Origin of the sequence: Nocardia sp. NPDC004860, from assembly GCF_040609015.1 — a bacterium.
Lineage (GTDB): Bacteria > Actinomycetota > Actinomycetes > Mycobacteriales > Mycobacteriaceae > Nocardia.
Map to the genome: position 1 here is coordinate 57,672 of NZ_JBEXJI010000013.1, position 167,204 is coordinate 224,875.

At 68.6% G+C, this 167,204-nt stretch carries 148 protein-coding genes and 1 pseudogene (1 of these 149 only partly in view); 89 read left to right on the forward strand and 60 right to left on the reverse strand.

Annotated features, from left to right (window positions below; genetic code table 11):
* The 34 genes from ABZV44_RS23400 to ABZV44_RS23565 all read left to right on the forward strand — a co-directional run.
* Positions 1 to 461: the 3' portion of a DHA2 family efflux MFS transporter permease subunit gene (locus ABZV44_RS23400; RefSeq protein ID WP_354839895.1), read on the forward strand. Its footprint begins 982 nt before the window's first position; only the last 461 of its 1,443 coding nucleotides appear in the window; its start codon lies beyond the left edge, outside the window; the stop codon is at positions 459 to 461.
* On the forward strand, positions 462 to 1,289 hold the full coding sequence (locus ABZV44_RS23405) for an SDR family NAD(P)-dependent oxidoreductase (protein ID WP_354839898.1): 828 nt from the start codon (positions 462 to 464) through the stop codon (positions 1,287 to 1,289). It abuts the gene before it with no gap.
* 515 nt (positions 1,290 to 1,804) lie between these two features.
* Positions 1,805 to 2,887, forward strand: coding sequence for a LuxR C-terminal-related transcriptional regulator (locus ABZV44_RS23410; RefSeq protein ID WP_354839901.1), 1,083 nt, complete (start codon positions 1,805 to 1,807; stop codon positions 2,885 to 2,887).
* Positions 2,878 to 4,128, forward strand: a complete 1,251-nt coding sequence (locus tag ABZV44_RS23415) for an MFS transporter (protein WP_354839903.1) — start codon at positions 2,878 to 2,880, stop codon at positions 4,126 to 4,128. The genes ABZV44_RS23410 and ABZV44_RS23415 overlap by 10 nt, the downstream gene beginning before the upstream one ends.
* A 195-nt stretch (positions 4,129 to 4,323) precedes the next feature.
* Positions 4,324 to 5,502, forward strand: coding sequence for an acyl-CoA dehydrogenase family protein (locus tag ABZV44_RS23420; RefSeq protein WP_354839906.1), 1,179 nt, complete (start codon positions 4,324 to 4,326; stop codon positions 5,500 to 5,502).
* Between the two features lie 29 nt (positions 5,503 to 5,531).
* A complete protein-coding gene (locus tag ABZV44_RS23425) occupies positions 5,532 to 7,286 on the forward strand; it encodes a biotin carboxylase N-terminal domain-containing protein (protein ID WP_354839909.1) in 1,755 nt (584 codons plus the stop codon).
* Positions 7,283 to 8,767, forward strand: coding sequence for an FAD-dependent monooxygenase (locus tag ABZV44_RS23430; RefSeq protein WP_354839911.1), 1,485 nt, complete (start codon positions 7,283 to 7,285; stop codon positions 8,765 to 8,767). The genes ABZV44_RS23425 and ABZV44_RS23430 overlap by 4 nt, the downstream gene beginning before the upstream one ends.
* A gap of 19 nt (positions 8,768 to 8,786) precedes the next feature.
* A complete protein-coding gene (locus tag ABZV44_RS23435; RefSeq protein ID WP_354839914.1) occupies positions 8,787 to 9,113 on the forward strand; it encodes a TcmI family type II polyketide cyclase in 327 nt (108 codons plus the stop codon).
* Positions 9,110 to 10,384 carry a beta-ketoacyl-[acyl-carrier-protein] synthase family protein gene (locus ABZV44_RS23440; RefSeq protein WP_354839917.1) on the forward strand — a complete coding sequence of 425 codons (1,275 nt, stop codon included), beginning with the start codon at positions 9,110 to 9,112 and terminating at the stop codon, positions 10,382 to 10,384. Before ABZV44_RS23435 ends, ABZV44_RS23440 begins: the two co-directional genes overlap by 4 nt.
* A complete protein-coding gene (locus ABZV44_RS23445) occupies positions 10,381 to 11,607 on the forward strand; it encodes a ketosynthase chain-length factor (protein ID WP_354839919.1) in 1,227 nt (408 codons plus the stop codon). The genes ABZV44_RS23440 and ABZV44_RS23445 overlap by 4 nt, the downstream gene beginning before the upstream one ends.
* Before the next feature lie 24 nt (positions 11,608 to 11,631).
* Complete coding sequence (locus ABZV44_RS23450; RefSeq protein WP_354839922.1) at positions 11,632 to 11,883, forward strand: acyl carrier protein; 252 nt, start codon at positions 11,632 to 11,634, stop codon at positions 11,881 to 11,883.
* Between the two features lie 20 nt (positions 11,884 to 11,903).
* A complete protein-coding gene (gene fabG / locus ABZV44_RS23455) occupies positions 11,904 to 12,686 on the forward strand; it encodes a 3-oxoacyl-ACP reductase FabG (protein WP_354839925.1) in 783 nt (260 codons plus the stop codon).
* A gap of 24 nt (positions 12,687 to 12,710) precedes the next feature.
* On the forward strand, positions 12,711 to 13,655 hold the full coding sequence (locus tag ABZV44_RS23460; RefSeq protein ID WP_354839927.1) for an aromatase/cyclase: 945 nt from the start codon (positions 12,711 to 12,713) through the stop codon (positions 13,653 to 13,655).
* 3 nt (positions 13,656 to 13,658) lie between these two features.
* Positions 13,659 to 15,623 carry an SDR family oxidoreductase gene (locus tag ABZV44_RS23465; RefSeq protein ID WP_354839930.1) on the forward strand — a complete coding sequence of 655 codons (1,965 nt, stop codon included), beginning with the start codon at positions 13,659 to 13,661 and terminating at the stop codon, positions 15,621 to 15,623.
* A gap of 32 nt (positions 15,624 to 15,655) precedes the next feature.
* Positions 15,656 to 17,227, forward strand: coding sequence for an acyl-CoA carboxylase subunit beta (locus ABZV44_RS23470; RefSeq protein ID WP_354839933.1), 1,572 nt, complete (start codon positions 15,656 to 15,658; stop codon positions 17,225 to 17,227).
* The gene (locus ABZV44_RS23475; RefSeq protein ID WP_354839936.1) at positions 17,224 to 17,430 is read left to right on the forward strand and encodes an acyl-CoA carboxylase subunit epsilon; all 207 of its coding nucleotides are present in this window, start codon (positions 17,224 to 17,226) and stop codon (positions 17,428 to 17,430) included. Before ABZV44_RS23470 ends, ABZV44_RS23475 begins: the two co-directional genes overlap by 4 nt.
* A 31-nt stretch (positions 17,431 to 17,461) precedes the next feature.
* On the forward strand, positions 17,462 to 18,469 hold the full coding sequence (locus tag ABZV44_RS23480) for an LLM class flavin-dependent oxidoreductase (RefSeq protein ID WP_354839939.1): 1,008 nt from the start codon (positions 17,462 to 17,464) through the stop codon (positions 18,467 to 18,469).
* A complete protein-coding gene (locus ABZV44_RS23485) occupies positions 18,462 to 19,655 on the forward strand; it encodes an MFS transporter (RefSeq protein ID WP_354839942.1) in 1,194 nt (397 codons plus the stop codon). The genes ABZV44_RS23480 and ABZV44_RS23485 overlap by 8 nt, the downstream gene beginning before the upstream one ends.
* Positions 19,652 to 20,236, forward strand: coding sequence for an NAD(P)H-dependent oxidoreductase (locus ABZV44_RS23490; RefSeq protein WP_354839945.1), 585 nt, complete (start codon positions 19,652 to 19,654; stop codon positions 20,234 to 20,236). The genes ABZV44_RS23485 and ABZV44_RS23490 overlap by 4 nt, the downstream gene beginning before the upstream one ends.
* Positions 20,237 to 20,285: 49 nt before the next feature.
* Complete coding sequence (locus tag ABZV44_RS23495; RefSeq protein WP_354839948.1) at positions 20,286 to 20,897, forward strand: hypothetical protein; 612 nt, start codon at positions 20,286 to 20,288, stop codon at positions 20,895 to 20,897.
* Positions 20,898 to 20,925: 28 nt separating this feature from the next.
* Positions 20,926 to 21,612: a hypothetical protein gene (locus ABZV44_RS23500; RefSeq protein WP_354839951.1), complete on the forward strand. Its 687-nt coding sequence runs from the start codon at positions 20,926 to 20,928 to the stop codon at positions 21,610 to 21,612.
* Between the two features lie 13 nt (positions 21,613 to 21,625).
* Complete coding sequence (gene fabD, locus ABZV44_RS23505; RefSeq protein WP_354839954.1) at positions 21,626 to 22,525, forward strand: ACP S-malonyltransferase; 900 nt, start codon at positions 21,626 to 21,628, stop codon at positions 22,523 to 22,525.
* A gap of 25 nt (positions 22,526 to 22,550) precedes the next feature.
* Complete coding sequence (locus ABZV44_RS23510) at positions 22,551 to 23,390, forward strand: NAD(P)H-binding protein (protein ID WP_354839957.1); 840 nt, start codon at positions 22,551 to 22,553, stop codon at positions 23,388 to 23,390.
* A 401-nt stretch (positions 23,391 to 23,791) separates the two neighbouring features.
* Positions 23,792 to 24,070 carry an acyl carrier protein gene (locus tag ABZV44_RS23515; RefSeq protein WP_354839960.1) on the forward strand — a complete coding sequence of 93 codons (279 nt, stop codon included), beginning with the start codon at positions 23,792 to 23,794 and terminating at the stop codon, positions 24,068 to 24,070.
* A complete protein-coding gene (locus ABZV44_RS23520; protein ID WP_354839963.1) occupies positions 24,067 to 25,164 on the forward strand; it encodes an acyl-CoA dehydrogenase family protein in 1,098 nt (365 codons plus the stop codon). The genes ABZV44_RS23515 and ABZV44_RS23520 overlap by 4 nt, the downstream gene beginning before the upstream one ends.
* Positions 25,161 to 26,141, forward strand: coding sequence for a 3-oxoacyl-ACP synthase (locus ABZV44_RS23525; protein WP_354839965.1), 981 nt, complete (start codon positions 25,161 to 25,163; stop codon positions 26,139 to 26,141). The genes ABZV44_RS23520 and ABZV44_RS23525 overlap by 4 nt, the downstream gene beginning before the upstream one ends.
* Entirely contained in the window at positions 26,141 to 27,166 is a 1,026-nt protein-coding gene (locus ABZV44_RS23530) for an HAD-IIIC family phosphatase (RefSeq protein WP_354839968.1), read from the forward strand. The genes ABZV44_RS23525 and ABZV44_RS23530 overlap by 1 nt, the downstream gene beginning before the upstream one ends.
* Positions 27,163 to 28,995: an amino acid adenylation domain-containing protein gene (locus ABZV44_RS23535; RefSeq protein ID WP_354839971.1), complete on the forward strand. Its 1,833-nt coding sequence runs from the start codon at positions 27,163 to 27,165 to the stop codon at positions 28,993 to 28,995. Before ABZV44_RS23530 ends, ABZV44_RS23535 begins: the two co-directional genes overlap by 4 nt.
* On the forward strand, positions 28,992 to 33,413 hold the full coding sequence (locus tag ABZV44_RS23540) for a condensation domain-containing protein (RefSeq protein WP_354839974.1): 4,422 nt from the start codon (positions 28,992 to 28,994) through the stop codon (positions 33,411 to 33,413). The genes ABZV44_RS23535 and ABZV44_RS23540 overlap by 4 nt, the downstream gene beginning before the upstream one ends.
* Positions 33,410 to 34,255 (forward strand): 3-hydroxyacyl-CoA dehydrogenase family protein, encoded by an 846-nt coding sequence (locus ABZV44_RS23545; protein ID WP_354839977.1) that lies wholly within the window; start codon positions 33,410 to 33,412, stop codon positions 34,253 to 34,255. Before ABZV44_RS23540 ends, ABZV44_RS23545 begins: the two co-directional genes overlap by 4 nt.
* On the forward strand, positions 34,242 to 44,666 hold the full coding sequence (locus tag ABZV44_RS23550; protein WP_354839979.1) for an amino acid adenylation domain-containing protein: 10,425 nt from the start codon (positions 34,242 to 34,244) through the stop codon (positions 44,664 to 44,666). Before ABZV44_RS23545 ends, ABZV44_RS23550 begins: the two co-directional genes overlap by 14 nt.
* A complete protein-coding gene (locus ABZV44_RS23555; RefSeq protein ID WP_354839982.1) occupies positions 44,663 to 52,171 on the forward strand; it encodes an amino acid adenylation domain-containing protein in 7,509 nt (2,502 codons plus the stop codon). Before ABZV44_RS23550 ends, ABZV44_RS23555 begins: the two co-directional genes overlap by 4 nt.
* A 596-nt stretch (positions 52,172 to 52,767) precedes the next feature.
* On the forward strand, positions 52,768 to 54,021 hold the full coding sequence (locus ABZV44_RS23560) for a saccharopine dehydrogenase NADP-binding domain-containing protein (RefSeq protein ID WP_354839984.1): 1,254 nt from the start codon (positions 52,768 to 52,770) through the stop codon (positions 54,019 to 54,021).
* 50 nt (positions 54,022 to 54,071) lie between these two features.
* On the forward strand, positions 54,072 to 54,782 hold the full coding sequence (locus tag ABZV44_RS23565) for a transporter (protein ID WP_354839987.1): 711 nt from the start codon (positions 54,072 to 54,074) through the stop codon (positions 54,780 to 54,782).
* A gap of 188 nt (positions 54,783 to 54,970) precedes the next feature.
* Here the strand turns inward: ABZV44_RS23565 and ABZV44_RS23570 are convergent, their stop codons facing one another.
* The 4 genes from ABZV44_RS23570 to ABZV44_RS23585 form a co-directional block, all read right to left on the reverse strand.
* Positions 54,971 to 55,564 carry a TetR/AcrR family transcriptional regulator gene (locus ABZV44_RS23570; RefSeq protein ID WP_354839990.1) on the reverse strand — a complete coding sequence of 198 codons (594 nt, stop codon included), beginning with the start codon at positions 55,562 to 55,564 and terminating at the stop codon, positions 54,971 to 54,973.
* On the reverse strand, positions 55,561 to 56,541 hold the full coding sequence (locus tag ABZV44_RS23575) for an NADP-dependent oxidoreductase (protein ID WP_354839993.1): 981 nt from the start codon (positions 56,539 to 56,541) through the stop codon (positions 55,561 to 55,563). Before ABZV44_RS23575 ends, ABZV44_RS23570 begins: the two co-directional genes overlap by 4 nt.
* Entirely contained in the window at positions 56,538 to 56,984 is a 447-nt protein-coding gene (locus ABZV44_RS23580) for a nuclear transport factor 2 family protein (protein WP_354839996.1), read from the reverse strand. Before ABZV44_RS23580 ends, ABZV44_RS23575 begins: the two co-directional genes overlap by 4 nt.
* A 228-nt stretch (positions 56,985 to 57,212) precedes the next feature.
* Positions 57,213 to 58,721 carry a carboxylesterase family protein gene (locus ABZV44_RS23585; RefSeq protein WP_354839999.1) on the reverse strand — a complete coding sequence of 503 codons (1,509 nt, stop codon included), beginning with the start codon at positions 58,719 to 58,721 and terminating at the stop codon, positions 57,213 to 57,215.
* Between the two features lie 569 nt (positions 58,722 to 59,290).
* Between ABZV44_RS23585 and ABZV44_RS23590 the strand changes: the two genes are divergently transcribed.
* Positions 59,291 to 62,731: a protein kinase gene (locus tag ABZV44_RS23590; protein ID WP_354840002.1), complete on the forward strand. Its 3,441-nt coding sequence runs from the start codon at positions 59,291 to 59,293 to the stop codon at positions 62,729 to 62,731.
* Positions 62,732 to 62,948: 217 nt separating this feature from the next.
* Here ABZV44_RS23590 and ABZV44_RS23595 read toward each other — a convergent pair whose 3' ends face one another.
* Positions 62,949 to 63,731 carry an SDR family oxidoreductase gene (locus ABZV44_RS23595; protein ID WP_354840005.1) on the reverse strand — a complete coding sequence of 261 codons (783 nt, stop codon included), beginning with the start codon at positions 63,729 to 63,731 and terminating at the stop codon, positions 62,949 to 62,951.
* A gap of 97 nt (positions 63,732 to 63,828) precedes the next feature.
* Here ABZV44_RS23595 and ABZV44_RS23600 point away from each other — a divergent pair, with 97 nt between their 5' ends.
* On the forward strand, positions 63,829 to 64,452 hold the full coding sequence (locus ABZV44_RS23600; RefSeq protein ID WP_354840008.1) for a TetR family transcriptional regulator: 624 nt from the start codon (positions 63,829 to 63,831) through the stop codon (positions 64,450 to 64,452).
* Between the two features lie 210 nt (positions 64,453 to 64,662).
* Here ABZV44_RS23600 and ABZV44_RS23605 read toward each other — a convergent pair whose 3' ends face one another.
* Entirely contained in the window at positions 64,663 to 65,250 is a 588-nt protein-coding gene (locus tag ABZV44_RS23605; RefSeq protein WP_354840010.1) for a helix-turn-helix domain-containing protein, read from the reverse strand.
* A 203-nt stretch (positions 65,251 to 65,453) separates the two neighbouring features.
* On the opposite strand from ABZV44_RS23605, the gene ABZV44_RS23610 reads away from it, so the two are divergent.
* A complete protein-coding gene (locus ABZV44_RS23610) occupies positions 65,454 to 66,830 on the forward strand; it encodes an MFS transporter (RefSeq protein ID WP_354840012.1) in 1,377 nt (458 codons plus the stop codon).
* Between the two features lie 99 nt (positions 66,831 to 66,929).
* Here ABZV44_RS23610 and ABZV44_RS23615 read toward each other — a convergent pair whose 3' ends face one another.
* Positions 66,930 to 67,574, reverse strand: a complete 645-nt coding sequence (locus ABZV44_RS23615) for a TetR/AcrR family transcriptional regulator (protein WP_354840015.1) — start codon at positions 67,572 to 67,574, stop codon at positions 66,930 to 66,932.
* A gap of 237 nt (positions 67,575 to 67,811) precedes the next feature.
* Between ABZV44_RS23615 and ABZV44_RS23620 the strand changes: the two genes are divergently transcribed.
* Genes ABZV44_RS23620 through ABZV44_RS23630 form a run of 3 tightly spaced genes read left to right on the forward strand, consistent with a single transcriptional unit; the run spans position 67,812 to position 71,079 of the window.
* Positions 67,812 to 69,731: a hypothetical protein gene (locus tag ABZV44_RS23620; protein ID WP_354840018.1), complete on the forward strand. Its 1,920-nt coding sequence runs from the start codon at positions 67,812 to 67,814 to the stop codon at positions 69,729 to 69,731.
* Complete coding sequence (locus tag ABZV44_RS23625) at positions 69,706 to 70,617, forward strand: DUF2236 domain-containing protein (protein WP_354840021.1); 912 nt, start codon at positions 69,706 to 69,708, stop codon at positions 70,615 to 70,617. The genes ABZV44_RS23620 and ABZV44_RS23625 overlap by 26 nt, the downstream gene beginning before the upstream one ends.
* Positions 70,618 to 70,674: 57 nt before the next feature.
* A complete protein-coding gene (locus ABZV44_RS23630; RefSeq protein WP_354840024.1) occupies positions 70,675 to 71,079 on the forward strand; it encodes a DUF1707 domain-containing protein in 405 nt (134 codons plus the stop codon).
* Positions 71,080 to 71,114: 35 nt separating this feature from the next.
* Here the strand turns inward: ABZV44_RS23630 and ABZV44_RS23635 are convergent, their stop codons facing one another.
* Positions 71,115 to 71,567, reverse strand: coding sequence for a nuclear transport factor 2 family protein (locus tag ABZV44_RS23635; protein WP_354840027.1), 453 nt, complete (start codon positions 71,565 to 71,567; stop codon positions 71,115 to 71,117).
* A gap of 230 nt (positions 71,568 to 71,797) precedes the next feature.
* Between ABZV44_RS23635 and ABZV44_RS23640 the strand changes: the two genes are divergently transcribed.
* Entirely contained in the window at positions 71,798 to 72,571 is a 774-nt protein-coding gene (locus ABZV44_RS23640; protein ID WP_354840030.1) for a DUF72 domain-containing protein, read from the forward strand.
* 342 nt (positions 72,572 to 72,913) lie between these two features.
* Positions 72,914 to 74,032 carry an AraC family transcriptional regulator ligand-binding domain-containing protein gene (locus tag ABZV44_RS23645; RefSeq protein WP_354840033.1) on the forward strand — a complete coding sequence of 373 codons (1,119 nt, stop codon included), beginning with the start codon at positions 72,914 to 72,916 and terminating at the stop codon, positions 74,030 to 74,032.
* A 39-nt stretch (positions 74,033 to 74,071) separates the two neighbouring features.
* Here the strand turns inward: ABZV44_RS23645 and ABZV44_RS23650 are convergent, their stop codons facing one another.
* The gene (locus ABZV44_RS23650; protein WP_354840036.1) at positions 74,072 to 75,334 is read right to left on the reverse strand and encodes a helix-turn-helix domain-containing protein; all 1,263 of its coding nucleotides are present in this window, start codon (positions 75,332 to 75,334) and stop codon (positions 74,072 to 74,074) included.
* Positions 75,335 to 75,511: 177 nt separating this feature from the next.
* Between ABZV44_RS23650 and ABZV44_RS23655 the strand changes: the two genes are divergently transcribed.
* The 3 genes from ABZV44_RS23655 to ABZV44_RS23665 all read left to right on the forward strand — a co-directional run bounded on the left by ABZV44_RS23655 (position 75,512) and on the right by ABZV44_RS23665 (position 80,538).
* On the forward strand, positions 75,512 to 77,089 hold the full coding sequence (locus tag ABZV44_RS23655) for a GMC family oxidoreductase N-terminal domain-containing protein (protein WP_354840039.1): 1,578 nt from the start codon (positions 75,512 to 75,514) through the stop codon (positions 77,087 to 77,089).
* Entirely contained in the window at positions 77,086 to 78,783 is a 1,698-nt protein-coding gene (locus ABZV44_RS23660; protein WP_354840042.1) for an aldehyde dehydrogenase family protein, read from the forward strand. Before ABZV44_RS23655 ends, ABZV44_RS23660 begins: the two co-directional genes overlap by 4 nt.
* Positions 78,784 to 78,900: 117 nt before the next feature.
* A complete protein-coding gene (locus ABZV44_RS23665; RefSeq protein ID WP_354840304.1) occupies positions 78,901 to 80,538 on the forward strand; it encodes a long-chain fatty acid--CoA ligase in 1,638 nt (545 codons plus the stop codon).
* Positions 80,539 to 80,592: 54 nt separating this feature from the next.
* Here the strand turns inward: ABZV44_RS23665 and ABZV44_RS23670 are convergent, their stop codons facing one another.
* Both ABZV44_RS23670 and ABZV44_RS23675 read right to left on the reverse strand, forming a co-directional pair.
* Positions 80,593 to 81,552: a phosphotriesterase-related protein gene (locus ABZV44_RS23670; RefSeq protein WP_354840045.1), complete on the reverse strand. Its 960-nt coding sequence runs from the start codon at positions 81,550 to 81,552 to the stop codon at positions 80,593 to 80,595.
* Positions 81,549 to 83,051: a long-chain fatty acid--CoA ligase gene (locus tag ABZV44_RS23675; protein WP_354840048.1), complete on the reverse strand. Its 1,503-nt coding sequence runs from the start codon at positions 83,049 to 83,051 to the stop codon at positions 81,549 to 81,551. Before ABZV44_RS23675 ends, ABZV44_RS23670 begins: the two co-directional genes overlap by 4 nt.
* Positions 83,052 to 83,281: 230 nt before the next feature.
* On the opposite strand from ABZV44_RS23675, the gene ABZV44_RS23680 reads away from it, so the two are divergent.
* The 12 genes from ABZV44_RS23680 to ABZV44_RS23735 all read left to right on the forward strand — a co-directional run bounded on the left by ABZV44_RS23680 (position 83,282) and on the right by ABZV44_RS23735 (position 93,938).
* Positions 83,282 to 83,923, forward strand: a complete 642-nt coding sequence (locus ABZV44_RS23680; RefSeq protein ID WP_354840051.1) for a TetR/AcrR family transcriptional regulator — start codon at positions 83,282 to 83,284, stop codon at positions 83,921 to 83,923.
* A gap of 321 nt (positions 83,924 to 84,244) precedes the next feature.
* The gene (locus ABZV44_RS23685; RefSeq protein WP_354840053.1) at positions 84,245 to 84,997 is read left to right on the forward strand and encodes an SDR family oxidoreductase; all 753 of its coding nucleotides are present in this window, start codon (positions 84,245 to 84,247) and stop codon (positions 84,995 to 84,997) included.
* Positions 84,998 to 85,007: 10 nt separating this feature from the next.
* Entirely contained in the window at positions 85,008 to 85,997 is a 990-nt protein-coding gene (locus ABZV44_RS23690; protein ID WP_354840056.1) for an NADPH:quinone oxidoreductase family protein, read from the forward strand.
* Between the two features lie 37 nt (positions 85,998 to 86,034).
* Positions 86,035 to 86,796: a 3-oxoacyl-ACP reductase FabG gene (fabG, locus tag ABZV44_RS23695; protein WP_354840059.1), complete on the forward strand. Its 762-nt coding sequence runs from the start codon at positions 86,035 to 86,037 to the stop codon at positions 86,794 to 86,796.
* A 34-nt stretch (positions 86,797 to 86,830) separates the two neighbouring features.
* On the forward strand, positions 86,831 to 87,283 hold the full coding sequence (locus tag ABZV44_RS23700) for a MaoC family dehydratase (RefSeq protein WP_354840062.1): 453 nt from the start codon (positions 86,831 to 86,833) through the stop codon (positions 87,281 to 87,283).
* Between the two features lie 18 nt (positions 87,284 to 87,301).
* The gene (locus ABZV44_RS23705) at positions 87,302 to 88,489 is read left to right on the forward strand and encodes an acyl-CoA dehydrogenase family protein (RefSeq protein ID WP_354840065.1); all 1,188 of its coding nucleotides are present in this window, start codon (positions 87,302 to 87,304) and stop codon (positions 88,487 to 88,489) included.
* On the forward strand, positions 88,486 to 89,604 hold the full coding sequence (locus ABZV44_RS23710; RefSeq protein ID WP_354840068.1) for an acyl-CoA dehydrogenase family protein: 1,119 nt from the start codon (positions 88,486 to 88,488) through the stop codon (positions 89,602 to 89,604). The genes ABZV44_RS23705 and ABZV44_RS23710 overlap by 4 nt, the downstream gene beginning before the upstream one ends.
* Before the next feature lie 50 nt (positions 89,605 to 89,654).
* Positions 89,655 to 90,884 carry an acyl-CoA dehydrogenase family protein gene (locus tag ABZV44_RS23715; protein ID WP_354840070.1) on the forward strand — a complete coding sequence of 410 codons (1,230 nt, stop codon included), beginning with the start codon at positions 89,655 to 89,657 and terminating at the stop codon, positions 90,882 to 90,884.
* A gap of 43 nt (positions 90,885 to 90,927) precedes the next feature.
* Complete coding sequence (locus tag ABZV44_RS23720; protein ID WP_354840073.1) at positions 90,928 to 91,251, forward strand: putative quinol monooxygenase; 324 nt, start codon at positions 90,928 to 90,930, stop codon at positions 91,249 to 91,251.
* Between the two features lie 10 nt (positions 91,252 to 91,261).
* Positions 91,262 to 92,263, forward strand: coding sequence for an NADP-dependent oxidoreductase (locus tag ABZV44_RS23725; protein ID WP_354840076.1), 1,002 nt, complete (start codon positions 91,262 to 91,264; stop codon positions 92,261 to 92,263).
* 15 nt (positions 92,264 to 92,278) lie between these two features.
* Complete coding sequence (locus ABZV44_RS23730; protein ID WP_354840079.1) at positions 92,279 to 92,878, forward strand: TetR/AcrR family transcriptional regulator; 600 nt, start codon at positions 92,279 to 92,281, stop codon at positions 92,876 to 92,878.
* A 175-nt stretch (positions 92,879 to 93,053) separates the two neighbouring features.
* Positions 93,054 to 93,938 carry a hypothetical protein gene (locus ABZV44_RS23735; RefSeq protein WP_354840082.1) on the forward strand — a complete coding sequence of 295 codons (885 nt, stop codon included), beginning with the start codon at positions 93,054 to 93,056 and terminating at the stop codon, positions 93,936 to 93,938.
* A 29-nt stretch (positions 93,939 to 93,967) separates the two neighbouring features.
* Here ABZV44_RS23735 and ABZV44_RS23740 read toward each other — a convergent pair whose 3' ends face one another.
* Together ABZV44_RS23740 and ABZV44_RS23745 are read right to left on the reverse strand one after the other, a co-directional pair.
* Complete coding sequence (locus ABZV44_RS23740; protein ID WP_354840084.1) at positions 93,968 to 94,177, reverse strand: hypothetical protein; 210 nt, start codon at positions 94,175 to 94,177, stop codon at positions 93,968 to 93,970.
* Positions 94,178 to 94,228: 51 nt separating this feature from the next.
* Positions 94,229 to 94,714, reverse strand: coding sequence for a PaaI family thioesterase (locus ABZV44_RS23745; protein ID WP_354840086.1), 486 nt, complete (start codon positions 94,712 to 94,714; stop codon positions 94,229 to 94,231).
* 63 nt (positions 94,715 to 94,777) lie between these two features.
* Between ABZV44_RS23745 and ABZV44_RS23750 the strand changes: the two genes are divergently transcribed.
* The gene (locus tag ABZV44_RS23750) at positions 94,778 to 96,106 is read left to right on the forward strand and encodes a PLP-dependent aminotransferase family protein (RefSeq protein WP_354840088.1); all 1,329 of its coding nucleotides are present in this window, start codon (positions 94,778 to 94,780) and stop codon (positions 96,104 to 96,106) included.
* Positions 96,107 to 96,140: 34 nt separating this feature from the next.
* Here ABZV44_RS23750 and ABZV44_RS23755 read toward each other — a convergent pair whose 3' ends face one another.
* Entirely contained in the window at positions 96,141 to 97,016 is an 876-nt protein-coding gene (locus ABZV44_RS23755; protein WP_354840091.1) for an SAM-dependent methyltransferase, read from the reverse strand.
* 375 nt (positions 97,017 to 97,391) lie between these two features.
* Between ABZV44_RS23755 and ABZV44_RS23760 the strand changes: the two genes are divergently transcribed.
* The 4 genes from ABZV44_RS23760 (at position 97,392) to ABZV44_RS23775 (ending at position 100,822) form a co-directional block, all read left to right on the forward strand.
* Positions 97,392 to 98,045, forward strand: coding sequence for a nicotinamide mononucleotide transporter family protein (locus ABZV44_RS23760; protein ID WP_354840094.1), 654 nt, complete (start codon positions 97,392 to 97,394; stop codon positions 98,043 to 98,045).
* Positions 98,046 to 98,185: 140 nt separating this feature from the next.
* Entirely contained in the window at positions 98,186 to 98,998 is an 813-nt protein-coding gene (locus ABZV44_RS23765) for a helix-turn-helix transcriptional regulator (RefSeq protein WP_354840097.1), read from the forward strand.
* Between the two features lie 46 nt (positions 98,999 to 99,044).
* Positions 99,045 to 99,908 carry a universal stress protein gene (locus ABZV44_RS23770; RefSeq protein ID WP_354840100.1) on the forward strand — a complete coding sequence of 288 codons (864 nt, stop codon included), beginning with the start codon at positions 99,045 to 99,047 and terminating at the stop codon, positions 99,906 to 99,908.
* 299 nt (positions 99,909 to 100,207) lie between these two features.
* Positions 100,208 to 100,822: a cutinase family protein gene (locus ABZV44_RS23775; RefSeq protein WP_354840103.1), complete on the forward strand. Its 615-nt coding sequence runs from the start codon at positions 100,208 to 100,210 to the stop codon at positions 100,820 to 100,822.
* A 19-nt stretch (positions 100,823 to 100,841) separates the two neighbouring features.
* Here the strand turns inward: ABZV44_RS23775 and ABZV44_RS23780 are convergent, their stop codons facing one another.
* The 3 genes from ABZV44_RS23780 to ABZV44_RS23790 all read right to left on the reverse strand — a co-directional run bounded on the left by ABZV44_RS23780 (position 100,842) and on the right by ABZV44_RS23790 (position 102,806).
* Positions 100,842 to 101,342, reverse strand: coding sequence for a hypothetical protein (locus ABZV44_RS23780; RefSeq protein WP_354840106.1), 501 nt, complete (start codon positions 101,340 to 101,342; stop codon positions 100,842 to 100,844).
* A gap of 163 nt (positions 101,343 to 101,505) precedes the next feature.
* A complete protein-coding gene (locus ABZV44_RS23785) occupies positions 101,506 to 102,171 on the reverse strand; it encodes a VC0807 family protein (RefSeq protein ID WP_354840109.1) in 666 nt (221 codons plus the stop codon).
* A gap of 2 nt (positions 102,172 to 102,173) precedes the next feature.
* Positions 102,174 to 102,806, reverse strand: a complete 633-nt coding sequence (locus tag ABZV44_RS23790) for a TetR/AcrR family transcriptional regulator (protein WP_354840112.1) — start codon at positions 102,804 to 102,806, stop codon at positions 102,174 to 102,176.
* A 194-nt stretch (positions 102,807 to 103,000) separates the two neighbouring features.
* Here ABZV44_RS23790 and ABZV44_RS23795 point away from each other — a divergent pair, with 194 nt between their 5' ends.
* Genes ABZV44_RS23795 through ABZV44_RS23810 form a run of 4 tightly spaced genes read left to right on the forward strand, consistent with a single transcriptional unit; the run spans position 103,001 to position 106,455 of the window.
* A complete protein-coding gene (locus ABZV44_RS23795; RefSeq protein ID WP_354840115.1) occupies positions 103,001 to 103,909 on the forward strand; it encodes an ATP-binding cassette domain-containing protein in 909 nt (302 codons plus the stop codon).
* Positions 103,910 to 103,930: 21 nt separating this feature from the next.
* On the forward strand, positions 103,931 to 104,632 hold the full coding sequence (locus ABZV44_RS23800; RefSeq protein ID WP_354840118.1) for an ABC transporter permease: 702 nt from the start codon (positions 103,931 to 103,933) through the stop codon (positions 104,630 to 104,632).
* 29 nt (positions 104,633 to 104,661) lie between these two features.
* Positions 104,662 to 105,786, forward strand: coding sequence for a histidine kinase (locus ABZV44_RS23805; protein WP_354840121.1), 1,125 nt, complete (start codon positions 104,662 to 104,664; stop codon positions 105,784 to 105,786).
* A 21-nt stretch (positions 105,787 to 105,807) separates the two neighbouring features.
* Positions 105,808 to 106,455, forward strand: coding sequence for a response regulator transcription factor (locus ABZV44_RS23810; RefSeq protein WP_354840124.1), 648 nt, complete (start codon positions 105,808 to 105,810; stop codon positions 106,453 to 106,455).
* A gap of 7 nt (positions 106,456 to 106,462) precedes the next feature.
* Here the strand turns inward: ABZV44_RS23810 and ABZV44_RS23815 are convergent, their stop codons facing one another.
* Together ABZV44_RS23815 and ABZV44_RS23820 are read right to left on the reverse strand one after the other, a co-directional pair.
* Positions 106,463 to 106,810 carry a DUF2218 domain-containing protein gene (locus ABZV44_RS23815; RefSeq protein ID WP_354840127.1) on the reverse strand — a complete coding sequence of 116 codons (348 nt, stop codon included), beginning with the start codon at positions 106,808 to 106,810 and terminating at the stop codon, positions 106,463 to 106,465.
* 5 nt (positions 106,811 to 106,815) lie between these two features.
* Entirely contained in the window at positions 106,816 to 107,436 is a 621-nt protein-coding gene (locus tag ABZV44_RS23820) for a class I SAM-dependent methyltransferase (RefSeq protein WP_354840130.1), read from the reverse strand.
* 114 nt (positions 107,437 to 107,550) lie between these two features.
* Between ABZV44_RS23820 and ABZV44_RS23825 the strand changes: the two genes are divergently transcribed.
* Positions 107,551 to 108,123, forward strand: coding sequence for a TetR/AcrR family transcriptional regulator (locus ABZV44_RS23825; RefSeq protein WP_354840133.1), 573 nt, complete (start codon positions 107,551 to 107,553; stop codon positions 108,121 to 108,123).
* A gap of 57 nt (positions 108,124 to 108,180) precedes the next feature.
* Here the strand turns inward: ABZV44_RS23825 and ABZV44_RS23830 are convergent, their stop codons facing one another.
* Positions 108,181 to 108,810 carry a helix-turn-helix domain-containing protein gene (locus tag ABZV44_RS23830; protein WP_354840136.1) on the reverse strand — a complete coding sequence of 210 codons (630 nt, stop codon included), beginning with the start codon at positions 108,808 to 108,810 and terminating at the stop codon, positions 108,181 to 108,183.
* A gap of 65 nt (positions 108,811 to 108,875) precedes the next feature.
* On the opposite strand from ABZV44_RS23830, the gene ABZV44_RS23835 reads away from it, so the two are divergent.
* Positions 108,876 to 109,310, forward strand: coding sequence for a tautomerase family protein (locus tag ABZV44_RS23835; RefSeq protein WP_354840139.1), 435 nt, complete (start codon positions 108,876 to 108,878; stop codon positions 109,308 to 109,310).
* A 94-nt stretch (positions 109,311 to 109,404) separates the two neighbouring features.
* Entirely contained in the window at positions 109,405 to 110,958 is a 1,554-nt protein-coding gene (locus ABZV44_RS23840; RefSeq protein ID WP_354840142.1) for an amino acid permease, read from the forward strand.
* A gap of 25 nt (positions 110,959 to 110,983) precedes the next feature.
* Here ABZV44_RS23840 and ABZV44_RS23845 read toward each other — a convergent pair whose 3' ends face one another.
* The 5 genes from ABZV44_RS23845 to ABZV44_RS23865 form a co-directional block, all read right to left on the reverse strand.
* Positions 110,984 to 111,748 (reverse strand): 3-oxoacyl-ACP reductase, encoded by a 765-nt coding sequence (locus ABZV44_RS23845; RefSeq protein WP_354840144.1) that lies wholly within the window; start codon positions 111,746 to 111,748, stop codon positions 110,984 to 110,986.
* Positions 111,749 to 111,773: 25 nt separating this feature from the next.
* Entirely contained in the window at positions 111,774 to 113,135 is a 1,362-nt protein-coding gene (locus ABZV44_RS23850; protein WP_354840147.1) for an aldehyde dehydrogenase family protein, read from the reverse strand.
* Entirely contained in the window at positions 113,132 to 113,875 is a 744-nt protein-coding gene (locus ABZV44_RS23855; protein ID WP_354840149.1) for a gamma-glutamyl-gamma-aminobutyrate hydrolase family protein, read from the reverse strand. Before ABZV44_RS23855 ends, ABZV44_RS23850 begins: the two co-directional genes overlap by 4 nt.
* Positions 113,856 to 115,223 carry a glutamine synthetase family protein gene (locus ABZV44_RS23860; protein ID WP_354840152.1) on the reverse strand — a complete coding sequence of 456 codons (1,368 nt, stop codon included), beginning with the start codon at positions 115,221 to 115,223 and terminating at the stop codon, positions 113,856 to 113,858. The genes ABZV44_RS23855 and ABZV44_RS23860 overlap by 20 nt, the downstream gene beginning before the upstream one ends.
* 163 nt (positions 115,224 to 115,386) lie before the next feature.
* Entirely contained in the window at positions 115,387 to 115,596 is a 210-nt protein-coding gene (locus ABZV44_RS23865) for a hypothetical protein (RefSeq protein ID WP_354840155.1), read from the reverse strand.
* Between the two features lie 174 nt (positions 115,597 to 115,770).
* Here ABZV44_RS23865 and ABZV44_RS23870 point away from each other — a divergent pair, with 174 nt between their 5' ends.
* The gene (locus tag ABZV44_RS23870) at positions 115,771 to 116,313 is read left to right on the forward strand and encodes an AAA family ATPase (RefSeq protein WP_354840157.1); all 543 of its coding nucleotides are present in this window, start codon (positions 115,771 to 115,773) and stop codon (positions 116,311 to 116,313) included.
* A 78-nt stretch (positions 116,314 to 116,391) separates the two neighbouring features.
* On the opposite strand, the gene ABZV44_RS23875 is transcribed toward ABZV44_RS23870, so the two are convergent.
* From ABZV44_RS23875 to ABZV44_RS23890, 4 genes are all read right to left on the reverse strand, one after another.
* Positions 116,392 to 117,174 (reverse strand): methyltransferase domain-containing protein, encoded by a 783-nt coding sequence (locus ABZV44_RS23875; protein WP_354840160.1) that lies wholly within the window; start codon positions 117,172 to 117,174, stop codon positions 116,392 to 116,394.
* A gap of 193 nt (positions 117,175 to 117,367) precedes the next feature.
* Positions 117,368 to 118,192 carry a helix-turn-helix transcriptional regulator gene (locus ABZV44_RS23880; RefSeq protein ID WP_354840163.1) on the reverse strand — a complete coding sequence of 275 codons (825 nt, stop codon included), beginning with the start codon at positions 118,190 to 118,192 and terminating at the stop codon, positions 117,368 to 117,370.
* Positions 118,189 to 118,713 carry a DUF6879 family protein gene (locus ABZV44_RS23885; RefSeq protein ID WP_354840166.1) on the reverse strand — a complete coding sequence of 175 codons (525 nt, stop codon included), beginning with the start codon at positions 118,711 to 118,713 and terminating at the stop codon, positions 118,189 to 118,191. The genes ABZV44_RS23880 and ABZV44_RS23885 overlap by 4 nt, the downstream gene beginning before the upstream one ends.
* Positions 118,694 to 119,029, reverse strand: coding sequence for a hypothetical protein (locus ABZV44_RS23890; RefSeq protein WP_354840168.1), 336 nt, complete (start codon positions 119,027 to 119,029; stop codon positions 118,694 to 118,696). Before ABZV44_RS23890 ends, ABZV44_RS23885 begins: the two co-directional genes overlap by 20 nt.
* A 417-nt stretch (positions 119,030 to 119,446) precedes the next feature.
* Between ABZV44_RS23890 and ABZV44_RS23895 the strand changes: the two genes are divergently transcribed.
* Positions 119,447 to 119,755, forward strand: a complete 309-nt coding sequence (locus ABZV44_RS23895; RefSeq protein WP_354840171.1) for a hypothetical protein — start codon at positions 119,447 to 119,449, stop codon at positions 119,753 to 119,755.
* A gap of 310 nt (positions 119,756 to 120,065) precedes the next feature.
* Here ABZV44_RS23895 and ABZV44_RS23900 read toward each other — a convergent pair whose 3' ends face one another.
* Positions 120,066 to 121,466: an FAD-dependent oxidoreductase gene (locus ABZV44_RS23900; protein WP_354840174.1), complete on the reverse strand. Its 1,401-nt coding sequence runs from the start codon at positions 121,464 to 121,466 to the stop codon at positions 120,066 to 120,068.
* A 16-nt stretch (positions 121,467 to 121,482) separates the two neighbouring features.
* Complete coding sequence (locus tag ABZV44_RS23905) at positions 121,483 to 122,370, reverse strand: diiron oxygenase (protein ID WP_354840177.1); 888 nt, start codon at positions 122,368 to 122,370, stop codon at positions 121,483 to 121,485.
* A gap of 515 nt (positions 122,371 to 122,885) precedes the next feature.
* On the opposite strand from ABZV44_RS23905, the gene ABZV44_RS23910 reads away from it, so the two are divergent.
* The gene (locus ABZV44_RS23910) at positions 122,886 to 123,596 is read left to right on the forward strand and encodes a carbon-nitrogen hydrolase family protein (protein WP_354840180.1); all 711 of its coding nucleotides are present in this window, start codon (positions 122,886 to 122,888) and stop codon (positions 123,594 to 123,596) included.
* A 264-nt stretch (positions 123,597 to 123,860) separates the two neighbouring features.
* Here ABZV44_RS23910 and ABZV44_RS23915 read toward each other — a convergent pair whose 3' ends face one another.
* Complete coding sequence (locus tag ABZV44_RS23915) at positions 123,861 to 124,820, reverse strand: MerR family transcriptional regulator (RefSeq protein ID WP_354840182.1); 960 nt, start codon at positions 124,818 to 124,820, stop codon at positions 123,861 to 123,863.
* Between the two features lie 137 nt (positions 124,821 to 124,957).
* On the opposite strand from ABZV44_RS23915, the gene acpM reads away from it, so the two are divergent.
* Together acpM and ABZV44_RS23925 are read left to right on the forward strand one after the other, a co-directional pair.
* Positions 124,958 to 125,263, forward strand: a complete 306-nt coding sequence (gene acpM / locus ABZV44_RS23920) for a meromycolate extension acyl carrier protein AcpM (protein ID WP_354840185.1) — start codon at positions 124,958 to 124,960, stop codon at positions 125,261 to 125,263.
* A 43-nt stretch (positions 125,264 to 125,306) separates the two neighbouring features.
* Positions 125,307 to 125,750: an SRPBCC domain-containing protein gene (locus tag ABZV44_RS23925; RefSeq protein WP_354840187.1), complete on the forward strand. Its 444-nt coding sequence runs from the start codon at positions 125,307 to 125,309 to the stop codon at positions 125,748 to 125,750.
* A gap of 591 nt (positions 125,751 to 126,341) precedes the next feature.
* On the opposite strand, the gene ABZV44_RS23930 is transcribed toward ABZV44_RS23925, so the two are convergent.
* The 4 genes from ABZV44_RS23930 to ABZV44_RS23945 all read right to left on the reverse strand — a co-directional run bounded on the left by ABZV44_RS23930 (position 126,342) and on the right by ABZV44_RS23945 (position 129,837).
* Positions 126,342 to 126,794: a VOC family protein gene (locus ABZV44_RS23930; protein WP_354840190.1), complete on the reverse strand. Its 453-nt coding sequence runs from the start codon at positions 126,792 to 126,794 to the stop codon at positions 126,342 to 126,344.
* Between the two features lie 13 nt (positions 126,795 to 126,807).
* Positions 126,808 to 128,310: a UbiD family decarboxylase gene (locus ABZV44_RS23935; protein ID WP_354840193.1), complete on the reverse strand. Its 1,503-nt coding sequence runs from the start codon at positions 128,308 to 128,310 to the stop codon at positions 126,808 to 126,810.
* 8 nt (positions 128,311 to 128,318) lie between these two features.
* Entirely contained in the window at positions 128,319 to 128,894 is a 576-nt protein-coding gene (locus ABZV44_RS23940; RefSeq protein ID WP_354840196.1) for a UbiX family flavin prenyltransferase, read from the reverse strand.
* Positions 128,895 to 129,057: 163 nt separating this feature from the next.
* A complete protein-coding gene (locus tag ABZV44_RS23945; protein ID WP_354840199.1) occupies positions 129,058 to 129,837 on the reverse strand; it encodes a phosphotransferase in 780 nt (259 codons plus the stop codon).
* A 226-nt stretch (positions 129,838 to 130,063) separates the two neighbouring features.
* On the opposite strand from ABZV44_RS23945, the gene ABZV44_RS23950 reads away from it, so the two are divergent.
* Positions 130,064 to 130,549: a carboxymuconolactone decarboxylase family protein gene (locus ABZV44_RS23950; RefSeq protein WP_354840201.1), complete on the forward strand. Its 486-nt coding sequence runs from the start codon at positions 130,064 to 130,066 to the stop codon at positions 130,547 to 130,549.
* 3 nt (positions 130,550 to 130,552) lie between these two features.
* Here the strand turns inward: ABZV44_RS23950 and ABZV44_RS23955 are convergent, their stop codons facing one another.
* The 7 genes from ABZV44_RS23955 to ABZV44_RS23985 all read right to left on the reverse strand — a co-directional run bounded on the left by ABZV44_RS23955 (position 130,553) and on the right by ABZV44_RS23985 (position 137,457).
* A complete protein-coding gene (locus tag ABZV44_RS23955; RefSeq protein WP_354840204.1) occupies positions 130,553 to 131,101 on the reverse strand; it encodes a hypothetical protein in 549 nt (182 codons plus the stop codon).
* Positions 131,098 to 132,219, reverse strand: coding sequence for a hypothetical protein (locus ABZV44_RS23960; protein WP_354840207.1), 1,122 nt, complete (start codon positions 132,217 to 132,219; stop codon positions 131,098 to 131,100). The genes ABZV44_RS23955 and ABZV44_RS23960 overlap by 4 nt, the downstream gene beginning before the upstream one ends.
* A gap of 29 nt (positions 132,220 to 132,248) precedes the next feature.
* A complete protein-coding gene (locus ABZV44_RS23965) occupies positions 132,249 to 132,656 on the reverse strand; it encodes a FixH family protein (RefSeq protein ID WP_354840209.1) in 408 nt (135 codons plus the stop codon).
* Positions 132,653 to 134,089 carry a hypothetical protein gene (locus ABZV44_RS23970; protein ID WP_354840212.1) on the reverse strand — a complete coding sequence of 479 codons (1,437 nt, stop codon included), beginning with the start codon at positions 134,087 to 134,089 and terminating at the stop codon, positions 132,653 to 132,655. The genes ABZV44_RS23965 and ABZV44_RS23970 overlap by 4 nt, the downstream gene beginning before the upstream one ends.
* A 131-nt stretch (positions 134,090 to 134,220) precedes the next feature.
* Positions 134,221 to 134,619: a hypothetical protein gene (locus ABZV44_RS23975; RefSeq protein ID WP_354840214.1), complete on the reverse strand. Its 399-nt coding sequence runs from the start codon at positions 134,617 to 134,619 to the stop codon at positions 134,221 to 134,223.
* 201 nt (positions 134,620 to 134,820) lie between these two features.
* A complete protein-coding gene (locus ABZV44_RS23980) occupies positions 134,821 to 135,957 on the reverse strand; it encodes a 2Fe-2S iron-sulfur cluster-binding protein (RefSeq protein WP_354840217.1) in 1,137 nt (378 codons plus the stop codon).
* Between the two features lie 12 nt (positions 135,958 to 135,969).
* On the reverse strand, positions 135,970 to 137,457 hold the full coding sequence (locus ABZV44_RS23985) for an NAD(P)/FAD-dependent oxidoreductase (RefSeq protein ID WP_354840220.1): 1,488 nt from the start codon (positions 137,455 to 137,457) through the stop codon (positions 135,970 to 135,972).
* A gap of 121 nt (positions 137,458 to 137,578) precedes the next feature.
* Here ABZV44_RS23985 and ABZV44_RS23990 point away from each other — a divergent pair, with 121 nt between their 5' ends.
* Both ABZV44_RS23990 and ABZV44_RS23995 read left to right on the forward strand, forming a co-directional pair.
* Entirely contained in the window at positions 137,579 to 138,145 is a 567-nt protein-coding gene (locus ABZV44_RS23990) for a PadR family transcriptional regulator (protein ID WP_354840223.1), read from the forward strand.
* A gap of 99 nt (positions 138,146 to 138,244) precedes the next feature.
* Entirely contained in the window at positions 138,245 to 138,871 is a 627-nt protein-coding gene (locus tag ABZV44_RS23995; protein ID WP_354840226.1) for a TetR/AcrR family transcriptional regulator, read from the forward strand.
* Positions 138,872 to 138,874: 3 nt separating this feature from the next.
* Here ABZV44_RS23995 and ABZV44_RS24000 read toward each other — a convergent pair whose 3' ends face one another.
* On the reverse strand, positions 138,875 to 139,807 hold the full coding sequence (locus tag ABZV44_RS24000; RefSeq protein WP_354840229.1) for an alpha/beta hydrolase: 933 nt from the start codon (positions 139,805 to 139,807) through the stop codon (positions 138,875 to 138,877).
* Positions 139,808 to 139,946: 139 nt separating this feature from the next.
* On the opposite strand from ABZV44_RS24000, the gene ABZV44_RS24005 reads away from it, so the two are divergent.
* Together ABZV44_RS24005 and ABZV44_RS24010 are read left to right on the forward strand one after the other, a co-directional pair.
* Positions 139,947 to 140,771, forward strand: coding sequence for an SDR family oxidoreductase (locus ABZV44_RS24005; RefSeq protein WP_354840232.1), 825 nt, complete (start codon positions 139,947 to 139,949; stop codon positions 140,769 to 140,771).
* 15 nt (positions 140,772 to 140,786) lie between these two features.
* Positions 140,787 to 141,821, forward strand: a complete 1,035-nt coding sequence (locus ABZV44_RS24010; protein WP_354840235.1) for a phosphotransferase family protein — start codon at positions 140,787 to 140,789, stop codon at positions 141,819 to 141,821.
* 31 nt (positions 141,822 to 141,852) lie between these two features.
* On the opposite strand, the gene ABZV44_RS24015 is transcribed toward ABZV44_RS24010, so the two are convergent.
* Positions 141,853 to 143,517: a bifunctional 3'-5' exonuclease/DNA polymerase gene (locus ABZV44_RS24015; RefSeq protein WP_354840238.1), complete on the reverse strand. Its 1,665-nt coding sequence runs from the start codon at positions 143,515 to 143,517 to the stop codon at positions 141,853 to 141,855.
* Positions 143,518 to 143,632: 115 nt separating this feature from the next.
* On the opposite strand from ABZV44_RS24015, the gene ABZV44_RS24020 reads away from it, so the two are divergent.
* Positions 143,633 to 144,610 (forward strand): ADP-ribosylglycohydrolase family protein, encoded by a 978-nt coding sequence (locus ABZV44_RS24020; RefSeq protein ID WP_354840241.1) that lies wholly within the window; start codon positions 143,633 to 143,635, stop codon positions 144,608 to 144,610.
* A gap of 280 nt (positions 144,611 to 144,890) precedes the next feature.
* A complete protein-coding gene (locus ABZV44_RS24025; RefSeq protein ID WP_354840243.1) occupies positions 144,891 to 145,910 on the forward strand; it encodes a glycoside hydrolase family 6 protein in 1,020 nt (339 codons plus the stop codon).
* Positions 145,911 to 145,915: 5 nt separating this feature from the next.
* On the opposite strand, the gene ABZV44_RS24030 is transcribed toward ABZV44_RS24025, so the two are convergent.
* Positions 145,916 to 147,874: a galactose oxidase-like domain-containing protein gene (locus tag ABZV44_RS24030; protein ID WP_354840246.1), complete on the reverse strand. Its 1,959-nt coding sequence runs from the start codon at positions 147,872 to 147,874 to the stop codon at positions 145,916 to 145,918.
* On the reverse strand, positions 147,868 to 149,649 hold the full coding sequence (locus tag ABZV44_RS24035) for a glycosyltransferase family 2 protein (protein ID WP_354840249.1): 1,782 nt from the start codon (positions 149,647 to 149,649) through the stop codon (positions 147,868 to 147,870). Before ABZV44_RS24035 ends, ABZV44_RS24030 begins: the two co-directional genes overlap by 7 nt.
* Positions 149,650 to 150,380: 731 nt before the next feature.
* Here ABZV44_RS24035 and ABZV44_RS24040 point away from each other — a divergent pair.
* Positions 150,381 to 151,178: an SDR family oxidoreductase gene (locus ABZV44_RS24040; protein WP_354840307.1), complete on the forward strand. Its 798-nt coding sequence runs from the start codon at positions 150,381 to 150,383 to the stop codon at positions 151,176 to 151,178.
* 26 nt (positions 151,179 to 151,204) lie between these two features.
* Positions 151,205 to 151,684 (forward strand): DUF5946 family protein, encoded by a 480-nt coding sequence (locus ABZV44_RS24045; protein ID WP_354840252.1) that lies wholly within the window; start codon positions 151,205 to 151,207, stop codon positions 151,682 to 151,684.
* Between the two features lie 6 nt (positions 151,685 to 151,690).
* Here ABZV44_RS24045 and ABZV44_RS24050 read toward each other — a convergent pair whose 3' ends face one another.
* The 3 genes from ABZV44_RS24050 to ABZV44_RS24060 form a co-directional block, all read right to left on the reverse strand.
* Positions 151,691 to 152,578 (reverse strand): RNA polymerase sigma-70 factor, encoded by an 888-nt coding sequence (locus ABZV44_RS24050; RefSeq protein ID WP_354840254.1) that lies wholly within the window; start codon positions 152,576 to 152,578, stop codon positions 151,691 to 151,693.
* Positions 152,579 to 152,697: 119 nt separating this feature from the next.
* A complete protein-coding gene (locus tag ABZV44_RS24055) occupies positions 152,698 to 153,111 on the reverse strand; it encodes an SRPBCC family protein (protein WP_354840257.1) in 414 nt (137 codons plus the stop codon).
* 21 nt (positions 153,112 to 153,132) lie between these two features.
* Complete coding sequence (locus tag ABZV44_RS24060) at positions 153,133 to 153,996, reverse strand: LysR family transcriptional regulator (protein ID WP_354840260.1); 864 nt, start codon at positions 153,994 to 153,996, stop codon at positions 153,133 to 153,135.
* A gap of 101 nt (positions 153,997 to 154,097) precedes the next feature.
* Between ABZV44_RS24060 and ABZV44_RS24065 the strand changes: the two genes are divergently transcribed.
* Entirely contained in the window at positions 154,098 to 154,604 is a 507-nt protein-coding gene (locus tag ABZV44_RS24065) for a nuclear transport factor 2 family protein (RefSeq protein WP_354840263.1), read from the forward strand.
* A gap of 81 nt (positions 154,605 to 154,685) precedes the next feature.
* Positions 154,686 to 154,862: a DUF6374 family protein gene (locus ABZV44_RS24070; protein ID WP_354840266.1), complete on the forward strand. Its 177-nt coding sequence runs from the start codon at positions 154,686 to 154,688 to the stop codon at positions 154,860 to 154,862.
* 75 nt (positions 154,863 to 154,937) lie between these two features.
* Here ABZV44_RS24070 and ABZV44_RS24075 read toward each other — a convergent pair whose 3' ends face one another.
* The 9 genes from ABZV44_RS24075 to ABZV44_RS24115 form a co-directional block, all read right to left on the reverse strand.
* Entirely contained in the window at positions 154,938 to 156,524 is a 1,587-nt protein-coding gene (locus ABZV44_RS24075) for a regulator (RefSeq protein ID WP_354840269.1), read from the reverse strand.
* 12 nt (positions 156,525 to 156,536) lie between these two features.
* Positions 156,537 to 157,235 (reverse strand): cysteine hydrolase, encoded by a 699-nt coding sequence (locus tag ABZV44_RS24080; RefSeq protein ID WP_354840271.1) that lies wholly within the window; start codon positions 157,233 to 157,235, stop codon positions 156,537 to 156,539.
* Complete coding sequence (locus ABZV44_RS24085) at positions 157,232 to 158,620, reverse strand: allophanate hydrolase (RefSeq protein ID WP_354840274.1); 1,389 nt, start codon at positions 158,618 to 158,620, stop codon at positions 157,232 to 157,234. Before ABZV44_RS24085 ends, ABZV44_RS24080 begins: the two co-directional genes overlap by 4 nt.
* 56 nt (positions 158,621 to 158,676) lie before the next feature.
* Positions 158,677 to 159,345 (reverse strand): GntR family transcriptional regulator, encoded by a 669-nt coding sequence (locus ABZV44_RS24090; RefSeq protein ID WP_354840277.1) that lies wholly within the window; start codon positions 159,343 to 159,345, stop codon positions 158,677 to 158,679.
* Positions 159,346 to 159,440: 95 nt separating this feature from the next.
* Positions 159,441 to 160,511 (reverse strand): LLM class flavin-dependent oxidoreductase, encoded by a 1,071-nt coding sequence (locus tag ABZV44_RS24095; protein WP_354840280.1) that lies wholly within the window; start codon positions 160,509 to 160,511, stop codon positions 159,441 to 159,443.
* Entirely contained in the window at positions 160,511 to 161,026 is a 516-nt protein-coding gene (locus tag ABZV44_RS24100) for an SRPBCC family protein (RefSeq protein ID WP_354840283.1), read from the reverse strand. Before ABZV44_RS24100 ends, ABZV44_RS24095 begins: the two co-directional genes overlap by 1 nt.
* 100 nt (positions 161,027 to 161,126) lie before the next feature.
* On the reverse strand, positions 161,127 to 161,636 hold the full coding sequence (locus ABZV44_RS24105) for a helix-turn-helix domain-containing protein (RefSeq protein WP_354840285.1): 510 nt from the start codon (positions 161,634 to 161,636) through the stop codon (positions 161,127 to 161,129).
* A gap of 60 nt (positions 161,637 to 161,696) precedes the next feature.
* Entirely contained in the window at positions 161,697 to 162,428 is a 732-nt protein-coding gene (locus ABZV44_RS24110) for a hypothetical protein (protein ID WP_354840288.1), read from the reverse strand.
* Between the two features lie 61 nt (positions 162,429 to 162,489).
* Positions 162,490 to 163,224 carry a maleylpyruvate isomerase family mycothiol-dependent enzyme gene (locus tag ABZV44_RS24115; protein WP_354840290.1) on the reverse strand — a complete coding sequence of 245 codons (735 nt, stop codon included), beginning with the start codon at positions 163,222 to 163,224 and terminating at the stop codon, positions 162,490 to 162,492.
* A 314-nt stretch (positions 163,225 to 163,538) separates the two neighbouring features.
* On the opposite strand from ABZV44_RS24115, the gene ABZV44_RS24120 reads away from it, so the two are divergent.
* Together ABZV44_RS24120 and ABZV44_RS24125 are read left to right on the forward strand one after the other, a co-directional pair.
* On the forward strand, positions 163,539 to 164,669 hold the full coding sequence (locus ABZV44_RS24120) for an agmatine deiminase family protein (protein WP_354840292.1): 1,131 nt from the start codon (positions 163,539 to 163,541) through the stop codon (positions 164,667 to 164,669).
* Between the two features lie 104 nt (positions 164,670 to 164,773).
* A complete protein-coding gene (locus ABZV44_RS24125; protein WP_354840295.1) occupies positions 164,774 to 165,349 on the forward strand; it encodes a TetR family transcriptional regulator C-terminal domain-containing protein in 576 nt (191 codons plus the stop codon).
* 48 nt (positions 165,350 to 165,397) lie between these two features.
* On the opposite strand, the gene ABZV44_RS24130 is transcribed toward ABZV44_RS24125, so the two are convergent.
* Positions 165,398 to 166,213: an alpha/beta hydrolase gene (locus ABZV44_RS24130; protein WP_354840298.1), complete on the reverse strand. Its 816-nt coding sequence runs from the start codon at positions 166,211 to 166,213 to the stop codon at positions 165,398 to 165,400.
* A gap of 232 nt (positions 166,214 to 166,445) precedes the next feature.
* Between ABZV44_RS24130 and ABZV44_RS24135 the strand changes: the two genes are divergently transcribed.
* Complete coding sequence (locus tag ABZV44_RS24135) at positions 166,446 to 166,766, forward strand: metalloregulator ArsR/SmtB family transcription factor (protein ID WP_354840301.1); 321 nt, start codon at positions 166,446 to 166,448, stop codon at positions 166,764 to 166,766.
* A 97-nt stretch (positions 166,767 to 166,863) separates the two neighbouring features.
* Positions 166,864 to 167,204 (forward strand): annotated as a pseudogene (locus ABZV44_RS24140) (phosphoenolpyruvate carboxykinase); the annotation flags it as partial.

The window sequence follows — 167,204 nt, forward strand, 5'->3', positions numbered from 1 at the left end:
TCGCCGGCCGCTTCTCGGACCGATTGGGTTCGCGGGAACTGGCTTTCGCGGGCAGCGTGGTGACCTTGCTCAGCGCGGTGGGCTTCAGCCTGCTGGGCAGCCACACCCATGAGGTGTGGGTGGTGGTGGCGGGGTTCTTCATCGGCGTCGGAATGGGCGCGACCGGTGCGCCCATCCAGGGTGCGCTGTACCGGACCCTGCCGCCCGAGCAGGTTCCGCAGGGCAGCTCGGTGCTGTACATGCTCAACCAGCTCGGCGGCTCCGCCGGAATCGCGGTGGTGGCCTTGCTGATTCAGACGGCGGCGACGCCGCTGGCGGGCTTCCATCACGCCTACTACTGGATCTCCGGCTTCCTGGCGATCGGCACCCTGGCCACCCTGTTCCTACCCGGCAAGCCCGCCGCCGCACCGTCGATGGACGCGTCGGCCGCGCAGCCGACCGCCGTCCCGCAGGAGGCGTGAATGAAGACCATCGTGATCACCGGCGGCACCGACGGCATCGGCCGGTACCTCGCCGGCGTCTATGCCGGGCGCGGCGACCGAGTCGTCGTGATCGGCCGGCATCCGGAGAAGGGCGAGAGGTTCGCCGCGGCGGCGGGATCGAACGTGAGGTTCCTGCGCGCGGATCTGGATCTGCTGTCGGACAATCGGGCGCTGATCGAGGAGTTGCGGAACTCGTATCCGGTCCTCGACGCGCTGGTGCTGTGCGCGCGGTTCTATCGGTCCGCGCGCTACGAGACGCCCGAGGGCATCGAATCCACCTTCGCGCACTTCTACCTGAGCCGTTACCTGTTCGGTCACGAGCTGCGGGAGGCGTTGGAGCGCAGCGGCAATCCGGTCATCATGAACGTGGCCGGACCCGGAGCGGATCTGTCGGCCGTGCAGTGGAACGACATCCAGTTCGAGCGGTACTACAGCGGCGGCGCAGCCCTGGGGCAGGGCGGCAAGCTCAACGACCTGCTCGGTGTCTCGTTCGCTGCGCAGTACCCGGGTGGCAAGACTCGCTATGTGCTGGTGCACCCCGGCGTCACCGCGACTGGTCAGACCGGGGAGTACGACCCGGCGACGGCGCTGATGGTGGAGAACATGCGCCGGTTCGGCAAACCGATTCCGGCCGCGGCGAAGCCGATCGTGGACCTGATCGACGCCCCGCCCGCGGAGCCCTTGAGCGCGTTCGTCGAAGGCCGGCGGATCCCGATTCGTGGTCGCGGGTTCGACTCGAATGCCGCCGCCCGCTTGAACGAACTGACCAGCAAATTCTTGGCGTCGCACCGAGAGTCGGCCCGATAAAATACACCGCCGCCGGAGATCGAGCAAGAATATGGATCTGAGAAATGCATATTTAACTTTTCTCCAGGCCGAATTGTGGTTCACGTCACGCCGGGCCGAGTCGCAATTCATGGAGGTTCGGGTCAAACTGGAGGGAGATTGTCAACGGCGCGGCAGAGCGGCCGCATTCTATGATTCATCAACTTTGAATCGAATTTAGCATTTGATTTGAGAAGAACACCACGGGGTGGATTGTGGTCGATCAACAGCGCAACGGCAGGGCGCTACGTTTGTTGCGCCCGGAGCGAAGTGTCCGGGACGATGAGGGCCGAACACGCTGCGGTACCGATGCCGTTTGGTGTGAGCGACGTGATTCCAGACTACCCACTACCGTCCGCTACGTATCCGGAATGGATGCACGCGAGGTGCGACACCGTATCAGTGATGCCGATACGGTGTGCGGCGGATTGCAGGCGGTGTTATTCGCGTATTGCGGCGTGGATCGGCCGCTGGTAATTCAACAGGCCGAGCGGGTTTTGAACTCCGACATTCACGACCCGGCCGGCGACGGTATCTGGCTGGCATTGTCGGCCCTGATCCACGCCGACCGGCTCGTCGATGTCGCGGTCTACTGCGAGCAGATTCTGCGCCGCCCCGGTCGCGAGCTGCCCCGGGGCGTATTCGAGGCGGTGATCCTGGGCCGGGCCAGGGTGGACATCCTGACCGGACGGGCCTGCGCGGCCGTCGAGGAACTCACTTCGCTACTGGCGGAAGGGGTTTCGGTGCACCGTCGCGGTCTCGCGATGGCCTGGCTGCTGGAGGCGCTGGCCCAGCTCGGCGAGACCGGGCATGCCCATCAGCTGCTGCTGGGCGGGCGGCTCGGGTCGGTGGAGGAGTTGCCCGACGTGGGGCATCTGGCCGCGGCGCGCGGTGCGCTGCACTGGGCGGAGGGTGACATGGAGCGCTGCGTCGAGGCGTACCTCGAGTGCGGGCGGATCCTCACCTCGCTCAATGTGGTCAATCCCGCTGTCGTGCCGTGGCGTTCGCGCGCCTCGCTGGCCGCCTCCGTCATCGGGCGCTCCGATCTGGCGCTGGCCCTGGCCGAGGACGAACTCGCCGCGGCGCGGCAATGGGGTGCGCCGGGCACGGTGGGTGCGGCGCTGCACGCCCTCGGCATGGCCCGCCGCGACAGCCGGTCGATCACCGTGCTGGAGCGATCGATCGAACTACTGGAATTGGCGAATACCCGCTACGAACTGATCCCGGCGCTGTGCGATCTCGGCGTGCTCTACGCCGAACGCGACGACCTGAGCCGCTCTCGGGACGTCTTGCGGACCGTCTCGGATATCGCCGTCGGTGCGAAGAACAAAGCCTGGTTGAATCGGGTCGAATCGGTATTGCCGACCATCGACGGCAAGCAGGATACGGCCCGTCTGACGAAACAGGAACGCAAGGTCGCGCAGCTGGCATTGGAAGGCCACAGCAACAAGGCCATCGCCGAGACGATGTTTCTCACCGTGCGAACGGTCGAATTCCATCTGTCCAATGTCTACCGGAAACTGGATATCACCGGTCGGCGTGAGCTGCGCGGCAGGCTGAATCCCAGGGAATGTGCGTAATCTCCGTCAGACGTCTCATCCGGCGGCCGGGCGCTAGATTCGCTGTTCTGACCAACCGCAATTTCCGCCTGTTCGTCGCCGGCCAGATCGCGTCGGTGACCGGCACCTGGATGATGGTTGCCGCGCAGGATTGGCTCGTGCTCGACACGACGCACAATTCGGCGTTCGCACTGGCAATGCTGACTGTTTGCCAATTCTCGCCCGCGGTGTTCCTGCCCATGGTCGCCGGGGTGATCGCCGACCGAATGCCGAAGCGGAATATCCTCCTCGCCGCGAATACGATCGCCGCGGTCTTGACCTCGATCCAGGCGGGGCTGGTGGTCGCCGGCCGGGTGGAGTTGTGGCAGTTGTACGTGCTGGCGGGCGGCATCGGCGTGGTCAACGCGATCGAGACGCCGACCCGCATGGCATTCATCACCGAAATCGTCGGCGACGAGACGTTCCGGGACGCATCGTCATTGAGCGCGATGTACTTCAGCGTCGCGCAGTTGCTCGGACCGGCGGCGGCCGGTGTGATGATCGGAGCATTCGGGACGGGGTCGGCGCTGGCGGTGAATTCCGCGAGCTATCTGGCCACCGTCGCCGGGCTGTGGGCGATGCGTCCGGGGGAGTTGGTGCCGATCACCCGCGCCCGGCGGGAATCGACAGTGGCACAAGGTTTCCGGCACATTATCGACAACTCGGACATGATCCGTTCGGTGATTCTGCTCGCCGCGGTCGGTTTCTTCGCAATCAATCTCCGGGTGACCGCCCCGCTGCTGGCACGCACTGAATTCCACGCGACACCAACGGAATTCGGATTCATCACGGCGTCGATGGCGGGTGGATCGCTGTTCGCCGCGCTGTTCATCGGGGGACGTCACCGCCCGTCCTTCCGCGCCGCCGCGGGTTTCGCGGCCGTCCTGGGCGGCGCGGAAGTGGTGCTCGGATGGACGACCGTGCTGCCCGCGGCGCTGCTGCTGCTGTTCACATGTGGCATCGCGATGACCGCGTTCCTGCAATCCACCAACCATCACCTGCAGCTGAGCAGTCGCCCGGAGTTCCGGGGGCGGGTCATCGCGGTCTACACCATGATCATTCAGGGCATCACGCCCCTGGCCGCGCTCGCGGTCGGCGTGCTCGCGCATCGGATCGGTCTGCGGCCGGTGATCTGCGCCGGTGGTCTCGCGGCCGTGGTGTCGGCCCTGGGCACTGTGGCCGGTCACGGAAAACTGCGGCCGCACCCGTGGTCGCGGGTGTAAACCCTACGGGCCGACCACAGGGTTGCCGATTCGCCTTGATCGGCGCTACGACACCGTGCCAAGGTTTAGTTGCTTGGCGAACACTGTTGCAGCCGAAGCGAATTCGAACTTCTTAAACGGCCTGCCCGGCATCGTGGCCAGGGCTGTTCCCTGCGGTGGATCCGGGCCGAACGCTGTCCGCGAGAGGAATCGATCATGTCTGTCAGTACCCCGACCCGTGCGGATCTCGTCGAGCGCGCCGCCAAACTGGTGCCGCTGCTGCGCTCGCGGGGACGATGGATCGACGAGAACCGCCGGCTGCCCGAGGATGTCATCGCGGCGATCGAGGAGTCGGATCTGCTGCGGATGCAGGCACCGACACAGTACGGCGGTTACGAGTCGAGCATTCGCGCCTTCGTGGATGTGCTCGCCGAGATCGCCCGCGGCAACACCTCCGCGGCGTTCTGCATGTCCATCTACGCCTCGATCACCTGGATGACCGCGCTGTGGCCGGATGAGGCGCTGGACGAGCTCTTCGCCACGCCCCACGTGCGGGTCACCGGCACCACCGCGGCGAGCGGCACCGCGCGGCGGGTGGACGGCGGCTACCTGCTCAACGGCCGGTGGGGCTTCAACAGCGGTGTGCTGCACGCACAGTGGAAGATCTCGGCGGCGATGCCCGCCGAGCCCGACGCGGAGCCGGTGCCGATCTTCGCCCTGGTGCCGATCGCCGATCTGGAGATCGTCGACGACTGGTACACCAACGGGCTGGAGGGCTCGGGCAGCGTGACCACGGTGGCCGAGGACGTCTTCGTCCCCGATCACCGTGTGATTACCGGCCAGGACTTCTACCAGGGCCGCATCCTCTCGGCCCGCAATGCCTCCAAGCCCGGTTTCGCGACGCCGGTGCTGGTCTCGATGGCGGCCATGCAGACCGGCCAGATCGTCGGCGCCGCCCGCGCGGCCCTGTCCGGTTTTCTCGAGCGACTGCCGGGCCGCCCCATCATCTACACCGACTACGCCAGTCAGCGCGATGCCCCGGTGACCCACCTGCAGGTGGGCGAGGCCGCCCTGCTCATCGAGGATGTGGAGTCGCGCGCACAGCGTTTCGCCGACCTGGTCGATGCCAAGGCCGCGGCCGGGGAGCAATGGTCCCAGCACGAGCGGGTCGTGTCCCGGGTGCAGATCGGGTGGATCGCCAAGCAGGCCAAGCAGGCCGTCGAGATCCTGGCGCAGGCCAGCGGCGGCTCCTCGATCCAGCGCGAGGTGCCGATCACGCGGCTGCAGCGCGACATCCACGCCATCTCGCTGCACGGGATGATCACGCCCGGCGTGAACATCGAGCTGTATGGCAGAACCCTGGCGGGTTTGGAACCCAACACCGTCTACCTGTGACAGTTGTTGGACTACAGGGGAATTCAGCGATGCGAAAAGTACTGATTGCCAATCGGGGCGAGATCGCGGTGCGGATCGCCCGGGCCTGCCGGGACGAGGGGCTGACCAGCGTGGCGGTCTACGCCGACCCTGATCGCGATGCCCCGCACGTGCGGCTGGCCGACGAGGCGTACGCGCTGGGCGGGGACACACCCGCGACGAGTTATCTCCTCGCCGAGAAGATCCTGCGGGCGGCCGCGGACTCGGGCGCGGACGCCGTCCATCCCGGGTACGGATTCCTTTCGGAGAACGCCGATTTCGCGCAGGCGGTGGTCGACGCCGGACTGGTGTGGATCGGCCCGCCGCCCGCGGCCATTCGCGAACTCGGCGACAAGGTCGCCGCCCGGCGCATCGCGCAGCAGGTGGGCGCGCCGCAGGTGCCGGGCACCCCGGATCCGGTGGACAGTGCCGCGGAGGCGGTGCGGTTCGCCGACGAGCACGGCCTGCCCATCGCCATCAAGGCGGCCTTCGGAGGCGGCGGCCGCGGCCTGAAGGTCGCCCGCACGCGGGCGGAGATCCCCGAGCTGTTCGATTCGGCCGTGCGCGAGGCGGTGTCGGCGTTCGGTCGCGGTGAGTGTTTCGTCGAGCGTTATCTCGACCGGCCGCGTCATGTCGAAACCCAATGTCTGGCAGATGTATTCGGCGATGTCGTGGTCGTCTCGACGCGCGACTGCTCGCTGCAGCGCCGGCATCAGAAACTGGTCGAGGAGGCGCCCGCGCCCTTCCTGACCCCGGCGCAGCGCGCCGAACTCCACCGCGCCTCCAAGGCGATCCTGGGGCGCGCCGGATATGTGGGCGCGGGCACCTGCGAGTTCCTCATCGGCCGCGACGGCGTCATCTCCTTTCTCGAGGTCAACACTCGCCTGCAGGTCGAGCACCCGGTGACCGAGGAGGTGACCGGTATCGACCTGGTGCGGGAGATGTTCCGGATCGCGCGCGGCGAGCCGCTGGGCTACCACGATCCGAGCCCGCGCGCTCACTGCCTGGAGTTCCGGATCAACGGCGAGGATCCCGGCCGGAACTTCCTGCCCTCGCCCGGTGTCGTGACGAGCTTCGCGCCGCCGACGGGTCCCGGGGTCCGGCTCGACAGCGGCGTCGAGTCGGGCACCGTGATCGGCCCGGCCTGGGATTCGATGCTGGCCAAGCTCATTGTCACCGGCGCTACCCGCGCACAGGCGCTGCGGCGGGCCGCTCGCGCGCTGGCCGAGTTCGAGATCACGGGCATACCGACGACCCTGTCGTTCCATCGTGCGGTGGTCGCCGATCCGGCCTTCACCGACGAGCCCTTCGCCGTGCACACCCGGTGGATCGAAACCGAATTCGTCAACGACCTCGAACCACAGACCGTCGGCGCCGCCGAACCCGAGACCACCGAGCGCGAGACCGTCGTGGTCGAGATCAGCGGTCGGCGATTGGAAGTCTCGCTGCCCACGACCATCGGCCCGGCCGGACGGCCGACGCCGGTACGCCGACCGGCCCGTGCCGCCCACCGGCCCGTGCGCGCGGCATCGGCGGCCGAACTGGTCTCACCCATGCAGGGGACGATCGTGAAAGTCGCTGTCGCGGAGGGCGAAAGGGTTGAGACCGGGGATCTGATCGTGGTCATCGAGGCCATGAAGATGGAGCAGCCGCTCACCGCCCACCGGGCGGGTGTGGTGCGCGACCTGGCGGCCGGGATCGGCGCGACGATCGGGGCCGGTGCCCCCGTGTGCCGCCTCGACGACACCGAGAGCAGCGCCGCATGAACGCGATTCGGGAGGCGGAGATGGACGCTTCGGTCGTGATCGTCGGAGCCGGCCCGGCCGGGCTCATGCTGGCCGGTGAACTGCGCCTGGTCGGTGTGGATGTGATTGTGCTGGAACGGCTTTCCGAACGCAGCGGGGAATCCCGGGGCATCGGGCTGACCCTGCGGACCATGGAGGTGCTCGACCAGCGCGGGCTGCTGTCCCGCTTCGGTCCGCTCGAGACCAGCTCGGCCGGGCACTTCGGCGGCATCCCGCTGGACATGGGCGTGCTGGGAGCCCCGATCGAGGCCGCGCGGACGGTGCCGCAGTCGGTGACCGAAACCGTGCTCGAGTCCTGGGCACGGGGGCTGGGTGCGGATATCCGCCGGGGTCACGAGTTCGCCGGACTCGAGGCCGGCGACGATCACGTCACCGTTCATGTGAGCGAACGGCCTTCGCTGACAGCGGAATACGTGATCGGCTGCGACGGCGGGCGCAGTGCGGTGCGCAAGACCGCGGGGTTCGACTTCCCGGGCACGGCGGCCACCACCGAGCTGTACCTGGCCGACATCCGCGGTGTCGAGCTGCCGCCGCGGATGATCGGCGAACAGGTGCCGGGCGGGATGGTCATGTCGGCGCGCATGCCGAACGGCGTGCACCGCATCATCGTCAACGAACGTGGCGTGCCGCCGCAGCACCGGAGCGCGCCGCCGGCCTTCGGGGAGGTCGCCGATATCTGGAAACGCCTGACCGGCATCGACATCTCCCACGCGGAACCGGTGTGGGTCAGCGTCTTCGGCGACGCCGCCCGCCTGGTGACGCAGTATCGGCGCGGCCGGGTGCTGCTGGCCGGGGATGCCGCGCACGTCCACCTGCCCGCCGGTGGGCAGGGCATGAACACCAGCATTCAGGACGCGGTCAATCTGGGCTGGAAACTGGCTGCGGTACTGCGTGGTTCGGCTCCACCCGAGCTGCTGGACACCTATCACTCCGAGCGGCACGAGGTCGGCCGCCGACTGCTCGCCAACACCCGGGCCCAGAGTCTGTTCATTCTGGGTGGTGAGGAGGTCTCGCCCCTGCGGGACGTCGTGGCGGAACTGCTCGCGTATCCGGAGGTCGAGCGCCAGCTGGCCGCCCGGGTCAGCGGGCTCGACATCCGCTACGACGTGGGCAGTGGTTCGCATCCGCTGCTGGGTGCCCGACTGCCGCGAATTCCGTTGTCACGCAACCGGCACGCGGTCGACAGTGCCGAGCTGCTGCGTTCCGGCCGGGGCGTGCTGCTGGATCTGGCCGACAATCCCGCACTCCGCCACCGCGCGTCGGACTGGCTCGACCGCGTCGACGTCGTCACCGCGACACCGCCGCCGTTCGACGCCACCGATCCGCTGGCCGGCACCACCGCCGTCCTGCTGCGACCCGACGGCCATATCGCCTGGGCCGCCCCGGGCAGCGATCACGACCTGCCGATGGCCCTGACCCGCTGGTTCGGGTCCGCTCGATGAAATCCAAAGGAGAACAACCATGTTCAGCACCCTCATCGTGGCTCGCATGGAGCCCGCGCTGGCCGGGGACGTCGCCGGATTGTTCGGCGAGTTCGACACCACCGAGATGCCGCATCTGATGGGCACCCGCCGCCGGCAACTCTTCCACTACCACGGCCTGTATTTCCATCTGCAGGACTTCGATTCCGACAACGGCGGCGCACGCATCGAGGACGCCAAGGCCGATCCGCGCTTCGTGAAGATCAGCGAGGATCTCGAGCCGTTCATCGACGCCTATGATCCGCAGACCTGGCGCTCGCCCGCCGACGCCATGGCGCGTCGCTTCTACACCTGGAGTGCGCAGTGAGCGCCGGGCGGCGCGTGGTGATCACCGGCATCGGGGTCACCGCGCCCGGGGGAGTGGGCACCAAGAACTTCTGGGACCTGATCTCCAACGGCCGCACCGCGACCCGGCGGATCTCCATGTTCGACGCGTCGGCGTTCCGTTCCCAGGTCGCGGCCGAGATCGACTTCGATGCCGAACTGCACGGGCTCAGCCCCCAGGAGATCCGCCGCATGGACCGGGCCGCGCAGCTGGCGGTCGTCACCGCCCGGGAGGCGATCGCCGACAGCGGACTGGAATTCGACGCCATGGACCCCTATCGCACCGGTGTCACCATCGGCAGCGCGGTCGGGGCGACCATGGGCCTGGATCAGGAGTACCGGACGGTCAGTGACGGCGGCCGACTGGAATTGGTGGATCACCGCTATGTGGTGCCGCACCTGTACAACTACTTCGTCCCCAGTTCGTTCGCCGCCGAGGTGGCGTGGGCGGTGGGCGCGCAGGGGCCGACGACGGTGGTGTCCACCGGATGCACCTCGGGACTGGACGCGGTCGGCTATGCGGCCGAGGTGATCCGCGAGGGCAGCGCCGACATCATGGTGGCGGGCGCTACCGATGCGCCGATCAGCCCGATCACCGTGGCCTGCTTCGACGCGATCAAGGCGACCACGCCGCGCAACGACGATCCCGAGCACGCGTCGCGCCCCTTCGACGCCAGCCGCAACGGGTTCGTGCTCGGCGAGGGCGCGGCGGTGTTCGTCCTCGAGGAGCTCGAGAGCGCACGCCGGCGCGGCGCCACCCTCTACGCCGAATTCGCCGGGCACGCCACGCGTTCCAATGCCTTCCACATGACCGGGTTGCGGCCCGACGGCAAGGAGATGGCCGAGGCCATCCGGGTCGCGCTGGCCGAGGCGCGGATCAACGGCGACGAGATCGACTACATCAACGCGCACGGCTCGGGAACCAAACAGAACGACCGGCACGAGACCGCGGCCTTCAAGCGCAGCCTCGGGGACCACGCGTATCGCACACCGGTCAGCTCGATCAAGTCGATGGTCGGGCACTCGCTCGGCGCGATCGGGTCGATCGAGATCGCGGCCTCGGTGCTGGCGCTGGTGAACAATGTGGTGCCGCCGACGGCCAACCTGCACAACCCGGACCCCGAATGCGATCTGGACTACGTGCCGGTGACCGCGCGCGACCACGAGGTCGACGTCGTGTTGTCGGTGGGCAGCGGATTCGGTGGCTTCCAGAGCGCAGTCGTGCTGGCCGATCCCCACCGGGCGGAGCGATGACCGCGACCGTGGTGACCGGGCTCGGGGTGGCCGCGCCCACCGGTCTCGGGCTGGAGAAGTATTGGAGCGCAACGCTGTCGGGTACGCCCGGCATCGGCCGGATCAGCCGGTTCGATCCGACGTCGTACCCGGCCCAGCTGGCCGGGGAGATCACCGGGTTCGTCGCGGAGGACCACCTGCCGAGCAGACTGCTGCCGCAGACCGACCGCATGACCCGCATCGCGTTGGTCGGTGCGGACTGGGCGCTGGCCGATGCCGGGGTGCGGCCCGCGGAGCTGGCGGAGTATTCCGCGGGCGTGATCACCGCGAGCCATTCGGGCGGTTTCGAGTTCGGGCAGAACGAATTGCGGGCGCTGTGGAGCAAGGGCGGCGAATATGTCAGCGCCTACCAGTCGTTCGCGTGGTTCTACGCGGTGAACAGCGGTCAGATCTCCATCCGCCACGGACTGCGCGGCCCGACCAGTGTGGTTGTCAGTGATCAGGCCGGTGGCCTGGATGCGGTCGCGCAGGCGCGCAGGCAGATTCGCAAGGGCACCAGCCTGGTGATCTCAGGCGCGATCGACGCCTCGGTGTGCCCGTGGGGATGGGTGGCCCAGCTCGCGGGCGGCGGCCTGAGCACGGTCACCGATCCGGGCCGGGCCTACCTGCCCTTCGACGCCGAGGCCAGCGGCTACGTCCCCGGTGAGGGCGGCGCGCTGCTGGTGCTCGAGGATGCCCGGCACGCCGCCGAGCGCGGTGCGCCCCGGATCTACGGCGAAATCGCCGGGCACGCGGCGACTCTCGACCCGCGACCCGACAGCGGCTGCCCGCCCGGCTTGCGGCGGGCCATCGAATTGGCGCTGCTCGACGCCGGCAACGAGCCCGGCGATATCGACGTGGTGTTCGCCGACGCGGCCGGTATCCCCGAACTCGATCGCATCGAGGCCGAGGCCATCGGCGCGGTGTTCGGGGCGCGCGCGGTCCCGGTGACCGCGCCCAAAACCATGACGGGACGGCTGTATTCGGGTGCGGCCCCCCTGGATGTGGCCGCCGCGCTGCTGAGCGTCCGCGACGGCGTCATCCCGCCCACGATCGGCACCGCGCCGGTTGCGGACTACGGGCTGGACCTGGTCACCACGGCCCGACCGGCGACGGTGCGCACCGCGATGATCATCGCCCGCGGCGCGGGCGGTTTCAATTCCGCCCTGGTCGTGCGCGGGCCCGAATCGATCCGAGACCACTGAAGCGAAACACCGAAAGGCAGTCTCATGGCACGAGTATTCACCCTGGACGATCTGCGTCGCATTCTGCGCGAGGGCTCCGGCGAGACCGGTGAGCTGGACGGCGACATCGAACACATCGAATTCGAAGCCCTCGGCTACGAATCGCTGGCGCTGCTGGAAACCACCGGCCGGATCAAACGGGAATTCGGCGTCGCGCTCGACGACGACGCGGTAGTGGCGGCCACCACCCCGGGCGCACTGGTGGCGCTCGTCAACGACCAGCTGCTCGCGGCGTGAGCGCGGGGAGGGAAAACGTCATGTCCCAGGACAATCGCGTGGCACTGGTGACCGGAGCCACCAGCGGAATCGGCCTGGCCTCGGTGCGACAGCTGGCGGCACACGGGCATCGGGTCTACCTGTGCGCCCGTGACAAGGAGGCGGTCACCGACACCGTCGCGCAGCTGCGCGGCGAGGGGCACGACGTGGACGGCACCGCCGCGGATGTGCGCTCCGGCGAGGACATCTCGGCGCTGGTGCGGGCCGCGGTGGAGCGGTACGGCAGCATCGACGTGCTGGTCAACAACGCCGGCCGCAGCGGCGGCGGGGTGACGGCCGACATCGCCGACGACCTGTGGTTCGACGTGATCGCCACCAATCTGCACAGCGTCTTCCTGGTGACCCGGGAAGTGCTGAATTCCGGTGGCATGCGGGACAAGTCGCGCGGCCGGATCATCAATATCGCCTCCACCGCGGGCAAGCAGGGCGTGGTGCTGGGCGCGCCCTATTCGGCGTCCAAACACGGTGTCGTCGGGTTCACCAAGGCGCTCGGCAACGAGCTCGCCCCGACGGGCATCACGGTCAACGCCGTCTGCCCGGGCTATGTGGAAACGCCGATGGCCCAACGGGTTCGGGCGGGATACGCCGACGCGTGGGACACCAGTGAAGAGGCCATCCTCGAGAAGTTCCGGGCCAAGATCCCGCTGGGCCGATACTCGAGCCCGGAGGAGGTGGCTGGTCTGGTCGGCTACCTGGCCTCGGACCTCGCGGCCTCGATCACCGCGCAGGCCCTCAATGTCTGCGGTGGACTGGGCAATTTCTGATTCGGCGAAGCGCTAGGAGTACCAATGAATTCACCCATCCGTGAGGTCGAGCACGCCATCGCCGTGCGGGCTCCCGCCCGTGAGGTCTATCGGATGCTGGCCGAGGTGGAGAACTGGCCCCGGCTGTTCCCGCCCTCGGTCTACGTGGACTGCCTCGAGCGCAGGGGCAACGAGGAACGCATCCGGATCTGGGCGACCGCCAACGGCGAGGCCAAGAACTGGACCTCGCACCGGGTGCTGGACCCCGACGGCCTGCGGATCACCTTCGCGCAGGAGGTGTCCGCGCCGCCGGTGGCGCAGATGAGCGGCACCTGGATCATCGAGGACGGCGGCGACGGGAACACGCGGTTGCGGCTGCTGCACACCTACCGGGCCATCGACGACGACCCGGCGGGACTGGACTGGATCGAGAAGGCGGTCGACGAGAACAGCAGGGCCGAGTTGCCCGGCCTCAAAGCGGCTGTCGAGGCAGCGGTTTCGACCACCGAGTTGACGCTGTCGTTCGTCGACTCCATCCGGGTCGACGGATCGGCGAGCGACGTCTACGACTTCATCAACGAGGCCGATCGGTGGACCGAACGGCTGCCGCACGTCGCGACCGTGAAGCTGACCGAGGACACCCCGGGCCTGCAGGTGCTGCGCATGGACACCCTCACCAAGGACGGTTCCAGCCACACCACCGAATCGGTGCGCGTGTGCTTCCCGCACCACCGCATCGCCTACAAGCAGACCACGCTGCCCGCGCTGATGGACCTGCACACCGGGTACTGGCAGTTCGACCAGAACGCCGACGGCTCGACGACGGCGTCGTCGCAGCACACGGTGATCATCAAGCCGGACCGGATCACCGACGTGCTCGGCCCCGACGCCGGTGTCGAGGAGGCGCGGCTGTTCATCCGGGATGCGTTGGGCGCCAACAGCCGTGCGACCCTGAACCACGCCAGGGCCTACGCGGAAGCGCGGCGTTGAGCGATGTCGACCGACAGCGGTTTCGAGGCGGACGTGGCGATCGTCGGCGCGGGCCCGGTGGGCCTGCTGCTGGCGGGCGATCTCGCCGACGGCGGCCTGCGGGTCGTCGTGCTCGAGCGACTCGTCGCGCCCACGACCGAATCGCGGGCATCGACCCTGCACGCCCGGACCATGGAACTGCTCGGTGAGCGCGGGATCCTCGGTCGCCTGGGCCGGCTGTCCGGGGGCGGGCCCGGGCACTTCGGTGGGCTGCGACTGGATCTGACCGCCGCCGATCCGGCGCATCCCCATGCGGGGCAATGGAAATGCCCGCAGGCCCGGCTCGAGGCCGTGCTGGCCGAGCGCGCCATCATGGCCGGTGCGCGGATCCGGCGTGGCTGCCGGGTCGCCGATCTGATCGCGCACGCCGACCGTGTCCGGCTCGAGGCGGTGCTGTCGGATGGCGAAAACACCAGTGTCACGGCCGATTACGTCGTCGGGTGTGACGGCGAGGACAGTACGGTGCGCGACCTGGGCGGCTTCCATTTCGCCGGATTCGCCGCCACCAAGGAGATGTTGCGCGCCGACGTGGCGGGGATCGACATCCCCGCACGCCGATTCGAGCGACTCTCCGACGGGCTGGCGACGGCGGCGCGCTGGCCCGACGGCAGTACCCGGGTGATGGTGCACCTCTACGGTGCCGAGCCTGTCGAACGCGGTGAACCCGACTTCGAGGAGATCGTGGCCGCCTGGGCGAAGGTCACCGGCGAGTCCATCGCACACGGAACTCCCCTGTGGCGCAATGCCTTCGACAACACCAGTCGGCAGGTGACGCGGTATCGCCGCGGCCGGGTCCTGCTGGCGGGCGATGCGGCGCATCGGCAGATGCCGGTCGGCGGGCAAGCCCTCAACCTGGGGCTGCAGGACGCCGCCGAGCTCGCCGGACGACTCATCGCCGCCGCCACCGGCGTCGCCGGTGACGCCGCGCTCGACGGATACGACCGCGAGCGGCATCGGGTGGGCGCCCGCACCCTCACCAATATCCGGGCGCAGACACTGCTGCTCCTGGGTGGTCCGGAGGTCGAACCGGTCCGGGAACTGTTCACCGAACTCATGGAATTCGAGCCGGTGCGGGCACACCTGGCCCGCATGATCAGCGGCCTGCCCGACCCGGAGGCCGACCGGCGCAGCACAGCTCGCACGAACGAGGAGACCACGCACATGGGCAGTTTGACCAGCAAGACGGCACTGGTGACCGGCGCGAGCCGAGGCATCGGCCGCGCGATCGCGCGGCAGCTGGCCGCCAAGGGCGCACTGGTAGCGGTGCACTACGCCGGCAACGAGGCCGCCGCGCAGGAGACCGTCGAACTCATCGAGAAGGACGGCGGACGAGCGTTCTCCGTGCGCGCCGTGCTCGGAGTGCCCGGCGACGTGCACCAGCTGTTCCTCGGCCTGGAGCAAGGGTTGAAGGAGCGCACCGGTGAGACTTCACTCGACATCCTCGTCAACAACGCCGGTGCCACCACACCGGCGGGTGTGATGCCCGAAGACGTCACCCCCGAGGACTTCGATCAGCTGTTCGCGGTCAACGCCAAGGCCCCGTTCTTCATCGTGCAGCGGGCGCTCGGACTGCTGTCGGACGGCGGCCGGATCATCAACATCTCCTCCGGGCTGACCCGTTTCGCCAATCCCGAGCAGGTCGCGTACTCGATGACCAAGGGCGCGGTCGAACAGCTCACCCTGCATTTCGCCCGTCATCTCGCGCCCCGCGGCATCACGGTCAACAGCGTCGCGCCGGGCATCACCAACAACGGGAGCGCGGTCTTCGACATCCCCGAGGCCGTGGCGCAGATGTCGCAGCTGTCGGCGTTCAAGCGGGTCGGCGAGGCCGTCGACGTCGCCGATGTCGTGGCCTTCCTGGCCACCGACGAGGCGCGCTGGATCACCGGGGCGTTCCTCGACGCCACCGGCGGCACCCTGCTCGGCTGATCGCCGAGATCCGCTGTCCACCAGGAGATTCCATGACTACCGTGCACGAACCCGCTCTATTCGCCGATCGGCTCACCGAACTCGGTGAGCGCAAACAGCAGGCCCGCTCGGGGCCGGATCCCTCGGCCACCGCACGCCAGCACGACAAGGGGAAGCTGACCGCCCGCGAGCGCATCGACGTGCTGCTGGACCCGGGCACCTTCGTCGAGGTCGAACCCTTGCGCAGGCACCGCGCGACCGGATTCGGGCTCGAGGCCAAGCGGCCCTACACCGACGGCGTGATCACCGGATGGGGTCTGGTCGACGGTCGCACGGTCTTCGTGTACGCCAGTGACTTCCGGATCTTCGGCGGCGCGCTCGGCGAGGCGCACGCGCAGAAGATCCACAAGATCATGGACATGGCGGTCACCGCGGGAGCGCCGCTGGTGTCGCTGAACGACGGTGCGGGCGCCCGCATTCAGGAAGGTGTCTCGGCGCTCGCGGGTTACGGCGGGATCTTCCGGCGCAATACCCGGGCCTCGGGGGTGATTCCACAGATCAGCGTGATGCTGGGGCCGTGCGCGGGCGGCGCGGCGTACTCGCCGGCGCTCACCGACTTCGTCTTCGTCGTGCGCGAGATCTCCCAGATGTTCATCACCGGCCCGGATGTGGTGCGCACGGTGACCGGCGAGGAGGTCACCCACAATGAGCTCGGCGGCGCCGATGTGCACGGGACGCGTTCGGGGGTGGCGCATTTCGTCCATGACGACGAGGAGACCTGCCTCGGCGAGGTGCGTCTGCTGCTGTCGCTGTTGCCGAGCAACAATCGTGAGCTGCCGCCCGTGGCCTACACCGATGATCCGTCGGATCGGCAGACCGGCCGGGTGCTGGAGCTGGTGCCATTGGATGGCAACCGGCCCTACGACATTCGCGAGGTGATCGGCGAGATCGTCGATGACGGCGACTACCTGGAGGTCCAGTCGCAGTGGGCCGCGAACCTGGTGTGCGCCCTGGCCCGGCTGGACGGTCAGGTGATCGGTGTGGTCGCCAGCCAGCCGATCCGGCTGGCGGGCGTGCTCGACATCAACGCCAGTGAGAAGGGCGCGCGCTTCGTGCAATTCTGCGACGCGTTCAACATTCCGCTGCTGACCCTGGTCGACGTGCCGGGATTCCTGCCCGGGGTGGACCAGGAGCACGCGGGCATCATCCGGCGCGGCGCGAAACTGCTCTACGCCTACTGCAACGCCACCGTGCCGCGCATCTCGCTGATTCTGCGCAAGGCGTACGGCGGCGCGTACATCGTCATGGATTCCCTCAGCATCGGCGCGGACCTGGCGCTGGCCTGGCCGACGAACGAAATCGCCGTCATGGGCGCGGAAGCCGCCGCCGATGTGGTGTTCCGCCGCGAGATCTCGGCCGCCGAGGACCGCGACGCCACCCGGGATCGGAAGATCACGGAGTACCGGCGCGAGTTGGTGCATCCCTACTATGCCGCCGAGCGCGGACTGATCGACGACGTCGTCGACCCGCGCGACACCCGGACCGTGTTGATTCGCGCGTTCGCCATGCTGGCGGGCAAGGACACCGACCTGCCCCGCCGCAAGCACGGGAATCCACCGCAGTGAGCGCCGAGGAGCAGGTGTTCCTGCGCATCGAGAAGGGGCACGTCGATCCCGCCGAGCTCGCCGTGCTGACGGCCCTGCTGTATCCGAGAAGCCAAGTGGTGCAGCCTGAGTCGCCGCCATCGCGGCCGACGGCACGCTGGCGGCGGCTCGAGCGTCACCGGGCGTTCGGGGATCCCCGGGCCTGGACCACCACCGGCCACTGACCCATCCGACGCCGAAGAACGGAGTGCACCAATGGAAGTCGGACTGCTGTTCGATCTGCGCAACCCCGCGCAATGGCACCGCCCCTGGGCCGATCACTACGCTCGCACCCTGGAGTACTGCGAGGAAGCCGATCAGCGTGGCGCGGGCGGTGTCTGGTTCACCGAACATCATCTTTTCGAGGACGGCTATCTGCCGCAGCCGCTGACCTTCGCCGCGGCGGCCGCCGCGCGCACCCGCCGGGTCCGCATCGGCACCGCGGTCGTACTACCCGCGTTGCGCAAACCCGCGCAACTGGCCGAGGAGGCCGCGCTGGTCGATCTGATCAGCGGAGGACGGCTCGAACTCGGGCTCGGCGCGGGTTACCGCGTGCCCGAATATCGGCTCTTCGACGCGGAATTCGGGCGTCGGTTCGCCCGGACCGGGGAGACGATCGAGGAGGTGCGGCGGCTGTGGAGCAGCGGCGGCATCACGCCGGGGCCGATTCAGGATCCGGTTCCGCTGTGGGGCGGCTTCTACGGTCCCCGGGGCGCACGGCTGGCGGGCAAGCTCGGCATCGGGTTGCTGCACATCTCCCGCGAGTTGTTCCCGCTCTATCGGGAGGGCTTGATCGAAGGCGGCCACGATCCGGCCACCGCGCGGGTCTCCGATCTGCTGCCGGTGATGCTGGCCGACGACCCGGAGTCGGCGTGGGCGCGCATCGCCCCGCATCTGGCCTACCAGATGAATTCGTACCGGCAGCTTTCGGTGGAGGGCACCGATCAGCCCCGGCCACCCCTGCTGCACGCCGAGGACGTGCGGCAGCGGCCCGCAGACGGATCGTGGGGCCTGCTCGAGATCATGACCCCCGAGCAGGCCGTCGAGCGGATTCACGAGCGGGTGGGCGGACTTCCCGTGCGGCACTTGATCTTCTGGGCGAGCATCGCCGGCATGCCGGATGACCTGGTGGTCCGCAATATCGAACTGGTCAGCCAGCGGCTCCGGCCGCTGCTGCGGGAGAGGCTCACCGCGCAACGGCAGGAGGTGAGCACCGGTGGCTGAATCGGCGACCGTGTCCGCGCCGGCGCGGTGGGACGCGCGCCAGTGGCAACTGCTGATCGTCCTGTCCGGCAACATGATTCTCGACGCGATCGAGGTGTCGATCGTCCTGCCCGCCCTGCCGACCACCGCGGCGCAGTTGCACCTGTCGACGTGGACGGCTCAGTGGCTGATGAGCGGCTTCGCGCTGGGCTTCGCGGCACTGTTGGTGCCGGGCCGGGGACTCGTCGCTCGATATGGGCGGCGGCGGGTCTATCTCGGCGCGATGGCGGTTTTCGCGGTGGCCTCGGTCCTCGGCGGAACGAGTTCGAGTATCGGCGTACTGATCGCGACACGGGTGGTGAAGGGTGGGGCGGCGGCGTTGACCGCGCCGGCCGGGCTCGCAGTGATCGCGGCGGAATTTCGGGACGGCGCACCGCAACAGCGCGCCGTGTCGATCTACGCGCTGTTCGGTGCGGCCGGATTCACCGCCGGGCTGCTGCTATCGGGCGCGCTGACCGCCGTGGATTGGCACCTGGTATTCGTCTTCCCGGCTCCGGTGGCGGCCGCCTTGCTCCTGCTGGGCTGGCGCGTGTTCCCCGATTCGCCGACCGGTCCGACGCCGCAGGTCCCAATCGCCCTGCTACGCAACAGATCACTGATGCTGACCGCGGTTGGAGCGGCGACGCTGAATGCCGGCTACATCTGCCTGCTGCTGGTGGTCACGCTGCAAGTGCGTGCGGGTCTGGGCTGGTCGGCGGCTCAGACGGCGTTCGCTCTGCTGCCCGCGTGTCTGCCGCTGACCCTGTCCACGCCCTATGCGGCCCGGCTTGCGAGCCGCTTCGGGCCGACGAACCTGATTCTGGGCGGGGCCGTCGCCGCCGCCTCGGCCGAACTGCTCTGGCTCATGGAGCCCTCCGTGCGCAGTTATCTGATTCCGGTGCTGCCGGTGCTGGTGCTCGTCGAATTCGGGTTCGTGCTGTCGTTCGCCGCGCTGAACATGCGGGCCACCGCTGCGGTGACCGCGGCCGAACGCGCCTCGGCGGTGCCGCTCTATCAGACGGCGGTGCAGCTCGGCGCGGCGCTGTCGCTGCCGATAGTCGTTGCGCTGGCCACGGTTTCGGCTCGGATCGCCGCGGCGGCCATCGCGGTGACCGGGCTCGCCGGGGTCGGCGCGGCACTGCTCGCCCAACGAAAGGTACTGCCATGACACCACTGCATCTGGCCATCGTCGTCGGTAGCGTCCGAGACGGGCGGGTCGGGCCGACGATCGCGGAGTGGTTCGCCGGTGAAGTCGCGGCGCATACCGCCTTCACCGTCGAGATCCTGGATCTGCTCGAATACCCGCTGCCGTTGGTGATGCCCGCTCCGGGCGAATCGGCTGCGCCGGAGACGGTTTCGGTGCGTGACGCCCTCGCGATGCGATTGGCCGCCGCCGACGCGTACGTGATCGTGACCCCGGAATACAACCACACCTTTCCCGCGGCGCTGAAGAACGCCATCGACTGGATCTACGAGGAATGGGCCGCCAAGCCAACGGGATTCATCTCCTACGGGGGGATGAGCGGCGGCCTGCGGGCCGTCGAACACCTGCGTCACGTCTTCGCCGAACTGCACGGCGTCACCGTGCGCGAGTCGCTGAGCTTCCACAAGGTGTGGCAGCAGTTCGACGGGGTGCAACCCCGCGACCGCGAGGAAACGGCGCTCGCGGCCAAGACGATGTTGGACCGCCTGCTCTGGTGGGGTGGCGCGCTGCGCGACGCGCGGTCGAAATCCCCCTATGAACGCTGAGCCGGAAAGGAATTCGATGAATCCGCCTGTCGCGTCAGTATCCAGTCGGATGCTCGACGTCTATCGATCCGATGCCCACTCGGCATTCGTCTCCTACCGCTACGCCCCGAACGAGGAGGCGGCGCGGACCATGCTGTCCCAGATCTGCGACCAGTGGGAACACGCGGCGTGGCCCGAAGGGTTGCTGTCGTTCGGCAGCTATCTCAGCACCGACAACGATGCCGTTCTCACCTATGCGCAGGCCGCCTCCGGTGACTGCTATCGCCCCTTCGTGCGCACGCTGTCCGGTCCCGCACAGGCGGAGCCGGTCGAATACCGCCTGCTGCGCAGTGTCCGCGCCGGTGCCCGGACCGCACCCGGTTGCATGATCATCGCCATGTTCGACGTGGACGGCCCGGATCGCCAGACCGCCATCATCGACTCACTCGAACAGACCCTGGAGCGATCGCCGTGGCCGACGGGCATGCTGTCGGCCAACTTTCACGCCAGCGTCGACGGCACCCGGGTACTGAACTATGCCGAATGGGTTTCCGATGAAGCCCATATCGCCTTCCTCGCCGGCGCGACCCGGCAGGCGACGCTGCGCACATCCCACAGCCTGCCCGGCGTGCGCCCCATCGGCTTTCGCCGCTATCACCTCCACCGCACTCTCACTCGCTGAGATTGGTTCGGCACCAAGGAGTTCCATCATGTCGGTCGCATCCACCGCGCGCCTGGTCATCGACCGCCGTGGCGTGGTCACCGCCCTCGTCACCACCGCACCCGCCGCTGGGCCCGAGGACCAATTCCGCATCGCGACAGCGGTTGTCGACCATTGGCATCGCGTGGGCTGGCCGCCCGGTCTGGTCTCGGTGAGCTGCTTCTGCAATATCGATGGCGGATCGGTGCTGGTCTATCAGCAGTGGTCCGATATCGAAGCGGCCCATCAGGCGCTGCGGGACCCGACGGGCATCTGCCGTGTGCCGGGCGTCGAAGCCCAGCCGCCCGTGGAGTACCGCCTGTATCGGACGGTGCCGGGCAATGGCGTCTCGAATCCGCCGCCGCCGGTGGTGTGCTTTCCGGTGGCCTTCTTCATCGTCGAATCCGGTGAATCCGGACGCGCCAAGATCGACGAGATGCTGGCCGCGGAGGAGGCCAAGGCCGGCACCCGCCGCGAATATCCGGGCGGGGTCGCCGCGCACATGCATGTAAGTGCCGATGACAGAAGCGTTTTCGTGTTCTCGGAATGGGCGTCGGTGGAGGAGCACACGGCGCACCTCGAGGATCTGTGGGAGGACCTGCTGGCCGAGGGTGGGCATCGAGCCCTCGAAGCGGGCAAGCCGCCAACCGGGGATCGATACCACCACTATGCGACCAAGACCGCGGTCCACGAATGAAGAGGGTCCACCCATGACCACATCACGCACCCTGGGCCTGTTCCCGGGCCAGGGCTCGCAGCGGCCCGGAATGGCCGCCTGGATCAAGGATTATCCCGCTGCCCGGGAGGTCTTCGGCAGGGCCGACGAGATTCTCGGCCTGCCGCTGACGAAACTGTGCGTCGAGGGCAGCGCCGAGGAATTGCGTGCCACCGACATCACCCAACCGGCGGTGGTTGTCACCAGTCTCGCGCTGATGGCCGTGCGGGCACAGCGCGGTCATCTGCCCGACGCGGTCGCGGGACACAGTCTCGGGGAGTTCACCGCTCTCGCGGTGGCCGGTGTGCTCGACGAGGAAGCGGTGATCGGTCTGGTGCGCAGGCGCGGCGCGCTCATGGCCGAGGTGTCCGAACGCCACGACGCGACCATGAGCGCCGTCATCGGCCTCGACTCCGAAGCCGTGGACGAGCTGTGCCGGTCGGTGCGGAACGGCATCGTCGAGGTCGCCAACTACAACCAGCCGACCCAGACCGTCGTGTCCGGACACACCACCGCGATCGAGGAACTCGAGGCGCTGGCCCGAGAAGCCGGGGCCGTGAAGGTGATTCGCTTGAAGGTCGGCGGTCCGTTCCACTCCCGCCTCATGGGGGAGGCCGCCGACGCGTTCGGCGCCGAGTTGGACCGCCACGACTTCCGTTCCCCCACCATGCCGGTCCTCAGCCCGGTCACCGCCGACTATCTCGAGGATCCGGTGGAGATCCGGGCCCTCATGCGCCACCAACTGGTCGCCCCGGTTCTCTGGGTGGAGACCATCCGGCGCGCGGTCGCCGACGGTTACGACGAACTCCTGGAGCTCGGACCCGGACAGGTACTGACGGGGTTCTCTCGCCGCATCGCACCCGACGTCACCGCCGCGGCAGTCTCCGCGCCCTGATCCGCAACCATCCCTGGAGAACCTGATGATCGTAGTCACCGGTGCCACCGGCAATGTCGGCCGCGCGCTCGTCCGCGAACTCGCGGATGCGGGAGAGGATGTCGTGGCACTGTCACGCGCCATCTCTCCGGTCGACCTGCCCCCCGACGTGACCTACCGCGTCGCAAGCCTTTCCGACCTCGACGCCATGCGCCGCGCACTCGCGGGTGCCGAGGCCCTGTTCCTCGTCATCCCCGGCGAGCAGATGTTCGGCGGCGTCGACGCCCACACCCTGCTGGAGACGGCGAAATCCGTCGGCATCCGCCGCCTGGTCCTGCTCTCCTCCCAAGCCGCGCAAACGCGCCCCACCTCGATCTCCCACCACCGCCACCGCGAATTCGAATCCGCCGCACCAGCATCCGGCCTCGACTGGACGATCCTCCGCCCCGGCGGCTTCCACTCCAACTCCCTGGCCTGGGCCGCCTCGATCCGCGAAACCCACACCATCGCCGCCCCCTTCGCCGACGTCGGCCTCCGCCTCATCGACCCCACCGACATCGCCGCCGTCGCCGCCCAAACCCTCACCACCCCCGGCCACAGCGCCCGAACCTACACACTGACCGGCCCCGAACCCATCACCCCACGCCAACAGGCAAAGATCCTCGGCGAAGTCCTCGACCACCCCATCACCTTCACCGAACTGACTCGGGAGCAAGCGATTTCCGCAATGCCCCTCCCCGCAGAGATCGCCACCGGCGTCCTGGACCTACTCGGCGCACCGACCCTCGAGGAACTCGAGCCCACCTCCACCGTCGACCAAATCCTGAACCGCCCTTTCCGCACCTACGCCCAGTGGGCTCACCAACACGCATCCGCCTTCCGGTGACACCGCGGCACCGAGATCGACCGGTCTGCGTGATTGGTGGCGTATGCCTCACCGCACGGCGTGACGATGTGCGTGATACATCGTCGAGCAGCTCGGCGACCGAGACGGTGTGTTGATCGCCGTTGCCGACGCAAGCCAGTGAACCGAACCGCCCCGGTGAGTCCGGACACCTGATGGTGGGACAGCTCAGCGGATTGCCGAACACGCTCCCAGGCCACGGGTGACACGACAGCGTGCCCGAGTGTTGCGCGAGGCGGGACTCGAACCTCTCTGCGTGGCATCCGTGCCGGTCCGCCCGTGAAACCCGGGGCTTGTCCGGGAACGGCCGCGATGGTGTCGTGGTCTACGCGGGAGGACGGGTTGACGTGCTCGCCGTGAGAGGTCGTTGAGAGGGAGTGTTGGTGGAGGATCTGGCGCGGGGCGTGCGGCGCGGGGCGGAGCTGACGCAGGAGTTGCTGGCTTACTTCGGGTCGATGGCCGAGATCGAATTGGCGCCGGAGGACGACATTTTCGCGCTCGGACTGGTGAATTCACTACGGGCGCTGGAGATCGTCGTGCACGTGGAGAACACCTACGGGATCTCGGTCGATGTCGATGATCTCGAGCTCGACAACTTTCGCAGTGCCGCGCGTGCGGCGGCCTTCGTCGTCCGCAAGCAGGGCGGGGACAGTCACTCGTGATCGAAGCGGACGACCTCGTGCGGGCTGCGGCCCGCGATGGGGCACGGTGGGATCGGGACGGTCTGCCCGACGAGATGATCGAGCTCGCGGCTCGGAATGGGCTGCTGGGAGCGGATCGGCCCGCGAGCTTCGGTGGTGCGGAGCTCGATGCGCGGGAGCTCGGGCGTTTGGCCGCGACGCTCGGGCACGCGTGCACCAGCCTGCGTTCGCTGGTGACCGTGCACGGCATGGTGGCCGCCGCGCTGGATCGGTGGGGCACGGCCGCGCAGCGCGAGGCGTGGCTGCCCCGGCTCACCGCCGGTGAGGTCATCGCCGCGCTGGCGGCGACCGAAACCGGCGCCGGAACCGAGTTGTCCGCTGTCACTACGGCTTTCGAGCCCGAGGGCAAGGATTTCCTGGTGTCCGGCACCAAGCTGTGGGTGACCTTCGGTCAGCGTGCGGACGTCTACCTCGTGCTCGGTCGAGCGCCGGGCGGACTGTGTGCCGCACTGGTGGATCGGAACCGGCCCGGGGTCGGTGTGGAACCTGCCGAGAGCGGTCTCGGGTTGCGCGGCGCGCGGCTGGCGACCGTGCGGTTCGACCGCGTGCGCATACCCGCCGCCCAGCTGATCGCACCACCGGGGTTCGGTCTGTCCCATGTCCTCGGCACCGCATTGGATCACGGCCGCTACACCGTCGCCTGGGGTGCTGTCGGGCTGGCCCGCGCCTGCCTCGGCGATGCGGCCGCCCATGCGCTCGCCCGCGTCCAGGGCGGCACCGCGCTGGCCGAACATCAGCTGATCCGCGCCACGCTCGGCCGCTGCTGGGCGGATGTGGAAGGTGCGCAAGCCCTCTGCGAACGCGCGGCCGATGCGCGGATCGCGGGATCGCCCCAGGCGCTGATCTTCACGATTGCCGCCAAATACGCCGCCGCAGGTGTCGCGGCGGCGGTCAGCGAACGGGCCGTGCAGGTACTCGGTGCGGCGGGCTGCGCACCGGACAGCCGGATCGGCCGCTTCTATCGCGACGCCAAAGTCATGCAGATCATCGAGGGAGCACAGGAGGTCGCCGAGGTGGCCATGGGCGAGCACGTCATGCGGGGTGCGCGATCATGAACGAACGCGTGCTACTGGGTCCGGTCGCGAGCTGGTTCCCGGACCGGACCGCAGCGGTCGCCACGCTGGCGGAGTTGGCCGATCTGCCCCCGAACCGCCGGGAACACGCCCTGGCCCTGGGCATCGACACGGTGCGCACCGCTGATGGCATGACCGAGGTCGATCTCGCCGCCGAGGCGGCGCGCGCGGCGCTGGACGAGGCCGGTCTCGCGGCCGCCGATCTGGGCGCGCTGCTCCTGGTCACCGGCCGCGCGCCGCAGTACCTGCTCGCCTCGGAAGCGACCCGGCTGCAACACCGGATCGGCGCGGTCCGCGCGTTCACCACGGCGGCCGGGGACCTCGGCTGTGTATCGGTCTCCGCCGCACTGACTCTCGCGGCGAGCCTGGTTCGCGCCGATGCCCACTGCCGCAATGTCCTGGTGGTCACAGCCGCCAGGACGCCCACCCGGAATCGCTACCGCGCCCCCATGACACTGCTCGGTGACGGTGCGGCCGCACTGCTGGTCACCACCTCCGGCCCCGGCCGCTGGGAGTTCGTCGACCAGATCGTGCGCAGCGAGGGCAAATACGCGGACCTGTTCCGCATCGACTACCGCGATATCGGCTCCGGCGACTGGGCTGAGGTGTGCGCGGACGAGTCCACCTACTCGTTCCGGCTCGCGGTCGAGAGCAAGAAGCGATTCGACGCCATTATTCCGGAACTGCTGCGACGCAATGGCATTCGAGATGGAGAGGTCGGACCGATTCTCATGCAGAACCTGTCGGCCGGCGCCTTCGCCTTCTGGGAGGAGGCCCTGGATCGCCCCGTCGACAAGGTCTGCCGGACCAATCTCGCGGCCTACGGCCACCTGGGCTCGATGGACATGCTGGTCAATCTGGAGGCTGCCGCGGCCACTCGTGCACCCGCTGAATACGCGCTGTTGTTGAACAGCAGCCCGGTCGCCGCGTGGAGCGCCGGCCTGCTACGGAGGGTGTGATGGCGGCGACGGTGAAATGCGTGGTCTGGGATCTCGACGATACGGTGTGGCCCGGCGTTGTGCTGGAGTCGGACGGCGGTACGCCGAAACCGGAGGTGCTGCGAACGATCCGGGCACTGGATGAACGCGGCATATTGCACGCCGTCGCCAGTCGTGGCGAACCAGACGCTGCCACAGCACATTTGCGCAAGCACGGTATCGAGGAGATGTTCTCGGCCTTCGAGATCAGCTGGGGACCCAAGTCGGAGGCTGTTCGCCGGATCGCCGAATCCCTCAATATCGGCCGGGACGCGATCGCCTTCGTCGACAATGATCCGGTCGAGCTGGCCGAGGTGGCCGCCGCCTTCCCGCAGGTCCGATGCTATCCGGCCGACCGGATCGCCGAACTCCCCGACCTTCCCGAATTCACCCCGGCCACAACGACCTCCGAGGCCCGGCAGCGTCGCTTGCTGTATCGCGCGGAACGGGAGCGCAAAGCATCCGAAGCCGAATTCAACGGCTCGGACGCGGATTTCCTGGCCTCGCTGGATCTGGTCATGACCGTCGCCGAGGCGACCGAGGCGGATCTGGTTCGCGCACACGAGCTGACCGAACGTACCCATCAGCTCAACACCACCGGCGTCACCTTCGATATGGACGAGTTGCGGGCATTGTGCGCGTCCCCGCGTCACGAGGTGCTCGTCGCTTCCCTGACCGACCGTTTCGGCGGCTACGGCACGATCGGGCTGGCGGTGACCGAACGGCGCGGCCCCGATTCCGTGCTGCTCCTGCTGCTCATGTCCTGTCGTGTCATGTCGCGCGGTGTCGGTACGACGCTGATCGCCGAGGTGGTGCGCCGTGCCCACGCGGCCGGTTTGCGGCCTGCGGCGGAATTCGTTGCCACGCCACGGAATCGGGTCATGCTCGTGACTTTGCGCTTCGCCGGGTTCGAAGTGGCCGAGAAGGACGGCGATCGCATCCTGCTCGTGTGCACCGTGCCCGCCGAAAACATCGGCGGCACCGGCCATGTCGAGGTGGTTCGATGAGCGTGGATCTGCTCGACGGCCTGATGTGCCAGTTCGACCGGGTGCCCGATCGTCTCGCGGTCGTGGTCGGGGATCGGTCGCTCACCTACCGCGAACTGGACACCGCGACAATGGCTCTCGCGCGCCGCCTGCTCGTGGCCGGGGTGCGGCCCGGGCAGATGGTCGTCGTCTACCAGCGGCAGAACCTGGACACTGTGATCGGCATGATCGCCGCCCTGCGCGCCGCCGCGGCCTGGTGTGTCATCGAACCCGGCCACGGCGGCGAGTCGTCGCTCGGCGCGGTGCTGGAGGCGCTGGACTGTGCCGCGGTGATCATCGATGGCCGGGATCCGCTCACTCCGGGCGAGGCGGCGGGAGCGCTGGCGGACGCGACGAATGGTCCGGCGGTGATCGACATCGCGGCGCGGATGGATCCACCCGAGATCTCGCTGCCCGGCCCGCCGCCGCGGCTCGCCCCGGCCTATGCCATCACCACCTCCGGCTCCACCGGTGTTCCGAAGGCGGTGGTCGTGTCGCGCGCCAACCTCGCCACCCAGATCGGGTCCCGGAACAATGCGCACACCGACGGTGCGCTGGTCACCTTCTCGGCCCTGCGGCTGATCTGGGACGGTTCCCTGCTGGGTGTGGTCTGGCCGCTCGCGGTCGGCGGCACCAGCGTGTTTCCCGATTTCCGGATGGTGCGAGATGTCGACGCCGTCGCCGAACTCGCTCGCAGCCGGGGTGTTTCGCATTTCATCGCGACGCCGTCGTTCTATCGGCTGGCGCTGCCACGGCTGGCCGAGCTGCGGCCGACGCTGCGAACGGTGATCCTGGCGGGGGAGGCGGTCCCGCCGCGCCTGGTGGACGAGCACCGCGAAGTACTGCCCGCCGTGGCGCTGCACAACGAATACGGCCCCACCGAGGCGACGATCACCTGCATCGGCCCGTACGTCGCGGATACGCCGCTGCGGGTCGTCCCGATGGGAAAACCTGCCGTGGGCACGACGGCTCACCTGCTGGACGACAAGCTGCGCCCCGTGCGCAGCGGCACTCGCGGTGACCTGTACCTCGGTGGCGGGCAGATCGCCGACGGTTACGCGGCCCGTCCCGGATTGACCGCGACCCGATTCGTGGCCGACCCCTTCGCGACCGAACCGGGTGCGCGCATGTACTTCACCGGCGACCTCGCCTGCGCGGACACGAACGGCGACATCGAATTCCACGGCCGGGCCGACAATCAGGTGAAGGTCCGTGGCGTCCGGATCGAACGCGGCGCGGTGGAGGCGGTGCTGGAAAACCATCCCGCCGTGCGGGAAGCGGTCGTGCTGCCCGTCGCCGATGCCGACGACTCGGTGTACCTGGCCGCCTTCTGGGTGCCGCTGGACCCCGCGGCGACCACGCCCGCATCGAGCGCGCTGGCCGGATTCTGCGCTGAACACCTCGTGCCGGAAGCGGTTCCGGCACGGTTCGTGACCGTCGATGCCCTTCCCATCACGCCGGGCAGCAGCAAGCTCGACGAGGCGGCGCTGCGCACGCTGCTGACCGGTTCCGCGGCCCGCCAGGCGGTGTCGCGGGACGACTGGACCGAGACCGAGCGCGCCCTCGGCGAGATCTGGTCGGAGGTGCTGCTGCACGACGAATTCGATCGCGTGGACCGCTTTCTCGACGTGGGCGGCAACTCCCATCGGGTGGTCGCTCTGCACGTGCGCCTGCAGGCGCGCTGGCCGGGCGCCATCCCGGTGGGCCTGCTGTTCGATCTGGACACCGTGGCCGCGCAGGCGGCCGCACTGCCCGCGGATCCGGTACAGCCGGCCGCACCGGCGGACGTTCCCCTGGCATTCGAAGTGTGAAGGACATCGTGACCGCACCCGCACCACGCGACGGCGACATCGCCGTCATCGGCATCGGCGCGCGCTTCCCGGACGCGGCGAACCTCGACGAGTTCCGCGAGAACCTGTCCGCCGGAAGGGATTCGATCGGCCCCATGCCGGAGTCTCGCGCCACGGCGACCGCCCTGGACCGCCGCGTCCGGTATCTGCCCATGGGGCACCTCGCCGATATCCACACCTTCGACTACGCGTTCTTCGGCCTGTCCAAACGCGAAGCGGCCCTGATGGATCCGCAGCAGCGGATCGCCCTGGAGCTGGCGCACCGCGCCATCGAGGATGCCGGCTACGCGCCCGCCAGCCTGCAGACGGCCACCACCGCGGTGGTGTTCAGCGCGCCCATGCCCAGCTATCACGCCATGGCCGTCGACCCGGGCCCCCTCGCCATGCTGGGTAATCTGCCCTTCGGCGTCCCCGCCCGCATCGCACACCTGCTCGGCTTCGACGGCCCCTGCTATGCCGTCGACAGCGGCTGCAACGCCTCTCTCATCGCCGTCCATCACGCCTGCCGCGAATTGCGCAGCGGCGACGCCGACTACGCACTGGCCGGCGGAGTCAGCGTCCGCGCGCACGGGGCTCCGGCCTGGGCCGTGCAGACCATGACCGAGATCGCTTCACCGAGCAGCCGGGTCCGAGCGTTCGACGCCGAGGCCGACGGCACAGTCCCCGGCGAAGGCGGTGCGGCGCTGCTGCTGACCACGCTCGAGCGTGCCCGCGCCGACCGTGCTCCGGTCTACGCGGTCATCCGGGGCAGCGCCGTCCTGCACAACGGCCATGCCGCCGCAACCATCAGCACCCCCAGCGCCGCCGCACAGGCCCGGGTCATCGCGCGCGCCTGGCGCAAGGCCGGTGCCGATCCCCGTGATGCCGGATACCTCGAAGCCCACGGCTCCGCCACCCGGCTGGGCGACGCCATCGAACTGGAGGGCCTGCGCACCGCGTTCGCCGAGCGCGCCACCGCCCTCCCGATCGGATCGGTGAAGACCAATATCGGCCACCTCGATCACGCCGCCGGCGTGGCCGGCCTGGTGAAGGCCGTCCTGTCGGTCGACGACGGGCAACTCTTCCCCTCTCTCCACTTCCACCGTCCCACCGGCGATCTCGATTTGGCCGCGGCCGGCCTCGAGGTGGTCACGCAACCGAGACCGTGGCGGAGCGAGGGCCCGCGCCTGGCGGGTGTCAGCTCCTACAGCCTCGGTGGCGCCAACGCCCACTGCGTCGTGCAGCAGGCCCCTGATGTCGTGCAGCAGGCCCCTGATGCGGTACCGCTGCGCGAAGCCGAACCGGCCGAGGCGGGTCGTGAGCCGGTGCCCTGGCTGATCGGGGTGTCGGCGCGGACGGCGCCGGCGCTCGCGGAGCTGTGCGGCTCGCTGGCGGGGCGTATGCGGGACGATTCGATCGATCTCGCGGATGTGGCGTTCACGCTCGGCCGGGGCCGTGCACACTTCGGCCATCGCATCGCGGTCTGTGCGAGCAGCACAACGGAATTGGCCGATCTGCTCGAAACACGCGGCGCTGCGGTCGATTCGGACGGAATGCAGCCGGTCGCGCCGCGAGTGGCACTGTTGCTCTCGCCGGGTGCTCTGCCGGCCGGGCAAGGTGGCGCCGCACTGCCGGAACAGCTGCCCGCGAACGGGGAAACGGCCGCGGTGCTCGCGGCACAGCTCGCGGTGCACGATCGATTGCGGGCCTGCGGGATTCAGTTCGCCGCCGTGCTCAGCGGGGGCGCGTCGAAGTTCGCGGCACGCTATCTGCTCGGATCGCGAGAGCCTGTCGACCCGGGCGAATTGGCTGTTGCCGCGAAGACGCCCGCGGTCGACCGGTCGCGTCTGCTCGCGGCGGCGGAAACGCTGTTGCGGGATGGGCCGGTCGTCTTCGTCGATCCCAGCCGGGACGGCATGCTCGGGCGGTACCTCACCGAGGATCTCGCGGGTCGTGCGGAAGCCGAGATCCTGTTCGGCTCCGCGGATTCCGCGGGTGCGCTCGGTATCCTGGCGCGGCTCTACGAGCGTGGAGTGGATCTCGACTGGGCGCGGGTGCAGGACGGGGACGGTCGCAGGATGCGGTTGCCCGGGCACCCGCTGCGCGGCACCCGGTGCTGGGTCGAACTGCCCACTGCGGCACAGCATGCCGAGATCGCGTCCGAGCCCGTCGAAGCTGTCGCCGCGCCCGAGACTCCGGTGGTCGCCGTGCCGTCGGATGCGGCGGAGTGGTTGCGCGCAGTGCTGCGCGAACTGTTGCACGCGGAGACCGAAATCGGGCTGGATGACGATTATTTCGATGTCGGTGGCAATTCGATCATTGCCGTGCAGTTGGTCGAGCGGGTGGAGGAGGCATTCGGTTTCCGGCCGAAACTGCTCGATGTGTACGAGCGGCCCAGGGTGGCCGAGTTCGCGGACCTGCTGCGGGAAGGGGCGCGCCCGGCGCCCGAGGTGATGCCGGGAGCGCGGGGGCTGCCGGCCATTACGCGCACCGACGAGCTGGTCATGTCGCCCGGGCAGGAACGGATGTGGTTCCACCATCAGCTTGTTCCGGACACCACGCTCTACAACTACCCGGTGGTCAACGTGCTGCGCGGGCCGATCGACGTCGACGCGGTCAAGGGAACATTCGAGGATTTCGCCGAGCGGCACGAACCGTTGCGCTACAACCTCGTCGAGGTCGACGGTGTGCCGGCGGTGCGAGTGCGGCCAGCTCTCGGCGAGTTCTTCAGGGTCGTCGATGTGTCCGGTGCGGCCGATTCGGTCGTCCGGGCGCGCGAGCTGGTCCGGGAGGCGGCGGTCCGGCCGTTCGATCTGGGCCGCGACCCCATGGTGCGGGTGCTGGTGGTCAGGCTCGCTCCGGATATGCATGTGCTGCAGGTGGTGTGCCATCACTGCGTCACCGACGGCCAGACGCCGGGAATTCTCGCGCGGGAGATTCCGGTGCTCTATGCCGCGCGGCGGGAGGGGCGCCCGGCCGAGCTGGAACCGCTGCCGATCCGCTACCGCGACTACGCGCGCTGGCATCGGGAGCTGCTCGACTCGGGCGCGCTCGCGCACGAGCTCGAATACTGGACGCATATGCTGCGTGGCGCGCCGAAACTGCGGCTGCCCACCGACTTCCCGCGACCGGCGCGCAAGACGTTCGCCGGTGAGCTGGAGCCGTTCACGGTGCCGGCGACGCTGCTCGCCGCGGCCCGCACGGTCGCGAAGCGGGAGTCGGTGTCGCTGTTCGTGGTGCTGCTGTCCGCCTTCTATCTGCTGCTCGCCCGCCGCAGTGGTCAGCGCGACCTCGTCGTCGGCACGCCGACCACCGGCCGCACCCGGCGCGAGCTGGAAGGGCTGATCGGCTTCTTCAACAGCACCGTCGCGCTGCGCGCCAACCTCTCCGGTCCCGCGACGCTGGGCGATCTGCTCGAACGAGTGCGTGGAATCGTGCTGGGCGCGTTGGAGAATCAGGAGATCCCGTTCGAGCGGGTGGTCAATGCCCTCGACGATCAGCGCGACATGTCCCGCACCCCGATCTTCGATGTGCTCTACGTCCACCAGGACCTCACCGGCGCCGGATCGGCCAACCCGCTCGGCGGCGGGGCGACGGAGTTCTTCGACTCCGAGCACACCATCCACAACGCCTTCGGCGGATTACCGCCCGGCACAGCGAAATTCGATCTCAGCCTGATCACCTACGACCGCAGCGACGATCTCGACATGCTGGCCTGCTTCGAGTACAGCACCGAGCTGTTCACCCAGCGCACCGCCGCGGGGTTGGCCGCGGCCTACCTCGAGATCCTCACCGAGGTCGTGGAGTCGGCTCCGGAGCGGTCGATCGAGGAGCTGCTCGTCACCAGGCCGTCGCCGGCCGGCGTGGGCACGGCAGAACGGGCTGCGGCACTGGATATTCCGACAGACCGGCCGCGCGGAAACGACTCGGCCCGATACACGCCGGGGACGGTGCGCGAGCGGCTCGATGCCGTACCGGGCGATGCGGACCTGCTCGCCGCCTGGGCGGCACTGCTGTGCTGGTACTCCGGCTCCGATGACGTAGTGGTCGGCTCGGCAACCGGTACCGCCCGAATGGACTTCGCCGACGAACCCACCGGGGCCGAGCTACTGGAACGAACCGCCGCGGAGTTGGCCGGGCCGGCGCAGGGCGACAGCCGCGCCGGGGCCACCTGGTTCGGCGACACCCCGCCGGGCACTGCGGAACTGGCGCTCGGCCGGGAGTCCGGTGACCGTGCGGTCCTGAAACTGGTTTACGCCACAGAACTTTTCGACGAACCGACCGCGCAGCAGATGCTCTCGGACCTGACCCGGTTGCTGCACGGTCTGCTGGAGACACCGAATGATCCGGTGCCGGATATCGCGGTGCGCTGCATCGCGGAAACGGAGATGACCCGATGACCGGGGTCGTCGCAGTGATCGGCGCGGGCACCATGGGCGCCGGCATCGCACAGTGCCTCGCGCAGGCGGGACGTGATGTCATTGTGGTCGAGCCCGATCCGGCCGCCGTGGAGCGGGCGCGCCGCGGCCTGAACGAAGCGGTGCGCCTGGCGCTGCTGCTGGGCCGCGGTGATCGGCGGACGGCGCTCGAGACTGCCCGCCGGGTGCGCTGGACCGACCGCATCGATGACCTCCACGCGGTCGAGTTCGTCATCGAGTGCGCGGTCGAGCGGATCGAATTGAAAGAGAAGCTCTTCGCCGAACTGGACCGCGTCTGCCCGGCCGACGCCGTGCTCGCCTCCGCGACGTCGGCCATCCCCATCGCCCGGCTGGCTGCCGCGACCGGTCGCCCCGATCGCGTGCTCGGCCTGCACTTCATGAACCCGGCCCCACTCACCGATGCGGTGGAAGTCGTTCGCGGGGAACAGACCTCGGCCGGCACCATGGCGCGGGCCACCGAACTGCTCACCGCGCTCGGCAAGGAATCGCTCGTCGTCGGCGACCGCCCCGGGTTCGTCATCAACCGCCTGCTCATGCTGAGCATCGCGCAAGCCGCCGCCACCCTCGACACCGGTACCGACGCCGCGACGGTGGACGCCCTCTTCGAACGCTGTCTCGGCCACCGCATGGGTCCGCTGCGCACCGCCGACCTGATCGGCCTGGACAACGTCGCCGACACCATCGAGGTGCTGCGGCGAGAGACCGGCGAGGACCACTACCGCATTCCGCCCGCGCTCGCGACGCTCGTCGCCGCAGGACATTTCGGCCGCAAGACCGGACAAGGATTCCATGACTATCGTTGAGAGCACCCGCATCGCGACGGCCGGACCGCAGGTCCCCAGCGATGCGCAACGCGCCGCCCTCGCGGCCGGTGATCGCTACGTCGACCTGTACATCGAACTGACCGGCTCGGTGGACGCGGACGCCCTGCGACAGGCGGTTGACACCGTCATGACGGAATGCCCGGTGCTGCACAGTGTGTTCCGTGCCGACGCCGGTGCGATCCAGGTGTGCGAGAACCCGCCGGTACCGACCGCCGTGCTCAGCGTCGACGGGACCGGTCCGGGAGATTTCGTCGCCGAGTGGATCGCCGAAGAACGCGCGTGCCGAATGGATATCGCGCACGGGCCGCTGTACCGGCAGGCCGTCTTCCGGTTCCCGGATGGCCGGCTCGGCTGGTACCAGCGCTATCACCGCCTGGTCAACGACCAGCCGGGAGCGCTCGCGATTCTCGCCCGGGTGCGTGATCTGCTGGACGGCGCGCCCACGAGCCCCGGCGCGAATCCGCCGTTCGGTACGACGGCCGACCAGCTGGAAAGTGAACGCCGATACCGCGAATCGGGCGCGTGGTCCGCCGATCGGGACTACTGGGAGCACGCTCTCGCCGACGCCGCCCGGCCCGAACCTCCCGCCGCGGGTATCACGCGTCCTCTCAGCGGTACTCCTGATGAGGCGGTCTGGGCAGCGGTGGGAGCATCGGCGGAACTCACCAGGGCCGCGCGAGTGTGCGGGGCCGGTGCGCCCGCGGTGGTGCTGGCCGCGCTGGCCGTCTACGCGTCTCGCTTGGCGTCCTCGGGGGAGTGCGTGGTCGCACTCGATGCCGGGGAAACCACGGTGCCGCTGCGGATTCTGGTCACGGCTCACGCCGGGTTCTACTCGATCGCCAAACAGGTGGGGCGGGAGCTGCGCAAAGCGCGGCGACTCAGGTTCATTCCCGATATCGATGAGCCCTGGGCGAATTCGCCGGTGCATGGGCAGTGGCCGCTCGCGGTACGCATGCTCGGCGGTGCCGCGATCGACGATTTCGGCACGGCAGCGGTGACCGAGTGTCTCGGCAGCGGGGACGAGCTCACCGTGTGCGTCGATGATCAGGCGGCCGGTGGCTGGCGGATTGCCGTTCCCGGAATGCATCGTTCGCACCGGGACCGGCTGATTCGGCTGCTGGAGCAGTTGGTCCGGACGCCGCATGCGCCCATCGCCCGGATCGATATCGCCGCATCGGGAGAGATCGAGCGTCTCATCGGCAGTCCCCCCGCCGACATGATCGCAGCGTCCACGACACTCGCGGCTCTGTTCACCGAGCAGGCGGCCCGGTCGCCCGAGGCGGTGGCGATCGTCGGACGCGAAACCCGCATGACCTACGCGGACCTGCACGGTGCCTCGAATCGTCTGGCGCGCAGGCTGATTGCCCTCGGACTCGGGCCGGAACAGGTGGCGGCACTCGCTTTCGGACCATCGGGCGAGCAGATCCTCGCGGTGCATGCGGTGCTGGCAACCGGTGCCGCGTACCTCCCGTTGGACCCGGAGCATCCGCGTTCGCGTCATGCCCAGGTGCTCGATATCGCGCAGCCGGTGTGCGTCCTCACCACGCGGCGGGACGGATTCGACGCTCCCGACGGCGTCCGGGTGATCCACATCGACGAACTCGACCTGACCGCCGAGTCGGGCGCCACGGTCACCGATGACGACCGCATCGCCCCGCTGCGTCCGGAAAACCTTGCGTACGTGCTGTTCACATCCGGCTCCACCGGGCAGCCGAAGGGCGTGGGCGTCACCCACGCGGCCGTGTGCGCCCATCTCGCCTGGATGCAGCACCTGCACCGCCTCGACGACACCGACACCGTCGTACGTAAGACCACCCTGACGTTCGACGTCTCGGCCTGGGAAGTGCTGTGGCCGTTCACCGTCGGCGCCCGGCTCGTAGTCGACGGATCGGGAGCGCACGGCGATCCGAACGCGCTGGCCGGAGCGATCATCGAGCACGATGTCACCACGGTGCAGTTCACGCCGTCCACGCTCGCGGCGCACCGGCAGGCGGTGGCCGCGCCGATGCCGCCGAGTGTGCGTCGCATACTGCTCGCCGGTGAGGCGGTGACGCCCGCACTCTCCGCGGCGCTGCCGACTGTCGCTCCGGGCGCGCGCTACGACAATCTCTACGGTCCGACCGAGGCGACAATCGCCGTCACCCGGCACGCGATCGGCGCGAGCGACACTGCCGCGGTACCCATCGGAGCACCCGCGTGGCATGTCCGTGCCCACGTGCTGGACGCCTTTCTGCGGCCGGTTCCGGCAGGCGTGCCGGGCGAGCTCTATCTCGGTGGCGCGACGCTCGCGCGCGGCTATGTGCGCCGGTCGGGGCACACCGCCACACGTTTCATCGCCGACCCGTTCGGTGCTGCCGGGCAGCGGCTCTACCGCACCGGCGACATCGTGCGGTCGACCGGTCACGGCGAGCTGGAGTACCTCGGCCGCAGTGACTTCCAGGTGAAGCTGCGCGGCGTGCGCATTGAACTCGGAGAGCTCGAATCGGTGCTCGCCGCACAGGAATCCGTGGCCCAGGCGGTTGCCATCGTCGATGACCGCAACCATGCCGGGGGTCGCCTGGTCGCCTATGTCACCCCGGCCGCCGGGCACAGCATCGATCCGGACGCTCTGGACCAGCGGTTGCGTCCGCTACTGCCCAGGCACCTGGTGCCCGCCGTGATCATCGGTCTTCCCGCGCTGCCGGTGAACCGTTCCGGCAAGGTGGATCGAAAGGCCCTGCCCGCACCCGATGTCGAGACGGTGGCCTTCCGGGCCCCGCGTACCGACACCGAAACCGCGCTCGCCGCCGCCTATGCCGAGGTGCTCGGCCGGGACCGCATCGGTGTCGACGACTCCTTCTTCGGGCTCGGCGGCGACAGCATCATGTCGATCCTGCTGGTGTCCCGGGCACGCTCGCGCGGTATCGCGGTGACCGCTCAACAGGTCTACGAGCACCGCACCGTCGCCCGCCTGGCCGCCATCGCCGAAACTGCGGGCCGAGAGGAGATTCCGCCGCTCGCGGAGCTGCCCGGCGGCGGCGTCGGCGAACTGCCGCTCAACCCGATCCTCCGGTTCATGGTCGAGCGCGGCGGCACCTTCGATCGTTTCTGCCAGTCCATGACGCTGGACCTGCCGGCCGGAATCGACCGCGGCGCACTGGTTTCCACCCTCTCCGCGGTCGTCGATCACCACGACATGCTGCGCTCGCGGCTATACCGCGACGGGTCGGCGGAATGGCATCTGCGGGTCACTCCGCCGGGCAGCGTCGATGTGGACTCGCTCATCCACCAGGTGACCTACCACGCCGGCCTCACCGGTGCGGAACTCCGGGTACTCGCGGAAGCCGAGCTGAACGCAGCCATCGACCGGATCGACCCGTCCGCCGGCGTGGTACTGCGGTTCGTCTGGCTGACACCGGATTCGGGCACCGCCCCCGGAATGCTCGTCATCGCCGCGCACCACATCGCCGTCGACGGTGTCTCCTGGCGAATTCTATTGCCCGACTTCATTGCCGCATGGGCGGCGGTCGCGGCGGGGAAGACGCCGCGGCTGCCCGCGGTCGGTACATCCATGCGCCGATGGGCGCACGCGCTGGTCGACGCCGCGCACTCCGAGGCGCTCACCGCCGAGCTGCCGCTGTGGCGCGAGATCGTCGAGGGCCCGGCGCCATCCTTCGGCGAGCGGCCCTTCGATCCCCACCGCGATATGGCGGCCGATGTGGCGCACACCGCCGTCGAACTCGACGAACGCGATACCGCCGCCATCCTCACCGTCATTCCGGACCGCTACCGGGCCCGCGTCGCGGACGCGCTGCTGACGGCGCTCGCGCTGGCGGTGACGCGTTGGCGGTCGCGGCGCGGCGAGGTCGAGCGGTCGGTGCTGCTGCGCCTGGAAGGCCATGGCCGCGAACAGGACGCGGTGCCCGGGACGGAACTGTCTCGCACCGTCGGCTGGTTCACCTCCATCGTCCCAGCACGGCTGGACCTGACCGGAGTGGATCTCGACGACGCCTTCGGCGGCGGCCAAGCCATGGGAGTCGCCCTCAAGGCCGTCAAGGAACAGCTGCGGGCAGCGCCGCACAACGGCCTCGGCTACGGCCTGCTCAGATACCTGAACGAGGACACCGCTGCCGCACTGCCGCCGGGCGAGCCGGGGGAGATCTCGTTCAACTACTTCGGGCACATCGCCGGCCTCGACATTCCGGAGGAACTCGCCGGAGTCGGCTTCCTGCCCGACACCGAATACGGAATGCTGGCCATTCGTCCCGACGCCGGCCGTGGCGCGCTGGGTGCGGTGGAGGTGGATTCCATTGTCCTCGGCCACCGCCTGGTGACCGGCTTCGGCTATGCGCGTGGCATATTCGGCGAGGCCGCGGGCGAGGAGCTGGTCGAGCTGTGGCGTGCGGCGCTCGAGGCCGTCGCGCGGCACGCGCGCGATCCCCGTGCCAGCGGCGGATACACCCCGTCAGACTTCCCCCTCGTGTCCGTCACACAGGGCGATATCGATGTCTGGGAACAGCGGTACCCGACGCTGAGCGAGGTGTGGCCGGCTACGCCGCTGCAGTCCGGCATGATGTTCCACGCCCTGTTCGATCCGGACGCGGTCGACGTGTACACGGTGCAGCTTGTGCTGGGCCTGGAGGGCGTGGTCGACGCGTCGCGGCTGCGGTCGGCCGCGGCGGCCGTGCTGGAGCGACATGCCAACCTGCGCACCGCCTTCGAGGTGGATGCCGCCGGGACGCCCGTCCAGATCGTCACCGATGATGTGGTCCTGCCCTGGCGTGAGGTCGACCTGTCCGGGGCGACCGGCGCCGGCGAGCGCCTGCTCGCCGCCGAACGGACGATGCCGTTCGACCTCACCGCCCCGCCGCTGCTGCGCTTCCTACTGCTCCGCCTCGGCGACGGGCGGACCCGGTTCGCAGTAACCTGCCACCACGTGCTTCTCGACGGTTGGTCCATCCCGTTGCTGCTGCGCGAGATCATGGCCGGTTACGCCGGTTTCGCGGTCGAACCCCCGCCTCCTTACCGCCGCTATGTGGAATGGCTGGCCCGGCAGGACGACTCACCTTCCCGGCGGGTGTGGGCCAGGGCGCTGGCCGGGGTCACGGAGCCGACGCTGCTCGCGGACACCGCCGCGATGCACGCCCCCACCGGACTGCCCCTGGAGCGGGCGTTCGACCTGGACGAGGCGCAGACCAGGGCGCTGATCTGCCTGGCAGCCGAGTTCGAGGTGACGATCAATACCATTGTGCAGGCGGCCTGGGCAATCCTGCTTGCGCGCACCACCGATCGCGACGACATCCTCTTCGGCACCACAGTCTCCGGCCGCCCCGCCGACCTCGCGGGCGTCGAGAACATCGTCGGGTTGTTCATCAATACGATCCCGGTGCGCATTCGGCTGGCCCCGGGCGAGTCCGTGGGCGCGCTGCTGCGTCGCGTACAGCGTGAGCAGTTCGAACTCACGGCCCACCACCACCTGGGCCTGCCGGATATCGGCGCGCAGACCGGTGTCGGTGAGCGGAACCTGTTCGACACGCTGCTGGTCGTCGAGTCCTATCCCGTCGACGAGGCGAAACTGCGGTCGGATGCCCTCGCATTCGCCGGATTGGTGATCGAGGGATTCCAGTCCAGGGAGGCGACGCACTACGCGCTGACACTGACTGTCCGCCAAACCGATCGCCTGCACCTGCTGGCCGGCTGGTGGCCGGAACTGCTCGATGCGGAGACCGTGTCTCTCTTGGGGGAACGGCTGACCCGGGTGCTGGCGGCGCTCGCCGCGAATCCGAATACCGCTGTGGCGGACATCGATCCGATCGGCGAGGCGGAACACCGCCGGGTGCGGGACTGGCAGCGCCCCGCCGCGCCGGTGCCGGACGTGACGCTCGTGGATCTGTTCCGCGCCCGGGCCGCGGTGCACGCGGATGCCGTCGCGGTGCGATTCGGCGACCGAGTATTGACCTATCGGGAACTCGACGAGGCATCCGATGACCTGGCCTGCGCCCTCGCGGCGCGCGGCGTCGGCGTGGAATCGCTGGTCGCCGTGGGTGTTTCACGGTCGGTGGAGCTGATCGTGACGCTGCTGGGAGTGCTGAAATTGGGGGCGGGCTACGTCCCGCTCGACCTCGGTAATCCGGCGCAGCGGCTCGAATTCATCCTCGCTGAAACGAACCCGGTCTGCGTCGTGACCACCGCCGCCGATCGTGCGGCACTGCCCGCGGGCGACCAGCCGTACCTGGTGCTCGACACTCTCGACCGCAGCGGCGCCGAAGTCGCCTCGGTCGCCTCGGGTCCGGACAATGTCGCCTACGTGCTGTACACGTCGGGTTCCACGGGGCGCCCCAAAGGCGTGAGCGTGACGCATCGGAATGTCGTCGGAATGCTCACCGCGACGCGGGATCTGGTCGGTACCGACCACACCGATGTGTGGACCATGTTCCACTCGCCTGCCTTCGACTTCTCGGTATGGGAGATGTGGGGAGCGCTCGCGAGTGGTGGCACGCTCGTCATCGCGGACGCCGATGTGACACGTTCACCGGACGAGTTCGCCGAACTCATGGCCCGTGAGGGTATTACGGTGCTGAGCCAGACACCCTCGGCCTTCGGCGCACTGCTCGACACCGGCCTGCGCCGCGCCGCCGTGCCCGCGCTACGGCATATCGTGCTCGGTGGCGAAGCGCTGGATCCGCGTCTCCTGCGGGCGTGGTACGACACGGATCCGGACGGGGAGGTCCGGATCTCGAATCTGTACGGCATCACCGAGGCGACCGTGCACGCCACACACTTCGCGGTGGACCGTACCCACGCCGGGTCGGCACCTGCCAGCGTTGTCGGTCGTGGCTTACCGGGAATCACTGTGCGCGTGCTGGATTCGTGGCTGCGGCCGACGCCTGTCGGCTCGCGGGGCGAGATCTATCTCACGGGAGCCCAGCTCGCCCGTGGCTATCGCGCCCGCCCCGCGACCACCGCGGAGCGCTACGTGGCGGATCCGTTCGGTTCACCCGGCACCCGCATGTATCGCACCGGTGATCTGGCGCGTTGGAATGGCGACGGGCAGCTGGAATACCTCGGCCGCAGCGACCAGCAGGTGAAGATTCGCGGCTACCGCATCGAACCGGGGGAGATCGAGGCCGCGCTGCTCGAACACGAGTCGGTGGCCCGCGCGGTCGTCGTGGCCAGGACCGGGGATTCCGGATCGGCCCGCCTGATCGCCTATGTGGTACCGGGCACTCATGATGCACTCGCGGTCGAGACACTGGAAACGCATATCGCACAGCGTGTTCCCGTCTACATGCGACCGGCAGCCATCGTGCCGGTCGATACGCTGCCGCTGACCGGCAACGGCAAGCTCGACGTGGCCGCACTGCCCGACCCCGTCCTGGTGTCGCGCTCGGATCGGGCACCGCGGACCCCTGCCGAACAGGTGGTGGCCGAACTCTTCACCGAGGTGCTCGGCGTCGACCGGCCGGGTGTGGACGACTCGTTCTTCGCGCTCGGCGGGGACAGCATCATCTCCATTCAGCTGGCTTCCCGGGCGCGGGCTCGCGGCCTGCACTTCACGCCGCGCGAAGTGTTCGAGCGCCGGACCGTGGCCGGGATCGCCTCTGTGGCAAGGACACCGGAGGCGGCTGCCGATGCGCCTCGCCTGCTGCCGGAATTGCCCGGCGGCGGGATCGGCGAAATGCCGCTGACGCCCGTGGTCCGGTGGCTGACCGAACGTGGCGGCGGCTTCCGCCGGGTCGATCAGACCGTCACCGTCGAACTGCCCGCTCGGACGGGGCACGACGCCCTGATCCAGGCCGTCTCGGCGCTGATCGATCGTCATGACATGTTGCGCAGCAGGCTGTTCCGCGACGACTCCGGAGAATGGCGACTCGAGACCATGCCGACGGATGCGCTGGACGCGTCGGAACTGGTGCACCGCCGCACCTTCGAGGATGCCGCGGACGCCGATGCCCTGCGCGAGCTCATCGCCGCGGAACTCGACGCCGCGCTGGATCGCCTCGATCCGGCCGCCGGGGTGATGGCGCAGTTCGTCCGGCTCGACGCCGAGCGAGGGAGCGTGCCGGGCCGGCTGATCATCTCCGTGCACCATCTCGCCGTCGACGGCGTGTCCTGGCGCATCGTGCTGCCCGACCTGTTCTCAGCCCTCGCGAATGCCTCGAGCGGCGTCGTGCCGCGGCTGGATCCGGTCGGAACCTCCATGCGCCGCTGGGCGCACAGCCTGGTCGACGCCGCGCACGCACCGGATCGGGTCGCCGAGCTCGATTTCTGGCGGCAGGTCTGCGCGACACCGGATCCCCTGCTGGGCTCCCGGCCGCTGGACCCCGCCGTCGATACCGCCGCCCGGCTCGGGACGGTCGAAGTCGCCGCGGACGAAACGGTGGCCGAGGCGCTCCTGCGGACCGTTCCCGCACGCTTCCATGCGGGTGCCGACGAGGTCATGATCGCCGCGCTGGCCGTCGCGCTCGCGGTCTGGCGTGCCGGGCGGGGCACGCACGCTCCGGTCTCGCTGCTGCGGCTGGAAGGCCACGGGCGCGAGGAACAGGTCGCGCCGGGCGCGGACCTGTCGCGCACCGTCGGCTGGTTCACCTCGCTGTACCCGGTTCGGCTCGATATCGGTGAGATCGATTTCGGGGCGGCGTTGGCCGGGACCGATGCGACCGGTGCCCTGCTCAAGACGGTCAAGGAACAGCTGCGTGCCATCCCCGATCACGGGATCGGCTACGGATTGCTGCGCTACCTGAATCCCGATGCCGCCCAGCGGCTCCCGGCGGCGATGCCCGGGCAGGTCGCCTTCAACTACCTGGGCCGCGTCGACGACCGCGGTGCGGACGTGCTCGCGACACCGAATACCGACCGGGACCCGGACCTGCCCGCGGCCGCCGCCATCGACGTGAACGCGATCGTGACGGGCACCCGGCTGCGCGCCGGATTCACCTACCCCACCACGCTTTTCGACGAGGCGGCGGTCTCGCAGCTGGCGCGGCTGTGGATGACCGCGCTGGGAGCCATCGCCACGCACGCCCGGGATGAACGCGCGGGCGGGCACACGCCGTCGGACTTCCCGCTGGTGCGGGTGAGCCGTGACGACATCACCGGCTGGGAGCGGGATTACGGCAGGCTCACCGACGTGTGGCCACTCACACCTCTGCAGTCGGGGTTGTTGCTCCACGCCGTTATGGCCACGCCGTCCGCTTCCGGCGTCGCCGACGTCTACAACGTGCAGACGGTGGTGCGACCCGGTGGGGCGATCGACCGCGATCGGCTGCGGCAGGCCGGGCAGGACATCCTGCAGCGCCATGCGAACCTGCGCGCGGCCTTCGTCTTCGACGATTCGGGTAAGCCTCGGCAGGTGGTACCCGAAACCGTCGAACTACCGTGGCGTGAAGTGGATCTGGCCACGGCGGACGATCTCGTGGAGCTGGCCGCACAGGAACGTGCACGTCGATTCGATCCGGCCCGACCACCGCTGCTGCGCTTCACTCTCGCGCGTGTCGCGGAGGCGGAGCCGGTGCTGATCGTGACCTACCACCACATCCTGTTCGATGGCTGGTCGGTGCCGCTGGTGCTGCGCGATCTGCTGGCGCTCTACGCCGGTGTGTCGCTGCCCGCGCCGGACGGATCCTTCCGCGACTACCTCGCCTGGAACCACGACCGGGACGTGGCCGCATCCACTCGGGCCTGGCAGCGAGCCCTGGACGGGGTGGCCGAGCGGACCCTGGTCGCCCCGCCCACCCGCTTCCGCGAAAGTACGGTCACGACAGGGGAATACCGGTGGTCTCTCGATGTGGAGACCACCGGCGCACTCGTCGCGACCGCCGCCGAGATCGGTGTCACCGTCAACACCGTGGTGCAGGTGGTCTGGGCAATTCTGCTGGGGCGCAGGCTCGGACGCCCAGACGTGGTCTTCGGCGCGACCGTCTCCGGTCGACCCGCCGCACTGCCCGGCGTGGAATCCATTGTCGGGCTGTGCATCAACACCGTGCCGGTGCGGGTGCGAATCGGTGCGCACATGCCCGTGGCGGATCTGCTGCGCGCGGTGCAGGTCGAACAGGCCGAAATGATCGAACACCACCAGCTCGGGCTGAGCGAGATCCACGCCGCCGCCGGCCTGCGCGACCTGCTGTTCGACACGGTGCTGGTCTTCGAGTCCTATCCGATGGACGCCGAGCAGATCACCGCCGCGGTCGCCACCCTCGACGGCGTGACCGGCGGGCGCCTCGAACTCACCGACGCCACCCACTATCCGCTGTCGGTCACCGTCGATCCGGGACGCGAGTTGAGAGTTCGAATCGGTTATCTCCGAGCGGTTTTCGATGAGTCACAGGTGGCCGAGATCGGGGCCACCATGCGGGAACTGCTGACCGCCATCGCCCGCCATCCACACGCGACCATCGAGGAGCTAGCATGACCCGGCGCCTACCGTTGACACGTGCGCAGCAACACGTCTGGGTCGCACAGCAACTCGACGACACCGGGCAGCGTCTGATCGTCGGCGGCTACGTGCAGATTCACGGCGCGCTCGACGAGGAGGTGTTCGAACGGGCACTGCGCCTCGTCACCGCCGGGGCGGAATCACTGCGCGTGCGCGTCGACACCGAGGCCGACGGATCGCTCGTGCAGGTGGTGGAGGAGGTGCCGGACTGGCCCTTGCACCGCAACAGCTTCCGCGCCGCGGCGGACGCGCACGGGGAGGCGGTGCGGTTCATGGAGGCGGCCCTGCAGCGGCCGTTCGACCTGGGGCGCGCGCCGCTGTTCGAACACCATCTGCTCGATGCCGGCGAGGCGGGCACGCTGTGGTTCATTCGCTCGCATCACCTGGTGCTCGACGGGGCGTCCTCGGCCGCCTTCATCCGGCGTGTCGCCGACACCTACACCGCGCTGCTCGACGGGCGTCCGATGGAGGAATCGGTATTCGACCGGGTGGCGGATCTGGTCGCCGAGGACGAGCGGTTCCGGACTTCCACGCGGTTCGCAGCCGACCGCGAATTCTGGGCGCAGCGGCTCGCCATCGGCGCGCCCTACGAGCCACCGCAGTTCGCCGCCGCGCCGGCGGCCGCGGACGGCAATCGGTGCCTGCGGCAGGCCGGAGTGCTCGCCGAAGCCGAGTGGAAGACACTGCGCGCCAGGGCCGATGCCACCGGGACCCCGTGGCCGGTGTGGCTGCTCGCCGCCATCGCGCTGCTGTTGCACGCGGATTCGGGCGCGCGCACGGTCACTGTCGGTTTGGCGGTACCCGCCAAGCGCTCCCGGCACGCACTCGGGATGACGGCGAACATCCTGCCGCTGCGGATCACGGTCGATCCGGCCGCCACCCTCGGCGAGCTCCTCGCCGCCGTGCGGGCCGAATCCCTGATCATCCTGCGCCACCAGCGTTTCCAGTATGGCGATATGCTCGCCGACCTCGGCGGGAGCGGGCTCGAAGGCGGCATCCTCGGACCCACCGTCAATGTGATGCCCATGCAGAAGGATCTGCGGTTCGGATCCGGATCCGCCTCCCTGCGGCATCTGGCGGCCGGACGCTCCGACAATCTGAACATCAGCGTCTACGACAACGGCGATCCGGCGCTGTCGGTGGTGCTGGAATCGACGGCGCTGCGATACTCCGAACGCGACCTCGCCGCGCACCACCACCGGCTCACCCAGACCGTTGCCGCCCTGGCCGTCGCTCCGGAGGAACTTCCGCTCGGCATGCTGCGGCCCACACCGGATCCGGCCGGGCCGTCGGCCACCGACGAGGTAGCCGAAACGCTCGTCGATCGATTCGACCGCATGGTGGCCGCGAACGGTGGGGCCGTCGCCGTGGTGCACGGCGACGAGCAGCTCACCTATGCCGAACTCGACGAGCGGGCTCGCCGACTGGCCCGGATCATTGCCGGATACGGCGTCGGCCCTGGGGAATTCGTCGGTCTCGCACTACCGCGCTCCCTGGACCTCATCGTCGCCATCATCGCGGTGCTGCGCGCGGGTGCGGCCTATGTCCCGCTCGATCCGAGCTATCCGCAGGGGCGGCTGCGTGCGGTCCTCGACGATGCCGCACCGGCGCTCGTACTCACGGGTGCTGGAGTCGAACTCCCGGCAGGGATCTCGGCCGCGCCCGTCCTGCGCATCGGGGACCCCTTGCAGGTCGTTCCGTGCGAGCACGCTGTGCTGCGGTCGCCGCAACTGCCTGCCTACGTGATTCACACCTCCGGAACGACCGGCCGCCCGAAGGGCGTGGTCGTCACACACGCGAATGTGGTCCGGCTGCTCACCGCGACCCGGCCGTGGTTCGAGTTCGGGCCCGATGATGTCTGGACCCTTTTCCACTCCGCCGCATTCGACTTCTCGGTGTGGGAGATCTGGGGAGCGCTGGGCCACGGCGGCAAGCTGGTCATCGTCGACGCCGAGACGGCACGATCGCCGCGTGAATTTCTCGAACTGCTGGTGACGCAACAGGTCACGGTGCTCAACCAGACCCCGTCCGCCTTCGGCATGCTGGTCGACGCCGAGGCGAGCCGACCGGCCGAAAGTGACCGGCTCGCACTGCGTTACGTGCTGTTCGGCGGTGAGCCGGTGGAGCCGTGGCGGCTGGCCGAGTGGTGGGCGCGGCATGATCCGCAGGCGCCGCGCCTGGTCAATATGTACGGCATTACCGAGACGACGGTGTTCACCACCGGAACGCCGCTGACCGGTGTCGCGTCGGCCGGCGAAATCGGCACGGCTATACCGGATCTGGCCGTGTACATCCTCGACGCCGCGCTGCGACCCGCCGCGCCCGGGGTGCCGGGTGAGCTCTACGTCGCCGGTCCCGGCGTCACCGCGGGATATCTGCGCCAGCCGGGCCGCACCGCTGTGCGCTTCACCGCCGATCCCTTCGGCGGACCCGGCACCGTCATGTATCGCAGCGGCGATGTGGCGCGGTGGGCCGAGGACGGGACACTCGAATACCTCGGGCGAGCCGACCGGCAGGTGAAGATCCGTGGCTTCCGCATCGAACCGGGCGAGATCGAGGCCGCCCTGTGCGCACTCCCGGCGGTGCGTGCGGCGGTGGTGCTGATCGTGGAACACCGGCCGGGTGACCGGCGGCTGGCCGCCTATGTCGCCGGCCCGGGTATCGACATCGGCGCGGTGCGCACCGCGATCGCCGAACGGCTTCCCGCACATGCCGTTCCGTCCATCATCGTGGCGGTCGACGCCATCCCGACGACCTCCAACGGCAAGATCGGCGAACGCGCTCTGCGCGCACTCACCATTGACGGCACGGCAGCCGCCGGCGGTGCTTCGCCGCGTGGCGATGCCGAGGCACGGCTGTGCGCCGTGTTCGAGGAAGTGCTCGGGCACAAGGGTTTCGGCGTCGACGACGGTTTCTTCGCCATCGGCGGCGACAGCATCCTCGCCATCCGGCTCTCGGACCGGGCCCGTGCCGCCGGGCTCGCGATCACACCGCGGGATGTGTTCGAACACCAGAGTATTCGTGCGCTGGCACGCGCGGTCGGCACGCCTTCGCCGGTGCCCGCCCGAGCGGCGGTGAGCCCGCTCGCCATGCGCGACGGCCGTGCCTTCCTGCCCGCGACTCCCTTACAGGCCGGGCTGTTGTTCCACTCGCTGTACCAGGGCGGGGAAGGCGAGGACCCCTATCTCGTACAGGTTGTGCTGACGGTGGACGGCCCGATCGACGCGGAGCGGCTGAGCGCTGCCCTGCGCGCGGTGCTCGATCGACATCCGCACCTGCTGGGCCGGTTCGTCGTGGATGGCGACACACCGGAATACGAGATTCGCGCTGACATCGAGTTGCCCTGGCGGGTAGTGGATCTCGACGATCTGACATCGGGCGAGCGTGACGACGCGGTGGCGCGTGTGCGCGCCGAGGACGCGCAGACGGAGCCGCTGGTGGGTCCGCTGCTCACGGTCACTCTCGTGCGCACCGGACCGAACTCCGCCACCCTGCTCGTGACCCACCACCATGCGCTGCTCGACGGCTGGTCGCTGGGCATCCTGCTCCGTGAACTGCTGCTGGGCTACCGCGGCCTCGAATTGCCCGCTGCCACACCGTTCACCGCATTCCTCGAAAGGTCCGCGGCGCAGGACCGCGACGGTGCGCGCCGGGCCTGGGCCCAGACCCTCGCCGGAGCCGAACCGTGCAAGGTCGCGCGGGCCGACCAGCGGCGGTGGCGGCGGCCCGGCGAGCGCAGCTTCATCCTTCCCGCCGCCACGGTCACCGCGCTGCGCGAACAGGCCGCGGCGCACGGGCTGACGCTCAACTCGATGATCCAGGCGCTGTGGGCGCTGGTGATGTCGCATCTCACCGGAAGCGATGACGTCGTCTTCGGCATCACCGTCTCCGGCCGCGACGGCGGCGATCTGGACGGTACCGTCGGACTGCTCATGAATACCGTGCCGCTGCGGGTGCGCTCGCGCATGTCGGAGACGCCGATCGAACTCGCGGTCCGGATTCAGCGGGAACGCGTGGCGTTGATGGAGCACGACCATCTCGGGCTGCCCGACATCCTGGCGGCGGCGAGCGCGAGCGACCTGTTCGACACCTCGCTCGTCTTCGAGAACTTCCCGATCGATACCGCGCTGCTCGACGATCCGGACGCGGACTTGCGGGTGACCTCCGTGAATGTCGTCGGTGGAACACATTTCCCGCTGACCGTCATCGTGGAGCCCGGCGCGGGTGCGCTGACCTTCCGAATCGCGGTGCAGCTCGAACAGGTCGATGCCCTCACCGAGGTCGACGAGCTGTGGTCGCGCATCCTCGTCGCCGCGGCAGCGCTCACCGCACCGCGGCAGTCCCCGGTCGGGCAGCTCGACCTGCTGCCGCCCGCGCGTCGAGCCGAACTGCTCGCCGCCGGACGCGGCACGGCGGCCGATATCGACAATGGCGGGCTCGCAGCGTGTTTCGAGTCGACCGTACGGGCACACGCACACGATGTCGCGCTCTGGTGCGACGGTGCGGAGCTCACCTACATCGAGTTGAACGCGCGCGCCAATCAGGTCGCCCGCTGGCTGCGCACCCGCGGTGCGGGACCGGGCGTGCCCATCGGCATCGCATTGCCGCGCTCGGTCGATCTCGTGGTCGTTTTTCTCGCCATCGCCAAGTTGGGCGCGGTATGCGTACCGCTGAGCGACCGCTACCCGCCCGCGCACGTGCGGCGGCTGCTCGCGTTCACCGGTGCCGAACTGGTGATACATGAACTCGACGGTGCGGCAACCGAGTTCGACGACAGCGATCTCGGCGTCGCCGTGCCGGCCGATGCCGTGGCCACGCTCATGTTCACCTCCGGATCGACCGGTGCGGCCAAGGGCGTGGAGGTCACCCACCGCAATATCGTGACGCGCGCCCGCGACCGGATCAGCCGGGACGAAGGGCATCAGCGGATGCTGATGCATCTGCCCTACACCTGGGACATGGTGGTGTGGGAGCTGTGGCTGCCACTGCTCAATGGTCACACCGTGGTGCTCGCGCGCTCCGGCATCCTCGATGTGCACGACTACAGCGAGGTACTGCGCGCGGGCCGGGTCACCTCGATCATGCTGTCGCCGGGCCTGTTCCACATACTGGCCGAGCAAATTCCGAACGAGCTCGCCGCACTGCGGATGATCGCGTCCGCCGGTGATGTGCTGCCGCCGCACGCCGCCGCGGCCGTGCGGCTCGGTGAGCACCCGCCCGTGGTGAGAAATCTGTACGGGCCGGTCGAAGCGACCAGCTTCGTGCTCAGCTTTGCGCTCCCGGACGACATGACGCCGGACCGGCCGGTCCCGGTCGGACGCCCGGCCGACAATACCCGTGTCGCGGTACTGGACTCGGCGCTGCGACCGGTACCCGCCGGGGTCACCGGTGAGATCTACCTGTCCGGCGCGGGACTCGCCAACGGCTACCACCGCGAACCGGCGCGCACCGCGGAGCGGTTCGTCGCCGACCCGTTCGACACCGCCGGTGGGCGGATGTACCGCACCGGTGATCTCGGGCGCTGGGACACCGACGGCCTGCTGCATTTCCTCGGCCGTGCCGATCGGCAGCTGAAGGTCAACGGTTTTCGCGTCGAACCGGGAGAGGTGGAGGCGGCCATCCTTCGCGAGCCCGGCATCACCGCGGCGATCGTCACCGCGCGCCGGGCCGCGAGCGGACAGTCGCTCATCGCTCACGTCGTAGGGGACGGCGCCGTCGATACCGCCGCATTGCGCACCCGGCTGGCCGCAACCCTGCCCTCGTATCTGGTGCCCTCGGCCATCGTGGCCATGGACGAACTACCTCTGACCCCCATCGGCAAGCTCGATGTCGGCGCGCTGCCCATGCCCGTGGCCGGTGAGCGCGTTCGCGTTCGCACACCACGGCAGCAGGTCATCGCGACCACGTTCGCGCGGGCGCTGGGTGTGGTGGAAGTCGGTCTCACCGATGACTTCTTCGCGCTCGGCGGCAACTCGCTGTCCGCGATCCGCATAGTCGCGGGCTTGCGGTCCGCGCTCGGAGTCGCGGTGTCACTGCGTGATCTGTTCGAATCGGCGACCGTCGCCGCCCTCGATCAGACCCTCGAACGCCGCGGACCCGGGGATCTCCCGCACAGCTCCCTGTCACTCGGGACAGTCGCCATCGCCGCCGTGCGCCGAACGGACCCGATCCCGCTCACGCCCATACAGCAGGGGCTGTGGACCGTGAATTATCTCAGCGGCAACCGCCCCGACTATCTGATGACCACCGGACTCGAACTGCACGGTCCGCTCGACATCACGGCGCTGGATGCGGCCGTGAATGATCTGGTCGAACGGCACGAAATCCTGCGCACCGTGCTGCCGTACGCCCTGGACGGTCCCATCCAACGCATCCTGCCGATCGGGTCCGCACTGCCGGACTTCCGGGTTGTGGATATCTCCGGCGGCGAAAACGTCGATAGTGCAATCGATTCCGAGCTGCGACGAGGATTCGACCTCACCACGGAACCACCCCTGCGCATCCGCCTCTACCGCTCGGGCCCCGAGCACCACATCCTGCTGGGCGTCATCCACCATGTCGCCGGCGACGGCGAATCCCTGCCTGTGGTCCAGCGGGACCTGCTCACCGCCTACCGTGCCCGTGCTGCCGGTCAAGCGCCCCAATGGTCCACCGCGGCAACACAGTTCGCGGACTACACATTGTGGTTGAGGCGATTGCTCGAGCCCGGGGGCGCGCACGGCCGCCTGCTGGCCCGGCAGGCGCGCTACTGGCGCACCGCACTCGACGGGCTGCCACCACATCCGGTGCTACCCACTGATCGTCCGCGCGCCGAACGCCGGGAGAACACCGCGGCGGCCGTCCCCGTCCACCTCGACGCGGCCACCCACCGCGCTCTCGCCCACGCCGCCCGCGCCCACCGCGCCAGCATCTACATGCTCGTCCACACCGCCCTCGCCCTTGCCCTCTACGAGCGTGGCGCGGGCCCCGACCTGCCCATCGGCGTCGCCCTGAGTGCCCGCGACGCCGAGGGCCTGCAGGACCTGGTCGGCTGCGTAGTCGACACCGCGATCGTCCGCGTCGACCTCTCCGGCGACCCGCCCCACTCCGACCTCGTCCAACAGGTCCGCGAACGCGTCCTGGCCGCCTACGACAACAAGGAGTTCCCGTTCGACAACCTCGTCGAACTCCTCAACCCACCCCGCTCCCGAACCCACCACCCACTCTTCCAGGTCATGGTCACCTACCTTCGCGGAGCCGAAATCGCCACAACCGGAACCGAACTGACCATCCGCCACCGCCCGGTCCCGGTCCGCCACACCCCCTGGGAACTCCTGCTCAACCTGCGTGAGGAGTACACCCCCGACGGCGACCACGCCGGGATCCACGGCGAAATGATCTACGCCGCCGAACTTTTCGACCACGCCACCGTCGAATCCATCGTCACCGCCATGGCAACCGCCCTGGAGACGCTGAGTTCCGAACCGGCGAACAGAGCATAGCGGTGTGCTCATTCGCTGTGCATTGGCGTAGCCACCCGCGTTCCAGACGATCCGTGGAAGTGATTGGGCGAGACAGCCTGCCGCACAGGGATTCCGGACTCTGGTTGGGATGGCCGATCAGTTACGCCGCCACGCGACCGTCCCTTCGGTCGTGGGCCAACCGGTTCGAAACCGATAGCTGACAAGGTTGGGCCGAGCGTCCGGCATGGCCAAGAACGTCTCCGATCAGGCCGGCGGCTGATCTGAGTCGGTGATGCGAGTCGCGGTGGGCGCACCCCAGGTGGGGAGCCGAGCGGATCTCCCGTGAGCTCACCGTACGCGGCATCGTCGGCTCCGAGGCGATGATCCGCGCCGTCGGAGGTGGACGCCCGGCGCATTGAACCGCTGGTTCTCGGAGGTGGCCTGGCAGTAGTCCTGTTCGAGGTCGACAAGCCCGTCGGGACGGTCGAGCTCGAACCTGACGGCCTGTGGCAATTTTCGACAACGGGGTAGCGGCACGCTCGCGTCCGCATTAGTCTGGTCAAACTCGAATTCGAATCGAGTACGACTAATATCATCTGGACCGCATGCGGCCCTCGATCCACAGGAGTACGTCTATGGGCACCAAGCGAATCGTTTTCATCGGGGCCGCGGGAGAGATGTGTCGGCTCGCCATCGAACGGTTCGCCGTCGCTGGTGGGGACTGGGAGCTGGCCCTGTACGACATCCGTCCTGAGCTGCTCGATCAGCTGCTGCAGCGGCTGCCGTCCGGCCTGGCGACCGCCGCGCAGCTCGACCTGTACGACCGCGACGGGCTTCGCAAGGCCATCGAGGGGGCCGCGCTGGTGGTACTCGGCGCCGGTCCGTACATCCGCACCGCAGGCCCCGTGATGGAAGCGTGCCTGGAGGCCAAGGTGCCCTATCTCGATTTCGACGACGATATCGAGAGCACCCTGCACGCGCTGTCCCTGCACGACGACGCCCGAGCGGCCGGAGTGCCGATGTACATCGGCTGCGGTGCGTCGCCCGGCTTCACCAACGTGCTGGTAGCAGACGCGGCCGGCGAGCTGGACCGGGTCGACAACATCGACGTGTACTGGGTAGTCGGCGATGAGCGTGGAGCCGTCGGCCGCGCGGTTCTCGACCATATGCTGCGGGTCGCCGCCGGCCCCTGTGTGACCTGGGAGAACGGCGGACCGGTGTTGCACCAATCCTGGGTGGAGACCCGCTGGACGGAGCTGGGTGCCGGATTGGGGCTGACCATGGTCCACGAGACCGCGCACCCCGAGCCGGTGACCTTGCCGCGAAAGTACCCGGATGCCAAGAACATTCGCTGCTTCGGCGGGCTCGATCCGGCCCCCTACAACGGCATGGTCCGCGGCGTCGGTCTGGCGGTGCAGAAGGGCGACATGCCGATGAACAAGGCCATCGACTTCTTGGAAGCCGTGATGACGAACAAGTTCGGCAGCGTGCAGGGCTGGCGCAAGGTCCTGTCCGGATTGCGGAACCTCGTGCGTACCGGTGAGGCGACCCGCACCGAGCTGGTCAACTTCCTGGCCAAGGCGGCGGTGGGCCATACCTTCCCTCACAAATCCGCCCTGAAGGTCGAGGTGACCGGCCTCCGAAATGGCGTGCCCACGGTGGTCAGCCGCCGTACTCCAGTGAGTGGACCTGGCACCTATCTGTTCACCAATATGGCCGCGGCGACGGGAACGGCCTGCGCTGCGTTCATGGTGGTGGCACTCGACGAAGAGCCCGGAACCCGCACAGGGGTATTCACGCCTGAAGAGTGGGCCGAGCCGGAGCGGTTCTACAAGGCGCTCGAACGTGTCGGCACCCCGCGCGAGGAGATCTTCGAAGTCGCGCACTAGGTGTCGGTTCATCGACACGTCAGATATCGAGCCTCGAAACAAGGTTGGTCATGGATCTCACAACCGCACTGTACGCACTCGCCGATCTCCTCATGATCGTCGCCGGATTCACCACCGGCTGGAAGTTCATCCGGAACTACAGAAACTACTTACTCGGCCTCGAATGGATCATCGTCGCGACCTCGGGAACCAACTTCCTCATCTACGGGCTGGTTGGCGCCAACGAAACCAGTCCGATGTATCACCTCGCCTTCTTCTTCGATGCGTTCTCCCGGTCGGTCGGAATCACCGTGATCCTCGTCCTGGGTCTGATGCAGGTCACCCACGGGTTCAAACCTTCGCTTGCCGTCGATATCGGCGTCTTCGGGCTGGCCATCGTGGGCGGACTGGTCATGTCCATCTACGCCGGTGAACTCGGGCTGGCCGGGGCCATCTTCTATGTCGTGATGAACGCCCTGACCACCCTGTTCCTGCTCTATTTCGCGTGGCGGCTGTGGAATATCGGTGCGCGCGGCAACGCGATTGCGGTAGCGGCCGTCTCGGCCGCGGCAGCCGCGATCGCCGGAATGTACGACTTCTACCGCATACCCGGCGACGACGAGCACCACACGATCTTCTACATCCTGGCCCTCACCACATGGGCCTGCCAGATGGTCGTGTACTACTTCGGCTACCGCGCGCTGCAAAACAGCAATGACCGAATTGCAACTGGTCGAGCACCAGGGTCCTCGGTCGCGAGTTCGGCAGTAGTTCTCGACTGAGTGGATGCACTGGCGAGACTCGGGGGTGTTCGGTTCCCGACCGAACGCGCCCGGCGACCCGGTGGGTCCTGTGCGGCAACGCAATTCGGCCGACGATCCAGAAGAGTCCCGGCGCGGACCGAGTCGGCAGGGTAACGATCCCTGCCGACTCGGCCGGCGGTCGAAACGGTGCTGCCTTCCGAACAATGTCAGTTCGCTGCCCGGCGCCCGTCCATCAGGTCCTCGGCCAATGCCCTGAGGCGGATGGCCGGTCCACCGGTCGGGTAGATCCCGCCGACCGCGAAGGCGCCGACGATGGCGAGATGGAGCTGATCGGCGAGCCGATCACCGTCCGGGACATCGAGCCGTGCCGTCAGCGCGCGGAGCCGACGCGCGAGTTCGCGTTCGTGCTCGGCGCACCGCTGCCGGATCTGCTCCGATTGCGAAGTGCTGAATTCCGCGGCTGTGTTGACGAAAGCGCAGCCGCGGTAGCCCTCTCGCGTCGCCACGTCCTGGATCCAAACGAGCTGGGCATCGAGTTCGGCCCGTGCGTCGGCGTGGCGCGACGCGGTCTGGTCCCAGCGGGCCCAGAACCGGTCGTCGCGCTGCTGCAGCACCGCGAGAACGAGGTCGTCCTTGGTGGGGAACCAGCGATACAGGCTCGCCTTCGCCATCCCCGCCCGTCGCACCACCTCATCGACACCGATGGCGCGTACACCGTGGTCGTAGAAGAGGTCGGTCGCGATGCCGACAAGCTTGTCGCGCACCGCGATTCCGCGTAGCTGCTTGGGCTTTTCGGTCACGCCGGATCCGTTGCGTTCACCGTGATCGCGGCCTTGCCGAAGCCACGCCGGTCCTTGACCCACTGCTGGGCATCGGCCGCCTGGGTGAGATCGAACTCGGCGCCGACGGCGACGCGCACCGCGCCCGAATCGACCAGCTCCGCGATGGCTGCGAGAGCCGTGGGATCGGGTTCCACCAGGCATGAGGCCGCGCGGATACCTCGCTCCGCCGCGGCGGCCCGGTATCCCTTGACCGACCATGCGGTCGCCAAGGCGATCGCGCCTCCGGGTGTCACGCGGTCGAACAGCGAAGCGCCGAAATCGAATCCGACCAGATCGATCGCCGCGTCGACCTTCCCGATTGCCGTGACAGCATCCGGATCGGTGTAGTCCACGCAGGCGTGCGCGCCCAATTCGTACAGTGCGGCATGGTGATCGGGACGCACCAGGGCGGTGACCGTGGCGCCGCGCGCGACCGCCAACTGCACCGCGAGGTGACCCACGCCGCCGGAGGCGCCACTGATCAGAACGTGCTGACCGGTGCGTGCCCCGACCGCGTCGAGCATCTGCCAGGCCGTCAGCGCGGCCATCGGCAAGCACGCCGCCTCCGTGAAGGAAGCCGACTTCGGCATCGGCACAAGGTGATACGCGGGGACCGTCATGTATTCGGCATACGTGCCCGCGGGATAGGGGAACCAGGCCAGACCGTAGAGGCGGTCGCCCACGGCATAGCGGGTCACTCCGTAGCCCACCGCATCCACCACACCGGCGACGTCCCACCCGGGGATGCAGGGCAGCCGCATGGACTGCTCGTAGCCGGAATTGTTGCCGGTATGCATGTCGATCGGGTTCACACTGGTCGCCCGCACCGCGAGACGGACCTCACCCGCGGCGGGCTCCGGCCGTTCGACGTCGGCGATCTCCAGTGGTGATCCCCAGTTCTCGTGCCGAGCCGCGCGCATGGTGGTGGTGCTCGGCCGGCGAGCGCCGACGATCATGACGCCCGCACCAGGGCGCTCGCGTCGACGCCGCACTGACGGGCTACCCCGGCGACGTCGAAGTGGAAGCTCTCCCAGCTCACCCGGCCGTCCCGGAAGCGGAACAGAATGAAGACCGGCACCGAGACCCGATTGCCGTTCGGCACTGCGCCATTGAAGGTGAACGCCGGAGTGAAGGCGATCCGGCCCCAGCAGCACAGCGTCTCATCATCGAGCCCGTGGCCGTCCAGCCGGACCTCGTAGTCGGGCGCGAACGCGAACCATCCCCTGATCGCGCCCTCGACCCCGGCTCCCGCGTAATGGGATTCGAGCGACGGCGATTCGAGTACGGCGTCCGGGTGGTACACGGCCATCGTGGCCGCTAGATCCTGTCGGCTTTTCGCCTCTGCCAATCGTTCGACGATCTGGACGGCTTCCCGCACGTCCAGTGCCTGCGCAACCATGTTCGACTCGCCTCCATCGGGCCAAAATCGAGACTGATCTGTCTCGATTTCAAGGTAGCGGCGCGGCCGCGCACGCGTCAAGACTGGCGTGCGTCGAGCGGCCGTGGACTTCGCATGCCGGTCAATGCGCCCGGATTCGTTGGTTCTCAACGCCTCTCACCGACTCGAGCGGGCGCGCACGACAACGGCCGCAGGTTCCCGACCTGCGGCCTTTGCCATTTCATGCCGCTAGACCGGCGCGCTGGAGGTGAGCTTCGCTAGGCGCAGGGCGCGTAGTTCGTCCGCGCGGGGGTCGGCCACCTCATGGGATTCCGGGGCGTCGAAGACGCGAACGGTGCGGGTGGTGGTGTCGAAGCGGGACCAGCCCGGGTCGCCGTGGGTGGCGAAGCGCACCCAGGCGCGATGCACCTCGTCGGCCAGGGGCTGCGGTGGGTTCGGGCCGGTCAGGGTGTGGGCGGCGGCGAGTTGGTCGAAAACGAAAGGGACCTCGATGACGTGGCAGGCACCGAGGTCGGCAATGGCTGAGCGCCAGGCGAATTCGTAGACGTAGGCCGGGTTGCCCGCTGCGGCGGTGGATTCCGCGATGCGCATGGCGTCATCGCGGAAGACGAGGTCGGTGAGGACGGCGGCGAACACGTCCCCGGGTGTGGCGTCCGGGCGGTTGGCGGCGTAGCGCTCGGCGACCGACGGATCCAGACCGTAGCGCGCGAGGAGATGCGGCAGCGTCCGGTCGGTGATTCCGGCGGCGAGACCGGAGGGGAAGGTGAAGAATCGGAATTCCTCGGCGGTCCATCCGGTGAGCAGGGGAACGGTCCGATCCGGTTGGGCGGCAAGGATATCCGCCGGACGGTCCGGGATGACATCGCCGTCGATCATCGGGAAGAAGCTCATGATGCCGAGTCCGCTGGCGACGATCGACGCACCCCAGCGGTCCGGATCCGGGTCGGTCATCAGCGCCAGGGCGAGTGCATCCTGGGCGCTGCGCAGCTCCTCCGGCCCGAGCCGGCCGAAGGCGGCCGTGGTCGGTTCGATGCCGAGCAGATCGGCCAGCTGCCGCGCCACCTTGCCCGCGTCCTCCGCGGTGGCGACCGCGGAACCATTGGCGCTCTGTGCGATCGCGCGCCGGAACAGCCCGCGTGCCCGCGGTGACGCCAGCAGCGCCACCACGCTCATCCCGCCCGCGGATTCGCCGAAGACGGTCACATTGCCGGGATCGCCGCCGAAGGCCGCGATATTCTCGCGCACCCACTCCAACGCGAAGATCTGGTCGCGCAGACCACGATTCGACGCCGATCCCGGAACCGCGGCGAACCCGGAGATGCCGAGCCGGTAATTGATCGACACCACCACGACGCCGTCGCGCGCGAAGGCGGTGCCATCGTAGATACGCCGGGCGTTCGACCCACGGACGAACGCCCCGCCGTGAATCCACACCAGCACCGGCAGACCGGACCCCGTGTGATCGGGGGTCCACACATTGACGTTCAGATACTCGTCGCCGGGGATCCCGTCGCTGCTGATGAGGGCGTGAATCGGTGCCGGATACGGGGATTGCACACAGGTGGGTCCGAATCCGAGGGCTTCGCGCACCCCCGACCAGGCTTCGACCGGTCGCGGGGCCTCGAACCGGGCGGGCCCGATCGGCGCTGCCGCGTAAGGGATGCCGAGGAAACGGGTGACGCCGCCCTCGCGCGCACCCAGAACCTTGCCGCCGGTGACGGACACGATCTCTGCCATCTTGAACTCCTTCGCCGACTTCAACTATCGCGCAGCGATCGCTGGGTGGACCCGATTCCGAGTTTTCCGGCTGCGGTGCGCGCGACTCGACGCATGGGCGCGAGACGCGCGCCGAGGAGCGGGCGGCGCGGCGATTCGGCGGAACGGTAAGAGACACGTGGCGGACCGGACGTCTCGTCTCGCGGATTGCTTCCGGTTATCGGACCACTCACCGAACCGACTCATCGTCCCGGAATCCCGGTGGCGGCCTCCGCGGACGTCAGAGCAGTGCGGGGTGCTCATGAGCGGCTTCCCAGTCGGAATTCGGCTCGGCGCCGGCTTCGTCCCCACCCCGGACTGGATTCGGCTGCTGGTACAGCACCAGCCGATCTCGGTCACCATAGATGCCACGCGCGCGCTCGCTGAGGGCGGTCGCCGACCGGGCCGTTGCTGGTGAGGCTGGTGTGGTCGCTGGGGGCACTGCGCGGGTTCGCGGTTCCGGCCGCGGTGGGCACCAATCCGCCGATCGGGCATACCCGTGGTTACGATCGGGGTGTCGGAGCCCAACTCGTCGAAGCAAATGAGCGGGCATGGTCGAACGGGAAAGTAACGGTACGCAGCCTGACCTGCGGATAGGGGTCGCCGAGGAACTCGCCGCGGCCGGGTTGGACGATGCCCTGGAGATCGGGCGGGGTGGTTTCGGGGTCGTCTACCGGTGTCACGAGCATTCGCTGGATCGGCTGGTCGCGGTGAAGGTGCTCGATGCGCGGTCGAGCGGGGATGAGCGGGAGCGGTTTCTCCGGGAACAGCGGGCGCTGGGCCGGTTCGGCGGGCATCCGCACATCGTTCAGGTGCTGTCCGCCGATGTCACGGTCACGGGTCGGCCGTATCTGGTCATGCCCTTCTATACGCTCGGGTCGCTGCAATCGCGGATTCGGGAGCGGGGGCCGCTGCCGTGGCAGGAGGTGCTGTCGGTCGGGGTGAAGATCGCCGGTGCGCTGGCGGCCGCGCACGGGCACGGGATGGTGCATCGCGATGTGAATCCGGCCAATATCCTGCAATCCGACTATGGCGAGCCGTTGCTGAGCGATTTCGGAATCGCCCGCATCAGTGGGGCTTTCGAGACCCGGTCCGGACTCATCGCCGGGACACCGGCATTCACCGCGCCCGAGGTGCTGCGGGGAGCCGAACCTGCCGAGGCCGCTGACATCTATGGCCTGGGCGCCACCCTGTTCTGCCTGCTCACCGGGCACGCCGCCTTCGAACGCCGCGAGGGCGAGTCGATGGTCGCGCAATTCGTGCGGATCACCTCCGAGCCGGTGCCCGACCTGCGGAACAGTGAGGTACCGGCAGCGCTGTGCTCGGCGCTGGAATCCGCTATGGCACAGGATCCTTCGGACCGGCCCGAGACCGCAAGGGAGTTCGGTGACCGGCTGCGCAATATCGAATTCGCCTCCGGGCTCGTGGTCGACTCGATGGCGCTGCCGGCCGACGCCGGAGCCCGGACGGTCACACCGCCTGTTCCCGTCCCGCCGCCGCGTTCGAGCCCGGCGCCGGCACCGACGCCGTCCACCCGGTACCGTCCGCCGAGCGCGCCGCGGCAGCCGGTACTGCGTGGGCGCCTGCTCGACCGGCTGCGGGAGGGGCAGGGCCGGCGGCTGGTGCTGATCCACGGCCCCGTCGGATTCGGGAAGAGCACGCTGGCCGCGGAATGGGTGGATGTGCTTGCCGCCGAGGGCGTTCGAGCGGCCTGGCTCAGCGTGGACGACGATGACGACAATGTCGTCTGGTTCCTGACCCATGTGGTGGAGGCGATCCGCTACGCCCATCCGGGTGTGGCCGCGGATCTGGAACAGTTGCTCGAGGAGCATGCCAGTGATGCCGCGCGCCACGTCATGACCACCCTCATCGACGAGATCCACAACAGCGGCCAGAACGTGGCGCTCGTGATCGACGACTGGCATCGGGTGACCAGCGCCGCGACCGTGGCCGCGATGGAATTCCTGCTCGATCACGGCTGCCACCACCTGCGGGTGATCGTCACCAGCCGCCACCGTACCGGACTTCCGCTGGGGCGCATGCGGGTTCGCGACGAGCTCACCGAGATCGACGAGTCCGCACTGCGATTCGACGACGCGGAAACCGCCGCGTTCTTCGCCGACGCCAGCGGGCTGACCCTCGGCGCGGCGGAGGTCGAGCGACTGCGCGAATCCACCGAAGGGTGGGCCGCGGCACTGCAACTGGCCTCGATGTCGCTGCGCGGGCGCGACGATCCGGGCGCGTACATCGATCAGATCTCGGGACGGCACTACGCCATCGGGGAGTACCTGATGGAGAACGTCGTCGACACCCTCGAACCCGAACTGCTCGAATTCGTCACGCGGACATCGGTTCCGGCGCGCGTCAACGGTGAGCTCGCCGAGGTGCTGACGGGCGTGAGCAACGGCCAGGACATGCTCGAACAGGTGCGGCAGCGAGATCTGTTCCTGCGCAGCATCGACGACGATCTGCGCTGGTTCCGCTACCACGCGCTGTTCGCCGACTTCCTGCGCGAGCGGCTGATCCGGCAGTATCCGGGACTGCTCGAGGAACTGCACCTCACCGCCGCGCAGTGGTTCGAGGCCCACGACCTGCTCACCGAGGCCGTCGATCACCTGCTCGCCGCGGACGAACCCCAGCGGGCCTGCCGGCTGGTCGCCGCGCACGCCGGGCAATTGATAGAGCAGTCGCGCATGGGGACCCTGCTCGGGCTGGTGGCCAAACTGCCGGGTTCGCTCACCGCGTCGATTCCGCAGCTGCAGCTGAACATCGCGTGGGCGAACGTAGCCATACAGCGCCCGGCCGCCGCGGAGACCGCCTTGGCACGCGCGGAGACAGCGCTCGCCGCGGCCCGCGACCGCGATGGCGAACCCGTCGACCTCGAACTCGAGATGAAGCTGGTGCGTATCAGCCTGGCGCTCGCGACCGACCAGACGACGGTACTGGCGCCGGAGCTCGCACAGGAACGGGATTCGGTGCGGCCCTTCATGGCCCACGGGCTGGCAGTGGGGGCGATGATCTCGGCGCTGTATCGCTTCGACTTCGCCGAGGTGCACAGCTGGTATCGCTGGATCGAACCGTACCGCGACCGGGCGCGCGGACCGTTCGGCCCGGTGTACTGCGACTGCGTCGACGGGAGCGCCGCCACCGAACAGCTCGATGCCGGCACCGCCGAGGCCCGGTTCCGCACCGCGCTCGGTCAGGCGCTGCAGACGGGCAGGCAATCGCAGGCCACCCGGCTCGCCAGCGCGCTGCTCGGCGAATTGCTGTACGAGAAGGGCCAATTCACCGAGGCCGAGGAACTGCTCGCGGGCGGGCTCGGCGTCGAGGGCGGGGCGGTCGAGTTCCAGATGGCAGGCTACGGCACCGCCGCCCGCCTGGCCGCGGTGCGTGGCGATATCGACGCCATGAACGAGCGATTGGACGAGGGAACCAAGCTCGCGGCGAACATGATCCTGCCGCGGCTGGCAGCGCGCATGATCAACGAACGCATCCGGCTGGGGCTGCCGATCACCGACACCGACCGCCGCGATCTCGAAAACCTCGAGCCGTATACCGCCCACCCCGATGCTCCCACCGCGGTGGCCGCGGAATTGGCCCACGACTCGGCCATCCGGCTGCTGCTCGGCAAGGGCACCCCGGCAGCGACCGACCAGGCGTGCCGGCAAGCGCAGCGCCTCGTCGACGTGATCTCCACCCAGAACCGCCCACGCGCGCTCACGAATGCCGAACTCCTGTACGGCTGTTGCCTGTCGGCCGCCGGCCGGATCGCGGACGCCGCGACGTTCCTCGAGCCGACCCTGACCCGCTGCGCCGAACAAGGCCTGGTGCGCCTGGCCGTCGACACCGGGCCGCAGCTGCAACCGGTAGTCGAAACCCTGTACGGCGCAACGACATCAGCCCAGCACCTGATTCGAGCATTCCTCCGTCACGTGCTCACCGAGTTCGAAGACGTACCGCTCCACCGCAACAACTCACCGGAAAATGGCTGACACGGCACGAGTCAGATCGAGCGGTGCCTGGTCGAGGCGCCCGCGGGGGATGTGCTGGACAAGCTGGATGCCGCGCTCGAGTGGCCGGCGGGGGCGGCGGACGGCATTCTGCGCGGGGCGTCGGCCGAGCTGGTGGGTGCCGGAAAGCAATTGCGGCAGCAGGCCCCGATCGGATCGTCGATCGGGGCCGTGCCGTATCGATCGGGGCCTTGCCGTATTACGTGTGGGCCGCGCCGTCGATGCGGATTTCGGTGCCGCTGATGAAGCGGCCGTCGTCGGAGACCAGCATGGCGATGACGCCGGCCACGTTCTCGGGGCCGGCCAGTTCGGCCGGATTGTCCTGGGGCAGAACGGCGATCAGGCGGCCGAACAGCGACCAGTCGGCGTCCTGGGGGAGATAGCCGGGGGTGGCGTCGGTGATGCCGGACTTGATGCCGCCGGGGGCGACGCTCACCGCGCGCAGGCCCTGCTTGCCGTATTCGAGGGCCAGGACATGGGTCAGGGTCTGGATGCCGCCCTTGCTGGCGGAGTACGCGGCCATGTACGGGTGGGCGAAGTTCGCCGAGGTCGAGCTGAAGTTGACGACCGTGCTGCGCGGGTTGGCGAGCAGGGCGGGCAGGGCCTCGCGGATCACGAGGAAGGTGCCGGTGAGGTTGACATTGATTATCTGGTTCCACAGGTCCAGCGACGTCTCGTGGGTGTGGGCCGCACGCAGCATCCCCGCCGCGTTCACCACCGCGTCCAGTCCGCCGAGGGCGTCGATGGCGGTGCGCACGCCCGCGACCACCTCGGACTCCACGCCGATATTCATCTCGACGGTGGTCAGCCGCGCGGCGGTGCCCGCCTCGGCGGCCTGCTTGCGGGTCAGGGCGAGGCCCTCGGCATTGACGTCGGAACCGGCGACGATCGCGCCTTCCGACAGCAGACGGAGGACGGTGGCCTGGCCGATACCGGATCCGGCGCCGGTCACCAGGATGCGGCGCTGCTCGAGACGGTTCATGGATCACTTCCTGATCGGTGGAACTAGTTTCTGACACGATATGCCGAAAATGGCACGTCGCGCCATCAAACGTTTTCGACCTCGGTACAGTTCCCGGGTGACGAGCGAGCGAAACCGTGCCGGACGCCCGGCGCTCAGCGAGACCCGCCGTGCGGCGACACGCCGGGAAGTGGCGCTGGTGGCCGCCCGGCTCTTCATCGAAAACGGTTATGCCGCAACAACTGTGGACGAGATCGCGGCGGCCGCGGGGATGGGGCTGCGCACGTTCTATCGGTACTTCGCCGGGAAGGAGGACGTCGTCGCGCCGCTGCTCGCCATCGGAACCCAGGCCTGGGCCGACGAACTCGCCGCCTGTCCGCCCGAACTGTCGCTGCGGGAAGCCCTGAGCCGTTCGTATCGCACCGCGACGGTCGGCACGCTCGCGATCGAGGGCATCGCCGAGAGCCGCCTGCGCCCGCTGGTCCGGGCCGCGACTCAACTGCCCGCCCTGCGCGCGACCTGGCTGCGCGTCCAATACGACTGCGAAACCCAGCTCATCCCGATCATCGCCGCCCGCACCGGCCGCCCCGCCGACGACCTGGACGTCGCGCTCGCCGCCGCCATGGCCAATACCGCCGTCCGCCTGGCGACCGAACTCTGGGCGGCGGGGCAGGCATCCGGCTCCGCCGCCGACGTCGTCGACACCTGTCTCGCCCGCCTCGCCGCCAACAGCTTGCTCTAGCTCCCGCCGCCGAACCCCGCCGCGCTCACACCGCTGGTTCTCACGCGCGGTTCACCCAGCTCGATCCGACGTTGGGTTTCCCTGGCACTGTGCGCAGAAGACACGGCCGGCGCGCTCGGGACCGACGCCACCGAAATAGAGTCCGGCACAGTCTTTCCCGGCTCGCCGAAGAAGACTGGAGCGCGGTTTCGGCTGGGTTCGGGAACGGCTCTACGACCGCTGGGTGTCGGCCGGGGTGGCGCGCAGGCCGTCGAGGGTCACCGCGATCAGGCGTTCGGCGGCCTCGGGTGTGGTCTCACAGGCGACGCCCAGGCCGTGCCCGAGCCTGATCAGATCGCGCGGCTCGATGTCGGCGCGGATCGTGCCCGCGTCCCGCGCCGCCTGCACCAGCAGGGAAGCCGCCCCGGTGATCGCCTCGCGGCACAGCGTGAAGGTCGGCGTGTTGTGGTCCATGCCCGCCTTGAGCGTGGTGGCGAGGACGCGATTGGCCATCACCCACTCCACCTGTTCGCGCATCCAGTACTCGAAAGCCGTCCCGGCCGTGTGGGTTACGAGGAGGTCGTGGGCACGTTGGCTCAAATGCTCGATGCTGGAACGGTAGACGGCCTCGATCAGCGCCTCACGATTGGGGAAGTGCCGGTACAGGGTGCCGATGCCGACCCCGGCGCGGCGCGCGATCTCCTCGAGCGGCGCCTCGGGGCCCAGTTCGGCGAAGGCCTGCTGGGCGGTGGTCACGATCCGCTCGTAATTGCGGCGCGCGTCGGCGCGCATCGGCTTTCCGGTCGACGGTGCTTCCACGAACCCTCCACTAGAAACGGATGGACCCTCCGGTTAGGCTTGCGCAAGTGGAGGAACCCTCCATATGATAACTCCATCGGAAACGGAGGCTTCCTCCGTTTGTATCCCATTCGATGGAGCATTCCTTGTCGACCACCCTTCCCTCGAACGCTGCCGTGCGCGTGCCGGCACCCGCTCGAGCCCCCCGGCTCCGGTCGGGAATTGTGCTGGCCACCCTGTTGACCTGCCAATTGATGATCGTCCTCGACATCACCGTGATGAATGTCGCGCTGCCACGCATCCAGACCGACCTGCACTTCAGCGCCACCGGCCTGTCCTGGGTGATGAACTCCTACAGCCTCGCCTTCGGCGGATTACTGCTGCTCGGCGGGCGTGCCGGTGACCTGTTCGGCCGCCGCAACCTGTTCATCGCCGGCGCCACCCTGTTCACCCTGGCCTCGCTCGCGGGCGGGCTGGCGCCCTCCGCGGGCTGGCTGCTCGCCGCGCGCGTCGTGCAGGGCATCGGCGGGGCCATGGCCGGACCCAACACCCTCGCCCTGCTGACCACCACCTTCAGCGATCCGAAAGCCCGGATGCGCGTACTCGCACTGTTCTCCGGAATGTCCAGTGCCGGTTTCGCTATCGGCCTCATCGTCGGCGGACTGCTGACCGAATGGCTGAGCTGGCGCTCGGTGCTCTTCATCAATGTGCCCTTCGGGTTGATCGTCGTGGTGCTGGCGCTGCGCTACCTGCCCAGGGCCGAACGGCAGCCGGCCCACCTCGACCTGCCCGGTGCGCTGACCGCCACCACCGGTGTGGCCGCTCTCGTCTACGGCTTCATCAACGCCGCCTCGGACGGTTGGGAGACTGCCACCACCGACATCTCGCTGGCGGCCGGTGCGATCCTGATCGCCGCGTTCCTCGCCATCGAATCCCGTGCGGCCCAACCGCTCCTGCCGCTGCGCCTGTTCGCCGACCGCAATCGCGCCACCGCCTACGCGAACATGTTCCTGGCACCGATGGCGGGCATGTCGATGTTCTTCTTCCTCACCCAGTTCCTGCAGGACGTGCTCGGATTGAGCGCGCTGGCAACCGGTTTCGCCTTCCTGCCCACCGCCCTGCTGATGTTCACCATGATCCGGCTGATCCCGCGCCTGCTGCCCCGCTTCGGCCCGAAACCGGTGACCGTCACCGGTGCGGCCCTGATGGTGGCCGGCCTGGTCCTGCTCACCCAGCTGACGGCCGACAGCGGCTACTTCCCGCTGCTGTTCATCGCCATGATCCTGATGGGATGCGGTATCGGCCTGTCGGTTTCACCGCTGAACGTCATCATCATGTCGAATGTCGACACCCACGAGGCGGGTGCGGCCGGCGGCGCACTGCAAACTCTCCAGCAGACCGGCGCGTCCCTCGGTCTGGCCATCCTGGTCACGGTCTTCGGCACCGCGTCCCGCAATGCCGGCGGCTCGGTCCAGCACGCGCTGGTCGGCGGCATGACCACCGCCTTCGCGGCCGCCGCCGCCATCGCGGCCCTCGTCTTCGTCGTTGCCCTCACCTTCCGGGCCATCGGTCCGGCGGCCAACGCGGCCCGGCGGGGCTAGTCCCGGCGATATCGCCCATGTCGGAGTAGGTAACCGGCGTGCGGCCGAGGTTTCATCGAACGATCGGCCCACCACGAATCGTGGTGGGCCGATCGTCGTCTACCGAATCCCGGTGCCCCACACGGCGGTCAGCCACACCTGCCGGACGGCGGCCATGTTGCGGGCGGCGGCCGCGGTGTCGGCGGCCGCGGTCTCTTCGCGCAGGACCGCGACCGTCATGGCGACGAGCACACTGATCAGGGTGGGCAGGTCGGCGGAGGCCGGGCGCATGTGGTGGGAGTCGACCTGCGGCTGGATGAAGGTCACGAGTTTGTGCTCCAGGTTTCCGATGAACGCGTCCCACATGGCACGCAATTGGGCGTCGGTGTCGCGGGATTGGGCGCAGGCGTTGAGGAGGTGGGCATTGCGGCGCCAGACCGCGACCGCGCCGTCGATCATGCGGATGGTGAAGTCCGCCGGGGGCTCCTGGTTGTCGTAGGAGGTCAATTCGCTTGTCTCCTGGTCTATTTCGGTCCATACCTGCTCGAGGGCGGCGGCGACCACGGAGTACTTGGACTCGAAATAGAAGTAGAACGCGGGGCGGGAGACGCCGGCGTGCTTGGCGATCCGCAGCACCGACATATCGGTGATCGACACCGTGTGCAGCAGATCGGTGACCGCGTCGATGATCAGGGCGCGCTGCTGGTCGCCACGGCTGGGCGGGCGGCGGTCCCCGGCGACGTTGCGCGCGGCTGCCTGCGTCATCGACTGCACCTCCGAATCCTGGGTTCGCGCTCAGTCTACCGGCTATTGACACACTGTCAGATTGCCTGACAGTGTGTCAGGTATGGGTTGCTGTATTGCCGTGGCTTATCTGATCGCCCTCGCCGGGTTCGGCTGGCGGTTGCTGACCCGGCGTGGCGGGGTGCCGTCGACATCGGCGCCGCCGCCCGCCCGGCGGCTCGCGCCCCAGGCCGTGGCTCCCGGTCCGAGGAGTGCCCTATGACGATCGGCGCGCTGTACCCACCGGGCAGGCGGACCCGTACGGTCCAGCTGAGCCTGCCCGAGGGCCTCGGCCGGATCGGCGCGACGACGCGGCGAAAGCTGCTGCGTGCCATGGCCTGCTGGGCTGTGGTGTGGCCGGCCGCCGCCACGGCCGTGCTCGCCGACGTCTCGCCCACGGTCACGTCCTTCGCCCTCGGGGCGGTCGTACCGGGCGGCGGCCTGCTCTACGCCGGGCATCCGTTGCTCATGGTGGCGGTCTGGCTGGGCTGCCTGGCGGCGCTGTTCGCCTGGTGGGCCTTCGGTCCGGTGGTGCTGCCGCCGCTGGTGTGGTTCGCATCGGCTCTGCTCGGTGCCGCGATGAGTGGTCACGCGGTGTGGTCCTGGGCGGCCGTGCTGGTCCTGGCGACACCCTTCGCGCTGGTATCGGTCGCGTTCGTGGTCTTCTTCGTGCGGCGGGCGTCGCAGCGGACACGTGGCCGAGAGCTGAACGCGCGCTTGGAGTCCCGAGTGTTCACGATCACCGGTGCGCCGGAGGCGCCGCCGGTGGCCGAGCACTCGGCGGAAGACCTCGCGGCGCTGCGCTACGCCCTCGATCTCGCGTTGCAGCCGCTGGACCGGTTCGACGGCTTCACCAGGATCGATCAGTTCCGGGAGGCGGCCCTGCGCTACCAGCTCAACGGCCTGGGCTACGCGTTGGCGACCGCCCAGTACACGCGAACTCCGGCCTTCACCGGTTATCTCGCCGAGGCGCAGCGCAATGCCATCGCCAAGATCCTGGACAGGCGGGTCTGGGGCTATTGGGCGCTGGAGAATCTCTGGGGCAATCTGCGCTGGAATCCGGACCCGGCCGACCGCGAGAACATCATGCTCACCGGTTTTCTGGGGCTGATGGTGGGGATGTACGAGACGCTCAACGACGATCGGTTCTCCGCCTCCGGCGCACTCACCTTCCGATGGAACGATCGCCGCGCATACCGGAACAGTTTCGGCACGCTCGCGGAATCGGTGCACCGCAATATGATCGCCGGGGACTACACCCTGTACCCGTGTGAACCGAACTGGATCTACACGGTGTGCAACACCTTCGGGCTCAATACCCTGCTGACCCACGACCGCTTGCACGGCACCGCGCTCACGGCCGATGTTATCGGCCGCCTGCATCACGCCTACGAATCGGAGTTCCTGCGCCCCGACGGCCGGATCATCGGGGTCCGCAGCGCCCGGCTGGGCGGATCCTGGAACTTCTGGGCGGGTCCGGCAATCCAGCTCACCACCGCCCTGTGGCTGCACGCCGGGTTGCCGGAGTACGCGCAGCGGGCCTGGTGGATCGTGCGCGACCAGGAAATCCATGCTCGCGGTGAGCATGTCGGGTTTCCGCTGCGGGCGAGCTCGCGGGTCGATGCGGGCAACTATCGGTTCGGCAGTGCTTACGGGCAGGTCATGATCGCTTCGGCCGCTCGTGAGATGGGCGATGAGGATATTGCGCGGACGGCGCTGGCGGGGGTCGAGGAATTCGGTGATCCGGTGAGCGCCAATGGCGTTCGCTACTACAGGGGGCTTTCCGGACTGGGCAATATGTATGCGCTCCAGTCCCGGTTCAATCGGGCCGCCGGTGTCCGCGATCTGATCGCATTCGGTGCGCCGCCGCAGTGGCGGGCCGGGCCGGTGCTGGCGGAGGCGGCCTATCCGGACGTCCTCGTGGCCCGTGCGGTCACCGACGGCCGCGCCCTCGACCTGGTGCTGAGGCCCGGGAAGGGACTGTGCCGCACCACTTTACGGATCGTCCGACTGGATCCTGGGCGCGACTACCGCGTGGTCGGTGCCCGGGACGCGGAGTTCACCGCGTCGCACGCCGGTGAAGCCCTCATCGATATCGATCTCGGAGGTCGTCATGAAGTACGCATTGCCCCGCGCTAGGGGCGGACTGATCTCCGGCCGCGCGCTCGCTCGCCGGCTGGCGGAGCTCGATCCGGTGCGTGACAACGAGGAGGCCACCCGCCTCAGCATCGAAGTCCGGTACGGTGACGCGATTTTCGTGCATGCCGCCTACACGGTCGCCTTCGCCCGGCAGGTCGCGATTCCATCCATCTCACGCATCGTGTATCGGCGCGGGACCGGCGACATGATGCACGACGTGCGCCGCCGCAACGACGACACCCTGGTGTTCTTCGGCGAGATGCTGCGTCACGGCCACCGCAGTGCGCGCGGGCGCGCGGCGATCGATCGGATGGAGGCCATTCACAGCCGTTTCGGGATCAGCGATCAGGACAAGCTCTACACCCTCGCCTCGCTGGCCCTCGAAGCGGACCGGATTCTCGAACACCTGGGTCTGGCCGTGTTCACCGATGCGGATCGCCTGGCCCGCTTTCATTTCTGGCGCGGAGTCGGCGAGCGCATGGGCCTCGAGGTGCCTGAGACCCGAGTCGACCTGCTGGCCTGGACCGTTGACTACGAACACGCCCACTACGCCTACACCGAGGGCGGTCGCGCGCTCGTCGACCAGCTCTTCGAGGACTGGCGGCAACGCTGGTTCCCCGGCCCGCTGCGCCCGCTGGCCGACAACGCCCTGCTGCTCGTCATCGACGACCCGCTGCGCGCGGTCCACCGGCTCCCGGATCCGCCCGCCGGCCTGCAGTCCATCGCACCCCGAATCATCGATTCCTACATGACTTTCCAGTCCGTCCGCCCCCACCGGCTGAACCGATCCTGGGTCGATCATTTCCGCCGCGATGACGCCGGCCCCGTCGACCTCGACCGGATCGGATACCAGCCGGGCCGTTACGGAATCGAGCGCCAACGCTGATCAGCATTCGGACGCACTCGCGAGCGCGGTCGGGCCGGGAATGGCAGGATCGGGATTGTGAGTGAGCCGGTGCACCCCAACGACATTCGGATCTCCGACGCCGAACGGAAGAAGCTCGAGGAGACGCTGCGCCGCGCTGTGGACGCCGGCGTGCTCGATCTCGGTGAGTTCGACAGCCGGGTGCAATCGATCTGGCAGGCTCGTACCCGGGGCGAGCTGGCCAAGGTGTCCGCTGATCTGCCCGAGATGAAAGAGCCGGGGCCATCGGGCGGGCGGATCGCCATGGTGGTGCTGACCATCGTGTGGTTGTCGCTCAGCGGGCTGAACTTGATCGTGTGGCTGTTGCTGGGCGTCACGCTGGAGTGGTTCTATCCGTGGTGGGTGTGGGTGCTGGTGCCGCCGGGCGCGGTGCTGGGGACCTTGTGGGCGTGTGGAATCGGGCGGAAGCCGCGCAACAAGTGACGGATCGTTTCCGCAGCATGGGACTGACGCGCCCGTCAGCTCTCCTGCGGGGCCGGGGTGCGCAGGTGCCGGCTCATGTCGCCGGTCAGCGTGATCTGCACCTGGCGCTCGGCGAACCGCCACTGTCCGGCACTGCGCTCGAAGCGGTCCCGGTAACGGCTGGCCGCCACCGGCTGCAGAGGCAGGTCCGGTGTGGCCTGGAAAACCGTGAAATAGGAACGCGCCGTGGCGGTATCGGTGTCCTCGCCGAATTCGACGGCGATGTTCGTGGTGACGTGATGGGTGCGCGGCGTCCCGTCCTCGTACACGATCACCATCCCCCGAAACATCTTCTCGATCCGCTCACTCCCCGTGACCGACCCATCGCTGCCGCCGAACACCCCGTGCTCGAACAACGCCCCCACTCCAGCGAAATCCCCACTATCGACCAACTCGGCATACTTCGCGATCAAGTTCGTCACGGCGGTTGTATCAGCGACTGAGCTCATGTCACCCGAGACTAGGCCACCGTCACCCCGACCACGGGCCGTGCGCGTCGATCGCGTGCAGGAGCGGCACAGCGGAGATGAACAACCTCGGCGGTGCACGAACGGCGGCGACTGGGCGCAAGGTTGTGTGAAACGCGAAGATTTCACTGCCTTGTCGGACCGGTGGTGGGACAGTGGGTGTATGGCGTCCGGAAGTTTGCTCACGTGATGCGGGGCCGGGGTGGCGAGCCGTGACGGTGTTCGCCGGAACGTCGGGGTGGCAGTACGCCGACTGGCGGGAGCTGGTGTATCGGCGAGGGATCGGGCAGCGGCGGTGGCTCGAGGTGTATGCCCAGGCATTCGGGGCGGTGGAGTTGAACGCGGCCTTCTATCGGCCGGTGGCACGGACGACCTTCGAGGGGTGGCACGGACGGACGCCGGCGGATTTCGTGATGGCGGTGAAAGCCAGTCGGGTGGTGACCCACTATCGCCGGCTGCGGGAGGTCGAGATCCCGCTGGAGCGGATGATCGATGCGGCGCGCGGACTGGGGGATAGGTTGGGGCCGATACTGATTCAGCTGCCCCCCACCCTGACCGTCGAACCCGAGCGGCTCGACCAGGTGCTAGGGCTGATCCCGGCCGAGTTGCGCGTGGCGGTCGAGCCGCGCCACGAGAGCTGGTGGGACGACCGGGTCCGGGCCGTGCTCGAAGCGCACCGCGCGGCACTGTGCTGGGCCGACCGGCTCGGGCGGCCGATCACGCCGCTGTGGCGCACGGCCGACTGGGCCTACGTCCGTTTCCATGAAGGTCCCGGCCGGTCCGCACCCCGCTACCCGAAACGCGTTCTGGCCGAGTGGGTCCGGCGCATCGAGGACACCTGGGATGGAAATCACGATGCCTACGTCTTCTTCAACAACGACGTCGGTGGCGCGGCCGTCCGTGATGCGATCCGGATCGGTGAGCTGTTCCGCGCCGCAGGACGGCCGGTGGCCCGCACGCCCGATCGACTCCCGCTCACGCCCTGACGCCCGGCATCAGTGCAGCGCTGGGGGCCGGGCCACGGGCCCCTCGGCGAGCGGGCAGGATGGACTGTTGGGTACCGCGCCCGTCGAGGGGGACTGCCGTGTACAGCGTCCGGCCCCGGTGTTGGCCGGGACCGTGGAGGCCGCCAAGGGCCAGCGGCCAACGGGGATCAGGCTATGTCGGCGGCGCGAGTTTGCCTGCGCGGCCCGAGGCCATGCCTCTGCTGATTTGGGCCACGTTCGCACCCGCTGTGACCAGGCGACACGCCCGGAGCGACACGACATTAGCTGATGAATTGCTGAATTGGTCCGGCGGAGGGGATCGGGTGGGAGATCATCGTCGGCATGCTCGACGACTCCTGGTGTGTCCGTTCGATACACAGCGCGGCCGTGCTGGTCGAATTCGCCGCTGGCCGCTCGATGTCCACAGCCGCCGCACTGGCCGAGACCGGGCTCACCGAAGCCGACCTGGAGGACCCGGAGCTCGAGATCGACATCGGCCAGGAGTTCCGGATCATCGGCAACATCCTCGACGCCACCGGCGACGACCCGGGGATGGGCCTGCTGGCGGGGTTTTCGGTGCACCTGCCCATGCTGGGCAGCCTGGGCATCGCCCTGAGCAGCTGCTCCACGGTGCGCGAGATGGCCGAGCTGTGGGCCCGCCACGCCGAATTGTCCTTCGCCTACTGCCGATTCACCATCGCCGACGCCGGTGACCGGGTGCTGGTGTCCCTCGACACCGAGCCCGTCCCGCCGCGCCTGCGCCGCTTCGCTCTCGAACGCGACCTGGCCGCCCTGCGCACCATTCAGCGCGAACTGCTGTCCTGGGACGTCCTCGTGCAGCGGCTGGAGCTGACCCTGCCGTACGCCCCGGTGTACGAGGCGGTCGGTGTGCTGCTCGGCATCGGCGACATCGTCTACGACCAGCCCGCCGACACCCTCTACCTCGACGCCATCGATCTGCAACGTCCGATGCCGCAGGCGAATTCGATGCTGCGCAGGCAGTACGGGCAGCTGTGCGCGGAGATCGTCGAACGCCGCCGCGCCCGGGTCGGGCTGGCCGGTCGGGTCCGGGCCCTGCTGATGCGGCACGGCCGCGCCATCGATCAGGTCGCCATCGCCGCCGACCTGCACATGAGCGTCCGCACCCTGCGCCGCAGACTGGCCGAGGAGGGCACCACCTTCCGCGAACTGGCCTGCGAGACAACGGGCCTGCTGGCCGAGGAGCTGCTGGCCGCCGGTTTCACCGTCGACACGGTGGCCGCCCGGCTCGGCTACACGAGCGCGTCAGCGTTCGCGACCGCGTTCCGGGACTGGAAGGGACAGACCCCCGGCCAGTTCGCGCGTTCCGACCTCGCCCCGCAGCACCGCCGCCGCACCGGCGGCATCGGCGCGGCGGGACGCCCCGCCCGTCCGCACCCCGCCACGAATGAGCGCCGCCCCACCGGACAGCATGAAATCTAGGACGATTCGGGCGATCCGGACGCTGAACCCGGTTGCGGCTCAGGCCGGATCGAATCCGGCGAGCCGCGCGGCGTGCAGGGCGATGTACAGCTCGGCGGCGGCCTTCGGGTCCGAGCACCGGCGATCGGTCAGCGTCTCGATCCGCCGCAGCCGGTAGTGAATGGTGTTGCGGTGGTAGTGGAGCCGTTGCGCCACCTCGGTATTGGAGCCACCGCATTCGAACCACAGCTCGAGGGTATCGAGGAGGGTGTCGCGTTCCTCCGGCGGCAGTTCGAGCACCGGGCCCAGGACATCGTCCGCCAATTCCCGTGACGCCGAGGGCGCATGCGCGAGAACGAGCGGGATCGGCGTGCTGCCGTACGCGGTCACGGCCGGACTGCCGGGTGGCGCGCATCGCCCCGCGAGTTCCGCCTCGCGCAAGGCGGTCCCCGCGGACCCCGGCGTCGGGAAGGGACGGCTCACCCCGATGCGCCCGGTCGCATGGGCGCGCAGGCGCGACAGCACTCGCTCGTGCGAGCGTGCGGTGGCCACATTGAGCAGCCCGATCCGCGCGCCCGGCTCGGTGAGCCAGATCGACTCGACGAAGTCGGCCCGCAGCCGATCCTCGATCCCGAACAGCGGTTCGATTGCACTGGAATCGGTTTCGGCGTGCACGACGACGAAACTGCCCAGCGGCGGCAGGTGCAGGGCCCGGGCGATGTCGCGCTGGGTGGGATCGTCGGCCTCGCCGTCGAACAGCCGCCGCAGCATGGCGCGGCGCTCCACGTCGTGGCGGCGGACCCGCTCGGTGAGGTAGTCGGCGTACGCATCGGCGGCGGCGCCGGAATAGTCGTCCAGGAGCCGCCACATCTCCGAGCCGAGCTGCGGCAGCGCGTCCAGATTCGTCCCCCGCGCCGTGACGAGCGCGCGTTCCCACAGCAGTCGTCCCGCCAGCCGGTACGCGTGCAGCACCGCCGCGATCGGCACGCCCAGTTCCGCCTTGACCCGGCCCACCACGGTCGCGGGTTGCAGCCGCCGCCCGGCGCTCCCGGAGAGTTGCTCGAGCAGGGCGGCCAGATTGTCGCGGACGACGAGGTGCAGCTGCGCCTCGGTGAGGGCGGCCTCCGCGTAGGCGTTCTCGCCGGTGAGGATGCGGCCGACGAGTTCGGTGGTGAGGTCGTCGACCTCGACGAGCAGGGTGCGCGCTACTGCGGTCGAACCGCTCGGCGGCACCGCGGTGGAACCGCTCGGCGTTACCGCGGTCGAACCGGTCTGCGGCACTGCGGTGGAGCCGTTGCGCGGCGGGCCGGTGAGCGCTGTCATGGATTCGATAGTAGGCAGTTGCTCTCGACGCCGACTGTGCTCCAGCACAGTCGGCCGGGCGGTATCGGCAAACCCGCGCACATGGTGGGCGGATGCACCTGACCCGCAGTATCGACACCGACAGCGACAGTGACCCGGGTCATAGCCGACCCGGGTCGACCGATGAGGTGGAGAGAGGTGCCGACCGTGTACGACTACATCGTCGTAGGCGCGGGGTCCGCGGGATCCGTGCTGGCCAGCCGATTGTCCGAGGACCCGGCGATCCGGGTGGCCGTGATCGAGGCCGGACCGCGCGACACCGCCGAGGAGATCCACCTGCCGGTCGCCTTCCCGTCCCTGTTCAAGAGCCCGCTGGACTGGGACTACGACACCGAACCCGAACCCCGGCTGCACAGCCGCCGCGCCTACCTCCCGCGCGGCCGCGTCCTGGGCGGATCCAGCTCCATGAACGCTATGATCTACATCCGCGGCGCCCGTGCCGATTACGACGCGTGGGCCGCGGCCGGCGCGGACGGGTGGAGCTACGACGAGGTGCTGCCGTACTTCGTGCAGGCCGAGGACAACGAGCGCGGCAAGGACGCCTACCACGGTGTGGGCGGGCCGCTGTCGGTCAGCGACAGCCGGTCGAATCATCCACTGGGCGACGCATTCCTGCGCGCCGCCGAACAGGCCGGGCACACCCGCAACGACGATTTCAACGGCGTCAGCCAGCTCGGCGTCGGCCGCTACCAGGTGACCCAGCGCAACGGCATGCGATGCAGCGCCGCGGTCGCCTACCTTCACCCGGCGCTGGAGCGCGAGAACCTGACGGTCATCACCGATGCCCTCGCGCACCGGATCGTCATCGAGAACGGCCGGGCCACCGGTGTGGTGATCGGCCGCGACGGCAGCACCGAGACCATTCGGGCCCGGCGCGAAATCGTGCTGGCCGCAGGCGCTTACGGCTCCGCGCAGCTGCTGTTGCTGTCCGGTATCGGCCCGGCCGAACAGCTGGCGGCCTTCGGCATCGAGACCGTCCGCGACCTGCCGGTCGGGCAGAACCTCCAGGACCACCTGTCGGTGTTCCTCAACTACCGCACCGACCGCGAATCCCTGATGACCGCGCTCACGCCCGAAAACCTGGGCCTGCTCCAGGAATCCGGCCGCGGCCCGCTGACCTCGAATATCGGTGAGACCGGCGGCTTCCTCGAAACCCGCACCGGACTGGCGGGCCCGGACATCCAGTTCCACCAGGCCCCGGTCCTGTTCCACGGTGAGGGCATGGGTGCGGCGACCGAGCACGGCTACGCGTTCGGCCCCTGCCTGATCAACCCCACCAGCCGCGGCGAACTCACCCTGCGCTCGGCGGACCCGGCCACCGCGCCGCGCATCCGCCACAACTACCTCGACACCGAGGCCGACCGCGCGAGCATCATCGCCGGACTGCGCAGCGCCCTCGACATCGCCGGCCGGCCCGCGCTGCGCGAGCTCACCACCGGCGAATTCCTCACTCCCGCAGGTGATTCCGACGCCGAACTGCTCGATTTCGCGGCCCGCACCGCCCAGACCCTCTATCACCCCACCTCCACCTGCGCCATCGGCGCGGTCGTGGACCCGCGCCTGCGCGTACTGGGCGTCGCGGGCCTGCGCGTCGCCGATGCCTCGGTCATGCCGTCGGTGGTGCGGGGCAATACCAACGCGCCCACGATCATGATCGGCGAGAAGGCCGCCGTCATGCTCGCCGAGGACGCCGACTCGGAAGGAAACGCATCGTGACCACCACCGCCGCGGCGACCATCGACGCCACCGTCTCCGCACTCCGGCAGGGCGAAATCGACTGGGCCCGGACCCCGTTGCCCGCCCGGCGGCGGCTGCTCGAGCAGATTCACGCCAATACCGCGCGCTACGCGCGGGAGTGGGTCGAGACCGCAGCCCGCATCAAGAAGCTGCCCCTGGACTCGCCGCTGCTCGGCGAGGAATGGGTGAGCGGCCCCTACTCGCTGCTCACCGGCGCGGCCGCGCTCGCGGAATCGCTGCGGGCACTGGAGCAGGGCCGCAGCCCGGTCGACGGCTATCCGATCCACGCCGCCCCCGGCGGCCGCACCGCGGTGGACGTCTTCCCGCACGGCGTCTTCGATTGGCTGCTGCTCAACGGATTCCGCGCGGAGGTCTGGACCAGGCCCGGCGTCGACGCCGAAACCGTCCGTGCCCGAGCCGGTCTGGGGCAGCGCACCCCGGCCGAGACCGGCGGCGTGGGCGTGGTCCTCGGCGCGGGCAATATCTTCTCGATCGCGCCGCTGGACGTGCTCTACCAGCTCTACGCCGACAACCGGGTGGTAGCGCTCAAGCTGAATCCGATCACCGACCCGCTGCTGCCGGTGCTGGAGAAGATCTTCGCTCCCCTGATCGAGGGTGGTTTCGTACGCCTGCTCACCGGCGGCCCCGAGGTCGGCACGGCGCTGGTGCACCATGCCGGCGTGGACGCGGTGCACATGACCGGCAGCGCGCTCACCCACGACGCCATCGTGTTCGGCGCCGGCGAGGAAGGCGCGCGGAACAAGGCGGCGGGTACACCGAAACTCGACAAACCCATCACCAGCGAACTGGGCGGCGTCTCACCCACCATCGTGATCCCCGGCCGCTGGTCCGACGCCGACCTCCGGTACCAGGCCGAGCACCTGGCCACCCAGCGCCTGCACAACAACGGCTACAACTGCGTCGCCGCGCAGGTCGCGGTGATCTCCGCGGACTGGCCCCAGAAGGACCGGTTCCTCGCCGAACTGCGCGCCGCGCTCGAGCGGGCGCCGCAGCGTCCGGACTACTACCCGGGCTCGGCCGCCCGCGTCGACGGCGCGCGCACGTCCTATCCCGACGCCGAGCGGATCGGCGCGCGCACCCTCATCACCGGGCTGGTGCCGCACCGGGACGAGACCGCGCTGCGCACCGAGTACTTCGCCCCGGTGCTGGGCGTGCTCGAATTGAGCGGCGACGCAGCGGAATTCCTCACGCGGGCGGTCCGCGTATCCAACGAGGAGTTCGAGGGCACCCTCGGCGTCAACATCATCGCCGACCCCGCCACCATCGACCGGCTGGGGGAGCAATTCGAACGAGCCATCGCCGATCTGCGGTACGGCACCGTCGCCATCAACGCCTGGACCGGTCTCGGCTACCTGACCGCCCGCGCCTCCTGGGGCGCCTTCCCCGGGCACACCCTCGCCGACATCCAGAGCGGAATCGGCGTGGTGCACAACGGCTTGCTGATCGCCGATCCGGAGCGCACCGTGGTCCGCGGCCCCTTCCGCCCCGTCCCGCGGTCGCTGCTGCGCGGCGAGTTCGCGCTCTCCCCGAAACCGCCGTGGTTCGTGACCAACCGCACCGGCGCCACCACCCTGCGGCGACTGACCAACTTCGCGAAGCGACCCGGCGCCGCCGCCCTGCCGGGCATCTTCGCCTCCGCGCTGCGCGGCTGAGCGCAGCGAACCGGGCCGGGCGCGCCACTTCCGCGCACGGCGCGCCCGGCCCGGTTCACCCGGTCTGTACCCGAGAAAGACATCTGCACAATGACTTACGACGAGCTCGACCTGCCGATGCCCAGCACCATGCAGGACGAACCGCTGTCCCTGGCCACCCTGCTGCGCTATGCGAGCACGGTGCACGCCGACGCCACCGTCCGCACCTGGACCGGCACCGAATCCCGCGTCCTGACCTACCGCGAACTGGGCGAGCAGGCGGCCCGGCTGGCCCACGCCCTGACCGCGCTGGGCATCGGCCGCGGGGATCGCGTCGGCACCTTCATGTGGAACAACAACGAGCACCTCATCGCCTATTGCGCGGTGCCCGCCATGGGAGCGGTGCTGCACACCATCAACATCCGGTTGTTCCCCGAACAGATCACCTACGTGACCGATCACGCGGCGGACCGCGTCGTGATCGTCGACGCCTCCCTGATCCCGGTGTTCGCGCCGGTACTGCCGACCCTGCGCACCGTGCGCCACGTCATCGTCGCCAACGGTGACGCCGCGGCGCTGCCCGCGCCCGAGGGCGTCACCGTCCATGAGTTCGGCACCCTGCTCGCGCAGTATCCGGGCGCCTTCGACTTCCCGGTCCTCGACGAGCGCTCGGCCGCCGCCATGTGCTACACCTCCGGCACCACCGGCGACCCGAAAGGCGTTGTCTACTCCCATCGTTCGAACTGGCTGCACTCCATGCAGGCCTGCACCACCGATGCCATGGGCGTGCGCGCCGGCGACCGGATGCTGGCCATCGTGCCCATGTTCCACGCCAATGCCTGGGGTCTGCCCTATGCCGCGCTCATGGCCGGGGCGTCGCTGGTGATGCCCGACCGCTTCCTGCAACCGGAACCGCTGCTGGCGCTCATGGCCGCCGAGCGGCCGAGTTTCGCCGCGGCCGTGCCGACGGTGTGGAACGGCGTGCTGACCGCCGTCGACGCGAAGCCGCAGGACCTGACCCATCTGCGGGCGGTCGTGGTCGGCGGTGCCGCGGTGCCGCCGCAGCTGATGCGGGCCTTCGAGGAACGGCACGGCGTGCCCATCATCCAGGCGTGGGGGATGACCGAGACCTCCCCGCTGGGTGCGCTGGCCTGGCCGCCCGCGGGCCTCGACGGCGAGGCCGCCTTCGCCTACCGGATCACCCAGGGCCGCATCCCGGCCGCGGTGCAGGCGCGGCTCATCGGAGACGATGGCACCGAGCTGCCCCGCGACGGAAAAGCGGTGGGAGAGCTGGAGGTTCGCGGCCCCTGGGTCACCGCCTCCTACTATTCGCCGGATGCCGCGGGAATCGGCGCCGACGCCTTCCGCGACGGCTGGCTGCGCACCGGCGACGTCGGCACCATCAGCGCCGACGGCTACCTCACCCTGGTCGACCGGGCCAAGGACATCATCAAATCCGGCGGTGAATGGATCTCCTCGGTCGATCTGGAAAACGCGCTCATGGCGCACCCCGACATCGCCGAGGCCGCCGTTTTCGGTGTGCCGGACGAGAAGTGGGACGAGCGCCCCGTCGTGGCCGCCGCACTGCGCGCCGGTGCCGAACCCGATGCCGCTGCGCTCCGCGCGTTCCTGTCCGACAAGATCGCGAAATGGCAGCTCCCCGAACGCTGGACATTCGTCTCCGAGGTGCCCAAGACCAGCGTCGGCAAGTTCGACAAGAAGGTGCTGCGCGCCCGTTACGCCGCCGGTGAACTCGCCATCGTCATTCCCGACTGACCACTGGTGAGGATTGTGCGCCGCCGCGGGGAATCCCCGCGGCGGCGCACACTGTCATTTCTCGAAGTAGCGGCGCGGGTTCCGTACCAGGATGGTGTCGATGTCGTCCTCGGTGAGGCCCTTGGCGAGCAGGGCCGGGAGGACATCCTCGCTGATGTGGCGGTAGTTCCACTTCGGGGCGATCTGGGCCTTGGCGGCCGGATCGAACCAGTCCATGAAACAGGCGGCGTCGTGGGCGATGACGATCTTGTCGCGGTAGCCGCGGCGGACGAGTTCCACGATGGTGTTCACGCGGTCCTCGAACGGCAGCAGGACGTCGATGCCGAAACGGTCCATGCCGAGATAGGAACCCGCATCGGCCAATTCGGTGAGGTAGTCCAGATCGGTGGAATCACCGGAGTGGCCGATCACCACGCGGGTCAGGTCCGCGCCCTCCTCGCGCAGCACCCGCTGGGCCACCAGCCCGGACCGGGTGTGCGGGTTGGTGTGCACGGTGATCGGCGCACCCGTCCGCACCGCCGCCTGACCGACCGCCCGCATCACCCGTTCCACACCCGGCGTCAGCCCGGGTTCCTCGATGGCGCACTTGAGGAATCCCGCGCGCACCCCGGTCCCGGCGATGCCCTCGGTGAGGTCCTTGACGAACAACTCCACCATGGGCTCGGGCATGTCCATCATCAAACCCGGTCCGTTGTAATGGAATTGGAACGGCAGGTCGTTGTAGGTGTAGATGCCGGTGGCGACGACGATATTCAGCTCGGTGCGGGCCGCGATCTGCTGGATGCGGGGGATGTAGCGGCCCAGCCCCAGCACGGTCGGGTCCAGGATGGTGTCGATGCCCAGCGATTTCAGCTCGTCGAGCTGCTTCACGGCGTCGTCGACGCGGGCCTGCTCATCCCAGTCGCCGTAGTTCTGCCGGTACTCCTCGCCGAGCACGAAGACGTGCTCGTGCACCAGCACCCGGCCCAGCTCGCTGGAATCGACGGTGCCGGTGACGGTGGGGACGATGCTCATCGGGATGCCTTGTCTGTGAACAGGGTCGGGTCGATGGCGCGCTTGAGGATCTTGCCCGTCGCGCCCTTGGGCAGCTGGTCGGTGAAGGCGAAGCGGTGCGGCACCTTGTAGGCGGACAGCCGCTCCTTGGCCCAGGCGCGCAGCTCCCCGGCATCGAGTTCGACGCCGGGCGCGGTGGCCACCACCGCGCCCACCTCCTCGCCGTAGTGGTCGTCGGGCAGGCCGATCACCGCCACCTCGACAATGCCGGGATGCTCGTAGAGCACCTCCTCGACCTCGCGCGGATACACGTTGTAGCCGCCGCGAATGATGAGATCCTTTGCGCGGTCGACGATGTAGACGTAGCCGTCGGCGTCGACGCGGCCCAGATCACCGGTGCGCAGCCAACCGCCGGACAGATCGGCCGCCGTCGCGTCGGGCCGCTGCCAGTACCCCTTCATCACGCTGGGCCCGCGCATGAACAGCTCACCGACCGTATCGGCGGGCAGCGCCGTGCCCTCCGGGTCGCGCACCTCGATCGACGTGCCGGGCAGCGCGGTACCCACCGACCCGGCCCGCTGCTCGCGATCCAGGGGGTTGTAGGTCGCGGCTCCGCTGGACTCGGTGAGCCCGTAGCCCTCGAGAATGGTGCAGCCGAAACGTTCCGTGAAGGACCGGATCACCTCCGCGGGCAGCGACGCGCCACCCGAGCAGGCCAGCCGCAGGCTCGCGAAATCCTCCGGACCGTAGTCGCCGGCGCTGTGCAGCATGGCATTCCACATGGTCGGCACGCCCGCCACCACGGTGAGCCGGTGATCGCGGATCGTCTCGATCATCGCCCCCGGGACGAACGGCGACACCATGGAGAACGAACTGCCCGCGTGCAGGGTGGTGATCAGGCACACCGCCTGCCCGAACACGTGGAACAGCGGCAGCCCGGTGCCGAAGCGCTCCTCCGGCGTGAGCCGCAGCTGATCGATGAAAATGCGTGCGGTCTCGATCAGATTGGCGACGGTGAGCTCCACGCCCTTCGGTTTGCCCGTGGTGCCCGAGGTGTAGAGGAGGATGGCGGTGTCGTCCGGTTCGCGCCGGACCGGTTCGGCGGCCGGCTGGGCGGGGGAGGCGTGCGCACCGGGTTCGAGCACCTGCACCGGGATGCCGCGCTCGGCGGCGGCCTGCTCGGCCGCGGTGCGCGCCAGATGCCAGGCGATGGCGTACCGGGCGCCGGAATCGTCGAGCACATAGCCGATTTCGGGTGCGGTCGCCATGGTGTTCACCGGGATGGCGACGGCTCCGATCAGATGCGCGCCCAGGTAGGCGATCACGAACTCCGGCACGGTCGGCGCCACCAGCAACACGCGATCTCCCACCGCGACACCGGATTCGGTGAGCAGACCGCCGAAGGCCGCACTGCGGCGGGCCAGCTCGGCGTAGGAGAGGGTGTCGTCCAGGTGGCGCAGCGCGATGGCGTCGGGGCGTTCGGACGCGTGCTGCCAGATACGGTCGGCGACATTTGTCATGGAACATCCAGTTATGTAGAGGTCGAATGAGACGGGGTCGGAGTGAGCGGCGTCACGACCCTGTGCGCGACCATATCTGAATCCGGTGTCAACTTCAATGACGGTCGGCCGTCGTTCCGGCCGCGCGAGCGAGCGGGTGAAAGACGTCGGCGTGGGACGATATGTGCTGGTATACGCGGTGATACGGTGGCAATCGGCAGCCGTCCCTGCGACCGAGTGAGTGATCCGCCGTGACGTCCGAACCCATCGACCGCGAGGCCGCGCCGCGCCGGGTACCCCCGCGCACCAAGCGCGGCGAGCGCACCCGTGCCGCCCTCGTCGCCGGGGCGCGCGAGGTGTTCGAACGCGACGGCTACCTCGACGCCAGGATCGCCGACATCTCCAAGGCCGCGGGCGCCGCCGCCGGCTCGTTCTACACCTACTTCGACAGCAAGGAAGAGATCTTCACCGCCGTTGTCGAGGAGGTGCAGGAGGAAATGCTGCACCCGCACGTGCGGGCCCGCACCGGCGTCACCGACCCGCGCGAACTCGTCGAGGCCGCCAACCGGGAATACCTGCTGGCCTACAAGCGCAATGCGCGCCTGATGGGGGTGTTCGAAGAGGTCACCCAGATCAACGAGAAATTCCGCGCGCTGCGCCTGGAACGCAACCGTGCCTTCATCCAGCGCAATGCCAGGATGATCCGCGAACTGCAGGAATCCGGGCGGGCCAGTGCGGATCTCGATCCGCTGATCACCGCTCAGGCGCTGTCGGTGATGGTCAGCCGCATGGCCTACATGGTCTTCGTCCAGCACCAGCGCATCGCCTTCGAGAAGCTGGTCGGCACCCTGACCCAGCTGTGGGTCAATGCCCTGCAGGTGAAGTCCGAATAGCTCGCGACCCGCCCGATAGCTCGCGACCCGTCCGATGGCTCGCGACCCCGCGTGCGCGGATGCGGCGGTAGCTGCCGCGAGGGTCCGGAAATCTGAATCCGGGTTCGAGTTCGCGTCGTTTTCTCCTGCATGACCTCGGCTTTCGAGTGCGCTGTGTGCCGTATCACAGGAGTTCGACCCCCTCGGCGGTATTGACCGCGACGGGAGTTTGGCGCATGGTGGCGGTAGAAAATAAGCGCTTAGTAAGTTCCCTGCTCGGGGTCGGCCCCGGGTCGCGGCGCGAGACCGCCGTGGCCACGGGCGACCTGAAAGGACCTGTCCGTGAACAGATTCGAAGGCAAGACCGCCATCGTCACCGGCGCCAGCCGGGGTATCGGCCTCGGTATCGCGCAGCGCCTGGTGGACGAGGGCGCCAAGGTCGTGATCACCGCCCGCAAGCAGGAGGCGCTCGACGAGGCCGTCGCGGCCCTGGGCGGGCCGTCGAAGGCGCTGGCCGTGGCGGGGCGCGCCGACGATGCCGCGCATCAGGCCGAGGCCCTCGAGCGGGCCGTCGAGACCTTCGGCAGTGCCGACCTGCTGGTGAACAACACCGGGATCAATCCGGTGTTCGGGCCGATGGTGGAGCTCGACCTCGACGCGGCCCGGAAGATCGTGGAGGTCAACTGTCTTGCCGCGCTGTCGTGGGTGCAGCACGCCTACCGGGCGTGGATGAAGGATCATGGCGGCGCGGTCGTGAACGTTTCCTCGGTCGCCGGGCTCAAGCCCGCTCCCGGCATCGGTTTCTACGGTTCCAGCAAGGCGATGCTGACCCACATCACCCAGGAGCTCGCGGTCGAACTCGGCCCGGACATCCGTGTCAACGCCGTCGCGCCGGCGGTGGTGAAGACGAAGTTCGCCACCGCGCTCTACGAGGGCCGCGAGGAGCAGATCGCCGCCGCCTACCCGCTCAAGCGGCTGGGCGTGCCCGAGGACATCGGCAGCGTGGTCGCCTTCCTGCTCTCCGCGGACGCGGCCTGGCTCACCGGCCAGCTGCTCGTGGTGGACGGCGGCCTCACGCTGACCGGGGGCGTCTAGAGTGGCGGACATGCGGGCCTGGCGGGTCCACGAACTGGGCGAGCCTGCGCAGGTGATGCGGCTCGACACCGTGGAGCGCCCCGAACCCGGCCCACGTCAGGTGGTCGTGCGGGTCACCGGCGCGGCGGCGAACTTCCCCGACGTGCTCATGTGCCGCGGCCTGTACCAGGTGAAGCCGCCGCTGCCGTTCACGCCCGGCGTCGAGCTGTGCGGGGAGGTCGTGGCCACGGGTGCCGAGGTCACCGGGATCGCGGTCGGTGACCGTGTGCTCGGCGGCAGCTCGCTGCCGTACGGCGGTTTCGCCGAGTACGCGGTCCTGGAGGCGTCTCAGACCTTCACCGCGCCAACCGCTTTGGACGATGCGGAGGCCGCCTCCCTGTTCATCGGTTACCAGACGGGATGGTTCGGACTGCATCGTCGTGCCGCGCTGCAGGCGGGGGAGACCCTGCTGGTGCACGCGGCCGCGGGCGGGGTCGGCAGTGCCGCCGTCCAGCTCGGCAAGGCGACCGGGGCCCGCGTCATCGGCGTGGTGGGCGGGCCCGAGAAGGCCGAGTACGCCCGCGCGCTCGGCGCCGACATCGTGATCGACCGCAGGAGTGAGGATTTCGTCGAGGTCGTCAAGCGGGTCACGGACAATCGCGGCGCCGACGTCGTCTACGACCCGGTCGGCGGCGACACCTACACCCGCTCGACCAAGTGCATCGCCTTCGAGGGCCGCATCCTGGTCGTCGGCTTCGCGGGCGGCGACATCCAGAGCGCCGCACTGAATCACGCACTGGTCAAGAACTATTCGATCGTCGGCCTGCACTGGGGGCTCTACAACGCCTACGACCCGGCCGCGGTCGCCGACTGCCACCGCGAGCTGACCCGGCTGGCCACCGCGGGCGCGATCCGCCCCCTGGTCAGCGAACGACTCGCCCTGGCGGACATCGCCGATGGCGTCCAGCGCCTCGCCGACGGCAAGACCGTCGGGCGCGTGGTCTGCACGCCCTCGGCCTGATCGACACCGACCTGATCGCACCACAGAGGAGAACATCGTGAGCACGCAGACACCGCGGGTAGCGGTCGTGACCGGCGCGGCCCGGGGCATCGGCGCCGCGATCGCACGGCGACTGGCGGACGACGGAATGGCCGTCGCCGTCCTGGATCTCGACGAGGAGGCCTGCAAGCCGGTCGTCGCGGAGATCGAGGCGGCCGGCGGCCGCGCCCTCGCCGTCGGCGCGGACGTGTCCGACGAGCAGGCCGTGACCGCGGCCGTGGACCGGGTGGCCGCCGAATTGGGCGCGCCCACCGTGCTGGTCAACAATGCGGGCATCCTGCGCGACAACCTGCTGTTCAAGATGAGCGTCGCCGATTGGGACGCGGTCATGGGCGTGCACCTGCGCGGCGCGTTCCTGTGCACGCGGGCGGTCCAGCGCCACATGATCGAGCAGGGCTTCGGCCGCATCGTCAGCCTGTCCAGCACCTCGGCGCTGGGCAATCGCGGCCAGGCCAACTACTCGGCCGCCAAGGCCGGACTGCAGGGCTTCACCAAGACCCTCGCCTTCGAGCTCGGCAAGTTCGGCGTCACCGCCAATGCCGTCGCGCCGGGCTTCATCGAGACCGAGATGACCCAGGCCACCGCCGAACGCATGGGCGTCTCGTTCGACGACTTCCGGCAGGCGCTCATCTCCACCATCCCGGTGGCCCGCTCCGGCAAGCCCGAGGACATCGCGCACACGGTGTCGTTCCTGGCGAGCGAAGGCGCGGGATTCGTGTCGGGACAGGTCATCTACGTGGCCGGCGGGCCGAAGAACTAGTCGCGCAACGGAATCGAACGGAAGGACGCGAACAATGCGGGTATTCCAGGGGCTGCCCGAACTGGAGAAGGCAGTCGGCACCCATCTCGGCTACAGCGACTGGCACACCGTGACCCAGGAGCAGATCGACCGGTTCGCCGACGCGACCGGCGATCACCAGTGGATCCACATCGATCCGGAACGGGCCGCCGCCGGCCCGTTCGGGACGACCATCGCGCACGGCTTCCTCACCCTGTCGCTGCTGCCCATGCTCACCGCGAGCGTGTACACCGTCGAGGGGCTGTCGATGGGAGTCAACTACGGGGCCAACAAGGTTCGCTTCCCGTCCCCGGTCCCGGTGGGCTCGCGGCTGCGCGCCGGGGTGGAACTGGTGTCGCTGACGCCGGCGAGCATGGGGTTCCAGGCGGTCAGCCGGGTCACCGTGGAGATCGGCGGCGCGGCCAAACCGGCCTGTGTCGCCGAAGCCGTCTCCCTGCTGGTGCCCTGAGACGAAGGAGCAGGACCGATGAGCGATACGGTTCGCGACGATCTGCGCCGGCGGGTGGAATCCCTGCTGGCCGAGCATGATCCGGCCACCACCGACCCGGTGACCTTCCACCGCGCGCGCTTCGACGCCGGACTGGCCTGGGTGTACTTCCCCGTCGGGCTGGGCGGCCGCGGTGCCGACCGCGACCTCCAGCTGTTCGTCGACGAGCTGTTCGAACAGGCGGGAGCTCCGGGTCATCAGGCCGAACTCAACGGCATCGGCCTCGGGATGGCGGCGCCCACCATCGCCATCCACGGCACCCCGGAGCAGCGGCAGCGCTACCTGCGTCCGCTGTGGACCGGCGAGGAGATCTGGTGCCAGCTGTTCAGTGAGCCGGGCGCCGGATCGGATCTGGCGGCGGTCGGCACCCGGGCCGTCCGCGACGGTGAGGACTGGATCGTCAACGGGCAGAAGGTGTGGACGTCGGTGGCCCACAAGGCCGATCTGGCGATCCTGCTCGCGCGCACCGACCCGGACCGCCCCAAGCACGCGGGCCTGTCCTTCTTCATCTGCGATATGCGCCATCCGGGCGTCGAGGTGCGGCCGCTGCGCCAGATCACCGGCGAGGCCGAGTTCAACGAGGTCTTCCTCACCGACGTCCGCATCCCCGACGCTCAGCGCCTCGGCGGGGTGGGGGAGGGCTGGCGCGTCGCCACCACCACCCTCAACAACGAGCGGGCGGCCATCGGCGGGCGCGCGGTGCCGCGGGAGAGCGGTGTGCTCGCCGCGGTCACCCGCACCTGGCGGGACAATCCGGACAGGCACACGCCGGAACTGCACGACCGGCTGCTGCGGCTGTGGGTCGAGGCCGAAGCCGGGCGGCTGGCCGCCGCCCGCATGCGGCAGCGGACCTCCGCCGGTCAGCCGGGGCCCGAAAGTTCCGCGCTCAAACTGGCTTTCGCGCGGTCCAACCAGCAGCTGACCGGTCTCGAACTGGAGATCCTCGGCGAGGACGGCCTGCGCTACGACGACTGGACCATGGTGCGGCCCGATCGCGTCGACTTCGCCGGCCGCGGGCCCGGCTACCGCTACCTGCGCGCCAAGGGCAATTCGATCGAGGGCGGCACGTCCGAGATCCTGCGCAATATCGTCGCCGAACGGGTCCTCGGCCTGCCCGGCGAGGCGCGCGGAGACAAGGACATCGCCTGGAAGGACCTGGCCCGATGAGCGACGACATCCTGCTGCTCGATACCGACACCGAGGCGGCGCTGCGCCACGCGGTGCGCGATCTGCTTGCGGCCCACTGCGATCCGGCGGCGGTCGCGCGGGCCTATGCGGGCGATCGGGCGCTGACGCCGGGATTGTGGAAGGCGCTGGCGCGGGACCTGGGGCTGGCCGGACTGCTCGTCCCCGAGGAGCGTGGTGGCGCGGGCGGCTCCGCTCGCGACGCGGCGGTGGTGCTGGAGGAACTGGGGCGGTCCGTCGCGCCCGTACCGTTTCTCACCAGCAGTGTCATCGCGGCCACCGTGCTGCTCGCCGGTGAATCCGACCTGGTCGGGCAGCTCGCCGACGGTGCGGTGACGGTCGCGCTGCTCGCGCCCTTCACCGCCGCCTCGCCGGACGCGGTCCCGTCCTTCCGCAAGGATGCCGACGGCCGCCTGTCCGGCAGCGTGACCAGCGTCGCGGGCGTCCTGGACGCCGATGTACTGCTGGCCGCGGTCGAAACCGCCTCCGGCACCGAGATTCATGCCGTGCCGGTGGCTGCGGCCACGGTGACGCCGGTGGTCTCGCTCGACATGACCCGGCCGCTGGCCGATGTGGTGGTCGACGCCGCGCCCGGGCAGCTCGTGGTCCCGGCCGAGGCGGGAGCGGCCGCGCTGCGGACGGCGCTGGAGACCGGCGCGGCGCTGCTGGCCTCGGAGCAGGCGGGTATCGCGGCGTGGTGCCTCGAGGCGACCGTCGGCTATCTGAAGATGCGCCGCCAATTCGGCCGTGTGGTGGGCGGATTCCAGGCGCTCAAACACCGTCTCGCCGACCTGTTCGTGGAGGTCGAGGCGGCGGCCGCCAGTGCCCGCTACGCGGCGGGCGCGATCGCGGCGGGCGATCCCGACGCGGCGGTGGGCACCGCGGTCGCCGCGGCCTACTGCGCGGACGTCGCGGTGACATCCGCCGAAGAAGCGCTGCAATTGCACGGCGGCATCGGCATGACGTGGGAGTATCCGGTGCATCTGTATCTCAAGCGCGCCAAGGCCGATCAGCTCGGGCTCGGCAGTCCCGGCCGGCACCGCGCGGTGCTGGCCGAACTGGCCGACCTCGGCTCGGCCGCCGGAAAACGAAGTTGAATCCGGGTTCAAGTATAGTTTCGCCTGCGCGGCACAGACTATTTCGAGGAGTGAGCATGTTCGACATGACCGATCGGGCCCAGCGCTACCGGGACGATCTACTCGCCTTCATGGACGAGCACGTCTACCCGGCCGAGGCGGTGTACGAGGAGCAGATGGCGGAGTCCGGGGATCCGCACTTCCAGCCGCCGATCGTCGAGGAGCTCAAGACCGAGGCCAAGAAGCGGGGGCTGTGGAATCTCTTCCACCCGCATCCGGAATGGGGCCCGGGCCTGACCAACCTGGAGTACGCGCCGCTGGCCGAAATCATGGGCCGCAGTGCGCATCTCGCGCCGGAGGCCACCAACTGTGCCGCCCCCGACACCGGGAACATGGAGGTGCTCACCCTCTTCGGCACACCCGAGCACAAGGAGCAGTGGCTGCGCCCGCTGCTGGACGGTGAGATCCGGTCCGCGTTCGCCATGACCGAGCCCGCGGTCGCGAGCTCCGACGCCACCAATATCCAGCTGCGCATGGACCGCGACGGCGACGACTACGTGCTCAACGGCCGGAAGTGGTGGACCTCCAACGCCTTGCACAAGAACTGCAAGGTCCTCATCGTCATGGGCAAGACCGATACCAGCGCGGCCACGCACCGCCAGCAGTCGATGATGGTGGTCCCGATCGATGCCCCCGGCGTGACCGTGCAGCGCGGCCTGCCGGTCTTCGGCTACCAGGACCGCGAGGGGCACGCCGAGGTGCAGTTCGAGAACGTGCGGGTGCCCAGGACCGCGCTGCTCGCCGGTGAGGGCGACGGATTCATGATCAGCCAGGCCCGCCTGGGCCCGGGCCGTATCCACCACTGCATGCGCGCCATCGGCATGGCCGAGCGGGCCCTCGATCTGATGATCGACCGCGCGCAGTCGCGCGTGACCTTCGGTGAGCCGGTGGCGAATCGGGCCAATATCCAGGACTGGATCGCCGAGTCCCGCATCGAGATCGATATGGCCCGCCTGCTGACGCTCAAGGCCGCGCACCTGATGGACACCGTCGGCAACAAGGCCGCGCGCACCGAGATCGCGGCGATCAAGGTGGCGGCGCCCAATGTGGCGCTGAAGGTCGTGGACCGCGCCATCCAGGTGCACGGCGGCGGCGGCGTCTCCGACGACTTCCCGCTCGCCAGCATGTACGCCCACCTGCGCACTCTGCGCCTGGCCGATGGACCGGACGAGGTGCACAAGCGTTCCATCGCGCAGTGGGAACTGCGCCGCCGCGACCCCGAGTGGGGCAAACGCGGCTGACCGCAACGAGTTTCGACACCATCCATTCTCCGAGGAGGTTCCCATGGCCGATCCCTGCGTCGTCGTCGCGACCATGATCGCCAAGCCCGGCCAGGAAGACCTGGTCGAGAAGACCCTGCGCGCGGCCGCTCCGGCCGTGCACGCCGAGCCCGGCTGCCTGCGCTACGCGCTGCACCGGCATGCCAAGAACCCCGGGCAGTTCGTCATGATCGAGAAGTGGGCATCCCGGGACGCGCTGCGCGAACACGGCCAGGGCGCGGCTCTGCGCGAAGTCGGCGCGGCCCTGGCCAACGCCCTCGCGGCACCGCCGGACGTGCAGGTCTTCGAACCGCTGCCCGCCGGCGATCCCGACCAGGGCGCGATCTGAGGAGACCCCCATGACGAAGACACAGCAGGTGCGGCTGGCCCAGCGTCCCACCGGACTGCCCGGCGTCGGCACCTGGAAGGTGACCACCGAGGAACTGCCGCCGCTCGGCGCGGGGCAGATCCTGGTCAAGATCGACTTCATCTCGCTCGATCCGGCCATGCGCGGCTGGCTCAACGACGTGCGCTCCTACCTGCCGCCGGTCGGGCTCGACGAAGTGATGCGGTCGCTGGACATCGCGACCGTCGTCGAATCCACCCACCCCGATTTCGCCGTCGGCGACACCGTGAGCGGCACCTTCGGGGTGACCGAGTACGCGATCAGCGACGGCCGCGGCGTGCAGCACGTCGACCTGGGCGTCGCGCCCGGGCCGACCTGGCTGGGTGCGCTCGGAATGCCCGGCATGACAGCGTATTTCGGGCTCCTGGAGGTCGGGAAGCTGCAAGCCGGTGAGACCGTGGTGGTCTCGGCGGCGGCGGGCGCGGTCGGGAGCGTGGTCGGCCAGATCGCGAAGGCCAAGGGCGCCACCGTCATCGGGATCGCCGGCGGAGCGGAGAAGTGCCGGCTGCTCACCGAGGAATTCGGTTTCGACGCCGCGATCGACTACCGCGGTGAGGACGTGCTGCAGCGGCTGCGGGAGCTCGCGCCGAAGGGCATCGACATCTACTTCGACAATGTCGGCGGTGAGATTCTCGATGCGGCGCTGGCCAATCTGCGTCGCGGGGCCCGCATCGTGCTGTGCGGGGCGATCGCGGCCTACAACGACGACCAGCTGCGGCCCGGGCCGTCGCGCTACATGTCGCTGCTGGTGTTCCGGGCGTCCATGACCGGCTTCGTGGTCTTCGACTACGCCGACCGCTACGGCGAGGCGGTGGCGGACATCGCGAAGTGGCTGACCGAGGGCAGGATCAAGAGCCGGGAGCATGTCGTGCAGGGTGGGGTGGAGCATTTCGGTGAGACGCTGAACCTGCTGTTCACCGGCGGCAACACCGGAAAACTGGTGCTCGCGCTCTGATGTAAGACTGTCCAGGTGACCGAATCAGAGGATCGCTCGCGCGCGGACGAGACGCGGGCCCGACTGCTGGACGCCGCGGTCGCCGCTTTCGCCGAGCGCGGCTTCCACGGCGCCACCACGCGCGACATCACCTCGATCGCGGGACTGAGCACGGCGGCCATCTACGTCCACCACCGCTCCAAGGAAGAGCTGCTGTACCAGGTATCGCACACCGGGCACCTGGACACGCTCGAGCGGATGCGGGAGGCGGTGGCCGCCTCGGACGACCCGGTCGAGCAGTTGGTCGCGGTCATGCGGCAATTCGCGATTCACCACGCCCGAGCGCACACCGTCGCCCGGGTCATCAACTACGAACTCGCCGCGTTGAGCCCCGAGCATCAGCGCGAGATCAAACAGATCCGCCACGTCATCGACACCGAGATGCGGCAGTTGATCGAGCGCGGGGTCGACGCGGGCGTGTTCGACAACCCGAATCCGCGCATGGCGGCGGTGGCGCTGCTCTCGCTGGGCATCGACCTGGCGCGCTGGTACCGGGAGGGCGGGCCGCTCTCGCCCGAGGAGATCGGCGACTACTACGTGGATCTCGCACTGCGGATCGTCGGCGCACGCAAATAGCCTGCGCCACATGGTATTTTCTGCTCTTCACCCGTTCCGCTCCGCTCTTGAAGCCGACATCGGATTCGGGTAAGCATGTGATGACGCACGTCACATCCGGTCGTCGCGCTGCGGGTGCCGCACGGCGACAGCCGGGTTCGGCGTCTTCCACGCAATGAGACATGGGAGCGATCTCGTGAGCACGCTTTCCCCCGCCACCGCCCGACTGACCTACCGCGCCCTGGAGCCGGTGCACGGCATGATCTACTTCAGCCCGCACGGGCCGCAGGTGTATCGGGAGCTGGGTATCACCGATCCGCGCATGATGTATTTCGCGTCCCGCTCGGCCGCCTTCGGGCCGGTGCCGGCCGAGGTCACCATCGCGACCTTCTTCAATTTCAATCCCGCGGCGGTCCGCGCGGTCCTGCCCGCCGCATGGAACCTCGCCGCTCCCAGCGACATTCTCCATGCCCGGCTGGCAGCAGCCGACCGCTCACTGCGGCAGGCCTGGGGCGCGGACGTCGACGGGCCGGAAGTACGCGAGGCCGCCACCCTGGCGCGGCAGGCGGCCGAACGCGCCTGCGAACGCGCACACGGACGCCCCCTGTTCGCGGCACACGCCGCCCTCCCGTGGCCGGCCGAACCGCACCTCGTGCTCTGGCACGCGCAGACCCTGCTGCGAGAATTCCGCGGCGACGGCCACGTCGCCCTCCTCCTGACCGAGGGCCTCAGCGGCCTCGAAGCCCTGATCACCCACGCCGCCACCGGCGAGATCCCGCCGGAAGTCCTGCGTATCAGCCGATCCTGGACCGAACAGGACTGGGCCCAGGGGGTGGCCGCACTGCGCGACCGCAACTGGCTCGCTGACCGCGACCTCACCCTGAGCACCCACGGCGCCGCGCGCCGCGCAGCGATCGAGACCCGCACCGACGAACTATCGACCCACCCCTACGAGGCGATAGGACCGGACGGCTGCGACCGCCTGCGAAAATTGGCTTCGACCTTGACAATTCGCATCATGGACGCCGACCTCGCCTTCCCGCCCATGCTGTCACAACGCTACCGCGACACGGTTCGGTAAGGCCGGCGGTCCGGGAATCCGAAGGCCGGTCAGAGCGCCTTCAGCAGTTCTGCGGCCAGCGGGACCGAGGAGGCGGGGTTCTGGCCGGTGTAGAGGTTGCGGTCCACCTCGATGTGCGGGGCGAAGGGCTCGGCTGCGCGGTGGTCGACGCCCAAGGCGATGAGGCGGTCCTGGAGGAGCCATGTGGCCTTGTCGGCGAATCCGGCCTGTGCCTCTTCGGCATTGGTGAACGCCGCCACCCGGTACCCGGCGAACGGTGACCTGCCGTCGGCGTCAAGATTCTCCGATACTCAGCGGCCGTGCGAGCGTTCGCCGCGCAGGGTGGTGACGATGCTGGTCACCGTGGCGACCGGCTTGCCGTCCGCTCGGGTGATATCGCACTGGTAGTGGGTGATGGTGCGGCCGGAGTGGGTGGGGAAGGCGGTGGCGCGCAGCGTGTCCTGCCATACCGGGCGGAGGAAGACCGCGCGGAGATCGATGCTGGTGAACGTTTCGCCGGGACCCACGACGGTGGAGTGGGCGGTGCCGATGGCGGCATCGGCCAGTTCGGTGAGCAGGCCGCCGTGGACGGTGCCCTGCTGGTTGCCGTGCCGGGCGGGATCGGTGTCCATTTCGACGGTGGCGCGGCCGGGGTCGATGGCCACCAGCCGGATGCCCAGGGTGCGGGAAATGGCGGTGGGGTAATGGAATTGGCAGGTCAGGCCGTCGGTCCCGGTGCCGTCCAGTTGTGCGCGCAGGTAGTCCAGGACGGGCACTTCGGTGGTCGCGATCGTCATGGCAACGGACGGTAGGACGCGGGGTCAGGACGATCAAGAAATTGTCCTAGGTACAGTCGGATGATGCGGACCTACACCGATGTCGCCGCCGCCCTCGCCGGGCAGATCCGGGACGGGCGCTGGGCGCCGGGACAGCGCCTGCCGACGCATCGGCAACTGGCCGCCGAGCACGGTATCGCGGTGGCCACCGCGACCCGGGTGTTCGCGGAACTGAAGCGGGCGGGGCTGGTGGTCGGCGAACCGGGGCGGGGGAGCTTCGTGCGGGATCGGTCGGTGCGGCTGGCCGCGGCCGCGTACGGGCCGGGGGCGGAGACGGTATGGGCGGATCTGGCCTTCACCCAGCCGCTGTCGCCGCGTCGGGAGGAATTGCTGCGCACGGGTTTACGCGACCTGGCGGCCTCCGGCGATCTGGACGCCCTGCTGCGGCAACAGCCGCCGGGCGGGCGGCCGCACGATCGCGCGACAGTCGCCGGGTTCCTCGGGCGGCGGGGGATCGAGGTCGATCCGTCGCGGATGGTGGTGACCGCCGGGGCGCAGCACGGGCTGGATCTGATTGTGCGAGCGATGTTCTCACCCGGCGATGTGATCGCCGTGGACGAGCTCACCTACCCCGGATTCAAGCTGCTGGCCCAGGCGCACGGGCTCACACTCGCACCGGTTCCGGCGGCCGGGAACGGCCCGGATCCCGACGCCCTGGCGCGGTTGTGCGCGAAAAGGCCGGTGCGCGCGGTCTATACGATGCCGACCCTGCACAATCCGCTCGGTTGGGTGATCGACAGCGACCGGCGCCGCGCGCTCGTTTCCGTTGCGCGCCGGCATGATCTGTTCCTGATCGAGGACGCCGCCTACGCCTTTCTCGCCGATCCGGCCCCGCCACCGCTGGCGGCCATCGCCCCGGAGCGCACCTTCTGGGTGTCGAGCCTGTCCAAGAGCGTCGCGGCCGGACTGCGTTTCGGCATGCTGGTCCACCCGCCCGTGGCCGCGCCCGCCCTGGCCCGCACCCTGCGCGCCACCATGGCCGGTCCGCCCGGACTGACCAGCGCCCTGGCCACCCGCTGGCTCGCCGACGGCACCGTCGACACTCTCGAACAGGCGAGTCGCGTTGCCGCGCAGGAACATCAGCGCATCCTGCACCGGGAGCTCGGCGATCGGAATCCGATCGCCCACCCGCGCTCGTTCTTCGCGTGGCTGCCCATCGATCCGGACCAGCGCATGGACCGGATCGCCGCCGAACTGTCCCGGCGCGGCATCCGCGTCTGCACCGCCGAGGCGTTCGCCACCACCGCGCACGTGCCGCACGGGCTGCGCATCGCGCTGGGATCGCCCGCCCCGGATGAACTTCCACTGGTGCTCGCGGAAATGCGCGCGGCCCTGGACAGCGTGCCGCTGTGACACCTGGACCGCGCGAGATCCGGGCGGAGCCGGGTCAGGGCCGGGTGACCGTGACCAGATTGATCAGCGACTGCTGTCGCGGATTGTCGGGCGGAGTGCCGCCGAGGTCGTGAATGTAGTCGGTGAGATTGACGCGCTGACCGGTCCAGCCGCGGGCGGTGAACCATTCGGTGGCGTCGCTGCGGGGCTCGTTGTAGATCATGCCCACCCAGTCCGCGCCGGTCTCGCCCTCCCCGGTCATCTCGGCGACCGACTCCGCGGGCAGCGGATCCATCTGCTCGATGGCGACCCGGCTGCCGTGCGCGCTGAGCCCCGCGATGGCCTCGAAGAGCTGGTCCTGCGCAGCCGGCGTCAGATAGATCAGTAGGCCCTCCACCAGCCACGCGGTCGGCACGGCGGGATCGAATCCGCTGTCGCGCAGGGCCTTCGGCCAGTCTTCGCGCAGATCGACCGCCACCTCGTGCCGCTCGGCGCGGGGCCGGTGCCCGGCTGCGGCGAGCGTCTCCCGTTTGAAGTCGAGCACCTGCGGGCGGTCGAGCTCGTAGAGCACGGTGCCGTCCGGCCACGCCAGCCGGTAGGCGCGCGAGTCCAGGCCGGCCGCCAGAATCACCACCTGACGCACCCCCGCGTACGAGGCGGCGGCCATGTAATCGTCGAAATATCGAGTGCGAGAGATCTGATGCTGCTGGAACTGCACCCCGAACTCGGGTGCCAGCAGCGGGTGTTCGGGCAGCCGGCCCGCCAGCAGCTCGGCCCATTCCCCGCCCGCGGCCCGCACGAACAGCTCGGCGAACTCATCGTGCGCCGGCGCATCGATCGCGCGGCCACCCAGCACCCGGGCCGCCGCCACGAACAATGCCGTGGATCCAACACTGGTCTTGATATCCCAGGAATCACCTTCGGTGCGCATATTCGCCAACGTACTCACGCGGGCGCACAAGGTCATTCCGCCGCGCGAAGTCAGCCGGAATCCACCATGGATCCATCATCTGGCTGCAATTCGCATCGTCGAATGTCCTGTCCGCGATCGATCTGATCATCCTGATCGGCTGGAACCTCGTAGATCCGCCGCGCACCGCGCGCCTTTTCGACGCGGGACCCTCACCGTTCCAGGGCGATCGGCATCAAGGCCGGCGGTCCATGCCTGTGGCGCGCCGGTCGCCGATCGGGGAGGGCCGGTGGCGGGAATATCGGGCTGTGGCACGGTGGTTCCGCACGACGACAGAACGCACACCCCGGGACCCGGATCCGGCAGCTGTGCTCGGCAGGCAGCGGAGGAGGCCCGGTGAACGCCGGATTCGACCTGTTCGGTGAACACATCCTCTGGACCGACGCCGCCGGCAATCTGCTGTCCCTCGCGGTGGTGTGGCTGGCCATGCGCAAGACCATGTGGACGTGGCCCGTGCAGCTGGCCGGTGCGGTCCTGCTGCTGGCGGCGTCGGTGCACGCCCACGTTCCCGGCAATGCGCTCAAGCAGTTGTTGTTCATCGGGCTCGCGGGCTACGGCTGGCTGGCCTGGCGACGCGGCACCTCCGAGCACCGGGATCTGATGGTCCGGCCCGCCACCCGCCGTGAACGCCTGACGCTGCTGGCCCTGCTGGCGGCCGGCACGGTCGCGGTGGCCGAGGCGTTCGCCCACCTCGGCTGGCTGCACATCGCCTGGTCCCCGTGGGCCAATGCCTATGTCTTCGTCGGCAGTGCCATCGCGACCTTCGCGCAGAGCCGGGCACTGACCGACTTCTGGATCATCTGGATGCTCGTCGATCTGGTCGGCGTGCCGCTCGCGATGAAATCCGGCCTGTACGCCTCGGGCGCGGTCTACGGTCTGTTCTTCCTGCTCGTGGTGCTCGGGTTCCTGCGCTGGCGGGGCGAATATCGTTCGCGCCGAGGCCTTCCCGCCGCCCCGGTGGCCGTCGCCGCGCCCGCCGGCGGCGAGTGAGCCGGTCCCGAGACCGGGAATTCGCTGCGCTGCCCCTATTTGTTCCGGATTCTCGATTTGCCGACAGGAGAGCAGGCTGCTAGGCAGTAGCCACTGATCGAGGTCCATCCAGGCGGGTGGAGTGTTTTCCGGGGCGGGATATGAGTGACGGAACTTTCGGCGACTCGGGGTCGATGCTCGGGCGGGTGGAACCGCCGAGCTTCGGCAGTACGCTGCGGCGGCTGCGGGAACGACGCGGCGTCTCGCGTGAGCGGCTGGCCTTCGGTTCGGGTGTCAGCGTCAGCTACATCACGCGCATGGAACGCGGCGATCGCGACCACCCGACCGAGCAGGTACTGACGGCCATGGTGCGCTATCTGCACAAGGTCGACCCGGTGACCCCGGTCGAATACCGGCATCTGCTCGAACTCGCCGCCCTGCCGCAGCACCCGGCCGCGGCCCGCGGCCCGATCGCCGCGGACGTGCCGGGCATTCTGGCCGCCCACCTCCCGCACCCCGCGGCCTACCTGGACCGGTATCTGAATGTGCTGGCCGCCAATACCGCTCATCTGCGCACCTTTCCGGGCGTCGGCGAGGACGGCAACTATCTGCGGTGGATGCTCACCAATCCGGCCGCGCGTGCGGTGCTGCCGGACTGGGAGTCCGATCTGCGCCGTGCGATCGCCACGTTGCGCGGCGTGATGGCCATCGTCGGCGAGGCCGCCGACGATGCCCGGCTGCTGACCGAGTTCGGCCGCTTCGAAATCTTCCGGCGCATGTGGACCGAGGAGCACTACAGCCTCACCGGGGCGCCGACGATCATGCGCCTGCGCGATGCCGAGACCGGTGAACCGTATGCGCTGCTGTGGCAGATCCTGCGGGATCAATCCACCCAGATGTACCCCGATCAGCCCCTGTTCATCGTCGGACTGCCCACGGCGAGTCGACCTGGAGACCGTCCGGTCGGCTCGTAGGATCGCCCGCGGAAGGTTCTTTCCACCCGGAGGGAGGCCGAACGCCGTGCCCGTCTACAGTCTCGACCGGCCGATCGTGGTCGGTGTCGACGCCTCCGAGTCCGCCCTGCACGCCGTGCGCTGGGCCGCCGTGGACGCGGCCCTGCGCGGCGCGGCCCTGCACCTGGTGTTCGCGGTGCCCGCGGACGGCGAATCGCCCCTGGACGAGAGCCCGGTCCGGCTGCTGCACGATCGGCTGCGCGGCACCGCCCAGGCCGCCCTCGACGCCGCCGCCGAGATCGCGCGGAAAGCCGCCGGGGACAGCGAGATTCGCGATATCCGCACCTTCCTCGTCGATGTCCCGGCCGTCATGGTGCTGGCAGAGCTCGCCGCCACCGCCTACTACGTGGTGGTCGGCGTGCGCGGGATGAGCGCCTATCACCGCAGTCTGCTCGGGTCGGTCAGCACCGGTGTGGCGCGGCATGCACAGGGGCCGGTGGTGGTGGTTCCCGGTGAGACGGACGGGCTGTCGGGCCGGCCCGTGGTGGCCGGCGTGGACGGGTCGCCGCACAGCGTCCGCGCGCTCGAGATCGCCTTCGACGAGGCCTCCCGGCGCGGCGTGCCGCTGATCGCGGTCCAGGCGTGGGAGGTGTCCGGGGACAGCGACACTCGCTCGTCCGACGACGCGATCCAGCTGCTCACGCGCATGCTCGAGCGCAATACCCGGGACTATCCGGGCGTCGAGGTGAAATCCGTTGTGAAGGAAGGACGTCCAGCCCGGGTTCTGCTCGATGCCGCCGCCGGCGCGCAACTGCTGGTGGTCGGAAGCCACGGCACCCGTGGCTATCCCGGTATGGCGCTCGGCTCGACCGGTCACGCGCTGCTGCATGGCAGCGAGTGCCCCATCGCCCTGGTCCGCTTGCGCAACTGAGCCGGCGGCGCCCCATTTCGCGGAGCGCATGCTAGGTTACGGGAGTTTCGCACCGGCACACCGGGTTCGGACGCGACGGACGCGCGCGCTGTGCGACTGATGGCCGAACGTCTCCGCGTCAATGCCCGGCAAGCTCGCCGGGTCGTGTACACACGGCCCGCTGACATCGCGGTACGGCCAACAAAAGCAGTGCGTGTGTAACTGTTTCGCCAGAAATCAAGAACCCCAGCAATTTTTGGGTACATCATGCGCAAGCCGGGCCCGACCCGGAGGTTACACAAATAAAGAAAGTTACGACCATGCGTAGAGCAACGGCGCTCTTCGCCGCATTACTGTTGGCCATCCTCTTTTCCATCACACACCTGGCGGCCCCGAAGGCCAATGCCGATGTCTGCACCGGTGATTGGGCGATCGGCATCGGCGGACTCGGCGACAACACCTCGTCCATCTTCATCCCGTACGTCGATCAGCCAGTCGGATACAACTCCGCCGACCCGATGTCGGGGTTGAACGAACTGGACCGACTGTTCTGGCAGCACCGCAACGAATGCCCGGGCGACCACATCCGGTTGATCGGGCACAGTGAGGGCGCCGGCATCGTGCACGCCTGGGTCACCGCACACCAGGACGTCGACAATGCCAATGCCATTCTGCTGTCGGATCCCAAGCGGGCCCCCGGCCCGGGTTGGGGCGGATTGTCCTCGACTCCCGGCAACTGGATCATCGGCTATCCGCTGGCCGGCGTCGACGACTGGTTCGGCGACTTCCCGGTTCTGACGGTGTGCAACCACGACGACCAGATCTGCGACACTTCGGCCGGCTGGTGGGGTTACCTCTTCGGGGGAGCACATGGTCGTTACGATTTCAATGTCTGGGACTACGGCGACTGGGATTCCGGCGTCTGGTACCGGTAATCAAGTGATTCGAAGGGGATCAGTAGCCGAAAGGCACTGGTCCCCTTTGGCTGAACCCGTGCCCCATCGACGTGCACACGGCCGAGCCATTGAAGGTGATCTGACAGGTCGCGCCGGCATGGGTAATCGAGAACTGCGGATCGTGTCCGCTCAGCTGCGCGATGGGGGCCAGGCCCGGATTTCCGCCCGCGAGGGTGTGGCTGCCGTTGGAATTCCACTCCGGATGCGCGGGCAGCGCGGTCGAATCGATGGCAATGGCAGGCACATTCGAGAACGGCACCTGCGCCCCGGCATAGAGCACATTCATGGTGGCCGCCGGAACCGTCAGATCACACCCCACCGCGCCGGCCGCGCCGATCGAACAGTTCCACTCGCCCATGCTGAAATACACGGTGTCGCCTACCTGGGCGGGACCGCCCGTGTCGTCGGCGTACGCGCCGCCCGCCCCGAACAAACCGGCAACAATCCCGAGAATTCCCCCGCAAACCCATGCGGCGGTCGCTTTCACAGCTGTGGACACGGCATCTCCCTGATGCGCATTAAGTGTTATCGGCCGAACCGGCCATAGAGAAAACGTATCACTTTACGGCGCAAAGGCAGAAGTTCTGTCGAGGGGGCTGACACACTTTTTCGGCCACCGCGCCGGTCAATTCGCCGCAGCGACCGGCAAATCCTTCCGTGTTTCAGACCTTCAGCCCGTTTCGCGTGACGTAGACGATGTGGAAGGTGATCAGCCCGGCGAGGACAACGAGCCATTGCAGCGTGGTGGCCAGGGGAACCGCGTCGAGCGGCAGTGTGTAGGCGAAGACCACCCGGATGACGGCGTCGACGGTGAACCCCGTGCCCCACACCGCGGTCAGCACGCGCAATTGACGGCGGAATCGGGAGTCGTTGTCCCAGCGGGCATCCCATTGCCGATACCCCGCCTCGCCGATCTTCACCGTGACGATGGTGCGGGCGAAGCTGCGCATCAAGGGCCGCTGGGTGAACAGCGTGCCCAGCGTCCACAGGCCCAGCGCCCCGAACAGCCAGCTGTCCCGGACCAGCAGGGCGCGCGGATCGCCGGTGACCAGGGACACCACCGTGCCCGCCACGATCATGGTGAGGGTGAACAGGGCGATCGCGTCGACGCGGCGGTGGCGGACGGCGTCGTAGGTGAGGAAGGGGAGGGTGAGCAGGGCGGGCGCCACCAGTGCCGGCCACGGATTGACGCCCGCGCCGCGCAGTGCGTAGTAGGCGCCGATGGGGAGGACGAGTTCCAGGATCACCTGGCGCGCAGTGTGTTTGCGCAAAGCCGCACGCTTCTGGGCGGGGCCGGGGGGCTGCGGGGTGGTCGCGGGCAGCGCCATGATCAGGCGTCCTTCCGGGTGGCGCGGTCGAAGATGTCGGCGAGTTCCTGGGCGCAGGCCGCGGTGTCGAAGGCCGGGTCGGCGGCGGCGCGCGCGATGGCGGCGTCCACCGAGCCGCGGATGGCCATCAGCATGACAACCGGATCGAATTCGCGGAATGCCCCGTCGCGCTGGCCTTCTCGCAGTCGCTCGACCTGTGCCGCGGACACGCTGTCGAGCTGCTCGACGAGGCCGAATAGGTGCGGATCGTCGGTCCCGGCGTTGGCCGCGATATTCGACAGTGCCCGCATGTGTTTCGGATATTCGTCGATCAGGGCCAGGTTCGCGGCGAAGAAGCCGCGCAATCGGCCCCGGTGGCCGTCCTCCGTATCGAGTTTGGCGACAACGTATTCGGCGGAGGTCTGCATGATGCGGGCGACCACCTCGCGGATGAGATCGCCCTTGCCCTGGAAGTGATACGAGATCATGCCGGTGCTGCTGAGCCCGGCCTGCTTGGCGATCTTGGCGAACGAGGCGTTCGGATAACCCTGATCGGCAATGACCTCGATGGCCGCGTCCACGATCTGTGCGCGCCGGGCGACCTCGGTGAAGGTCCGCCCCAAGGCTTGCTTGCCTGGGCTGGATTTTGCTTGCATGAGCAAACCCTACGGCGGTTTGCTCGGCCGAGCAAGAGAATCGGCCGTTCCACCGGCACCCATCGACCCGGAGGTAAGCCGAAAGTGGTATCTCGCCGTGCGCTGTCGGCTGATGGCCGCGCCACCCCGCTCCGGAATCGTCGGAGCAGACACGGCGACGCAGCGGGCGTCGCCTTCCGATACGAGGTGAACGGATGATTCAGGCGCGTGGGCTCGGCAAGCGCTACGGGGACGTACCGGCGGTGGACAACCTGTCCTTCGATGTCCGGCCCGGCGTGGTGACCGGCTTCCTCGGTCCGAACGGGGCCGGCAAGTCGACCACCATGCGGCTCATGCTGGGCCTCGATCACGGCAGCGGCCGCACCCTTTTCGACGGGCAGCCCTACGCCGGGCTGACCGATCCACTGCGCTCGGTCGGCGTCATGCTCGATGCCCGCGCCGTGCATCCCAAGCGCACGGCCATCGGGCATCTGCGCATGATCGCCGCCGGAGCGGGCATCGGCGAGGGCCGGGTCGAGGAGGTGCTGGGCCTGGTCGGCCTGTGCAATGTGGCCGGGAAGCGGGCGGGCGGGTTCAGTCTCGGAATGCACCAGCGGCTGGGTCTGGCGGCCGCGCTGCTGGGTGATCCGGCCACCCTGATCCTGGACGAGCCCGCCAACGGGCTGGACCCCGAGGGGGTGCGCTGGCTGCGCGATCTGCTGAAAGAGCTTGCGCACCAGGGGCGCACCATCTTCGTCTCCTCGCATCTGCTGAACGAGATGGCGCACCTGGCGGATTCGCTGGTCGTCATCGGCGCCGGGCGGCTGCTGGCCGCGGAATCGGTGCGCGAGTTCGTCGCCCGCAACTCCGCGCCCCGCATCACGGCGCGCACCGATCGGCCCGCGGAACTGGCGAAGACGTTGAACCGCCACGGGTTCCGCGCCCGGGTGGAGGCGGACGGCACGGTGGCCGTCGACGGTCACGACCGGCAGGGTGTCGCCGCCCTGGCCCTGCGCGCCGGGCTGCTGATCACCGAGCTGACCCAGGCGCGCAGCAGTCTGGAGGATGCCTACTTCCAGGCCACCGCCGATTCCGCCCAGTACCGCGGCCACGTTGTCGCCTGACATCGAACAGGAATTCCGCTCATGTCCAATGCCATTCGCTACGAACTGACCCGGCTCGCCACCCTGCGCTCCACCTGGACGCTGTTGGCTGTCGGCCTGGCTCTGCAGGTCTTCATCGCCTATCTGTCCGCGGCCCGCGACTACGCCACGCCGAGCGAGCAATTCGCCGCGTCGGTCTCGGGGCTGCCGTTGCTGCTGGCCGCGCTGTTCGCCACCGCGGTGGCGGTCAATGCCTTCGGGCACGAATACCGTTACGGCACCATCACCACCACCGTGCTCACGGTGCGTCGGCCGGGCCGGGTCCTCGCGGCGAAAGCGCTCACGGTGGGCGCGCTCGCCGCCCTCTACGGCCTCGCGCTGGTGGGCGTGACCGTGCTCGTGCAGCTGCTGACCTCGACGCTACCGGTCGAAACCTCGCATCTGGCAAGGGCTTTCACCGCAGTACCGGTGTACGTGACGCTCGCCGCCCTGGCCGGTATGGGCATGGCCGCTGTCACCCGTAATGCGACCGTCGCCATGGTGGTGGCCATCGGCTTCCCGACCGTGGTGGAGACCGGCGCGGTGCTGGCGGGCGTCAGCCCGAAGGTGATGCCCTTCCTGTCCGCCGGGCAGCTGGTGCAGCCCGGCACCGGGAATCCCGCCCTGCTGGTATTGCCGCTGACGCTGGTGGCGGCCGGGTTGCTGGGACTCGGACGCGTGCTGCTCGCGCGCCGTGACGTGTGAGAATGCCGAGCCCGACTAGGGTTGCCGGAATGAGCGCGACGCGACGGATCGGCACGGTGATCCTCGATGTCGTGCTCGCCGCGCTCTTCGGGGTGGCCGGTTTCGAGGAGGTGCACACCTCCGCGATCGGCCTGCTGCCCGCCGCGGCGGGCCCGCCGGTGGCCGTCGTGGCCGGTATCGCCCTGCTGGCGCGGCGCTTCCGGCCGCTGCCGGTACTCGGGGTGGCGCTGCTCGGGCAGCTGCTGGTCGGCGCGTTCGCGCCCATGCTGCTGGCGATCTACACGGTCGCCCGGCGCTACGGCAACCGCCGCCCGACCTGGTCGGCGGCGCTCGCGTCGGTGATCGTGGCGGTGGTGCCCTGGGGCGCGGGCAGCTGGTGGGAGCTGTTCTTCCACCGTGGCGTCATCGTCACGGTCGGGCTCGCGCTGCCGCTGCTGCTGGGACTGTGGACCAACCAGCGCGCCGAAACCCTTGCGGCCCTGCGCGAACGCGCCGAGCAGGCCGAACGTGAACGCGACCTGCGCGCTGCGGCGGCCGTGGAGGCCGAGCGCCTGCGCATCGCGGGGGAGCTGCACGATATTGTGGCGCACCGGATTTCGCAGATCACCGTGCTGGCCGGGGCGCTCGAGGTGTCCGCCGACGGCAAGCCCGCCGAGATCGCCGGGACCATCCGCGCCACCGGATCGCGCGCCCTGACCGAGATGCGGGAGCTGCTCGGCGTGCTGCGCGCCCGCGACGGTGGGGAGGCAGTGCCGCTGCGGCCCGTGCCCGACCTGGGCGCCATTGCCGAACTCGTCGCCGAGGCGGTCGCCGCCGGGCAACAGGTGGATCTGTCGCTGCCGCCGGACCTGCCGCCGGTGCCGGGACCGGTCGGCCGGGCCGCGCATCGACTGGTCCGGGAGGCGCTGACCAATGCCGCCAAGCATGCGGCCGGGGCCGAGGTGCGGGTGGCGCTCACCGTCGCCGGCGATCGTCTCGACGTCGATGTCCGCAACGGCCCCGGTGAGCGGACCGCCCTGGCCGCCCAGGGTTCCGGCTTCGGTCTGCTCGGCATGCGCGAACGGGTCGAACTCGCCGGTGGGACCGTGCATTCCGGTCCGCTGGCCGGCGGCTACCGGGTGCACGCGACGTTCCCGCTGACGGCCGACGAATGACGATGTGGTGAAGGAGGTTTCGTGATCCGGGTGGTGCTGCTCGACGACGAGGAACTGGTGCGCTCCGGCATCGCCATGATCCTGGAGGCCGGCGGCGATATCGAGGTGGTCGCCCAGGACGGCGACGGCCGCGCCATCGTGGACCTGGTGCACCGGCATCGCCCGGATGTGGTGGTCACCGATATCCGCATGCCGCACGTGGACGGTCTCGAGGTGACCCGCCGGGTCCGCGGCCTCCCCACGCCGCCGGCGGTGGTCGTCCTCACCACCTTCGGACTGGACGAATACGTCTACGCCGCACTGGAATCCGGCGCGGCGGGTTTCCTGCTCAAGGACACTCCGCCCCGCGAACTCGCCCGTGCCGTCGAGGTGGTCGCCGCCGGTGACGCCATCCTCGCGCCCGCCATCACCAAACGCATGCTCACCGCCTTCACCCAGGGCCCCGGCGCGCAGCAACCGGACGCGCTCGCCCAGCTCGCTCAGCTCACCGATCGGGAACGCGAGGTCGTGCGGGCCGTCGCCACGGGTGCGGGCAATGCCGAGATCGCCCGCACCCTCCATATGAGCGAGTCCACGGTCAAGGTGCACATCAGCCGCGTCATCGCCAAGCTGGGTCTCGAAAACCGCACGCAGATAGCGATTCTCGTACTGCGCGCCGGATTGGCCTGAAGGCCGGTCAGTCCGGATCCCGCCAGTCGACAGTGAGGGAACCGCCGCCGAAGCGGGTGAGGTCGCGGGTGAGGATGTCGCGGATGCGGTGCAGGGCCGTGGCGTCGGTCGCGTCGATGCGCATGACGAGTGCCTCGGGTTCGGCGGTGAGGGTGCAATGGCCCCAGGGGTCGAAATGGGCGGTGGTGCGGGTATCGGTGCCTTCGACGCGCAGGTGGATCTCGCCGGCGGTGCGGGGATTGCCGGCGTGGACGCGGTGTCCGCGCGGGGAGGCCATGGCCTCGGCGTGGGTGCGGAACTGACGCAGGTAGCGGGCCGATCGGTCGGTGGGGATGCGGGATTCGAGTGCGGGCATGGGAGTCACTGCCGGGTGAGGGCGGCGAGCCAGCCTGCCACCGGGGTCGGGCTGGGAAGGATGTCGAGGGTGGCCGGTTCGAGGGAATCGAGTCGCCAGCCATCGGTGAAGGCGGACTCGATATCGGTGCGGCTCAGGCGATGTGGACCCCAGGTGCCGGGCTGGCGATCGCTGAAACCGAGCAGGAAGTAGCGTCCGCCCGGCGCAATGATCGTGGCCAGGCCGTCGACCAGGGCGACGCGGTCCGCGCCGTCGAACAGGTGGAACAGACCGCAGTCCAGCACGGTGTCGAAGGTCTCGGCGAGGGCGGCCAGGTCCAGGGCGTTGTGGCGCACGAACCGCGCCTGCAGCCCGCGTTCCGCCGCCTTGTGCCGGCCCAGTTCGAGCGCCTGCGCGGATTGGTCGATCCCGGTGGCGTCGAGACCCAGGCCGGCGGCGAGCAGCGCGTGTTCGCCGGTGCCGCAACCGAGGTCGAGGACCCGGCCGCGCAGAGCGCCGGCCGCGGCGAGGGCGGTGAAGGCAGGCTGGGGGCGGTCGATGTCCCACGGCGGTTTCGTCGCGTACAGGGTGTCGGGCGCGTTGGGGTCGTGGTATTCGGGGTGGGGGTCGTCGGTGGGTGGGAACACGGAATTCTCCTGTCGGGAGGGCCGGCCGTGACCTGATGCCTCGAATTTATCGAGACACTGTGTCTATGGTCAAGAGCTGATGTCTACGGGGCTGTCAGTCTGTATGGTTGAGCCGTGCCGAAGCTGTGGAACGAGACGATCGACGCCCATCGCCGCGAGGTGCGGGACGCGATCCTCGACGCCACCGCGGCCCTGGCCTTCGAACAGGGGCTGCGCGGGGTGACCATGTCGCAGATCGCCACTCGCGCCGGCATCGGGCGGGCCACCCTCTACAAGTACTTCCCGGATGTCGAGACCATTCTGCGCACCTGGCACGCCCGCCGGATCGAGGCCCACCTCGGGGAGCTGGTCAAAGTCCGTGACGGTGAGGGCGCTGCGAGCGGCCGCCTCGACGCCGTCCTCGCCGCCTACGCGCACATCACCCGCCAAACCGGTAGCCACGACCGGGAATTGGTGAAGTTCCTCCATCCCGACGAGCACATCGTCGCCGCCCTCGAACAGCTGCGCGACCTGCTCCGGCAGCTGATCGAAGAAGGCGCCGCCACCGGCGAACTGCGCGCCGACGTCCCATCCGACGAGCTGGCCGCCTACTGCCTGCACGCCCTGTCGGCCGCGGCCGACGCGACGTCGGAGGCCGCGGTGCGACGGCTGGTATCGGTCACCGCGGCGGGACTTCGCGCGGTCTGATCCACCACCCTGCTCCCGGCGGCACGGATCGGCGCGCTTCGGGCGGCAGCCGGGTTCTCAGATCCGGTCGCGCGTAATCGTCGACCACACGAGCGGTTCCAGCTGCGTGGCAATGCGATCCAAGGGCTCCGCGCTCTGCTGTGCGCGGCACATGGCCACGCTGCCCTCGACGGCGGCGACGATCAGGGTGGCCGTGCGCTCGGCCTCGGCGCGTTCGGCGCCGTGGGCGCACATCGAGTCGGTCAGCAGCTCGGTCCAGCGGCTGAAGGCCGCGGCGGCCGCCTCGCGTGGAGCGCCCTCGGCCTCGGGCAGGTCCTCCACGGCGACCGCCAGTACCGGGCACCCGGCGCGGAAGTCGGTGTCCACCACGACCTTCCGCCACATCTGCAGGAAGGCTCGCATCCCCTCGATCGGCCCCCGGTCCAGTTCACGGGCGAGCAGCGTGGCCGCGAGATCCCCGGCGAAGGTGACCGCCTCGGTCGCGAGCTGGGTTTTGCCGCCGGGGAAGTAGTGGTACGTCGAACCCAGTGGCGCGCGAGCGTATTTGGCGAGCTCGCGCACACTGGTCGCATTCAGGCCGCGCCGCCGGATCATGTCGGCCGCCCCGGCCACGAGTTTGCCGCGCGAATCCGCGGCCTCGCCCGGCGTCCCCGCCATCGGCTCCTCCTTGTCTATAACAACCGTCATAGCGTACCGTCCCTCGATTATAACGACTGTTATAGACAGTCGGCCGGAAGCGAAGGAGCACGTAGATGCCGATGATTCACCTGACCCTGCCCGCCGGAGTACTGACCGGGGAAGCCCGGGGCGAGCTGTCCGAGGCGCTACCCCAGACCCTGCTCAAGTGGGAGGGCGCACCCGACACCGCGTTCTTCCGCGCGCAGGCGTGGTGCCGCATCGAGGAGGTCGCCGATGGCGGATTCGGAGCGCTCGCGGACGATCTGCCGCGCTTCCGGGTCGACGTGACCGTCCCCGGAGGTGCGCTGTCCGAACGTCGCAAGACCGGGCTCATCGCCGAGGTCACCGAAAAGGTGCTCGCCGCCGCGGGTCTCGGCCAGAGCGAGGCGCTGCGCGTGTGGGTGCTGATCCACGAGCAGCCCGAGGGCGCCTGGGGCGCGGCCGGCGCGGTCGTGAAGTTCGAGGAACTGACCGCCCTCGCCCAGGGACAGTGCTCACCGGGCGACTAGTTTGTTCGTTGGCCTGCGGTTCGGCACGGGTTTACCGCACACTGGGCTCCTGGCAAACGCCGTGTGAGGGCGGCGTTTTCACTCGGGAGCTAGCATGACCGCAACCCAGCCTCGATCCGATGATGAACGGCGGCTCGCCGAACTCGGTTACAAACAGGAATTGGCGCGATCCTGGTCCGGATTCTCCAATTTCGCGATCAGTTTCACCATTGTCTCGATTCTCACCGGCGGCCTGGCGAGTTATGGGATCGGCCTGTCCAACGGCGGGCCGATCACCATGGCGTGGGGCTGGCCGCTGGTCTCGGTCATGGTGTTGTTCGTCGGGCTGGCCATGGCCGAATTGGCCTCGGCCTATCCGACCTCGGGCGGGCTGTACTGGTGGGCGTCGGAGCTGGGCGGGCCGGTGTGGGGCTGGTTCACCGGCTGGTTCAACCTGATCGGGCAGATCGCGGTGACCGCGGCCATCGATTATGGCGCGGCCATCTTCACCACCGTGGTGCTGAATGTGATCGGATGGGATATCGGGACCGACCGCAACGCGATCTTCGCGGTGTTCTCCGGGATTCTGGTGCTGCACGCGGTGCTGAACATCATCGGCCCGCACCTGTCGGCGGTCATCAACAATGTGTCGGCCTGGTGGCATGTGGGCGGCGTGGCCATCTTCGTGGTGGTGCTGGGTTTCGGTGCGCGCCACCACCAGAGCATCGGCTTCGTGTTCACCAAGACCGTGGACAACAGTGCGATCGGGTTCGGCGGGGTGGCGTTCAGCTTCCTGCTCGGGCTGCTGCACGCGCAGTACACGTTCACCGGGTACGACGCGTCGGCGCACATGTCGGAGGAGACGCACGACGCCTCGCGCATGGCGGCCAAGGGGATCATCAACACCATTGTGGTGTCGGCCATCGCGGGGTATCTGCTCATCATGGCGGTGACGTTCGCGATCCCGAATCTCGACGACGCGCTGGATCCGGCCAAGAACAGCGGTTATCCGGTCATCTACATCCTGCAGAATTCGCTGAATTCGTTCTGGTCGGGGTTGCTGCTGATCATCGCCGCCGTCGCCCAATTGTTCTGCGGCTACGCCTCGGTCACCGCGGCCTCCCGCATGCTGTTCGCCTTCGCGCGCGACGGCGCGGTGCCGGGATCCAAGCTGTGGGCGAAGCTGTCGGCCCGCCGGGTGCCGGTGAACGCGGTCTTCTTCGTCTCGGTGTTCGCGTTCATCCTGCTGATTCCGTCGATGCTGGTGCCCGCCGCCAATGCCCCGACCGCGTACGCCGCCGCCACCTCGGTGGCCACCATCGGCCTGTACATCGCCTACGGGATTCCGGTGCTGCTGCGGCTGTTGCGCGGCAACCGATTCCAGGCCGGGCCGTGGCAGCTGGGCCGCTGGTATCGGCCGATCGGGATCATCGCGCTGGTCTGGATCGTGATCATCAGCGTGCTGTTCATCCTGCCGACCGACGACCACGGGTATCCGTGGGTGGACGGATTCACCTGGAACGCGGTGAATTACGCGCCCCTCACCCTGGTCGGGGTAGTGGGCGCGATCGCCGTCTGGTGGTTCGTCTCGGCCCGGCGCTGGTTCACCGGGCCCAGACGAACCGTGGAGGAGCCGCCGGAGGTCGACCAGGCCCCCGTCGGCGCCTGACCCGCAGCGCCCGAAAACCGTTGCGCTACAGGGGTGTCACGTACGCGCCCGCAATACCGCCGTCGACCATGAACTGCGAGGCGGTGATGAAGGAGGCATCGTCGCTGGCGAGAAAGGCCACGGCGGCGGCGATCTCCTCCGGCTCGGCGAACCGCCCGACGGGAATGTGCACCAGGCGGCGCGCGGCGCGCTCGGGATCCTTGGCGAACAGCTCCTGCAACAGGGGAGTGTTGACCGGTCCGGGGCACAGCGCGTTCACGCGAATGCCCTGACGCGCGAACTGGACTCCCAGCTCCCGGCTCATGGCCAGCACGCCGCCCTTGGAGGCGGTGTAGGAGATCTGGGAGGTGGCCGCGCCCATGACGGCCACGAAAGACGCGGTATTGATGACCGAGCCGCGGCCGCGTTCGAGCATGTGCTCGATGGCGTACTTGCTGCACAGATACACCGAGGTCAGATTGACCTCCTGCACCCGTTTCCAGGCGTCGATGCCGGTGGTGAGGATCGAATCGTCCTCCGGCGGTGAGATGCCCGCGTTGTTGAATGCGATGTCGAGGCCGCCGTAGGTGTCGACGGCAGCCTGGAACAGGTCCCGCACCTGCTCCTCGTCGGTGACGTCGACCTTCACGTAGAGCCCGCCGGCCTCGGCTGCGGCGGCCTCGCCGCTGGTGGCGTCGATATCGGCGACCACGACCTTCGCGCCCTCCTGGGCGAAGCGCCGGACGGTGGCCAGCCCGATGCCGCTGCCGCCGCCGGTGACGACCGCGACTCGATCCTGTAAGCGCTGCAACGTATCTCCTTCGATGAGGGGCGGGTTACTCGGTGGCGAGGAAGACGTTCTTGGTCTCGGTGAAGGCGCGCGCGGCGTCGGGGCCGAGTTCGCGGCCCAGCCCGGACTGCTTGAATCCGCCGAACGGCGTCCAATAGCGCACGGAGGAGTGCGAATTCACCGAAAGGTTCCCGGCCTCTACCCCGCGGGCCACCCGCAGCGCCCGCCCGACATCGCTGGTCCAGATGGAGCCGGACAGGCCGTAGTCGGTGTCGTTGGCGATGCGCAGGGCGTCGGCCTCGTCCTCGAAGGGCACCACCGCCACGACCGGGCCGAACACCTCCTCGGTGAGCACCCGGTCCTCGGGGCTCGACGGGAGGACGACGGTGGGGGCGAACCAGTATCCGGGGCCGTCGGGGCGGGCGCCGGTGAAGGCCACCTTGGTCGACGGTTCGAGGAATCCGGCGACGCGGTCGCGGTGGGCGGCGGAGATGAGGGGGCCCATCTCGGTCGACTCATCGGACGGATCGCCCACCCGCACGCCCTGGACCGCGGGTTCGAGCAGTCCCAGGAAGCGATCGAAGACGCTGCGCTGCACCAGGATCCGGGAGCGGGCGCAGCAGTCCTGACCGGCATTGTCGAAGACGCCGTAGGGCGCGGTGGCGGCGGCTCGCTCGAGGTCCGCGTCGGCGAACACGATATTGGCGCTTTTGCCGCCCAATTCGAGGGTCACCCGCTTCACCTGCTCGGCGCAGCCGGCCATGATCTGCTTGCCCACCTCGGTGGAACCGGTGAACACCACCTTGCGTACGGCCGGATGGGTGACGAAACGAGCCCCGACCACCGCGCCGCGACCCGGGATCACCTGGAAGACGTCCTCGGGCAGGCCCGCCTCCAGGGCGAGTTCGCCGAGCCGGATGGCGGTGAGCGGGGTGAGCTCGGCCGGTTTGAGGACGACGGTGTTCCCGGCGGCCAGCGCGGGACCGAAGCCCCAGGCCGCGATGGGCATGGGGAAGTTCCAGGGCACGATGATGCCGACCACGCCCAGCGGCTCGCAGAAGGTGATGTTCACGCCGCCCGGGACCGGAATCTGATTGCCCAGCAGGCGTTCCGGCATGCCCGCGCTGTAGTGCAGGACGTCGCGGACATTGCCGGCCTCCCAGCGGGCATTGCCGATGGTGTGGCCGGCATTGCTGACCTCGAGCCGGGCCAGCTGCTCGATCTCGGCGTCCACCGCCTCGGCGAAGCGGCGCAGCAGCCGCGCCCGGTCGCCGGGGGCGACGGCGCGCCAGCTCGCCGTCGCCCGGTGCGCGCGTTCGATGGCGGCGTCGGTGGCGGACGTGTCGGCCGCGGGGATGGTGGCCAGCACCTGCTCGGTGGCGGGATTGACGATGTCGGTGGTTGTCACGGGGTGCGCTCCTTTCCGTACTGTGCCGCATGGTCGACCAGGGCCCGCATGAGGCGGAGGTCGGTCGGGTTCTCCTCGGGATGCCATTGCACGCCCAGCAGGAACGGGCCGTCGCGGGTTTCGGCGGCCTCGATGATGCCGTCCGCTGAGTGTGCGGTGGCGGTGAGGCCGGTGGCGAGCGTGCCGATGGCCTGATGGTGGTGACAGTGCGCCTTCGCCTCGGGGCCCACGATGGCGGCGAGGCGGCTGCCGGGAACGGTGGTGACGGTGGTGACCGTGAAGACGCCGGGGGAGCGGGAGTGGTCGGTGTGCCCGACGGCATCCGGGACGTGCTGCAGCAGGGTGCCGCCCAGGGCGACATTCACCAATTGCAGACCGCGGCAGACGGCCAGGACCGGCAGGCCCGAGGCGCGGGCGAGCGCGAAGAGCCCGAACTCGGACTCGTCGCGGTCGGGGCGCAGGCCGCCGGTGGCGGGATGCGGTAGCGCGCCGTAGCGGGCGGGATCGAGGTCCGCGCCGCCGGTGAGCACCAGGCCGTCGAGGCGGTCGACGAGCTCGGGGCGCGGAGTTCCGTTGGGCGGCAACAGGACCGGGATGCCGCCCGCGTGTTCAGTGAGGTCGACGTAGGTGCGGGCCAGCACCGCGGCGTCGACGTCCCAGTGGCCGAAGCGGGCGCGTTCGGAGTAGGTGGGCAGGCCGATGACGGGCCGGCGGCCGGGGTCAGAGTCGTTCGAAGCCACGGATCCGCTCCCAGTCGGTCACCGCCGCGTCGAAGGCGTCCAGCTCGACCTGCGCGGCATTGCGATAGTGCCGCACCACCTCCGGGCCGAACGCCTTCTGGGCGATCTTGCTGTCGCCGAACAGCTGCGCGGCCTCGCGCAGGGTGTGCGGGACGCGCGGGCGGTGCGAACGGTAGGCGTTGCCGTGGAACTCCGGCTCCAGCGGGAGCTGCTGCTCGATACCATGCAGACCGGCCGCGATGGCCGCGGCGACCGCCAGATACGGGTTCACATCGCCGCCCGGGATGCGGTTCTCCAAGCGCAGCGACGGGCCGTGGCCGACGACGCGCAGGGCGCAGGTGCGATTGTCGCGGCCCCAGGCCAGGGCCGTGGGCGCGAAGCTGCCGGCCTGGAATCGTTTGTAGGAGTTGATGTTCGGGGCCAGCAGGTAGGTGAGTTCGCGCAGGCAGTCCAGCTGGCCCGCGATGAAGTGGCGCATCAGGGCCGAGGGGTCGTCGCCGTCGGCGAAGACCGGCTCGCCCGCGCTGTTGCGCAGGCTCAGATGGATGTGGCAGGAATTGCCTTCCCGCTCATTGTATTTCGCCATGAAGGTGATGCTGCGGCCCTCCTGGGCGGCAATCTCCTTGGCTCCGGTCTTGTAGATGGTGTGGTTGTCGCAGGTGACCAGGGCCTCGTCGTAGCGGAAGGCGATCTCGTGCTGACCGGGATTGCATTCGCCCTTGGCGGACTCGACATACATTCCCGCGCCGGACATGTCGGTGCGGATGCGGCGCAGCAGCGGTTCGATGCGGGCGGTGCCGAGCATCGAGTAGTCGACGTTGTACTGGTTGGCGGGGGTGAGATCGCGGTAACCGCTACGGAAGGCGGACTCGTAGGTGTCGTCGAAGACGAGAAATTCGAGTTCCGTGCCGACATAGGCGGACAGGCCGCGCTCGGCCAGGCGATCCAGCTGGGCACGCAGCACCTGCCGGGGTGAGGCGGCCACGGGCTGCCCGGGCCGGCCGTGCGGGTCCACCTGCTCGACGTCGCAGAGCACCAGCGCGGTGCCCGGCCACCACGGCACCAGCCGCAGCGTGCCCAGATCCGGGCGCAGCACGAAATCGCCGTAGCCGGTGTCCCAGGAGGACATCTCGTAGCCGTCGACCGTGGTCATCTCCACGTCGACGGCCAGCAGATAGTTGCACGCCTCCGTCGCCCGATCCAGTACCTCCTCCACGAAATACCGTGCCGAACAACGCTTTCCCTGTAATCGCCCCTGCATGTCGGTCATGGCCACCAGCACCGTGTCCAGCGTTCCCGCCTCGACCCGCGCCACCAGCTCCGCCACGCTCAGCATCCCGGCCCGCATTCTTGACCCCTCTCGACGTCAACCCCGCTCACGCTAGGCGAACCCGGGCTCCGTGTGTGCCCGAATACGGCAAGTGATGACCCGCGTGTCCATACCGTTTCGGCGCTGGAGGCCGGTGCCGTGTGGGCGAACGGCTCGATGCGTCGAGAAGCGCCGGCCGGCGCTAGAGGCCGACGTCGGTGAGAATCCGCCACGCGATCGGCGCGGCGAGACCCAGGACGGTCAGGACGATCAGCAGTGCGAGGGCAGTGCTCGTCAAGCAACCGCCGCCGACGCCGCCACCGCCCCCGCCGCGTGCCAGCCGTCCCGATTCCTGGGCTGCCCCGAGCGCCCGTCGTGAGGCCTCGGACCCCTGCCAGTGCGGAGAGTTCATCGCCGTGCCGCCTTTCCTCCCGAATATGCCGACACCGCAACAGTATTGACCGACGCGGCACGCCGAATCCGCCGAAGTACTCAGCGCCGTTACTCACGGCCGGAGAGTCGGGCGGCTCGCCGGGAGCGGAAATGCCGCTGCGGGCGTGGCGGCCCGTCGGCTACCGTCCAGACCATGCCCGGTCCTGGTGAATCCTCCGCCGTCTATCTGATCACCGGTATTCAAGCCGCCGGGAAATCGACCGTGGCGCAGGCCCTCGCCGAGCGGCTGCCGCGCTCGGCCCATGTGCGTGGTGACATCTTCCGGCGTTTCCTGGTGGGCGGGCGCGCCGACATGACCCCCGAGCCGAGTCCCGAAGCGCTCGAACAGCTCCGCCTGCGGCACCGCCTCGCTGCCGAGGTGGCCGACTCCTACGCGGCGGCGGGGTTCACGGCGGTGGTGCAGGATGTCGTGCTCGGCGACCTACTGCCCTACCTGATCGACCGGATCCGCACCGATCCGCTCTACGTCGTGGTGCTCGCCCCGAGTCCGGACGCGGTGGCGCGGCGCGAGGCCGCCCGCCCGAAGAACGCGTACGGAGCCTTCACCGTGAATGATCTGGACAGCGTCCTGCGCGCCGAAACCCCGCCCCTCGGCCTGTGGCTCGACAGCTCCGACCTCACCGTCGGCGAGACGGTCGACGCGATCCTCGCGGATGCCCGGCCCCTGGCCCGCTGACGAATGCTGCTGGGAAGCCCGACTCTGGAAGGCCCGTCCCAACATCCTCAGCGCCTCAATGCCCAGGCTCGGGCGCGATCACTCACTGTCACGAGGGCCCTTGCGGCACACCATCATTTGATCGGCGCCCTTCTGGAATTCGTACTCGACATCGACGAGGTCGCTGGTGATACCGAGTTCCAGAAGGTCGCCGCGCAGTTCGTCCAGCCGCGGATAGACCTGTGCCGATCCGGTGGGCACCAGAGGGAAGACCCGCACTTCGCCGCGGCTGACCCGGATCAGCTCGGTGATCGCGCGCACGTGGAAGTCGTATCCGAGCCCGTCGGCATAGGAGAAGAGCAGATGTGAGCTCAGCACCAAGTCGAAGGTGTTGTCAGGGAACGGAAGTCGAGGCAGCTCCGCGGAGACGTATCGATCCGGATTTCGCTGCCGATCGGCGACGAAGAGCTCGACCGCCGACCGCCGCCGATGGTGATCATCCGGATCGGTGAAGAACGTCCAGCAGTAGTCGCCGACATGGGCCCGAACATACCGATCGCCACGATCGCTCTGATCCCGGCACATTTCCCCGACCTCAACGCCGTCGAACTCGAAATACGCCGCGTCACAGGCGGTCACATCACCCCCGGACCCCGCCACCTCGGCGGCGAAGCTCGCCGCCCCAGCAGGGCAATCAAGGATCCGACCCCCGAGATCTGCTGCCCCGAGACCGAACATCGCGCGATACTCATCCAGCCCCCGCGAGGTAATCAGAAACCCACCCACCTCATCGCCAGAGCCCGCGTCATCCCCAAAACTCATCCGCGATCTCTCTTCCTCTCGAATCAGCCACACCGACCGGAACAGGAAGCCGCAGAACACAAATCATGGCCGCCCGATGTGGCGGCCCAACGCACAGTTCAAAGCCGCTGAGACAGCGGCCACCAACCCTGCGCAAACATCATCACGCCCCGATTAGACCACACGCCCCGATCGGCGACCAGCGAATTCCCCTTGGCCAGTGGGTAACCACTCGAGGTCCGTAAAACACGCGCCTGCCTTCGTGAGGGTTCCGCTAACTAGCTCTCGTTTCGAGAGCGCGCTGGATCAGCACCCGTGCCGCTTCGCCCTTGGCGGCGTGCTTCGCCAGAATTTGGAAGGCTCGCTCGTACAGGGCGACCTCGCGTGGCTGGGTAACCGTGAGCTCGGCGCTGACGGTCTCTACCTGTACCTGTCGAATGTCGTACATCAGGAAGTTGGTCACTGGGACGCGAAAGCGCGCTGTTCGCGGAATGATCCCGAGAGCGAGACGAGACGAACGGACCTGGGCGACCAGGTGTTCCAGCTGGCCGACCATGATCCCATCGGACCCGACTGTCGTATACAACGCCTGCTCGGCAAGCAAGAAATGAAATCGCTTCGCGCCCTTACGCAGAACCTGCTGACGCTCCATTCGTGCGGATACTGCGGCGGCGAGATCATCGGGGCCGCCGATGAATTGGATGCACTCTCGCAGTATCTCGGTCGCGTAGTCCTGTGTCTGCAGCAGGCCGGGAACCAGGTCGGGGTCATACCCACGGATCAGCTTGGATTCGGTCTCGAGCTGCCCCGTTTTCTTCTGGGCGTTGTGGGATTGGATCCGCTTCCACTCCAACCAGGCGGCTTCGACGTTTCGGACGGTGGCGATCAGGTCGCCCACTTGTAGAGGTGCGTCGGTCAGCGCACACCAGGTATGAATGTCCTGCTCGGTGGGCGTCTGCTTGCCATGTTCGTACCGGGAGACTTTGGAGTTGTCCCAGCCTGCGAGCCTGGCCAGCTCCAGGCCGCTGAGGCCCGATTGTTTCCTGAGTTCTCGGAGCCGCGCGCCGAGAGTTTCGCGTGCTTGCTGGACGCTGCTCACCGCTTGATTCGGTATTCACTGTGAGGTGTTGCCAGGCTCCACACACGGTCGCGGACGGCCGCGCAGTACGCGACGATCCTCGGGTCGCGGGTCACCGCGAACCCTCCCAAGGTTCCGTCCGGTCTGAAGACCGTGAAAGCTAGTGTGTCGTCATCGAAAAGCCACCAGTCGTCGGTAGTGATTTCGGCAGAGGCGATTACGTGGCGGGGAAGCCAACGGATGTCCTCACCGGAGTCGATATTGCTCTCCGTCGTGGCGAACAGGAACCGCGTGTAGTCGGTGTGGGGCTCGGTGACCACCCGAACCCGCTGCACCGCGCGTCCCGAGCTTGTCACCTCTCGCATGAGGTCATCCCAGTGCCGCCACTCGGGGTCGTATTCGAACTCGCCGGTGTCGAGGAACGTCTCCAGTGCTGCGGCTTCGTCCTCTACCGCGTAGCTGTCCTGGACCTCCAAATGGAACGCTCGAAACCGGCAGTCCCTGAACAGCTGTTCCTGCTCATTACTGGTGATTAGTTCCATCGTCCGGTCGGATTTCCTTTCCTCTCGGTACTTCGATGCTTCGTTCTCCGGCGGGCGGTTTGATGACCGCCAGTGCGGTCGTGTCGGTGACCGGCTCGCCGGCCAGGACGAACGTGCCGTGCCCGGTGTCCTCGAGCAGGGTACCCAGACAGGTTCCGTATTCGAGGTACGCCAGCAGGGCGTGCGGGATCTCGATGTGCCGAGAATCTCGTTGCGGCACCTCCCATCCCAGTACGACGTACGTATCTCGGTCCGAGGCGTACAGGGTTGGAGAGCCTCCGTTGCGGGTGTTGGTTCCGAGGAGACGCAATTGCATTACCGGTACCTTACAATCAGAGTTTGTGTGAATGCATCTGAGCGTGACACCAGTTGCCAGTTCAGGTCAATGGTTTGCGGCGACATGCTGCAAAGATCTACAAACTGCTGGTCAATGGCCCGCAGCTGTCCGTAGCATAAGTCCCGGCGCTCAGGGCCGGTGATCTTGCACCTTCCGTCCGGTCCACAGCTGCCGCATCAACGGCGGACAGAGGGCGAGATGTATAGGCGTACAAGGCTCTTCGAATTCCCTGGCGGTCTGATCGAGCTCCAGGACGATGGGGGCGAGGACGACGACCGTGCCGGGTTCTACGTCGACTTCCACGGAACTATCCAGCTCGACGGACATAGGAAGTCAGGGGTGAATATGCGATACAAGCCAACATGTCTCGGCTACCTGCGGACGGATGTGTCGGGGATGGGCCAGCTTTGGGACGAGACCCAGATGCGGAGGCTCGCCGAGCGCTACGGCTACGACCTGGCCGAGGTGGTCGTCTACGACCCGAAATCGGGCCGGCCGCCGCTGGCCCGGCTGAAGGCCCAAGCCACCCGCCTCGACGCGGAAGCGGTCATCGTTCCCGGACCGGAGCATTTCACCGACGGGCAGATACCCAGCTCGCTGGTGCGGCGGCTGGACGTCATCACCATCCATCCCGAGGAAACCCATGCCCGCCGTGCGGTGATGCCACTTCTGTGGTCGGTCAAGCCGCGGGACCGCGATCGCTGAGGCCCGGCGCCACGCCACTGAGCCCGACCCTCGAGGTCCGTGGCCGCCCGGACGGGCTATGTCACTCCTGAAGTCTTCGACCACGTCGCGGATGAACGGCCAGTCCAACCGTTCTGAACGCGCACCACGGCTGAGGAATTGGCGCGAAAATGCTGTTCGACAACGGTTTGTGCGGGATTGCACCGGTCGTCCGCGACTCGGCGGCCGTGCTGGCGGGTTCGGTCAGCGTGAAATGCGGCTGGGGCTCAATGGGTCACCGCATCACCGCGTGGATGATCGTGTCGGCGTGGGGGTTTGGGTGCGAACCAGCTCACATGGCCGTGCCCCTCTGGTGGGTCGGGCGGGTCAGATGAAGGTCGATCGCCAGTCGCTCGACTGTTTCGGCGGCGCAGACGCGGTTCTCGCCGATTCCGCCGTGTGCACCGCGTTTGGCCCATCCGACGACGTACACGCCGTGCAGAGGATCCCTGGTTGTCGGAGAAATGACTCTGCCGTTTCGGTTGAGGATCTGACCGTTGTGTGTGTCGGGGAGTCCGTCGATATGCGCGGTGCGGAACCCGATGGCACGAACCACTGCGCTGGCCAGGAACGTGTGCCCGCCGGTCGTATACACGCTCAATTCGCCGGTTCCCGTCGACTCGATGTTCGTCACGTGCTGTTCGAAGCAGAACACGACCGGCAGCCGGGTGTCGTCTCGATCGTTCGGATTGAGGTGGTTCATCGCCGGTCTCAGCGGTTGGCCGGCTGCGGAGACGGGTTCATGGTCCAGGGTTCTGGTCGTGTGTATCGACAGATTGGGCAGGGCCAGGATGTCCTGCATGGCGGGGGTGGCAAATGCGGACCGGTCTGCGCAGGCACGGGACAGCACGGTCACCTGTGTCAGTGCGGCGATGCTCGGAGATGTGCCGTGTCGGTCGGCGAGATATCTGATCACCTCGAGGGCGACGTTCCCGGCGCCGACGATGAGGCAATGCGGCCCGAGGGTCGGCGGCTCGGTGGGGGATGGGTTGTTCACGCCGGCAAGGACATCGAGTGCGTCGTACACACCGACGGGCAATGCCGAGTCGGATCGGGTGAGGGGGCGGGGAATCGAGGCGCCGTGGGCGAAGACCACGGCGTCGAACCGGCGGCGCAAGGCTTCGAGGGAGAGATCGCGGCCGATCTCGGTGTTGTAGACGACGTTGACCCGGTCGTCGCCGAATGGCACATCGAACAGGCTCAGCATTTCGCGCAGGCCCGCGTCCGGTGCGATGGCGGTACGCAGCAGGCCGCCGAGGTGGGCGTGGCGTTCGTAGACGGTGACGTCGACGAAGCTGGACCGCCGCAGCAGCTCACGAATGGTGTACATGGCGGCGGGGCCGGCGCCGACGACTGCGATGCGGGGCCGTCGACCACCGACGCTCGAAGGCCGGGGGAGAGGCGTTGTTGGTCGCCGGCCGGGTGTGGTTCGGGGCCCGCTGTGTGCGAAGTAGTCGCTGTTGCGGCGGAGATGGTGTTGTTCGGTCGCGGTGAGGGCGTGGTCGGGTTTGATCGCTGAGGTGGGGCAGGCGTCGACGCAGGCGGTGCAGTCGATGCAGGAGCTCGGGTCGATGTGCAGTGTCGGCGTGGTGGCGAAGTCGGGGTCGCCGGGGCGGGGACGGATGCAGTCGCGCGGACAGGCGTTCAGGCAGGAGACGTCCTTGCAACAGTGTCCCAGGATGACGTGGGCCATAATCGCTTTCGAGAGGTCAGAGCAGGTTCGAGGCGCGGTAGATACGTCGAGCGACCCGGTTGAGCAGGCCCTCGCGGTGGAGGAACTCGATGAACGAGGCGGTGGCCGAGCGGAACATCATGCGGTGGTGCTCGTTGGCGTCGATCGCGGATTTCACCTCCGGCCAGCGCAGTCCGAGTTCCTCGTAGACGCGCCGGTTGATCAGGCTCTTGGCGACGACGTGGGTTCCGACGGCGATGGCGATCGTGCTCAGGAACCGTCGTGGCCGCGAGATGGTGGTGAGTTGGTCGCGAATGCGGCGGCGGGCGAAGGCCATGTGCCGTGATTCCTCGACGACGTGGATGTAGGAGGTGCGGCGTATCGCGTCGGCGACCGTCGCGTCTCTCATCCAGTCGCGTTGCATGGCGTCGAAGATTTCCTCCCCGGCCAGCACGATCCCGTAGGCGACCTCGTGCCAGGCGAACATCGCGAAGAGCCTGCCCAGCAGTTTCTGCAGCCGGTCGTGGGGATAGAAGTGTGCTCCGATGCTGTCGACACCCTTGATGAACATCAGCGAATGCAGGTTCTCGTCGGCGCATTCGTTGAGCAGAAACGCGATGTCGGGGCGAGCGGGGTCGGCACCGTGATTGGCGCGCAACAGCGCGACTTGTAGTCCGACTTCGAGCCAGATCGCGATACCGAGGAACTGTGCCACTTCGCAGCGGGTCAACAGGATTCGTTGCTGCTCCGACATCGACGCCCAGATCGGAGTGTCGAACAGCGGCGACCACTGCGCGGTCATTCCGTAGCCCTGATCGGAGTCGGGCCCCGGCTCATACAGCTCCGGACATCGTGGGTCGAACGATAGTCGCTGGGCCGACTGGATCAGTGTGTGGAAGAACTGATCCTGCTCGGTAGCTACCACTGCTGAACTCCTCTGCTCGGTCATGTTTCACGCTGGTTGGCGCGCGGCCGGGCTTCCTTTTTCCTCCGCCGTGTTCTCGACGGCCTGGCGAACAGGGATGGCTGTCGACGGACCTATCCCCGGAACGGCGAGGCTCTGCGACTGCGCATCCCGCCGCGCAGACCGTCGCGCCTGGAATTCGCTGAAAGTGCCAACACTGCAAATCATTTTGGAGAGATCAGGCTTCCTCTGCCGTGCACGATGAGCCGTGTCCGGACGTGACGCACCGCGCAGGCCGAGGATGGTTCAGGGAGTATAGGCGTTGGTGAGGGTGGCGATGTTGTCCAGGGCGTCGAGAGTGTCGCGGATGGTCATTTGGCGGGCCCAGGCGCCGGCCTGCGGTGTCGAGGAATTCGCGCATCGGGCGGATGGTGATGGCAGGCGGGCTGAGGGTGGAGGGATTGGCACACCCGATCGAGGAAAGCACCGACCGCGTAGGTCACTGCGTTCACATTGTGCGGCGTAGTCTGCGGCGCATGAGAGTTGCCGCGGCACAGTTCACTTGCGCACCTACCGATGTCCGGGTCAATATCGGACAAATGGTCAGGCTCGCTGAACAGGCAGGCGCAGACTCCGCCGAGTTGATCGTGTTTCCGGAGTTGGCGGTGACCGGATACGAACTGGCCGCTACCGCAGCTGATGAGAGGTTGTGGCTCCGCGCCGATGACCCTCGCCTGGATCCGCTGCGCACCACCGGGATAGCGACCGTTGTGAACTGCGCTGCCCCCGCCCTCGACGGTCACCGTCCCGTGATCGCCACTTACGTCTACAGCGCCGCCGGCGATCTGCTCACCACCTGTCACAAACAGCATTTGTTCGAGGAAGAGCAGCGGTTCTTCACCTCCGCGGACAAGGACGGCCGCTTCGAACTCCAGGGTTTGCGCTTCTCCCTTGCCACCTGTTTCGACAACCATTTCCCCGACTTGGTCGACCGAATCGCCGACGATGGCTGTGACGTCCATCTGGCCAGCGCCCTGTACGGTACCGGTCGCGGCATCGCCGAACGTGCGTCGATCTATCCCGGCATCGCCGACCGCGCGGACGTTTACGTGGCCCTTGCCAACCACGTGGGGCCTGCGGGCCCGGTCACCGGGTGCGGCCGCGCCGCCCTGTGGGATACCGACGGAACCCTGCTGGCAGAGGCCGACGAACAGACACCGATGTTCGTCGTCGCCGATATCGGCTAGCAATGGCCACACGGCAGTGACCGGGGTGCGAACCATCCCCTCTGCAATCGGCATCCGCGCACTGCCAGTGGTCGGTCAGCCGCCCGAGATGACACCCGCCCGTTGACCTTCCGTAGCCACACCCGGCACCCCCGAGGCACCCGAGACCCTGCGAGCGCGGAGGACCCTGCCCGCGTCGGCAGGTTCGATCGGCGTGTCAGCGATATGAGAGTGGGCAGCCAGGTATGACGCATGGCGTCGGTGATGTGGATCGGCGTGGTGAATTCATGGGAGTGAACGCTGGTTGGGCGGCTGTGCATCGGTGAGGTCGGTGGAATGAGCCAGGGCGTTGTACAGCCAGTCGTGGGCTCGTCCGATAGTGACGCGAGGTCCGAGGAACCGTTCTGTCAGAGCCCAGTAACGGTGAATCCGGTGGTCGGAATCGGTTGCGTCGATCAGCAATTGCTCGCGGGAACGCGGGGAATCACGTTCCCCTCGTGCCTCGGCATGGGCGTTGACGAATCGGTCGAGTTCGGTGCCGGCGTGCGGCCGAACATCTTTCGCTACGAGTGGCACCACGTCCACCATGACGTTGTCCATGCTGATGTACAGCGCTCGAGGGTCGCGGATCAGCTCTGGTCGATCCCGCCAGTACTGCTGTCGCACAATACTGGTCATGTCCGGCTCGGCCACCAGAGCGGCCAATTCGGCATACGCGACAACCTCGTCGACGGACGGATCAGCAGGCGGCTCCGGCACATTCCAGCACACCCACCTATCGCTGTCGCACCGCGGGATCGGTGCGAGAATGCGCCGCCAGAACCGGATGAGGCAATCGTGCACCGCACCACCGTCCTGCGCGGCGGCCAGCAACGCGAGTCGCTGGGCCCGCTGTGCCGGGGCAACCGTCTCCATGGCCCGCAGTGACGCCCGCCGCCATGCCAGCGACCTGAATTCGATATCGAGCCGGGCACTTTCGGCAGCGATGGCGTCTGCCATCGATCGCTCTCCCTGCAGCACGCCGGTGATCGAGTCCAGCCCGAGACCGAGCGCGCGCAACCGCCGCACCAGCAGCAGTCGTTCGGCGGCGCTGTCGGCGTCGAACATCCGATGCCCGCCTGTGCTGCGCTGGGATTCCAGAATGCCTTCGTCGCAGTAGAACCGGATCGTTCGCACCGGAAGTCCGGTGCTGCGCGCCAACTCCCCGATGCTCACCAGCACATCGGATCGTGTGTCATCCGTCACAACCTGTTGAACCTCCACCCCACTGGAGCTTTTAGCGTACTGGGCACCCCCGTCCGACCCCGACAGCGAAAACCGAAGCGGTCGTGGAGGACGAGCGGAGTACTACGCATATGTCGTCACACCGAGGAGAGTGTTTCGTGGCTACCACGCAAGAAGAAATCGTCGCCGGCATCGCGGAGATCATCGAGGAGGTGACGGGTATCGAGGCCGCCGAGGTCGCGATCGAGAAGTCTTTCGTCGACGACCTGGACATCGACTCGTTGTCACTGGTGGAGATCGCTGTACAGCTGGAGGACAAGTACAGCGTGAAAGTCCCCGACGAGGACCTTGCGAGCCTGAGAACCGTCGGCGACGCGGTTGCCTACGTCCAGAGGATGGAGGCGGAGAAGCCGCAGCTCGCCGCGGAAATGGAAGCGAAATACAAGGAAGGCCAGGCGAATTGAGCAGCCTGGGGGCCGTTTCGCCCCTTGTCGCGGTGGTGAGCCGGTGATTGCCGATCCACAGTTGAATCCCGCCGCAGTCGAACTCGGCAGTTTCTTCCGGCAGCCACCAGAAACTGTATGGCGCGCGCTGACGGAGCCGGATCTGCTGGAGCGGTGGCTGCTTCGACCGACCGGGTTCGCCGCCTCGGCCGGAACCCACTTCCGATTCGCCATCCCGGACTCATCGCCGAACGAGATCATCTGCGAGGTGCTGGCGGCCCGGCCGTGCGAGCAGTTGACCTACAGCTGGACATACCGGCAGGCCGAGTACCCCGCCCGGTGGATTGTCGACTGGACGCTGCAGCCGCAGGGTCGTGGCACACGACTTCTGCTGACGCAGACAGGTTTCGACATCGAAGACCGCCGGCAGAAAATGGTACGCAACGCCATGGAACGCAGCTGGAAACGACTCGTGCTGCCGCGGCTCGGTGAGGTGATCCACCACTGAAAGCGCCCCTGGGAGTCGGGGCTGCACACCGGCGCGACGGCGAACTACTGTCCCGGTCCTATTCATATTTCGAAAGGTTCGAAACCATGTATTTCATCTCGATGGCGTTAGGGATGTTCGGCCCACTGCTCGTACCCACAGGAAGCTCGAACTGTTGGATGGACAGCACCGCTCCCGCGTGCTGGCCTCACTAGATTGATTCTCGCGACTGGGCGGGCGGAATTGCCGCCCACCCAGCCGCCTTGTCCGCACTTGCACGCCAGGTATCGCGCAACACATGTGCCCTGCGTGCCGCTCGTCTGGCAGCCGAGTTACCTGGCGCAGCACCGGTGTTGGTCGGGACTGGTGCTGGCGCCGCCGCCTGGTCTGCGGTGTTCTCAGGCAACTGCCCGCACATCGGTGGGTGCGGGCCGACGGCGGCTGAGATCAGCGGCACGGGTCCTGCTGAAGATCTTGGTCTACAACCACCCTGGCACAGCGACAGATACCCAGCCCATGACCTGACGACCCTGGCCAAGCTGTATCCGTACAACCCAGCGCGGCAATGCGTCTTCAGCTGCCATGCGCGGATGAGCGGCCAGTCCAACCATTCTAAAGGTGGACTACAGCTGAGGAATTGGCGCGAAATTGCTGTTCGACAGCGGAATGTGAGCGGCGTGAGAGGTCCACCGCTGCGAGTTTTTCATCGGACCACTGCACATACTCGAACAGTGTCCCGTCCGGGTTGTGCACCATCATGTTTCGCCCGGTCGGGATGTCGGCCGGTGGGGAGACGATGGTGGCGCCCTGGGCGCGCAGGTTCGCTTGGAATTCCTCCAGCGAGTCCACCGATATGACGATGTCCTGTTTCGGCGCGGCCGCGAGTGCGTCGGCGGGGCCGCCGATCAGTACCAACGGACCGATGGTTGCGATATCGAGATTGCCCTCCTCGAACCGGAAGTGCAGGTCGCACCGGAGCCCGAGGGTCTGCTCGTAATAGTCGACCGTCGCCGAGAAGCGATCGCTCTCGACGCGAACGGGGGTGAATGTCTTGATGATTCGCATCGTGGTGCCTTCCTTACTTCGGCTCGGAGAACCCGTACGCCGTCCACTGCTCGAGGACGCGCTGCTGGATCTCGACGGGCCAGCCGTTTTCGAAGCTGCCCTTGACCGGTCGCTTTCCGGTGGGATAGAGGTCGGCGAGCAGACAGTTGTAGATGACTTTCCCGGCGCTGAAGCTGTGCTGTTCCTCCGCGGACAGGTAGATGCCCAGCGGATCGGTGAGTTTGCGTTCGAAATGGAATTCACCGCGGTTCACATCGGGATGCGAGCGTGTCGCGAACGCCCACACCACCTGATCGAGATCGGTGATGTCGATATCGTCCTCGACCAGCAGGATCTTGGGCGCGTGCACCGCCGCGGGGCCGCCGAGCACGACCTCCGCGACCTTGTCGACCAGTTCGTGGGAGGGCAGTCCCGAGGTCTCGTGCCAGTCCGCACGGACCGCCAGGGTCAGCCAGTGCACGGCGGCTTCGAAGTTGTACCAGGCCGAGGAGATCGGCAGCCCGGCCTCGCGTAGCAGGTGCAGGATTTCGGCAGCGGCGGCGGTGCCGGTGATGGTGTCGTCCTCCTCGACCGGAGGCCCTGCGGCTACCACCGGGAGAATCGCGTTGTCCTGGTAGGTGATCGCGGAGACCTGGAAGCGTGCCTCGAGCGAGCTCACCGTCGCGTTGTAGCCGGGGTACTCGTTGAACGGGCCCTCCTCGACGTCATCGTCGAGGAGGATGTGGCCCTCGACCACGATTTCCGCAGTAGCCGGAACCATCAGGTCTACCGTTTCCGCCGGTACGACCTCGATGCCCTCACCGAAAAGCGCACCCAGATAATGGCTTTCGTCCACGCCCTGGGGCAGCGGCATACCGCTCACGACCACCAGGCCCGGTTCGACCCCGAGCGCCACCGCGATCGGCATCGGAGTGCCTGCCTCGGTCCACATCGCCCGGATGATGCCGATCTGCTGCGACTTCGGCAGCAGACAGGCCAGAGTCGACTTGTCGTGCACCATCATTCGATTGACTGACCAGTTCGTCCAGGAGCCGTCGGGCGTCTTGACGATATTGGCGCCGAAGGTCTGGAGATAGCGGCCGCCGTCATTGCCGTGGATCAATGGGGTCGGAAAGGCGAACAGGTCGATGTCGTCGCCGAGCATGATGTTCTGTTTGCACGGCGCGGAGACCGACGCGACCACCGTCGGCGGAATGCCCGGCTTGGTGCGGGCGTCGGCGAGGACGTCGACGATCTGCTGGCCGGTGGCGTCGGCGGGCAGCCCCACGGACAGTGCGAGCCGGGCGAGTTGGTGCTGCGGGGCGCTGAGTGCCGCGGGAGCGCCGAAGAGCCGGAAGCCGGTATCGGTATAGCCGGTCAGATTGGTGAAAAGTGGTGCCGGAGCTCGTAAGTCGTAGCAGCGACGGATGATCGCGCCGACTTCGAGATTCCAGTCGACCTCCTTGTCGATGGTGTGGATCTCGCCGATCTTCTCCAGTTCGGCGATGAATTCACGCAGACTTGTCAAGTGGGTCAAGATATTTCCTATTCTCCCCAGCGGGGCAGATCGGGCACGTCGATGCCGAGCAGGTCCAGCGCACGACCCGCGGTGTGGTCGACGATGTCCTGCACGCTCTGTGGTCGCAGATAGAACGCGGGAACCGGCGGCATCACGATGGCCCCGGATTCGGTCGCGGCGGCCATCGCTCGCAGATGTCCGAGAGTCAGTGGCGTCTCGCGGACCATCAGCACCAGGCGCCGCCGCTCCTTCATCGTCACATCGGCGGCGCGAGTGAGCAGATTGTCGCCATTGGCGTACGCGATCGCGGACAAGGTGCGGATCGAGCACGGCGCCACGATCATCCCCGCGGTCCGGAAGGAACCGGACGCGATCGCCGCACCGATATCGGCGGGCCGATAGGACACATCAGCCATTTCCGCGAGATCCCGTGCGCTCAGTCCTGTTTCGTAAGCCCGCGTCTGCTGACCAGCGGGCGTAACGACCAGATGCGTCTCCACACCGGCCTTCCGGGCAAATTCCAGCACCCGCATTCCGTAGCCGATGCCCGTGGCGCCGCTGATTCCCACGACCAGCCGCCGTGGCGATTCGTCGCCATTCAATGGCACTTCCCTAACTCGCAGTTGTCGCACGCAGACGTCGTACCTGCACGAGGGTTCCAGCCGACGCTGGCAGTCCGCTGGCAGGCGATTGCCCACGACAGCATCGGGTGTTCTTGCGGCCGAGACGTATTCGGAACGGCGCGCGTCCGAGTGCTCTGGGCGATCAGCCGTGGAAGAGGTCCAGTCGGTCGAGCAGGCCGGTCAATCCGCTGTGGACCATGTCGTCATCGCCTCTGTCCAAGCCATAGGTCACTTCATGCCATGGCCCGAGTTGATGCCAGACCGATGCTCGGCGGCGGAGGTCGTCGGTGAGGCCGTAAGCGGTGGCGACCGCGTCGCCGAAGGCTGCTGGTGCGCCGAACAGTGGCCATGCCAGGTCATTCGCTGCGTCGCCGAGATGGACATCGCCGAAGTCGATCACACCGGCGATATGGTTTTCGTCCACCAAGACGTGTTCCGGGCCGAGATCGCCGTGGACGACCCTATCCGCGGGGAATTCCACGACGGCATCGAGGACCGCCAGCGCCGAATCATGGTGTGCCGCTGGGATCAACGGCACGACCTCGGTTCGGAAACGGTCGATCATTACAGCCCGGGTGCGCCTGGTTTCGGCCGCTGATGGCAGTCCGTGCCGCATCGCCTCGGCCGCGGGGCTGTCGTGCAGGGCGCGAAGAAATCCTCCCAGCGCGAGCCCGTGCCCGGTCCCGGCGGACTCGATGGACGTCCCGGGGACCAGGGCATGACGCACGATCAACGGTGTCTCGCTCACCACCCGGGGGATCGGCACCTGCAGGGGCAACAGTGGTGCCAGCCAAGGCATCAGCTGGGTTTCACGCCGCAGTTGGCCGGCGACCTCTGGCCGGCGCGGTCTCCTGTCGACCCACGCTCCGTCGATCAACGTGGCAAAGCAATCCCATCCATCGGAAAACCCCACGCAGCCCACGGTACGACACGGGCGAATACCCAACCGGCGCCCCCGTGATCCAAACGTGCACTGCCACGGCGAAATTGGCAGGAAGCCGCGGCTCGCCGGCGCAGAGTGCCGTGATTGGTCCGGTCGTCTGCCCGCAGCTGGGACATGTGGTCTGTGTCATAGCGGGGCGATGTCACAAATCCGGGGTGGCCGGCACCTCATGGTCGTCCCACTGACAATGAAGGAGATGGACGCTATGAGTGCTCGGCTCGATATGTTCGCGAATGAGGTCGGCGCGAAGTTCGCCAAGCGGTTTGCGAACGCCAGTCTGGTGATCACGCAGTCCGAGGTGCCGAAAACGATTCAGGAGCTGGTGAGCTTGCGGGCCAGTCAGATCAATGGGTGTGGCTTTTGTACCGATGCGCACAGCAAGGAGCTGGCGGCGGCGGGGGAGCCGCCGGTTCGGATCAATCTGGTGGCGACCTGGCGGGAGGCGTCGGTGTTCAGCGAGGCGGAACAGGCGGCGCTGGCCTTCGCCGAGGAGGGCACCAGGCTGGCGGATGCCCACCTCGGGGTCTCCGACGAGACCTGGGCGCAGGTTCGGAAACACTACGACGACAACCAGACCGCGGCGCTGGTGGCGCTGGTGGCCATGATCAACGCCGCCAATCGGCTCGGTGTCATCCTGCATCAGCAGGGTGGGTCCTACGAGCCGGGCATGTTCACCGGGGTCACCGACTGACCGTCAGACGGGCTGCGGGGCCGTGACCGGTCGGCGGCTGCGGCGCCAGGCGTAGGCGAGGAAGGCGATCAGGCCGATCAGCGGAATCGTGCTGACGGCCCAGCTCACACCCAGTGGGGGGCCGGGCTGCTGGAGAACCGGGAGGTTCGCCAGATCGCCTTCACCGCGGCCCTGGGGGCCGTCGATGACGAAGTGGAAGGTCCACGCGCCCTGCTCATCCAGAGAGCGCACGTCCAGGCCCCAGACGTCGCGCTTGCGCGGGTGCCGCGACAGCGGTTCGGCGCGGCGCACCTTGCCGTTGGGCTGGTACTCGGTGAGCGTGCCGGTCTTGTCCTCGATGCCCCCGTCGGGGATGAAGGTGAAGTCCAGCGATTGCATTGCGCGCAAAGGCCATTCGCTGAACCCCACGGTCAGCGCGTAGGGCCCGGCCTGCACGTGCTCGGTGTGCACGATATCGACGGGCTGATACGCAGACGCCGTCGCGGCAGTGCCCGCCGTCAGCCCGAGAATCGCGAGAATCGTTGCGGCGGTGGCGAGTAGACGGTTGATCATGCGCTGACCTTCTCGGACGGGGCGGACAGCCGCAGCATGTCGCCGAAGCGCCAGCCCAGGTAGCCGCCGAGCGCACCCAGCAGCGCGGCCGCGACCGTGGTGGCGATGATGACGGAGGCGTGCGAGAGGCGGGCGTCGTAGATGATCACCTGCTGCACGGGATTGAACCCGCCGATGATCGCCCCGCCGAGCCCACCGGCCAGCGCGGGCAGCAGGCGCGCCGGGCTGTCGGTGCGTCGCAGCAGCAGATCGATCACGATGCCCACCGGGATCAGGCAGAACGGAATGAGCGCCGGGGTCGCCGGAATGCCCCGGATGTGTTCGCGCATGGGCAATCCCACGAAATCGGCGTAGGCGCGCGCCGCCCACGGAGCGAACCACCAGAACAGGCCCTGGATCGCCGAGGAGAACACGGCGGTGACGGTCGCGCCCCACCGCTGGAATCCCGCACCCACGACCATCAGCAGAATCACCATGAACGCGGTGACCGCGACCGTCCACCGCACGGTCCCGGTGCTCAGCCGCTGCACCGCCAGCGCGGTGACGGTGCTCGAGGTCGCCAGGTGCGCCAGCGCGAACAGCGCGCCGATCCGCCCCCACCGATGGGCCCGCGCCGCCCCGAACACGATCACCGTGCCCACCGAGATCACCGTGCTGGACAGGAACAGGCCGATGTGCGGCGGCGAGTCGATGATCGCGTCGAATCCGTAGAGGCTGTGCCACCACAGATCCCACAGTCCGTAGAGCAGGAACGACGCCGCACCCAACGCCGCCACCATGTACCCGAGCGGCGCGGTGAACGTCCGCCCGAACACGCGGATCCCGGGCCCGCCCAGCGCACCGTCCACCCGCCGCCCCGCCCGGCCCGCGGCCGAGGTGACGAGAATGACCGTGAGACCGGTGAATCCGGCGATCGCCGCACTGGCATAGATGAACAGGTGCGGCAGCGTGAAGAAGGTATCGGGCCCGACATCGGAGTGCCACTGGATGTCCCAGGTCGATCCGACGGCGAAGGTCATGCTGGCCGCGAACAGGATGGCCGCGGGTAGCCAGGGGCGGATGGTGATCGGTGCGGTCGCCTCGGCGGTGAGACCGCGACCGTTGGCGGTGAGGTCCATGGTCTGCTCCTGATCCTCTTTCCTTCGATTCAGTTGGCCTGGACGGAGAAGGTGGCGCTGCCGGATCCCGGTGCGCCGGACAGTTTCACGGTGATCTCCCACTGCCCCGCCATGGGCAGCGTCACGGTCGCCCGGTAGTGCCCGGGCGTGACGACCGCGGCGGTGCCCGGCGGGAGCGCGTGGCCCATCTGCGGCATGGCGGGCTCCACCGAGACGCGATCCGGGGTGGCGGCGGTGCCGTGCTGGTCGGTGATGTCGAGGTCGACGGTGTTGTCGCCGGTGTGCGCCGATCCGCCGGAGACGCGCAGCTGCACCTGGTAGGGCCCGGCGGCACTGCGCGGCACCGGTTTCGCGCTGCCGGACGGCCACAGCCACCAGGTCAGCAGCGCGGCCACCAGCACGACGATCGCCGCGATCAGTCCTGTGCGCCTGGTCATTGCGGAACCACCGCTCGGACGTCGACCGTGGTCGGAATGGTCATGACGGAATAGCCGCGCTCGGCCTGCGCCCACACCAGGTACCGGCCGGGCAGCGGAAAAGTGAAGGTGAACGCCACATTCGGGCCGTAGGCGGCGACGGTCTCGTCCGGCGGCTGGGCGCCGACGGCGGGCATCGGGGCCATGGCGTGGGCGTGCGCCCAGATCGGCGCCGTCGCCGCGGACGTCCCGGCGGGCACGCCGTCCGGCAGCGGGCCGACCGCGATGAGATGGCCGATCATCCCCAGCCAGGGCTGTAGATCCGCGGCGCCGCCGTAGGCCGCGGTGAGGGTGACGGGTTCGCCCGCGATCGCCTCGGTGGTCGTCAGAGTTGTCCCGCTCGGTGCGGGATCGGCCGCGCCGGAACCGGATCGACCGCCGACGCGCAGCGCGGACCGCAGCAGCTGCACACCCCCGCCGCGCCGGGCGATCTCCGCCGCGACCGCGTAATCGCCGGACTCCCCGAGCCCCAGGCCGACCCGATACTCCCCGGGCGCGGTGCGGATCGGATGCCGATGCCAGAACGTCCCGGACGGCCCGACCACCATGAGGTGCAGCAGCGCGTCATCGGTGACCAGTAGATCGTCCACCGGCCGCCCCGTCGCCGAATCGGTCAGCGACAGCTGGACTTCCGTCGGTTGCCCCGCGGCCGCAGGCTGCGCACGCACGGTCAGATTCACCGGCGGCCGTGAATAATTCGTGGTCAGCGGCAGATCGCGTTCGGGGAACGGATTGCCGATATTGCCGGACGTGGGATCGAGCAGGCTGCCCGCCGGCCGCGGCTGCGGCGCACTCGAGGACAGCACCGCCCCCGTGGTCCCGACGGTCAGCGCGGCGATGAGCGCGCCCACCGGAATCAGTGTCGGCCAGCCTCTTTTCGAGAGGAGGGCGGTACCCAGCGCGACCAGTAGCAGCACACCCGCCGCGAAGAAGCCCCCGTAAGCTGCCCGCTCCCATGGCGTCACCACGCGCGCGGCGACGAGGAACGGAATCCGGGCGGTCTGTTCGCCGTCCGAGACCGACAGCTCCCACGGCCCGGCATGATCCACCCGCAACGTCGTGGCATACAGCCCCGGCCGATCCGCGAGTTCGACCGTGCCCGAGGAGGTCTCGCCACCCTGATCGACCGGCGCGGCGCTGACCGTCAGCGCCCCGGCCGCCGACCCGGCATGGCTCACCACCTCGACGCGTAGCGGCCCCGGCTCGGCCCGCCGGATCACCACCGTGAGCTCGCGTGCCCCCAGCGATTGCGCCACCGTCAGATCACCCCCGCTCCCCGCGCCATCGGCCCGGGCATCGGGCGCGGACGCGACATCCCACCCCAGCAGGAACGCGCAGAGCACGCCCACCACCAGGCATGCGCCGCGCAGGCGAACGATCAACGGCGGCTGCACTGTTCCGAAGCTACCGAAAAACCGCGGCCCGGAAATCCCACCCGCGGGGGATGTCTCCTCGGGGTGCGGTCAGGGTAGGGTCCCCGGGCCCGCTGGGACGGGTAGCCCCGTGGCGCGAGTCGTTTCAGCGGCTAGGCCAAGGCGTTCCGGAGCCAGCCGGGCCCGGCCGTCGTCGCACCGAGCGCCTCGACCCGCGCTCGCAAACCACGATCGGCCGTCACCACGAGCACCGAACCCGGCCGGGCCCCGGCCTTTCCGGCCTCGGCCGCGACCACCTCGACAATGGCGTCGTCCCCGGAACCCTCCGCGAGCACCACCCGCAGCTCGGCCCCCGCGCTGTCGGCAGCGGCCTTGGCGGCCCCTTCGAGTACCACGACCACGTCCGTCACTTCGGGCAGTCGCTCCCGCAACGGACCCAGCTCCCCGAGCAACCGCCGCGCCGCCCCGGCCCGATCCCGCCACCACCCATCCGGCCGCGAACCCACCACGTTGGCCGCGTCCACCACAACCACCAGCCCTGCATCCTCCACCGCCTCAGTCTCCACCGCCGGCGCCGAACCGCCGCGATCAGGTGCACAGGTCGCAGCCCGAGGGCCGTCGCGCTCCACGGCCCTCGGGCACCTCGACACCCGCCGGGTCGGATCCCGTGAGTGTGAACCTGTTCCAGGGACGAGGCTCTCGGCCCGGTTCGCGCCGTTGCGCGCGGCCCGGGCCGAGTTGGTGGAGAAGAGTCAGAGGTCGAGTTCGACGTCGGTGAGGGGGTAGGCGACGCAGGAGTGGGTGTAGCCGGTGGCGGCGTCGGAGAGGCGGAGTTCGGCTTCGGCGGCGGTGTGGACTTCGCCCTTCAGGACGCGGATGCGGCAGAGGCTGCATTCGCCGGAGCGGCAGGCGGCTTCGGGTCGGATGCCGTTGTCTTCGAGGGCATCGAGGAGGGGACGGGCGCGTGGAGTGCGGAACGTGGTGTCGCGGACGATGACCGTGACCTCCTCGGCGGGGTCGGCGGTGGTGGGCCAGTGCGGCTGGGCGGTGGGGTCGCTGGGAGCGCCGTTGGCTTCGAAGCGGATTCGCTTGCGGGGGTGGCCCAGGGCGGTGAGCTGCTCCAGCGCGTAGGGGTAGAGAGCCTGGGGGCCGCAGACGTAGACCATGCGGTTGCCGAGGGGGCCGGTCAGGTCGGAAATGGTATCGGCGGACAGGAATCCGGTGCGGCCCGTCCAGTCGGGGGAGGGGTCGGCGATGACGTGATCGACGGTGATGCCGGGCTGGGTGGCAAAGGTGGCGAGTTCCTCGCGGAACAGGATGTCGGAGGCGTCGCGCGAACCGTAGATCAGATGGAATTCGCGGACCGGCCCGCGGTCGGTGAACTCGCGGATCATGCTCATGGCCGGTGCGACGCCCGAACCACCCGCCAGGAACACCACGCGGTCACCGTGGAAGAGCGGATTGTGGTGGAAGGTCCCCATCGGCCCGGTGGTGGTGAGCACCTGGCCCGCCTCGACGGTGTCGAGGAGGAGATTGCTGATCCGGCCGCCCGGCACCCGCCGCACCGTCAGGTCGTAGAAGCCGAGCTCCGTGGGGCTGGAGGAAATCGCGAACGGCCGGCTGGTGCCGTCGGAGAAGACGTTGACGTACTGGCCCGCCAGAAATGGCGGCAGCGTCGCGCCGTCGAGGCCGCGCAGCCGGAATGTCTTGGCGGACACGGTTTCTTCGAACACGGCCTCCACCCGCAGCAGCAGCCGCTTGGGATGGTAGGCGTCCACGATGGCGCGGGCTTCCGCACTGTGGTCGCGGGTTTCGGGCAGCCGGGCCTCGATCTCGTCGAGAATGGCTGCCGCGCCGTCGAATCGGGTGGCGAGGGGGTGTCGTTTCACGATGTGCTCCGTTCAGGCGGCCTGGGTGCGCAGCAGGCGGCGCGCGACGCGGGCCCCGGCCTCGAGTGTGGGTTGGAATCCGCCCATGCCGGACCAGGAACCGGCGACGTGCAGTCCGGGGACATGGGTTTCGCGTTCGCTGTTGCGGAACAGCCAGCCCTCGGTGGCATCCTGGTCGTAGCCGTAGATGGACCCGCCCGGATGACCCAGATACCGCATCATGGTCAAAGGCGTTGCCACATCGACCTCTTCGATGGCGTCGCGGATACCCGGCGTCACCGCCTCACACAGATCCAGCAGCGTCTCGGCGAAGGCGAACTTGGTGCGCGCGTAGTCCGCCGGCGCCACGTTCTTCCAGATGTCGGCGTACTGCAACGTCATCAGGCTGACATGGGTGGTCCCCGCCGGTGCGAACCCGATGGGCGCGACATCGTAGGAGCTGACACAGATGCCGCGCGCCGGCTCGAACGACTTCCACGCCCGGTAGGTGCGATCGTCGTCGGTGTCCCGGTTGACGAACGTCGTGCTGGTGGTGAACCCGAGCTCCGCGGGCGTCGCGTCCAGGCCCATGTGCAGCACGAACCCGGACACCCCGATCCGCCTGGTGGCCAGATCGTTTCGCACCGCCGCCGGCACCGCGATCCCGTCCAGCATGGCGTAGGTGGTGGGCAGCGAGGCATTCGACACCACCTCCGGCGCGGTCACCTCGGCCCCGTCCTCGAGCCGCACCCCGAGCGCCCGCCCGCCCGCGGTGAGAATCGCCTCGACCCCGGTGTTGAACCGCACCTGCCCGCCCGCCTGCAGGAACGAGTCGAGTATCGCCGCCGACATGGCCTGCGACCCGCCGCGCACATGCCACGGTTTGAACTCGAAGTAGGCGAACAGCGTCAGCGCCAGATCCTGGAACCGCAGCTTGGACGGCGGCTGGCCGAGATAGGTCCAGTACATGGCGAGCGCGACCTTGATCCGGTCATCATCGAAGTATTCGTCGAGCACCTGCTGCAGCGGGCGCAGCCCGTACCGGAACAGCACCGGATCGATCTGGTCGGCGGGCATCCCGCGCATGGCCGCGATCTGCCAGAACGTCACCTGCTTGATCAGCTCGAAGAACCGCGCCACCCGATCCCGGCTGCCCGGGAACTCGGCATCGAGGACGTCGATCGCCGCATCCCAGTCGGCCGGAATCGTCACATCCAGCCGGCCGGGGACGACCGCCCGGTACAGATCGTGCTCCTGCACGAACTCCAGCCGATCTGCGATCCCCAGCTGCTGGAACAGCCCCTCGCGCAAGGAGATCGGCTGTCCTTCCACGCCCACCCCGGACAGCTGGTGCAGCGCCACCTCGAACTCGAATCGCCCGCGCCGGAACGAGGTTCCGCAGCCGCCGGGCACATTGTGCCGCTCCACCAGCAGCGTCCGCGCCCCCGCGCGCTGCAGCGTGGCCGCGGCGGTCAGTCCGGCATTGCCCGCGCCGATGACGATGGCGTCGTAGTCGTGCATGCCCACCTCCAATAGTCAATTAATTGAGTAGATGAATCGCACTGTAGCCACCATGAGTTGCGGTGTCTACGAAAAAGTAGACAACAAATTTAATAATCGCCGATGGTGGTAGCCTGGGCGGATGGCGCTACGCAACGCGGTTCTGGCCACCCTGCTGGAGGGGGAGGCATCGGGCTACGACCTGGCCAAGGGCTTCGACGCCTCGGTCGCCAACTTCTGGCTGGCCACCCCGCAGCAGCTCTACAAGGAGCTCGAGCGCATGGCCGCCGAGGGGCTCATCGAGACCCGCGTCGTCGAGCAGGAGCGCCGCCCCAACAAGCGCCTGCACTCCATCACCCCGGCCGGGCGGGCGGCGCTGCACGCGTTCATCGCCGAGCCCTCCAAACCGACCGCCATCCGCGACGAGATGATGGTGAAGGTCCAGGCCATGGAGGCCGAGGACGCCCCCGCCGTGCGGGCGGCCGTCGCCGAGAAACTGGAGTGGTCGAAGGCGAAACTGGCCCGCTACGAACGACTGCGCGGCCGCCTGCTGGACGGGCGCAGCGAGCAGGCCTACCTCGCCGAGGTCGACCGCATCGGCCCGTACCTGAGCCTGCTGCGCGGAATCGCCTTCGAGCAGGAGAACATTCGCTGGGCCGAGTTCGCGCTGCCGGTCATCGACCGGCGCATCGCCGCACACTCGCGGTAACCGGTCACCCGCCGTCGGGGCCGTCCCGGTTGATACGGTGTCCGCCTGGAAAGTTGTCCGCGAAATGACAGGTAGTGATCAGCGTTGGCGTCCGAATCGATGACAGGCGAGGGTGAATCCCGCCGTACCGCCCCGCCCACCCGGCGCGGTCAGCGCACGCGCGGCGCCCTCATCGCCGCCGCGCGCGAGGTCTTCGAGCGCGACGGCTACCTCGACGCCAAGATCGCCGACATCTCCAAGACCGCCGGCATGGCGTCGGGCTCCTTCTACACCTACTTCGACAGCAAGGACGAGATCTTCGCGGCCCTGGTCGAGCAGGTCTCGGAGGAGATGCTGCACCCGCACGTGCGCGAGCGCAGCGGGATCACCGACACCCGCGCGCTCATCGAGGCCGCCAATCGCGACTACCTGCTGTCCTACAAGCGCAATGCCCGCCTGATGGCACTGTTCGAGCAGGTCGCCCACATCGACGAGAACTTCCGCCACCTGCGCGTCGAGCGCGGCAAGGCGTTCGCGCAGCGCAATGCCCGGATGATCCGCGGGCTGCAGGAGTCCGGGCAGGCCAGCGCCGACCTTGATCCGATGATCACCGCGCACGCGCTCTCGGCCATGGTGAGCCGGATGGCGTACATGGTTTACGTTCAGAAGCAACGGATTCCGTTCGAGAAGCTGGTGACGACGCTGACCCAGCTGTGGGTGAACGCGCTGCAGCTGCAGGCCGAGTAGCGCTCAGCCCAGCCCGCGTGCGAAGTCGATCAGCGCGGCATTGACCTCGGCGGGCCGTTCCTGCTGAATCCAGTGCCCCGCACCCTCGAGGACGATCGTGCCGCGCAGATCGCTGAGCAGCGCCGACATCTTCTGCATGGGTGTGAACCGGATGACCGGGTCGGTGGATCCGGCGATGAACAGCGACGGCTGGGCGATCTTCACGCCCTCCAGATGCGTGGTCCGCTCCCAGGTGCGGTCCAGGTTGCGGTAGTAGTTGAGCCCGCCGGTGAACCCGGTGGCGGTGAAAGTCTCGACGTAGTACTCGAATTCGGGTTCGCTGAGCCACTCCGGCAATGGCGGCTCGGGGGCGCTGGTGTCCAGGAACGTGGCGGCGCTCATGATGTCGTCCTGCAACAGCGTGCGCCGCGGGTCCGCGGCCAGCACCGCGTCGGCGACCCCGGGTTCCTGGAACCACACCATGTAGAAGTCCGCACCCAGCCGCGCGCGCATGATCGACAGCGGCGGCCCGGACGACCGCGGGGTCGCGGGCACGCTCAGCCCCGCCACCGCCCGCACCCGCTCCGGATACTCCCGGGCCATGTGCCACACCACCGACGCGCCCCAGTCGTGGCCGACGAAGATGGCGTCCTCCAGCCCGTAGGCGTCGAGCAGCCCGGCCAGATCCCCGCACACCGTGAGCATGTCGTAGTCCTCGACCCGCGTGGGCCGTGAGCTGCCGCCGTAGCCGCGCATATCCGGGGTGAGCGTCCGGAACCCGGCCTCGGCCAGCGCGAAAACCTGATGCCGCCATGAGAATCCGAGCTCCGGGAACCCGTGGCAGAACACCACCGGCGCCCCCGCGCCGTGCTCGACCACCCGCAGCTCGATGCCATTGGCCGCCACCTGAGCGCTGCCCAGCCGTTTCCACTCGTCCACCAGATGTGCTGTCCGCATCGGTTGTTCACCTCTCGCCGCCGGGCCGGTTGACGCCGGACGGGTCATGAACTTGAATCCGACGTAGGTTTCATATTCCATCAGCCGGCGCCTCCGATCCACCCGGGTCGGGCGCCGGCACGGGCCGTAGGGAGAACACGTGCAGGTCGCGGGTAGGAACGCCATTGTCACCGGAGGCGGTGGCGGCATCGGCGGGGCCATCGCCGCCCGGCTGGTGCGGGCCGGGGCGCGGGTCGTCGTCGCCGACCTGAACGGCGAGGCCGCCGCGGCGGTCGCGGCGGCGCTGAACGCGGAGTTCCCGGGCGCGGCCGTGGCGGTCGGGGCCGATGTGTCCGACACCGCCCGCATCGAGGAGCTCATCGCCCGCGCCGAGGCCGAATTCGGGCCGGTCGACCTGTATTTCGCCAATGCGGGCGTGATCGGGCCGGTCGGGCTCGGCGACGAGAAGGAGTGGGACACCACCCTCGACGTCAACCTCAATGCCCACATCCGCGCGGCGCGGCTGCTGGTCCCCGGCTGGGTGGAACGCGGCGAGGGCTACTTCGTCAGCACGGCGTCGGCGGCGGGCCTGCTGACCCAGATCGGCTCGGCCGCATACGCGGTCACCAAGCACGCGGCCGTGGGGTTCGCCGAGTGGCTGTCGGTCACCTACGGAGACCAGGGTGTCCGGGTCAGCTGCCTGTGCCCGATGGGCGTGGAGACGCCGCTGTTGCGGGCGGGCGAGAACTCCGGGGACGCCATCGGCATGGCCGCCACCCGGGCGGTCACCTCGGCCGGTGCGGTGCTGACCCCCGATGCGGTGGCCGAGCTGGTCATGGCCGCGCTGGACGACGAGCGGTTCCTCATCCTGCCCCACCCGGAGGTGCTCGAGATGTACCGTCGCAAGGGCGCGGACTACGACCGCTGGCTGTCGGGCATGCGGCACTATCAGGCGCGGCTGCTGGACAGCGGCGACGGCCACTGAGCATCAGGGAGACACATGAGCGACGATCAGCGGCCCGGCGACCTACCCGGCCTGGATCTCGAGCGACTCGCGGTGTGGCTGGCCGACACTCGGCCGGGCCTGGTGACCGGTCCGCTGCGCGGCCGGTTGATCGCGGGCGGGAAGTCCAATCTCACCTATGAGATCAGCGACGGCGAGTCGGCGTGGATCCTGCGGCGGCCGCCGCTGGGGCACGTGCTCGCCACCGCGCACGACATGGCCCGCGAGTACCGGGTGATCACCGCGCTCGGGGACACCGCCGTCCCGGTGCCCGCCACCTACGCGCTGTGCCAGGACGACGACATCATCGGTGCGCCTTTCTATGTCATGGAACGGATCGTCGGCACGCCCTACCGGACCGCGGCCGAACTGGCGCCGCTCGGCGCCGGCCGGACCCGGGTCATCGCCACCGGCCTCATCGACACGCTGGCCGCCCTGCACACCGTCGACCCGGGCGCGGTCGGGCTGGCGGACTTCGGGCGGCCGGACGGATTCCTGGAGCGGCAGGTGCGGCGCTGGAAGAAGCAGCTCGACGCCTCCTACAGCCGGGACCTGCCCGCCGCCGTCGAACTGCACGATCTGCTGGCGAAGAACCTGCCCGCGCAGTCGGCAACGGGCATCGTGCACGGCGACTACCGGCTCGACAATGTGCTGGTCGACGCCGAGGACCGGGTCGCGGCCGTGATCGACTGGGAGATGGCCACACTCGGCGATCCGCTCACCGATATCGGCCTGCTGCTGGTCTATCAGCGCATGGGCGACAGCGTCATGCCCGGGGTCAGCGATGTCGCGCTCGCGCCCGGCTATCCGGTCGAATCCGAAGTGCTGGAACGCTATTCGACGGGCACGGGCCGCGATGTGTCCGAGATCGGGTTCTATATCGCGCTGGCGTCGTTCAAGCTGGCCGTGATCAGCGAGGGCATCCACTTCCGTCACATTCACGGCCAGACCGTGGGACCCGGCTTCGAGCACATGGGTGAGGCGGTCGAGCCGCTGCTGGCCGCGGGGCTGTCCGCGCTGCGCACGCCGTAGGGGCGAAACCCGCAGCGCTGCCGGGGATTTCCTACTTCGCGTCCGCGTAGCACTCCACGATCGCGGTCGTGAAGGGGAAGCGGACCGGGGTAGGGCCGAAAGCCAGCTCTCCGGCGGTGTCCGCGGCGGCGGTGATCGCCTCGGCGACCGCGGCCGCCTCTTCCTCCGGGCAGTGCACGATGACCTCGTCGTGCTGGAAGAAGACCAGCTCGGCGCGCAGTCCCGCGGTGTGCATCGCATGGCGCAGGCCGGCCAGCACCAGCAGGGTCCAGTCGGCGGCACTGCCCTGCACGACGAAGTTCCTGGTGAAGCGACCGCGAGCCCGGGCCCTCGGCGTGGAGCCGTACCCGATGGCGGCCCCCTCCTCGGTGTCCGCCTGGTCGAATGACGTCGCGGGCGGGCAGGTACGGCCGAACCAGGTGCGCACCAGGCGGCCCTCCTCCCCGGCGGCCGCCGCGTCGTCGACATAGGCCACCGCGTCCGGATAGCGGCGGCGCAGCTCGGCCATGTGGGTCAGTGCGTCGCCCGAGGTCTGGCCGTAGATCGCGCCCAGCATGGCGACCTTGGCCTGGGCGCGGTCGCCGCCGAACGCGCGGGCCGCGAGGTCGGCGTAGAGATCCTCACCCCGGCCCGCCACCTCCATCAAGCCGGGATCGCGGGAGATGGCGGCGAGCACGCGCGGCTCCATCTGATCGGCGTCGGCGACCACCAGCCGCCAACCCGGATCAGCGCGGATCGCGCGGCGCACCACCTTCGGAATCTGGAGTGCGCCACCGCCATTGGTGGTCCAGCGGCCGGTCACCGTGCCGCCCGGCAGGTACTCGGGACGGAAGCGGCCGTCGTGTACCCACTGGTCGATCCAGGACCAGCCGTGCGCGGTGTACAGGCGGTAGAGCGACTTGTAGGCCAGCAGCGGCGCGACCGCCGGGTGGTCGATCTCCCGGAGCTCCCATTTTCTGGTGGAGGACAACGAGATTCCCGCCCGTCCGAACGCTCGGATGATGTCCTGTGGCAGGTCCGGGCGGACCCGCACCCCGCCGAAGGCCCGCGACACCTCCTCGGCCAGCTCCGCCATGCGCCGTGGTTCCGCGGTACCGGAAATGCGTTCTCCGAGCATGGAATCGAGCAGTTCGCGGTGCAGGTCGGCACGCCAGGGGATCCCGGCCCGCGACATCTCCGTGGCCACCAGCAGGCCCGCCGACTCCGCGGTGAGCAGCAAGTGCATGCGGTGCGGGTATTCCGCCGCGGCCGTGCGGGCGATCTGTCCCGCGTACACCTCCAGCAGTGCGGTGAACTCGTCGGTCCCGGATGGCAGTGGCACCGGGCCGGATTCGAACAGGGTCGGCTGGGTGTCGGCGGCCCGCGCGGGCGCGTCCTCCGGCACGGGGAGCCGATGCAGCCGGGCCCAGGCCGCCGCCAGCGAACGGGCCTGCCCGGACTGGCCCTCCTCGTGCCCGATCAACAGCGACTCCGCCGCCTCCACGTCGTAGCAGCGATCCACCCGCACGCCCGCCTCGAGCAGCCGCCGATAGGTTCCGGCGGTCGAGCGCCATACCCACCGCTCGGCCTCCGGACGCGCGCGCACCGCCTCGGCCAGCGAGGACTCCTCGACCACCGGACCCGCGGGCCGACCGGCCCGATCCAGCGGGCACATCCGTGCCCCGCCGTCACCCGTCTCCGCCACCGCCCATCGCATACCGATGAGTCTGGCAGCGGGCAGGGACAAGTGAGTCCGGCAGTGGGCACAGACAAGTGAGTCCGGCAGTGGGCATTGCCAAGCAGTCGGTACCGGCATGCTGTGTCGTGCGACCGTGGCTAGCATCGACGCGGTGCATGTCGACTTGATGCTGGATTCGTTGGATGGGTTGTCCGTGGGGGACGCGGTCGGCGCCGAGTTCCTCGTCCTGCGCCGGCCCCTGGCCGACCTGCAGACCGGTGATCTCCCGGCGGGCCGCTGGGAATGGACCGATGACACCGAGATGGCCTGCACGGTGGCGGGGGAACTGCTCGAATACGGTGCGATCGACCAGGATCGGCTGGTGGCCGCCTTCGCCGAACGCATCGACCAGCGCCGCGACTACGGGTTCATGACCGTGGACACGCTGGGGCGCATCCGCCGGGGCGTGCCCTGGCGGCAGGTGACCGCGGCGGCCTTCGGCGGGCAGGGCTCGTGCGGGAACGGAGCGGCCATGCGGGTCGCGCCGCTGGGCGCCTTCTACGCGAGCGACCCGGACCGGGCCGCCGCCGAAGCGGTCCGGTCGGCGCAGGTGACGCACGCGCACCGCGAAGGCATCATCGGCGCGGTCGCGGTGGCGGTGGCGGCCGCCACGGCGGCACAGGCCCGGCTCGCCGGAACCCGCCCCGCGCCAACGGAATTCCTCGCCACCGTCCTGGACCGGCTCGACGACGGTGAGACCACCCGCCTGATCCGCCGTGCCGACGCGCTGCTCGGGGCTCCGGCCGGGCAGGTCGCCGCGGAGATCGGCAATGGCACCGGCGTGACGGCGCAGGACACCGTGCCGTTCACGATGTGGGCCGCGGCGACCTACCTGGACGACTACCGGGCCGCGATCGCCACCTGCCTGTCCGTCGGCGGCGACACCGACACCACGAGCGCCATCGTCGGCGGAATCGTCGCGGCCCACACCGGAACCCGGCCCGGCGGATTGCCCGGCGCGTGGCTGTCCGCGCGAGAACCGTTGCCCGGCTGGCTGGACCGCGGCCGCGCCCAGCAGCATGGCAGGCGGGCTGCGGGCCGCTTCCGGCGCTGGTTCCCCGGCGGCCGGTGAAGCGGTTCGGTCTGAGGCACTGCTCGTCGTTGTCGGCGAAATTGGAGTAGGACGCGCCTTTGGCCGTTCCGCCGCCGGCGCAGGTCGCCGGGATGGACGTGGCCCCGAGCCCTGCCCGGCGAACGAACAGGGGTAGGGCGGCGTCCAGCAGTCTGGTCAGGGTGACCGGCCTGTGGTCCGGGTGGTCGGGACGCAGGGTGGGGTGGATCGGTAACTGGGCTGCGCCGCAGGGGAATCGGTCGAGTGCCCGGTCGTTCCGGCCTACCGGCATACTGTCTGCATGCGGCGACAGCGGACGGGGCGATATCGGTCGCGCCGGCTCCGAGCGGGGATGCTGTGCGCGGTACTGGTGCAGCTCTTCGTCACGGGGTGCGGTCGGGACACTGCCGAGCCCGTGGTGGTGGTGCCCGAGCGGAACGCTCCCGCCAGTGGGGAGTATCTGCTGGAGTCCAGCGACAAGTACTATGCCGATCTGCAGGCCACGCTGCCGGCGGTGAGCGATCCACGAGTGCGGGCGAATCTCGAGCGGCTGATCCGGACGCCGGTCGCGGAATGGCTGCCGCACGATCTGGATGTGACGGCGGGGACGATTCGGCAGGACATCGCGCGGGGGCAGACGAGCGATTCCATACCGATGTTCGTGGCGTACAACATTCCGGGGCGCGACCTGCGCGGCGAATCCGGTGGGGGACAGGCCGGGGCGGATTCGTACAGGCAGTGGATCACCGGTGTCAGCGAGGCGATCGGAACGAATCCGGCGATCGTGATTCTCGAACCGGACGCGCTGGCCCACGCCACGGAGATGAACGACGCCGATCGCGCGGCCCGTTTGTCACTGCTCGGATTCGCGTATACCGAACTGCTCCAGCACAATCCGGCCACCGCGGTGTACCTCGATGTCGGCAACAGCACCTGGGTGGATCCCGGGCGGGTGGCGGATCTGCTGCGCATCATCAGTCCGGGAAAGCCCGTCGCGGGAATTTCGCTCAACGTGGCCAACCGGCGGCCGGAGGCCGAGATCCGGTCCTACGCGACGCGCATCGAGCAGGCCTACGGGCATCAGCTGTTCGTCATGATCGACAGCTCGGTCAACGGCGCGCCGAACACCGCCGACCTGGTCGAGTGGTGTAATCCGCAGGGGCAGCGGGTCGGAACACTGCCGAGTACCCGCTTCGACCGGGACCTGATGATCGAGCACGCGTTCATCAAGACGCCGGGGCAATCCGACGGCCGTTGCGGAACCAGCGGGGCCCCGGCGGGCGAATTCGACCGGCAGCTGCTGCTCGATCAGCTCTCCTAGGATCTTCAGCCCAAATGCACCCATTTCGCGATGCTGGGCACGCCGGCGGAGTTCAGTGCGAAGAGCATGTAATAACCGGACGGAGCAATGGCCGGATTGTCCGGAATGCTCACGGAGACACCGGAATCCGTGCGGGCCATCGGCAGATCGATCACTCGCTCATTGGTGTCGGTGACATGGGTGATCGCCGCCGGGGCGAGTAGCCGCACGACCGTGATGTCGGCCGCGGCCGGGACCTCGGCCTGGCTGCTGCCGACGGTGTACTCGAAGGTCGCGCCGCGCCGGATCTGGTCGGGCCCGCCGGTGATCACCGGTCGCGCGACCGCCCCGCCGTCGGGCCGGTACAGGTATGGGGGCGTATAGATTTCGATGCGGCGCTCGAACTTGCCGGGCAGGGTGTTCGCCTTGTCGGCGAACAGCGGATTCGAGCCGTCGGTCATGATCTGGCCCGACGGCAGCAGCACCGCCGTGGAGTGGTAGTCGCGGCCCACGGTCGGATCGGCCATCGGATGCAGGACGCCCTGCTGATCGAGCAGAAAGGCGGCCAGGATGTCGCTGGCTCCGCGGCCGCGATAGTCGTTGGCGCCATTGGTGATGAACACATCCCCGCTGGGCAGCGGCACCAGATTCGGATAGCGAGTGCCCTGGGGCAGCACGGTCAGCGGCGTGAACCTGGGCTGCGCGTCGTTCAGGTCGACGATGTCGACGCGGCCGGTGGACAGCGCCGAATCGCCCACACCGCCACCGCCGACCACGAGCAGCCGTTGCTGCTGCACCGGTCCCAGCCAGGTCGAGGAGCCGGTCTCGAGCATGTTCGGGTCACGCAGACCGGGCACGAGCTGGAACGAATTGTCGGTCAGGTTCCAGATTCCCGGATCGCGGTGCTCCTCGGCGGGACCCCAGCCGGTACTGGGGCCGCTGAAGAACAGGCGACCGGTAGTGGCGGTTTGGAAGACCGACGGATAGGTGGGGAAGATGCGGCGCAGGTCGTCGCGCTCGGTCCAGGCGCCGGTCGCGGGATCGTAGATCTCGGTCTGCCCGTCCAGGATTCGGCCCGAGCCGTCCAGCCCGGACATGACCATCACCTTGCCGTCGGGCAGCCGGGTCAGGGTCGGATACCAGCGGGCGTAACCCATACTCCCGACAGCGGTATAGGTCTCGGTCCACGGGTTGAAGACATACGCCGCGTCGATGCCCTGGTATTCCTTCTTCTTCAGGGCCATCTCGGGAGCGAACCCGTACAGATTCTGCTGCTGGGCGTAGGTCAGGCCGCCGATGATGTAGTGGTCGTTGTGATCCCAGACGCCGTCGGCGCCCGGCGCGTCGGCGGCGACGTAGACATTGCGGTCGGTCGCGGAGACCTTGTAGGTGACCGGATCCTTGGCGGCGGGCGGGACGGTGATATCGCGATCGGAGCGGTAGACCTTGCCGCTGTCCTTGCCCGTGAACGTCGTTCCCTTGGGGACGAATCCCGGGTGGTCGGGATCCTCGTTGCGGATCGTCATGTATCCGCCCGCGTGCGTGAGGTTCTCGGGCAGCACCTCGTAGCTGCCCGTGCCACCCGCGATCAGCACCGTGCCGTCGGCCAGGTAGGCGTGATCGGAGCAGAACAAGTCGGTGGGGGTGGCGATGCGCGTGGCGGTGTGGGTCTCCGGGTCGAAGATCAGCGAGTTGTAGACGCCCTTGTCGGAATTGTGGTGGTCGTTGCCGCTGCCGGCGATGAGCAGCACCTTGCCGGTCGGCAGCACGATCGAGTGAATGATATTGGCGTCGACATCCTTCGGCAGCGTGACGACCTCCCACTTGCCGAACTGCGCCTTGTAGGTATCGGAATTGATCAGCCGATTGTGCTGGAAACGGTGGTAGAGCGCCGCCACCGTGGCGGTGGTGGCGATGGCGAGGGCGCCGACCACCACGGCGGTGACCACCCAGCGGACGAACCGGGTCGGGGTCTTCTTCAGCACGCCCGCTCCTCCTCCGCGATCTCGACGACCTCGAATTCGGTGGTGTCAGCGGGTTTCCGGCGCGCGGACCAGGCCAGCCAGAGCGGGTTCAGCTGCCAGACCAGCATGGGTGCGGCCGAGATCAGCGCGCCGAACAGCGGCCACATCATGGTGGCGGGGGCCGCATAGCCGCGCACCGTGGTGAGGACCGCCACGGTGACGTAGAAGACGAGCCACATCAGATTGAGCCGGAAGGTGAACCAGCTGTCACCGCGCGACTTCGAACCCTTCGGGGTGACGTCGAAGCCGACCGGACGCCGAAGCAGGCACTTGATCAGCGAATTGGCGTACACGGGCGCGGTGATGACGCTCATGAACATGCCGTAGACGCCCCAGGAATTGGTCGTCTCGTACGGACTCACATTGTGCCGCCGGACCCAGGTGTACAGCGTCATCTGGCTCACCGACGCCCAGCCGTAGAACAGGAACCAGCTGCCCGGCGACACCACCGCGCCGCTCACCCCGAACCAGCTGAAGATCGCCACATTGGCCGCGCCCAGTAGCCACACCGTTCCCATGACCGGGTAGAAGGCCATGAGCAACAGGTAGTGCACCACGCGTGCCGGGGTACGCCACATGCCCAGCATCTGGAGGACGAACGGACCGAACAGCATGTGCTCGATGGCGCCGCGCGCCCAGCGGTTCTGCTGTTTGTAGAAGTCGCCCCAGGACGCCGGGCCCTCGCCGTGCGCCAGCAGGTCCGGGGTGTACACGCCCTTCCAGCTGTGGCCGGTGGCCGGATTGCGTTGCGGCAGAATGGCGAAACTCGTCGCCATATCCTCGGTGATGGACGGCTGGATGCCGCCGATATCGGTGAGGACGCTCATCCGGAGGGCGTAGCTGGTGCCCACCAGCATGGGTGCGCCGTGCGCATTGGCGGCGGTTTGAATGAGGCTGTGGAAAACGAATTGCTGGCTCTCGGCCAGTTTCGCCACGACATTGTCGGTGGCATTGGCATACGCCTGCGGGCCCGCCACATACGCCACATCCGGGTCATTGAAATAACCCAGCATCCTTTCCCCGAATTCGGGCATGGGTTTGTGATCGGGGTCGATGCCCATGACCACGTCGTAGCGCGGGAGATCGGCGTCCGCGCGGATCATGTCGAGACCGGCATTGATATTGCCGAATTTGGTGCGGGTCTCGAACGGGCCCTTCTTCTGGTGGTATCCGGGCTTGCCGCCGCGGGTCACATAGCGCACCCGATTGCCGTGGCGGCGATCCACCTCGGCCACCAGCTCGCGCACCCGGCCCGGCTGGTCCGGATCGCCCTCGTCCAGCACGTAGATGTCGAAGACGCCGGGGTGCCGATGCCGGATCTCCTTGGCCGCCACCAGGGTTCGCTCCAGGACGGCGATGTCCTCGCTACGGGGGACGAAGGTGATGAGCAGGGCGACGTTCAGGCCCGGGCGGGCGCGGATCGGCACCGGTTTGCGAGCCAGCGCGGTGGTCAGCGACATGGCCATCACGAGGGCGAACCGAATCACCTCGACGGTGACCACCAGGGTCACCATGATGATGGCGATCGTCCCGAACTGCTCGTACTTGTCGGTCGCGCCGAGACCGTTGTCGACCAGCCATAGTACGTACCCACCGCCCAGTCCGGTCGACACGAGCGATAGCGCCACGGTCAGCAGCCGACGCCGGCTGCCCTCCAGATATCGGAACGACACGGTTTCGCCGACACCGTCGAGGATCTCCCCGGTGACGGTGGCCTTTGCGACCAGCGCGTCCACCAAATCCTGTGCAGTGTAAGAGTTTTCGGTAATGTGCTCGGTGGGGTGCCGGCGTGGGCCGTACGCACCCGAAAAAGCCACGGACAGCAACGTATTCCCCCAGGTGAAGCGGGCTCCGCAGAACTCTCGTTCAACGCCGAACGCTCACGCCAGAGATTAGCAGAGCGCGTACTCGTACGCTGATCGATCCGTCTGGGCCACAAAGGTTTCCAGGGCTATCGAACGCTTGGTCTGCACGATCGGCCCCATTGCCTGACCCGTGCGCTGGGATATTCGGTGTCGCCCGGTGTTCTGTTTCACTACCATCACCGGCGCCATCCTCGGTCCGGACGAGTGCAAACCGGTCGGAATGGAACTGTGGGCACGGAGCGGCCGAAATGAGTTCCGGGGAAGGCGATATCGCGCCACGACGGTATGAGGTGACCGCTGTTCCCGTCGGATGGGAGCCCTTCGGGCTGCCCATCTCCCTCACGCACACCAAGATCAGGGAACTCTCAGCGTGGAATTTGTCCATCTCCCCGCGGCGAGAGCTCCCTGATCCTGAATCCTGCTGGTGCTACTTGTCGGGGATGACGAAGACGACCAGGTGACATCGGATGGGGTGGAGGGTTGCTACGCCGTGGGTCAATGTCCTCGCGACGGGCAGACCCGCCGACTGACCGCGATGGGCATGACGAAGTCCGGGCGGCGACTGTTCCGGTCTCCGGAACATATACGGGTTGCGTGACGCGATGGTGTCGCCGAGTGGCGGCGCCGGTCGAATACGCTCGGCGTTCGTGACCACATCGAAGATCGTTCTTGTCACCGGCGCCGGGACCGGGTTGGGCCGCACCATGACCCATGCGCTGGCCGCGGCCGGACATCAGGTCGTGGCGGTCGGGCGCACGACGGCCACCCTGGACGAGGTCGTCGCCTCGGCACCCGGGCCGGGCAGCGTGACGGCCGTGCCCGCCGATGTCACCGATGCGGCGGCGGTGGACGCGGTGTTCGCGCACATCGTGCAGCGGTGGGGGCGGCTGGATGTGCTGATCAACAATGCCGGGATCTTCGGGCCCGCACTGCCGATCGACGAGGTGCCGGTGACGGACTGGAAACAGGTCGTCGACATCAACCTGACCGGATCGTTCCTGTGCGCGCAGGCCGCGTTCCGGCTCATGCGGACACAGACGCCGCAGGGCGGGCGGATCATCAACAACGGGTCGATCTCCGCGCATACGCCGCGGCCGAATACCGTCGCCTACGCGGCCAGCAAGCACGGCATCACCGGGCTCACCAAAGCGCTGGCGCTGGAGGGACGCGCGCACAATATCGCCGCGGGACAGATCGATATCGGCAATGCCGCAACCGAACTCACGGCCGGGATCGCGGCGGGGTCGCTGCAGGCGGACGGGAGCATCCGTCCGGAGCCGACGATCGACGCCGTGCACGTGGCCCGGCTGGTGGTCCAGACCGTCGAGCTGCCGCTCGAGGTGAACGTGCCGTTCCTGACCGTGATGGCGACGGGCATGCCCTACCTCGGGCGCGGCTGACCCTGCGGCGCATGGTATCACAAGGCGTGCAACAGTATTCGGAGACCTGCCGGTGCGGCGCGGCCACGCCGTGCGCACCCACCTGGTACGAGGCGCTCGCGCAGGAGCAGAGCGATCGGGCGATGTACGCCTGGCACACCCCGCTGGTGCTGGCGTATCTACTGCAGCATCCGAACGAATCGGTCGCGCGCGAGCAGTATCTCGACAGTCAGTTCCGGAGCTTGCAGCTGTACCTGGATCAGGGCCTGGCCGCGCTGAACCGGTTCGGGCAGACGCAACGCAGGCGAAATGCCTTGCAGGGCACGGATTTCGCCTATGACACCGAGGCCCTCGCGGCCTACCGGCCACTGCCCGGGTGGATCCCGGACCGCTTCACGCGGTCGGTGCACGACCTGCGCGACGTGGACGGCGGATTCGTCGGCGACGGGCACGATTCCTACGGCGCCCGCATGGCCGAACTGGCCCGCGCCACCGTGGACGCGTACCTGAACGGCCCTGCCGCGTAGCCGGATTCACCGGCTCAGGCTGGTCTCCTGCGTCATGCGCGAGAGCTTCTCCGGGTTGCGCACCGAGTAGAACCCGGTGATGAGACCGTTGTCGATGCGGATCGCCAGGACGGTATCCACCTCGTCGTCGACCCGGAAGACCAGCGCCGGATGACCGTTGACCATGGCCGGCTCGATCTTCATGCCCGCGGCGACCGTCTTCCAGCCCACGCTGAACAGCCGTGCCACGTGATCCGCGCCCGTAATCGGCCGCGGCAGCGCCTGTTTGATCCCGCCGCCGTCACCCAGCGCGACCACGTCGGGGGCCAGCAGATCGAGCAGCCCCTGCAGGTCGCCCGTATTGAGCGCGCGCTGGAACGCTTCGAGCACATCGCGGGTCTCGGCCGCGGACACCGCCTCGCGCGGGCGCCGCGACGCGACATGCGAGCGGGCGCGATGGGCGATCTGGCGTACCGCGGCCGAGGTCTTGTCGACGGCCTCGGCGATCTCGTCGTAGGGCAGGTCGAATACCTCGCGCAGCACGAACACCGCCCGCTCGGTCGGCGTGAGCGTCTCGAGCACCAGCAGCATGGCCATCGAAACGCTCTCGGCCAGCTCGACATCCTCGGCCACATCGGGCGCGGTCAGCAGCGGCTCCGGCAGCCACTGACCGACATAGGACTCCTTGCGGCGGCCCAGCGTCCGCAGCCGCACCAGCGCCTGCCGCGTCGTGATCCGCACCAGATAGGCGCGCTGATCCTGCACGGTGTCCAGATCGACGCCGGTCCAGCGCAGCCAGGTCTCCTGCAGCACGTCCTCGGCGTCGGCCGCTGAGCCGAGCATCTCGTAGGCAACGGTGAACAGCAGATTCCGATGCGCGACGAACGCCTCGGTCGCGGCCGTGGTCCCGGTCATGGGTGGCTCCTGTCCTCACTCTCGACCCGTGTCGGTCCACAAGACACCGGGCGCGGCCGATCTGTGACACCGCGACCCTAATTGATCTTGGATTGCCCGGTGGGCGGCCCCGGAACGTGTCACTCGGATTCGGCGGCGGCTTCGATGGCCTGCCTCATCTCGGCGATGCCGTACCGCGTGCGAATCCGTACCTCGGCGGCGGCGGAATCGGGGAGGAGATCGGTGGTCCAGATCAGGCGCGCGTGGTCGGCGTCGGCGCGGACTTCGAAGCAGGCGTGGTGGTAGTCCAGCCGGGGGCGGGCGCCCTCGGTCACGGAGTAGGCCAGCCGACGGGTGTCGTCGTCGACGCTGATGATGAGTTCCCGGATGACGTGACCGTCGGGGAAGGTGAGGAACCGGTGGACGCCTTCGATCCGGGTGCCGGCCACCCGTCCGGGGAGCAGGCGTTCGTGGACGGCTCCGATATCGCGGATCACCTCCCAGACATGGTGCGGCGAGGCGTTGATCGCGATCTCGTGGCGGATGGAGGCCATAGCCGGGTGGGTTCCTTTCGTCTACTGCATCAACGATTCCGCCGCGGCGGCGAACGCGCGGACGCGGGCGGTGTCGCGGCCCGCGGGCCACATCAGGCCCCATGTCACCGTCGGCGCCTCACGCAGCGGTACGTAGGTGACGTCGGGGCGCGCGTGATAGCGCCGGGCGTGGGCGCCGAGAACCAGCACGCCCTGTCCGGTTCCGGCCAGCGTCAACGCTTCCTGCATCGTGGTCGCGACCGGGCCGGATTGTGCTGTGGCCGTGGGGATTACCGCCCCCGCGAGCCGGATGACCGTGACCCGGTCGAGTTCGCTGACCGGTATCGAGGTCCGGCCGGCCCACGGGTGGGACACGGCGACGGCGAGGACGCAGGCCTCGCTGACCAGCACCGCTCCCCGATCGAGATCCGGTGCGGGCTCGTCCGGAAACGCGCACAGCGCCAGATCGATGTCCCCGGCGCGCAGCCGGTCCGGGATCTCGGCGGGCTGCGCTTCTCGGATCCGCACCGCGCAGTCGGGAATTCGGCGCTGGAACTCGGCGGTGGCGCCGACCAGCAACTGGGCGGCGGCCGGGCCGACGAAGCCGACCCGGAGCACGCCGGTCACGCCGCGCCCGGCGTCGATGGCGTGCCGCACCGCGGTGGCGACGTCCTCCCACGCCGGGCGCAGCTCCCGCACCAATTGCCTGCCCACCGGCGTGAGTTCGACCCGTCGGCTGGTCCGGTCGAACAGTGGCACGCCGACGCGGCGCTCCAGTTTGCTCACGGTCTGGCTCACCCGGGCGGTCGAGACGCGCAGCCGCTCGGCCGTCCGGCCGAAATGCAGTTCCTCCGCGAGCGCCAGCAGTGTCTCCACCTCGTACCGCTCGATCACCGGCCATCCCATCGTTAAGTCCTGCCTAACGATCCTTGTCGAAAGCGGCATTGTTCGCCAATTGCGCTGGCAGCAGAGTGAAACCAACAGATCGACCGACCCGGGAGCAACAAATGAGCACCACGCACCAGGCGCTGTCCGCACCTTCGACCGATATCGCCGCGGTTGCCGCGGAATTGCGCGACCGCGCCGAAATCGCCGACGCCCTCTACCGTTTCGGGCTGGGGCAGGACACCAAGGACCGTGACCTGTTCGCCTCGGCCTTCACCGCCGACGCCGAACTCGACTTCCGCCCGGCCGCCTCGCGCTGGGGCGGCGCACCGCCGGTGATGGCCGGCCGCGACACCATCGTCACCACCATCCTGGCCATGTTCACCGGGCGGGTGGACACCACCCACCAGGTCACCAACCCCCGCATCGCCATCGACGGCGACACCGCCCGGATGACCGCCCTGGTCGAAGCCCAGCACCTGCTGGTCGCCGACCCCGGCGTCCACGCCCTGCTGAAGAACCCCTACGACCTCGAACTCCAGCGCGAGGGCGACCGCTGGCTCATCCGCCGCATGCGCATCGACAACGCCTGGTACACCGGGGATCCCACAGCCATCTTCGAAGGGTGACAGTTGTCGCTCCAAGGGAGTTACACGCGATCGAACCGGCATACTCGAACAAACGTTCTACTCGAGGTATCGTTCCGGGCCATGCCGGAACTCTCACGACGCGACTGGGCGACGATGAACCTCAAAGAGGTGCAGCGGCAATTGCTGAAGGCGGCGTCGTTCGGGAAGGTGTTGTCGCCGGAGCAGTTGGAGAATGCTGCGGGGAAGATCGGGGAGGGGTTGCGGATCTTTCTGGAGGAGATGGATCGGCCCAGGTAGCGCGGGGATGCGCTCGAGGACGCCGCCGGCGAAGACGTCGTAGAGGGGCAGCGTTTCGAGGTGGACGTAGCAGACCTAGTCCGAGATCGCTTCGGCCGCAGCTGTATCCGGGGTCGTGCGGGTGGTGCGCAGCATGGAGCAGGCCAGGCACACCAGGCCGAAGAACAGATAGCCGAGGGCGACCTTCGGGGCGGCGGCCCAGCCGACCTCGGGTGCGTGGATCAGCCCGACGAAGCTGAGCACCGCACCGGCCGCACAGGCGAGAGCCGCTGCCCGGAAGCGTTTGCCGAGGACGAAGGTGACCATGGCGCCGAGTACCAGTCCGGCCAGCACCGCGCCCTCGCCGAGCGTCTTCAGCCCGTCGTAGACCACCCCGGCCTGCCCCAGCGCACCCATGCCGACCTTGTCCGCGGTGGTGCCCGCCGCGCTGAGCGCATTGTCGATCTGGCCGACGCCCCACTCCGCCAGGTTCGGCAGCAGCGCGGCCACCACCGCCACCGCGTGTGGGCGCGGCACCGCCTGGAACGCCTGCGCCCCGATCAGCAGGCCGATGTACAACAGGATCGGCACGATCGCCGGAATGGGCAGTAGCGTGGCGAGAACTCCGAAAAGCCCCAGCAGACACATCAATCCGATGATCGCGCCGCTGGCCAGCGAGTACCCGGTGCGCCCGCCGGCGTCCTTCCAGCCGGGGTGGCCGATGTAGACGGCGGGTGGGAAGGGAGACCCGAATCCGGATCCGATGATCGCGCCGAACCCGTCGGCCAGCAGCACGGTGCGCAGGTTGTAGTTGTCGCCCGCCGCGGCGGCGCTCTCCACATTGCTCATGGCCTCGGTGAAGTTGTAGACGCCCAGCGGAATCGCGGTGGCCAGCAGCGGCGCCAGATGCGCGAGCCCGTCGAAGAGCAGGTGCAGCCGCAGATCCGGTAGTCCCAGCGCGATATCGTGGGCGGCCTTCGACACATCCGGCACCGACATGTAGCCGCCGATCCAGCCGATGGCCGTGCCCGTCAGCAGCGCCACCAGCCCGACCGGAACATTGCCCGGCAGCCGCACATCGGTGAAGAAGCCGATGAGAATGATGGCCAGCACCGGCAATCCGATCCAGGCGGCCTCCCACATCTGCGCGGCGGGCCGCATGGCGATGAAGGTGATGGAAATGCCGGCCAGGGTGCCCAGCATGGCCGCGCGCGGCGTGATGCGGCGGATGAAGGGCCCGACGAACGCACCGATCATGACGATCACGCCGATCATGAACGCCCAGGCCAGGCCTGCCGACCACGCCTTCATCGGGTCGCCGGTTTTCAGATAGATCGGCAGCATGACCACGAACACGACGATGAACATGTGCGGCACGCTGGGCCCGTAGGGCAGCGCCGTGACCGTTGCGCGGCCCTCCCGGCGGGCCAGCCGCCGCGCCAGCATCAAGTAGTAGAGGTTGCCCAGCACCAGCGCGACGCCCAGGGCAGGCAGCACGGTCCCCAGCACATCGGCGCTCGGGATCTTCACCACCGCGACCGACAGGGTGGTGAGGGTCAGGACATTGACGAGGATATTGAAGGACAGGCCGAAGAAGGCATTGGTATCGCCGCGGGTCCACCACGGCAGCGACAGCGGTGCGGCCGAACCGGTTTCACCGGGCAGCTCGGTATCGACGGACATGGGAGTTCCTGTTCACTGGGCCGGGGCGGGGGAGACGGCGGAGGTGAGCGCGCCGAGGACGGCCGCGGAATCGGCGACCCAGCCGAAGATGCCGCCCTGCGCGGCGATCATGGCCAGGCCGGCGCGCTGGAACTCCGGGAAATACGAACCGACGCAATCGGAGACGACCAGGCATTCATAGCCGCGGTCATTGGCCTCGCGCACCGTGGTGTGCACACAGACCTCGGTGGTGACGCCGGTGACCAGCAGTGAGCGAATCCCCGTGCGGGCCAGCACATCCGCCAGCTCGGTGGCGTAGAACGCGCCCTTGCCGGGCTTGTCGATCACCACCTCGTCGTCGCGGGGTGCGAGTTCGTCGATGATGTCGTGGCCGTATTCGCCGCGGATCAGGATGCGCCCGAACCGGCCCGGGTCCCCGATGCGCTGGGCGGGGTTGCCGCGCGCCAGCTTCGCCGGTGGGCAGTCCGACAGGTCGGGCAGATGGCCTTCGCGGGTGTGGATGACGGGGAGCCCGGCGGCGCGGGCGGCGGCCAGCAGCGCCGCCAGCGGCTCGATGACGGTGCGCAGTAGCGCCACGTCATTGCCGAGGCTCTCGCCGAAACCGCCGGGTAGCAGGAAATCGCGCTGCATGTCGATGACGAGCAACGCCAGGGCGTCGGGGTCGAAGGGGAAATCCGTGGGTTGCGCCGGAATGCGGTGGACTGCCGTCATTGTCGTTCTTTCTGTGCGAGCCGGAATTCCGAATGCGCCACGGCCGGGCGCGGCTCGTCGAGGATGCGGGCGGCCGCGGCGAGCACGGTGTCGTCGGCGAGGGCCGGTCCGAAGACCATGACCGCCAGCGGGCGGCCGTCCACGGTGCTGCCCACCGGTATCGAAATCGCGGTGAGATCCAGCAGATTCCCGAAATGCGTGTAGTGGCCCAGCACGGTGTTGGTGGCGATGGGATCGGCCTGCACCTGCGCCACGGTGAAGGTGGTGCCGATGGTGGGCACCACGACCACGTCGAATTCTGCCCACATCCGCGCGACCGCGGCCCGCAACTCCTGCAGGCGCTGCTGCGCGCGGAACACGTCGACCGCGGTGAATCGGAAACCGCCGGTGAGGATCTCGCGGATCACCGGCAGGATCGAGCCGGGTTGCGCGGCCAGGAAGGTCTCGAACTCCACCAGCCGCTCGGCCACCCACGGACCCTGGTACAGCAGCTCACCCGCGGCCAGGAAGGGCTCCAGCGTGGTGGGTACACAGTCGAATCCGTGCCGTCCCAGCCGATCTCGCACACCCAGATGGGCGGACCGGAAGACCTCGTCGCCGAAGAATTCCAGTTCGGCCGCGTCGGGCAGGCCGATCCGCACCCGCCCGCCGCCGAAACGCGGCCCGCGCTCCCGGCTCCACGGATCGTCCGAATCCACGCCCGCGATCACCTCGAAGACCCGGTCCAGATCCTCCACCGTGGTCGCCATCAGGGACAGGCAGTCCAGCGATCGGCAGGCCGGCACCAGGCCCACCGTGCTGATCAGCCCGCGCGAGGGCTTCCAGCCGAGGATCCCGTTGAGCGCGGCCGGCACCCGGCCCGACCCGGCCGTGTCGGTGGCCACACAGAACGGCACCTCGCCCAGCGCCACCGCGCGTGCCGACCCGGAACTGGATCCGCCGCAGATCAATTCGCCGCCATAGACGCTGCGCGGAATGGGGTAGGGCGTACGGGTGCCGTTGAGCCCGGTCGCGAACTGGTCCAGGTTGGTCTTGCCGACGAACAGCGCGCCCGCGTCCAGCAGGCGCTGGACGGCGGGCGCGGTCTCGGTGGCCGTATAGGCGAAATCGGGACAGGCGAGGGTGGTGGGCCACCCCGCCACGTCGATGGAGTCCTTCACCCCGAACGGCACGCCGTACAGCGGCAGGGTGCGCGCCCCCGGGCGGCGTTCGATCTCGGCGGCGGCGGCCAGCAGCTGCTCACGCGGCACCGGGGTGATCCAGGTGCCGTCCGCGCCGCGGGCGGCGATGGCGTCGGCGACCCGCGCGGCGGTGTGCGTCGGCGAGCCGCTGCCGCTTTCGTGTGAAGCCAGAATCTCCACGACCGTGGGACCGGTGGTGCTCATCTGTCGATTGTCGACAGAATGTGTGAAATCGGCGGTCCCGCAATGTATCCGCTGTGTTAGCGGATATCCAGGTCCAGATAGGCCAGCTCGCCGTGCCGGACCAGGGCGTCGCAGGCGACGGCGGCGTCGCCCGACTCCAGGGCGGACAGCAGTTCGGCGTGGCGTCGAATGCCATTGCGGCGCTGTGCGATCCGCGCCTCGGTGCGCAAGTTGCGAGCCATCGGGAGCTGAAGTTTCAACAGGATCGGCTCATACGCCAGATTCAGTTGCCGGTTGCCCGCCAGCGCCACGATGGCGGCATGGAAGCGGCGATGGGCATTGTCGCGCTCGAACAGGTCCCCGGCGGCGTCGGCCGCGCGCATCTCCTCGAGCGCGGCCCGTACCTCGCGTAGTGGATCACCTTCTGCCGCAAGCGGGAAAGCGTTCTCGATGGCGTGCCGCTCCAGCACCCGCCGCAACTCGAACAGCTGCAGGATGTCGGTCGCCGACCACACCGCGACCCGGAACCCCCGGCGCGGCACATGCTCGATCAGCCCCTCCTGGGCCAGTAGCCGCAATGCCTCCCGCACCGGCGCGCGACTGGTCCCCAGCCGCGCGCACAGCGCCTCCTCGCCGATTCGCTCCCCGGGTTCGAACACCCCGCTGAGCACCTCGGCCCGCACCTGCCGGGTCGCCACCTCCACCAGACTCGGCGGCAATCCCGCCCCATTCGTCCCCGGCACCATGAATCGAGATTATGCTGTCCGGTCCGCGACAGCCCGCTCGCTGCGGATCGCGGAAAGGACTGTGCCCTGGCCGAAACCGGTCCCTGCGGCCGAGATCAGTCGGCGGGCGACGGCGAGCTGATCGGGGTGTGGTCGAGGTCGGCGACGAGGTCCAGGGCCTGGGCGAGGTTGGACAGCTTGGTGTCGAGGGTGTCGCCCGCGGGATAGAGGCGGACGGTGTCGACGCCGACGTCGCTCCACGTCCGGAGCCGGCGCCGCACCATGTCCGGGGTGCCGATCAGGGTGGTGGCGAGGATCATGTCGTCGGTGACCAGCGCGGTTGCTCCCGCGCGGTCGCCGGCCTGCCAGCGTTGCCGGATCTCGCCGGTGACGTCGGACCAGCCCTGGCGGGCGTACGCGGCGTTGTAGAAGTTGGTCTTCTCGCTGCCCATGCCGCCGATGCTGAAGGCCAGCTCCAGTTTTCGGCCGGCGACGTGGCGGGTGACGGCTTCCTCGTCGTCGAAGAATGCGACCTCCGCGCCCTGGCAGACATCGATGTCGGCGCGGATGCGGCCGGCGGCGGCGAGGCCGGCGTCGAGGTGGTCGAAGTAGGCGTGGGAGCCCTCGGGGACGAAACTGGTGCCCAGCCAGCCGTCGGCCACCCGGCCGGTGAGCTCGAGCATCCTGGGCGACATGCTGGCGATGTAGATCGGGATGCCGGTGTTGGCGGGGATCGACAGCCGCATCGGTTTGCTGTTGCCGTCCAAGGGGATTCGGATCGTGTCACCCTGATAGGAGACCTTTTCGCCGGCCGTGGCCTGCTTGATGACCTCGATGGTCTCGCGCACGCGGGTGAGGGCGCGGGCGAACGGGACGCCGTGCAGCCCTTCCATGACCTGCGGGCCGGAGGAGCCCAGGCCGAGCAGGAAGCGGCCCTGGGAGAGTTCGGCCAGGGTGAGCGCGGCCTGGGCGATGGCCACCGGTGACCGGGTGCCGACCTGGATGATGCCGGAGCCCAGCAGGATTCGATCGGTGCGGGCGGCGAGGAAACCGAGCACCGAGGGGGCGTCGGAGCCCCAGGCCTCGGCGACCCAGCAGACGTCCAGGCCCATGGTCTCGGCCTCGCGGACGAAATCGATGACCTGCTGGGAGTCGCGGGAGAGTTCGACGGTGGTGGCGGTGCGCATCAGCGGGTCCCCTCCTCGGCACGGCGCTTGATGTCGGCGACCACGGCCTGCATGGCGGCCTCGAATTCCCGCATGCGCACGAACACGATCTTCTCCTCCTTCTCGGGCATGGCCTCGATGGCGATGCTCAGCCCGGACCGGCCGGGGCCCATGCGGACCCACTGCCGCAGAGTCGTGCCGCCGTCCGCGGACTCGGCGGTGAAACGCCAGGTGGCCGAGGGGTTCTCGGGATCACTGACCGCCCAGGCGAAGACATGCGGCGGATCCCATTCCACGACATGGGAAGTCGTCGACCATTCGCCCAGCGCCTCGTGCCGGCTGGTGCCCACGAAGGTGCTGCCCACGCCGGGCGGGGTGTCCGGCCGCACCCAGTGCGCCGATTGCAGTTCCGCGCTCATCTCCGGCATCAGCCCGATATCCGAGACGAGCGCCCACACCGCCTCGGGCGTCGCGTCGATCCAGATCTCGGCCTGCGCCGTCGGTCCATCGGCATACTTCGCGCCGGTCCACTCCATGCGTCACCTCGCTGTGAAAGCTGCTACCGGCTCGATAGTTGCATAAATAGACGATGCAGGTCAACGCATGATTTCGGGATGTCACCCGGATACGGGACAGCTACTTGGTCTCCTGCCGCGCGAACCGCGCCCGGATATCGGGCCGCTCGCGCAGCCGCTCGGGATAGCCGGGCCCCATGCGCAGCCGCGACTCCTCGATCGGCACCGGTTGATCGCAGTGCTCGCACACCACCTTGAGCTGGGTGTCGTGACCACACGCGGTGTGGTTCAGGATCACCGGCGGCCCGTCCGCGTCGGCCAGCCAGCGGTCGCCCCACCGCGACATCACCAGCAGCACATCCCAGAAGTCGCGGCCCTTCTCGGTCAGCACGTACTCGTACCAGGTGGGTTCGGTGTGGTACGGCCGCTTTTCGAGCAGCCCCTCCTCGACCAGTCGCTTGAGCCGATCGCTGAGCGTATTGCGGGCGATTCCCAATTCCTGCTGGAACTCGTCGAATCGCCGCACCCCGTAGAAGGCTTCACGCAGCACCAGCGGCGTCCACCAGTCTCCGAGCAGATCCATGGTCCGGGCGACCGAGCAGGGCCACCGCGCGAACGACGTACGCTTCATCCCCCGAGGATACTGGTCTCACCATAGGACCATGCAGATGACAGCGATGCCCTCGGGCGGTCACAGCTGGCACGCCAGAGCGGCCGTACCGGTGCCGTGCACGAATTCGCGATCGCCGTAACGCAGTTCGTCCTCGTTCCATGCGCCGCCGAGTCCGGTCACGAAATTCCGCACCAGATCCTGATCGGCGCGGTCGGCCACCAGCACCAGATCGCCCGATTCGGTGACCGATCCGCCGCCGAGCCGGTCACGCACCCGCGGATCCGCGACCAGGGCATCGTGGAAGCGGGCGCGGTCGATGCCCGGGACGGTGACGGTGAAGCCATCGGCGCGGACATCGTCGCCGGGCAGGTACTCGAAGGTCAGCACCGATTCCTGGTTGTAGCGCACCCGCAGGTCGTCGGCGACCCAGCACAGATTCTTGAAATCGGTACAGGCCAGCTGGAATTGGCGGGACCGCTCGTAGGTGACCGCCCCGGTGTCCGAGGACCAGAACACCCCGTCCAGCAGTTCCGAGCCGACGGGCAGCGCGAGTTCGGTGAGCGCGGTCGCGTCCACCTCCAGCTCGAACTGCGACAACCGGTCGCTCAGCCGGGGATCGCCCGGGTCGGTGATGGTGGCGGTGTTGGTGGTGGCGAACAGCTCGGAGGTGGGCTGGGTGGGATTCCCCGGAACGCACGACGCCGGTCCGTACGCCCGCGCGGGCGCCGCGGCCGGACCTGTCGCGACAGCCCCGGCACCGGTGATCACGAGGACGGCGGCCACGGTGGCGGTACTGCGAACGGCGGTCATAGTTTTCGAGTCTGACCGGCGTCGGGGCCGCGTGGGAGTGGGATGACCGAATTCGGGATGGTCAGATCCAGGTCGGGGCCGGCGGCACGGTGTCGGCGCCCGCGGCGGTGAGTCCGGTTGCGGCGGCGGGAATCCGGCCGCTGAGCCAGCCGAGCAGGTCGGCCTGCGTCCCCCTGATGCCGATCGGCGCCGCGTGTCCGGAGCCCCTCAGTTCCCGGCGGAAGTCGCTGTCGGTGGCTCGCAGCCGCAGGGCCGGGCCGTCGGACGCCCGGCCGGAGAGCACGTCGGCGATATCGTCGAGAATCCAGCGCGCCGCGGATTCGGGAATGTCGGAGAACGCGTATCCGGCATTCAGGTCGGCGTGGTGAATCTCCAATTCCCGCAGCCGCATCGGCACCAGCGTCTCCGGTGTCCGCAGTTCCCCGGTACGGGGCCGGACGGTCCGCTCCCACGCCTCGGCCGGCAGCAGCCGCACCGCGTCGGCGAACCGCTCCGCGCCGGCTGCCACATCGGCCAGCTGTTCGGCCACCGAGCGCGCCGCGCCCGCCTCGATCTCGGCGGCCCGCGCCGCCATGCTCGCGTACTGCGGGGTCTCCACGCCGGTGCGTGCCCAGGTCAGCAGGCGGACCAGGCTGTCCCCGGCCCGGCAGACGTGCGCGATGACATGGCCGCGCGTCCACGGCGGGATCAGCGAGTCGCCGCCGATCCGGTCGTCGGTGAGCGTGTCGACCGTCGCGAGGAACCGCTGCGTGGACTCCTCGATCGGTTCCAGCCAGTCCGCGCCCTTGCCGGCCACTACCTGCTTCCTTCCTGTCGTCGATCGTCGTCAGGGCCACACTAGGGCGCGTTCGGTGGCGGATGATGCTGGCGCGCAAAGATATACGGCTCTCGTCAAACGGCCCCGCCGATCTTGTGCCCGTGCTCCGGGCCCACCTGTGCCGGGTGACCTGCGTCGCGTTCCTTGACTGAAAATTCAGTCAGGAATACAGTCCTTGGTGCCCGGCTCGGGGTCGTCGTGTGCGGACGGCCGTCCTACCAGCGGGTTCAGCGGATTCAGCGCGCCGGAGAGGGAAACGCCGCGCCGTGCCCCTCACACAAGGAGATTGCGAGATGCAACGACGCCGGTTCATGCGATCCGGGATTTTGACCATGGGCGGGCTGCTGCTCGCGGGCTGCGATGGGCCGATCTCGTCGTGGTTCAGCGGCGACACCTCGTCCTCCACGCCGAACGACGGCCGCTCCTGGGTGATGCCCGACGAGGGCGCGCCCCACAAGCGCACCTGGATGGCCTTCGGCGCGAGCGAAGCCATCTGGGGTAGGCAGCTGCTGCCGCAGGTCCGCCAGAACCTGGCCACCATCGCCGCCACCATCGCCCGCTTCGAACCGGTGTCCATGCTGGTGCGCCAGGACGAACTCGACATGGCGCGAAACCTGCTGGGCGGCGCGAATGTCGAGCTCATCGTCGCCGACCTCGACGACCTCTGGATGCGCGACACCGGGCCGGTGTTCGTGAAGGGCAACGGCACCAAGGCCGGCGTCGACTTCAACTTCAACGGCTGGGGCGGCAAACAGCAGCACCGCCGCGACGCCAAGGTCGCCACCGTCGTCGACGGCCGCGCCGGGGTGGAGACCGTGCACACCGATCTGGTGCTCGAGGGCGGCGGCCTCGAGGTCGACGGCGAGGGCACCGCGCTCATCACCGAATCCTGTGTGCTGAACAACAATCGGAATCGGGGCTGGAAGAAGCCCGATGTCGAGGCCGAGCTCGAGCATCTGCTCGGTATCAAGAAGGTGATCTGGTTGCCGGGCATCGCCGGGCACGACATCACCGACGGCCACACCGATTTCTACGCCCGCTTCGCCCGCCCCGGCGTCGTGGTCGCGGGACTCGACAACAACGAGGAGTCCTTCGACTACGACGTGACCCGCCGTCACCTCGACATCCTGCACAATGCCACCGACGCCCAGGGCCGCCCGCTCGAGATCGAAACCCTCGAAGCGCCTTCGGAATTGCGCTACCGGGGCGCGGGCGACGACTTCGCCGCGGGGTACATCAACTTCTACGTCTGCAACGGCGGTGTCATCGCCCCCGAATTCGGTGACCCCGAGGCCGATTCGGCGGCGCAGTCCACGCTGCGGCGGCTGTTCCCGGATCGGACCGTGGTGCAGATCAATATCGACGCCATCGCGGCCGGTGGCGGGGGCATCCACTGCACCACCCAGCAGGAACCCGTCGACTGAGGCATCCGAGCTCCCGGTGAAGCCTGTGATTCGCCGGGGCGCGGCCGGTTCGGGGACGCCGCCCGTTCCGGACCGGCCGCGCAATCGTTCTAGAGTGAGGAATCGTGTCGGACCGTCAGACCCAGATCCTGGAAGCCGCCGTTCGAGTCATCGCGCAGGACGGAGTCCGCGGACTGCGGGTCGAGAAACTGGCCGCCGCCGCGGGCGTGTCCACCGCGCTGATCTACTACCACTTCAAGGACCGCGCCGGCATCCTGCGCGCGGCTCTCGAGCACATCAATCACCGGGCCGAGTCCTACACCGACCAGGCCTTCGCCGACCTCGTGGACCCGCGCGCGCAGGTCGAGCGCATGCTGCTGCTGGAACTGCAGGACACGGACGAGGTCCGCGAGAACAGCGTCGCCTGGGGTGAACTGCGCGCCAGCGCGGCCTTCGATCCCACACTGCGCGAACCGCTCCGGGTCAGCACCGAATCCTGGAACTCCGATGTGGAGACGCTCATCCTGCACGGTCAGGAAACCGGTTCCATCCCACTGGATCTCGACGCCGCGGCCGTCGCGGAACGCCTCACCGCCCTGGTCGAGGGTCTGAGCGAGCGCTGGCACAGCGGCTCGCTCACCCTCGACCGGGCCCGCACCCTGCTGGCCGGCGCGATTGCCGCCGAACTCGGTGCGCCCTAGCGCTGTCCGGTTCCTTCTCTCCGGGGTGAGGCCGGAATCTGCTGGGGCTCAGGCGTGCCCGTCGGTGAGGAAGTCGACGATGGTGCGGTTGACCTCCTCGGGGCGTTCCAGGTACCCGTAGTGGCCGCACTTCTCGATCTCGATGAAGCGCGCGCCCGGAATCGCCGCGGCCACCTCCCGGCCGAAAACCGGTGGCAGCATGCGATCGTCGGCGAATCCGACGACCAGGCTGGGGATGGTGATCCGGGCGTAGTCGGCGAGCCGATTGCCGGAGCGGTCCATGCGCATCTGGGCCAGCACCCCGGGTGCGGGTTCCGTTGCGCTGGCGGAGTACTCGAAGATGTCGAGCCACTGCTGGGCCTGGTCGTCGGCCTCGAGCGTGTGCGGGGAGAGGTTCAGCATCGCCTTGATGGCCGCCGCGTATTCCGGCGGCAGTTTCACGCCCTGCTCCTGCAGGGCCTGCTCGCCGCGGCTCAACGTGCTCGCCAGCGGATGCGGCCGTCCGGTGGTGGCCAGCATGACCGCCTTGCGCACCAGCTCCGGCCGCGCCAGCGCGAGCTCCTGCGTCACGCGCGCACCCAGGGACGTGCCCACCACATGTGCTGGGCCGCCGAGGTATTCGATGAGGGCGGCGGTGTCGGCGACCAGATCCTCGATGCGCATGCCGTGCGCGCTCTCCTCCGAGGGCGCGATGCCGCGATTGTCGAAGGTGGCGACCCGGAAGCCCGACTTCACCAGTGCCGGAACCTGATACGTGCGCCACACCCGGCCCGGGCTGCCGGTGCCCATGACCAGCACGACCAGCGGCCCGCTGCCGGTGACGTCGTAGTTGAGGCGGATGCCGTTCAGGGTGGCGAGGGGCACGGTTGGTCTTTCTGGTAGGCGGTCCGGCGAACGACCGAACGTACCATGCACGCGAAATCTCATCACTCGGCAAAGCGGTTCATCCCTGGCTGACCCGCGCGGCCGCCGCACGCCCATGCCACGCCGGCATGGGCCTTGATTGGCCTGGTTGCTAAACTCTGCAATTGCCGGGTGGGTCGTGCACAGGGATGATCCGCCGCCAGTTGGAAGGAGTGGCTCGCAGGTGCCAGGAATGCAACGGCCGCTCTATCAGATGAAGGCGGACTTCTTCAAAACGCTGGGTCATCCCGTGCGCATTCGAGTGCTCGAACTGCTCAGTCAGCGGGAGTACGCGGTCTCGGAGATGCTCACCGAAATCGGCGTGGAGGCCGCGAATCTGTCCCAGCAGCTGTCCATTCTGCGGCGGGCCGGTCTGGTCACCGCCCGCCGGGAGGGGCTCTCGGTCACCTACGCGCTGACCTCGCCGCAGGTCGCCGAACTGCTCACGGTGGCCCGCGCGATCCTCACCGGCGTGGTCTCCGGCCAGGCCGAGGCGCTCGAACAGCCCGCTTAGCGGGGTGTCCTGGCACCCGTCCGGCGGCCCCGCCCGCCTGTCTGCTTGCGTGTTTTCTAAACTAAAAACCTAGCTGTTTCCGTCAGAGAGGCTCGCCGTGCTTGAACGTCCCCTCGCCGCCGTCGCCACCACGCCGACCGACCATCCCGGCATCCTGGCCTGGGTCGCGGAGATCGCCGAGTTGACCGCGCCCGAGCGCATCGTCTACTGCGACGGGTCGCGCGGCGAATGGGATCGGCTCACCGCCGAGCTGGTGGCCAACGGCACCTTCGTCCCGCTGTCGGCCAAACCCAACTCGTTCTGGTGCGTCTCCGATCCCGATGACGTGGCACGGGTGGAGGATCGGACCTTCATCTGCTCGGAGAACAAGGCCGACGCCGGGCCGACCAACAACTGGGTGGATCCGGTCGACATGCGCACCGTCATGACCGAGCACTA

Excerpts from the sequence above, each read along its gene's own strand:
- ABZV44_RS23495 (WP_354839948.1), top strand. The coding sequence starts at position 20,286 with ATGCTCGACGTCTATCGATCCGATGCCCACTCGGCATTCGTCTCCTAC.
- ABZV44_RS24105 (WP_354840285.1), bottom strand. The coding sequence starts at position 161,636 with ATGAAGCGTACGTCGTTCGCGCGGTGGCCCTGCTCGGTCGCCCGGACC.
- ABZV44_RS23490 (WP_354839945.1), top strand. The coding sequence starts at position 19,652 with ATGACACCACTGCATCTGGCCATCGTCGTCGGTAGCGTCCGAGACGGG.
- ABZV44_RS23530 (WP_354839968.1), top strand. The coding sequence starts at position 26,141 with ATGGCGGCGACGGTGAAATGCGTGGTCTGGGATCTCGACGATACGGTG.
- ABZV44_RS23525 (WP_354839965.1), top strand. The coding sequence starts at position 25,161 with ATGAACGAACGCGTGCTACTGGGTCCGGTCGCGAGCTGGTTCCCGGAC.
- ABZV44_RS23535 (WP_354839971.1), top strand. The coding sequence starts at position 27,163 with ATGAGCGTGGATCTGCTCGACGGCCTGATGTGCCAGTTCGACCGGGTG.
- ABZV44_RS24040 (WP_354840307.1), top strand. The coding sequence starts at position 150,381 with ATGGTGTCGCCGAGTGGCGGCGCCGGTCGAATACGCTCGGCGTTCGTG.
- ABZV44_RS23425 (WP_354839909.1), top strand. The coding sequence starts at position 5,532 with ATGCGAAAAGTACTGATTGCCAATCGGGGCGAGATCGCGGTGCGGATC.
- ABZV44_RS23500 (WP_354839951.1), top strand. The coding sequence starts at position 20,926 with ATGTCGGTCGCATCCACCGCGCGCCTGGTCATCGACCGCCGTGGCGTG.
- ABZV44_RS23555 (WP_354839982.1), top strand. The coding sequence starts at position 44,663 with ATGACCCGGCGCCTACCGTTGACACGTGCGCAGCAACACGTCTGGGTC.
- ABZV44_RS23665 (WP_354840304.1), top strand. The coding sequence starts at position 78,901 with ATGCCCAGCACCATGCAGGACGAACCGCTGTCCCTGGCCACCCTGCTG.
- ABZV44_RS23445 (WP_354839919.1), top strand. The coding sequence starts at position 10,381 with ATGACCGCGACCGTGGTGACCGGGCTCGGGGTGGCCGCGCCCACCGGT.
- ABZV44_RS23955 (WP_354840204.1), bottom strand. The coding sequence starts at position 131,101 with ATGATCAACCGTCTACTCGCCACCGCCGCAACGATTCTCGCGATTCTC.
- ABZV44_RS23765 (WP_354840097.1), top strand. The coding sequence starts at position 98,186 with ATGAGTGACGGAACTTTCGGCGACTCGGGGTCGATGCTCGGGCGGGTG.
- ABZV44_RS23720 (WP_354840073.1), top strand. The coding sequence starts at position 90,928 with ATGGCCGATCCCTGCGTCGTCGTCGCGACCATGATCGCCAAGCCCGGC.
- ABZV44_RS23900 (WP_354840174.1), bottom strand. The coding sequence starts at position 121,466 with ATGGCCCACGTCATCCTGGGACACTGTTGCAAGGACGTCTCCTGCCTG.
- ABZV44_RS23750 (WP_354840088.1), top strand. The coding sequence starts at position 94,778 with ATGCGGACCTACACCGATGTCGCCGCCGCCCTCGCCGGGCAGATCCGG.
- ABZV44_RS23705 (WP_354840065.1), top strand. The coding sequence starts at position 87,302 with ATGAGCGATACGGTTCGCGACGATCTGCGCCGGCGGGTGGAATCCCTG.
- ABZV44_RS23510 (WP_354839957.1), top strand. The coding sequence starts at position 22,551 with ATGATCGTAGTCACCGGTGCCACCGGCAATGTCGGCCGCGCGCTCGTC.
- ABZV44_RS23670 (WP_354840045.1), bottom strand. The coding sequence starts at position 81,552 with ATGAGCATCGTCCCCACCGTCACCGGCACCGTCGATTCCAGCGAGCTG.
- ABZV44_RS23435 (WP_354839914.1), top strand. The coding sequence starts at position 8,787 with ATGTTCAGCACCCTCATCGTGGCTCGCATGGAGCCCGCGCTGGCCGGG.
- ABZV44_RS24070 (WP_354840266.1), top strand. The coding sequence starts at position 154,686 with ATGCCGGAACTCTCACGACGCGACTGGGCGACGATGAACCTCAAAGAG.
- ABZV44_RS23405 (WP_354839898.1), top strand. The coding sequence starts at position 462 with ATGAAGACCATCGTGATCACCGGCGGCACCGACGGCATCGGCCGGTAC.
- ABZV44_RS24075 (WP_354840269.1), bottom strand. The coding sequence starts at position 156,524 with ATGTCCGTCGATACCGAGCTGCCCGGTGAAACCGGTTCGGCCGCACCG.
- ABZV44_RS23830 (WP_354840136.1), bottom strand. The coding sequence starts at position 108,810 with ATGACGGTTGTTATAGACAAGGAGGAGCCGATGGCGGGGACGCCGGGC.
- ABZV44_RS23635 (WP_354840027.1), bottom strand. The coding sequence starts at position 71,567 with ATGAGCTCAGTCGCTGATACAACCGCCGTGACGAACTTGATCGCGAAG.
- ABZV44_RS23415 (WP_354839903.1), top strand. The coding sequence starts at position 2,878 with ATGTGCGTAATCTCCGTCAGACGTCTCATCCGGCGGCCGGGCGCTAGA.
- ABZV44_RS23615 (WP_354840015.1), bottom strand. The coding sequence starts at position 67,574 with ATGACGCAGGCAGCCGCGCGCAACGTCGCCGGGGACCGCCGCCCGCCC.
- ABZV44_RS24050 (WP_354840254.1), bottom strand. The coding sequence starts at position 152,578 with ATGACCGGGACCACGGCCGCGACCGAGGCGTTCGTCGCGCATCGGAAT.
- ABZV44_RS23995 (WP_354840226.1), top strand. The coding sequence starts at position 138,245 with ATGACAGGCGAGGGTGAATCCCGCCGTACCGCCCCGCCCACCCGGCGC.
- ABZV44_RS23840 (WP_354840142.1), top strand. The coding sequence starts at position 109,405 with ATGACCGCAACCCAGCCTCGATCCGATGATGAACGGCGGCTCGCCGAA.
- ABZV44_RS23650 (WP_354840036.1), bottom strand. The coding sequence starts at position 75,334 with ATGACAGCGCTCACCGGCCCGCCGCGCAACGGCTCCACCGCAGTGCCG.
- ABZV44_RS23700 (WP_354840062.1), top strand. The coding sequence starts at position 86,831 with ATGCGGGTATTCCAGGGGCTGCCCGAACTGGAGAAGGCAGTCGGCACC.
- ABZV44_RS24135 (WP_354840301.1), top strand. The coding sequence starts at position 166,446 with ATGCAACGGCCGCTCTATCAGATGAAGGCGGACTTCTTCAAAACGCTG.
- ABZV44_RS23930 (WP_354840190.1), bottom strand. The coding sequence starts at position 126,794 with ATGCGAATCATCAAGACATTCACCCCCGTTCGCGTCGAGAGCGATCGC.
- ABZV44_RS23480 (WP_354839939.1), top strand. The coding sequence starts at position 17,462 with ATGGAAGTCGGACTGCTGTTCGATCTGCGCAACCCCGCGCAATGGCAC.
- ABZV44_RS24110 (WP_354840288.1), bottom strand. The coding sequence starts at position 162,428 with ATGACCGCCGTTCGCAGTACCGCCACCGTGGCCGCCGTCCTCGTGATC.
- ABZV44_RS23965 (WP_354840209.1), bottom strand. The coding sequence starts at position 132,656 with ATGACCAGGCGCACAGGACTGATCGCGGCGATCGTCGTGCTGGTGGCC.
- ABZV44_RS23745 (WP_354840086.1), bottom strand. The coding sequence starts at position 94,714 with ATGACGATCGCGACCACCGAAGTGCCCGTCCTGGACTACCTGCGCGCA.
- ABZV44_RS24015 (WP_354840238.1), bottom strand. The coding sequence starts at position 143,517 with ATGCGATGGGCGGTGGCGGAGACGGGTGACGGCGGGGCACGGATGTGC.
- ABZV44_RS23575 (WP_354839993.1), bottom strand. The coding sequence starts at position 56,541 with ATGATCGTCGGCGCTCGCCGGCCGAGCACCACCACCATGCGCGCGGCT.
- ABZV44_RS24025 (WP_354840243.1), top strand. The coding sequence starts at position 144,891 with ATGCGGCGACAGCGGACGGGGCGATATCGGTCGCGCCGGCTCCGAGCG.
- ABZV44_RS24090 (WP_354840277.1), bottom strand. The coding sequence starts at position 159,345 with ATGGTGCCGGGGACGAATGGGGCGGGATTGCCGCCGAGTCTGGTGGAG.
- ABZV44_RS23645 (WP_354840033.1), top strand. The coding sequence starts at position 72,914 with ATGCTCGACGACTCCTGGTGTGTCCGTTCGATACACAGCGCGGCCGTG.
- ABZV44_RS23865 (WP_354840155.1), bottom strand. The coding sequence starts at position 115,596 with ATGAACTCTCCGCACTGGCAGGGGTCCGAGGCCTCACGACGGGCGCTC.
- ABZV44_RS23950 (WP_354840201.1), top strand. The coding sequence starts at position 130,064 with ATGAGTGCTCGGCTCGATATGTTCGCGAATGAGGTCGGCGCGAAGTTC.
- ABZV44_RS23595 (WP_354840005.1), bottom strand. The coding sequence starts at position 63,731 with ATGAACCGTCTCGAGCAGCGCCGCATCCTGGTGACCGGCGCCGGATCC.
- fabG (WP_354839925.1), top strand. The coding sequence starts at position 11,904 with ATGTCCCAGGACAATCGCGTGGCACTGGTGACCGGAGCCACCAGCGGA.
- ABZV44_RS23545 (WP_354839977.1), top strand. The coding sequence starts at position 33,410 with ATGACCGGGGTCGTCGCAGTGATCGGCGCGGGCACCATGGGCGCCGGC.
- ABZV44_RS23755 (WP_354840091.1), bottom strand. The coding sequence starts at position 97,016 with ATGCGCACCGAAGGTGATTCCTGGGATATCAAGACCAGTGTTGGATCC.
- ABZV44_RS24000 (WP_354840229.1), bottom strand. The coding sequence starts at position 139,807 with ATGCGGACAGCACATCTGGTGGACGAGTGGAAACGGCTGGGCAGCGCT.
- ABZV44_RS23775 (WP_354840103.1), top strand. The coding sequence starts at position 100,208 with ATGCGTAGAGCAACGGCGCTCTTCGCCGCATTACTGTTGGCCATCCTC.
- ABZV44_RS24065 (WP_354840263.1), top strand. The coding sequence starts at position 154,098 with ATGAGCACCACGCACCAGGCGCTGTCCGCACCTTCGACCGATATCGCC.
- ABZV44_RS23895 (WP_354840171.1), top strand. The coding sequence starts at position 119,447 with ATGGGCCAGCTTTGGGACGAGACCCAGATGCGGAGGCTCGCCGAGCGC.
- ABZV44_RS23620 (WP_354840018.1), top strand. The coding sequence starts at position 67,812 with ATGACGATCGGCGCGCTGTACCCACCGGGCAGGCGGACCCGTACGGTC.
- ABZV44_RS24080 (WP_354840271.1), bottom strand. The coding sequence starts at position 157,235 with ATGACGGCAGTCCACCGCATTCCGGCGCAACCCACGGATTTCCCCTTC.
- ABZV44_RS23985 (WP_354840220.1), bottom strand. The coding sequence starts at position 137,457 with ATGCACGACTACGACGCCATCGTCATCGGCGCGGGCAATGCCGGACTG.
- ABZV44_RS24055 (WP_354840257.1), bottom strand. The coding sequence starts at position 153,111 with ATGGCCTCCATCCGCCACGAGATCGCGATCAACGCCTCGCCGCACCAT.
- ABZV44_RS23560 (WP_354839984.1), top strand. The coding sequence starts at position 52,768 with ATGGGCACCAAGCGAATCGTTTTCATCGGGGCCGCGGGAGAGATGTGT.
- ABZV44_RS23725 (WP_354840076.1), top strand. The coding sequence starts at position 91,262 with ATGACGAAGACACAGCAGGTGCGGCTGGCCCAGCGTCCCACCGGACTG.
- ABZV44_RS23420 (WP_354839906.1), top strand. The coding sequence starts at position 4,324 with ATGTCTGTCAGTACCCCGACCCGTGCGGATCTCGTCGAGCGCGCCGCC.
- ABZV44_RS23805 (WP_354840121.1), top strand. The coding sequence starts at position 104,662 with ATGAGCGCGACGCGACGGATCGGCACGGTGATCCTCGATGTCGTGCTC.
- ABZV44_RS23470 (WP_354839933.1), top strand. The coding sequence starts at position 15,656 with ATGACTACCGTGCACGAACCCGCTCTATTCGCCGATCGGCTCACCGAA.
- ABZV44_RS23885 (WP_354840166.1), bottom strand. The coding sequence starts at position 118,713 with ATGGAACTAATCACCAGTAATGAGCAGGAACAGCTGTTCAGGGACTGC.
- ABZV44_RS23460 (WP_354839927.1), top strand. The coding sequence starts at position 12,711 with ATGAATTCACCCATCCGTGAGGTCGAGCACGCCATCGCCGTGCGGGCT.
- ABZV44_RS24060 (WP_354840260.1), bottom strand. The coding sequence starts at position 153,996 with ATGGGATGGCCGGTGATCGAGCGGTACGAGGTGGAGACACTGCTGGCG.
- ABZV44_RS23835 (WP_354840139.1), top strand. The coding sequence starts at position 108,876 with ATGCCGATGATTCACCTGACCCTGCCCGCCGGAGTACTGACCGGGGAA.
- ABZV44_RS23815 (WP_354840127.1), bottom strand. The coding sequence starts at position 106,810 with ATGCCCGCACTCGAATCCCGCATCCCCACCGACCGATCGGCCCGCTAC.
- ABZV44_RS23785 (WP_354840109.1), bottom strand. The coding sequence starts at position 102,171 with ATGGCGCTGCCCGCGACCACCCCGCAGCCCCCCGGCCCCGCCCAGAAG.
- ABZV44_RS23580 (WP_354839996.1), bottom strand. The coding sequence starts at position 56,984 with ATGGTTGCGCAGGCACTGGACGTGCGGGAAGCCGTCCAGATCGTCGAA.
- ABZV44_RS23550 (WP_354839979.1), top strand. The coding sequence starts at position 34,242 with ATGACTATCGTTGAGAGCACCCGCATCGCGACGGCCGGACCGCAGGTC.
- ABZV44_RS23800 (WP_354840118.1), top strand. The coding sequence starts at position 103,931 with ATGTCCAATGCCATTCGCTACGAACTGACCCGGCTCGCCACCCTGCGC.
- ABZV44_RS23585 (WP_354839999.1), bottom strand. The coding sequence starts at position 58,721 with ATGGCAGAGATCGTGTCCGTCACCGGCGGCAAGGTTCTGGGTGCGCGC.
- ABZV44_RS23690 (WP_354840056.1), top strand. The coding sequence starts at position 85,008 with ATGCGGGCCTGGCGGGTCCACGAACTGGGCGAGCCTGCGCAGGTGATG.
- ABZV44_RS23625 (WP_354840021.1), top strand. The coding sequence starts at position 69,706 with ATGAAGTACGCATTGCCCCGCGCTAGGGGCGGACTGATCTCCGGCCGC.
- ABZV44_RS24100 (WP_354840283.1), bottom strand. The coding sequence starts at position 161,026 with ATGGAGTGGACCGGCGCGAAGTATGCCGATGGACCGACGGCGCAGGCC.
- ABZV44_RS23860 (WP_354840152.1), bottom strand. The coding sequence starts at position 115,223 with ATGCGGGCCGGGATGCTGAGCGTGGCGGAGCTGGTGGCGCGGGTCGAG.
- ABZV44_RS24085 (WP_354840274.1), bottom strand. The coding sequence starts at position 158,620 with ATGAGCACCACCGGTCCCACGGTCGTGGAGATTCTGGCTTCACACGAA.
- fabD (WP_354839954.1), top strand. The coding sequence starts at position 21,626 with ATGACCACATCACGCACCCTGGGCCTGTTCCCGGGCCAGGGCTCGCAG.
- ABZV44_RS23990 (WP_354840223.1), top strand. The coding sequence starts at position 137,579 with ATGGCGCTACGCAACGCGGTTCTGGCCACCCTGCTGGAGGGGGAGGCA.
- ABZV44_RS23465 (WP_354839930.1), top strand. The coding sequence starts at position 13,659 with ATGTCGACCGACAGCGGTTTCGAGGCGGACGTGGCGATCGTCGGCGCG.
- ABZV44_RS24120 (WP_354840292.1), top strand. The coding sequence starts at position 163,539 with ATGCAACGACGCCGGTTCATGCGATCCGGGATTTTGACCATGGGCGGG.
- ABZV44_RS23565 (WP_354839987.1), top strand. The coding sequence starts at position 54,072 with ATGGATCTCACAACCGCACTGTACGCACTCGCCGATCTCCTCATGATC.
- ABZV44_RS23960 (WP_354840207.1), bottom strand. The coding sequence starts at position 132,219 with ATGGACCTCACCGCCAACGGTCGCGGTCTCACCGCCGAGGCGACCGCA.
- ABZV44_RS23910 (WP_354840180.1), top strand. The coding sequence starts at position 122,886 with ATGAGAGTTGCCGCGGCACAGTTCACTTGCGCACCTACCGATGTCCGG.
- ABZV44_RS23430 (WP_354839911.1), top strand. The coding sequence starts at position 7,283 with ATGAACGCGATTCGGGAGGCGGAGATGGACGCTTCGGTCGTGATCGTC.
- ABZV44_RS23795 (WP_354840115.1), top strand. The coding sequence starts at position 103,001 with ATGATTCAGGCGCGTGGGCTCGGCAAGCGCTACGGGGACGTACCGGCG.
- ABZV44_RS23590 (WP_354840002.1), top strand. The coding sequence starts at position 59,291 with ATGGTCGAACGGGAAAGTAACGGTACGCAGCCTGACCTGCGGATAGGG.
- ABZV44_RS24010 (WP_354840235.1), top strand. The coding sequence starts at position 140,787 with ATGAGCGACGATCAGCGGCCCGGCGACCTACCCGGCCTGGATCTCGAG.
- ABZV44_RS23710 (WP_354840068.1), top strand. The coding sequence starts at position 88,486 with ATGAGCGACGACATCCTGCTGCTCGATACCGACACCGAGGCGGCGCTG.
- ABZV44_RS24095 (WP_354840280.1), bottom strand. The coding sequence starts at position 160,511 with ATGCGCACCGCCACCACCGTCGAACTCTCCCGCGACTCCCAGCAGGTC.
- ABZV44_RS23450 (WP_354839922.1), top strand. The coding sequence starts at position 11,632 with ATGGCACGAGTATTCACCCTGGACGATCTGCGTCGCATTCTGCGCGAG.
- ABZV44_RS23675 (WP_354840048.1), bottom strand. The coding sequence starts at position 83,051 with ATGACAAATGTCGCCGACCGTATCTGGCAGCACGCGTCCGAACGCCCC.
- ABZV44_RS23890 (WP_354840168.1), bottom strand. The coding sequence starts at position 119,029 with ATGCAATTGCGTCTCCTCGGAACCAACACCCGCAACGGAGGCTCTCCA.
- ABZV44_RS23870 (WP_354840157.1), top strand. The coding sequence starts at position 115,771 with ATGCCCGGTCCTGGTGAATCCTCCGCCGTCTATCTGATCACCGGTATT.
- ABZV44_RS23790 (WP_354840112.1), bottom strand. The coding sequence starts at position 102,806 with ATGCAAGCAAAATCCAGCCCAGGCAAGCAAGCCTTGGGGCGGACCTTC.